This is a genomic window from Bacillus sp. T-10(2022) (assembly GCF_056502895.1).
Window position 1 is genome coordinate 1,565,573 of record NZ_CP113518.1, and the last position, 230,686, is coordinate 1,796,258.

General features: G+C 40.9%; 235 protein-coding genes, 1 pseudogene, 2 riboswitches and 2 other annotated features (2 of these 240 cut by a window edge). Of the genes and pseudogenes, 175 read left to right on the top strand and 61 right to left on the bottom strand.

Translation table 11 applies throughout. From position 1 onward, the window contains the following. The 8 genes from OSJ91_RS07675 to OSJ91_RS07710 all read left to right on the top strand — a co-directional run. Positions 1–576, top strand: the 3' portion of a protein-coding gene (locus OSJ91_RS07675; RefSeq protein WP_350301810.1) for a sulfate ABC transporter substrate-binding protein. It extends 456 nt beyond the left edge of the window; only the last 576 of its 1,032 coding nucleotides appear in the window; its start codon lies beyond the left edge, outside the window; its stop codon occupies positions 574–576. 67 nt (positions 577–643) lie between these two features. Beyond that, positions 644–1,483 carry a sulfate ABC transporter permease subunit CysT gene (gene cysT / locus OSJ91_RS07680; protein ID WP_350301811.1) on the top strand — a complete coding sequence of 280 codons (840 nt, stop codon included), beginning with the start codon at positions 644–646 and terminating at the stop codon, positions 1,481–1,483. A gap of 10 nt (positions 1,484–1,493) precedes the next feature. Next, the gene (gene cysW, locus OSJ91_RS07685) at positions 1,494–2,378 is read left to right on the top strand and encodes a sulfate ABC transporter permease subunit CysW (RefSeq protein WP_350301812.1); all 885 of its coding nucleotides are present in this window, start codon (positions 1,494–1,496) and stop codon (positions 2,376–2,378) included. Between the two features lie 10 nt (positions 2,379–2,388). Then, positions 2,389–3,453, top strand: coding sequence for a sulfate/molybdate ABC transporter ATP-binding protein (locus tag OSJ91_RS07690; protein ID WP_350301813.1), 1,065 nt, complete (start codon positions 2,389–2,391; stop codon positions 3,451–3,453). 513 nt (positions 3,454–3,966) lie between these two features. Further along, positions 3,967–5,343 carry a C40 family peptidase gene (locus tag OSJ91_RS07695; protein WP_350301814.1) on the top strand — a complete coding sequence of 459 codons (1,377 nt, stop codon included), beginning with the start codon at positions 3,967–3,969 and terminating at the stop codon, positions 5,341–5,343. Positions 5,344–5,539: 196 nt separating this feature from the next. Further along, positions 5,540–5,974, top strand: coding sequence for a hypothetical protein (locus OSJ91_RS07700; RefSeq protein WP_350302816.1), 435 nt, complete (start codon positions 5,540–5,542; stop codon positions 5,972–5,974). Then, complete coding sequence (locus OSJ91_RS07705) at positions 5,962–6,261, top strand: YxcD family protein (RefSeq protein WP_076366987.1); 300 nt, start codon at positions 5,962–5,964, stop codon at positions 6,259–6,261. The genes OSJ91_RS07700 and OSJ91_RS07705 overlap by 13 nt, the downstream gene beginning before the upstream one ends. Before the next feature lie 237 nt (positions 6,262–6,498). Next, on the top strand, positions 6,499–7,473 hold the full coding sequence (locus OSJ91_RS07710; RefSeq protein WP_350301815.1) for an aldose 1-epimerase: 975 nt from the start codon (positions 6,499–6,501) through the stop codon (positions 7,471–7,473). Positions 7,474–7,513: 40 nt separating this feature from the next. On the opposite strand, the gene OSJ91_RS07715 is transcribed toward OSJ91_RS07710, so the two are convergent. Further along, entirely contained in the window at positions 7,514–8,902 is a 1,389-nt protein-coding gene (locus OSJ91_RS07715; protein WP_350301816.1) for an amino acid permease, read from the bottom strand. A gap of 520 nt (positions 8,903–9,422) precedes the next feature. Between OSJ91_RS07715 and OSJ91_RS07720 the strand changes: the two genes are divergently transcribed. From OSJ91_RS07720 to OSJ91_RS07730, 3 genes are all read left to right on the top strand, one after another. Continuing rightward, the gene (locus OSJ91_RS07720) at positions 9,423–9,590 is read left to right on the top strand and encodes a YezD family protein (RefSeq protein ID WP_350301817.1); all 168 of its coding nucleotides are present in this window, start codon (positions 9,423–9,425) and stop codon (positions 9,588–9,590) included. Between the two features lie 438 nt (positions 9,591–10,028). After that, positions 10,029–10,814, top strand: a complete 786-nt coding sequence (locus tag OSJ91_RS07725) for a serine hydrolase (RefSeq protein WP_485891337.1) — start codon at positions 10,029–10,031, stop codon at positions 10,812–10,814. Positions 10,815–10,904: 90 nt separating this feature from the next. Then, a complete protein-coding gene (locus OSJ91_RS07730; protein ID WP_485891338.1) occupies positions 10,905–11,513 on the top strand; it encodes a YdcF family protein in 609 nt (202 codons plus the stop codon). 34 nt (positions 11,514–11,547) lie between these two features. Here OSJ91_RS07730 and OSJ91_RS07735 read toward each other — a convergent pair whose 3' ends face one another. Beyond that, the gene (locus OSJ91_RS07735) at positions 11,548–11,808 is read right to left on the bottom strand and encodes a hypothetical protein (protein WP_350301820.1); all 261 of its coding nucleotides are present in this window, start codon (positions 11,806–11,808) and stop codon (positions 11,548–11,550) included. A 289-nt stretch (positions 11,809–12,097) separates the two neighbouring features. On the opposite strand from OSJ91_RS07735, the gene cspC reads away from it, so the two are divergent. After that, the gene (gene cspC, locus OSJ91_RS07740; protein ID WP_034314312.1) at positions 12,098–12,298 is read left to right on the top strand and encodes a cold shock protein CspC; all 201 of its coding nucleotides are present in this window, start codon (positions 12,098–12,100) and stop codon (positions 12,296–12,298) included. Positions 12,299–12,419: 121 nt separating this feature from the next. On the opposite strand, the gene OSJ91_RS07745 is transcribed toward cspC, so the two are convergent. The 3 genes from OSJ91_RS07745 to OSJ91_RS07755 all read right to left on the bottom strand — a co-directional run bounded on the left by OSJ91_RS07745 (position 12,420) and on the right by OSJ91_RS07755 (position 14,622). Continuing rightward, positions 12,420–12,587: a hypothetical protein gene (locus OSJ91_RS07745; protein ID WP_164855016.1), complete on the bottom strand. Its 168-nt coding sequence runs from the start codon at positions 12,585–12,587 to the stop codon at positions 12,420–12,422. Positions 12,588–13,417: 830 nt separating this feature from the next. After that, positions 13,418–13,564 (bottom strand): hypothetical protein, encoded by a 147-nt coding sequence (locus OSJ91_RS07750; protein ID WP_350301821.1) that lies wholly within the window; start codon positions 13,562–13,564, stop codon positions 13,418–13,420. 149 nt (positions 13,565–13,713) lie between these two features. After that, positions 13,714–14,622, bottom strand: a complete 909-nt coding sequence (locus OSJ91_RS07755) for a LysR family transcriptional regulator (RefSeq protein WP_350301822.1) — start codon at positions 14,620–14,622, stop codon at positions 13,714–13,716. A 188-nt stretch (positions 14,623–14,810) separates the two neighbouring features. Between OSJ91_RS07755 and OSJ91_RS07760 the strand changes: the two genes are divergently transcribed. The 7 genes from OSJ91_RS07760 (at position 14,811) to OSJ91_RS07790 (ending at position 22,978) form a co-directional block, all read left to right on the top strand. Continuing rightward, entirely contained in the window at positions 14,811–15,983 is a 1,173-nt protein-coding gene (locus tag OSJ91_RS07760; protein WP_485891339.1) for an acyl-CoA dehydrogenase family protein, read from the top strand. A gap of 20 nt (positions 15,984–16,003) precedes the next feature. After that, positions 16,004–17,185: a CaiB/BaiF CoA transferase family protein gene (locus OSJ91_RS07765; protein ID WP_485891340.1), complete on the top strand. Its 1,182-nt coding sequence runs from the start codon at positions 16,004–16,006 to the stop codon at positions 17,183–17,185. A 45-nt stretch (positions 17,186–17,230) separates the two neighbouring features. After that, on the top strand, positions 17,231–18,808 hold the full coding sequence (locus OSJ91_RS07770) for a class I adenylate-forming enzyme family protein (RefSeq protein WP_350301824.1): 1,578 nt from the start codon (positions 17,231–17,233) through the stop codon (positions 18,806–18,808). 222 nt (positions 18,809–19,030) lie between these two features. Continuing rightward, positions 19,031–20,266, top strand: coding sequence for an MFS transporter (locus tag OSJ91_RS07775; RefSeq protein ID WP_350301825.1), 1,236 nt, complete (start codon positions 19,031–19,033; stop codon positions 20,264–20,266). 28 nt (positions 20,267–20,294) lie between these two features. After that, complete coding sequence (locus OSJ91_RS07780) at positions 20,295–21,479, top strand: serine hydrolase domain-containing protein (protein ID WP_350301826.1); 1,185 nt, start codon at positions 20,295–20,297, stop codon at positions 21,477–21,479. A gap of 373 nt (positions 21,480–21,852) precedes the next feature. Continuing rightward, positions 21,853–22,002, top strand: a complete 150-nt coding sequence (locus OSJ91_RS07785; protein WP_350301827.1) for an Arm DNA-binding domain-containing protein — start codon at positions 21,853–21,855, stop codon at positions 22,000–22,002. Positions 22,003–22,261: 259 nt separating this feature from the next. Then, positions 22,262–22,978: a tyrosine-type recombinase/integrase gene (locus OSJ91_RS07790; protein WP_350301828.1), complete on the top strand. Its 717-nt coding sequence runs from the start codon at positions 22,262–22,264 to the stop codon at positions 22,976–22,978. A gap of 59 nt (positions 22,979–23,037) precedes the next feature. Here the strand turns inward: OSJ91_RS07790 and OSJ91_RS07795 are convergent, their stop codons facing one another. Continuing rightward, positions 23,038–24,270: an aminopeptidase gene (locus OSJ91_RS07795; RefSeq protein ID WP_485891867.1), complete on the bottom strand. Its 1,233-nt coding sequence runs from the start codon at positions 24,268–24,270 to the stop codon at positions 23,038–23,040. A 294-nt stretch (positions 24,271–24,564) separates the two neighbouring features. Then, positions 24,565–26,052, bottom strand: a complete 1,488-nt coding sequence (locus OSJ91_RS07800) for an aldehyde dehydrogenase family protein (RefSeq protein WP_137023217.1) — start codon at positions 26,050–26,052, stop codon at positions 24,565–24,567. Between the two features lie 272 nt (positions 26,053–26,324). Here OSJ91_RS07800 and OSJ91_RS07805 point away from each other — a divergent pair, with 272 nt between their 5' ends. Then, positions 26,325–27,530 carry an MFS transporter gene (locus OSJ91_RS07805; RefSeq protein WP_241590517.1) on the top strand — a complete coding sequence of 402 codons (1,206 nt, stop codon included), beginning with the start codon at positions 26,325–26,327 and terminating at the stop codon, positions 27,528–27,530. A gap of 39 nt (positions 27,531–27,569) precedes the next feature. On the opposite strand, the gene thiE is transcribed toward OSJ91_RS07805, so the two are convergent. Genes thiE through tenA form a run of 5 tightly spaced genes read right to left on the bottom strand, consistent with a single transcriptional unit; the run spans position 27,570 to position 30,996 of the window. Then, positions 27,570–28,202, bottom strand: a complete 633-nt coding sequence (thiE, locus tag OSJ91_RS07810) for a thiamine phosphate synthase (protein WP_485891341.1) — start codon at positions 28,200–28,202, stop codon at positions 27,570–27,572. Further along, positions 28,183–28,998 carry a hydroxyethylthiazole kinase gene (gene thiM / locus OSJ91_RS07815; protein ID WP_485891342.1) on the bottom strand — a complete coding sequence of 272 codons (816 nt, stop codon included), beginning with the start codon at positions 28,996–28,998 and terminating at the stop codon, positions 28,183–28,185. The genes thiE and thiM overlap by 20 nt, the downstream gene beginning before the upstream one ends. Next, complete coding sequence (gene thiD / locus OSJ91_RS07820; protein WP_485891343.1) at positions 28,995–29,801, bottom strand: bifunctional hydroxymethylpyrimidine kinase/phosphomethylpyrimidine kinase; 807 nt, start codon at positions 29,799–29,801, stop codon at positions 28,995–28,997. The genes thiM and thiD overlap by 4 nt, the downstream gene beginning before the upstream one ends. Beyond that, positions 29,770–30,291: an energy coupling factor transporter S component ThiW gene (gene thiW, locus OSJ91_RS07825; RefSeq protein ID WP_485891868.1), complete on the bottom strand. Its 522-nt coding sequence runs from the start codon at positions 30,289–30,291 to the stop codon at positions 29,770–29,772. The genes thiD and thiW overlap by 32 nt, the downstream gene beginning before the upstream one ends. A gap of 15 nt (positions 30,292–30,306) precedes the next feature. After that, positions 30,307–30,996 (bottom strand): thiaminase II, encoded by a 690-nt coding sequence (tenA, locus tag OSJ91_RS07830; protein WP_485891344.1) that lies wholly within the window; start codon positions 30,994–30,996, stop codon positions 30,307–30,309. 89 nt (positions 30,997–31,085) lie between these two features. Then, positions 31,086–31,190: riboswitch (TPP riboswitch) on the bottom strand. 157 nt (positions 31,191–31,347) lie between these two features. Continuing rightward, a riboswitch (SAM riboswitch) is annotated at positions 31,348–31,452 on the top strand. Between the two features lie 174 nt (positions 31,453–31,626). On the opposite strand from tenA, the gene OSJ91_RS07835 reads away from it, so the two are divergent. Both OSJ91_RS07835 and OSJ91_RS07840 read left to right on the top strand, forming a co-directional pair. Then, positions 31,627–31,815, top strand: coding sequence for a Fur-regulated basic protein FbpA (locus tag OSJ91_RS07835; protein ID WP_350301835.1), 189 nt, complete (start codon positions 31,627–31,629; stop codon positions 31,813–31,815). A 251-nt stretch (positions 31,816–32,066) separates the two neighbouring features. After that, positions 32,067–32,261 (top strand): aspartyl-phosphate phosphatase Spo0E family protein, encoded by a 195-nt coding sequence (locus OSJ91_RS07840; protein ID WP_413016407.1) that lies wholly within the window; start codon positions 32,067–32,069, stop codon positions 32,259–32,261. Positions 32,262–32,329: 68 nt separating this feature from the next. On the opposite strand, the gene OSJ91_RS07845 is transcribed toward OSJ91_RS07840, so the two are convergent. After that, positions 32,330–32,836, bottom strand: coding sequence for a GNAT family N-acetyltransferase (locus OSJ91_RS07845; protein ID WP_350301837.1), 507 nt, complete (start codon positions 32,834–32,836; stop codon positions 32,330–32,332). A gap of 219 nt (positions 32,837–33,055) precedes the next feature. On the opposite strand from OSJ91_RS07845, the gene OSJ91_RS07850 reads away from it, so the two are divergent. Then, complete coding sequence (locus OSJ91_RS07850) at positions 33,056–33,757, top strand: GDSL-type esterase/lipase family protein (RefSeq protein ID WP_485891345.1); 702 nt, start codon at positions 33,056–33,058, stop codon at positions 33,755–33,757. A gap of 42 nt (positions 33,758–33,799) precedes the next feature. On the opposite strand, the gene OSJ91_RS07855 is transcribed toward OSJ91_RS07850, so the two are convergent. Beyond that, positions 33,800–35,617: an ABC transporter ATP-binding protein gene (locus tag OSJ91_RS07855; RefSeq protein WP_485891346.1), complete on the bottom strand. Its 1,818-nt coding sequence runs from the start codon at positions 35,615–35,617 to the stop codon at positions 33,800–33,802. Positions 35,618–35,821: 204 nt separating this feature from the next. Here OSJ91_RS07855 and OSJ91_RS07860 point away from each other — a divergent pair, with 204 nt between their 5' ends. From OSJ91_RS07860 to OSJ91_RS07870, 3 genes are all read left to right on the top strand, one after another. Beyond that, positions 35,822–36,304, top strand: a complete 483-nt coding sequence (locus tag OSJ91_RS07860; protein WP_413016414.1) for a DinB family protein — start codon at positions 35,822–35,824, stop codon at positions 36,302–36,304. A gap of 72 nt (positions 36,305–36,376) precedes the next feature. Next, a complete protein-coding gene (locus tag OSJ91_RS07865) occupies positions 36,377–36,916 on the top strand; it encodes a M15 family metallopeptidase (RefSeq protein ID WP_413016416.1) in 540 nt (179 codons plus the stop codon). Positions 36,917–37,047: 131 nt separating this feature from the next. Continuing rightward, positions 37,048–37,590: an acyl-CoA thioesterase gene (locus OSJ91_RS07870; protein WP_034314279.1), complete on the top strand. Its 543-nt coding sequence runs from the start codon at positions 37,048–37,050 to the stop codon at positions 37,588–37,590. Positions 37,591–37,782: 192 nt separating this feature from the next. On the opposite strand, the gene OSJ91_RS07875 is transcribed toward OSJ91_RS07870, so the two are convergent. After that, a complete protein-coding gene (locus tag OSJ91_RS07875) occupies positions 37,783–38,418 on the bottom strand; it encodes a Bax inhibitor-1/YccA family protein (protein ID WP_101224033.1) in 636 nt (211 codons plus the stop codon). 493 nt (positions 38,419–38,911) lie between these two features. On the opposite strand from OSJ91_RS07875, the gene OSJ91_RS07880 reads away from it, so the two are divergent. The 8 genes from OSJ91_RS07880 (at position 38,912) to OSJ91_RS07915 (ending at position 46,133) form a co-directional block, all read left to right on the top strand. Continuing rightward, a complete protein-coding gene (locus tag OSJ91_RS07880; RefSeq protein ID WP_350301841.1) occupies positions 38,912–39,937 on the top strand; it encodes an ABC transporter ATP-binding protein in 1,026 nt (341 codons plus the stop codon). Continuing rightward, positions 39,915–40,841, top strand: coding sequence for an ABC transporter ATP-binding protein (locus OSJ91_RS07885; RefSeq protein ID WP_137018949.1), 927 nt, complete (start codon positions 39,915–39,917; stop codon positions 40,839–40,841). The genes OSJ91_RS07880 and OSJ91_RS07885 overlap by 23 nt, the downstream gene beginning before the upstream one ends. Before the next feature lie 15 nt (positions 40,842–40,856). Further along, positions 40,857–41,822, top strand: coding sequence for an oligopeptide ABC transporter permease (gene opp4B, locus OSJ91_RS07890; protein ID WP_137018948.1), 966 nt, complete (start codon positions 40,857–40,859; stop codon positions 41,820–41,822). A gap of 22 nt (positions 41,823–41,844) precedes the next feature. After that, positions 41,845–42,744 carry an ABC transporter permease gene (locus tag OSJ91_RS07895; protein WP_485891869.1) on the top strand — a complete coding sequence of 300 codons (900 nt, stop codon included), beginning with the start codon at positions 41,845–41,847 and terminating at the stop codon, positions 42,742–42,744. 18 nt (positions 42,745–42,762) lie between these two features. Further along, positions 42,763–44,526: an oligopeptide ABC transporter substrate-binding protein gene (gene opp4A, locus OSJ91_RS07900; protein ID WP_485891347.1), complete on the top strand. Its 1,764-nt coding sequence runs from the start codon at positions 42,763–42,765 to the stop codon at positions 44,524–44,526. A gap of 108 nt (positions 44,527–44,634) precedes the next feature. Continuing rightward, a complete protein-coding gene (locus tag OSJ91_RS07905) occupies positions 44,635–44,823 on the top strand; it encodes a hypothetical protein (protein ID WP_350301844.1) in 189 nt (62 codons plus the stop codon). 33 nt (positions 44,824–44,856) lie between these two features. Next, positions 44,857–44,994, top strand: coding sequence for a hypothetical protein (locus tag OSJ91_RS07910; protein ID WP_485891348.1), 138 nt, complete (start codon positions 44,857–44,859; stop codon positions 44,992–44,994). Positions 44,995–45,086: 92 nt separating this feature from the next. After that, positions 45,087–46,133, top strand: a complete 1,047-nt coding sequence (locus tag OSJ91_RS07915; protein ID WP_485891349.1) for a M42 family metallopeptidase — start codon at positions 45,087–45,089, stop codon at positions 46,131–46,133. A gap of 327 nt (positions 46,134–46,460) precedes the next feature. On the opposite strand, the gene OSJ91_RS07920 is transcribed toward OSJ91_RS07915, so the two are convergent. After that, on the bottom strand, positions 46,461–46,883 hold the full coding sequence (locus tag OSJ91_RS07920; RefSeq protein ID WP_101224469.1) for a pyridoxamine 5'-phosphate oxidase family protein: 423 nt from the start codon (positions 46,881–46,883) through the stop codon (positions 46,461–46,463). Positions 46,884–47,068: 185 nt separating this feature from the next. Between OSJ91_RS07920 and OSJ91_RS07925 the strand changes: the two genes are divergently transcribed. Together OSJ91_RS07925 and cphA are read left to right on the top strand one after the other, a co-directional pair. Then, positions 47,069–47,884 carry a cyanophycinase gene (locus OSJ91_RS07925; protein WP_350301847.1) on the top strand — a complete coding sequence of 272 codons (816 nt, stop codon included), beginning with the start codon at positions 47,069–47,071 and terminating at the stop codon, positions 47,882–47,884. Continuing rightward, positions 47,881–50,502 carry a cyanophycin synthetase gene (cphA, locus tag OSJ91_RS07930; protein WP_485891350.1) on the top strand — a complete coding sequence of 874 codons (2,622 nt, stop codon included), beginning with the start codon at positions 47,881–47,883 and terminating at the stop codon, positions 50,500–50,502. The genes OSJ91_RS07925 and cphA overlap by 4 nt, the downstream gene beginning before the upstream one ends. A gap of 95 nt (positions 50,503–50,597) precedes the next feature. On the opposite strand, the gene yidC is transcribed toward cphA, so the two are convergent. Both yidC and OSJ91_RS07940 read right to left on the bottom strand, forming a co-directional pair. After that, the gene (yidC, locus tag OSJ91_RS07935) at positions 50,598–51,383 is read right to left on the bottom strand and encodes a membrane protein insertase YidC (protein ID WP_485891351.1); all 786 of its coding nucleotides are present in this window, start codon (positions 51,381–51,383) and stop codon (positions 50,598–50,600) included. Between the two features lie 28 nt (positions 51,384–51,411). Continuing rightward, on the bottom strand, positions 51,412–51,699 hold the full coding sequence (locus tag OSJ91_RS07940; protein ID WP_048687259.1) for a hypothetical protein: 288 nt from the start codon (positions 51,697–51,699) through the stop codon (positions 51,412–51,414). A gap of 291 nt (positions 51,700–51,990) precedes the next feature. Between OSJ91_RS07940 and OSJ91_RS07945 the strand changes: the two genes are divergently transcribed. Further along, positions 51,991–52,455, top strand: a complete 465-nt coding sequence (locus OSJ91_RS07945; RefSeq protein WP_485891352.1) for a hypothetical protein — start codon at positions 51,991–51,993, stop codon at positions 52,453–52,455. Between the two features lie 500 nt (positions 52,456–52,955). Here the strand turns inward: OSJ91_RS07945 and OSJ91_RS07950 are convergent, their stop codons facing one another. Next, complete coding sequence (locus tag OSJ91_RS07950) at positions 52,956–53,777, bottom strand: glycerophosphodiester phosphodiesterase (protein ID WP_485891353.1); 822 nt, start codon at positions 53,775–53,777, stop codon at positions 52,956–52,958. Between the two features lie 177 nt (positions 53,778–53,954). On the opposite strand from OSJ91_RS07950, the gene OSJ91_RS07955 reads away from it, so the two are divergent. Continuing rightward, the gene (locus OSJ91_RS07955; RefSeq protein ID WP_485891354.1) at positions 53,955–55,271 is read left to right on the top strand and encodes an MFS transporter; all 1,317 of its coding nucleotides are present in this window, start codon (positions 53,955–53,957) and stop codon (positions 55,269–55,271) included. 53 nt (positions 55,272–55,324) lie between these two features. Here the strand turns inward: OSJ91_RS07955 and OSJ91_RS07960 are convergent, their stop codons facing one another. Then, positions 55,325–55,741, bottom strand: coding sequence for an organic hydroperoxide resistance protein (locus OSJ91_RS07960; RefSeq protein ID WP_137018930.1), 417 nt, complete (start codon positions 55,739–55,741; stop codon positions 55,325–55,327). 191 nt (positions 55,742–55,932) lie between these two features. Here OSJ91_RS07960 and OSJ91_RS07965 point away from each other — a divergent pair, with 191 nt between their 5' ends. The 3 genes from OSJ91_RS07965 to OSJ91_RS07975 are packed head-to-tail and all read left to right on the top strand — an operon-like array spanning position 55,933 to position 59,154. After that, positions 55,933–56,316: a GntR family transcriptional regulator gene (locus OSJ91_RS07965; RefSeq protein ID WP_101224476.1), complete on the top strand. Its 384-nt coding sequence runs from the start codon at positions 55,933–55,935 to the stop codon at positions 56,314–56,316. Beyond that, a complete protein-coding gene (locus OSJ91_RS07970) occupies positions 56,313–57,212 on the top strand; it encodes an ABC transporter ATP-binding protein (RefSeq protein WP_485891355.1) in 900 nt (299 codons plus the stop codon). The genes OSJ91_RS07965 and OSJ91_RS07970 overlap by 4 nt, the downstream gene beginning before the upstream one ends. After that, positions 57,187–59,154, top strand: coding sequence for a DUF6449 domain-containing protein (locus OSJ91_RS07975; RefSeq protein WP_485891356.1), 1,968 nt, complete (start codon positions 57,187–57,189; stop codon positions 59,152–59,154). Before OSJ91_RS07970 ends, OSJ91_RS07975 begins: the two co-directional genes overlap by 26 nt. 98 nt (positions 59,155–59,252) lie before the next feature. Here the strand turns inward: OSJ91_RS07975 and OSJ91_RS07980 are convergent, their stop codons facing one another. Next, the gene (locus tag OSJ91_RS07980; RefSeq protein WP_061462203.1) at positions 59,253–59,456 is read right to left on the bottom strand and encodes a cold-shock protein; all 204 of its coding nucleotides are present in this window, start codon (positions 59,454–59,456) and stop codon (positions 59,253–59,255) included. Between the two features lie 881 nt (positions 59,457–60,337). Here OSJ91_RS07980 and OSJ91_RS07985 point away from each other — a divergent pair. Together OSJ91_RS07985 and nhaC are read left to right on the top strand one after the other, a co-directional pair. Next, positions 60,338–61,912 (top strand): peptide chain release factor 3, encoded by a 1,575-nt coding sequence (locus OSJ91_RS07985; protein ID WP_350301856.1) that lies wholly within the window; start codon positions 60,338–60,340, stop codon positions 61,910–61,912. A 1,406-nt stretch (positions 61,913–63,318) separates the two neighbouring features. After that, entirely contained in the window at positions 63,319–64,698 is a 1,380-nt protein-coding gene (gene nhaC / locus OSJ91_RS07990) for a Na+/H+ antiporter NhaC (RefSeq protein ID WP_485891357.1), read from the top strand. A 111-nt stretch (positions 64,699–64,809) separates the two neighbouring features. Here the strand turns inward: nhaC and OSJ91_RS07995 are convergent, their stop codons facing one another. Then, complete coding sequence (locus OSJ91_RS07995) at positions 64,810–66,003, bottom strand: FtsW/RodA/SpoVE family cell cycle protein (protein ID WP_350301858.1); 1,194 nt, start codon at positions 66,001–66,003, stop codon at positions 64,810–64,812. A 621-nt stretch (positions 66,004–66,624) separates the two neighbouring features. Here OSJ91_RS07995 and OSJ91_RS08000 point away from each other — a divergent pair. The 4 genes from OSJ91_RS08000 to OSJ91_RS08015 all read left to right on the top strand — a co-directional run bounded on the left by OSJ91_RS08000 (position 66,625) and on the right by OSJ91_RS08015 (position 71,821). Further along, entirely contained in the window at positions 66,625–68,184 is a 1,560-nt protein-coding gene (locus OSJ91_RS08000) for an aldehyde dehydrogenase family protein (RefSeq protein WP_350301859.1), read from the top strand. 259 nt (positions 68,185–68,443) lie between these two features. Further along, a complete protein-coding gene (locus OSJ91_RS08005) occupies positions 68,444–69,226 on the top strand; it encodes a TerC family protein (protein WP_350301860.1) in 783 nt (260 codons plus the stop codon). Positions 69,227–69,836: 610 nt separating this feature from the next. Then, on the top strand, positions 69,837–70,580 hold the full coding sequence (sigI, locus tag OSJ91_RS08010; protein ID WP_241590486.1) for an RNA polymerase sigma factor SigI: 744 nt from the start codon (positions 69,837–69,839) through the stop codon (positions 70,578–70,580). Then, entirely contained in the window at positions 70,577–71,821 is a 1,245-nt protein-coding gene (locus OSJ91_RS08015) for an anti-sigma factor domain-containing protein (protein ID WP_485891358.1), read from the top strand. Before sigI ends, OSJ91_RS08015 begins: the two co-directional genes overlap by 4 nt. Positions 71,822–71,877: 56 nt before the next feature. On the opposite strand, the gene OSJ91_RS08020 is transcribed toward OSJ91_RS08015, so the two are convergent. Further along, positions 71,878–72,069: an alpha/beta-type small acid-soluble spore protein gene (locus tag OSJ91_RS08020; protein ID WP_034314196.1), complete on the bottom strand. Its 192-nt coding sequence runs from the start codon at positions 72,067–72,069 to the stop codon at positions 71,878–71,880. A 234-nt stretch (positions 72,070–72,303) separates the two neighbouring features. Here OSJ91_RS08020 and OSJ91_RS08025 point away from each other — a divergent pair, with 234 nt between their 5' ends. The 14 genes from OSJ91_RS08025 to OSJ91_RS08090 all read left to right on the top strand — a co-directional run bounded on the left by OSJ91_RS08025 (position 72,304) and on the right by OSJ91_RS08090 (position 86,131). Next, positions 72,304–73,656: a TrkH family potassium uptake protein gene (locus OSJ91_RS08025; protein WP_350301862.1), complete on the top strand. Its 1,353-nt coding sequence runs from the start codon at positions 72,304–72,306 to the stop codon at positions 73,654–73,656. A gap of 197 nt (positions 73,657–73,853) precedes the next feature. Then, complete coding sequence (locus OSJ91_RS08030) at positions 73,854–75,176, top strand: ATP-binding protein (RefSeq protein WP_350301863.1); 1,323 nt, start codon at positions 73,854–73,856, stop codon at positions 75,174–75,176. Positions 75,177–75,279: 103 nt separating this feature from the next. Next, positions 75,280–76,509, top strand: coding sequence for an acyl-CoA dehydrogenase family protein (locus OSJ91_RS08035; RefSeq protein ID WP_413016443.1), 1,230 nt, complete (start codon positions 75,280–75,282; stop codon positions 76,507–76,509). Next, positions 76,506–77,279: an SDR family oxidoreductase gene (locus OSJ91_RS08040; RefSeq protein ID WP_350301865.1), complete on the top strand. Its 774-nt coding sequence runs from the start codon at positions 76,506–76,508 to the stop codon at positions 77,277–77,279. Before OSJ91_RS08035 ends, OSJ91_RS08040 begins: the two co-directional genes overlap by 4 nt. A 37-nt stretch (positions 77,280–77,316) precedes the next feature. Continuing rightward, entirely contained in the window at positions 77,317–78,927 is a 1,611-nt protein-coding gene (locus OSJ91_RS08045) for a long-chain-fatty-acid--CoA ligase (RefSeq protein WP_350302820.1), read from the top strand. 72 nt (positions 78,928–78,999) lie between these two features. Then, complete coding sequence (locus tag OSJ91_RS08050; RefSeq protein WP_350301866.1) at positions 79,000–79,563, top strand: TetR/AcrR family transcriptional regulator; 564 nt, start codon at positions 79,000–79,002, stop codon at positions 79,561–79,563. Between the two features lie 43 nt (positions 79,564–79,606). Then, positions 79,607–80,494: a 3-hydroxyacyl-CoA dehydrogenase family protein gene (locus OSJ91_RS08055; RefSeq protein ID WP_350301867.1), complete on the top strand. Its 888-nt coding sequence runs from the start codon at positions 79,607–79,609 to the stop codon at positions 80,492–80,494. Beyond that, a complete protein-coding gene (locus OSJ91_RS08060) occupies positions 80,491–81,270 on the top strand; it encodes an enoyl-CoA hydratase (protein WP_350301868.1) in 780 nt (259 codons plus the stop codon). The genes OSJ91_RS08055 and OSJ91_RS08060 overlap by 4 nt, the downstream gene beginning before the upstream one ends. Before the next feature lie 16 nt (positions 81,271–81,286). Then, positions 81,287–81,688: an acyl-CoA thioesterase gene (locus OSJ91_RS08065; protein ID WP_350301869.1), complete on the top strand. Its 402-nt coding sequence runs from the start codon at positions 81,287–81,289 to the stop codon at positions 81,686–81,688. 19 nt (positions 81,689–81,707) lie between these two features. Next, positions 81,708–82,769, top strand: a complete 1,062-nt coding sequence (locus OSJ91_RS08070; protein WP_350301870.1) for a phosphotransferase family protein — start codon at positions 81,708–81,710, stop codon at positions 82,767–82,769. Positions 82,770–82,773: 4 nt separating this feature from the next. Continuing rightward, entirely contained in the window at positions 82,774–83,532 is a 759-nt protein-coding gene (locus OSJ91_RS08075) for a 2-phosphosulfolactate phosphatase (protein WP_350301871.1), read from the top strand. 28 nt (positions 83,533–83,560) lie between these two features. Continuing rightward, on the top strand, positions 83,561–84,340 hold the full coding sequence (locus OSJ91_RS08080; RefSeq protein ID WP_350301872.1) for an SDR family NAD(P)-dependent oxidoreductase: 780 nt from the start codon (positions 83,561–83,563) through the stop codon (positions 84,338–84,340). A 17-nt stretch (positions 84,341–84,357) separates the two neighbouring features. After that, the gene (locus OSJ91_RS08085) at positions 84,358–85,137 is read left to right on the top strand and encodes an enoyl-CoA hydratase/isomerase family protein (protein ID WP_350301873.1); all 780 of its coding nucleotides are present in this window, start codon (positions 84,358–84,360) and stop codon (positions 85,135–85,137) included. Between the two features lie 16 nt (positions 85,138–85,153). Next, the gene (locus OSJ91_RS08090) at positions 85,154–86,131 is read left to right on the top strand and encodes a quinone oxidoreductase family protein (RefSeq protein WP_350301874.1); all 978 of its coding nucleotides are present in this window, start codon (positions 85,154–85,156) and stop codon (positions 86,129–86,131) included. A 59-nt stretch (positions 86,132–86,190) separates the two neighbouring features. On the opposite strand, the gene OSJ91_RS08095 is transcribed toward OSJ91_RS08090, so the two are convergent. After that, on the bottom strand, positions 86,191–86,526 hold the full coding sequence (locus OSJ91_RS08095; protein WP_485891359.1) for a DUF3905 domain-containing protein: 336 nt from the start codon (positions 86,524–86,526) through the stop codon (positions 86,191–86,193). A 123-nt stretch (positions 86,527–86,649) separates the two neighbouring features. Between OSJ91_RS08095 and OSJ91_RS08100 the strand changes: the two genes are divergently transcribed. Together OSJ91_RS08100 and OSJ91_RS08105 are read left to right on the top strand one after the other, a co-directional pair. Beyond that, positions 86,650–86,808: a hypothetical protein gene (locus OSJ91_RS08100; RefSeq protein WP_094246584.1), complete on the top strand. Its 159-nt coding sequence runs from the start codon at positions 86,650–86,652 to the stop codon at positions 86,806–86,808. Further along, complete coding sequence (locus tag OSJ91_RS08105; RefSeq protein WP_350301876.1) at positions 86,808–86,954, top strand: hypothetical protein; 147 nt, start codon at positions 86,808–86,810, stop codon at positions 86,952–86,954. The genes OSJ91_RS08100 and OSJ91_RS08105 overlap by 1 nt, the downstream gene beginning before the upstream one ends. 37 nt (positions 86,955–86,991) lie before the next feature. On the opposite strand, the gene OSJ91_RS08110 is transcribed toward OSJ91_RS08105, so the two are convergent. Together OSJ91_RS08110 and OSJ91_RS08115 are read right to left on the bottom strand one after the other, a co-directional pair. Then, the gene (locus OSJ91_RS08110; RefSeq protein WP_413020280.1) at positions 86,992–88,752 is read right to left on the bottom strand and encodes a B12-binding domain-containing radical SAM protein; all 1,761 of its coding nucleotides are present in this window, start codon (positions 88,750–88,752) and stop codon (positions 86,992–86,994) included. Positions 88,753–88,946: 194 nt separating this feature from the next. After that, positions 88,947–89,972 (bottom strand): acyltransferase family protein, encoded by a 1,026-nt coding sequence (locus tag OSJ91_RS08115; protein WP_350301877.1) that lies wholly within the window; start codon positions 89,970–89,972, stop codon positions 88,947–88,949. A 267-nt stretch (positions 89,973–90,239) separates the two neighbouring features. On the opposite strand from OSJ91_RS08115, the gene OSJ91_RS08120 reads away from it, so the two are divergent. Then, positions 90,240–92,399, top strand: coding sequence for a PAS domain S-box protein (locus tag OSJ91_RS08120; protein ID WP_485891360.1), 2,160 nt, complete (start codon positions 90,240–90,242; stop codon positions 92,397–92,399). Between the two features lie 632 nt (positions 92,400–93,031). Further along, positions 93,032–93,271, top strand: coding sequence for an aspartyl-phosphate phosphatase Spo0E family protein (locus tag OSJ91_RS08125; RefSeq protein ID WP_101224501.1), 240 nt, complete (start codon positions 93,032–93,034; stop codon positions 93,269–93,271). Between the two features lie 304 nt (positions 93,272–93,575). Here the strand turns inward: OSJ91_RS08125 and OSJ91_RS08130 are convergent, their stop codons facing one another. The 3 genes from OSJ91_RS08130 to OSJ91_RS08140 all read right to left on the bottom strand — a co-directional run bounded on the left by OSJ91_RS08130 (position 93,576) and on the right by OSJ91_RS08140 (position 97,280). Continuing rightward, positions 93,576–94,307 carry a ZIP family metal transporter gene (locus OSJ91_RS08130; RefSeq protein ID WP_350301879.1) on the bottom strand — a complete coding sequence of 244 codons (732 nt, stop codon included), beginning with the start codon at positions 94,305–94,307 and terminating at the stop codon, positions 93,576–93,578. Positions 94,308–94,421: 114 nt separating this feature from the next. Then, a complete protein-coding gene (locus OSJ91_RS08135; RefSeq protein ID WP_485891361.1) occupies positions 94,422–95,645 on the bottom strand; it encodes an MFS transporter in 1,224 nt (407 codons plus the stop codon). A gap of 141 nt (positions 95,646–95,786) precedes the next feature. Continuing rightward, positions 95,787–97,280 carry an ATP-binding protein gene (locus tag OSJ91_RS08140; protein WP_413016451.1) on the bottom strand — a complete coding sequence of 498 codons (1,494 nt, stop codon included), beginning with the start codon at positions 97,278–97,280 and terminating at the stop codon, positions 95,787–95,789. A gap of 156 nt (positions 97,281–97,436) precedes the next feature. On the opposite strand from OSJ91_RS08140, the gene OSJ91_RS08145 reads away from it, so the two are divergent. The 3 genes from OSJ91_RS08145 to OSJ91_RS08155 all read left to right on the top strand — a co-directional run bounded on the left by OSJ91_RS08145 (position 97,437) and on the right by OSJ91_RS08155 (position 101,090). Next, on the top strand, positions 97,437–97,874 hold the full coding sequence (locus OSJ91_RS08145) for a MarR family winged helix-turn-helix transcriptional regulator (protein ID WP_034314147.1): 438 nt from the start codon (positions 97,437–97,439) through the stop codon (positions 97,872–97,874). 217 nt (positions 97,875–98,091) lie between these two features. Then, positions 98,092–99,786: a M3 family oligoendopeptidase gene (locus OSJ91_RS08150; protein ID WP_350301882.1), complete on the top strand. Its 1,695-nt coding sequence runs from the start codon at positions 98,092–98,094 to the stop codon at positions 99,784–99,786. A gap of 263 nt (positions 99,787–100,049) precedes the next feature. Continuing rightward, complete coding sequence (locus OSJ91_RS08155; protein WP_350301883.1) at positions 100,050–101,090, top strand: YkvI family membrane protein; 1,041 nt, start codon at positions 100,050–100,052, stop codon at positions 101,088–101,090. 52 nt (positions 101,091–101,142) lie between these two features. Here the strand turns inward: OSJ91_RS08155 and OSJ91_RS08160 are convergent, their stop codons facing one another. Further along, complete coding sequence (locus OSJ91_RS08160) at positions 101,143–101,757, bottom strand: hypothetical protein (protein WP_413016453.1); 615 nt, start codon at positions 101,755–101,757, stop codon at positions 101,143–101,145. Positions 101,758–101,948: 191 nt separating this feature from the next. Then, entirely contained in the window at positions 101,949–102,125 is a 177-nt protein-coding gene (locus tag OSJ91_RS08165; protein ID WP_064505160.1) for a YkvS family protein, read from the bottom strand. A 454-nt stretch (positions 102,126–102,579) separates the two neighbouring features. Between OSJ91_RS08165 and OSJ91_RS08170 the strand changes: the two genes are divergently transcribed. Next, positions 102,580–102,774, top strand: coding sequence for a hypothetical protein (locus OSJ91_RS08170; RefSeq protein ID WP_485891870.1), 195 nt, complete (start codon positions 102,580–102,582; stop codon positions 102,772–102,774). A gap of 49 nt (positions 102,775–102,823) precedes the next feature. On the opposite strand, the gene OSJ91_RS08175 is transcribed toward OSJ91_RS08170, so the two are convergent. Further along, a complete protein-coding gene (locus OSJ91_RS08175) occupies positions 102,824–103,315 on the bottom strand; it encodes a sigma-70 family RNA polymerase sigma factor (RefSeq protein WP_485891362.1) in 492 nt (163 codons plus the stop codon). A 915-nt stretch (positions 103,316–104,230) separates the two neighbouring features. Further along, positions 104,231–105,016: a thermonuclease family protein gene (locus tag OSJ91_RS08180; RefSeq protein WP_485891363.1), complete on the bottom strand. Its 786-nt coding sequence runs from the start codon at positions 105,014–105,016 to the stop codon at positions 104,231–104,233. 177 nt (positions 105,017–105,193) lie between these two features. Here OSJ91_RS08180 and OSJ91_RS08185 point away from each other — a divergent pair, with 177 nt between their 5' ends. The 7 genes from OSJ91_RS08185 (at position 105,194) to OSJ91_RS08215 (ending at position 111,238) form a co-directional block, all read left to right on the top strand. Continuing rightward, positions 105,194–105,826, top strand: a complete 633-nt coding sequence (locus tag OSJ91_RS08185; protein ID WP_485891364.1) for an ABC transporter ATP-binding protein — start codon at positions 105,194–105,196, stop codon at positions 105,824–105,826. Next, positions 105,826–106,611, top strand: a complete 786-nt coding sequence (locus OSJ91_RS08190) for an ABC transporter permease (protein WP_350301888.1) — start codon at positions 105,826–105,828, stop codon at positions 106,609–106,611. The genes OSJ91_RS08185 and OSJ91_RS08190 overlap by 1 nt, the downstream gene beginning before the upstream one ends. 210 nt (positions 106,612–106,821) lie before the next feature. Continuing rightward, entirely contained in the window at positions 106,822–107,088 is a 267-nt protein-coding gene (locus OSJ91_RS08195) for a phosphocarrier protein HPr (RefSeq protein ID WP_034314127.1), read from the top strand. Next, positions 107,088–108,806, top strand: coding sequence for a phosphoenolpyruvate--protein phosphotransferase (gene ptsP / locus OSJ91_RS08200; RefSeq protein WP_485891365.1), 1,719 nt, complete (start codon positions 107,088–107,090; stop codon positions 108,804–108,806). Before OSJ91_RS08195 ends, ptsP begins: the two co-directional genes overlap by 1 nt. Before the next feature lie 308 nt (positions 108,807–109,114). Further along, positions 109,115–109,900, top strand: coding sequence for an SDR family oxidoreductase (locus OSJ91_RS08205; RefSeq protein WP_485891366.1), 786 nt, complete (start codon positions 109,115–109,117; stop codon positions 109,898–109,900). 38 nt (positions 109,901–109,938) lie between these two features. Then, positions 109,939–110,808 (top strand): NAD(P)-dependent oxidoreductase, encoded by an 870-nt coding sequence (locus OSJ91_RS08210; RefSeq protein WP_485891367.1) that lies wholly within the window; start codon positions 109,939–109,941, stop codon positions 110,806–110,808. A gap of 64 nt (positions 110,809–110,872) precedes the next feature. After that, positions 110,873–111,238 (top strand): hypothetical protein, encoded by a 366-nt coding sequence (locus OSJ91_RS08215; protein ID WP_034314117.1) that lies wholly within the window; start codon positions 110,873–110,875, stop codon positions 111,236–111,238. 98 nt (positions 111,239–111,336) lie between these two features. Here OSJ91_RS08215 and OSJ91_RS08220 read toward each other — a convergent pair whose 3' ends face one another. Continuing rightward, positions 111,337–112,485 carry an aminotransferase A gene (locus OSJ91_RS08220; RefSeq protein WP_485891368.1) on the bottom strand — a complete coding sequence of 383 codons (1,149 nt, stop codon included), beginning with the start codon at positions 112,483–112,485 and terminating at the stop codon, positions 111,337–111,339. A 157-nt stretch (positions 112,486–112,642) separates the two neighbouring features. Between OSJ91_RS08220 and corA the strand changes: the two genes are divergently transcribed. Both corA and OSJ91_RS08230 read left to right on the top strand, forming a co-directional pair. Next, complete coding sequence (gene corA / locus OSJ91_RS08225; protein ID WP_485891369.1) at positions 112,643–113,617, top strand: magnesium/cobalt transporter CorA; 975 nt, start codon at positions 112,643–112,645, stop codon at positions 113,615–113,617. Between the two features lie 354 nt (positions 113,618–113,971). Next, complete coding sequence (locus OSJ91_RS08230) at positions 113,972–114,877, top strand: chemotaxis protein (protein ID WP_323599437.1); 906 nt, start codon at positions 113,972–113,974, stop codon at positions 114,875–114,877. Positions 114,878–114,930: 53 nt separating this feature from the next. On the opposite strand, the gene OSJ91_RS08235 is transcribed toward OSJ91_RS08230, so the two are convergent. Both OSJ91_RS08235 and OSJ91_RS08240 read right to left on the bottom strand, forming a co-directional pair. Beyond that, positions 114,931–115,437, bottom strand: a complete 507-nt coding sequence (locus OSJ91_RS08235; protein ID WP_413020283.1) for a YkyB family protein — start codon at positions 115,435–115,437, stop codon at positions 114,931–114,933. A gap of 290 nt (positions 115,438–115,727) precedes the next feature. After that, entirely contained in the window at positions 115,728–116,093 is a 366-nt protein-coding gene (locus tag OSJ91_RS08240; protein ID WP_350301896.1) for a hypothetical protein, read from the bottom strand. A 117-nt stretch (positions 116,094–116,210) separates the two neighbouring features. On the opposite strand from OSJ91_RS08240, the gene OSJ91_RS08245 reads away from it, so the two are divergent. Further along, positions 116,211–116,591, top strand: coding sequence for a fluoride efflux transporter FluC (locus OSJ91_RS08245; RefSeq protein WP_350301897.1), 381 nt, complete (start codon positions 116,211–116,213; stop codon positions 116,589–116,591). Continuing rightward, positions 116,588–116,950, top strand: coding sequence for a fluoride efflux transporter CrcB (crcB, locus tag OSJ91_RS08250; protein WP_350301898.1), 363 nt, complete (start codon positions 116,588–116,590; stop codon positions 116,948–116,950). The genes OSJ91_RS08245 and crcB overlap by 4 nt, the downstream gene beginning before the upstream one ends. A gap of 170 nt (positions 116,951–117,120) precedes the next feature. Here the strand turns inward: crcB and OSJ91_RS08255 are convergent, their stop codons facing one another. Beyond that, positions 117,121–117,984 (bottom strand): metallophosphoesterase, encoded by an 864-nt coding sequence (locus OSJ91_RS08255; protein ID WP_350301899.1) that lies wholly within the window; start codon positions 117,982–117,984, stop codon positions 117,121–117,123. A 160-nt stretch (positions 117,985–118,144) separates the two neighbouring features. Here OSJ91_RS08255 and OSJ91_RS08260 point away from each other — a divergent pair, with 160 nt between their 5' ends. The 4 genes from OSJ91_RS08260 (at position 118,145) to OSJ91_RS08275 (ending at position 122,376) form a co-directional block, all read left to right on the top strand. Further along, positions 118,145–120,004 (top strand): SLC13 family permease, encoded by a 1,860-nt coding sequence (locus OSJ91_RS08260; RefSeq protein WP_350301900.1) that lies wholly within the window; start codon positions 118,145–118,147, stop codon positions 120,002–120,004. 197 nt (positions 120,005–120,201) lie between these two features. Next, complete coding sequence (locus OSJ91_RS08265; protein ID WP_350301901.1) at positions 120,202–121,407, top strand: EAL domain-containing protein; 1,206 nt, start codon at positions 120,202–120,204, stop codon at positions 121,405–121,407. A 74-nt stretch (positions 121,408–121,481) separates the two neighbouring features. Next, on the top strand, positions 121,482–121,709 hold the full coding sequence (locus tag OSJ91_RS08270) for a hypothetical protein (protein WP_137018849.1): 228 nt from the start codon (positions 121,482–121,484) through the stop codon (positions 121,707–121,709). Positions 121,710–121,890: 181 nt separating this feature from the next. Continuing rightward, positions 121,891–122,376 carry a DUF3993 domain-containing protein gene (locus tag OSJ91_RS08275; RefSeq protein ID WP_485891370.1) on the top strand — a complete coding sequence of 162 codons (486 nt, stop codon included), beginning with the start codon at positions 121,891–121,893 and terminating at the stop codon, positions 122,374–122,376. Positions 122,377–122,467: 91 nt separating this feature from the next. Here the strand turns inward: OSJ91_RS08275 and OSJ91_RS08280 are convergent, their stop codons facing one another. Further along, a complete protein-coding gene (locus tag OSJ91_RS08280) occupies positions 122,468–122,701 on the bottom strand; it encodes a glutaredoxin family protein (RefSeq protein WP_350301903.1) in 234 nt (77 codons plus the stop codon). Positions 122,702–122,792: 91 nt separating this feature from the next. Further along, a complete protein-coding gene (locus OSJ91_RS08285; RefSeq protein ID WP_485891371.1) occupies positions 122,793–123,752 on the bottom strand; it encodes an MBL fold metallo-hydrolase in 960 nt (319 codons plus the stop codon). A gap of 183 nt (positions 123,753–123,935) precedes the next feature. Here OSJ91_RS08285 and OSJ91_RS08290 point away from each other — a divergent pair, with 183 nt between their 5' ends. The 4 genes from OSJ91_RS08290 to OSJ91_RS08305 all read left to right on the top strand — a co-directional run bounded on the left by OSJ91_RS08290 (position 123,936) and on the right by OSJ91_RS08305 (position 126,638). Further along, positions 123,936–124,175: a YkuJ family protein gene (locus OSJ91_RS08290; protein ID WP_034314086.1), complete on the top strand. Its 240-nt coding sequence runs from the start codon at positions 123,936–123,938 to the stop codon at positions 124,173–124,175. Between the two features lie 115 nt (positions 124,176–124,290). Then, a complete protein-coding gene (locus OSJ91_RS08295) occupies positions 124,291–124,437 on the top strand; it encodes a hypothetical protein (RefSeq protein ID WP_094246583.1) in 147 nt (48 codons plus the stop codon). A 122-nt stretch (positions 124,438–124,559) separates the two neighbouring features. Beyond that, complete coding sequence (gene cbpB / locus OSJ91_RS08300; RefSeq protein WP_063232001.1) at positions 124,560–125,000, top strand: cyclic-di-AMP-binding protein CbpB; 441 nt, start codon at positions 124,560–124,562, stop codon at positions 124,998–125,000. A gap of 132 nt (positions 125,001–125,132) precedes the next feature. Next, positions 125,133–126,638: an MDR family MFS transporter gene (locus OSJ91_RS08305; protein WP_485891372.1), complete on the top strand. Its 1,506-nt coding sequence runs from the start codon at positions 125,133–125,135 to the stop codon at positions 126,636–126,638. Between the two features lie 39 nt (positions 126,639–126,677). On the opposite strand, the gene OSJ91_RS08310 is transcribed toward OSJ91_RS08305, so the two are convergent. Then, positions 126,678–127,415, bottom strand: coding sequence for a sulfite exporter TauE/SafE family protein (locus OSJ91_RS08310; protein ID WP_350301906.1), 738 nt, complete (start codon positions 127,413–127,415; stop codon positions 126,678–126,680). A gap of 113 nt (positions 127,416–127,528) precedes the next feature. On the opposite strand from OSJ91_RS08310, the gene ccpC reads away from it, so the two are divergent. From ccpC to OSJ91_RS08330, 4 genes are all read left to right on the top strand, one after another. Further along, a complete protein-coding gene (ccpC, locus tag OSJ91_RS08315; RefSeq protein ID WP_063231999.1) occupies positions 127,529–128,413 on the top strand; it encodes a transcriptional regulator CcpC in 885 nt (294 codons plus the stop codon). A 124-nt stretch (positions 128,414–128,537) separates the two neighbouring features. Next, on the top strand, positions 128,538–129,248 hold the full coding sequence (dapD, locus tag OSJ91_RS08320; RefSeq protein WP_101224529.1) for a 2,3,4,5-tetrahydropyridine-2,6-dicarboxylate N-acetyltransferase: 711 nt from the start codon (positions 128,538–128,540) through the stop codon (positions 129,246–129,248). Between the two features lie 75 nt (positions 129,249–129,323). Next, positions 129,324–130,448 carry an N-acetyldiaminopimelate deacetylase gene (locus tag OSJ91_RS08325; RefSeq protein WP_137018995.1) on the top strand — a complete coding sequence of 375 codons (1,125 nt, stop codon included), beginning with the start codon at positions 129,324–129,326 and terminating at the stop codon, positions 130,446–130,448. 58 nt (positions 130,449–130,506) lie between these two features. Continuing rightward, positions 130,507–131,169, top strand: coding sequence for a potassium channel family protein (locus OSJ91_RS08330; RefSeq protein WP_284702805.1), 663 nt, complete (start codon positions 130,507–130,509; stop codon positions 131,167–131,169). Between the two features lie 113 nt (positions 131,170–131,282). Here OSJ91_RS08330 and OSJ91_RS08335 read toward each other — a convergent pair. From OSJ91_RS08335 to OSJ91_RS08345, 3 genes and pseudogenes are all read right to left on the bottom strand, one after another. Next, positions 131,283–131,403: pseudogene (locus OSJ91_RS08335) on the bottom strand (transposase); the annotation flags it as partial. 454 nt (positions 131,404–131,857) lie between these two features. Next, positions 131,858–133,528 (bottom strand): ribonuclease J1, encoded by a 1,671-nt coding sequence (gene rnjA / locus OSJ91_RS08340; RefSeq protein ID WP_034314071.1) that lies wholly within the window; start codon positions 133,526–133,528, stop codon positions 131,858–131,860. Positions 133,529–133,531: 3 nt separating this feature from the next. Continuing rightward, positions 133,532–133,741 (bottom strand): DNA-dependent RNA polymerase subunit epsilon, encoded by a 210-nt coding sequence (locus tag OSJ91_RS08345; RefSeq protein WP_034314070.1) that lies wholly within the window; start codon positions 133,739–133,741, stop codon positions 133,532–133,534. Positions 133,742–134,627: 886 nt separating this feature from the next. Between OSJ91_RS08345 and OSJ91_RS08350 the strand changes: the two genes are divergently transcribed. Then, positions 134,628–135,395, top strand: coding sequence for a Cof-type HAD-IIB family hydrolase (locus OSJ91_RS08350; RefSeq protein ID WP_350301907.1), 768 nt, complete (start codon positions 134,628–134,630; stop codon positions 135,393–135,395). 47 nt (positions 135,396–135,442) lie between these two features. Here the strand turns inward: OSJ91_RS08350 and def are convergent, their stop codons facing one another. Then, entirely contained in the window at positions 135,443–135,997 is a 555-nt protein-coding gene (gene def / locus OSJ91_RS08355) for a peptide deformylase (protein ID WP_350301908.1), read from the bottom strand. 240 nt (positions 135,998–136,237) lie between these two features. Beyond that, complete coding sequence (locus OSJ91_RS08360; RefSeq protein ID WP_063231991.1) at positions 136,238–136,393, bottom strand: YjcZ family sporulation protein; 156 nt, start codon at positions 136,391–136,393, stop codon at positions 136,238–136,240. A 214-nt stretch (positions 136,394–136,607) separates the two neighbouring features. Here OSJ91_RS08360 and OSJ91_RS08365 point away from each other — a divergent pair, with 214 nt between their 5' ends. From OSJ91_RS08365 to OSJ91_RS08395, 7 genes are all read left to right on the top strand, one after another. Continuing rightward, positions 136,608–137,267 (top strand): YkyA family protein, encoded by a 660-nt coding sequence (locus OSJ91_RS08365; RefSeq protein WP_350301909.1) that lies wholly within the window; start codon positions 136,608–136,610, stop codon positions 137,265–137,267. A gap of 644 nt (positions 137,268–137,911) precedes the next feature. Then, positions 137,912–139,027, top strand: coding sequence for a pyruvate dehydrogenase (acetyl-transferring) E1 component subunit alpha (gene pdhA / locus OSJ91_RS08370; RefSeq protein WP_241590432.1), 1,116 nt, complete (start codon positions 137,912–137,914; stop codon positions 139,025–139,027). A 3-nt stretch (positions 139,028–139,030) separates the two neighbouring features. Beyond that, positions 139,031–140,008 (top strand): alpha-ketoacid dehydrogenase subunit beta, encoded by a 978-nt coding sequence (locus tag OSJ91_RS08375; protein WP_034314063.1) that lies wholly within the window; start codon positions 139,031–139,033, stop codon positions 140,006–140,008. 120 nt (positions 140,009–140,128) lie between these two features. After that, positions 140,129–141,487 (top strand): dihydrolipoamide acetyltransferase family protein, encoded by a 1,359-nt coding sequence (locus OSJ91_RS08380; RefSeq protein ID WP_101224535.1) that lies wholly within the window; start codon positions 140,129–140,131, stop codon positions 141,485–141,487. 3 nt (positions 141,488–141,490) lie between these two features. After that, positions 141,491–142,903 (top strand): dihydrolipoyl dehydrogenase, encoded by a 1,413-nt coding sequence (gene lpdA, locus OSJ91_RS08385; RefSeq protein ID WP_133348424.1) that lies wholly within the window; start codon positions 141,491–141,493, stop codon positions 142,901–142,903. A 271-nt stretch (positions 142,904–143,174) separates the two neighbouring features. Continuing rightward, positions 143,175–143,432 carry a hypothetical protein gene (locus tag OSJ91_RS08390; RefSeq protein ID WP_306804763.1) on the top strand — a complete coding sequence of 86 codons (258 nt, stop codon included), beginning with the start codon at positions 143,175–143,177 and terminating at the stop codon, positions 143,430–143,432. Positions 143,433–143,478: 46 nt separating this feature from the next. Next, positions 143,479–144,306 carry a polysaccharide deacetylase family protein gene (locus tag OSJ91_RS08395; RefSeq protein WP_485891373.1) on the top strand — a complete coding sequence of 276 codons (828 nt, stop codon included), beginning with the start codon at positions 143,479–143,481 and terminating at the stop codon, positions 144,304–144,306. 26 nt (positions 144,307–144,332) lie between these two features. On the opposite strand, the gene OSJ91_RS08400 is transcribed toward OSJ91_RS08395, so the two are convergent. Beyond that, a complete protein-coding gene (locus OSJ91_RS08400) occupies positions 144,333–144,767 on the bottom strand; it encodes a DUF1885 family protein (protein WP_350301911.1) in 435 nt (144 codons plus the stop codon). A gap of 585 nt (positions 144,768–145,352) precedes the next feature. Here OSJ91_RS08400 and OSJ91_RS08405 point away from each other — a divergent pair. After that, positions 145,353–145,478, top strand: coding sequence for a GapA-binding peptide SR1P (locus tag OSJ91_RS08405; protein WP_072272684.1), 126 nt, complete (start codon positions 145,353–145,355; stop codon positions 145,476–145,478). A gap of 144 nt (positions 145,479–145,622) precedes the next feature. Here the strand turns inward: OSJ91_RS08405 and OSJ91_RS08410 are convergent, their stop codons facing one another. Continuing rightward, positions 145,623–147,080, bottom strand: a complete 1,458-nt coding sequence (locus OSJ91_RS08410; protein ID WP_350301912.1) for an aminotransferase class I/II-fold pyridoxal phosphate-dependent enzyme — start codon at positions 147,078–147,080, stop codon at positions 145,623–145,625. Positions 147,081–147,496: 416 nt separating this feature from the next. Between OSJ91_RS08410 and OSJ91_RS08415 the strand changes: the two genes are divergently transcribed. The 9 genes from OSJ91_RS08415 (at position 147,497) to trpA (ending at position 155,961) form a co-directional block, all read left to right on the top strand. Next, positions 147,497–148,456, top strand: a complete 960-nt coding sequence (locus tag OSJ91_RS08415) for an NAD(P)H-dependent flavin oxidoreductase (RefSeq protein ID WP_485891374.1) — start codon at positions 147,497–147,499, stop codon at positions 148,454–148,456. 56 nt (positions 148,457–148,512) lie between these two features. Continuing rightward, complete coding sequence (locus OSJ91_RS08420; RefSeq protein ID WP_063596342.1) at positions 148,513–148,788, top strand: UPF0223 family protein; 276 nt, start codon at positions 148,513–148,515, stop codon at positions 148,786–148,788. A 69-nt stretch (positions 148,789–148,857) separates the two neighbouring features. Then, positions 148,858–149,087, top strand: a binding site (T-box leader). A gap of 35 nt (positions 149,088–149,122) precedes the next feature. Then, positions 149,123–149,359 (top strand) — a binding site (T-box leader). Positions 149,360–149,531: 172 nt separating this feature from the next. Further along, a complete protein-coding gene (gene trpE, locus OSJ91_RS08425; protein ID WP_350301914.1) occupies positions 149,532–150,926 on the top strand; it encodes an anthranilate synthase component I in 1,395 nt (464 codons plus the stop codon). After that, positions 150,923–151,528, top strand: coding sequence for an anthranilate synthase component II (locus OSJ91_RS08430; RefSeq protein WP_350301915.1), 606 nt, complete (start codon positions 150,923–150,925; stop codon positions 151,526–151,528). The genes trpE and OSJ91_RS08430 overlap by 4 nt, the downstream gene beginning before the upstream one ends. Before the next feature lie 27 nt (positions 151,529–151,555). Next, complete coding sequence (gene trpD, locus OSJ91_RS08435) at positions 151,556–152,578, top strand: anthranilate phosphoribosyltransferase (RefSeq protein ID WP_350301916.1); 1,023 nt, start codon at positions 151,556–151,558, stop codon at positions 152,576–152,578. Then, complete coding sequence (gene trpC / locus OSJ91_RS08440) at positions 152,578–153,354, top strand: indole-3-glycerol phosphate synthase TrpC (RefSeq protein ID WP_350301917.1); 777 nt, start codon at positions 152,578–152,580, stop codon at positions 153,352–153,354. The genes trpD and trpC overlap by 1 nt, the downstream gene beginning before the upstream one ends. A gap of 10 nt (positions 153,355–153,364) precedes the next feature. Beyond that, entirely contained in the window at positions 153,365–153,979 is a 615-nt protein-coding gene (locus OSJ91_RS08445) for a phosphoribosylanthranilate isomerase (RefSeq protein ID WP_350301918.1), read from the top strand. A 4-nt stretch (positions 153,980–153,983) separates the two neighbouring features. Beyond that, positions 153,984–155,189, top strand: coding sequence for a tryptophan synthase subunit beta (gene trpB, locus OSJ91_RS08450; protein WP_350301919.1), 1,206 nt, complete (start codon positions 153,984–153,986; stop codon positions 155,187–155,189). Beyond that, positions 155,182–155,961 carry a tryptophan synthase subunit alpha gene (gene trpA, locus OSJ91_RS08455; protein ID WP_485891375.1) on the top strand — a complete coding sequence of 260 codons (780 nt, stop codon included), beginning with the start codon at positions 155,182–155,184 and terminating at the stop codon, positions 155,959–155,961. Before trpB ends, trpA begins: the two co-directional genes overlap by 8 nt. A 280-nt stretch (positions 155,962–156,241) precedes the next feature. Here the strand turns inward: trpA and OSJ91_RS08460 are convergent, their stop codons facing one another. Beyond that, positions 156,242–156,862, bottom strand: coding sequence for a YktB family protein (locus OSJ91_RS08460; RefSeq protein ID WP_350301921.1), 621 nt, complete (start codon positions 156,860–156,862; stop codon positions 156,242–156,244). A 194-nt stretch (positions 156,863–157,056) separates the two neighbouring features. Between OSJ91_RS08460 and OSJ91_RS08465 the strand changes: the two genes are divergently transcribed. Both OSJ91_RS08465 and OSJ91_RS08470 read left to right on the top strand, forming a co-directional pair. Then, a complete protein-coding gene (locus OSJ91_RS08465) occupies positions 157,057–157,254 on the top strand; it encodes a hypothetical protein (RefSeq protein WP_034314018.1) in 198 nt (65 codons plus the stop codon). 408 nt (positions 157,255–157,662) lie between these two features. After that, positions 157,663–158,466, top strand: coding sequence for an inositol monophosphatase family protein (locus OSJ91_RS08470; protein WP_350301922.1), 804 nt, complete (start codon positions 157,663–157,665; stop codon positions 158,464–158,466). A gap of 111 nt (positions 158,467–158,577) precedes the next feature. On the opposite strand, the gene OSJ91_RS08475 is transcribed toward OSJ91_RS08470, so the two are convergent. After that, the gene (locus tag OSJ91_RS08475) at positions 158,578–158,760 is read right to left on the bottom strand and encodes a YlaF family protein (RefSeq protein WP_034314013.1); all 183 of its coding nucleotides are present in this window, start codon (positions 158,758–158,760) and stop codon (positions 158,578–158,580) included. 124 nt (positions 158,761–158,884) lie between these two features. Between OSJ91_RS08475 and typA the strand changes: the two genes are divergently transcribed. The 3 genes from typA to OSJ91_RS08490 are packed head-to-tail and all read left to right on the top strand — an operon-like array spanning position 158,885 to position 161,352. Next, positions 158,885–160,732 (top strand): translational GTPase TypA, encoded by a 1,848-nt coding sequence (gene typA / locus OSJ91_RS08480; protein ID WP_048684521.1) that lies wholly within the window; start codon positions 158,885–158,887, stop codon positions 160,730–160,732. A gap of 22 nt (positions 160,733–160,754) precedes the next feature. Continuing rightward, a complete protein-coding gene (locus OSJ91_RS08485; protein WP_034314008.1) occupies positions 160,755–161,063 on the top strand; it encodes a YlaH-like family protein in 309 nt (102 codons plus the stop codon). 4 nt (positions 161,064–161,067) lie between these two features. After that, positions 161,068–161,352, top strand: coding sequence for a hypothetical protein (locus OSJ91_RS08490; protein ID WP_101224732.1), 285 nt, complete (start codon positions 161,068–161,070; stop codon positions 161,350–161,352). Between the two features lie 36 nt (positions 161,353–161,388). On the opposite strand, the gene OSJ91_RS08495 is transcribed toward OSJ91_RS08490, so the two are convergent. The 3 genes from OSJ91_RS08495 to OSJ91_RS08505 all read right to left on the bottom strand — a co-directional run bounded on the left by OSJ91_RS08495 (position 161,389) and on the right by OSJ91_RS08505 (position 162,763). Further along, the gene (locus tag OSJ91_RS08495) at positions 161,389–161,820 is read right to left on the bottom strand and encodes a hypothetical protein (RefSeq protein ID WP_350301923.1); all 432 of its coding nucleotides are present in this window, start codon (positions 161,818–161,820) and stop codon (positions 161,389–161,391) included. Then, positions 161,804–162,004: a YlaI family protein gene (locus OSJ91_RS08500; protein WP_072272690.1), complete on the bottom strand. Its 201-nt coding sequence runs from the start codon at positions 162,002–162,004 to the stop codon at positions 161,804–161,806. The genes OSJ91_RS08495 and OSJ91_RS08500 overlap by 17 nt, the downstream gene beginning before the upstream one ends. 159 nt (positions 162,005–162,163) lie before the next feature. Continuing rightward, complete coding sequence (locus tag OSJ91_RS08505) at positions 162,164–162,763, bottom strand: YhcN/YlaJ family sporulation lipoprotein (RefSeq protein ID WP_350301924.1); 600 nt, start codon at positions 162,761–162,763, stop codon at positions 162,164–162,166. 267 nt (positions 162,764–163,030) lie between these two features. Between OSJ91_RS08505 and OSJ91_RS08510 the strand changes: the two genes are divergently transcribed. Continuing rightward, positions 163,031–164,362 carry a PhoH family protein gene (locus tag OSJ91_RS08510; RefSeq protein ID WP_485891376.1) on the top strand — a complete coding sequence of 444 codons (1,332 nt, stop codon included), beginning with the start codon at positions 163,031–163,033 and terminating at the stop codon, positions 164,360–164,362. A 64-nt stretch (positions 164,363–164,426) separates the two neighbouring features. Here the strand turns inward: OSJ91_RS08510 and OSJ91_RS08515 are convergent, their stop codons facing one another. Further along, positions 164,427–164,930 carry a hypothetical protein gene (locus OSJ91_RS08515; protein WP_101224551.1) on the bottom strand — a complete coding sequence of 168 codons (504 nt, stop codon included), beginning with the start codon at positions 164,928–164,930 and terminating at the stop codon, positions 164,427–164,429. Positions 164,931–165,151: 221 nt separating this feature from the next. Between OSJ91_RS08515 and OSJ91_RS08520 the strand changes: the two genes are divergently transcribed. Both OSJ91_RS08520 and pyc read left to right on the top strand, forming a co-directional pair. Continuing rightward, positions 165,152–165,433 carry an Fpa/YlaN family protein gene (locus OSJ91_RS08520; RefSeq protein WP_034313996.1) on the top strand — a complete coding sequence of 94 codons (282 nt, stop codon included), beginning with the start codon at positions 165,152–165,154 and terminating at the stop codon, positions 165,431–165,433. A gap of 571 nt (positions 165,434–166,004) precedes the next feature. Continuing rightward, positions 166,005–169,442 carry a pyruvate carboxylase gene (gene pyc / locus OSJ91_RS08525; protein WP_485891377.1) on the top strand — a complete coding sequence of 1,146 codons (3,438 nt, stop codon included), beginning with the start codon at positions 166,005–166,007 and terminating at the stop codon, positions 169,440–169,442. A gap of 181 nt (positions 169,443–169,623) precedes the next feature. Here pyc and OSJ91_RS08530 read toward each other — a convergent pair whose 3' ends face one another. Beyond that, positions 169,624–170,610, bottom strand: coding sequence for a COX15/CtaA family protein (locus tag OSJ91_RS08530; RefSeq protein WP_350301927.1), 987 nt, complete (start codon positions 170,608–170,610; stop codon positions 169,624–169,626). A gap of 599 nt (positions 170,611–171,209) precedes the next feature. On the opposite strand from OSJ91_RS08530, the gene cyoE reads away from it, so the two are divergent. The 7 genes from cyoE (at position 171,210) to OSJ91_RS08565 (ending at position 178,070) form a co-directional block, all read left to right on the top strand. After that, positions 171,210–172,148 (top strand): heme o synthase, encoded by a 939-nt coding sequence (gene cyoE, locus OSJ91_RS08535; RefSeq protein WP_350301928.1) that lies wholly within the window; start codon positions 171,210–171,212, stop codon positions 172,146–172,148. A gap of 253 nt (positions 172,149–172,401) precedes the next feature. Continuing rightward, positions 172,402–173,484: a cytochrome c oxidase subunit II gene (gene coxB, locus OSJ91_RS08540; protein ID WP_350301929.1), complete on the top strand. Its 1,083-nt coding sequence runs from the start codon at positions 172,402–172,404 to the stop codon at positions 173,482–173,484. 24 nt (positions 173,485–173,508) lie between these two features. Then, entirely contained in the window at positions 173,509–175,380 is a 1,872-nt protein-coding gene (gene ctaD, locus OSJ91_RS08545) for a cytochrome c oxidase subunit I (protein ID WP_054396968.1), read from the top strand. Beyond that, entirely contained in the window at positions 175,380–176,009 is a 630-nt protein-coding gene (locus tag OSJ91_RS08550) for a cytochrome (ubi)quinol oxidase subunit III (RefSeq protein ID WP_048684533.1), read from the top strand. Before ctaD ends, OSJ91_RS08550 begins: the two co-directional genes overlap by 1 nt. A 3-nt stretch (positions 176,010–176,012) precedes the next feature. Next, a complete protein-coding gene (gene ctaF, locus OSJ91_RS08555) occupies positions 176,013–176,348 on the top strand; it encodes a cytochrome c oxidase subunit IVB (RefSeq protein ID WP_048684534.1) in 336 nt (111 codons plus the stop codon). 150 nt (positions 176,349–176,498) lie between these two features. Next, positions 176,499–177,401, top strand: a complete 903-nt coding sequence (gene ctaG / locus OSJ91_RS08560) for a cytochrome c oxidase assembly factor CtaG (protein WP_413016513.1) — start codon at positions 176,499–176,501, stop codon at positions 177,399–177,401. Between the two features lie 207 nt (positions 177,402–177,608). Further along, positions 177,609–178,070 (top strand): DUF420 domain-containing protein, encoded by a 462-nt coding sequence (locus OSJ91_RS08565; protein WP_057278459.1) that lies wholly within the window; start codon positions 177,609–177,611, stop codon positions 178,068–178,070. 113 nt (positions 178,071–178,183) lie between these two features. Here OSJ91_RS08565 and OSJ91_RS08570 read toward each other — a convergent pair whose 3' ends face one another. Continuing rightward, positions 178,184–178,546: a YugN family protein gene (locus OSJ91_RS08570; RefSeq protein ID WP_485891378.1), complete on the bottom strand. Its 363-nt coding sequence runs from the start codon at positions 178,544–178,546 to the stop codon at positions 178,184–178,186. 346 nt (positions 178,547–178,892) lie between these two features. Here OSJ91_RS08570 and OSJ91_RS08575 point away from each other — a divergent pair, with 346 nt between their 5' ends. Continuing rightward, a complete protein-coding gene (locus OSJ91_RS08575) occupies positions 178,893–179,927 on the top strand; it encodes a CAP domain-containing protein (protein ID WP_350301932.1) in 1,035 nt (344 codons plus the stop codon). A 205-nt stretch (positions 179,928–180,132) separates the two neighbouring features. Here the strand turns inward: OSJ91_RS08575 and OSJ91_RS08580 are convergent, their stop codons facing one another. Continuing rightward, the gene (locus tag OSJ91_RS08580; protein WP_350301933.1) at positions 180,133–180,324 is read right to left on the bottom strand and encodes a hypothetical protein; all 192 of its coding nucleotides are present in this window, start codon (positions 180,322–180,324) and stop codon (positions 180,133–180,135) included. Positions 180,325–180,437: 113 nt separating this feature from the next. Between OSJ91_RS08580 and OSJ91_RS08585 the strand changes: the two genes are divergently transcribed. Genes OSJ91_RS08585 through OSJ91_RS08600 form a run of 4 tightly spaced genes read left to right on the top strand, consistent with a single transcriptional unit; the run spans position 180,438 to position 182,120 of the window. Beyond that, entirely contained in the window at positions 180,438–180,869 is a 432-nt protein-coding gene (locus OSJ91_RS08585; protein WP_350301934.1) for a YlbD family protein, read from the top strand. Between the two features lie 12 nt (positions 180,870–180,881). After that, positions 180,882–181,124 carry a YlbE-like family protein gene (locus tag OSJ91_RS08590; protein ID WP_350301935.1) on the top strand — a complete coding sequence of 81 codons (243 nt, stop codon included), beginning with the start codon at positions 180,882–180,884 and terminating at the stop codon, positions 181,122–181,124. 60 nt (positions 181,125–181,184) lie between these two features. Beyond that, a complete protein-coding gene (locus tag OSJ91_RS08595; RefSeq protein WP_485891379.1) occupies positions 181,185–181,610 on the top strand; it encodes a hypothetical protein in 426 nt (141 codons plus the stop codon). A 60-nt stretch (positions 181,611–181,670) separates the two neighbouring features. Further along, positions 181,671–182,120 carry a YlbF/YmcA family competence regulator gene (locus OSJ91_RS08600; RefSeq protein WP_063232132.1) on the top strand — a complete coding sequence of 150 codons (450 nt, stop codon included), beginning with the start codon at positions 181,671–181,673 and terminating at the stop codon, positions 182,118–182,120. 168 nt (positions 182,121–182,288) lie between these two features. Here the strand turns inward: OSJ91_RS08600 and OSJ91_RS08605 are convergent, their stop codons facing one another. After that, on the bottom strand, positions 182,289–182,612 hold the full coding sequence (locus tag OSJ91_RS08605) for a hypothetical protein (protein WP_350301937.1): 324 nt from the start codon (positions 182,610–182,612) through the stop codon (positions 182,289–182,291). A gap of 137 nt (positions 182,613–182,749) precedes the next feature. Here OSJ91_RS08605 and OSJ91_RS08610 point away from each other — a divergent pair, with 137 nt between their 5' ends. Continuing rightward, the gene (locus tag OSJ91_RS08610; RefSeq protein ID WP_048684554.1) at positions 182,750–183,025 is read left to right on the top strand and encodes a YlbG family protein; all 276 of its coding nucleotides are present in this window, start codon (positions 182,750–182,752) and stop codon (positions 183,023–183,025) included. 49 nt (positions 183,026–183,074) lie between these two features. On the opposite strand, the gene OSJ91_RS08615 is transcribed toward OSJ91_RS08610, so the two are convergent. Continuing rightward, the gene (locus tag OSJ91_RS08615) at positions 183,075–183,464 is read right to left on the bottom strand and encodes a DUF7147 family protein (RefSeq protein ID WP_350301938.1); all 390 of its coding nucleotides are present in this window, start codon (positions 183,462–183,464) and stop codon (positions 183,075–183,077) included. A 458-nt stretch (positions 183,465–183,922) separates the two neighbouring features. Here OSJ91_RS08615 and rsmD point away from each other — a divergent pair, with 458 nt between their 5' ends. Next, complete coding sequence (gene rsmD / locus OSJ91_RS08620; protein ID WP_034313946.1) at positions 183,923–184,498, top strand: 16S rRNA (guanine(966)-N(2))-methyltransferase RsmD; 576 nt, start codon at positions 183,923–183,925, stop codon at positions 184,496–184,498. Then, the gene (coaD, locus tag OSJ91_RS08625) at positions 184,499–184,990 is read left to right on the top strand and encodes a pantetheine-phosphate adenylyltransferase (RefSeq protein ID WP_350301939.1); all 492 of its coding nucleotides are present in this window, start codon (positions 184,499–184,501) and stop codon (positions 184,988–184,990) included. Between the two features lie 43 nt (positions 184,991–185,033). Here the strand turns inward: coaD and ylbJ are convergent, their stop codons facing one another. Further along, positions 185,034–186,251: a sporulation integral membrane protein YlbJ gene (gene ylbJ, locus OSJ91_RS08630; RefSeq protein WP_350301940.1), complete on the bottom strand. Its 1,218-nt coding sequence runs from the start codon at positions 186,249–186,251 to the stop codon at positions 185,034–185,036. A gap of 308 nt (positions 186,252–186,559) precedes the next feature. Here ylbJ and OSJ91_RS08635 point away from each other — a divergent pair, with 308 nt between their 5' ends. Together OSJ91_RS08635 and OSJ91_RS08640 are read left to right on the top strand one after the other, a co-directional pair. Next, the gene (locus tag OSJ91_RS08635) at positions 186,560–187,357 is read left to right on the top strand and encodes a patatin-like phospholipase family protein (protein WP_137018809.1); all 798 of its coding nucleotides are present in this window, start codon (positions 186,560–186,562) and stop codon (positions 187,355–187,357) included. After that, entirely contained in the window at positions 187,347–188,372 is a 1,026-nt protein-coding gene (locus OSJ91_RS08640; RefSeq protein WP_350301941.1) for a SepM family pheromone-processing serine protease, read from the top strand. The genes OSJ91_RS08635 and OSJ91_RS08640 overlap by 11 nt, the downstream gene beginning before the upstream one ends. Before the next feature lie 91 nt (positions 188,373–188,463). On the opposite strand, the gene OSJ91_RS08645 is transcribed toward OSJ91_RS08640, so the two are convergent. Then, a complete protein-coding gene (locus tag OSJ91_RS08645; protein ID WP_485891380.1) occupies positions 188,464–189,669 on the bottom strand; it encodes a nucleotidyltransferase in 1,206 nt (401 codons plus the stop codon). A 219-nt stretch (positions 189,670–189,888) separates the two neighbouring features. Between OSJ91_RS08645 and OSJ91_RS08650 the strand changes: the two genes are divergently transcribed. The 4 genes from OSJ91_RS08650 (at position 189,889) to OSJ91_RS08665 (ending at position 192,262) form a co-directional block, all read left to right on the top strand. Next, complete coding sequence (locus OSJ91_RS08650; RefSeq protein ID WP_098371093.1) at positions 189,889–190,410, top strand: YceD family protein; 522 nt, start codon at positions 189,889–189,891, stop codon at positions 190,408–190,410. Positions 190,411–190,475: 65 nt separating this feature from the next. After that, positions 190,476–190,649 carry a 50S ribosomal protein L32 gene (rpmF, locus tag OSJ91_RS08655; protein WP_034313929.1) on the top strand — a complete coding sequence of 58 codons (174 nt, stop codon included), beginning with the start codon at positions 190,476–190,478 and terminating at the stop codon, positions 190,647–190,649. Positions 190,650–190,797: 148 nt separating this feature from the next. Continuing rightward, positions 190,798–191,562, top strand: coding sequence for an enoyl-CoA hydratase/isomerase family protein (locus tag OSJ91_RS08660; protein WP_485891381.1), 765 nt, complete (start codon positions 190,798–190,800; stop codon positions 191,560–191,562). Between the two features lie 79 nt (positions 191,563–191,641). Continuing rightward, positions 191,642–192,262, top strand: coding sequence for an RsfA family transcriptional regulator (locus OSJ91_RS08665; protein ID WP_350301944.1), 621 nt, complete (start codon positions 191,642–191,644; stop codon positions 192,260–192,262). Between the two features lie 44 nt (positions 192,263–192,306). Here the strand turns inward: OSJ91_RS08665 and OSJ91_RS08670 are convergent, their stop codons facing one another. Continuing rightward, entirely contained in the window at positions 192,307–192,795 is a 489-nt protein-coding gene (locus OSJ91_RS08670; RefSeq protein WP_101224571.1) for an N-acetyltransferase, read from the bottom strand. Between the two features lie 469 nt (positions 192,796–193,264). On the opposite strand from OSJ91_RS08670, the gene OSJ91_RS08675 reads away from it, so the two are divergent. From OSJ91_RS08675 to OSJ91_RS08850, 36 genes are all read left to right on the top strand, one after another. Beyond that, positions 193,265–194,149, top strand: a complete 885-nt coding sequence (locus tag OSJ91_RS08675; protein ID WP_350301945.1) for a 2-dehydropantoate 2-reductase — start codon at positions 193,265–193,267, stop codon at positions 194,147–194,149. 4 nt (positions 194,150–194,153) lie between these two features. Further along, the gene (locus OSJ91_RS08680) at positions 194,154–194,546 is read left to right on the top strand and encodes a DUF3397 domain-containing protein (protein WP_350301946.1); all 393 of its coding nucleotides are present in this window, start codon (positions 194,154–194,156) and stop codon (positions 194,544–194,546) included. A 109-nt stretch (positions 194,547–194,655) separates the two neighbouring features. Then, on the top strand, positions 194,656–196,284 hold the full coding sequence (gene bshC / locus OSJ91_RS08685; protein ID WP_350301947.1) for a bacillithiol biosynthesis cysteine-adding enzyme BshC: 1,629 nt from the start codon (positions 194,656–194,658) through the stop codon (positions 196,282–196,284). A gap of 337 nt (positions 196,285–196,621) precedes the next feature. Continuing rightward, the gene (gene mraZ / locus OSJ91_RS08690; protein ID WP_034313914.1) at positions 196,622–197,053 is read left to right on the top strand and encodes a division/cell wall cluster transcriptional repressor MraZ; all 432 of its coding nucleotides are present in this window, start codon (positions 196,622–196,624) and stop codon (positions 197,051–197,053) included. A gap of 52 nt (positions 197,054–197,105) precedes the next feature. Beyond that, positions 197,106–198,038: a 16S rRNA (cytosine(1402)-N(4))-methyltransferase RsmH gene (gene rsmH, locus OSJ91_RS08695; RefSeq protein WP_034313911.1), complete on the top strand. Its 933-nt coding sequence runs from the start codon at positions 197,106–197,108 to the stop codon at positions 198,036–198,038. A gap of 31 nt (positions 198,039–198,069) precedes the next feature. Further along, entirely contained in the window at positions 198,070–198,426 is a 357-nt protein-coding gene (gene ftsL / locus OSJ91_RS08700) for a cell division protein FtsL (protein WP_101224576.1), read from the top strand. Between the two features lie 2 nt (positions 198,427–198,428). Further along, the gene (locus OSJ91_RS08705; protein ID WP_485891382.1) at positions 198,429–200,585 is read left to right on the top strand and encodes a penicillin-binding protein; all 2,157 of its coding nucleotides are present in this window, start codon (positions 198,429–198,431) and stop codon (positions 200,583–200,585) included. 113 nt (positions 200,586–200,698) lie between these two features. After that, a complete protein-coding gene (locus OSJ91_RS08710; protein ID WP_137018800.1) occupies positions 200,699–202,621 on the top strand; it encodes a stage V sporulation protein D in 1,923 nt (640 codons plus the stop codon). Positions 202,622–202,780: 159 nt separating this feature from the next. Beyond that, on the top strand, positions 202,781–204,253 hold the full coding sequence (locus tag OSJ91_RS08715; RefSeq protein WP_485891383.1) for a UDP-N-acetylmuramoyl-L-alanyl-D-glutamate--2,6-diaminopimelate ligase: 1,473 nt from the start codon (positions 202,781–202,783) through the stop codon (positions 204,251–204,253). An 88-nt stretch (positions 204,254–204,341) separates the two neighbouring features. Beyond that, positions 204,342–205,319: a phospho-N-acetylmuramoyl-pentapeptide-transferase gene (gene mraY, locus OSJ91_RS08720; RefSeq protein WP_101224579.1), complete on the top strand. Its 978-nt coding sequence runs from the start codon at positions 204,342–204,344 to the stop codon at positions 205,317–205,319. Beyond that, positions 205,320–206,672, top strand: a complete 1,353-nt coding sequence (gene murD / locus OSJ91_RS08725) for a UDP-N-acetylmuramoyl-L-alanine--D-glutamate ligase (RefSeq protein WP_350301950.1) — start codon at positions 205,320–205,322, stop codon at positions 206,670–206,672. Between the two features lie 154 nt (positions 206,673–206,826). Further along, positions 206,827–207,933, top strand: coding sequence for a stage V sporulation protein E (gene spoVE, locus OSJ91_RS08730; RefSeq protein ID WP_434547772.1), 1,107 nt, complete (start codon positions 206,827–206,829; stop codon positions 207,931–207,933). 355 nt (positions 207,934–208,288) lie between these two features. Beyond that, positions 208,289–209,197, top strand: coding sequence for a UDP-N-acetylmuramate dehydrogenase (murB, locus tag OSJ91_RS08735; RefSeq protein WP_260357038.1), 909 nt, complete (start codon positions 208,289–208,291; stop codon positions 209,195–209,197). A gap of 130 nt (positions 209,198–209,327) precedes the next feature. Next, the gene (locus tag OSJ91_RS08740) at positions 209,328–210,110 is read left to right on the top strand and encodes a cell division protein FtsQ/DivIB (RefSeq protein ID WP_485891384.1); all 783 of its coding nucleotides are present in this window, start codon (positions 209,328–209,330) and stop codon (positions 210,108–210,110) included. Beyond that, positions 210,097–210,789 (top strand): DUF881 domain-containing protein, encoded by a 693-nt coding sequence (locus OSJ91_RS08745; protein WP_350301953.1) that lies wholly within the window; start codon positions 210,097–210,099, stop codon positions 210,787–210,789. Before OSJ91_RS08740 ends, OSJ91_RS08745 begins: the two co-directional genes overlap by 14 nt. A 42-nt stretch (positions 210,790–210,831) precedes the next feature. After that, the gene (locus OSJ91_RS08750; protein WP_350301954.1) at positions 210,832–211,542 is read left to right on the top strand and encodes a DUF881 domain-containing protein; all 711 of its coding nucleotides are present in this window, start codon (positions 210,832–210,834) and stop codon (positions 211,540–211,542) included. Beyond that, complete coding sequence (locus OSJ91_RS08755) at positions 211,542–211,907, top strand: small basic family protein (RefSeq protein WP_137018793.1); 366 nt, start codon at positions 211,542–211,544, stop codon at positions 211,905–211,907. The genes OSJ91_RS08750 and OSJ91_RS08755 overlap by 1 nt, the downstream gene beginning before the upstream one ends. A gap of 267 nt (positions 211,908–212,174) precedes the next feature. Further along, the gene (gene ftsA / locus OSJ91_RS08760) at positions 212,175–213,473 is read left to right on the top strand and encodes a cell division protein FtsA (RefSeq protein ID WP_137018792.1); all 1,299 of its coding nucleotides are present in this window, start codon (positions 212,175–212,177) and stop codon (positions 213,471–213,473) included. A gap of 44 nt (positions 213,474–213,517) precedes the next feature. Beyond that, positions 213,518–214,675 carry a cell division protein FtsZ gene (gene ftsZ / locus OSJ91_RS08765; protein ID WP_101224586.1) on the top strand — a complete coding sequence of 386 codons (1,158 nt, stop codon included), beginning with the start codon at positions 213,518–213,520 and terminating at the stop codon, positions 214,673–214,675. Between the two features lie 449 nt (positions 214,676–215,124). Next, a complete protein-coding gene (gene spoIIGA, locus OSJ91_RS08770; RefSeq protein WP_350301955.1) occupies positions 215,125–216,051 on the top strand; it encodes a sigma-E processing peptidase SpoIIGA in 927 nt (308 codons plus the stop codon). A gap of 58 nt (positions 216,052–216,109) precedes the next feature. Next, the gene (gene sigE / locus OSJ91_RS08775; protein ID WP_034313874.1) at positions 216,110–216,829 is read left to right on the top strand and encodes an RNA polymerase sporulation sigma factor SigE; all 720 of its coding nucleotides are present in this window, start codon (positions 216,110–216,112) and stop codon (positions 216,827–216,829) included. Positions 216,830–216,980: 151 nt separating this feature from the next. Next, the gene (gene sigG / locus OSJ91_RS08780; RefSeq protein ID WP_034313871.1) at positions 216,981–217,760 is read left to right on the top strand and encodes an RNA polymerase sporulation sigma factor SigG; all 780 of its coding nucleotides are present in this window, start codon (positions 216,981–216,983) and stop codon (positions 217,758–217,760) included. Between the two features lie 220 nt (positions 217,761–217,980). After that, on the top strand, positions 217,981–218,250 hold the full coding sequence (locus OSJ91_RS08785) for a YlmC/YmxH family sporulation protein (protein ID WP_137018790.1): 270 nt from the start codon (positions 217,981–217,983) through the stop codon (positions 218,248–218,250). Positions 218,251–218,304: 54 nt separating this feature from the next. Then, positions 218,305–219,132: a peptidoglycan editing factor PgeF gene (gene pgeF / locus OSJ91_RS08790; RefSeq protein ID WP_350301956.1), complete on the top strand. Its 828-nt coding sequence runs from the start codon at positions 218,305–218,307 to the stop codon at positions 219,130–219,132. Between the two features lie 2 nt (positions 219,133–219,134). Next, positions 219,135–219,806, top strand: coding sequence for a YggS family pyridoxal phosphate-dependent enzyme (locus tag OSJ91_RS08795; protein WP_350301957.1), 672 nt, complete (start codon positions 219,135–219,137; stop codon positions 219,804–219,806). A 21-nt stretch (positions 219,807–219,827) separates the two neighbouring features. After that, positions 219,828–220,292 (top strand): cell division protein SepF, encoded by a 465-nt coding sequence (locus tag OSJ91_RS08800; RefSeq protein ID WP_137018787.1) that lies wholly within the window; start codon positions 219,828–219,830, stop codon positions 220,290–220,292. A gap of 6 nt (positions 220,293–220,298) precedes the next feature. Next, positions 220,299–220,565, top strand: a complete 267-nt coding sequence (locus OSJ91_RS08805; RefSeq protein WP_350301958.1) for a YggT family protein — start codon at positions 220,299–220,301, stop codon at positions 220,563–220,565. Positions 220,566–220,698: 133 nt separating this feature from the next. After that, complete coding sequence (locus OSJ91_RS08810; protein ID WP_485891385.1) at positions 220,699–221,472, top strand: YlmH family RNA-binding protein; 774 nt, start codon at positions 220,699–220,701, stop codon at positions 221,470–221,472. 85 nt (positions 221,473–221,557) lie between these two features. After that, positions 221,558–222,073: a DivIVA domain-containing protein gene (locus tag OSJ91_RS08815; RefSeq protein ID WP_034313857.1), complete on the top strand. Its 516-nt coding sequence runs from the start codon at positions 221,558–221,560 to the stop codon at positions 222,071–222,073. 394 nt (positions 222,074–222,467) lie between these two features. Continuing rightward, the gene (gene ileS / locus OSJ91_RS08820; RefSeq protein ID WP_485891871.1) at positions 222,468–225,236 is read left to right on the top strand and encodes an isoleucine--tRNA ligase; all 2,769 of its coding nucleotides are present in this window, start codon (positions 222,468–222,470) and stop codon (positions 225,234–225,236) included. Between the two features lie 195 nt (positions 225,237–225,431). Continuing rightward, positions 225,432–225,902 carry a signal peptidase II gene (gene lspA, locus OSJ91_RS08825; protein ID WP_350301960.1) on the top strand — a complete coding sequence of 157 codons (471 nt, stop codon included), beginning with the start codon at positions 225,432–225,434 and terminating at the stop codon, positions 225,900–225,902. Continuing rightward, the gene (locus OSJ91_RS08830) at positions 225,895–226,812 is read left to right on the top strand and encodes an RluA family pseudouridine synthase (RefSeq protein WP_214750815.1); all 918 of its coding nucleotides are present in this window, start codon (positions 225,895–225,897) and stop codon (positions 226,810–226,812) included. The genes lspA and OSJ91_RS08830 overlap by 8 nt, the downstream gene beginning before the upstream one ends. Positions 226,813–227,008: 196 nt before the next feature. Next, positions 227,009–227,551 carry a bifunctional pyr operon transcriptional regulator/uracil phosphoribosyltransferase PyrR gene (gene pyrR / locus OSJ91_RS08835; RefSeq protein WP_241591299.1) on the top strand — a complete coding sequence of 181 codons (543 nt, stop codon included), beginning with the start codon at positions 227,009–227,011 and terminating at the stop codon, positions 227,549–227,551. Between the two features lie 176 nt (positions 227,552–227,727). Further along, positions 227,728–229,017: a solute carrier family 23 protein gene (locus tag OSJ91_RS08840; RefSeq protein ID WP_101224597.1), complete on the top strand. Its 1,290-nt coding sequence runs from the start codon at positions 227,728–227,730 to the stop codon at positions 229,015–229,017. Between the two features lie 198 nt (positions 229,018–229,215). Continuing rightward, positions 229,216–230,151 carry an aspartate carbamoyltransferase catalytic subunit gene (locus tag OSJ91_RS08845; RefSeq protein ID WP_485891386.1) on the top strand — a complete coding sequence of 312 codons (936 nt, stop codon included), beginning with the start codon at positions 229,216–229,218 and terminating at the stop codon, positions 230,149–230,151. Further along, positions 230,114–230,686 carry the beginning of a dihydroorotase gene (locus OSJ91_RS08850; protein WP_485891387.1) on the top strand. The gene runs 714 nt beyond the window's last position, so only the first 573 of its 1,287 coding nucleotides appear in the window; it begins with the start codon at positions 230,114–230,116; its stop codon lies beyond the right edge, outside the window. Before OSJ91_RS08845 ends, OSJ91_RS08850 begins: the two co-directional genes overlap by 38 nt.

Genomic DNA, 230,686 nt, shown 5'->3' on the forward strand with positions numbered 1-230,686 from the left:
TCCGTCATTACCCCAAATCCAAAGACAAGCGGAGGGGCAAGGTGGAATTACTTGGCTGCCTGGGCTTATGCGGAGAAAAATTTCGATAATGACGAAACAAAAGTGAAGGATTTCATGAAAAAACTTTATCAGAATGTTGAAGTCCTGGATTCAGGGGCCCGCGGTGCAACGACCACTTTTGTGGAAAGGGGAATTGGTGACGTACTAATCGCTTGGGAGAATGAAGCCTATTTAACACTGGAAGAATTCGGTGATGACAAATATGAAATCGTCAATCCTTCAATCAGTATATTAGCAGAGCCACCGGTAGCTGTTGTCGATGAAGTGGTCGAGAAAAAAGGAACAAAGGAAGTGGCTGAAGCCTACCTGGAATACCTCTATACGGATGCCGGTCAGGAAATTGCCGCGAAAAACTTCTATCGTCCAAGGGATGAGAAGGTTCTCGCTGAATATGAAGACCAATTTGCCAATATCGATATGGTGACTGTTGATGATACGTTTGGCGGTTGGAAAAAAGCCCAGGAAACACATTTTAATGATGGTGGCACATTTGACGAGATTTATCAACAGCAATAAGCATGAAGGAGAAGATGACTTTAACATCTTCTCCTTCATAAATCAGAAAAAGGGTTGAGGCGAAGCGATGAATATAGTCACTGAAGGTAAACAGACGAAAAAGAGGACCATACCCGGTTTTGGATTGACGATGGGTTTTACGCTGCTGTATCTCTCCATCATCGTATTGATCCCGTTATCGATGATTTTTCTAAACACATTTTCAATGGGATTCCAGGATTTTTGGGCGACCATCACTGAACCAAGGGTTCTCGCTTCTTATAAATTGAGTTTCATGACAGCGTTAACTGCGGCCTTTGTGAACGCAGTTTTTGGTGTGTTAATTGCCTGGGTGCTTACTCGTTATGAGTTTCCCGGCAAACGGATCATCGATGGACTGGTTGATTTGCCTTTTGCCCTCCCGACTGCCGTGGCAGGGATTACGTTGACCACCTTGTATTCACCGAACGGATGGATCGGGCAATTTTTCAGTTTTAAAGTCGCTTTCACTCCCGCAGGGATCATCATCGCCCTAATATTTATCGGTCTTCCATTCGTGGTGCGGATGGTTCAACCGGTGCTTGAAAATATCGAAAAAGGGATGGAAGAAGCATCTGCCTCTTTAGGGGCGAATCGAATGCAGACATTCATTAAAATTATCTTCCCGGAATTGATTCCAGCGATATTGACGGGTTTTGCACTTTCTTTTGCGAGGGCACTTGGAGAGTATGGATCAGTTGTCTTCATTGCCGGAAATATGCCGTTTAAAACGGAGATTTCCCCGCTGATCATCATGACAAAGCTTGAACAGTATGATTATGAAGGTGCTACAGCGGTTGCAGCTGTCATGCTCATTATTACATTTATAATCTTATTCACCATCAATATCTTACAATGGTGGACCGGCAAAAGATATTCAGGGAAGTAGGAGGGATATGATGGAACATGATAATTCAGTTGTTGTAAATGCGAATCACCCAGTCATTAATACGAGAAACGCAACTAAAGAGCCTAAATCCATACAGTGGATCCTCATTTCCATTGTATTGCTATTTCTCACTTTGTTTTTAGTTGTCCCATTAATCGCGATCTTTGTAAAAGCCTTTGAAAAAGGTGCCGAAGCTTATTTTGCGGCCATTGTCCACCCTGATGCCGTGGCTGCGATTAAGTTAACATTGATCGTTGTCCTCATCACCTTGCCACTCAATGCCATATTTGGAGTGGTTGCCGCGTGGACCATAACAAAATATGATTTCAAGGGAAAAAACTTCTTAATAACATTGATAGATTTGCCTTTTTCCGTTTCGCCCGTCATTGCCGGGTTGATTTTTGTCCTTCTGTTCGGCTTGCATGGAACACTTGGTCCACTGCTGCAATCTCTTGACATTAAAGTGATCTTTTCAATACCAGGGATTGTCATCGCCTCCATTTTCATCACCTTCCCATTCATTGCGCGCGAATTGATCCCGCTCATGCAAAGCCAGGGGACGTCTGAAGAAGAGGCCTCACTCACGCTGGGTGCAGGAGGGTTTAAGACATTTTGGTATGTGACGCTTCCCAATATAAAATGGGGACTTCTATATGGAGTCATCCTTTGCAATGCAAGGATAATCGGGGAATTTGGAGCTGTATCGGTCGTATCGGGCCATATACGGGGCATGACCAATACGATGCCGCTTCATATTGAAATCTTATACAATGAATATCAATTTTCGGCCGCATTTGCCGTTGCATCCCTGATGTCCATTTTTGCAATCATAACCTTGATCATTAAAAGCTTCATAGAGTGGAAAACAGACTTTAAATCAACCAAAGCGAGGTAGGAGGAATGAAATGAGTATCATCATTGAAAATGTTACAAAATATTACGGGTCCTATCAAGCACTTCGGAACATCGATTTGGAAATAAAAAGCGGTGAACTTGTAGCCCTACTTGGCCCTTCAGGATCAGGAAAAACGTCATTACTGCGTATCATCGCCGGTCTTGAACAAGCTGAGAACGGAAAGATCCTCTTTAATGAAGAGAATTACACGCATAAACATGTAAAAGATCGAAATGTGGGTTTCGTCTTTCAGCATTATGCCCTTTTTCGCAATATGACCATTTTTGATAATATTGCCTATGGATTAAAGGTCCGACCTAGAAAAATAAGGCCCAGTAAAGAAGTTATTGCACAAAAGGTTACCGAATTGCTTCAACTCGTCAAGCTGGAAGGATATAAAGATCGTTATCCATCGCAATTATCAGGCGGCCAGCGCCAGCGTGTCGCATTGGCAAGGGCACTTGCAGTTGAACCGAATATCCTCTTGCTTGATGAACCATTCGGGGCATTGGATGCCAAGGTTCGCAAAGAACTTCGGCGTTGGCTAAGAAGACTTCATGATGAATTCAATGTTACAAGTGTGTTCGTGACGCATGATCAGGAAGAGGCGATGGATGTTGCTGATCGGGTCGTAATCATGAATGAAGGGAAAATTGAACAGATTGGAACTCCGGAAGAAGTATATGATCACCCGGAAAATCCATTCGTTTATGATTTTCTCGGCAGTGTCAATCTTTTCAAGGGCAACGTTCACCAAGGGAAATTGGTAACTGGGAATGTGGAAATGAATGCCCCGGGCAGTGAAGATGGAGCGGGCACTGGTTATGTAAGGGCTCATAACTTTATCATAGAAAGAGAACCAACAGAAAAGGATTCGATCGCATCCATAATTGAGCACATTCATACAATTGGCCCCATCGTCCGGATAGAAGTCATTCGTCAGGATACAAACGAACCGCTGGAAATCGAACTGACGAAAGAACAATATTTGAATCTGGAAATAAGCAAAGGAGAAAGGGTATTCGTCCGACCAAAAGAATTGAAAGTTTTTGTCGACTTTATGGCTGGAATTTAAGGATGGGTCGAATATTGACGGAAAAACCGCTGATGAGCGGTTTTTTTTATGGGAATGCTAACGGACTTTCCGTATGAAGGGTAAATGAGCTGCAATCTGTTACAAATGGGCCTCCATGCATTCGAAAGTGGTGAGTTTTTACCTGCCAATAGTCCATGGTCCCTTGGTGCTAAACACTAGATAGAAAGTCTTGCATCAAAATACGAAGGTGATTATGTAAGATATTGGATGTTTTATCACGTGGAAACGTCGAATTTTTATGTTTAATGTTAAAATTGAAATATAATTGTAATATTGTTATTACGTATTTGACAAAATCTGATGATATACTACGACTTAGATGAAAACATAGTAGAGTTTAAGAAATGTATTTAATATTATCTCAACCTTAGAAGATTACATAAAGAGTAAAAAAAATAGAGAAGAGTTCCCAGCAATTTATTTTGACTAAGTATTTTTCATAGAGAAAAAGAAGTGGGTCGATGGAAATGCAAGGGGAGGAAAGCAGGGGAAATGAGTTTGAAGAAAAAACTTATCGTATTGAACACGACAATTATGCTTGGATTAGGAAGCGCTTTTGCCATACCGTCTGTAAAAGCTGAATCTATCACGGATATTCAATCACAACGTACAGGAATACAATCAGATATTTCAGAGGCAGAACAAGTTATTCAGCAATTGAAAAAAGAACAATCGAAAATGAATGCCCAAATTGCCCAGATCGAATCGGCAATGAAAGAAAATGACCAAAAAATCAAAGATACTAAACAAGAAATTAAAGACACCGAAAAAGACATAGATTCTTTAAAGAAAGAAATTAAAGCGTTGGAAGAAAGAATCGCAAAACGCGAGGAAGTCTTGAAAGAGCGCGCACTTTCTTTCCAAGAGAGCGGCGGGGACGTTGAGTACCTAGAAGTTGTTTTAGGTTCTAAAAGCTTTGGTGAATTCGTTAATCGTGTTGGAGCGGTAGCCACTATCGTGGAAGCTGACCAACAGATTCTTAGCGAGCAGGAAGCGGATAAAGCTGACTTAGAAAAAAAACAAGCGACCGTTGAGAAAAAATTGCAAAGCCTTAAGGATATGGAAGTAGAGCTTAAAGGCATGCAATCGCAAATTAAAGATCAAAAAGCTGAAACTGTTAACATGAAGGCTAAGATTGAAAAGAAGGAATCGGAAACAGAAGCACTAAAACAATCTTTAGAGAATAAAGATGCCGGTTTAGAAGCACAAATTGCATCCATCCGTGAAAATATCAAAAAAGAGGAAGAACGTAAAGCAGCAGAGAAAGCAGATCTTGACCGTGCTGCTGAAGAAGTGAGTACTTCAAATTCTTCCAGTGAAGAATCATCAAGCTCTTCTAACGAAGAATCATCAAGTTCTTCTAAAGGCGAAGCTTCGGCAAAAAGCTCATCTAAAGGTGAATCATCTTCAAATTCATCTAAAAACAGTTCTGCTGCTAAACCTGCAGCCAGTAAAACTGAAACATCAAGCAAGCCAAGCAGTGCAAATACAGGCTCTGCCATTACAGCAGGTTATAAATATATCGGTAACTCCACATATAAATTTGGTGGCGGAAGAACGGCATCCGATATTGCTAACGGTCTTTTCGATTGTTCAGGATTCGTTGCATGGGCTTATAAACAAGCTGGTGTTAACCTTCCAGCAAGTACGGATGCATTGAAAAATGCAGGACGTCAAGTATCTAAGAGCCAAATACAACCTGGAGATTTAGTGTTCTTCAATACCTATAAAACTGATGGGCATGTCGGTATTTATGTCGGCGGCGGCAAATTTATCGGTTCCCAAAGTTCAACAGGTGTTGCAATCGCCAATATGGAAAGCGGATATTGGGCAGGTGTATTCAACGGCCGTGTCGTTCGTGTAAACTAATAGTTCAATAATAAGCAGGGGAGAAAATGCCCCTGCTTATTTTTTTGAAAAAAAATCGAAAAAAATGAAACTTATTTTGAATTTCAACGTAAATACTATAAGATAAAACAAGGATAGGTGATGTGGACTTCAGTAACTCTGGGAAAACATATAAAGAAACATCATTCCATACTATAAACGGAGGCAAAAAAACATGATGAAAAAATTTATGGCTGCATTACTTACAATTACACTAGCATTCTCGCCAGTCGGCACTTACGTATTCCAGGATCATGCGGAATCAGTCGATGCAAGGGGTTACAAGTCAGGCAAAAGAAGCTTTAACAGCAACAACAATAATAATTCGAATTTCCAAAATAAAGAAACGAAGAAGTCCGATGCTACTACTGCCAATAAAGCTAAGAGTGGAAACACATTCGCAAAAGGCGGCTTAATGAAAGGAATTATGCTAGGTGGACTGGCTGGTTTACTTTTTGGAAGCCTATTCGCCAATATGGGAATGCTTGGTTCTATACTTGGTCTATTAATCAACGTGTTGGCGGTTGTGGTATTAATCGTTGTAATCCGTAAGATATTCACATATTTCAAAGATAAGAAGAAGAAAGAGGATACAAACCCATGGAGAGGCTAAAGATATCCGAACAAGATATCATCAATGCGGTTTGTGTTTACATTGCCCGTAAAAAGCAGGTACAGCCCAATGAGGTGGAAGTCGAGTTAATGTATGATGATGATTATGGCTTTTCGGCGGAAGCGTTTGTCGATGGCCGGAAACAAGTGTTAATTACCATCAACTTGATAGAAGCGCTTCGCTTATGGCTGGATGAATATATGAATAAAGATCCATACTCGGGTATTGAACTTGTTTTGGATGATGAAGAAGGCATAGTGGCTTTAGTAAGTGAAAGTAATAGATAAGTAAAAAGGATGCCGTAACGGCATCCTTTTTTTATTTAATGAGGTACAACTTGATCGGGCGAAGGAAAAAGATAAAAGAGAAATAGAAAAATAGTAAAGCAAACAAAGCAAAATGCTAGATTACCAACACATTTGTTAAATACAGATAGATTATAACGAATTATATTTTCCATTTGTTGCAAAAAATGGTCTGTGGAAGTAGGATGGATATATGTTCAAGTCAAAGGAGGAGAATAAGTGACAGGTTACATAGAAGATATCACTTTTTTAAATGAAAAGGCCATAAAGTTCGGCAATGAAAAAGTGGAAGCGATACTTGCGCCATCTTTAGGAAGCAATCTGCTTTCGCTTAAGTACAAGCATAAGGATATTGAGGTGCTGCGAACTCCGGTTAGTCTGGAAGAGTATAAAAAAGCTCCCATTTTATACGGAATGCCTATCCTGTTTCCTCCTAATCGGATTGAAGGTGGTCAATTTACATATAAGGGGACTGAGTATAGGTTTCCGGTCAATGAAAGGGGAAAATTCAATCATATACATGGTTTTTTACATGACAAGCCTTGGCAAGTCTGCAAAAAGGAAGTGAACGGGAAAGAAATCGTCATTAATACTGAATTTTCAAGCAGTGAATTTGATCTAAAAGATAGCTTTCCACAAGATATCACTGTGAATATGTCTTTATCTTTAAGGGCTGAAACATTGGATATAAAATTGGAAATCACCAACAAGGGCATTGAACCCTTTCCGTGGGGGGCAGGCTATCATACTGTATTCAATTTTCCATTTGGACCAGGGGGGAAATTGGAGGATTGCAGAATATCTCTTCCCGTCAATAAACATTGGGAGTTGAATGAAAGGTCATTGCCCACTGGTGCAATTCATGAAACGGCCGATACAATGGAAATCCAAAACGGCTTTAGCTTGGAGGGCCGGCTGTTTGATGACCTATTTGGCTATGATGAGGAAAGAGCCCTCGAAAACGAGTGCATTCTCACTGACCAAGAGGCTGGCATACATGTCATCTATCATGCCGATCAACATTTTATGTTTTGGGTATTATTCAACCAGGAGGGGTTCGTCTGTCCTGAACCATATACATGGGTAACGAATGCTCCTAATTTGGATTTGTCAGCAAAATTGACCGGATTGAGGGAGTTAAGATCTGGTGAAACTGTTCAGCTGAGAACTAGATTGGCAATAAAGGATATATAAAAAAACACCTTGGCACTTATTTGTGCCAAGGTGTTTAAGGTTATGCTTTTTTTCTCATCCAGAGTGGGTATAGGACGATTCCGAATACATATAAGGCAATGCCAAGTATGAATGTATTCATATCGGCTGTACCTGTCTTGATGACCCAGATCGAGTAGATTAACGCCAGGATGGTGATAATTCCATCACGTACCCTTGAGCCTTTCATGATGTCATAGGTTTCCCCAGTCATGACCAGTTTCAATTGATACAGAACGGATGCAAGATACGGAATCAAGTAAGCGAGTGTAGCGACGATCATCGAAAATTTATAAGCCTCTAAAATCGTACCCGAAATAGTGGAGAATAAGAATATCTGTGTCATGATATTTGTTATTGTCATAGAACGGACGGGTGTGCCATTTTTGTTTGCTTTCGCAAAATAGGCCGGAAACAAATCCGATTTCGCTGCCTGGTAAGGAACTTCTGAGGCAACGACAATCCATCCGATTGTCGATCCCAATAAGGAAATGACGGCAAGAGCAGCCATTATATAAGTGCCGCTTGAACCAACTACCGCTTGTAGTGCGTCAACAAGCGGTTTTTGTGATATTTTCAACTCGTCTTGTGATATGGCACCCATCGTCAATAAAGTAATGCCGATATAAATGGCAACAGCGATAAGTAAACCAAAAATCGTCGCTTTCTTTACATCATTTTGTGACTTGGCACGGTTTGAAAGCATGACGGCAGCTTCGATACCGATGAAGGCCCATAATGTTGAAATTGCAGCTGCATTCACTTGATCACCTAAAGAGACGGCTGAACCCGCCTTATCATAAAATTCAGCTCCGTTTCCTAGATTGGAAGTGTCGAAGATGAATATTGTGATAATGATGAAAAATAAGAATCCAAGCACTTTGGTAACTGTAGCAAAAAGATTCATTTTCCCAGCACTGTTAAAACTTCTTACCAAGATTGCCTGAATCCCCCAAAGGGCAATGGAACATACCGCAAACGTTAATGCTTTACCTAGTTCAAGTTGAAACGAACCCGCTGTATAAATCACTTTCGTACTATGCATCACCGGGAAAAACGTTGATAGGTAACCAGCAAATGAGATGATGACAGAAGCTGTCGCAGCCCAATTCGCAGCCCAATAGCCCCAAGCCATGCTATACCCTGAAACCCTTCCTTTAGCAGGAGATTTAAATAATGATTGGGCATAACTTTGCGGTCCAGCCTTCAAATCCGGTTTCCGGACTGCCAGGTTACCAAACACTAAAGCTATTAGAAAAACTCCCAGTCCAGTAACAATCCATGCCAATGTCGCCCCTAATGGACTGGATACCTGTGCTAATTGAGCAGGGAGCATAAAAATTCCGCCGCCGACCATATTTCCAATTACGAATGTGGTCAAAATCAATAAACCCCATTTTTTATTTACCATTTATATCGAACCTTTCTTATATACAATATGTGTGTTTATACCGACAACTTATACTAAAATAGTATATCTCAAATAGTTTAGTTTGGTAAAGTGGTAAATAAGTAAAATGTAAAACGCAGACTAATCAGAAAATTTAAACGCAATATTGACAATAGGAGAAAAATGGATTATATTAGTAAATACCAAGTTAGTTGGTAAGAATAATATGGTTTGTTGCTTGAATCGTATTTTTCTATAAGATAAGCATCCCGAATATTGCCGATTAGTCAACTAAAGGCACCCTTACATCTAATCTAATTAGATGGCGGGTGCCTTTTATTTATAGTGAGGGGAGGGGAATATGGAGTTCCTATTAACTGGTTATTCTTATTCGGAAAGTAAAGTGATGAGGATATGATAGGTAAACCAAGTTCCTCAAGAAAACATTGAAAGTGGGAAGCACCTGCGCTTTTCATGAGATCACTTTTAACATTAGGCATGAAACGAAGCTTTATTACCAGTAGTGAAGGGGAGAGATATTATGGAAAAGAAAGAAGAATTGAAAATCATGCATATCATTTCAAGCTTGGAAGATCTGCAATATGGATCAGTTTTAATAACCGTACATGATGGTAAAATCACACAGGTGGATACAACCGAGAAGAAACGATTCCCATTAGCGAAGAGCCGGGCAGTTAATGCCAGATGAATAATAGTTATTGAGGGAGCTTTCGATATGAAGGCTCTTAAACTGTAGACAAAATCGATAATAATTAAGATTGCCTACGTTTTTTTTGAGGGAGTGTAAAATATGATCGTTGATTTCCTCTCCAGGCACTCGCTTTCCGCGGGCGGTCCGGGAGCCTCCTCGGCGCTCTTGGCGCCTGTGGGGTCTCCCTTGGACGCGCTTTTCCCGCAGGAGTCTCGCACCCTCCGTTCCAATCAACTAGTTTAAAAATCCAGACGGACCCCCTTTTGTAAATAAACTCGGAGCTTTCGATATAAAGGCTCTTTTTTTTATACAATAATTTATTCAATGTGGAATTTATAAGAAGATTGTACTGCTTTTAACATGGTAGAATAAGTTAGGGTATAAGGTATTTTTTTTAAGGGATTAAATGATATATAAGGGAGGAACAGGGGATAGATGACCTTACAGACTATAGAACATGATATCTTGGCATTAGTTGAAACATTTGATGGGAGAATCGCATATAAAATTGAAAATGGTCTTGGGGACACGATTGGATATCACGAGAATGAATCCTTTCAATCAGCGAGTTTAATCAAAATACCAATGATCATCGAAGGTTATCGTCAAAGTGAACAAAAGAAAATTTATTTGAACCAACCAGTGACCATCCCGCCTAATGAAGTGACTGGGGGTTCCGGGGTCCTGCATGTCTTATCGAACAAGGTATTTTTAACCGTAGAGGATTTATTGACATTGATGATAACCGTTTCCGACAATACATCCACGAATATGATGATGAACCTGCTGGGCTTTGAGGAAATCAATCAATGCATCAAGGAACTTGGTTTGAAAAATACTGTCCTTGAACGAAAAATGCAGGATTTTAAGGCACTAAAAGAAGGGCGCGACAATACCATATCGGCGGAAGATACGATTACCTGCTTAAAAGCCATACATACAGGCAACTTTTTAACGAAAGAAAGCCAGGAAAGAATATTGCGTGTATTTGACAATCAGCAATTAAGGGATAAACTTCCATCACTGATGGGCAGAGGGGTCAAGGTCGCAAGCAAAACGGGCGGAATTCGGGGAGTTGCCCATGATTGTGCAATCATTCGGTCAGAAACACAAACTGTTTATGCTGCAGTTCTTACTGAAGATATGAAATCAGAGGAAGAAAGCCGTCAAGTAATCAGTAAAATTGGAAAACTGATATATGATGATATGGTTGCAGAATAAGCTGTTGAATTCAATATTTTTGGAAGAGCGGGAAGTCCTTCATGATTTCCCGCTCTTCGATCTTAGTTATGAGGGAGTTAGTGGGAAAGCATGTTATATAAGGAAAAGAAAAAGAAGCGGGGGAAAACTTTAAAGAAATTTTGTGTAATTAGCGTTATTGCAGTACTGGGGTATTTTGGTTTTTTGCACATGAAAATTCAAGAAACCATTCACCAGCAAATTCCGGAACATGCCGATTATCTCATTATTCTTGGAGCAAGGGTCAAAGGTTCGGTGCCATCATTATCCTTACAATACAGGATAGATAAAGCTGCAGAATATTTATCGGCTAATAAACAGACAGTGGCCATTGTATCTGGCGGCAAAGGACCGGGAGAAGAAATATCGGAAGCAAAAGCAATGCAACAGGGACTAATCGCCCAAGGAATTGAAGAGGCACGCATCATGATGGAAGACAAATCTACAACAACTCAGGAAAATATTGTTTTCTCAAAAGAACTCATTCCTGATACAGCAGCTCCAGGATTGATCGTTAGTAATGACTTTCATATCTACCGGGCAGTCGAAATAGCAAAAAGAGAAGGCTTGGACATAAAAGGAATGCCGGCAAAGACACCAAAAGTGTCACTATTGAAATCATATACCCGTGAATATCTGGCAATTACCAAATACTATTTGACCGAGTTGATTGGGAGGTAAATTGGAATTCTTTTAAAGATGTGGGGTGCTTTCATTATTCGACTTCCACGACAACATTAGGAACTTCCCAAAAATCTTTCTCTTGATATAGCTCCTTTAGTGTTTTATAAACGGGATACCCGGTATGGGAAATCTCGACTCGTTCATCAGCATCCACTTCTTCCACATCTATATCATCAACAAAACCAAGTTGATCATCGATTTCCATTAAATAATACCCGAGTGCCTCATACCCGCTATAGGCTACAATAACCTTACTGTCAAAACCGCTATTAGAAACTTTGTAATATTTCATTGAGTGGCCTCCTTGTTGATCATTCTTAAAATGAAAATCGTACGGTTTCTTATTACTCTGATATACCCATTAATTACTATCTGAATCATTAAATTGGATAAATAAAGAAAATAGGAAGTCAAAAAGAATGTGAAGCCAACTTAAAATATCACTCGAAAATTTGCTATCTGCATCAATTCATGTTAATCTAATAAAGAATTGTTTTTGGTTATGGAAGAGGATACTCGTTATTTTCCAAATGATTAAAAATAGTAATACAATGTGTGTTATGCACTAGGAGGCAACAACAATGGAACAAGGTACAGTTAAATGGTTTAATGCAGAAAAAGGTTTTGGATTTATCGAACGCGAAAACGGAGACGATGTATTCGTACATTTCTCAGCTATCCAAAGCGAAGGCTTCAAATCTTTAGACGAAGGTCAAAAAGTAACTTTCGAAGTTGAGCAAGGTGCACGTGGAGCTCAAGCTGCTAACGTTCAAAAAGCTTAATTTTAAAATTAAATCGTAACCTATATGAACAGACTTCCTCGGGAGTCTGTTTTTTATTGTGCTAAAAAATGAAAGCAAAAAAAATCCCACTCTGACTGAGTAGGTTTTTAGTGACTTGTCATTAAGCTTTTTTTAATTCTTCCTCAAAGAAAAAAGTAGTCGGATGTTCTTTAACAGTATAAGAATATCTTTTCATGTTTTTTACATATGCCCATTTATTAATGGTTACTGATTCATTAGTATCCTGAATAGTTACTGTTTCACCAGTATTATACTTATTGCTTTTCAATTTAGCCACCCTCTTTAATAATAGTATAACATATTTGGCAGTGAAAGATGTGTTCAAGATATTCCAATGATAAAAAGGGGCATGCCATGTCATTCAGTTTGCTGGACAAAAGCTAAAAGCCTAATGGTGATTGTTTAACTGTGAATGAAAAAAACAGCCACATGTTCCCTGGTTTTACAGGAATCACGTGGCTATGATTAGAAGGTTTTCAAGTGATCACGCTTAATGCCGGTTATTTAAAACGCCCAATCCCCATTACGGAAGACAGGTTCTGAAGTGCCGTCCTGTTTGATGCCATCGATGTGGGCTGGAAACATTGATATATAAGGGTTTTGTAGTTTTTGAATAAAAGGATAAAAATGGATTGTAAAAAAACTACTTTTCTGTGACCACATGTGACCACTGCGTGACCAGAGAAAGTACAGTTATAATCAGCCTTAACAGTAAATATTGTTCCTTACAATAAGCCTCTCAAACTTAGAGAGAGGCTTATTTGTATTCCTTATTAATTTGGAATACAAATAAATAGTATTGAATCATTGTGTTTCTTGATCGGGGGTGATTTTCACCAAAACCATGGTCTCATTTTTATATTTAATGAGTAGCACTTCCACTCCCACACTCAAAGTGCTATTTGTGATGATAAGCGTATTAGAGTTCTGTTCTCTAGCCTCTGAAACTTCGTTGCTCCGCTCCTTACATTCAAAAGTGGAACATCAAAACACCTTTTGCATTTAAGAAAGGGTTTTGATACTATTTACCTCCAGCACTTTATGACAATGAAAAGACCCATGCTACCTTAATTGATAACATGGGTAAATGATTATGTATTATGCTAGTTTTTCTTCTCCTTCAACATCTTGAATTATTTTAAGTGCTTCTATATAACTTGATGCATATGTATGATTAAGTTTTTCTGTGACTGTATTACAAATCAATTCTTCATCAATAACATCAATTCCATCAAATGCTGTCATACTTCACATTCATGTCTTCTAAATGGATTCCTTACCTGTACAAGTTATAGTTACTGTAACCAATTAATTGTAATGGGTTCTCAGGAGATTGTTGTTTTTGGAATTTTGATGTAATTTTAACAGGCAATTGACGAGCTGTGCTTGGTACCTCATTCTAATTTGGAGATATGTAATTTTATGCATTTTAAAAACTCTCTGGTTGCAAAAGAAAAATGTTTTTTCTTTGACCTTACCCATCCGAAGGATCGGCGGTTGGAATCGAAATTTTTTAAAGGTATTGGGATAATTTCTCCACTTTTAACATAATGATCATCTTTTAGTGCTATATCCATCAAAAAGCTAATCGCCAATTCTTCTGAAACGGCTTTTTTGATGACTTCAGTATTGTTTGAAGTAAATAAAATATTCATTGGGCCGTATCTATTCATAAATAGAGAAATGGAATCTTTCCATCTTCCCCCATCATACATAACTACTGTTTCGTTGATTAATTCCTCAGGAGTTAAATAGTCACTGAATGCCAATGGAGAATGCTTATTAACACATACCATTATTTCCCCTTCTAATAGTGTTTCGAAAACTAACTCTTCATGAGCATCCCAATCAATTTCATCGATCATCGCTAATCCAAAGTCAATCTTACCTTTTAAAACATCTTCAATAATTTTTGGTGATTTTTTTTCCGTCATGACAATACGGAAGTTGGGATAGTCTTTTTTGAAGTTTGATAATGATTTGAGTAAAATTGGCGTGAAGAAGCTGGCGCTGGCAGATAGATGTATTTCTCCATTTATTAAGGATGTTTGCGCTTGCGATTCTTCTTGTATTTCATGTAGTTTAACTACAATTTCATACGCTTTTTTTATGATGTTTTTGCCTTCAGCTGTCGGTATAGCGCCTAACCGTGAACGTGTAAACAAATTAATTCCTAATTCTTGTTCTAAATTGGTAATAGCCTTACTAATTGTAGACTGAGAAACATGAAGATTTTGTGCAGCGATGGAAATAGAACGTGTTTTAGTCACTTCAACAATATATTTTAATTGTTCAATATGCATAAATTTTTACTCCTTTATATGAATTTCATTCAAGTAAATATGATATATAGCCATTTTACATTATTTATAACCATATATAAAATAGATTTAGAATATTAAAATTATTCAATCTATAATTGGGATCGATTAAAAAACAGTTGAAAGCGTTTTCGATTCCTCTGAAACTTAAGAATGAAAGGAGTAAAAGTATGCAGGATGTACAAAGCGAGAATGAAGAGAGTTTACGAGATAAGCTGCTTTATTTCATTTACAACGAGTTGTTGCCGTTTGAGAGAGAAAACGAAATTGACTCAGAAAAAGAAATTCCGATGGAACATATCCAGTGGGTAAGAAAGAGATCTAAGGAGTTAGGGTTTTACGGAATCAGTCTTCCTAAAGAGTTAGGAGGACAATTACTTAACCTGAAAGGGCTATGTGTCTTGAAGGAGGAATTGACAAAATCCGGTGCGGTTCTTTGGGGGCACGTATTAGGTGAAATTGGAGGACCTTTGCGAATCGGTAAAATGTTAAAGGTATTTTCCCCGGAACAAAGAGAAAAGTATGTAATGCCGGTTATCAATGCAGAAGCGGGATGTTGTTTTGCGTTGTCTGAACCCGAGGCGGGATCAGATGCTAAAGCAATTCAAACGACGGCAGTACGAGCCGGTGATGACTACATTTTACAGGGTAAAAAGCATTTTATTAGCGCAGCCCCTTATGCAGATTGGGCCATCGTGATTGCAAAAGAGATCGTTGAGGAAGGCGGTGAAAGAGTTACCGCGTTTATTGTGGAGAAAAAATTGCAGGGAAAGTCAGGTTTTGAATTAGGGGAAATTCAAGTACCGATTTCGGGAGAACGGAGTACAGCGGAGCTTATCTTTAATCATTGTCGAGTCCCATCTTCCAATATTCTCGGTGAACCGGGCAAGGGTTTGTTGCTGGGACTCAGCAGGATAAATGAAAACCGAGCATCGTGGGGGGCTACCTACCTCGGCGTGGCTCAGCGGCTTCTAAACTTATCCATTGAGCATGCCAAGCATCGGGTTCAGTTCGGTCGACCGATTGGGGAATTTCAAGCAATTCAACATATGTTAGCGGAGATGGCGACTGAAATTTACGCCGCACGTAGCATGCTCTACGATGTAATCGAAAAGATTGATAACGGTGAAGATGTGAAAGGGGCTTCATCCATGGTTAAAGTTTTTTCCTCAGAGGTCGCCAATCGAGTTGCCGATAAAGCCGTTCAAATTTTTGGCGGGCAAGGGTTAATGAAAGGGCACCCAGTCGAGAAAATGTATAGAGACGTACGGATGTTTAGGATTCTAACTGGTACATCCGAAATTCAGAAAAACACTATTGCCAAAGAATTGCTGAAGAAATAAGAGAAGAAGGTGTGAGTATTTTGTCTGAATATCAAAAAAAAATTAAAGTGCTAGATTTAACTCGTTTATTACCTGGACCTTATTGCACGATGCTGCTAGGCGATTTGGGAATGGATGTAATTAAAATTGAAGACACGGAACATGGCGATGCAACTAGAAAATCAGCCTCATTGTTCAACATCCTTAATCGAAATAAGAAATCGGTTGCCCTTGATTTAAAACACCCGAAGGGAAGAGAATTATTTCTTACACTTTCTCAAAAAGCGGATGTCATCGTAGAAGGATTCCGCCCGGGGGTGATGAATCGTTTGGGGCTTGGCTATAAAGACATTAAAGCGGTAAATCCGCGTATCATCTATTGCTCGTTATCTGGTTTTGGGCAAACGGGACCGTATAAAGATCGTCCGGGACATGATTTGAACTATTTAGCCATGGCCGGAATGGTTGGTATTCCATCCCAAATGGAGTTCCCTACGGGGAGACCTGCGACCCGGGTTTCTGACTTTGCAGGCGGTCTTATGGCTGCTCTTTCTATTCTTAGTGCACTACATGAATTACAAAGTTCGAAGGTAGGTCGGTATATAGATGTGGCTATGACTGATGTCATGGCTTCATGGGTCGGAATGTTCCTTCCTTACTTGGTAAAAGATGGGGCTGTGCTATCCAAAGAAGAGTTTCATTTGGTGATGCCAGGAAATGATATGTATGAAACGAAGGACAAGCAATGGCTAACTCTTGGGATGAATGAAGATAAATTTTGGAGAAACCTGATAGAATCCCTTCAGGAAGAGTTTCCAAGTATAGCCATTGACCAATGGAAAAATCCAATAATAAGAATGAAAAAAAAGGTGGAACTCCATTTTCTCTTGAAAGGGATCTTTCTATCAAAACCATTACATTACTGGGAAAGTCTCTTAACTGTAAACGATATTCCTTGGGCGCCCGTCCAAAATGCGAATGATGTGTTCAATAACAGGCATTTCAGAGAACGGGGTATTATCGGGGAGATGGTCAACCCTGAAACGGGCGATTTAGAATACCAAGTGGGGTTTCCCGCACTTTTCTCAACCAGGCTTGACGTGTATCGTAACACTGCCCCGCAGTTGGGACAGCATACTGAGGAAATACTCGGGAATTTAGGCTACCAAAAAGAATTTATACATGATTTAGTCGCTAAAAATATTACGAAAATCAAAAGTTAAATTCAATTTATCATTTTCGAATTTTAATAGGAAGGGGTATTTTATATGGATAATTTAACTTATCAGGCTTTTCTGTTCAATGGAATAAACAAATTTGATTACCAGCCTGCACTTACTTGCATAGAAACAAACGAGACCATCACTTATAAGGAATTGCGGGATAGAGTAGATACGGTAGCCAACCAGTTGATTCGGCTAGGCGTGAAAATTGGAACCCATGTTGCTGTTATAGTCCCAAATAGCATTGAAAATGTCATATATAATCTTGGTGTAAGTCGATGTGGGGCAACCGTAATTCCTTTAAATGATAAGCTGGGGGTTAGAGAGAGCGAGTTTATCTTGAGAAATGCCGAGCCCCAAGTGGTAATTATGGCAACCCAGAAACATGTAGAGACTGTGCATGACTATCTTAAAGAGGCAGATAAAAACAGCGTGACTGTTATTGGTCTTTCGGGTTTCGGTGTCGAATATCCCGATGAGTTCCATTCTGTTGATTTGGGTGATACAAAAGGCAATATGGAATTTCCCGTCGCCTCGTTGGATGATTTAGCAACAATATCATATACTGGTGGCACAACAGGCACACCTAAAGGAGTCATGCATTCACAACAGGGTTTTGGAGCCTCGATCATGGCTTCGTGCATGGAATATCCGTACGATGATCAAGACAAGGTTTTGTTTTGTACACCGCTTATTCATTCGGCAGGTGTGCTGCTTCAGAGGTCATTGGTATCCGGCTGTCATGTCTACATCATGCGGTCTTTTAATCCCGAGGTTTTTTTACAGACTGTACAAAAAGCACGTATTACCAGTACTTTTATTGTTCCGACAATTATTTACCGATTGATTGAAGAGGCTAAGAAAAAAGCCTACGAGGTGAGCTCGTTGCGAAACATCAATTATGGTTCATCCCCTATCTCTACAGAACGTCTAAAAGAAGCGTTTGAAATCTTTGGACCTATTTTTAGGCAGCAGTATGGGATGACAGAATGCAGTATCTTGATTGCAAGACTTACAAAAAGCGATCATATCTGGGCGTACGAAAACAACCCTGAAGTGTTAAAAAGCTGCGGAAAGCCGTGTATGTTTACCCAAGTTCGCCTGATTGACAACAATGGAAATGACGTGAAGCCTCTTCAGCCAGGGGAAATTGCTGTCAAAATCCCTTCTGTCTCAGTCGGCTATTACAAAAGACCCGATCTTACCCAAGAGGCATTCCGTGATGGTTGGTTCTATACGGGAGATATCGGAAAACTAGATAAATACGGTTTTCTTCATATAATTGAACGAAAAAAAGATATGATCATTTCTGGTGGTTTAAATGTATATCCCGCTGAAGTGGAAAGGATTATTAACCAGCACCCTGCTGTATCAATGAGTGCATGTATTGGCATACCACATGCTGATTGGGGAGAAGCGGTCTGTATATTTGCAGTGCTTCGTAAAGGGGAAACGTGTTCCAAGGAAGAGTTAATTCAGTTCTGCAAAGAACGTACTTCTAACTATATGGTTCCTAAAGAAATATATATTGAGACATCATTACCACTAACATCAGTAGGTAAGATAGATAAAAAAGAGTTGAAAAAACCTTTTTGGGAAGGTACGACACGCGTTGTAAATTAGAAGGCTTCAATTGTTAGAGGATAAGTTATATGTTCTCTAACAAGAATTAGAAAGCGCTTTCAATATATTATTTACTTTACAATGAAATGAAAGCTTTTCCACCGCCTGTTTTTGAATCGGATAAGTATAGTAATAATTACTGCTTAACCTATATTTATTGTAATGAGATTTGTAACACAAATGGGGAGGATTATGTCGATACTTCAAAAAGGAGCGAATTGAATGAAAGCTTATGCGACCGATAAAAAGCGTAAAACCATCATTATCATTCTTCTATTTATAGTAGCGACAATAAGTTTCATTGATAAAGCGGCGATTAACGTAGCAATTATTCCAATTCAGAAGGACCTGCAGCTTAACTCTTTTGAATCAGGTTTGATATTAAGTGTTTTTTTTATCGGCTACGCCCTTATGCATCCATTAGGAGGATGGCTTACAGATAAATACGGATCACGAAAAATATTAATTCTTTCAATCTTAGGTTTCTCGGTTTTTACTGCTTTTACGAGTTTTGCTTGGTCATTTGCATCACTATTTTTGTTTCGTTTCCTGTTTGGTATTGGGGAAGGTGGTATTTTTCCTGCCAGCATACGATCTATTTCCGAAAACTTTCCCGATAAAGAAAGGGGGAGAGCAACTTCTTTTTATCTATCTGCACAAACGTTCGGTGGTGCGCTAGGTTCAGTCGTTATAGGGGCTTTGGTAGTTTCCCTCGGGTGGAGATGGATGTTTGTCAGCATTGGTATAATAGGTGTTTTGATAGCATGGGTAGTTTGGGTTTATCTAAAATCTCCGGTAGATATACAAATAAATAACGAGAAGCAAAGTCAAAAGAAAGTTTCTTATAAAAAGGTATTTAATACAAAAAATTTTTGGAAGATATTCTGTACTAAATTTTTTTCAAATATAGTGAACTGGGGTATAGTTTCCTGGATGCCTTCTTATTGGGTAAGTAAAGGTTTAGACTTGGTGTCAGCAAGTGCCTTGATGGCCATACCGTTCCTTACCTCCTTTCTTATGTTTAATGTTAGTGGCTGGATTTTAGATAAATATATGGCTGGAAGAGAAAAATACCTGACAGCAGCAGGATCAATATTTTCTGCCCTCTTTCTTTATTTGATGTTTAATGCAACGTCTGTTTCACTTGGGATTGTTTATATGACCCTAAATGCTATTTCAATCGCGTTTATCGGAACGTCACTATACACAATGGTCATTAAATACTCAGCAAAGGAATTAACTGGTTCTGTGACAGGGTTAGTCAGTTTTGGCGGACAAATTTCCGGTGGTATCTCTCCAGCCGTAATTGGGTTCGTTCTTACTGTATTCAACGGTTCTTACAATGCTGCATCCTGGTTTTTAATCGCTGCTGCATTGACAGGGGCATTTACGTCACTAACGATTAAAAACAACGTTATAGAAACAACAGAAAATGAGCTTAAAGAGCATTCTTTTTAACTTAAATAGAAAAGCAGGAGGGATTGTAATGAAGTCCATTACAAAGAATGAAATCAAAGTTTTTCCACCACTTACAGAGGATATCGTTACGAAGGATAATTGGTTTACTTCAAAAAAAAATTTGCAACGGTATTGTCATAGTGGTGAACTGAGTCCCGGTCGTATTATATGGAGAGGAAACCAAAAGCCCACCCAATTATCATATGCTAAAGACCAATTAAATCTAGAAAAAATAAACAATAAGAATGGGGAAAGTGTTTTAGCCGATCTTGAGAGAACTGACACAGATGCTTTTTTAGTGATGCATAATGGAAAAGTTTTGTATGAGAACTATTTTAACGGATATAAATCTTATCAGCTTCATGCAATGAACTCTGCTACAAAATCTTTTGTAGGCTTGATTGTTAGTTTGCTTGCTGATGAAGGATTACTAGATACAAATAAAAAATCTTCCTTCTATATACCTGAGTTAGACGGAACAGGACTTGGTGATGGAACAGTTCAGCAATTGCTTGATATGCAAGTTCCTGTGAGATATTTGGAAGCCGACCCGCCATTGGGAATAGGCCGTAGGACACCGATTTTTATGGCAACAGGTTCAATTCCCAAACCTGATAACTACGATGGACCCGAAAACCTATACGAATTTATGTTGTCGAGCAAAAAAGATAAAATACCCGGTACTGCATTTTATTATGAAAGTGGACAAACAGAAGCATTGGGATGGATTGTCAAACGCTTGACAGGGAAAAACTTGGCAGAATTAATTCAAGAAATAATCTGGTCTAAACTGGGGGCAGAAGAAAACGCATTAATGCAATTGGATCTAATCGGTACGGATATTGCCAGCGGCGGTATGCGGGCTACATTGCGTGATTTGGCACGATTTGGTGAAATGATGCTTAACGATGGTTACTACAATGGCCAACAAATCATTCCGGAACATATTATAAGGGAAATTAAAAATGGTGGTAACCGAAAATATCTTGCGGAAAGTAATCATAGTCATCTTTCAGGATTCTCTTATCATAATCAATGGTGGGTTAGTCATGATCAATTCGGTGGATATTCAGCCCGTGGGAAGTTTGACCAGCGAATATACATTGCACCAAAAGCTGATACAGTGATTGTAAAATTATCTTCTTATCTGTCTCCTAGTTCAAAAGAGACAAATGCTTTTCAAGCGATAATAGAGTATTTAGAAAAACAATAAAAATAAAAGAAGTCGGGCGTGATGTTTTGAAGAATATGATAGCAGAGGGAACATTCAGATCTTTTATGAACTACAAAGAATGAAAATTTGATTTATCAGAAGTGTCATTATACAACTTATTTGAAGAGTTCTACTAAATGGGAGAACAAGAATAATAAACCTCATTTAGATAAAATACGAGGAATACGACCCAAAATCGTGTTCCTCAATAAATATTAGAAGGAAACGCTTTTATATGAGCGTTTCTTTTTTGAGTTTTAACTTGTTTGTGTAGAGAAATACATAAAGCTTGAAATAGTAGCACTTCTTAATATTTGATAAAATGTATATAAGGGACTTATTTTCTGTTGGGAAATCTAGGAGGTTCTTAACAGTGAAAGGCAGTATCATGAAAGACAAGAAAACAGGTAAGTATTTTTATGTAATCGATATGGGGATTGACCCATTAACAGGGAAACGAACAAAAAAAAAGAAGAGGGGAATAATAAGAAGGAAGCGGAGCATGCTCTTAGTGAGTTTCTAAATGATGTTAGACTGGGTAACTATGTTGAACCAGATAATATGACTCTAGGTGATTTCATTCAAGACTAGTTGAAGGAAATGAAATTGAATGTAGCGGTAAGTACTTATCAAAACTATATTAGTTTTAATAAGTGTCATATTAATCCCAGACTAGGTTATTTTTAAATGCAAAAAATTGAACCTTTGATAGTCCAAAGATTTATTTATGATTTGGTAGAAGAAACTGCTTTAAGTTCTAATACGTTAAGAAAATTATTGATATGTTGAAGGTTGTTTTTAGAAAGGCTGTTAGTTTAAAGGTAGTAAATGAAAATCCAGTTTTAAATGTAACGTTACCAAAGAGAAACAATCTTGAAATGACCGCTTGGGATACTGCACAGGTGGAATACTTCATACAGCACTCAAAGAAGCATCGATTTTATACGGTCTATTTAATTGCGTTATTAACTGGTATGAGAAAAGGTGAAATAACTGGATTGCGTTGGAAGGATATTGATTTTGAACAAAAAATCATCTATATCAGACAAATCTATGATATAAACGCAAAGCAGTTCAAAGTTGGGGCTAAAACAAATGCTGGTGTCCGTTCGATTCATATTCCTGACGTGTTGATAGAACAACTGAAAAGGGAGAGACTCGTTGTTGTCGGACATAAGTTGAAGCAAGGTCAAAACTTCAATGATTATGATTTAGTTGTTTGTACACGTTACGGTAATCCGCTCGATTCTGCAACGCTTTCCAAACGACTTAAAGCCCAAGCGATAAAGCTAGGGTTACCTTCAATCGGTTTTCATGATTTAAGACATACACATGTGACGATGCTAAACAAACAAAATGAGAATGTAAAGGTCATTTCAGAGCGAGTTGGGCATACATCCATTCAAATTACGCTAGACAAGTATAGCCACGTGCTTCCCAGTATGCAGAAACACGTGGCTGAGGAACTTGATAATTTGTTTAAAGTTAAAGAAATGTGACCATTTTCGTGACCACTTAAGGTTTAACCCTTCAAAACCCTTCTAAATCAATGCTCTTCTTAAAACGCCCAATCCCCATTACGGAAGACAGGTTCTGAAGTGCCGTCCTGTTTGATACCGTCGATGTTCATTTTATCCGATCCAATCATGAAATCGACATGTGTAAGGCTTTCATTCAGTCCATTTTCTGCAAGCTCTTCTGGACTCATGTTTTTTCCGCCTTCAATACAGAAAGCATAGGAGCTGCCGATAGCGAGATGGTTTGATGCATTTTCATCGAATAGTGTATTGAAGAATAAAACATTCGATTGGGAAATTGGTGAGTTGAATGGAACAAGTGCCACTTCCCCAAGATAGTGAGAACCTTCATCCGTTTCAACCAATTGTTTTAGGATTTCTTCCCCTTCTTCAGCTTTTACTTCAATGATCCGTCCTTCCTTAAAGGTCACGGAAAAATTATTGATGATGTTGCCGCCGTAACTAAGTGGTTTCGTACTGGAAACCGTACCGTTAACGCCTGTTTTCAATGGAACTGTAAACACTTCTTCGGTTGGCATGTTAGCCATGAATTCATGACCCTGTACGTTAACGCTTCCTGCTCCGACCCAAAGATGTTTGTCGGGTAACTCGATTGTCAAGTCGGTTCCAGGAGCCGTGTAATGCAATTTTTGGTAATGCTTATCATTTAAATAATCAACCTTTTCATGCAGGGTATCATCGTGTTTTTTCCAGGCCTCTACAGGATCCTTCACATCAACACGAACTGCTTTGAAAATGGCTTCCCACAGCAGATCAACGCGTTTACCTTCTGCTTCTTCAGGGAATACTTTATCAGCCCAAGCCTTTGAAGGGACGGCAACTATGGACCAGCTCACTTTATCGGATTGCATATACTGACGCCACTTCTTCAGAGCAGTCCCGGATGCTTTTTGGAAGTTGGCAATCCTTTCAGGTTTTACACCTTTTAATAAGTCCGGACTGGAGGAGATGACGGATAGATAGGCAGCTCCGTTTTCTGCAAGTTCGATCGTTTCTTCTGCGCGCCATTTTGGATATTCGTGGAACACCTCGTCCGGAGCCAGTTCATATTTGGTACGTGAAACGATATCGTCATTCCAGTTAACGATGACATTGCGCGCACCGTTTTCATATGCCTTTTTTACAATGAGACGCACAAGGTCAGCGCCCTCTAATGTTGTGTTTACGACCAGTGTTTGGTCTTGTTGGATGTTTACGCCGACTTTTACGGCAAGTTCCGCATATTTTTCTAAATTCGATTGAAAATCACTCATCATTTTAAAACTCCTTTTCCATTTTCTACATTTTTAATTGTACTTATTGTGATATAAAAAAGAAACTTTTTACACCGATGTGAAATTAATAGTATACGAAGGAGTTCATTTGCAACTTAAGTTCGCTCAGGCTCCAGCAGCTATTTTGTCTATCTTGCATTTTACCAAAACTAAAGAAGGAAAGACTATTGAAAAGGTTTGAATAGTTGAATAATTCAATGAATCTGTACAGTGAATCAATGGACTGAAAGAAAGAGGGCCTCTTTGAGACCCTCTTTCTTATTAATCAAAAAATCACTTGCCCAAATTAATCCAGACGCTTTTCACTTCAGAATAGTTGTCCAGTGCATAAGATCCCATTTCACGTCCAATTCCGGATTGTTTGTAGCCGCCGAACGGGGAAGCTGCGTCGAACGCGTTATAACAATTCACCCATACTGTACCGGCACGAAGTTTTCCTGCAACATAATGGGCATTGGCTATATCGCTTGTCCATAAGCCGGCAGCCAATCCATATTCACTGGCATTTGCACGGTTAATGACATCATCTAAATCCTCGAATGGCATTGCCGCTATGACCGGTCCGAAAATCTCTTCTTTGGCAATCGTCATATCCTCTTCAACACCAGCGAATATAGTAGGAGAAACAAAGTAGCCTTGTTCACCCGGTTTATTTCCGCCGACAAGAACTTCCGCACCCTCGTTTTTCCCTTTTTCAATATAACCCATTACCCGATTTTGCTGCTCCTCGGAAACAAGCGGTCCAATTTGTGTACTTGGATCCAGACCTATCCCTTGTTTGATGTTTTTTGCATGGCTGGCCATATCGGCAACAACATTATCATACTGTTTCTTTTGAATATAAACCCTTGAACCGGCACAGCATACCTGACCTTGGTTAAACATGACTCCATTCAAAGCTCCAGGGATGGCTTTTGAGAAATCAGCATCAGGCAGGATGATGTTTGGCGATTTCCCTCCAAGTTCCAATGTGACCCGTTTCAATGAATATGAAGCGGAGCGCATGATCAATTTTCCAACTTCGGTCGAACCGGTAAATGCAATTTTATTTACTTGCGGATGGTCGACAAGTGCTTGTCCGGCGGTTTCACCAAAACCGGGAACGATATTGACGACCCCATCAGGGAAACCGGCTTCAGCCAATAATTCAGCCAGGTAAAGAGCGGAAAGCGGTGTTTGCTCAGCAGGCTTTAATATGACTGTACAACCTGTAGCGAGTGCCGCTCCCAGTTTCCACATCGCCATAAGAAGCGGAAAGTTCCATGGGATGATTTGGCCGACAACACCAACAGCCTCGTGTTTTGTGTAGTTAAAATAATTTCCGCTTACCGGAATGGTCTGCCCGACAATCTTGGTGGACCAGCCAGCAAAATATCTCATATGTTCTATCGCTAAAGGAATGTCGGCATTGGTCGTTTCATTGATTGGTTTTCCATTATCCAACGTTTCCAATTGAGCTAGTTCAGTTTTATTTTCTTCCATTAAATCGGCTAGTTTATACATAAGTCTACTGCGTGCAGCAGCGCTCATCCTTGACCAAGGACCTTCATCGAATGCTTTGCGTGCAGCTTTGACGGCTAAGTCGATATCTTCTTTATCAGCTTCATAAACATCGGCAAGCTTTTGTCCTGTAGCAGGATTAGGAGTGGAGAAGGTTTTTTTTGAAGCACTTTCTACAAACTGACCATTAATATAGAGCTTTTTTGGTCCTGTTAAAAATTTTTGCAGCTTTCCACTTACTTCTAACGTTAGATTTGTCATTAATTACCCTCCTGAATAAAATGATTATCTTGGGCAAAACATGATGACTTATTGTTAACGCTATGATCTATGCCAATTTTTATGATAAATGAAAAAAAGGGAATATTCAATCTATAACATTCGACAGAATATCCAAGGTTTCTTCATCATTTTAAAAATGAAGTATTTTTTTGTCATGACATGTGTATTTACTATAGCAAAAATGAAAGTTAATAGTTAAAATGAATAAGGATAAAATAACAAGAAGGTCTAAAGTTCTTCAGGAGGAATATATGGGAAATGATGCGAAAATGATATCGCAGCGTAAGTTACTTGGTGTTGCGGGTCTTGGATGGATGTTCGATGCACTTGATGTCGGTATGCTTTCTTTCATTATAGTAGCTTTAAGACAGGACTGGAACTTAACCAGTGAGCAGGTTGGCTGGATTGGGAGCATAAACTCCATAGGAATGGCTGTTGGAGCCGTATTCTTTGGTGCGATGGCCGACAGGGTCGGACGGAAGAATGTCTTTATCATTACATTATTATTGTTTTCAATCGCAAGTGGCCTGTCTGCGGCAGTCAGTACACTCAGCTTGTTCTTGATATTGCGATTTTTGATTGGAATGGGACTTGGAGGAGAACTTCCGGTTGCCTCGACATTGGTCTCTGAAAGTGTTGAAGCGAGTAAAAGGGGAAGGGTCGTCGTCCTTCTTGAAAGTTTTTGGGCGGTTGGCTGGATTTTGGCAGCACTCATATCCTATTTCATCATACCGGCTTATGGTTGGCGGGTTGCATTGTTATTGAGCGCCGTACCCGCTTTATATGCGCTGTATCTGCGCTTGAAACTGCCGGATTCACCGAAGTATACGGAACTTGAAAAAAAGCAGAGGCCATCTGTATTAAGCAATATGAAAAGTGTCTGGAAAAAGGAATACTCCCGTCAGACCCTTGTGTTGTGGGTTTTATGGTTTTGCGTGGTCTTTTCTTATTATGGGATGTTTTTATGGCTTCCAAGTGTGATGGTCCTAAAAGGGTTCAGCATGATTCAAAGCTTTGAATATGTATTGATCATGACGCTTGCACAGCTTCCGGGTTATTTTTCAGCTGCATGGCTGATAGAGAAGTTGGGACGTAAATTCGTTTTGATCACATACTTAATTGGAACGGCAGTCAGTGCCTTTTTCTTTGGATCGGCAGAGGGGCTGGCACTGCTGATAGTTTCCGGAATGTTCCTATCTTTCTTCAACCTAGGGGCATGGGGTGCGCTTTATGCGTATACTCCTGAGCAGTATCCAACAGCAGTTCGCGGTACAGGTGCTGGTTTAGCCGCAGGGATCGGCAGGATCGGCGGTGTCCTGGGACCGTTGCTTGTAGGGTATTTAGTTGCGGCAGGCACCCCGATTTCATCGATTTTCACCATTTTTACAATTGCTATTTTAGTGGGGGCAGTTGCCGTAGCTTTTGGGAAGGAAACAAAGAATACCGTTTTGACATAAACAAAAGGATGGGGACTGTAATCAGTCCCCATCCTTTTGTTATTTAAAGTTTTTTATGATTTTTAAAAGGGATTCGGAGGCAGTCTTTGGACTTTCTGCATTCATGATGGCCGATACGACTGCGGTACCGGACAGCCCGCTAGCAGAAAGGGCGGAAATGTTATCGGCCGTGATACCCCCGATGGCTACGGCGGGAATTGATACGCTGCGGCAAATTTCCTCCAGATCCCCAATTGCCATTAAGGTTGCATCTTGTTTGGTCTTTGTTGGGAAAACGGAACCGACTCCGATATAATCTGCTCCATTTCGTTCGGCTTCTATAGCCTCTTCAAGAGTGGAGACAGATACACCGACAATCATATCTTCAGGAACCATTTTTTTGACGACAGGCAATGGAAGGTCATCTTGCCCAATATGAATTCCATCCGCTGCAACAGCAAGTGCTATATCCACCCGGTCATTGATGATAAGGGGAATGGACAGCTCGTTCAATAACTGTTTTAATGCAGAAGCTTTATTATAAAAGGAGAGGGAGGAATTGTTTTTCTCTCTAAGCTGTACGATCGAGACACCTCCTGAAACAGATTCTGCAATGATTTTGGTCAATTCTTCTATTCCTATGGACTCTTCCGTAACTAAATACAGGCTTAAATCAATTTGGGACTTCTTCATTCATTTTCACCTCATGCATCCAGATTTCCTTATCCATTCTTGATATTGCATCGATTAATCGCACACGAAACGTTCCTGTCCCTTCATCCTTTTGAAGGTTTTTGGCAGCTAGTTCCCCTGAAATGCTCATGGTTGAGATACCGGCAATCGCCGCAGAATAGAAATCATCGGTGACTCCGGAAAAAGTGCCGATAAGAGCAGTGGACATACAACCGGTACCTGTAACATTAGTTAATAGGAGGTTCCCGTTATCGATGATGGACGTACGTTTTCCATCGCTGACAGCATCCTTCGCTCCGCTGACCACGACGATGCAATTCAATTTATTTGCCGCTCGAGCAGCCAGCTCTGCATTGCTGACCGCAAGCTCCTCCGAATCCACCCCGCGAGTAACGGTATCCCCACCCATCAATGAAAGGATCTCACTTGCATTGCCGCGAATGATTTGGAAAGTAACCTTACTTAGGAGCTCTTTCACTTGCTCTGTTCGATAGGCGGTTGCACCAACTCCCACCGGGTCCAAAATGACCGGGATATCCAGGTCATTTGCCGTCTTGCCGGCAATCTCCATTGCTTCCAAGGCTTTATCATCGATCGTACCTAAATTCAGGACCAATGCATCCGCTAATTTGACCATATCCGCCACTTCTCTTGGGCTCGATGTCATCACTGGTGAACCACCGATGGCAAGGGTGGCATTTGCACAGTCGTTGACCGTAACAAAGTTGGTGATTTGGTGAACGAGTGGTTTTCTTTCCCTTACCTTCACGAATAAATCGGCTGCGGAAACCTTCATATTAAGTCACTCCGTTCTTTTTTTGAATATGAATGAAAATGATGGACAGGTCCATGACCTTTACCGATTGAAAAGCTATTGCGTATCGCTTCAGAAATATAAGTCTTGGCCTGTTCTATCGACTCTTGCAATGGCAGTCCATTTGCCAGGTTTGATGTAATGGCGGATGATAGGGTACAGCCCGTACCATGAGTGTTTTTTGTATGTATGCGCTCTCCCTTGATCCAGTGGAAGTCAGTCCCATCATAAAAAAGATCATTTGGATTTCCCGCTGCATGGCCCCCTTTAAGTAAAATGGCTTTGGGACCCATTTCTTGTATCGAAATGCATGCCCTGTAGAAATCTTGTTTCGTCCGAATCGACAAGCCAGTAAGTACTTCCGCTTCCGGTACATTTGGTGTTACAAGTGTTGCAAGCGGAAGCAAATCCATTTTTAAGGCGGAGACAGCCTTTTCGTCGAGCAAATGGTGGCCGCTTTTGGAAATCATGACAGGGTCAAGGATAACGATGGCAGGCATGAAGGTTTTAAGGGACGCAGCGACTGTTTCCACGATTTCTTTTGATCCAAGCATGCCTATTTTTACTGCATCGACAGGAATATCTTCAAAGATAGCTGCAATTTGGTCCGATATGATAGCTGTTTCAATTGGCTGTACTGAACGGACTTCCATTGTATTTTGTGCGGTTACGGCTGTTATGGCAGACATTCCAAAGACCCCATGTGCAGAAAATGTTTTTAAATCCGCTTGTATTCCAGCACCGCCCCCTGAATCAGAACCGGCGATGGTTAATGCTGTTTTCATAAAAAAACCCCTTCATATAATTATTTTTTAGAAGTATTTTAAGTAATATGAAAGCTAAAATCGCACCTGCGAATGAACTGAGCATAAAAGCCGGTAAAAAACCAAAAAGAGCCGCTTTTTCTCCTAATAGGAGGATGGCAAGTGGATAACAGGCCAGGGAACCGAGAATGCCGGTCCCGATTACTTCACCTAAACAAGCGAATTTTAAGCTTTGTGTTTTTCGATAAAGGATGGCAGCCAAAAGTGCACCGATCATGCTGCCGGGAAAGGCGAATATTGAACCGGTACCAGACATGTTTCTAATGATGGAAACTAAGAAAGCTTGTGTCACAGCATAAGCAGGCCCCAATAGAACGGCCGTGAGGACATTTGCCAGATGCTGAATAGGAAAGACCTTTGCAAATCCTGCAGGGATGAAAATAAATGAACTGGTCAGCGTCGTTATAGCCGTGATCATGGCAGTCAACGTCAGTTTCTTGATGGGATTCATCATCATGTCTGCGACCTACAGCGGCCAATCCTGCTCATTTTGAACCATATCCCAGAATAAATATTCATATCGGGAAGTAACCAAAAAGTGCTTTTCTAATCTAAGAAGTTCCTTTTCTGGCATGCCTTCCGTCAATTCTTCCAACAATGCGATCAGCCACTTGTGTGCTTCCCCGAATTCAGGTGATGAATAGGACCTTATCCAATCTGCGTAGCGATTGTTTTCCAATGCTGCTCCATTTTGTTCTTTTAGTAGCAAACCGATTTCATAATAATCCCAAGCGCAGGGCAGGAGACAGGCGATCAAGTCTGCCAAAGTCCCATGCTGAGCTGCATTTAGCATGTAACCTGTATAGGCTAGAGTGGTGGGAGTAGGTTCTGTTTCTTCCAATTCCTTGGCACTGATCCCGAATTCGGAAGCATATTGCCGATGGATATCCATTTCCACTTGAAGGGTTTCATTTAAAATGCTCGCAAACTTTGCCATGGTTTCGATGTTATGAGCTTTGATGACACCTAAAGCAAAGAGCTTGGAATAATCCATGAGATAGATATAGTCCTGCTTCAGGTAATAGGCAAATTTCTTTTCAGGAAGCGTGCCGTTTCCAATTGCCTGGACAAAGGGATGTGAATGGTTCCTTTTCCAAATCTCTTTTGCCCGTGCATGAAGTCTATCACTGAATGTTTCTGTTTTAATATTCTCCATTGTTCATCCTCCTTTAGAATGGTTCCCGTTGATAATGAAAAACCCCGTTCCTGAATACGGAACGGGGTAGATGGATATAGTCTGTAAATGGACGATATCATCCACTTCCCTCCGCCGGTATGAGCCGGTTCAGGTTCAAAGGGTCCGGAACTATTTCCATCTCAGTCTTAAAAAAGACTCCCCTAGTGGTGTGAATTGTATGTAATTACTGACATCATATCAGAAAGACAAGAAAATGCAACCCGTATTTGAAGAGAGAGCACATTATGTCCAGGAAAAAAGGGAGAACCAGGTAATTGACTTTTGATGATTATTAGGATAGAATCATTTCTACATCATTTATATATCGAATTCTTATCCAGAGAGGTGGAGGGACTTGGCCCAAAGAAACCTCGGCAGCGGACCCGTTTTGGGAACTGTGCTAAATCCAACAAGCATATGCTTGGAAGATAAGAAGAGCCGTACGGACACTGTCAGCCTCTTCTTGAATTAGAAGGGGCTTTTATTTTTGGAAATAACGTTTAGTGACATAATAGAAAAGGTATATATAATTTGGTGAAAATCAAACAAGTTGATAAAGTTAGCTAACTAGAAGCAGGCTCTAGGATGACTAGGAAAGGAGCCATTTACATGGCAGAATTATTTAAGAGGATTGAACAGAGGAAGGCAAAGCTCATTGAAGAGCTATTGGCCAATGGAGTATACAAAACCTCTGATGAAAGGCACCTTTATGATGCCCCATTAAAAGTGCTCGAAGATGAATATAGGATTGTTATAAATAGACCTAATAACGAGTCACCTTCTGAATGGATGACATAGTAAGCGATGGACTATATTTTGGGTTCTTGGATAAGGGATATGATGTAAGCATTCACAGTCTACACTAGTGGATGCTTTTTTGGGTTTAATAGAAAATGACATAAAATATACATAATTAAGAATGAAGTAGGTGTTTTGTCACATTTGACCTATAAAATAACACATTTTATTTCTGGAAAATAGTTGATTTTGACTAGTAGTTTCATTATGATGAAAGTGTAAAAAATTGAATAAATGGGAGGTGTCATATAATGCCTTGCCGTAAGGTAACTATAGAAAGAATTGAAGAAAAGAGACAGGAAATGTTCAAATTAGCAGCAAGTTACGGCTTAACAAGTCTGCTAACTGTTCAAGCAAGTCAAGAATTGGATACGCTATTAAATGCGTTAGCAAGTAAAAGAGAGTCTGAATATTTTTCCCTCCAAAAAGCATATCGTTATTTTTAAATTAGCCAATTCGACCTGTATTAATTTGAAAAAGCTACTGCTCAAGGCAATAGCTCTAAAGAATTATATTAAATATCAACACGTTTACCGAGAATGATTAAATCCCGCTCAATGCCATCCAGCTCGGCAACTTGAGGTAAATGTGCCCATTCTTCAAACCCGAATTTGGAAAAAAGCTTAAGGCTCGGTATATTGTGGGCGAAAATGAAACCCAATATAGTCTTAATACCTAATTTTGGACTCAATTCAATTGCCTTTTGAATCGAAATTTGTCCGATTCCTTTTCCCCGGAAATAATCATCAATATAAATGCTGATTTCGGCAGTGAAATTATATGCCGGTCGGCCATAGAAGGATTGAAAGCTCATCCATCCAGCAGTTTTCCCTTCTATAGTAATGATATATAGCGGTCTACTTTCTGAATGATGTTCCTCAAACCATTTAACCCTCGATTGAACGGATACAGGCTCCGTATCCGCCGTGACCATTCTTGAAGCAATTGTCGAATTATATATTTCAACAATTCTGGGTAGATCAGATAGTTCTGCCTCTCTAAACTCTATGTGCTCTTCCATGATTTAAACTCCTAACTATCATTTATTCAATCTCCAGAATGAAGGGTAATCCCGTTTTTTGTTTAAGGGACGGTAAATGACACTCAATCCATTGAAAGTTTTTTATTATCATACACTCTTTACTCTTTATCTGACAATTCCTTTTTTATGTTACGTCTGCAGGTTTTTGGGGTATGTAAAGGATTAAATACTTCTAGTAAAAAGACAGAGGAGAACCAAATGAAAAAATTGTCAGTTTTTTTGATTATAGTACTGGTTATATGTTTTGCTGCATTTGAATTTCAGGCCTCGGAGTCGGAAGATGTGCAAAGGGTGATGGCTTTTGGAGATTCGTTAACCTATGGAAAAGGGGATAAGGACGGGGAAGGATATATAGAAGGCCTGGAGGATGAATTGAATAACCCGGAATCGGAACAAAAAGTGAGTTTTTGGAATTACGGTATAAAAGGCCAGGAAACGGATGGGGTGATGAAACAGCTTGATGATTACCGCATTAAAACGAAACTTGATGAAGCCGATACTTTCATCGTTTATATCGGAACGAATGACTTGATCAATAGTAACGGCGGGGACTTGGAGAAAATCAGTGATCGTAAAATCAATGAGGGTAAACGGGAGTATATCAGCCATCTGAAAAAGATTACGGCAACACTGATAAAGGCAAACGATAAAGCGGATATTCTGGTAATGGGACTATATAACCCGATTAAAGGAAATCAAAAACTTGAAAAGCACATTCGCGATTATAACCAGTCAATAAAGGGAATAGCGGATAAAGACAAAAGGATGTTATTCATTCCTACGAATGATCTTTTTGAAGGTAAAAAGAAAACAGAGTATTTCAGTGATAAGTTACATCCGAACGAAAAAGGGTATCAGCTCATTGCGAATCGGGTTTTGAAAAGTTATGATTTCAAATGAAAGCAAAAATGCACAGAAAGACATTCTGTGCATTTTTGCTTGCTAGGAATTTAATATGGCTTTTAGTTGCGGGAACTGCAAGTCATGGAGCTGCTTGTATCTGCCGTCGTTTTGCAATAACTGTTCATGTGTTCCTTTTTCATGAACCTGCCCTTTTTCCAGGACGATTATTTGATCGGCATCATGAATGGTCGATAAACGATGTGCAATGACTATTGAAGTCCGGTTTATCAATAAACGTGACAAAGCTTCCTGTATCAAATGTTCGGATTCTGTATCCAAGGCCGCCGTTGCTTCATCGAGAATGATGATTTGCGGATTTTTCAAAAGTGCCCTGGCAATGGCAATGCGCTGTTTTTGTCCGCCTGAAAGCTTGACTCCGCGCTCTCCAATTTGAGAATCATAACCATCAGGAAAGGCACTGATAAAGTCATGCGCATTTGCTGCTTTGGCGGATTCGATGATTTCATCATCTGTAGCATCAAGTTTTCCATACACGATGTTATCACGGATGGAACCGTTGAATAAAATGATATCCTGGGAGACAACTCCCATTTGTCCCCTTAATGATTTCAGTGATACATTTTTGATATCATGGCCATCCATTTTAATAGTTCCATCTTGCGGATCATAAAATCGGATCAAAAGGCTCGTGATGGTCGATTTTCCTGCACCAGAGGAGCCGACCAGAGCGGTTACTTGACCAGCTTTCATGGTCAGGTTTAAATTGCTGAGCACGGGAACACCCTCATCATATGCAAAATCAACACATTGAAATTCAATTTGCTTTTTTATGGAAGGGAGTTCAATGGCATTTCCCTTGTCACTTATTTCAGGTTGAGTTTCCAATATTTCATTTATCCGCTCAAAGGCGGCGGCTGATTGCTGGACAATGCTGATGACCCGGCTAAAATTGCGAACGGGACTCTGCAGCAACCTTAAATAGGCGAGGAAGGCAACTATTAATCCTATTGTGAATTCACCTTCCATCACTTGCCAAGCACCGAACACAATAACTGCTACAAGACCGATATTGTTCAATAAATCAATAATCGGACCGAACATGGAACGTAGCCGAACGGACTTAACGTTTGCAGCCATATTTTCCTGATTACGCTCGGCAAACCGCCTTGATTCGAACTCTTCATTTGTAAAAGATTGAATGAGCCGCATTCCTGAAAGGGAATCCTGTAACTGGTTGCTGACATCTCCTGCGGAACTTTGCACAGACCTAAATGACATCCTGATGCGTTTCCCGAATACCCTTGTGATATAGAACATGAACGGGAATGTAAAAAGAAGGACAATGGTCAGCTTCCAGTTAATGAAAAGCATATATACCGCCACGGCAATGAAAGTCACCGTGTCTGTCAAGACTTGAAGCATGCTCGAAGAAATGAGCTGCTGCAGTAAGTTGACATCATTGGTCAACCGGGACATTAAGTCACCAGTACGGTTTTTGTCAAAGAATTTCATATCCAGTGTTTGAATATGGTCATACATGCTATTCCGTATATCCATAATAGCCTTTTGACCGACCTTGGAAACGATATAGCTGTTAAAGTAGTTCAGTAAAGCCAATAAGATGCTAGCACAAAGAATTCCTGTGCCAATCCAGATTAACAAATCATATCTTTTTTCGGGAATGACTTTATCAATCGTAAACTGCGTCAACTGGGGGATGGAGAACTCAAGCAATGAAATGAAAAGCATTATACATAAAGTCAAAGTGCAAAACTTCCATTTGGATGGTACCCGATTGAACATTTGTTTGAGCATCAACCATATGCTTCCTTTTGAGGGTATTGCATGCAGGGCACTGCGGCCTTTGTGGCTGAATGGAATATGTCCTCCACTCATAACGATCACTCCTATTTAGACTATCCATGATGAATTTTGAAAGTCATTTGAATTTTACCTTAATGACTATCATAGAGCTTTTAAAAAAATAGACAACTTTTAATCGGTTCGTTTCTGTCAAAAAGTATTATTATTTTACACTTTCCTATAGGACATGGAATAATTAAAGGAGATTAGCGAGTCTTATAAGAGGAGATGCTAAAAATGAATGAAAATGAAAAAATCAGGGAAGAGCTTTTAAATGCGGTCAACGGACTATCGGATGAACAGCTGAACGCCCATCCTGAAACTGGACGATGGAGCATCATCCAGGTATTGGATCATTTATATTTAATGGAGAGGGCCATAACAAAGACCATATCCGATAAATTGAAAAGTGACGATAGTGTTCCTGCTGTGGATAAACCGATCGAGCTTACTTTAAATCGTGAAGTGAAGGTCCAGGCCCCGCCATTTGTCATTCCGTCAGAATCATACCAAACTTTGAGTGAGGTTAAGGAAAAGCTGTCCGAATCCCGAAAAGCTTTTGTACAGGTCGTTGTCCATGCAAAGGGAATTGATCTCGAACAAAAGTCTTTTCCACATCCTTTGTTTAAAGATTTAAGCTTGAAGCAATGGATCCCGTTCGTGGGACTTCATGAAAAACGGCATTTATTGCAAATTGAAGAATTGAAAGCAAAATTATAATGGAAGAAACTCATCCGTCTTTGGTTGAGTTTTTCACTTTCAGACAGATATTCGTAAAGGAAGGATTTTTCAGTGAAAGCCACTTGGGTAAGGACATGTTTGGTATTGGGCTTTTTAGGATTGTTACTGGGGCTCTTGTTCAAGTATATGCTTCCTCCTGATCTGGATGAAATCGAACTGACTGACGAGCTGAATCCGATTGTCGCCGAAAAAAAAGACGAGCTCATTCAATTGGCTAATGACAAAGGCATCCCGGTTATCATTACTGCGGGGTTCCGGTCTATAGCCGAGCAAAATGAGCTATATGAAAAGGGCAGATCAGACTCGGGCAACATCGTAACGAATGCAAGAGGTGGCGAGTCGCTGCATAATTTCGGTTTGGCGATAGATTTTGCCCTCCTTAACAAACAAGGCGAGGCCATTTGGGACATGAGTTATGACGGCAACGATAATGGAAAGTCGGATTGGATGGAAGTCGTAACCATCGCTAAAGAGTTAGGTTTCGATTGGGGAGGGGATTGGGCAGGGTTCAAGGATTATCCGCATTTACAAATGACATTTGGCTTAAGCCTGCGTGAGCTGCAGCAAGGCAAGCAGTCAAAAGGGCAGTGAAAGCAGTGGGCTTCGCTATAGGCCGCATAATTTTGACTAATAGCAGGAAAATAAGCATGTGAATTGCTTTACAGGTAAGAATTCGATAAAGTGGACTAGTGAGAAATCAGACATAAAGGAGTGCAGTCACCATGGAAGAAACAAAAAATTGCCGGGACTCTTTGGTCATAAAAACAAGCCTTGTCCTCCCGCCGGATACAAATAATATTGGTACGATGTTCGGAGGCAAATTAATGGCATACATTGATGATGTAGCGGCTATATCAGCCATGCGTCATGCTCGAAGCAACGTCGTTACTGCATCAACTGATTCTGTCGATTTCCTGCACCCTATTCACGAAGGAAATGCAGTTTGCCTTGAAAGCTTCGTGACGTATACGGGCAGAACATCAATGGAAATCATCGTAAAGGTGATTGCAGAGGATTTAGTTACAGGAGCGCGGAATTTATGCGTCATTTCCTTCTTGACATTTGTTGCCATTAATGAAGAAGGTAAACCAATTCCGGTTCCGCGTTTGGTTCCTGAAACAGAGATGGAAATGAATTTAAATGAATCAGCAAAACAACGGGCCCAAATAAGGAAAAAACGAAGGGAAGATACACAGTTCATTGCTAGTACTTTCGGAGTGAAACTGCCATGGACCGATCAATCAAATCCAGGATTATATAAATAAGATACGCATCCCTTCTTTCTTATTAATGATTGAGACCAAATTCATTGTGATTTGGTCTTTTATTCAACGCAGGGGTTTGGGGAAAATCAGTACTCACATCTTACAGCTTAACCGTATGGGAAAGAAATGTGAAAAGACGCTTGGATAAGTCCAAGCGTCTTTCTTATGTTATGGTTTGATACTATTAGCACTTTAGTCATCGCTTGCTAAAATACCAAAGAAGCGCAAGATGTTAATGAATAGGTTAATGAAATCAAGATATAGATTCAAGGCCATGAGCGGTACTTCTTCGGCTGTTACCCCGTAATGCTTCATTCGATTGAAATCATATAAAATATAACCACTGAAAACTAAAATCCCGATAAAGGAAAAGACCAGCATGGCTGTAGAGCTTAATGGAGAGAAAATGTTGAATATGCTAATGACCACTAAAGCTAGCAAGGCCGCAAATAACATCCCTCCCAAGAAAGAAAGGTCCCTTTTGGTGGTTGTGGCATAAATCGCCAGTCCTCCAAATACGACTGTCGTCGTCACACCTGCCAGGATCACCACATTTGCCCCTGCAGCAGCTAGGTAGTGTGCGATGATCGGATAGGTCGTAATTCCAGAAATCAACGTGAAACTATACAAAAATGTGTAGCCGATGGCTTTTTTCCTCCGCAATATGAATGCTCCAATCAACATGGCGATCTCAAGTATCGCCAAGGGAAGAAACAACGATGGCGGTACAAGAGTGCCGAGAGCCATCCCTAAAACGGAAACGGCAAGTGATAAAGCGAACGTCCGCATGACGGACGGCATATATGTTTGTACAGTTTGTGAATACATTCAATCACCTCATCATTTATTTTCTACCGTTTTCTACGAATCTGTTTTAAAAAGGTTTCATTGCATTACATGAAAATTAGGTGTTTTTTTAAAAGTATTGAAATATATATGAAGTAATTACCTTTTCTATGATATTCTTGCAAATATACTAATTTTTCTGAAATATTAAAATACTTCAACCGGAACCATTCCGCGGTACGTAAAACGGCAAGGTAAATAAATGGGCATAAACTTTAAAAAAGCTATCTTGAAATAATAAATTCAAAATTATTGATTCTATATATTTAATCGGACTTCAAAACTTTACTGTATAACAGTTATAAAGGAAACGATTTTTTATTGCAGAAAATTATTCCTAAAGTTATAAAATATGAAAAAAATGTGATTATTTTCTAAAAAAACTGTTGTATAAATGTAATAAATTGATTAAAATTTTAACTAATTATCAGAAGATTAATTATTTTCCCGATAAAATAGTTTAGGGGGAGCAAGGATGAAGAAAGCTATTTTACAAATAGAGAACCTAACTACCTCATTTCGAATCGGTAACAAATATCATGCAGCGGTGGATGATGTTTCGTTTACGGTGAATGAAAATGAAATTGTAGCAGTTGTTGGAGAATCAGGTTGTGGAAAGAGTGCCTTGGCCTTATCTATCATGCAATTACATAATAAGCAGAGAACGAAATCCGAAGGAAATATCAATTATAAAGGTCAAAATCTACTAAAGTTGAATGATGTGCAAATGAATAAAGTCCGTGGTAAGGAATTGGGTATGATATTCCAGGAACCATTAACGGCTTTGAACCCGCTCATGACCATAGGAAAACAGATCGAGGAGAATCTTGATTACCATACTGAACTCTCCAGTGCTGAAAAAAAGAACAGGACGATCGAACTTTTGACACAAGTGGGAATTCCTTATCCTGAACGGACGTACAAGCAATATCCGCATGAGCTCTCGGGCGGAATGCGGCAAAGGGCAATGATATCGATTGCCATTGCTTGCAACCCTGCGCTGGTCATTGCCGATGAACCCACGACGGCACTGGATGTTACGATTCAAGCACAAATACTTGATCTGCTGAAGGATATCCAAAGCAGGACAAAAATGGGGATCATCTTAATCACACATGATCTGAGCGTCGTAGCAGAGGTCGCTGACAGGATCGTTGTCATGTATGCAGGTCAGGTAGTGGAAACGGGAAGTGTTAAAGAGATATTCAACAATCCGCTGCATCCATATACGAGGTCGTTATTAAATTCGATTCCTTCGGCTGCACACGAGAAAAACCGGTTGCACGTTATTGAGGGAATCGTTCCATCGATAGCTAAAATGGATCGGATAGGATGTCGTTTCCAAGATAGGATTCCTTGGATACCTAAGCATGCGCATGAAGAGACACCCCAACTTCACGAAGTGGGCAACGACCATTTTGTGCGCTGTACGTGCTATAAAAAATTTTATTTTCAAGCTGAAGGAGATGCATCGGCCCATGACATTACTCAAATTAGATAATCTGAAAGTGCATTTTCCAATAAGGGGCGGTTTTTTCAGAAGGGTGGTCGATCACGTAAAGGCCGTGGACGGTGTTTCCTTTGAGCTGCAGCAAGGGGAAACATATGGGTTGGTCGGGGAATCCGGAAGCGGCAAGTCCACGACAGGCAAGGCAGTGGTCAAGCTGAATGATGTCACATCCGGACAAATCCTGTTTGAAGGCAGGGATTTAGCATCTTTAAGTAGAAAAGAAATTAAACCATTTAGAAAAGATATCCAAATGATTTTCCAAGACCCGTATTCATCATTGAATCCCAAGAAGAGGGTACTTGACATCATTGCCGAACCGCTGAGGAACTTCGAACGGTTATCACCTTCAGAGGAAAAGAAAATCGTCCAGGACTTCTTGGACAAAGTCGGACTCAGTCCGGAGTCGATTCACAAGTATCCTCATGAATTTTCAGGGGGACAGCGCCAGCGGATTGGGATTGCCAGGTCTTTGACATTGAAACCTAAACTGATCATTGCGGATGAACCGGTGTCAGCACTGGATGTTTCCGTTCAGGCACAGGTATTGAATTTCCTTCAGGATCTTCAACAGGAGTTCAATTTGACTTATTTATTTGTCGGTCATGACTTAGGTGTAATCCGGCATATGTGTGACCGGATGGGCGTTATGTATCGCGGTAGGTTGGTAGAGGAAGGCAAAAGCGAGGAAATCTATGAAAATCCGCAACATATATACACGAAGCGCCTGATTGCCGCCATTCCGGATTTAGAGCCGGAAGTTCGCGAAGATAAAGTGCAGCTTAGAAAAAAACTCACCTCGGAATATGAGTCTACCTACTCAAAATATTTCGATGAGAATGGACGTGCCTACGATTTGAAGCCAATTTCATCGACACATAGAGTCGCATTACAATAAGGAGGTGGAAGGAATATGTGGAAGTTTATCCTAAGGCGTTTATTAGTTATGATCCCGCAGCTCTTTTTATTGAGCATCATCGTTTTCATGATGGCAAAAGCAATGCCGGGAGATGCACTGTCAGGTCAGGAAATAAATCCTAGGGCCAACCCGGCCGAGCTTGATAGGATCAGGGAAGAACTGGGTTTGAATGACCCCTGGTACCAACAATATATAAGGTGGGCATCCAATGCAGTACAGGGGGATTTCGGTATTTCCTATACACATAAGACGCCCGTCATGGATGTTATCGAAGACAGGCTTTGGAACACGGTGTTCCTGGCGTTGGTCACGCTGATCTTTACATATATGCTTGCGATTCCATTAGGCATACTTAGCGGAAGGTATAACGATACCTGGGTGGATAAAACCGTTACGGGTTATAGCTATGTAGGATTTGGCACGCCGATTTTCATTTTTGCTTTAATCATGTTATTCGTTTTCGGATTTGCCCTGGATTGGTTCCCGTCTGGTGGCAGTGTCGATTCAAAGGTGGATGAAGGAACATTCGCCTATGTTGTAAGCAAGATCAATCATTTGATTTTACCAGCTTTAAGTACAGCTTTAATTGCAACAACAAGTACGATCCAATATTTGCGAAATGAAATCATCGATAATAAAATCAAGGATTTCGTAAGGACAGCGCGTTCGAAGGGTGTGCCTGAATCAAAAGTATATTCACGGCATATCCTGAGAAATTCCTTTTTACCGATAGCGGCATTCTTAGGTTATGAAATTACTGGATTGATCGGCGGCGCGGTCATAATCGAGACCATTTTCAGTTATCCGGGTCTGGGGCAGCTTTTCCTTAGTTCAGTCAGTCTGCGGGATTTCAGCGTTGTCACGGCCATCGTCATGATGACGGGATTTGCCACTCTGCTTGGCACTCTTCTTTCGGACATCATACTTAGTGCGGTCGATCCGCGCATACGGATAGAATAGGAGCGGGGTGAGTCTTATGGAAATGAAAGTAGAAACCGGAAAGAACATACAAGTTAACGATGTGAGCCCTTCAGGAATCAAAATCATCTGGCAGGAAATCAAAAAGGATAAGCTTGCCATGGGCTCATTGATTATATTAGCAGCCATATTGATTTTTGTTTACGGTGCGTCGCTCTTCATGGACGCCAAGGAAATAGCCAAGGTCGATTTCCTCTCCATTTATATGGAACCATCTTCAGACTATTGGCTTGGAACCGATTATGGCGGCCGGGATGTATTTGCACAATTGATAGTGGGTACAAGGAATTCATTCACGATCAGTTTATTCATAACATTATTCACCGCTATCATCGGTTTATCATTAGGGCTTCTGGCTGGCTACTTCGGCGGGGCAACCGATAATGTGATCATGCGTATTATCGATTTCGTGATTGCCCTGCCGCAATTGATGTTCATCATCGTTGTAGTCACGATTGTACCGATCTTCAATGTATATGTTTTCATTTTAATCATGACGATGTTTTTATGGACAGGTAAGGCCCGGCTGATTCGTTCAAAGGCTTTGTCAGAGCGTGAGCTGGATTATATCCACGCCTCACAGACACTCGGGACGCCACATTGGAAAATCATCCTGTTTCAGCTTCTGCCCAATGTCAGTTCACTGATCATCGTTAACTTCATTTTGAACCTTGCTGGCAATATTGGCCTAGAATCCAGTTTGACTTTCTTAGGGTTCGGTCTTCCGGAGAGCACACCGAGTTTAGGGACGCTCATCAGCTATGCTCGAAATCCAGATGTTCTGGAAAACAAGTGGTGGATATGGGTACCCGCATCACTCATGATTTTAGTGTTGATGCTGAGTATAAATTTCGTTGGTCAAGCGTTAAAACGCGCCGCCGATGCAAGACAAAGAAGAGCATAAAAAAGGGGAGTGTATGATATGAAAATCAAAAGCTACAGTAAGGTATTAAGTGCATTGGCCATTTCGTCTCTACTGCTTGCTGCATGTTCGGATGATACGGAGAAATCGTCAACGAAAGAGAAAAAAGGGAAAGATGTCGAACAGGTCGATACCTCTAAATTCCCGACAAAGACGACGAATCAAGGAGAGCCGATTGAAGGCGGCCATTTGACATATGGATTGGTATCCGATACCCCGTTTGAAGGGATATTAAACAAAGTTTTCTATCAAGGCGAGCCTGATAACCAAGTTATCACATTCTTTGATGAAGATTTATTGGATACAGACGAAAACTATGTTTTCACGAATGAAGGTGCCGCTTCCTATGAGATTTCGGATGATCATAAAACGGTTACGCTGACGATTAAGGATAATGTGAAGTGGCATGATGGAAAACCTGTGACAGGCGCTGATTTAGAATATGCATACCTTGTCATGGGAAGCAAAGATTATAAAGGTGTACGCTATGATGAACAAATGGCTTTAATCGAGGGTATGGAGGAGTATCATGAAGGGAAAGCGGACAAGATTTCAGGCATAAAAGTCGACGGCAAGAAAATCACTTTCACTTTCAAAAAAGCGAATCCTTCCGTCACGACCGGATTATGGACATACCCGCTTCATAAAGAATACTTAAAAGATGTTCCGATTGCAGATTTGGAATCATCGGATAAAATCCGTAAAAATCCGGTTGGTTTTGGACCATTCAAAGTGAAGAAAATCGTTCAAGGGGAAGCGGTCGAATTCGAAGCGAACAAAGATTATTACCGCGGTGAACCTAAATTGGACAGTGTCACATTAAAAGTCGTGAATCCGTCTGTTGTCGTCAAGTCACTTGAAAATGGCGACCTCGATGTAGCGGAGGTCCTGGCGGAGCAATATGAACAGGCCAAGGAACTGGACAATGTCGAATTATTGGGGAAAGTTGAATTGGCTTATTCCTATATTGGTTTCAACTTCGGTCATTATGATAAGGAAAAAGAAGAAAATGTTATGGATGAGAATCCAAAATTCGGTGATAAACGCCTTCGTCAGGCAATGGCATATGCCATCAATAATGAAGAAGTTGGCGAAAAAATGTTCAAGGGCCTTCGCTTCCCTGCCAACTCTGTCATTACACCGAACTTTAAATATAACAATAAAGATGTAAAAGCATATGAATATAATCCTGAAAAAGCTAAAAAACTTTTGGATGAAGCAGGTTTTGTAGATACGAATAACGATGGCATTCGAGAAGATGCGGATGGAAAAGAGTTCAAGATCAACTTTGCTTCCATGAGCGGTTCCGATGTTTCTGAGCCACTAGCGAAGTATTATATCCAGCAATGGGAACAAGTAGGTTTGGACGTCGAATTGCAAGATGGAAGGCTGCATGAGTTCAATTCATTCTATGACCTGCTGAAAAAGGATAATGACGAAGTTGATGTATATTCAGCTGCATGGGGTGTCGCTTCCGATCCGGATCCATCAGGAATTTGGTCCAGATCTGCAGAATTTAACTATACCCGCTGGGTGAATGAAAAAAATGATGAGCTCCTTGCTAAAGGGATTTCAGAGGAAGCCTTCGATGATCAATATCGGATCGATACGTATAATGAGTGGCAAGAATTGATCCATGAAGAGGTTCCGGTCATTCCGACATTATTCCGTTATCAATTGGCTGGAGTGAATGAACGTGTTACAGGTTACGATTATCTCGCAGGCCGTCAATATCAATGGCATAATGTCGGGGTAACGAAATAATTTAATTGATGAAAAGCGGCTGCCTATATGGGCGGTCGTTTTTTTGCGTTTCAATGAAGTGGATAAAGGTTATATAGATAATAGTAAGTAATTGGAAGGGTGATATTGATGGAAGTGAGAAATCCTAATGAAACAAAGAGAGAGTTAGAAATATTGTTTACTGAATCGGTTGGCCGTTTACTGAAACCTCTCGAAGAGGAAATCATTGCAGACATTACAGCCTATCCAGACGAAAAGAGAATTGCCTTCTTGGAGTATATGAAGGAAATGTCCAACAAACAAAGACAGTTGAAGTAAGTTGAACTTTCATCATGAAGGAGGTTTTTTTAAATGAGAACCGAAGATATGGACAGATACAAGGTATGGCGCGATAAGTGGAAAAGAAGAGTGAATATGGAGAATTTAGCGTTATATGGAATTGCAACATTAGCTATGGCCATCTTGCCTGTAATGGCTTTTATGAGTTAAATCTATTAAAGGGCCGCCTTTTGGCGGTCTTTTAATATGTTAAAAGTTGCCATGAAAAGATATAATGAACAAAGAGGAAAGGAGAGATATGCATGAGCGTGATCGAAGAAAAAGAAATCGTATCTTACATAAAAGAATTGGTGTCCATACCCAGCCCCTCCGGCTATACTGAACAAGCCATTAAATACGCGGCCGATTTCATGGAGCAGAGGAAGGTTTCTTATAACATCACGAATAAAGGGGCATTGCTTGCTACATTAAAAGGCGAAGATGATAACAAACAACGCTTGCTGACTGCCCATGTCGATACCCTGGGAGCCATGGTAAAAGAAATCAAGGCGAATGGCCGCCTTAAATTGACGATGATCGGCGGTTTCCGCTGGAACTCAGTGGAAGGGGAGTATTGTAAAATCCATACAGCTGACGGAGCCATCATCACCGGGACCATTTTAATCAATCAGACCTCTGTCCACGTATATAAAAATGCCGGCGATGCCAAGCGTGATGATGAGACAATTGAGGTCCGGATAGATGCTGTCGTGAAAACTAAAGTGGAAACCGAGGCCATTGGCATTTCTGTTGGAGATTTTGTCTCCTTTGAACCGAGAGTGGAAGTGACGGATACAGGCTTTTTGAAATCAAGGCATTTGGATGATAAAGCTAGCGTTGGCATCCTCCTTCATATCATTGACCTCATTTCCGCAGGAAAAATAAAATTGGCCTATACGACCCATTTCCTGATTTCCAACAATGAAGAAATCGGCTATGGCGGAAATTCCAATATCCCTGAGAAAACAGTCGAATATCTAGCAGTCGATATGGGCGCGATCGGTGATGGACAATCGACGGATGAATTCAGCGTATCCATTTGCGCAAAAGACTCCTCAGGTCCTTATCATTATAAACTGCGTCAGCATTTAGTCTCACTTGCCCAAGCAAATGCCGTCGACTACCGCGTTGATATTTATCCATATTATGGATCGGACGCTTCCGCTGCAATTCGGGCAGGATATGATGTCGTACATGGTCTGATCGGACCGGGAATCGATGCATCACATGCCTTCGAGCGGACACATGTCTCTTCATTAAAGCATACAGCCAATCTGATTTTGCACTATATCCAATCAGAGTTGGTATAATCGTGAAAAAAGCCCGCACTCATGTGCGGGCTTTTAACTGTTTTTTAGCGATATTTTTATTATAGTATTGTGTTTTTAGTGAAATGCCGTGAATTTCGGTCATTTACTCGTGAATTGGCGTAATACTCGTGAATTTCCATCAAATACTCGTGAGTATTGGTGTTTAACTCGTGAGTTTAGGCCATTTACTCGGAAGTATTGGTGTTTAACTCGTGAGTTTGGGCCATTTACTCGTGAGTTTAGGCCATTTACTCGTGAGTATTGGTGTTTAACTCGTGAGTTTGAGCGTAATACTCGTGAATTGGCGTAAGTACAAAAAATAAAGATTTACAATGATAATTCTTGTGGAGGTTCACCGTTGTTGTTCATCAACCGGATGCTTTCCGGCTTAATTTGCAGGATTAAATAATTCGGATCTTTCGGACCTTCGAACCAATCTTCAAATGATTCATTCCATAATTTATCCTTCAGTTCCTGAGAATCGTTTATTTTCGAGGTACCTGAGATTTCCAGGTAAGAATCGCCCAATCCTTTATTATCATAGCCGATCAGGATATGAACATTAGGATTCTTTTCAATTTCATCAATTTTTTCCGTCTTTCCACTCGTTGGTGTGTATAAAGTTAAATCATCGTTAAAGAATGTCATATAGCGTGAATGTGGTTTGTTGTTTTCAACTGAAGATAAAACTCCTATTTTATGATCACGGATGATGTTCAACACTTTTTCTTTTATTTGGTTTTGGCTCATTTTTGCACACTCCTTTTATTTTTTTTACTCTATTACTTTTCCTCTCTTTTCATTAAGTTAAACAAAATTCTGCAGTTTGCCATTTTTATGAATGAAGATTGATAGAAGTTGCCATACTAGTCATTATGTGTTCTATTTTGAGCAATTTCATGATGTTAATCCATTTGTAAAGGTGAGTATGATGAATGAATTGTGGTGAATTACTTATCATTGGCGGGGCAGAGGATAAGTGCCTTGAAGGTGAGGTATTAAATAAATTTGTCGAGCTTGCAACCCGTAATAGGGATGGCGGAATAGGAATATTGCCTACAGCGAGTGAAATTCCTGAGGAAGTGAGTACAGAGTATATCAAGATTTTCAGGGATTTAGGCGTGGGCAGGGTGGAAGTGATCAAGCTGGATTCAAGGCAGGATGCAGATGACCCGGCAATTTGTGAACAGCTGACATCTTTTTCCGCCATCTTCATTTCAGGGGGAAACCAAAGCCGATTGTTTGAGCTGATTGGAAAAACCAAATTCCACGATGCCCTTTCTAAAGCCTGGCATAAAGGAATGGTGATAGCAGGGACAAGTGCTGGCGCTTCCATTTTAGGTAAGCATATGATCATTGCTGCTGACACGATGCTGAATGACAATAAGTTAAAGGTTGAGATTGGGGTAGGCTTCGGCTTCCTTGACGGTTTGATAATCGATCAACATTTTTCCCAGCGTGGCCGCTTTGACCGCCTGTTAAGTGCGATAGCAGGGAAAAAGGAAATTATGGGTATTGGCATTGATGAAAATACAGCAATTTTAGTTAAAGACAGTCTTTTTGAAGTAGTTGGCCAACATCAAGTATTGGTTCTTGATGGCAGCACCAGTGATTATATCAATATCACAACTTCTGAGAATGGCAGTGAAGAGTTGACTCTTTCGGGATTTAACCTTCATGCACTAACCAGGGGATACCGTTTTGACCTGCTTAAAAGGAAATTGTTGATGAAAAAGGGGATCCAACAATGATAATCAATCGAGTCCGTTATTTAAAAGGACCTAATTATTTTGCTTATACACCGACGATTTGCATTGAATTGGATATAGGGGAACTGGAACAGAAACCATCTGATTCAATACCTGGATTCAATGAAAAATTGTTAAAGACGCTCCCGAACCTGGGAAGCCATACATGTTCAAAAGGGTATCGAGGCGGTTTTGCCGAAAGGCTGAGAAAAGGAACATGGATGGGACATATATTGGAGCATATGACGATTGAGCTTCAAAACCTGGCCGGAATCGAAGCCATTCGTGGAAAAACGATTATGATGGAAAAGAAGGGTTTTTATTATGTGACCTATGACTATCAGGAACCTCACTCAGGCCTTCAAGCTTTTTTAGCAGCAAAAGATATCGCGGAAGCCATCCTGAATGGTGAAAAGCATATAAATGTACAATCTTATGTAAAACAAATAGAGCAGTTATATTATAAAAATAAACTGGGTCCAAGTACCGAAGCCATTTTTAAGGCAGCACAAGCAAAAGGCATCCCTGTCGAGCGTATGGGTGATGAAAGCTTACTGCGTTTAGGAACCGGTACAAGGCAGAAGTATGTCCAGGCGACAATTTCCAGCCAGACTTCGAATATTGCCGTTGAGAATTCATGTGACAAATCATTGACCAAATCAATTTTAAGAGGGTGTGGCCTCCCTGTACCTGAAGGTGAAGTTGCCCATTCCATCGAAGATATCTTTGCCTCGGCGGACAGGCTGGGTTTTCCGCTGGTCATTAAACCGTATAATGGGAGGCAGGGGCAGGGTGTCATCACCCATATCAAAAATAAGGATGAACTATTCAATGTAATCAATTGTTTGGAGTCGCATGTGGAGAAGTACATAGTCGAACGGCATATTGAAGGACATGATTATCGGTTACTGATAGTCAACGGTGAACTTATAGCAGCTAGTTTGAGGCTTCCTCCCTATGTTATTGGCAACGGTAAGGAATCGATACGTAAATTGATAGAAAAAGAAAACTGTAATGATTTACGGGGGGAAGGACATGAGAAGCCGATGTCAAAAATCCCACTTACACATACCGTGACCTGTTACTTGGAAAAATCGAATCGGACGCTCGATACCATTCCGAATCAAGGGGAATTGGTTCAAGTTGTCGGCAATGCAAATCTTTCAACTGGTGGAAAGGCAATCGATGTAACGGATCAGGTTCATCCCACCATTAAGAATATGTCGGCTGCTGCCGCGAAAGCGATCGGTTTGGATATAGCCGGAATCGATTTTATTTGTGAGGATATATCAAAACCAATCGAACATTCACGGACTGCAATTATTGAAGTGAATGCTGCTCCGGGAATTCGAATGCATCATTATCCGAGCGAAGGGAAAAAAAGGGATGTAGGCAAGGCCATTGTTGATTATTTATTTCCGACTCGGGAAGAGGCAGCTATACCGATCATCGCAGTGACCGGAACAAATGGAAAGACGACAACGACCCGATTGGTTCATTATTTTCTGTCTAATGAAAATACAAAAGTGGGTATGACGAATTCTGATGGAGTATATATCGGAGATGAGGTTTTGGATCAAGGCGACTGCAGTGGTCCGGTCAGTGCAAGAATGGTATTGGCCCATCCTGAAGTTGATGTAGCCGTATTGGAAACGGCCAGAGGAGGGATTCTGCGTGAAGGTCTTGCTTTTCGTAAATGTGATGTGGGGATCATTACCAATGTAAGTGAGGATCACCTCGGCCGTGATGGAATCGATACTTTGGATGATCTCATTAAATTAAAGAGGCTGGTAGCCGAAGTCGTAATGAAGACAGGCTATTGTGTGCTGAATGCAGATGATCCGAATGTGGCTGCCATGAACGCCCATACAGATGGAGAGGTCATTTACACCTCTACTGATGCCACCCAGCCTCACGTTAAGGCTGCGATAAATGGTGGATGTAAAGTTTGGTACGTCAATGAACAAGGTGTAATCTGTCATTCATCTAGTGGTGTCATCCATCAATTTATGGATTGCATCAAGATTCCAATAACGATTTCCGGCATGGCACGTCATAATATCGCCAATTTACTTCAGGCGTTAGCCGCAGCCGAAACTCAAGGAATTTCCATGGAAGAACTACGAAGGAAGGCTGCCACATTTATGCCTGATACGAATTTGTCCAAAGGACGTTTCAATTTAAAAAAGTTGAAAGAGCGCACGATCATCATCGACTATGCCCATAATGAAGCAGGATTGAAGGCCATATTCGAAACGGTCAGTGCTTATAACAAAAATCGTCTTATCACTGTTTTGGCAGGACCTGGGGACCGTATTGATGAAGAGCTTATCAGGCTCTCCAAGGCGGCGGCCATGAATTCTGATCTGTTCATCATTAAAGAAGACGATGATTTGCGAGGCAGGGAGCCTTTCGAAGTAGCCAGGCTGCTTCAGGAAGCTGCCGTAGAAGCAGGGTTACAAAAAGATCGGACCTTAATCGAACCTAATGAATTGGACGCATTCATAAAAGCCTGGGAAGCATCACAACCGGGTGACCTATTATTGTTCTTTTACACGGATTTCGAATATGTAGAGAAGTTTTTCGAAAAGGTTTCAACAAATCCATTGCCGAAGAAATAAAACAGTGAATTTCGCCCTGAAAATCCACTTTCCATCAAGGCTAGCAATTACTCGCGAAAATTTCACTGTATGAAAAAAAAGCTAATCCAATTGGATTAGCTTTTTTTCATAACCGTTTCATTTGCAGCCGGAACAACGGCATGGTCTTTATTATATATTCGCTGAAGCACGATGGACTGAACAATCATGAATATACCTCCGATTGACCAATATAACGGCAAAGCAGCAGGAGCGGAGAAAGAAATGAATAAAATCATTGCTGGTGAGAGCAGGCTCATCATCTTCATTTGTTTCTGTTGTTCCTCCGGCATTTGTCTCATGGAAATGACCGATTGGAAGTAATAAATGACACCAGCAATAATCGCCATGGCAATATTCGGCTGACCAAGGCTGAACCAAAGGAAACTATGGGTCGCAATTTCATGGGAGCCTTGGATTGCATAATAAAAGCCCATTAGAATCGGCATTTGAATTAAGAGCGGCAAACAGCCCATGTTTAAAGGATTGACTCCATGCTTTTGGTAAAGCTGCATCATTTCCTGTTGAAGGGCCTTTTGTTTAGATGGATCTTTCGTCTCTTTGATTTTCTGCTGGATTGCAGTCATTTCCGGTTTCAGCCCATTCATCTTCGTTTTCATGCTAAGCTGTGTTTTATATTGCTTGGCAGTCAGTGGAAGCAAGACAAGGCGAATCAAAAATGTCATCATGATGATGCTTAAACCATAGTTGCCATTAAATAAATCAGCATTAAACTCCAGCATTTTTGTCATCGGGTTAACCAAAGCGGTATGAAATGGACCGCTCGTTGCTGCTGAGCATCCTGTCAATAGGGTCGTTGCCAGAAATAGTACGGCAATTAGAAACATGTTTTTCTTCTTCAATATAATTTCCTCCTCAAATTGTTAGTGATTAAACAACGAGAAGGAGGCTTGGCTCATCGGAATCATCTGGTGAATCCTTTTGCCGGATAAATGTGAAGAAGCGCTGTGCACCGCGCCAGTCAAAAATGCTGCCCGCATGAACAGGGGATTTACTTTTATCTGTATGAACGGAAGCTTGATATTTGTCGTTCAAGAGCGATTGCTTTTTATTTAAGAAGTAAAACGCAGCCAGTGGAAAGACAAAGGTAAATAAGTAACCTGCCCATACCGCATGGCGAACGGTCTGATAATCGAATTCTAATAATAATTCCCACATAGGAATCCCTCGTTTTTTCTAAGATAAGAAAATTTGGCCTCCAAAAATGATTCAGGGCCTGAAATGCTTTTGACCTTATTGAGTTTAAATCATTAAGAACACTATATCAAATTCTAGTGCAAGAAAGCTAAAAAATATAGGGATTTTTTCAAAAAATAAACAGGGAATATTTTCTGATTAAATATTTCTGTAGAACCCCAGAGTCGAGACAAGTAATTCGGAATGAAGATGCACATATGGTCGTTCGTCTACATACGGATAAAAGGAAGTTCAATTATGAGGTGAAAAAGTATGAAACCATACAATTCATTCGATCAACAGAATAACAATAACGGTACTGAAAATATATATCAAAATGCACATCTCCGAAACATGGATAATGATTTCTTGGCAGTGCCATATCCATTTGAAAATCAAATAATGGATATAAGGACTCCTCCTGGCCCGCCTGGCCCGTCCTCCGTGGACCAGCCGCCGCCGCGGCCGCCCCACGGAGGAGGCCCGCCTCATATAGCTCCGCAATTATTCACTCCACAACTTCATGATGGAATGTCTAAGGCAATGGACACTGGTTCAATGAAAGGGTGTTTATACAAACATACGTATGTTTGGCTTAAAAATGGCCGCTCATTTTGGTTTTACCCCACATATGTCGGCTATAATTCCGTGGCAGGTTATCGATGGAGACGAAGTCAACAGCGATGGGCCTATTATGGAACGGACGCGCATGAGATACAATTCTTTCATTGTTATTAAAATAACAATGCGCATTAGCGGATTGTTCAGTTGTGGACAAAAGGTGGGCGAAAAAAGTACGGTGTAGTCGAACTAATTGGTGAACGGTCGAATAAAGTCTGGTGTGGGTCGAATAAATGGGTGAACGGTCGAATAAAGTGCAGTGTGGGTCGAAAAAATGCGTGATCGGTCGAATAAAGTGCGGTGTGGGTCGAAAAACGGCGTGAACGGCCCCAAAAAAAGTGCTCCTTCTTAAAACAACAGGATGTTTTTTTAAGAAGGAGGTTCGGAATGGCCTCACCCCGAACCATGATTTTAAAACGAGACTAGATTATCCTTAATGTTTTTTACTGTAACCCTTATTAGATTGAAGAAATTTGCGACACTCATGCCGAAAACTGGCTAGATGATACCCCGCTGGATGCTTGCTTTGATGAGGCTTGGCAGACAGCGGGCGGAAAGGGAGCGGATTTCTGAAATCAAGTGTAAAGTTATTAAAGAAGGCAAATTCCTTCAAAGATTCAATCAAAAAAATAATCAGGAAAATCAGAAATGATCCCATCTAACTGCATCTTTTTGAACATGCGGATTTGTTTTTTATTGTTGACGGTCCATGTATATACTTTCATCCCGTGCTTTTGGATTCGCATTTGCAGTTTCTTACTCAAAATTGTTTGCTTTGGATTCAAAAATGATGCAAACTCGGCAATCTCCTTTAATTTTTGGTCATTAATTGGGCGTTTTATCAAAACGCCCACTTGTATGTCCGGCATTAATTGATGAAACCTTTTCATGGATTCCATATCGAACGAATGAACCATTATCCTATTTTCACTTGTTGAATATTCCTGGAACTTTCCTAATTCCTCTGCAAGTTTCTGTTCAATGCCGGGATAAGCAGATGGATGTTTTAATTCGATTAAGATTCCGGCTTCAGACCCGAAATTCTCCAATACCTCACTTAGTAAAGGAATCCTTTCGTTTTTATAACGGGAATGATACCAGCTTCCTGCATCCAGTTCCTTTAATTCGGCAGCCGTGTAATCACGGATGTTCCCTTTGCCGTTCGTGGTTCGATCCAGAGTGGGATCATGATGAACCACAAGTACATCATCTTTACTAAGATGGATATCTACTTCCAGGAAATCAGCTCCCAATTCAATAGCTTTATTATAAGATGCCATTGTATTCTCGGGGCAATATCCAGATGCACCGCGATGTCCAATTTTAAGGGGGGAATGCTGGATTATTAAGCTTTCAGGGAAATCACTCTTTGATCTTTTAGCGTAGAGAGCGAACAGGACAAGCATGGTTATCACGATAATAAGAAAAAATGCAATCATCTTTCACACTCCTATTAGGCAAAATGATTAAAATTTAGCAGGACAGACTCATTTCATAATTTTACATGTTAGCCAGGAAAAAATCATGTTTTACACAATGTTATAATCCGACTTAAAGGATTTATTGGAAAGGTATGGAATACATATAATTTAAGTATCAATAAGGAGGGAAAGCAGATGGAATTGCAGGTGAAACCGAAGTCTAAAAAATGGAAGGGGAATTTTGGTTTATATTTTTCCCTGCCCATTCTGTCTTGGGCGTTTTACGATTTTGCCAATACGATTTTTTCCTCTAATATCAATACGATTTTCTTTCCATTCTTCCTCCAGGAACAGATTGGGGAAAATGCCGTTCTTGATCAGATTGCCAGTACCTTCATCTCCTACGCAAATGCGATTGCCAGTTTATTTCTAGTTTTGTTTTCCCCGCTGTTCGGTGTCATGATCGATCGAACGGGAAAAATGAAAAAATACATTATGATTTTCACACTCATTTCTGTTGTATGTACATTTTTAATGGGGGTATTTGGAGGGGCGTCGTTCGATGGGAAGCTTCTTGGCATTCCAATTTCCTTAGCGATCGTCATTCTTTTATTTGTGATAGCAAAGTTTTTCTATCATTCGAGTCTTGTTTTCTATGATACGATGATGAGTGATTTAGGCACGAAACAGCAATTGCCGCTTATATCAGGATTTGGCGTGGCGGTAGGCTACCTTGGAACGTTAGTGGGCCTGTCCATCTATCCATTCATAAGTAAAGGGAGTTCACATGAAGCCTTTATTCCCACGGCCATTTTATTTCTGGTTTTTTCCCTTCCATTGTTCTTTTTTTTAAAAGAGTCTCCAAAACAGCAAAAAGCGAAACAACCTTTTTTATCCGGTTATAAGGAAATTAAATCCACATTTAAAGAGATGCAATCCTATCGATCGGTTTTTACATTCATGATTGCTTATTTCTTTTTAAATGATGCAATTGCGACCACTATCGGCATGATGGCCGTATATGCCAAGACTGTTGTTGGATTTTCCTCAAGCGGATTCATTTTGCTTTACTTGGTTTCGACAGTATCGAGTATTGCCGGATCGTTTCTGTTTGGATACATCACGCAGTCGAAGGGGCCGCGGCTAGCTGTGACATATGTGGGAGTTCTGCTTTTGGTTGCTTTATTTATAGCGGTCTTTGCACAAACCGCTCTATGGTTCTGGGTTGCAGGGAGTATGTTCGGCATTTCGCTAGGTTCGATGTGGGTGACATCACGGACATATATCATTGAATTGACCCCGGATGAGAAGAGGGGGCAATTTTTTGGACTATTTGCATTCTCAGGAAAAGTCTCTTCAATAATCGGTCCGCTTTTATATGGAACGATAACGTTGGTATTCCATGACCTCGGTACATTGGCGAGCAGGATGGCATTGGGCTCTTTGATCATCATGGCGGTAATAGGTCTGGTCTTTCTTTTAAAATTGAAGGGATTGGAAGAAGTGAACTAAGAAAAAAGGGAATGGAGCCGGCCTTAATGCCGTATCCATTCCCTTGCATAATCTTATACCAAAATCAAGGTGACATCGACGTTCCCGCGAGTCGCTTTTGAATAGGGGCAGGTCATATGTGCTTTTTTGGCGAAGTCTTCAGCCTCTTCCCTGCTTAGGTCGGGAATAGAAACATCCAATCTTACAGCCAATTTAAAGCCGCCGTCTTCCTCATCTTTACCGATCGTGACATTTGCCGTCACGGAAGTATCGACTTTTTTCTTTTCTTTTTGCAGAACAAGATTCAAGGCACTGTCAAAGCAAGCCGCGTAACCGGCTGCGAATAACTGTTCAGGGTTTGTGGCGCGCTCACCGGAACCTCCTAATTCCTTCGGTGATCTCACATCGAAGTCCAGAATCCCGTCCTCTGATTTAACATGTCCCTCACGACCGCCTTGTACGGTAACTGTAGCTGTATATAATGGTTTCAATGAAAACAACTCCTTTGTTTATTCTTACTATCATTAGTTCCCTCCTGTAAGTCTTGTTAAACAAAATGAAAGCGAGTTTATGGAGAGTATTGTGTGAAAATGGTTTTAAATTGGTTTTAAATTGGAAGATATTGTTTTATAATGTACTGTATTAGGAGATGTAATACACCCATTTGCAAGGAGGGTTTATGATGTTTGAGTTGGATGTTCAAAATGGAAAGCCGATATATGAGCAATTGATGGATAAGTTAAAGGAACTAATGATCAATGAAGTTTTACAGGAACATAATCAGCTCCCATCCATACGAATATTGGCTCAGGAATTGACCATCAATCCAAATACGATCCAGAAAGCGTACAAGCAGCTTGAATCTGACGGGTTTATATATACATTACCAGGCAAAGGGAATTTCGTGGCTCCTCCTAAATCCTTGAAAAATTCATTGAAAGAAGAAAAGATCAGAAACGAGCTTTCAAGGGTACTCGCTGAAGCTCTTTATATCGGAATCGATAAGCATGAGATTTATAGATTGATAAAGGAAATCAGTCCATTGGCAAAGGGGGGAGATTCATGATTGAAATAAAACAGGTGAGTAAATTATATGAAGGAAAAGAAGCGATCAAAAACGTCTCCTTGGTCATACAAAAAGGCTCCATATTCGGGTTATTAGGTTCAAATGGGGCGGGGAAAACGACTTTATTAAAAATGCTTTCAGGCAATCTGATACAGGATGCAGGTGAAGTTCTAATTGATCGATCATATGTGTTTGAAAACCGTGAAGTGAAAAATCGTTGTTTCTTCCTTCCTGATACGCCTTATTTTCTGGCTAACTATACGATCATGCAAATGGCAGGTTTTTATAGCCATATTTATAATGAATGGAATCAAGAACGTTTTTATCAATTACAGGAAGTATTTCCGATACCCGTCCAAAATAAAATACATAAACTATCGAAGGGTATGCAAAGACAGGTTGCTTTTTGGCTCGCACTCTCGACGATGCCGGAAGTTCTCATCCTGGATGAACCGTTTGATGGATTAGATCCGGTCATGCGTAAAAATGTGAGGCAGTTGTTGATTCAGGATGTATCGGAAAGGGATATGACGATTTTACTTTCGTCCCATAATCTCCGGGAAATTGAAGATTTAGCCGATCATGTCGGGATTTTACATGGAGGTGAGCTTGTGATCCAAAAGGATTTGAATGACTTAAAAGCGGATGTACACAAAGTGCAAATCGCCTTTAAACATAAAATTCCCCACGGTTTATACCGCGGAATTCAAATTCTAAACAAGGAAAGACGCGGCAGCGTGATCGTTTGCATCGTTAAAGGTAAAGAATCCATGATTAAATCGCACTTTAATCAGTTTCAGCCAGAAATATTAGATATTCTCCCCCTTACTCTAGAGGAGATATTCATTTATGAAATGGGGGATATAGGTTATGTCATCCAGAATAACCTGGTTTAATAGAGAATTGATTATCTATATTTTCAGAAGCACTGGCTGGATTGGTTTCCTGTATCTCGTCGGCCTCATATTTGCGCTGCCTTTGGAAATGTTAGCGATTATCTTGAATGAGAATAATGAATATGTGGAATTCGAAAACCTTTTTTCCTGTCAGCAGATGATACAGTTTGTCTTGGTCATCGTTATTCCAGTATTACTTGCCATCTTCCTTTTTCGGTTTTTACAAATGAAACAAGCCTCTGACTTTATTCATAGTTTACCGATTACTAGACGCAGCATCTACATTCATATGATTGGGACAGGAATTGGCTTCTTGGGTTTGCCGATATTACTTACAGGTTTAATTTTGATATTATTCCACTCGGCAATTGATATAGAAACGCTATATACCATGCCTGATATATGGTCTTGGATGGGGAATACATTTATTTTGGAAGCTTTGATCTTTTCTGTTGCCGTTTTAATTGGAATGGTGACGGGATTATCAGCCTTTCAAGGACTGCTGACCTATATTTTTCTTGCTTTGCCGGTGGGGCTGTTTGTATTGTTTTCAGCCAATGTGAAGTTTTTGATAGCAGGATTTTCGGCAGATTATTATCTAAGCTCCAATATGAATGGCATCTCCCCCTTATTAGCAGCAACGGAGATGGAAAAAATATACTTTTTCTCTATTAATACTTTAATTTATAGTATATTAACCTTACTTTTTCTGATTAGTTCTCTTTTTCTCTATGAGAGGAGAAAGCTGGAGCATGTATCGCAGGCATTTGTTTATCCGAAGATTAAGCCATTATTTAAATTCGGCCTGACATTATGCATGATGCTGTTTACAGGGCTGTATTTTAGCGAAACGACAGGCCAGCCAGGGTGGATTTTCTTCGGATATACCGTCGGTTCTTTGCTTGGATATTATTTAGGGGAAATGGTCCTGCAAAAGACTTGGCGAATACGGGTCAACCTGAAAGGTTATGCAGCATTTATAGTGGCCATCATTTTGCTGGCACTCATTATAAAAATAGATCCCCTTCATTATAAGGCCAAGATTCCTGATGAAAAGATGATTAGCCAAATTTATATTGGCAATTCTCCTTTATTTTTTGAAGATGGTGACACATCTGATAACGCTTCAAATTATCTTAAAGAGAAGGAAAATATTGAGGCAATCAGGTTATTGCATCAGGAAATAATCGATAAGGGTAAAAAGGTTTCCATAGGTGAATTGAATGATGGACAATCCGTATTCCTGATGTATGAACTCAAGAATGGAAAACGGTTAGCGAGGGAGTATCATTTGCAAAACTACGACTCATACAAGCCGCTATTGGCGAAAATTTATGAGTCGAATGAATATAAAAAAATGGTTAATGAGTTATTGAATGTTACTGCTGGAGACGTATCAAAAATCAAGATAACGGCGAGCGGACAAGTGGACAAATCAATAACGATCACGGACGGTCAACAGCTGGAAGCAGCCGTAAAGGCATTGTCGGAGGATCTGAATAATCAATCGTTCGACCAAATGACATCTTCTTTTGGTGATTATGCCTCCATCGACATTCTCTTGCATAATGACAAAACCATTTATATGAATTGGGACTCTTCATATACTCAGTTTTCAAAATGGATGGAAAGTACAGGACAATCGGAAAAAGCAAGGTTAATGGTTGATGATGTCTCTTATATACTGGTTGCGAAGACCGATTCAAAAGTTTATCATTCGTATTCTGAAAGTGAAATCGCACAGCAGATTGAACAACAGCCAAACCGCTTGAAAATTAAGACCGCTTCGGAAATCGAGACGGCCATTGATAATGCCCAAATCGATTGGGGCGGGGAGTACTCAGCTGCCTTTTATTATAAAGAAAGCAGAGATGTGGACATCAAGAGTTTTTCTGGCGAACATGTTCCTGGCTTCATTTTGGATCATTTTAATGAAAGATAACGTGAATATGCCGCTTGTACATATAAATGAAAGGATGCCGCCCAATCTGGGCGGCATCCTTTTTCCATTGTCTATCAATATGTTTGTGTATCTATGCTTTAGAGTTTTACGACGTTTTTAGCTTGAGGTCCGCGGTTTCCTTCTTCGATTTCAAATTCAACCTCTTGACCTTCATCAAGGCTCTTGAAACCTTCTCCTTGAATGGCGGAAAAATGTACGAAAACATCGTCTTCGTTTGGTACTTCGATAAATCCAAATCCTTTGTCACTATTGAACCATTTCACTTTACCTGTTACTGTCATTCGATGAATCCTCCTAAAAAGTTAAAAAATATTAATGGTGATGATTTTACCGTGATGGAAAAATCAATTTCACACATTATCCAGCACCCTCATTCAAGTTAAAATTATCATACGAAGATGCTTGATAAAATGTGAAAGCCTACAGGAAAAATTAACCCACTCCTTTGGGGCAATTTCCATTTTTTTAGTATATACCCACCTTTATAAAGGATAAAACAAATGGAATTAATTTATACATTCCCATTTAGGAAAATATTATTAGACAGGTTTTATACGGGGAAGCATAACGGTATTGTCGCACAGGAGTTTCCTGGATTGAAATTTGACGGGGCCAATTGGAAAAGCCTTTAGAGTTGAGATTAGGAAAACAATTTGGCATTAAAGTTTTTCACGAAAATAATCGGGTATAGGATAAGAAAGAAAGGACTGATGAATAATGAAGAAATTATTAAAAAGGGCCCTCATTTTTGCTGCTCCAATCATATTCAAGGAAGTAAAAAAACGCTGGAAAAACAAGCGGAATCAAAAAGCGATTAAACCTGCAAGGTAATAAGTTAAACCATGAATAAATGAACGGTAACCATATGGATTAGATAAGGGGCGCTGATTAAGCGTCTTTTGTTTTGCCATTTGAACAAATCACCTAATGGTGATGCATTCACCTCTACATCTTTCCTTCATATCGTGTTAAAATAGAAAGGTTGATTGAAAATGAATGATGAGTAGCCAATGCTTAAGCCTTATGATATATTTCTTCTTACATATATTGTGTATGATCAGGATTTTTGCATACAAAGAAAGGTTGCCATTCCAATGTAAAAAATACAGTAAACCTCTATAAATTTTTTTATTGATGACTCCAATAATGAAAGGAACATATTATGACTAATTTAAAAGACGAGGTTCAATCCCGACGGACCTTCGCAATCATCTCTCACCCGGATGCCGGGAAAACGACTTTGACAGAAAAATTATTGCTGTTTGGCGGCGCGATCCGAGATGCCGGAACAGTTAAAGCTAGAAAAACAGGGAAGTATGCAACAAGTGACTGGATGGAGATTGAAAAGCAACGGGGAATTTCCGTTACATCTTCAGTCATGCAATTCGATTATGATGATTTCCGTGTCAATATTCTCGATACACCAGGCCACCAAGATTTCAGTGAAGACACATATCGTACACTGATGGCTGTTGATAGCGCCGTGATGATCATCGACTCGGCAAAAGGTATCGAGGATCAGACGGTTAAATTATTCAAAGTATGCCGGATGAGGGGTATCCCGATTTTCACTTTTATCAATAAAATGGACCGACAAGGTAAAACGCCGCTAGAATTGCTTGCCGAACTCGAAGAGGTATTAGGTATAGAAACATATCCAATGAATTGGCCGATTGGGATGGGAAAAGACTTCGTGGGCATTTACGACAGGTTCAATAATCGGATTGAACAGTTCAAAACGGAAGGGGAAGAGCGTTTCCTTCCATTGAATGACGAAGGTGAACTCGAAGTGGATCATAAACTTAAGGATTCCCAGTTATATGAGCAAACTTTGGAAGAAATCATGCTGTTGACGGAAGCGGGTAACCAATTCTCTGAAGAAAACATTGCGACTGGAAAACTTAGTCCCGTATTTTTCGGGAGTGCTTTAACGACGTTCGGTGTTCAGACGTTTTTGGATGCTTATCTGAAATTTGCACCAGCTCCACAAGCGCGGATGACAACTTCAGGTGAAATGGACCCTGTCAGTAATGATTTTTCCGGTTTCATTTTCAAGATCCAGGCGAATATGAACCCAAAACACCGTGACCGGATCGCTTTCCTTCGCATTTGCTCCGGTAAATTCGAACGTGGGATGAGCGTCAACCTGAGCAGGACAGGAAAACCAATCAACCTTTCTTCTTCTACTCAATTCATGGCTGATGATCGGAACACCGTAAATGAAGCGGTAAGCGGAGATATCATCGGTTTATATGACACCGGTAACTACCAAATTGGCGATACGATTACAACAAGCAAAGACATGTTTCAGTTTGAAAGGCTGCCTCAGTTTACACCGGAACTATTCATGAGGGTAACAGCTAAAAACGTCATGAAACAGAAACATTTCCATAAAGGAATTAACCAACTTGTACAAGAAGGGGCAATTCAGCTCTTCAAAACGGTTCGGATGGAAGAATATCTGCTTGGTGCGGTTGGGCAACTTCAATTCGAAGTATTCGAGCATCGTATGAGGAACGAGTACAATGTTGAAGTCGTGATGGAGCGCATGGGCAGCAAGATTACACGCTGGGCTGAAGATGAAAAGCTTGATGAAAATCTTCATAGCTCAAGAAGCATTCTTGTTAAAGACCGGTTTGATAAATATGCATTCTTATTTGAAAATGAGTTTGCACTTCGTTGGTTCCAAGATAAAAATCCTGATGTGGAATTATATAATCCAATGGATTTGAAATAATGAAGAAGCCCGTGTTATATACACGGGCTTTCAGACTGTAGACAAACTCGATGAAAATCGAGTTAAGTCTACAGTCTTTTTTTTGGCTTGTACAAATTCGGACGTTGATTTCCACTTCAGGCACTCGCTTTCCGCGGGCGGTCCGGGAGCCTCCTCGGCGCACTTGCGCCTGTGGGGTCTCCCTTGGACTCGCTATTCCCGCAGGAGTCTCGCACCTTCCGTTCCAATCTACTTTGTCTTAAATTTTAGATAGAACCTCATTTGTCTACAGTTTTTTTTGGTGTGCAAAAACTCGAACGTTGATTTCCACTACAGGCACTCGCTTTCCGCGGGCGGTCCGGGAGCCTCCTCGGCGCACTTGCGCCTGTGGGGTCTCCCTTGGACGCGTTTTTCCCGCAGGAGTCTCGCACCTTCCGTTCCAATCTACTTTGTCTTAAATTTTAGATAGAACCTCATTTGTCTACAGTTTTTTTTGGTGTGCAAAAACTCGAACGTTGATTTCCACTACAGGCACTCGCTTTCCGCGGGCAGTCCGGGAGCCTCCTCGACGCCTTTGCGTCTGTTGGGTCTCCCTTGGACTCGCTATTCCCGCAGGAGTCTCGCACCTTCCGTTCCAATCTACTTTGTCTTAAATTTTAGATAGAACCTCATTTGTCTACAGTTTTTTTTGGTGTGCAAAAACTCGAACGTTGATTTCCACTACAGGCACTCGCTTTCCGCGGGCAGTCCGGGAGCCTCCTCGACGCCTTTGCGTCTGTTGGGTCTCCCTTGGACGCGTTTTCCCCGCAGGAGTCTCGCACCTTCCGTTCCAATCTACTTTGTCTTAAATTTTAGATACAACCTCATTTGTCTACAGTTTTTTTTGGTGTGCAAAAACTCGAACGTTGATTTCCACTACAGGCACTCGCTTACCTTACGGGTGAACTTATATACAGCGAATGAATAGTGCCGAAAGCCTCCTGATGGCCTCAGCAGACTTTTCTCGTGGGAATGTGGGGTAATTTATTCAATTAAAGAAGAAGCTCTGCTAAGGAAACCAGGCTACATAGTCCTGATTGGTCATTATGAGAAAAAACTGTTTCATTATTTTATAAAGATCAATGAGACAACCAAGGCATTGCAATTAGCCCAAATAATTATCGAATCACATAAAAGTCATTATTATGGAATTAATTTACAAATATATCTATCGGAAGGAGCTTGGTAATGGTTTGCGTTGTATCAGTGGAGAGAAGCATCACTGATAAAATCGAATTATACTAAAATATTCCTTTGACAATCTCCTGAAACTACTATATATTTAGCTAGTACTTTAGTGCTTAAAAGCGTTTCAGTAATTGTGAGGAGTGAAAAGGTCCTAGCCTTACCTCAGAGAATATACAACATTGAAAGCGGGGAAATACATCATGCGTCTTGAAGATGCAAAGCTAAAACTCTCCTTACTTGAAGCAATTGGGGTTTTGGCCATTCTATTCTTAATCATTGCAACTGGAATCATACATTATGGACTTGCCCCCCATATTCCAATAATAGCGGCAATCCTTTTCTTATTTGTTTATGGGAAGATTAAGAAGCTGCCATTTTCAATTATGGAGGCGGCTATAGTCAAAGGTGCAGGTACTGGTATGGGAGCCATTTATATATTCTTTTTCATTGGAATGCTGATTTCCATCTGGATGGCAAGCGGGACGATCCCTACCATCATGTACTATGGGTTTGACTGGATTTCTGGTGAATATTTCTATGCGATCACATTTCTGGTGTGTTCGCTAATTGGGCTCTGTATCGGGAGTTCACTTACAACATCAGCCACTATCGGCGTTGCTTTAATAGGTATGGCGGCGGCGATGGATTTATCGTTGGCGATTACAGCCGGTGCAATCATTTCCGGTGCATTTCTTGGGGATAAAATGTCTCCATTATCCGACTCTACCAACCTTGCATCGGGAACGGTTGGAGCACCATTATTTGAACATATTAATAATATGCTTTGGACTACGATTCCAGGTTTTTTAATATCGCTTATCATTTTTTACTTCCTTTCACCGAATGTCAAAGTTGCTCGTGTTGAGGAAATCGAAGCCATGACCAAAGCCCTGGAAATGGAAACGAATATAAGCATATGGAGTTTGATTCCGTTTGTCATCGTTCTAATCATGGCTTTGAAAAAGGTGTCAGCCATTCCGACATTGTCGGCAGGAATCATTTCGGCAGCCATCATCGCTTTCATTCAAACGCCTAATTTGACGGTAGCAAAACTGGCGGATATTTTATACGGCGGATTTGTCCTCAAGAGTGGAATGGATCAACTTGACTCAATCTTATCACGGGGCGGCATTGAAAGTATGATGTTCTCCGTTTCGATGGTGTTGTTGGCATTGGCCATGGGCGGACTATTGTTCGAATTGGGGGTCATCCCTTCTATTTTAAAAGCAATCCAGGATTCATTGACGAGTGTAGCGAAAGTGATTTCCGCTACTGTATTTGCAGGAATCAGCGTGAACTTCCTGGTTGGTGAACAGTATTTGTCAGTTATACTGCCTGGGAAAGCCTTTCAGCAGAAATATGAAGATTTAGGCTTGCAGCCCAAAACGCTTGCGAGGGTACTTGAAGATGCGGGAACAGTTGTGAATCCTCTGGTTCCTTGGGGTGTCTGCGGTGTATTCCTGACACAGGTATTGGGTGTTTCAACCCTTGAATATGCCCCATTTGCATTCTTCTGCCTGCTTTGTCCTTTGCTCAGTCTGATTTCTGGCTTTACGAAAATCGGTATCCATTATAAATGAAAAAAACAGGCGGTCGGTTTTGACTGCCTGTTTTTTTATGTGAACTCACATAACCTTATAGAGAAGGGAACCCCCTGACATGAACAGAAATGTCAGGGGGTATTTGATCGATTATTTTGAAGACGCGATCTCATCTTTTGGGATGGACACGACCTTTTCTTTCTGTTCAAGCAAGTTCATTCGCATGACGACATTTTGGAATATGCCCATTGAAAGCATGAGCAGCAGTAAGGAAGATCCTCCATAACTGATGAATGGAAGGGTGATCCCTGTGATAGGGATAAGTCCAGTCACTCCGCCAACGTTGATGCCGACTTGAATGCCGATCATGGATGAGATGCCGATCAATAAAAGGCTTCCAAATGGATCCTTGCATTTTGCTGAAAGTACAAATCCCCTTAAAACGATAAAACCTAGTGTCAATAGAACGAACCCCACTCCGAATATTCCGAGCTCTTCCGCAATGACAGACATGATGAAATCAGTATGCGATTCAGGCAGGTACCCGTATTTTTGTACACTGTCACCAAGTCCCACTCCAGTAAGGCCGCCGGATCCTATTGCGAATAAGGAATTCACGAGTTGATATCCGCTTTCTCCTGCCTTTCCGAAAGGGTCTGCAAACCCCGTAAAACGAGACATCTTATTTTCAGAAAGAACGGCTGAGAAATTTCCTGTCACGAGTACCCCTAATGCAAAAATGGCAACGAATATCGCAGTGATCAAAGAGAGTTTGAATATACTCTTAAAAGACATCCCGGATGAAATGATCATGGTACTTGAAATCAGGAAAATGACCGCTGCCGTTCCATAGTCAGGCTGTATTCCGATTAAAAAGCAGATGAATACCAGAAAGAAAATCGGCGGGATGACGGCTTTATCAATACTATTGATTCGATCCTGCCTTTTTCCGTAAATGGCTGCCAGATAAATGATTATGGCTAACTTGGAAAATTCAGCGGGTTGGATCGATTTTGTCCCTAATTTGAACCAGCTTGTGGCATTTCCTGCTGTATGGCCGAAGATAAAGAGCAGCAAAAGGATACCGGCCATTCCAAACATCATAGACATCAAGAACATTTTGTTTTTGTACATCTTATAAGGAAGGATCATCGTGACGATCATTGCCACGAATGAAATGAGAAAAGCCGTTTTTTGCTTCTCAAAGAAGTAATCCATGGGCCAGCCGTATCGAGCGACAGCAGTGATCATGCTCGAACTGTAAATCATGACTAAACCAAACAAACAGAGTAATACGACAGCGATGAAAATAGGGAAGTCGTATGCTTTAATTATTCTTTTCACTTGTGCGCTCACCTCAAATATGTATGCGCGAAAAAATCGCCTTCTTATATAGTAACGGAAAATCGGTTATATAGATAATAATTTTTATTCGATAATATGAATTTATCCTCCATAAACCAATATTAAACACTAAAACCGAGAAACTTGGTCTGCTGGATTTCCTTTTTGCTTATAGCCGAATTCGGATTCCTATACATTACCTTCGATAGTAAACGTGAATACTCCTTTTAATAACGGGAAAATTTTTACTATATATTCCATTTGGTGGTGCTTTTATGTCTGGAAGATTACTAAGGTTAAAACTTGATGTGATGCAGTGGATACTGAAAACGAATTTGTTAGAGTAACTCATCTTAAGAGGTATACTTATTTTAGCACCGGTTATGTGGCACGGAATCGAGCAGGGATTTTATGAAGAGAGGGAACCCGTTATGAACTTGGTTCCAATCGATTATATTATACAGGCTGCTGCGTCTCTGGCATTATATAAAGAGGGTTGACGCGAAAAACCTCGTATGTTTAGTGAATTAGGGAAGGTCTACCTCCTTGGTCGATCTTAATTAAAAGCATAAATATGATAGGAAGTACCAATGAAAATAAGGTAAAGCAAGGGGAGTAGTTATGGAAGAAATACAAGACAAGCTGGAAGTGTTTTCTCCGGCAACAGGTGAGAAGATTGCGGAAATAGTCCCAACGCCATTGAAGGCGATTCCTCATATATATAAGAAATCAAGACATGCGTTCCAAGCATGGTCGAATCTTCCCATCAAGGAACGGCTGCAGTATTTAAAACGGCTTCGTTTATTGATGGTTGAAAAAATGGATGAAATAGCTGAAGTCATTTCAAAAGATACAGGAAAAGTGAAAATTGAAGCACTGGTTGCTGATATCATGCCAACGATTGATGCAATCAAGCATATCGAGAAACATGCAGTGAAAACTCTTTCCGGACGAAAGGTCACCACTCCGCTCATGTTAATTGGAAAAAAATCTTATATCCATTATATGCCCCGTGGAACGGTTCTCGTCATTTCACCATGGAATTATCCGCTGCAGCTTTCCATGGTACCCATTCTTAATGCGCTAGCAGCGGGAAATGCAGTCATCGCCAAGCCCTCAGAGGTAACTCCTTTAGTTGGGGTGTGCATTGAAAAGTTGTTTCTTGAAGCTGGTTTCCCGGACGGAACTATACAGTTTGCCCATGGAGGAAAAGAATTGGGTGCGGCATTAACTGAGCAAAAGCCAGATTATATATTTTTTACTGGATCTGTAAGGACTGGGAAAATGATTGGTGAGGTCGCAGCTAGACAACTGATCCCAACGACTTTGGAGCTTGGCGGGAAGGATCCAATGATCGTTCTGCGTGATGCCAACCTGGAACGGGCTGTGAACGGGGCCCTTTGGGGGGCTTTTACAAATAGCGGGCAGGTGTGCATGAGTGTTGAAAGGGTTTATGTGGAACGTCCTGTTTATAAGGAATTCCTCATGCTTCTTAAAGAAAAAACGAAGTCCATGAGGCAGGGGGTGCATTCGCAGGATGATATCGGTTCAATGACTTTCCCGGCACAAGTTGATATTGTAGCTGGACAACTGGAGGATGCACTGAATAAGGGGGCCGTACTTGAAGCCGGAATACCTCCGAAAGAGTGGAAAACGGGACAGACCCATTTCATTCCGCCGACGATTCTGTCCAATGTCGATCATTCCATGAAAATCATGAAAGAAGAAACGTTCGGACCCGTATTGCCTGTTGTGCCTTTCGATACGGAGGAAGAAGTGATCGCCCTGGCAAATGAAAGTGAATATGGGCTCAATTCCAGCGTTTGGACGATGGATAGGGAAAAAGCAAGCAAAATTGCGTCTCGGTTAGTAACAGGAGCGGTGACCATCAATGATGTGCTGATAACGGTTGCTAATCATCATTTACCATTTGGCGGTGCCAAACAAAGCGGAGTTGGCCGGTATCATGGCGAGCATGGATTAAAGATTTTCTGCCATGAAAAAGCGATCATGATCGATAAAGGTAAAAACAATACAGAAATACAGTGGTATCCATATGAAGGGAAATACACGAGTTTTTTATCGCTGTTTCAGAATTACTTTTCTGCCAAACCGAACTGGATTCGTTTCGGCAAAGAATATTTGCGATTGATTAAATTATCCAAAGGGAACAGAAAATGAGATCCATTTATAAAAAAGATTGTTATTTTCATAACGAGCGCGTATACTATTAATATACTTAATAACTGATTTTCCTTTTCAAAGGGGAGTAGCGTTAGGGTTCGCCCTAAAACAAAGTCGTCATTACGTGAATGTTAAACATTCATCGGCTTTGTTGACATGATTTCATGTTCAGCAAGACCTTTGCCTATATGGCAGAGGTCTTTTTATTTTGCCAATGCCAGTAGGAAGGAAATACTAACTATTGGAGGTTGAATGCATGGAAGCATCAATATTATTGGAATATGGCTGGGTCCTTCTTATCTTGGTTGGATTAGAAGGGATACTTGCTGCGGATAATGCGGTCGTCATGGCTGTCATGGTTAAGCATTTGCCAAAAGAACAACAGCGAAAAGCCTTGTTTTATGGTCTGATGGGAGCTTTTGTTTTCCGCTTTGCAAGTTTATTCCTTATTTCCTTTCTTGTCGAGGTGTGGCAAGTTCAAGCAATCGGTGCGATTTATTTACTTTTCATTGCTTTTCAGCACATTTACAAAAAATACGCTGGTAAAGGTGAGAAGGAAATCACGAAACCTAAAAAGCAATCCGGCTTCTGGATGACTGTGGTAAAGGTTGAAGCGGCTGATATAGCTTTCGCAATCGATTCGATGTTGGCTGCCGTCGCACTGGCTGTTACACTTCCTGAAACAGGCTGGATGAAAGTCGGCGGTATTGACGGAGGGCAATTCGCTGTCATGTTCCTCGGCGGCATGATTGGATTAATCATTATGCGATTTGCAGCAAATGCGTTCGTGAAGTTGCTTCATAAGCGTCCTTCCCTAGAAACGGCTGCATTTTTGATAGTGGGTTGGGTAGGAGTGAAGTTGGCGGTACACACACTCGCACACCCTTCACTGGCTGTCATCGATCATCATTTCCCTGAATCAACTCTTTGGAAATCGATTTTCTGGGTTGTATTGATTGGAATTGCAGCAGGTGCATGGATCATTTCAAGCAAGAAAGAAAAAAAAGAAAAAGAAGAGAAAAAAATACAGGAAGCTTAAAAAAAACAGGCGTGCTGGTCACGCCTAATTTGTAGACTAAAGGGGTTTTAACTAAAATTTCAAAACAAAGTTGATTGGAGTGGGTGTGCGAGACTCCTGCGGGAAAAGCGCGTCGAGGGGAGACCCCGCAGGCGCAATGCGCCGAGGAGGCTCCCGGACCGCCCGCGGAAAGCGAGTGCCTGGAGTGGAAATCGACGTTTGGGTTTTATAAACCTTTATAAAACTGAGATAAATGATTTTATCGAGTTTGTCTACAGTCTGCAGGCGTGCTGGTCACGCCTATTTTTTTTGCTTTTTCATGTATTTATGGAGATGACCCTCAAAAGCGCAGGGGTGTTTACGAATGATATGTTAAAAGATGTGAATATTAAATTCCGGTTATAAAAATGACAATTGTCCCATTGTATCGGACGAAAATCAGGAAAAAGATAACTTACTGTAATTGCACTGTAATAAACGAGAAAAAACTAAGTATTTTATCATGTTGATATATTATGTGATTTCATTTTTAATGCAAAAATAGTTCTTTTGGTACTGTCTTTTAGACTCCCTCCGCTTAAGATAAGTATGTTGATGCGTATTTTATGTTCAACAGGAGCGAGGTGAGCAAATGCTTGGATTGTTGTTTACAGCATTCAAAAAAAAGCGTTCTTTAGAAGAAACCGTATTGAAAATTCAACAAGGCGATATTAGCCTTCGTAATGATACCATAGAGTCATTCAAACCTTTTATTGCGAAAACAGTGTCATCGGTTTGCAAACGTTACATATACGAATCAGATGATGAATTCAGTATTGGACTGATTGCTTTTAACGAGGCAATCGATAAATATTCCCCGGAAAAAGGCCGTTCTTTATTGGCATTTGCCGAAACCCTCGTTAAACGAAGGGTTATAGATTATATAAGAAGCCAGTCCAAACAAAAAGAAGTCCTATTGGATTTATCACTGAATGATGATAATGAGCAAAGCCATATATATATCGATAATGAAAATTCCATCAATGAATACGAGAAGCAGAAGGAATCGGAAAGAAGAAAAGAAGAAATTCTGCTTTATATAAGCCATCTAGAGGATTTTGGTCTGTCATTTGAGGATTTAGTTGAAAACTCTCCCAAACATGCAGATGCCAGGAAGGGAGCTATTATGATCGCTAAATTGTTAATGGAAGATGACGAACTGAAAGAAATCCTGTTTGCAAAAAAGCGGCTGCCCGTAAAACAGCTTGAGGGAAAAGTGGAAGTAAGCAGAAAAACGATTGAACGGAACAGAAAGTACATCATTGCTGTGGCAATCATAATAAACGGAGATTTCTTGTATTTGAATGATTATATAAAAGGGGCTATCGATGGATGAAAAAAGGAGTTATTCTTTCAGTTAATAAGCGATTTGTAACCCTATTGACCCCCGAGGGTGAATTTCTGAAAACCAAAAGGCAGGAACGGGTATATGAAGTGGGTGAGGAAATCACTTTTGCACCTGCTAAACAAAAGTTCACTTTAGCCTTTTCCAATTTTCATTCATCTTTCAAAAAAACGGCCGTGCTAAGCATTGCCTCCACCTTCTTGATTCTGTTTTCGATTCTTCCTTCTTATTTCTCCGGTCCTGTGTCGGCATATATGACGATAGATGTGAATCCAAGCATTGAATTGGAGCTTGACGATGATTTAGAAGTTCTCAAACTTACCGGTTTAAATGAAGACGGCAAGCTTGTGATTGGTCAGCTGAAGGCCTGGAAAGGCAAGGATATGAAGACTGTTACAAACCGGATCGTTGAAACGACGAAGCAACTTGGTTATTTGAAAGGAAATAAACAAATTGTGGTTTCCACAACTTTATTGGAAAAAGATAAAGAACTGGATAAGAATTTAAAAGAAGAGATAAAAGAAATTTCTGAGAAGGATAATGTTTCTAACACAAAAATGAAAGTGATCCAGGCAACAAAAAGCGATCGGAAGCAAGCACGGGAACAAGGCATATCCACTGGTAAGTATCTCGAAAAGAAGTTGAATGAAGAAAAAGATAAGGTGAAAGTCAATAAGAGGGAGCCTGCTCCAGCACCAGATAAAAAAGTCGAGGAAAGGGTTGTTATTCCGAAAGAGAAGAGCGTAACGCTGAGTACGGAAAACAAATCGGGTGGAGAAAAGAAAAAAGAGAATAATGAAATTGAAATAAAGCAAAAGCCGGCCAATGAAGCCAAACCGAATGAACGGAAAAACGCGGGTATGGAAGTTGCCAAAATTAAGGAACAAACTGAACAGAAAGATACAATTGAAAAACGGGATGCAATAAATGGATACAAGGAAAAAAGCAACGAGTCAAAAGGGAAATCCGATAGCGACTACAGCAACCAATCAAAGAACAAGCAGAAAAATGAAAAGAATGATAAAAAGTTCGATGTAAAAAAAGTTTCATCAGCCAAAGAAAATAATAATGACGATCATATAAAGCACGAAAATAAAAATAAACAAGCTAACCAAGTGAAGCAGGCTAAACGGGATAAGCAAGCTAAGCAAAATAAACAAGATAAGCAAGATTGGGATAAGTCGAAAAGGGGTAAAGGCAATAATGGAAACGGAAATGGACATAATAATTAAAAAGAGTCCAGCATGCAGCTGGACTCTTAGCCATGGATATTTAATTGTGTTAGGAATTATTGACCTTTAAGTTGAGACTGTGCTTGTTGTACAAGACGTTTCGTAATTTCTCCGCCAACTGAACCATTGGCACGTGCTGAAGTATCGGATCCTAATTGTACACCGAATTCAGATGCAATTTCATATTTGATTTGTTCTAATGCTTGTTCGATTCCAGGAACAAGAAGATTGTTGCTGCTGTTAGCCATTTTTGAATCTCCCCTTTACTTTTTCAACGGCTTTTGCCGCTGTAATGATAGTATAAGTAGAATGTCGAGTTTTACTTATATGAGCAGCATCAAACTTATTGGTAAACCTGCCTTTTTGTTGTAAGTAAGTCAGTATTAAAAGAGAATGGAAAAAAGAATGAAAAAAGGGTAAACTAGATTTTTAATGGTTATGTGATTCACATAACTATATAGGAGTAAGAAAGGAAACTCTTTATGTTTGCTATCAAAAAAATATTATCAAAGTTAACACCAGCTCAGCTTATTGTCGGTTATTATTTTTTGGCCGTCACTATCTCGACCGTACTGTTGAGTTTGCCGGTTGCTCTGAAGCCAGGCGTGGAATTTAAATTCATGGATGCTTTATTCACAGCCGTAAGTGCAGTTAGTGTGACAGGTCTGACAGTTGTTAGTTTGCCCGAAGTGTATAATGAGGTAGGCTATTTCATTCTAATGTTCGTTCTCCAATTTGGCGGTATTGGCATCATGACACTCGGAACCTTTTTCTGGCTTATAGTGGGCAAGAAAATCGGTTTGAAGGAAAGGCAATTGATCATGACTGATCAAAACCAATCGAATCTTTCGGGCCTTGTTAAATTATTGATCCAAATCATTCAGATATTTGTCGTAATTGAAATGATTGGAGCTCTCGTATTAGGCATTTACTTTCTGAATTATTTTCCAGACTGGAAAGAGGCCTTCTTAAATGGCTTATTTTTAGCCGTAAGTGCCACCACGAATGCTGGTTTTGATATTACCGGTATATCGATGATTCCATTTAAAGACGATTATTTTGTACAGTTCATTACGATTATCCTGCTTACCCTTGGCGCCATTGGGTTTCCTGTCTTGATTGAGCTGAAAGAGTTTTTGTCCAATAGGGCCCGTACTTATAAGTTTCATTTTTCTTTGTTCACGAAGCTGACCTCAGTCACTTTCTTTTCCCTTATCATTGGGGGAACGATCCTGATTTACCTCCTAGAAATAAATGGATTCTTTAAAAATAAGAGCTGGCATGAATCGTTCTTCTACTCTTTATTTATGTCCTCCAATACGCGAAGCGGCGGGTTAGCAACCATGAATGTGAGTGACTTTTCGGAACCGACCCTTTTATTGATGAGCATATTGATGTTCATTGGAGCATCCCCAAGTTCAGTCGGTGGAGGAATCCGGACAACTACACTGGCCATCATGATTTTATTTTTATGGAATTTCATGAGAGGAAGGCGTTCCATTAAAGTGTTCAAACGCGAGATTCATCCCGATGATATCCGAAAAGCGACGGCAGTTATGATCATGGGATCCCTCCTTTGCATAATGGCGGTCTTCATTTTATCAATTACCGAAAATTTTACTTTGATGCAAATCATTTTTGAGGTATGTTCGGCTTTCGGATCAGTCGGCCTCTCGATGGGAATCACGCCTGACCTCAGCAATACCGGTAAAATTGTCATTATGATCATTATGTTCATTGGCCGTGTCGGGATAACCTCCCTCCTGTATATCATAGGTCATAAAGAAGTTACGGAAAATTTCCATTATCCAAAAGAACGCGTCATCATTGGGTAAATGATTTTAGTTTAACAGTGACCTTTCCACCCGTGGAAAGGTTTTTTGTGTTGTTTGCAGGAATCTTTGATAAAATGTTGAAATTTACCTATAAGTGAGTTTTCCACCAATTCTATTTAAAAGTTATGCGAATTTGACCCCTTACTTGGAAATCAATCGGATGAAGTATAAATCATTTTGGTAAGGAGGTGGAAGAAGTGAAGAAATATACAGGAAGAATCATTGTCCCTACCCTTTTCTTCATATTGATACTGCCCTATATAGGGTGGCTGGGTCATGAAGAACGCAGGTTTTCCGCCTTTGCAGGAATATATTTAATCATAATCTTAACCATAGCCTGGTGTTTGGGTGCCATCTTTGATCATAAACGAAAAACGATTGCTTTATTGCAGGATAGCGAAGGGCGTTATCGCATTATCTCCAATTACTCCAAAGAACTGGTCAATAGCTTCAATGAGGTTATTTTCCAAACGGATAATAAAGGAAATTGGCTGTACTTAAACCCGGCATGGAAATCAATGAGTGGTGCAACCGTGAATGAATCCCTAGGGCTTCACTTTTCTAAACATATGGATAACAATTCTTATCAAGACGTATTAAAGGCCTTTGCGGACACCTTTCATCGGGGGAATAAATATTTTCGTGCGGACATCAAACTAAATGCGAAAAAGGGAACAAGTTGGGTTGAAGCATTCGTTAAACTAATTTATGATGACGCTGGGAAATTCATCGGGACGGCGGGCATATTATCGGAAATCAATGAACGTAAACATGCGGAGGAAAAGCTTGTGAGCTTAAACGAACATTTGGCAATCACATCAAGCAAATTATCAACGGCTGCCCAGCTTGCGGCAGGGATTGCACATGAGGTCAGGAACCCGATGACAGCGATAATGGGATTCGTAAAGTTGATTAAAGATGGCGGTGCCGAAAAGCAGGAGTACTATGATATTATTTTTTCGGAAATAAATCGAATTGAGCAAGTGCTGAATGAACTCTTGCTGCTATCGAAACCTGCTGAGGCGGTTTTTCTTGAGAAGGATTTAAAGGAAAGCTGCAACCATGTCGTGACGCTATTGGAGACAAACGCCGTACTGAACAATATTCAAATACATAAAAATTATGATTCGGAACCTATTTTTATGTATTTTGATGAAAACCAAATCAAGCAAGTACTAATAAACATGATAAAAAATTCCATAGAATCGATGCCGAATGGCGGGAATATTTTTGTGAGCATAAATGGGGAAAATGGGGAAGTTTTTTTGAGCATTTTGGACGAAGGGGAGGGTATTCCGGAAAACTCCCTGCAAAAAGTAGGAGAACCATTTTTTACTACAAAAACATCAGGAACGGGATTGGGTCTTTCCGTTTGTTTTAGAATCATCGAAAATCATGGCGGAAAAGTTTTCATCACAAGTGAACTGAAAAAAGGTACGAAAATCGTTTGTATATTTCCCACCGTCCAACAAAAGGAATATAGTGGGGACCAAAAGGTCCAGGTACAGGCCTTTGAATGATAAGAAAAAAATGATTTAATTGTTGAAAAAATCTGAATGTTGTGTATATACTTTAAAAGTAATAACATACTAACCGGTTAGTAAGTTAAAAGGAGGAATCAATTTGAACTTTGAACATACTCAAAAGGTGAAAAACTTGGAAAAGAAGTTAACGGAATTCATGGAAAAGCACGTATACCCAAATGAATCAATATACAAAAAGCAGCTCGAAGCACAGAAGAGCCGCTGGAGTGAAATACCCCCGATATTATCTGAATTGACGGCAAAAGCAAAGGAAGAAGGATTATGGAATTTATTTTTGCCTGATAGCAATTATGGCGCGGGTTTAACAAATCTAGAATATGCCCCGCTTTGTGAAATCATGGGAAGGTCGACGATAGGACCTGAAATCTTCAACTGTAATGCGCCGGACACCGGTAATATGGAAGTGTTGGTGAGATACGGTTCAGATGAACATAAGGAACGCTGGCTGAAGCCCTTGCTTGCTGGGGAAATCCGCTCATGCTTCTCGATGACGGAACCGGAAGTGGCGTCTTCCGATGCGACCAATATCGAATGCAGGATAGAAAAGGCGGGTAATGAGTATGTCATAAACGGCCGAAAATGGTGGTCTTCAGGAGCAGGCGATCCCCGATGCAAGATTGCCATCGTCATGGGTAAGACAGATCCTGAGGCGTCCAAGCATGAACAACAGTCAATGATTCTTGTACCGCTGGATACACCGGGTGTCAAAATCGAGAGAATGCTCCCTGTGTTTGGTTATGATCATGCCCCGCATGGCCATGCTGAAATCACTTTTGAAAATGTGAGGGTCCCGGCAACGAATATTCTATGGGGTGAAGGTAAAGGATTTGCAATTGCCCAAGGACGACTCGGACCCGGAAGGATACATCATTGCATGAGGCTGATCGGCGCTGCTGAAAGAGCACTTGAAGAATTATGTAAGCGCATTCAATATCGTGTCGCTTTTGGTAAAACATTGGCGAGACAAGGTGTGATCATGGAGTGGGTTGCCGATTCACGGATTGAAATCGAACAAGCAAGACTTCTGACCCTAAAAGCCGCTTATATGATGGATACTGTCGGGAACAAGGAAGCGAAGGCGGAGATTGCCATGATAAAAGTGGTGGCACCTAATATGGCATTGAAAGTGCTGGACAGGGCCATCCAAGGCTTTGGTGCTGCAGGGATTTCCGATGATTTCCCTTTTGCTGCACATTGGGCAAATGCACGGACATTAAGGCTTGCTGATGGTCCCGATGAAGTTCACCGCTCACAAGTTGCTAAAATAGAACTTCGAAAATACCAACAAAAGCATGAGGTGAAAATATGAAAGTTACCGACTTATTCGATCTGACTGGAAAGACGGCGATCATAACCGGCGGAGGGAGAGGATTGGGAGCACAAATAGCGACCGGCTTTGCCGAAGCTGGGGCAAATGTCGTTCTTTGTTCAAGGAAGAAGGAGGCATGCGACGAAGTTGCTTCGCAAATCGAAAAGCTTGGAGTCAAGGCACTTTCCTTCAAGTGTGATATCACCAATCCGTCAGATGTACAGGAGGTTGTTAACGAAACTTACCGTGAATTCGGTGCCATCGACATTTTAGTAAACAATAGCGGGGCATCCTGGGGGGCACCGGCCGTCGACATGCCCCTTGAAGCATGGCAGAAGGTGATGAATGTCAATGTAACCGGAACCTTTATCATGAGCCAGACAGCAGGCAGGGTCATGATTGAGCAGGGACATGGGAAAATCATAAACATCGCTTCCGTCGCTGGATTAGGGGGGACAGACCCCAGGGTGCTCGATACGGTCGGATATAATACGAGTAAAGGGGCGGTCATTACTTTAACAAAGGATTTAGCTGTTAAATGGGGTCAGCATAATATTAATGTAAATGCAATCGCACCTGGATTCTTTCCGACAAAAATGACGAAAGGGGTTCTTGAGCAAGGGAAGAATCCTATCTTGGATTCCACGCCGCTAAAAAGATTTGGGAGTGATGATGATTTAAAAGGGGCAGCGGTTTTCCTGGCCTCGAAGGCATCTGATTTTGTGACTGGAAATATCTTGATTGTCGATGGGGGTTCACATGCAAAGTAATGAAAGGTAAGTAAATATGGCTGGAGGGTATGAAATGATGAATGAAAAAAAATGGCTGTCCGTTTATCCTGATTCAATTTCAAAGGAAATAAAAGTCCCTGAGTTTCCGATGCAAAGAATCCTTCAAAATGCATGTCAGTCCTATCCAAACAATACAGCTATTACTTTTTATGACCGAAAGATATCTTATCAGGAACTTTTTCATGCGTCGCAAGCCTTTGCTTCAGCCCTGCAAAAAAAAGGTGTTCAAAAAGGCGACCGTGTCGCCATCATGCTGCCTAACTGTCCGCAATACGTCATTGCGTATTATGGTTCGTTGACAACAGGAGCCATTATCACCCAAATCAACCCAATGCTGGTTGAAAGGGAGCTGCAGCATATTTTACAGGACTCCGGTGCAGAAACGATCGTGGTATTGGACGGATTATACCCGAAAGTGAAAAGTGTTCAGCAACATGCAAACCTGAAAAATATTATCGCCGTAAGCCTTCAGCCTTCGGAAGCAGATTTCCAGCCTGATGCTTCTTTTGACCAATTCATGAAGACAGGAGACGGGAAAATCAATCCAGTATCAATCGATCCGGAAAATGATATAGCTGTTCTTCAGTACACAGGTGGGACGACAGGCCGTTCAAAAGGGGCGATGCTGACTCACAGCAATATTTTGGCCAATGTCGTTCAATCGTATGAATTCTTCAAGCATGAATTAAAAATGGGCTCTGAAAGAACGCTGTCGGTCATCCCGCTTTTTCATGTTTTTGGAATGACATCCGCAATGAATTTATCCGTGTATATCGCGGGTGACTCGATCATGCTGCCACGATTTGAAATAGAAGAAGTGCTGGAAACGATAAAGCGTGAACAGCCGACCACTTTTCCTGGTGTACCTACCATGTATGTAGCGTTGACGAATCACCCGAAAGCAGAAGAATATGGAATGGGCTCAATTCAGGTCTGTAACAGCGGAAGTGCACCGATGCCCGTGGAACTGCTGCGTGAGTTCGAACGAAAATCAGGTGCAAAGATATTGGAAGGCTACGGTCTTACGGAAGCTTCGCCAACAACTCATTGTAACCCGGTATTTGCTAAAAGGAAGCCGGGGAGCGTCGGGATCGGAATCCCTTCGACTGAATATAAAGTGATGGACCTGGGAGACGGGACAAAAGAAGTGGCCACTGGCGAAATGGGGGAATTGGTCGTCAAAGGACCCCAAGTGATGAAAGGGTACTGGAATATGCCGGAGGAGACGGCGGTAACCCTTAGGGATGGTTGGCTTTATACGGGTGATATCGCCAAAGTTGATGAAGACGGGTATCTCTATATTGTCGACAGGAAAAAAGATTTGATCATCGCAAGTGGTTATAATATATATCCGCGAGATGTGGAGGAAGTGCTTTATGAACATCCTGCTGTCCAGGAAGCGGTTGTCATCGGCGTTCCGGATGCGTACCGAGGGGAGTCGGTAAAAGCGGTGCTTGTACTTAAAAATAATAAAACGGCAAATGAACTGGAAATCATCGATTATTGCCGTGCCAACCTATCGGCCTATAAAGTTCCGCATTTCGTTGAATTTCGTGAAGAGTTACCGAAAACAAATGTCGGAAAGATTTTAAGGCGGGCTTTAAGAGAAGAACTTTCTAGGAAATAAGAGGGCTTTGATAGTACGAAAGCGTATGATATCAATTCAGCTGAAATTTTAACAGATTGCGAGGGTGCTTACATGAAAGAAAAAATGACAGAACATAGCATACGCTTATTTGAAAAGAAGGGCTTTAGTGAAACGTCGATTTCTGACATCGTCGAATCGGTCGGGGTGACGAAGGGAACGTTTTATTATTACTTTACGAGCAAAGAGCAATTACTTATGGATATTCATCTCGCTTATATAGACGAGTTGCTTGGTGAGCAGGAAATGATCATTTCGGAACCTGGAAAAAGCTGTAAGGATAAGCTTTTCGATATGGTATATATGCTTTTAAAAAGCATCAAAACCAAAAAATCCAGCGCAACTGTCTTTTTCCGTGAAATGAAAAATCTAAGTGACGAAAAACTTGCACAAATCCTTCCTAAGCGGGATGAGTTCCGTAATAAAATCGAGCAAGTGCTGATTAGCGGCATCGAGAGCGGAGAACTGCGTTCCAATCTCGATGCATCCATCATCTCTTTTGCTATTTTGGGTGTAGCCAATTGGAGCTATCATTGGTTCGACCCAGAAGGTGAAAAAACCGAACAGGAAGTTGCATCCATTTTTATGGGGATGATTCTGCACGGAATTGAAGCGTGACCAGGACACATACTAATCAGTTAGTAGAAGGGAGATAGAAGGCATGGCCAACAAGCAAATTCAATCGATAACCGTAATTGGGGCCGGGCAGATGGGGCATCAAATTGCGATGCTTGCTGCACTTGGAGGTTACGAAACGATTCTTCAGGATGTTCAGGAAAACGCGTTGAATACAGCCAAAGAAAAATTAGACGTCATTTTGACTAAATGGGTTCAAAAGGGAAAATTGTCTGAAGATCGTAAATTGGCTGCTTTTAGCCGTCTTCAATATACTTCCGATCTTGAGAAAGCTGCGAGTGGAGCTGATCTGATCATTGAAGCGGTAGTTGAAAAACTTGATGTGAAACAGGAAGTCTTCGCTAAACTTGAAGAATTCGCCCCCGCGGAAACCATTTTTGCAACGAATAGTTCAACGATCGTCAATAGCCTGCTTGCGAGTGTGACGAATCGTCCGGATAAGTTTATTAATATGCATTTCTTTTTTCCGCCTCTAGTAATGGATTGCGTTGAGGTTGTCATGAGTGATCAAACATCGGAGGAAACAGCCAAGCTTGCGATGGAAGTGACAGAGAAAATGAATAGGACAGGAGTTTTGTTGAGGAAAGAGATATCGGGATTCGTAGCCAATCGAATTTTGGGAGCGTTACAGCGTGAGGCCTTATATTTGTATGAAGAAGGAATTGTGGATTATAAGGATATCGATTTAATTTGCAGGAAAGCTTTAGGCCATCCCATCGGCCCTTTTGAACTGATGGATCTATCAGGTATTGATGTAGGATATTTTGTCATGCAGCAGCGATACAATGAAACTGGAAATCCAGAAGACAAGCCAAATGCTTGTATAGCAGAAAAGGTGAATAAGGGACATTTAGGAAGGAAAACAGGAAAAGGCTGGTATGATTATCCAAATCAAGGAGTGAAGAATAGATGACAAAATTAATTAGAGTGGTTAAGGAAAATAAGCTTGCGGTCATCACCATCGATAATCCTCCATTAAACGTAATCAGTAAACAAGTATTCAGAGACTTGGGAGAAACATTCGATGAACTTTCAAAAGATAATGAAACTGTTGCGGTACTCATAACAGGTGCAGGCAATATCGCATTTGCGGCTGGGGCTGACATAAAAGAATTCCCTAGCATGATGGGGAACCCGAATATGAAGGAAATGGTAAAGGAAGGTCATGCCGTCCTAACCAAAATCGACCAGTTTCCTAAACCTACAATAGCTGTATTAAACGGCCTGACTTTGGGCGGCGGATGTGAACTGGCTCTGGCCTGTGATTTGCGAGTGGCTGAAACACAGGTTCAAATTGGTCTGCCGGAAGTGAAATTAGGCTTATTTCCTGGAGCTGGCGGTACACAGCGTTTGTCCAGACTTGTCGGAAACGCAAAGGCAAAAGAGATTATATTTACCGGTGATCCGCTAGGTGCCATAGAAGCGGAAAAGATCGGGCTTGTCAATAAAGTCGTCGAGCAAGGCTGCGGCTTATCGGAAGCGAAAATCTTGGCCTCACGAATGACAAGGCACTCACTTCAGGCACTTTCGAGAATCAAGAAGGCGATTAATGAAGGAAGTGAAGCCACGCTTGAACAAGGTCTGGAGATTGAAACGAATCTTTTTGAAGAAATCTTCCAAACTGAAGATGTTAAAGAAGGGGTTTCCGCTTTCTTGGATAAACGTAAACCTGCTTTTGTACATCGTTAATTCAAGGAGGGGTCTTATGCATGAATTGGAAGTCGACGTCCGTTTTTCCGAAACGGATGCTTTGGGCCACATCAATAACACAAGCTATTTCATTTACCTCGAAGAAGCACGCATGAAATTTTTTGAAGCTTTGGGCTTAGCGACGAATGTCGAGTCATGGAACTTTTTGTTAGCCTCCACTAAATGCGACTTTATTGCTCAGGGATATTTCAATCAACTCTTGACCATTCGTACATCTTTGACAAAGGTAGGTACGAAAAGCTGTGATATGGTACATGATATCCTCTGCTCACAAACTGGGGAAATCATTGCTAAGGGAAGTGCAGTTTTAGTTTGTTTTAATTTTTTGAATCAAAAAAGTGAACCTATTCCTGAAATGATTAAAGAAAAACTCATTTCACATCTTGTTCATAATTAGAATGAAGGAGTGAAAGAACATGGTTGACGATACGATTCCCGTTCGGCCCGGCGAGGAACTGAATATTGGTGCATTAGAAGGTTTCCTAAGAAAAAATATATTGGACCTTCCAAATGAACCGTTAGAATTGCAACAATTTTCAACGGGCTATTCCAATTTGACCTATCAGCTGAAAATGGGTGAGTGGGAGGCTGTTCTCAGAAGGCCTCCGCTTGGTCCTGTTGCTCCAAAGGCACATGATATGAAGCGTGAACATCATATCCTTTCCTCAATCAACCCATATTTTCAAGCGGCTCCCGAGCCTATTCTGTTCTCGGATGACGAATCGATTGCCGGGGCCCCTTTTTTCCTAATGGAAAGGAAACATGGAATTGTAATAGATACCGAATTTCCCAAGGAAATCGAGCCAACTGTCGAAAAGTGCCGACAGCTTTCTCATGTCATGGTCAATCGGCTTGCTGATCTGCACTCGATTCCCTATGAGAAAACTGGGTTGGTGGAAATCTCCAAACCTGAAGGGTTCATTGAAAGACAGGTGCGCGGATGGATTTCCCGCTATGAGAGAGCAAAAACTGATGAAATCAAGGAAATACGACCGCTTACCGATTATTTTCAACATAATATCCCGAAACATAGCCAGACTTCTATTATCCATTATGACTATAAGATCAATAATGCCATGTTTAACCAGGACCTTACAGAGATGGTTGGTTTATTTGATTGGGAAATGTCCACCGTTGGTGATCCGTTAGCCGATCTAGGAGTGGCTTTAAGCTACTGGACGGAAAGCGGTGATCCGGAACTTATCAAAATCGGTGTGGGTAAAGCGTCCGTCACGACTTTAACTGGTTTTCCGACACGAAGGGAATTTATCGAGATGTATGCAGCTAGAAGCGGCAGGGATGTTTCCAACGTCGATTTTTATTTAACATTCGGTTACTTTAAGTTGGCTGTCATTCTTCAGCAAATCTATTATCGATATAAAAAAGGCCAGACTAATGATCCCCGTTTTTCCAATCTCGGAAAAACGGTTAAAAGCTTACTCACTCATGCAGCAAATGTAGCTGCGAAGGAAGTTTAATACAATGGAGTATATACAAAACATTCATTTGCTGCTAAAAAAAGAAGAGATAGATGGGAAAAAGCTTCAAGAAGGGGAGAAAGTCGCGGTCGTACTTGATGTGTTATTAGCAACCACTACGATTATTTCAGCACTTCATGAGGGAGCACGCCAGGTGATACCTGTCATGGATCCAGTGGATGCCTTGGTGAAAAGCCAGGAATTGGACCATGGGGATGTTGTAGTGGCAGGGGAACTAAAAGCTAAGCCGGTTGATGATTTAATGTACCCGAGTCCGACGCTATTGAGTAAGTTGGTACGCGACAAAACATTAATACTGTCCACGACTAATGGAACGGTTGCGTTGAGAAATTCAGCCGCTGCCCAAAAGGTTTATATCGCTTCTTTGTTGAATAATCCGTCGGTTGCGGAAAAAATAAAAAAACATCATAAAACAGAAACGATTATCATCGTTTGCTCGGGAAACTCAGGTGAATTCAGTCTGGAAGATTTTTACGGTGCAGGCCATTTGATAGATTGCCTGATTGCTGGATCGCAAGGCTCGTTCATCCTCAATGATGCAGCAAAGGCTGCCAATGCACTTTATCGCACGAATAGCGAAAATGCCTTTGATATCCTGAAATCATCGTATGTCGGACAGCTGTTTGACAAACATAGTTTGATCGCCGATTTGGAATTGGCGGCGCAAAAAGGTTCGTTGGATCTTGTGCCGGAGTTGGTGGATGGAAGGATCGAGGCTGAATTGAAAAGGCAGGAATCGTAGTTCAAAATCCAGATAAGGAGTGAAGGGGATGAGGTTTTCACAATCAATAGCGGTGGTGACAGGTGCAGGCTCCGGTATTGGGAAAGCTACAGCGATGCGCCTATCGGACGAAGGGGCAAAAGTGTTATTGGTAGGGCGGACGAAAGGAAAGCTGGAGGAAGCGGCTGCAGAAATCAATGCCAGGCATACGATTCCCGTGGCCGACATTTTCCCTGCAGATGTTACCGTCGAGGAGGATGTAAAAGAGCTGGCCATGTATGTAAAGGAACAATATCGTGACCTTCACATTTTAATCAATAACGCAGGTGGATCAAAGTCCTCGAAGCTTTTGGATACATCTGCAGCTGATTGGGATATGATTCAGCATGTCAATTTGAAAAGTGTCTTTCTTGTTTCCAAGTACTTGGGGAAAGTGATGGAAGAAGGAGCGGGCACTGGTAATGAAGGCTCCGCCAATCGGGCAATCGTGAATGTGGCTTCACTGTCAGGGCATCAGGCAGGGGCATTCATCCCGCATTACAGCTCTGCTAAAGCAGGTGTCATCAGTTTAACTAAATCATTGGCACTGGAACTCGCTGCAGTCGGCATTCGGGTCAATTCCGTATCACCTGGATTCATTGAAACTCCATTAACGGAGGGTGGATTGCAAAATGAAAAATTCGTAAAGTCCATTCAACGGAACACTGCACTGGAAAGAGTGGGGAAAGCGGAGGAAATAAGTAATGTCATTACCTTTGCTGCTTCCCCGGAGGCTTCCTATATGACTGGGACGGATTTATTGGTGGATGGCGGCTGGTTGATCAAATAGAAAAAGGGGATGGGTAAATGTTAAAAGAACACTTAGTGACTGAAGTAATCGATAATGTAATGATCCTGACTTTGAATCGTCCTGAAAGCTTGAATGCGTTTAGTCCGGATATGATTGCAAGCTTAACGAAAGCGATTAAGGATGTAAAACATACACCACATATAAGGGCCGTCATCATCAAAGGGGCGGGAAGGTCGTTCACTGCAGGAGGAGACGTAAAGTCGATGGGGAAGGCCTCTGCAGGTCAATTGTATGATCATGTCGGCAGAATGAACGAATGCATAATGGCTCTGGATGCTTCTGAGGTTCCCGTAATCGCTGCCGTCCATGGATTTGCAGCAGGGGCAGGATTCAATTTGGCACTCGCTTGTGATTTGATCGTTGCTTCCGATGATAGTCAATTTGCCATGAGTTTTTCACAGGTAGGCCTGATTTCTGATGGAGGGGGTTCTTATTTTTTACCTAAATTAGTAGGGCCCCACCTTGCAAAGCAGCTCTTCTTTTCTGCCGAACCGATTTCTGCGGAGCGCTTATACCAGTTAGGTGTCATTAATTATATTTACCCACTCAATCAACTTGAAGAAGAATCATTGAAACTTGCGGAAAAGCTGGCAAATGGACCGACAAAAGCTTATGGAATGATGAAAAAGCTCGTTAGTCATTCATTTACTGCTACACTTGATGAAATACTCGAACAGGAGCGCATCACGCAAACCTTGATGGCTTCAACAGAAGATCATCTGGAGGGAGTTGCAGCATTCAAAGAAAAGAGAAAACCGGAATTTACTGGGAATTAATAGGGGAGGGATAAAGATGAGAGCCATTCATTTTGAAGAATACGGCGGACCGGAAGTACTGAAATTGACTGAAATGGAAAGACCAGTGCCAACTGGGCATGAAGTTCTGATTGAAATCGATTGTGTCGGCGTCAATTATGCAGATACAGCCAGAAGGGAAGGGCAATATGTAGTACCTACGCCGCTTCCGTTCATTCCAGGTGCGGAAGTGGCGGGAGTTGTGGTGGAAGTTGGTGGAAAGGTGACTAAAATCAAACCTGGTACAAGGGTCGTGAGTTTAATTGAATCAGGTGGATATTCAGAATACGCCCTATCTGATGAATTCTCGGCCATTCCGCTTCCTGATGCCATTCAGTTCCATGAAGCTGTTGCCCTGCCCCTGCAAGGCCTGAGCGCCTATCATATTTTAAAGACAATGGGACGCATGCAACAGGGGGATACGGTATTGGTCCATGCTGCTGCAGGTGGAGTAGGAACGATTGCTGTCCAGCTAGCCAAAATCTTCGGAGCTGGAAAAGTGATTGCCACAGCCAGCACAGTGGAAAAGTTGGAACTGGCTAAAGAGATGGGGGCAGATGAACTCATCGATTACACGAAAGAAGGATGGGAAATGGAAGTCCGTGAGGTCACGGGAGGAAAGGGAGTCGACGTGGCGCTGGAAATGGCTGGAGGGGATATTTTCAATAAAACATTGAAATGTTTGGCACCATTTGGACGTCTAGTTGTTTTTGGTAATGCCAGCCGTAAGCCTTATACGATGAACCCGCAGCAATTAATGAGGCGCAATCAATCCGTCGTAGGTTTTTTCCTGCCACAGATCATGAAACACCCAGATTTACTGTTGCCCAGCATTCAAGAACTTTTTGCATACGTCGCGTCTGGGGAACTTAAGCTAACCATCGGCGGAATCTATCCAATTGAAAAGGCAGCAGCCGTCCATGAGGAAATGAACGCCCGTCAAACAAAAGGGAAGTTGATTTTGCAGGTTAAATGAGAAGAAGGGGTGTGATGCACCCCTTGTATGATAATGGATTTTTGCCCTTCTGGAACGACTCAATCCGTATCGGTGCTGACATCTTTATCGGGATGCATGAAAGGCGGCTGCGGTGCTCTTTTACCCTCTAACAATTCACGGTTTTCAGTTGAATTCCAGCCTATATCATTGGTGGGGTGTATCCATTCGTCTCCAGCCATGATTTCCGGATCTGTATCTTCATTCCAATTTTCAAGTGGTGAGTTTTCGGATGCATATTTACTGTCGCCGATGACGACACCATAATCATTAACGAATGGAGCTTGTGGTTTTATGCCGGTTCCTTTAAAGCTTGGTGCGTTAATTTGGTGTGGTTGTGTATCGTCGATAATTGGTGAATCCAATTTTTTTTTCATATAGCGTCTCCCTTTCCGTTTTACGGTTATTTTTCTCGTCTGTCCCTATATTATCCCTGAATAATTTCCGGCATTTTTACCCCATTCTAAAGATGTAAACTATATTAAAAAGGGTGGATGAAAATGAAACGGAAAGCCAATGTGGATGGTGCTGTCAAAGCAAGTAAAACGCCAAAAAGAAACCAAGCTGAAAATGAATTTTCCAATGAGTTCGCAATGGAGGAAAACGCAATGAAAGGTGCCAACCGCAATTCAAAGCAAGGCAGAAAAGGAAGAAGTTAATGGATAAAGAAAAACGGGACAGCAGGGAAAAGATGGGGGAACATGTACGAACGGAATTTGGAATCGAATTCAGCGGCGATATGAACGCAACAAAAATTTATGAAATTTTGGCAAAAGAAAATAAAAAACGTGAAAGTGATAAGTAAATAAGGACGGACCCAATTCTTGGGTCCGTCCTTATTCTTAAAGCATGATGCTGCCAGATTTTGAGAGAGGGAAAATTGTTGATCCCTTACCACTCGGATCAAAATAGGCAAGCATGAACGATGGTTTATCGACGATTGTTCCCTCAGCTAAATACGTTTCCAAATCAAAGGGAAGTGCCTCGAGCAATGTGTGTTTGTGTATTTCCTTTTCATTAAGGGCCAAAGCTGTGAAAGAGGAACCAAGCTGTTCAGGGTTATTCAGAATATCTTCATATATCTCTTTCCGCCCATTTTTATCTAATGAAGCTTCCCACCAAGGTTTACGTGGTTTGTATTTTTGATTCATGAAATAATCCAATTTCATGAGTCCGATAATGTTTTTCAGTTCGGCAGATTCCCGGGAAGCCAAAAACTGCTGTAAACGTCTGAACAAGTCTTCAAGCTGATGTCCGATTCGTGACCACCCTTGTTCATCCCAATAGGTACCGAAATCTTGAAAGAAGTCGAACGGTGATTGAAATACCGTTTGGACAAGATATTCCGTGGTATGGTCCATTCTATGATCGTTCCAGTATTTTTCAAGGACATCTTCAACTTGTTTAATACGGACAATGTCATCGAAGGATAAAACATTATTCCCCAGGATTTCATAGGGAGCATGTTCGCTGTATATATATTGGTGTTCATCGGCACGTATCCTTAAGCCAGTGCCACGAAGCATCTTTAAGAAACCAAGCTGCATCTCTTCGGGTCTGAGCTCGAAAACATCATTGAAGGTCTTTCTGAAAGAATGATAATCTTCTTCTGGTAAACCGGCAATAAGGTCTAAATGCTGATCAATTTTCTGACCTTCTTTTACCATGGTTACGGTCCTTGTCAGTTTTTCGAAATTCTGCCTTCTCATAACTAGATCATTCGTATGATCATTCGTCGATTGTACCCCTATTTCAAAGCGGAACAAACCTGCTGGGGCATTATCGTTCAAGAACTGGATAACTTCCGGACGCATGATGTCCGCCGTGATCTCGAATTGGAAAACCACACCGGGAAGATGTTCATCGATTAAGAATTGAAACATTTCCATGGCATAGCTTCGGCTGATATTGAAGGTTCGGTCAACGAACTTAATGGTCTTTGCACCATTAGACATTAGGTACCTGATATCTTCTTTAATCTTTTCACGATCAAAATACCTGACACCCACTTCAATCGATGAAAGGCAAAATTGGCAGCTAAAAGGGCAGCCTCGGCTAGTTTCGATATAGGTGACACGTTTAGATAGGTCGCCACGGTCTTCCTCCAAACGATATGGAGTAGGGAGGGATTTCAAATCTACCTTGCCGTTCTGAGGCTGGATGATTTTTTTCCCATCCTGCCGATACGCAATGCCGCCGACTTTCTTATAGTCATTCGAACCTTCGATTTCTGATAAAAGGGCCTTAAAGGTGACTTCACCTTCGCCAATTACGATGAAATCAGCCCCGGGAATCTGATCAAGCCATTCCCCAACATCATAGGTGACTTCAGGTCCGCCCAGGATGATAACCAATCCTGGATTGATCTTCTTCAGCATGGCTACGACCTTCATTGTTTCCTCGATGTTCCAAATATAGCAGCTGAACCCGATTACATCAGGTTTTTTGGAATGAAGGTCACCAACTATGTTCATAATCGGATCTTTTATTGTATATTCTGCCAGCTGTACATCATAATCTGGCTGGGCATAAGCTTTTAAATATCGGATGGATAGCGATGTATGGATATATTTTGCATTAAGAGTACTGATTATTATATTCATGTTAAAGGGCGTAAAGTAAACGCCTGACTCCTTTCGTGTACATGTCTTTTTAAGCCAACAAGCACTAACGAGTAATTTTACCATAGCGTGCTTCATTTGAAAAATGAGTTATTGCATTGAAGGGGAATCTTTTCACCTTGAAGGTCGATATGAATTAAAAACGGATAAAGCAGAAAATGCTTCATCCGTTTTATTTAAAAAGCTTGTTTAATATATTCTTTTGTTTTAGTCATGAAACGTTTTGTTTTAGTCGTCTTCAATTCGATGATCGGCTGTGCCATCGTAGCGATCATTTCACTTGATAATAACACCGTAATCAAGAAAGAGAGGCCGGCGAGCATGATGAAGCTCTCTGTATTGCTGAAGTATTCCTGTATGGTGCTTTCACGGAAGAACCGAATGAAGAAACCATGCAGCAGATAGACATAAAGGGTTTGTTTACCCCAATTCGTAAAGAAATATTGTCCGCGTGGGATGAATGAAAGAAAGCTGAACACTGAAATGATGCTCAATCCATAAAATCCTAGGCGTTTGAACATGGAAACGATTGTCGCATCTTCGAGTTCGGCATATGGTTTCGAACCGAGCAGCCATTTATAATTGATATCGGTATTTAAATAAAAACCGATAAAAATCACTAACATGACACTAAGTGAAGCCAAACGAACTTTGGGAGTGAATAGTTTTTTTAAATGGTCCTTGCTTAAATGGTATCCGATCAAGAACATCGGGAAAAAAACGAATGTCCTGGAGAGACTAAGGTAATTGGAAATATTGTCAATATATCCAATCAATAATGCGATTAAAATAGATAAACCTATGCCTACTGATGGCTTTAGCTTTGAAAAACCAAGCAGCATGATGTTCCAGCAGAATAAACTGATCAAGAACCATAGCGACCATTGGGGATCAAGCAGGTCTACAGTGATGGCAGAGCGTTCATATAAGAAATAATAGTAAACGGTATATATCAATTGGAAAATGATGTAGGGTAAAATCAGTTTTTTAGTAATTTTACCTAGATACCCTTTTTGATAAAAACCTTTCGCAAAGAAGCCTGAAACCAGGATAAAGGCAGGCATGTGAAAGGAATAAATGGTTTTATATAATGCATAAATCGTTTCACTGTCATGTATATACGTATTCAGCAAATGTCCAAAGACGACAAAAGCCATGAGAATGAACTTCGCGTTATCGAAGAAAAAATCACGTTGTTTCATTATTGCCTCCATTTAATAAATTTTTAAGGTAGCTAGAAAGCATTGTTATTTCTTATACCCTAAATACCTTGTACGAAATCAATATTTATTAAATTTATTATAAAAATCTTAAATTAAGCTTAACGCTAAGTTTTATAGTATTCAATATACTATAGTTTGATATATAGGATAATTTTGGAATCTTATCGATTTTCGGAAATACCGAGGAAAATCAAGATGGATGTCGAATAAAGTTGGTAAGTAGGGGTTTTGATGAGGGGGGTTTATATGAATATCGGTTATGAGAATGAGACGGGATATAAACAGGAAATTATAAAATTGAATAAACAAATAGAAGGGTTTTTGAATATTTTCAATTCAATGTCAGAGCCTTATATTAGGGTTGATGAGGAACTGCGTATCACTTTTGCCAATGATGCCTCATGTGCCCTGCTGGAATCATCGAAAGATCAGCTGGAGTCCATGAAGATAACAGATTTTCTCGATGTCATCCCTTTAAATAATCAGGAAGTGTCAAGTTCCCTAAAAACCTCGAATGCATCTCAAAGGCAAATTATCCAGCTTCATACCGGAGCCCTTAAGCAAATAGAGTTTATACGTATAGGCGATCTTTCCGAAGGACAGCAGTTCTATCGTTTGGGGGATGTGACATTGGATGTTTCTTCGTCAAGAGAAACAAGGATGTCAAGGCAGATGTTTTTGGACATTTTTGATACAGCCATAGAAAGTATCGTTCTATTCGACAGTTCAGGAATAATCATGGAAGTGAACCATGCCTTTATCCATGTCATGGGCATCCCGAAAAAAGAGATTGTCGGTAAGAATATGAGGGACCTCATATCCCCTGATTATCGGGGATATTGGGATGAGAGCATACAAAGAGCCTGTTATGAGTCGAACTTCAAAGGAGAGGTAGAGATTAAGGTTGGGGATGAACTGCATCACTTTACTTTTTCCATAAGTTCAACGGTAGGAAATGAATTATACATGTCAGTGCTTCGAAGAATTACAGAATCAAATATAATAGAAAAAAAGTTAGAGACGAGCGAACGGATTTTTGCGGAATTATTCGACCAGTCCATGGATGCGATCATATTCTGGAATGATGATGGAATCATTTTTCGGGTCAATCATTCAGCATGTAAAATATTCGAATCCAGCAGAGAGGATTTGATAGGCAGTTATATCTGGAAATACGTGTACAGCAATACTAACCATTTTGGTCAGATGATGGAAACATTTGAAAGAGACACCCAAGTTCGGGGCGAGCTGATTTATAAAATGCCTAATAACCAAATTAAATTGCTTGAATTGACTGCCAAAAAACATGAAGGTGACGGGTATAACGTAACGATATTTCGAAATGTCAGTGAGCGCTGGCTGATTGAGAAGGAATTAAGGGATAGTGAGAAGAAGTTCAGGAAGATTTTTGAGGGAACATTAGACGGCTTGATTCTCTGGAATCATGAAGGGTTCACGGACATTAATGAAGCGGGTCAAAAAATATTGGAGATTTCAAAGCGTAAACTGCTTTCTTTATCTGTTAAGGGATTCATCAAAAAAATTCCTGAAAATGCTCCTGTCTTGAACGCTCACATTGAAAATGTTTATAAGCATGAGGTCTACTCATCCATCATTCCAATAACATTCGAAGATGGAAGAGTGAAGCATATTGAATTTTTGACAAGGAAAAATTTATATTCGAACCTGAATTTAAGCATTTTCCGAGATGTGAGTAAAAATCTCGAAATGCAGGAACAGATCAGGAAATCGGATACTTTGAATGTCGTTGGTGAACTGGCGGCCGGAATTGCTCATGAAATCAGGAATCCAATGACAGCCTTAAAAGGTTTTATCCAGTTGCTTGAGGATGGTGTCAAGGGGGAGTTTTCCACATATTTTCATGTGATTACATCCGAAATTAAGCGAATCGAATCTATTATCACGGAATTTTTGGTACTGGCAAAGCCGCAGGCGCTAAAAATTTTCAAACAGGATGTTCATACAATATTGAGAGAGACACTAGAATTACTGGCCGCTCAGGCACTATTGGAAAATATTCAATTCGAGACAGATTTTGAAGAAGATGAATTTAAGGTTTTATGTGAAGCGAACCAGTTAAAGCAAGTGTTCATTAACATCATCAAAAATGCATTGGAAGTCATGCCGGATGGCGGATCTGTTCAAATTAAAACAAGCCGGTTTTCAGAGAAATACGGTTGTATCTCAATTACCGATAAAGGCATGGGGATTTCAACGGAAATGCTAAAAAAATTGGGTGAACCTTTTTATACGACGAAGGATAGGGGAACCGGACTCGGGCTCATGGTCAGCTATAAAATCATTGAAGAGCACAATGGCTATATAGAAGTCGAAAGCGAGGTGGGAAAAGGGACGAGCTTTCATATTTATTTGCCTTTCGAGTAGAAGATATTTGCGACATTACTGCCTAATAACTGGCTAGCCGAGACACCGCTAGATGCCTGCTTTGATGCGGATTGACAGGCAGTCGGCGGAAAGGGAGCGGCTTTCTGAAAATAACTGAAACGTTTTTCGCGAAAATAGGTTCTATCTAATTTATTAAACAAAGGGATTCGAAGGGAAAGCGGGTGCCTGGAGTGGACAAAATGGTACTTATCCTAAAAAATTGCAGGCAAACTGGCTTTTCTTCGAATTTTCTACAGTCTGGGGAATCCATTATTGGATTCCTTTTTTTAGTCATTCATTATTATCATGGAACCACAATTAAGTTCAATAAAAATGTTGTGCTTTCATTAAAGGGAAGCTGCCGAATTAATTAAGCGGAAACTTATAATCCCCTCAAATTGGTGAACTTTCGAATCATTTTTCGGAGCTGGCTTCATATGATTTCTTCCTGATCATTATAAGAGTTTTATGGTTAGAAATTTCCGTCATATCCTGTCTGCTAGTGGGTAAAGCTTTATCGCAATTTAAGAAGTTTTGTCTTTTTTTGCGAATCTATTTACATATAAGGCATATTTTGTAATACTTCTTTATTATAATGTAACTTTAAAAGGGCAGGAGTAGTGAATGTAGTTATGAATTCTAGGTGTGCAATGGAAATTTGTTCTGAGATTCGGATGAAGCGTTGGGAAATGATGGAGTTGGCCAAAATGTATGGACTAGGTCATGAGTATACCCTTCGCCAAAGTGAGCAGCTTGATAAACTAATAAATGAGTATTTGATCCTTCAACATCATTCATCGGAAGTGAGAAATAAGCGCGAAGAAATGGTTGTTATAGTGCAGCAGCCCTTTAATGATGACATAACCTTTTAGAGGGAACTGAATGCATGCATGACTTTTTAAATTGGCAGGCAGAGAGACAATCCCCTTTTTGCGATTTCTCATGAACGAACCTCAACATATCATTTAAAACAATTAAAGAAAGACTTATATACACAAGAATATATCTTTGGAATTTTCATGGGCTTGGGGTATATATCGGGGGAGGTCACCAGAGGGTGTCCTTCATGCATCGGGATTGGTTTAGAGGACTTACTTTTTCTGAATGGATTACACTGATAAATAAAAAGTAAGGGCTGACTCACTTGATGGAGCCAGCCATGGCAGGTGGGGGAAATTACAAAACTTCCAATAATATTACCATGAACAAAAGGCCGACAATGAAGGAATAGGTAGATGTGCGTTCATTACCATCCCCATGGCTTTCAGGAATCAATTCCTTATAAACGATGAAAAGCATGGCCCCGGCGGCGAAAGCTAGGCCGTATGGAACCAGGAACCCAATGTAAGAGGTTAAATAATAACCCAATAACCCTGTAATTATTTCGATGGTACCGGTTAAGGTTGCTATCAGGAACGCTGTGAGTTTACCGATTTTTTGATTAATTAAAAACAAGGCTACCAGTAAGCCTTCCGGAGCATTTTGCAGGCCGATGGCAAAAGCGATCAAGTTACCTGTATCAGCTGTATCAGAGGCATAACTGACCCCGACCGAAAGACCCTCAGGAATATTATGAAGTGTAATGGCAGTGATGATGAGCAAAGCCTTTTCATCGAACTTAATGCCACTTTTCGTATGGCTGAGATCGATATGAGGAATGTTTTTTTCCATGATCGTTAATGTCAATACCCCGAGAAAAACTCCAATGACTAGCTGAATATACCCTCCGGTGGCCAGAGACTCCGGGATCAGGCTCAATAACGAAGCAGCCATCATGATTCCAGCGGTGAATGCCAGAAGCGTATCTCTGAATCGATGTGTGATTGAACCTTGAATGAACAAGATTGGTAACGCACCAAACCCTGTAGACATAGCAGATAGGATGCTGCCTAATAAAACTCCACTCATAAATTTCTCCTTTGTATGGTACTTATCGTTACTTATTTGTATACTTTTGGGTGAAACAATAATTTATTGTATTTAGACATAAAGAATATGTTCCAGGAAATAGCAATTATGCAGTTATTCTTCTGCATACCATTTTTTCAATGTTTGATCAGTCGGCAGCGACATGCTGATGATCCCCAGCAATGGCAGGAATCCCACTAGCTTAATCATGGATTCGATTCCAATTATATCGGCAATGGCTCCCAATGAAACGGATCCAATGGCACCCATTCCAAAGGCTAACCCTACAGTCAAGCCTGCCATCGTTCCGACTTTCCCCGGGACCAATTCCTGTGCGTATATTACAGTGACGGAAAAACTGCTCATTATAATGAATCCCGCCATCAATAATAAGATAAAAGCGGCTGTAGGAGGTACGAATGGTAAAAGTGCGGTTAGTGGCATGCTGGCAGCGAATGAAAAGAAAATGACATTTTTGCGCCCGAATCTATCAGCAAGCGGACCTCCGAAAAACGTACCTACAGCACCAGCGGCTAAAAAGGCAAATAGGAAAAATTGTGCGGATTTTATCGTGAATGAATATTGCTCGATCAAATAAAAACTATAAAAGTTCGTCATGCAAGATACATACCAGGAACGGGCAAAAATAATGAATAAAATCAATACCAGGGCTTTTGCCACTTTATGGGACCGCTCTTTATTGATTACTTTTGCAGCCAGCTTTTTAGGCTGGAAGTGAACCAATTTTTGTGAATACCACTTGGCAATATACAGCAATAGGAAAACGGCCATTAAGGCAACCAGGGCAAACCAGAGTGCGCCTTTTTGTCCAAAAGGAACAAGTACGATGGCTGTGATGAGCGGGGCAAGTGCCTGCCCGCTATTCCCTCCGACCTGATAAATTGATTGTGCCAGGCCTCTCTTTGGTCCGCCTGCCATGTAGGCAACCCTGGAGCCTTCCGGATGGAATATGGCTGACCCTAAGCCCATCAAGATGACCGCACCAAGGATAATGGTATAGTTTGGGGCAATTGCAAGAATGATGACCCCGATTAAAGTACTGGTCAACCCAATGGGCAATGCATATGGAAAGGGCCTTTTATCCGTATAGAACCCAACTGCCGGCTGCAGAAGCGATGAGACGATATTCAGGCAGAATGCAATCATCCCCAGCTGTGTATACGTTAACGACATTGATTTTTCGAGGATTGGGAACATGGCCGGTACGACAGCCTGTAGAGAATCATTCATTAAATGGCATATGCCTATGATGATCATGATTTTAAGAGTCATATCCTGTTTTTGCGGCTTTGTTTTAATGGCAGCGATACTTCCCATCTGTTTATTTCCTTCTTCCTGATTAAGATTTTTACCTATTCATAAATAGATTCAAGAGGCATGCAGCGTATGCATGACGTCTTAAAATAAATCGGAATCGTTTATAGTCTTCATAAAAAAATGAAACCCTTCAAAGTATTGCTATGAATGTTTTATCAGCGGTAAGCTGATTGTAACGGTTGTACCGTTTTGAGGTTTACTTGAAAACTTGATGGTACCGTTAAAAGATTCAATTATTCGTTTACACACAAATAGCCCTAATCCGGTTCCTTCCTTTTTCGATGTATAGAAGGGATCGAACACTTTATCTATATCTTTTTCATTCAGTCCTTGCCCGGTGTCGATGATCCTGATTTTAGCCCATTCATTTTCATGGTGAATTTGAATCCTTAACTTTTTCCCAACTTCCATGGCCTCGAAACCGTTTTTGGCAATGTTGAGAATGACTTGTTTGAGTTGGTCCTTTGTACAATGAACCCGGATCGGCTCCTTTATGATATTCCATTCCACTTCAATATTGAAGTGACGTGCTTCTGATTCTATTATTGGTCTCAATTCAGCAATGATACTGCGAATATCATATAAGGATAAAGTCTGGGCCATTGGCTTCCCTAAAATCAAAAATTCGCTGACGATGCTATTGATCCGTTCAATTTCCTTCATGATGACAGAGTAATAGAACTGATCTTGTTCTTCAGGGTGTTTTTCAACCAATAATTGCACTAGCCCCTTTATGCCGGTAAGTGGGTTTTTTATTTCATGTGCAGTACTGGCAGCTAATGTACCGACAAAATCTATTTTTTGGCTTTCGTTTAGTAACTTTTGATTTTTAATATTCCTGCCAACGATCAGTTCCTCCACGATGATATAGATCATGTGAGTAAAAAAGAAGGTGAAAAAGACAAGCATTAAAAAAACATTCATGTTATTTGTGTTAATCTTGTCGGGCGCTTTGACAGACAGTGTCCAATCGACTTCGGTCAAAGGGACATCCACCCACGTTGAATGTCCAGTGAATCCTTCGGCATTTATATCTAAAATTCGGGTTTTGTCCTTTGTTTCCAATTTAAAGGTATGACCGGGGATCAGGATCTTTAATCTTTTTTCCAAATGATCCAGCCTGATATGTGCCAATAAAAACCCTTGCACTTTTCTATCTTGATCAAGAATGGGAGCAAAAATGGAAAAATAATTAAAATCACGGTTATGTAGCTTTTTTGTTCCTGCAACAAACGATTTTTGTGTTTTTACGGCACGCTCAATATCATTCTGTTCAATTAAATAGTAATGATGGAAATTCTTATTCGTCCCTAAAATGGATACACCGTCGCGATTTAGCCAATACACTCCTGCATACCTGGGATCTGTATCTTTGATCCATTTCAAAAGAAGTTCGGTTTTTTTGTCATCCATATAAAGCACGGAACTGCTAAGGCTAAGCAGCTCAAGGCTTTCCTTCGTTTCACTGATAACTTGATCTATGTATTCTTGATAAACCGTTCCCGCCCATTTAGCTTGTTCCTGTCTTTCTTTTTGAATGGAACGTTCTAAATGCATCCAATAAATGATAGAGAGAAAAATTAATGGTAAAATAACAATAAGTAGATATGTGGTGAATTTATGCCTTGTTTTCATGTTTGTCACTACTTTAGCTTTTTTTTCAAGTATATCAAAATGATTGATTAAACAATAGTGCATACTAACAGGGCAGATTGACAAAAAAGTCTTTATGTCATATAATAACTTTTAATTCAAGATATTTTAATTAAAAATTTTTAAGGTTGTGAAGTTATGGAGAATAATAACATCCAACAGTCTTTGAAACTGTTCATTGTGATGTCTAGAGCTCATCGATCCATCAATGATGTGGTAAATAAACATATAGCTGAAGAGGGTTTGAATCCAACTGAGTTTGCAGTACTGGAATTACTTTATCATAAAGGGGATCAGCCTCTTCAGCAAATAGGCGGAAAGATCCTGCTGGCGAGCGGCAGCATTACCTATGTCGTGGATAAACTTGAACAGAAGGAATATCTACAGCGAATAGCATGTAAAGAGGATCGCCGTGTAACCTTTGCAAAAATAACGGATAAAGGAAAGGCCTTCATTGAAGGAGTATTTCCTGAGCATGAAAAAAGAATCGATGATATCATGAGTGTACTTACGCAAGATGAAAAGGCCACCGTGATCGAATTGCTTAAAAAGATTGGGTATTCCGCTCAAAATTAACTAAAGAACCAGCACCCGGTTTTAACTGCAGGTGCTGGTTTTTTATGTCTGATAAAACCTGAATTTGTTTTGGGGACATAGAGGTTTTTAATAAAGGTGTGGCGAATTAAATTATATTACGATAACCGCAATAATGATGAATGTGACCTGGATTGGAAAATGTTACTCTGGCTTATACAGGAAAAAATGTTTTTATATCGTGAAAAGGAGCGTACATATGAAATTTAATGAGTATGAATATAAACGTCCTGAAATGGATGAAATTAAAACACGGTTCATGAAAGCTTTGGAAAAATTTACTGACGCTGCTAATGCCGATGCACAAATAAAAGCCATGGAAGAAATAAATGAAATTCGAAATTATGTAGGTACGATGTTTAATTTGGTCTATATACGGCATTCCATTGATACCAATGATGATTTTTATAAAGCGGAGAATGATTATTTAGATGACTTCTCCCCTGAAATGGAAGAGTTAACCTCCAAATTTTACAATGAACTCGTTCGCTCGAAATATCGCAAGGAGCTTGAGTTGAAATGGGGAACTCAACTATTTGACCTGGCAGAGGCCCAACTCAAAACTTTTTCGCCGGAAATAATACCACAGCTGCAAAAAGAAAATAAATTATCAAGTGAATATTCACAATTGATTGCTTCTGCAAAAATCCCCTTTGATGGAAAAGAATTAACACTAGCGCAGCTTCAGCCTTTTATGGAGTCCTCGGACCGTGAATTAAGGAAAAATGCAAGTGAGGCATATTACGGTTTCTTTGAAGAAAAGCAGGAGGAATTGGATCGTATATTCGACGAACTTGTCAAGGTGAGGCATGGAATTTCGACAGCGCTCGGTTATGGGAATTTCGTGGAACTAGGGTATTATCGAATGACAAGGACTGATTATGATGCTGAAATGGTTGCTGCATTCCGCAAGCAGGTGAAAGAGGAAGTGGTACCGCTTGTCACACGGCTGAAGGGACGTCAACGCGAACGTCTTGGATTGGAGAACCTGAACTATTATGATGAGAATTTTCATTTCAGAACGGGTAATGCCATTCCAAAAGGCGATGCAGAGTGGATCATCGAAAACGGGAAAAAGATGTACCAGGAGCTTTCGCCTGAAACGAATCAGTTTTTCAACTATATGATAGATAATGACCTGATGGACCTTGTGGCGAAGAAAGGAAAAGAGAGCGGAGGCTATTGTACTTTTATAGAAGACTATAAGGCTCCATTCATCTTTTCCAATTTCAACGGTACTTCCGGGGATATAGATGTTTTGACACATGAGGCAGGTCATGCATTCCAAGTGTATCGCAGCCGTGATCTTGACATTCCTGAGCATTATTGGCCCACATATGAAGCATGTGAAATCCATTCGATGAGCATGGAATTTTTAACTTGGCCTTGGATGGAGCTATTTTTCAAGGAAGATACGGAAAAGTATAAGTTTTCCCATTTAAGCGGTGCCCTCATATTCCTTCCGTATGGGGTGGCTGTTGATGAATTTCAGCATTTTGTCTATGAAAATCCTGATGCCTCACCAGTTGAAAGAAAGCAGGCTTGGCGTAAGATCGAGATGGAATATTTGCCGCATCGCGATTATGAAGAAAATGAATTCTTGGAGAATGGCGGGTATTGGCAGCGGCAAAGCCACATTTATCAATCACCTTTTTATTATATCGACTATACATTGGCCCAGATTTGTGCTTTCCAATTCTGGAAAAGGTCGACAGAAAAAGATGAAACGGCTTGGGAGGATTATTTGAATCTGTGCCAACTTGGAGGCAGCAAGTCTTTCCTTGATCTCGTTGAATCTGCAAATCTGAAATCCCCATTTGTTGACGGGACTGTAGAGTCCGTTGTGAAGGTGATAGACGAATGGCTCTCCACTGTAGATGATAAGGCATTATGAAATATTAAGCTGTATGATACGAAACGGATACTAGAAAGAACGCTTGGAGATTATTCCAAGCGTTTTTTTAAATCTTTCATACGTTTGAAATGTTGGGCATGAAAAGTTCTGTTTGAAGCCTCAAGGAGAAATGCATAAGGGGGTTCAGTTTACATTAATGAGAGAATGTTAGCATAGTAAAAAAAAAGCCGACGAAAGGAATATTGCTCGGCTTGTCTTAAATGTCTCTTCCTTACATATAAATGTAGGGAGGAGGGGAGAGTATGCTGTCAAGGTGGTCAGGAAGTTTTCAGATTGCAGCGGTTTATGTAGGGACGGTCGTCGGTGCAGGCTTTGCAACTGGAAAAGAGATTGTCGAGTTTTTTACCCGTTATGGCTTTTATGGCTTTATCGGGATTTTAATAGCAGGTTATATTTTCATTTTCACTGGAACGAAAATCATGCTCATTTCCGCAAGGATCAGAGCATCTTCTTATGAAGAGTTCAATCAATTTCTTTTTGGCAGGAAAATAGCAGGAATAATCAACATCTTCTTCCTTATCATGCTGTTAGGGGTGACGGCTGTCATGATTTCGGGTTCAGGAGCCGTTTTCGAAGAACAACTTGGCGTGTCTAAAAGTATAGGAAGTTGGTCTACGATCATACTGGCATCCTTGGTCCTGATGATGGGCATGCGCGGTGTTTTCACTGTGAACTCGTTTGTTGTACCAATCATGATCTGTTTTAGTTTGATTCTTTTTTTCTCGACCTTGGGTAATGGGGATTTCTTTAAGACCCTTACAAAAGTTCCTGATGAAGTGATCACCGTGAAAATGATTTTGTCACCATTTGCCTATACAGCCTTTAACCTTGCTTTGGCACAGGCTGTGCTGGTTCCGGTTGCGTATGAAGTTCGAGATGAGAAGGTCATAAAACATGGTGCAATCCTTGGAGGGATATTCCTAACGATCATTTTATTGACGGGGCATTTTTCACTTATGACACTTCCTGACGTGAATGGTTATGAAATTCCTTCAGCAGTTATTATGAGAACGGCAGCCAGTCAGTTATATTGGATGTTCATTTTGGTGATTTACGGGGAGATATTCACTTCGGTCATCGGAAACATATATGGATTACAGAGGCAAATCAGCAGTTATATTAAATTGCCAAGCATGCTGATCATAGCGGTGATTTTTTTAATAGCTTTGATCATTAGTGAATTCGGCTATGGAAGGTTACTAGGATATATTTATCCGGTTTTTGGATACATAAGCCTCCTTTTTTTAATGCTTGTCTGGAAAAGCAAGGCGGGGAAGGAGTGATGAAGAACGGGGGGCCTGAACTTAGCCCTCCGTATCAGGGGGGAATCAATGTTCATCCTTTCATCAGCGTCTTAGCCATCTCTAGAAAAGCATCCCGGTAATCTCGATCTTTTTTTGTGAACATAGTTAAGCGGACGGGTGCTTTTTCATCCTTGAGCAATATGGAAGTGATTACATCATCCCCACTTTCCACTTCAAATCCCGTGCCGCTCTCGATATCAAGTGAAGGATCCCTAATCGTTTCTGAAATGCTTTCCAGCTGGGATTGAACATTTTTTTCAACCTCATCCCAATTGACATCCGTCTTCAATAATTCTATTCTCATATAAATGGAGTCATCTTCAGTCAGGAAAACAATATCCTTTCCAGGTTCTTCGGCACTTAATCTGAATTGTTGCAAAACGTAAAGGCTGAACGGTTGATTATCACTTTTTTTTAGGAACGCTGTTTTTTCTTTTGCTTCCCCGTTAATTGAATATTGCAGGTTTTGCTCCATCAGTCTTACTTTGTTATTGCGATTATCTCCTTGAGAAGTATTGCTTTCGTTCCCCTCTTTTACTGAACCTTCTTGTGGCTCATCTGCATTTTCGTCTGTGGTCGTACCGCAGCCAGTCAGCAGAAAAGCGGCGAATGTGACACAGCCAATATAACGTGTCCAACGAGTCATTTGTTTCCCTCATCTTTCTGATAGAAATTCCAATCTGAATCATGATATTTTGCATCACATACAAGTGTTTTGCCCTTTAATGAATTAGACGGAGTAAAATGGAAATGGTTACAAAAAACTGGAGAATCAATTCGTACACTTGCTAAAAAAGTGAAAAACGGAATGGTATTGAGAAACCATCCCGTTTTGAATTAACCTATGATTTTATAATTTTTATGGTTGACGACGGTTTTCTGTTCAAGTTCCAAATCACGATAATTTTCCATATACGTGACGTCCACGATTACTGAGTTCTCGTTCACTTTCTCGACGATTCCTTTTAAGCCTTCTCTAAATTCAATGATATTTCCAACTTCCGCTTTCTTCATGGTAATCATCCTTTCCCATTTTGTTTCCAATGATCAAAAAGTAACTATGGAGTAATTGGATTATTCGAACATCTTGCCGTTTAGATTTTGACGTGGGAAGTGCCAGTAAGAGAATTAGTTATCTCTTATGTCGGTACAGTAAGCTAAACTTTTAAAGGGAGGTGCGATTCTTGAAATGGAGCAGCTGCAATGATGTGGCATAATTTGGTATATCTTGCAAACGCAGTTATACGTACCAGTATGTAATTCTATGTACAAAATATGCCAATCATTTTACATTATGATATTTTACTATACAGTTTGCACTATTTTAAAGCATACGTAAAGAATAATGTAGCAAGAGGGCCTCAAAAAATTCTGATTTATATTTAGTGGCATGCTTATGTTAAAATGAAAACGGAATTTCTCCTGTCTGAATATGAAGGGACATTTGATAATTAAGGGGGATAATATGATGAATGCAGATGAAGCAAAAGACGTACTCGATAAACTGGCAAATCGGGAAATGGATGAATTCACGATAACAAAGGAAGAATTTTTGGCTTTTCGTGAGGTTCTTGTTAAAAGGGAAGACTTTAAACATTTTCGGGGGAATGCCCAACATAACGGTGTGATAATTTATACGTATTTAGAAGAAGCGAGAAGTTAATCGATGTAAATAATTAGGGGTGGCTCATGATTGAGCCACCCCTAATTATTTACAATGGAAAAATCACTTGTTTCCTTAATTTATTTAAAGCGGACTTTCTCCATGATTTGACGGCTGCTGCAGTGACTTGATAGACCTCAGCGATTTCAGATACCGTTTTATTTTCGAGGTATGTCTGTAAAAGCCAGCGTTGCTGATTCAGTGTCAATCCTTCCGTGTAGGTTAAGATATTATCGATGGCAAAGGCCTCTTCATGCATCGAAAAAGGATCCTTAATCTCTAATATGAAGGAATCAAAGGGTTCGGTACGGATCTCATATTTATGATGATGCTTTAATTCGTTCAGAATTTTGCCTTTGATTACCGTATAGGCATAGTTGGAGAATTTTCCGTATTCCTCATTGAAATTCCCTAATGACTCCCATAAAGCAATCAAGCCTACTTGAAAATATTCTTCCTTATTTTTATAGATGGAAAGTGAGCGGATAATATGATGGATCATCGGGGTGAATTCCTTCGTTAGTGCTGAGAAATCTTCCATTAAGCAAGTCACCTTTAGAAAGTGCACTTTCCTGTATTCCCGGGTGCTTCTACCATAAATAAATCGATCATATATAGCCAAAAAGCGTAACGGAAAAATTGAGGGGAAAAAAGTGGGGTTTAAGGGAGCTAAAAAGAACCTTATCGAAGGGAAAAAAGGGAGATTCAAGTTATCTTGAATGTGGGAAGACCAAATGAAAAGTCATATACACATGAAGATGTGTTCAGTTTGTCTGCAAAAGGAGGTTCGGAATGTTCTCAACCCAATCCGTGATTATATATCCTTAATGTTTTTTTACTGTAATCCTTATTGGATTGAAGAAATTTGCGACACTCCTGACGAATAACTGTCTAGCCGAGACCCCACAGTCTGAAACCACGGAGATGGACTCCACGGTTTCAGTTTGACGACAAAATGGGTTTCGGAGGCAAATAGTGAGGTGAAGGTCGAAAAAAATCGTGAACGGTCGAATAATGTGCGGGGTAGGTCGAATATAGTGCCTCAACGGTCGAATACAGTACGAGGTAGGTCGAATAATGTGCGTGAACGGCTGAATAAAGTGACGATAAACTGCGTCAACGGCCCAAGACAGTGCAGCGGGGCGAATAAAGTGCTCCGGTATTTAGTTTTTTTACTGTAATCCTTATTGGATTGAAGAAATTTGCGACACTCCTGCCGAATAACTGTCTAGCAGAGACCCCACAGACGCTTGCTTTGATGCGGCTTGGCAGACTGTCGGCGGAAAGGGAGTGGATTTCTGAAATCCGATGGATCTTTTTTAATAAAAAACTGCAGGCAATCTGATCTTTTTTTATTTGCCTGCAGTCTGTACATATAAAGATGTGTAATTTTGCAAATCATCATATAGTTATTAAAAAAAACGGAAGCGGGCATATTGATAAACCGTTGAATTTGTTAACTTTGCGATTTTCGGAAACCGGCATCCTGTGCGTCCTGTTCGGTACAAAACATTTCTTCTGGTTTAGTAATTTCGTAATATTGGCCCGAAGGAATGTGATATATTTTATTGCCTTTAGAGTTTATATTCCCTTTAATTTGCGGGTTACTGCAAGATCCAGTCGGCTTTTCCACTGATACTTCTTTTGACTGGGAATCATCAAACCCATTTGAAGTTGCATAGTTTTCAAGAGACCAAATACCGATTTCGTCTCTTTGGGCTTGTTTCTGAATATCTTCCAATTCATCAAGGTATTTCGTGTTCGGTGCATAAACGTAGGCTACCCTTGCCAGTCCTTTTTCAAGCAGGAGTTTATTCACCATTTTACCATCAACATAAAAATAGGCCAGCAGCCGGCCGTATTTATCCCTTTCACCTATGCCGGTTTCTACTTCCACTTCAGAGCCCGCAGGCATGAGTTCCTTGGCGAACTTGCTTGCTTCAGGTCCAAAAGGCTGAACGGGCTTGGATGGGTGCACGGTTTCTGGAGTATCTACCAAAAGGAGCCTGACCGTTTCTTCATTTCCATTAGCCATTTTGATTTTTACTGTATCTCCGTCAACAACTTTGATGATCTCGGCTGTGAATGTCTTGCCTTTTTCTTCATTTGAAATTGAATCTTCCTGTTTGGATTGATTAATCTGGTTATCTGATGCTGCCTGGCAGCCAGACAACGTAATCAGGCAAAGTGCAGTCAGGAGAAAAACATTCAGATAAGAATGTAACAAGGAATTTCCGTTCATGATAAGTCCCCCCATTTATTAAGGTGTTTTCCACGTCCGTCATGGATATATTCGGCAGGACTAATACTAACCCATAAAAAAGCGAAAGAAAATGAAAATTTTTACATGCATCGCTACCCCATATCATGATAGTTTCTTATAATGATATGGTGGAGTAAGGGAGGCAGGGGGTACAAAATGATATTTAGGCTTGAAAATATTAGGTATAAAGGGATTTTGAAAATTGATGATTTGAAAATGCCCGCTTGTATGGTCACTTGCTTGACTGGGGAAAGCGGTGCAGGAAAAACCTCACTGCTCCGATTATTGAACAGGATGGATGACCCGGATAGCGGTTCGATCTATTATCAGGATCAGCTGCTGGATAAATTCAACCCGATAGAGCTCCGGCGTAAAGTCACAATGCTTTCTCAGGCACCGTTCACTTTACCGGGTACGATTGAAGAAAATCTTCAGATTGGCCTGGAATTGACAGAACGGGAAAAAAAGGATAAAGCCGAATTGGTTAAAGCACTTGAAACCGTCCAGTTGCAGAAGTCTTTGGACGAGGGGGCGGAGAATCTTTCTGGCGGGGAGAAACAGAGGCTGGCACTGGCGAGGCTGCTTTTATTGAAACCCGAGGTGTATTTATTGGATGAGCCGACCTCGGCTCTTGATGAGGAAGCCGAGCTGACGGTCATGAGCCGTTTTTTAGAAGAGGTAAAGCGGGAAAAAGGAACGGTCATCATGATAACCCATTCAAAACAGCTTGCGGACATCTGTGCTGAAAAGAGGATCGTTCTGAAAAAGTCGAAGGAGGGTGACTATTAATGGAAGCGAATGGGATAATAGATATTGAGTTCTGGCGTCTTTGTGCGGCCTACGTGTTTGTAGTAATCCTGCTCATAATCGTTAAATGGCGCGGGATTTCACGGGAGAAGCAAATCATGCTCGCTACGGTACGGATGACGGTCCAACTTGTTCTCGCCGGTTATGTTTTGACATATATCTTTGAAAATCCCCACCCTTTACTTTCTTTGGGATTTTTATGTGCGATGTCCCTGTTTTCCATCCATAATATTTTTAAGCAAGTGTCCCATACACTTAATAAGAAAATCAAAAGGATGGTTATCCTAAGTATGTTGTCAGGTCCCATGGCTGCCTTGTTTTATTTTAATGTGATCGTGATCCATTTCACTCCATGGTATGAGCCGAGGTATTTCATTCCAATTGCAGGGATGATCGTGGGAAATGCGATGACAGGAGTGACATTGGCGCTTAAAAACCTCCATGATGGGATTAGCAGTAATCGTGAAAAGGTAGAAGCGATGTTGATGCTTGGAGCGACTCCAGCGAGGGCTGTAAAGAAATATGTGGATGCTGCATTCGACTCGGCAGTGCTCCCGACTTTGAACAATATGCTCGGGATGGGGATTATCTTCCTTCCAGGAATGATGACAGGGCAAATCCTGTCGGGGATAAGCCCGCTAATCGCTATTGAGTACCAGATTGCAATACTAATCGGGATTCTCGGAAGTGTTTCATTAACGGTGGTCCTTTTCATTATGCTTAGTTTTAGGGCTTTTTTTACCAAAAATGCACAGCTGTCCATTTAATCATTGAAGAATCTGAAAAGTAATAGTTGCAGTTCCTTCTATATTTTTGTACTATTTTGTAGGTACCAATAGTTTTGGTTTGTTTGTTGGGAATGATAATGCTATCCTGATAAGGAAAAGGGCATTTTTTTCGTTTCTTTCCTGATAGTATGAAGAAAACCCCTTACATAACCTATTTTTGTTAATTTATCTTAAAGGAGATTGATTTATATGGTAGAAAAAACATTTACAGTAACTGCAGAAACAGGAATTCACGCTCGTCCGGCTACATTGCTTGTACAAGCTGCAGGAAAATTTGATTCAGAAATAAACCTTGCTTATAAAGAGAAAAAAGTGAACCTTAAGTCCATTATGGGTGTAATGTCTCTAGGTATTGGCAAAGGGGCGGAAATTACGATTTCTGCTGAAGGAAGCGATGAAAATGATGCACTAAACACACTTGCTGAAACGTTGAACAGAGAAGGATTAGCAGAATAATGTCCACTTTGATTAGTGGAATAGCAGCTTCAAACGGAATAGCCATCGCTAAAGCCTACCGACTGACTGAGCCAGATTTATCGATTGAAAAAAGAAGCATAGAAGATGTCGGGGCTGAAATATCCCGTTTTAAGGAAGCTATTCAAAAGTCAACAAATGAATTGGAGATAATCAGGGATAAAGCCGAAAAGGATTTAGGGGCCGATAAAGCCGCTATCTTTGACGCACACCTGCTTGTTTTGGCTGATCCGGAACTTATCACTCCGATTCAGGATAAAATACAATCAGAAGGCGTCAACGCTGAATTTTCCTTAAATGAAACCGCAAGCATGTTCATTACGATGTTTGAACAAATGGATAATGAATACATGAAGGAACGTGCGGCGGATATCCGTGACGTCACGAAACGGGTGCTGTCACATCTTTTAGGTGTTCATATTCCAAATCCGAGCATGATTGCTGAAGAAGTGATCATCATTGCGGAGGATTTGACTCCATCCGATACAGCACAGTTGAATCCGGCATATGTTAAAGGATTTACGACCGATATCGGTGGACGTACATCCCATTCAGCCATTATGGCACGTTCATTGGAAATTCCAGCAGTCGTTGGAGCGAAGTCAGTGACCTCGTCCATTGAAAATGGTGACTTGGTCATAATTGACGGGTTAAAGGGTGAAGTTCACATCAACCCTACTCCTGAGCTCGTGAAACGCTACGAAGAGGAGCAGGAAGCCTATGCTAGGCAAAAGGCTGAGTGGGCGAAATTGGTTCATGAACAAACCGTTACAAATGATGGCCATCATGTGGAATTGGCAGCCAATATTGGTACGCCGAAAGACCTTGAGGGTGTGCATCAAAACGGCGGTGAAGGCATCGGGTTATATCGTACGGAATTTCTTTATATGGGCAGAAATGACTTTCCAAGTGAAGAGGAACAGTTCGAGGCATACAAAGCGGTGCTGGAAGGAATGTCAGGTAAGCCTGTAGTCGTCAGAACGCTTGATATAGGCGGGGACAAGGAGTTGCCTTATTTAGAGCTTCCTAAGGAAATGAATCCTTTCCTTGGATACCGTGCGATTCGTCTTTGCTTAAATGAGCAGGAGATTTTCCGGACTCAGCTCCGTGCCCTGCTTCGTGCAAGCATTTACGGAGATTTGAAAATCATGTTCCCGATGATTGCCACGCTTGCTGAATTCCGCGAAGCTAAAGCTGTATTGGCTGAAGTTAGGCAGGAATTGCTTGATAATGGTGTTCAAGTTGCCGAAAAAATTGAAGTCGGAATCATGGTTGAAATCCCTTCAACTGCAGTGATGGCGGATATTTTTGCTAAGGAAGTCGATTTCTTCAGCATAGGCACTAATGACTTGATTCAGTATACGATGGCCGCTGACCGAATGAATGAGAGAGTATCCTATTTATATCAACCATACAATCCAGCGATATTACGCCTGGTTAAAATGGTCATAGATGCAGCTCATAAAGAAGGGAAATGGGCCGGAATGTGCGGGGAAATGGCTGGGGATGAAGTGGCCATACCGATATTGATCGGATTGGGGCTTGATGAATTCTCAATGAGTGCCACTTCGATTTTAAAAGCACGTTCTTTAATTAGCCAACTTTCACTTGAAGAGATGAAAAAACTATCTCAGGAAGTTTTAGTGCTGGATACGAATGATAATGTGAAAGAAGCGGTAGTTAACGCTTTGAAGAAATAAATAATTCAGGAAAAACGCACCCCATCCACAGAAACTTCGGATGGGGTGCTGTCCTGTAATTCTTGCATGATCATTTGAGAAAAAATGTTTATTGCTTCAAAATGGGGGTAAATAAAAAGCAAGCACAGTTGTTTAGCTCTATTAGGGCAGCTGACATTCTCATTTCCCCCTTTGACGCCGGTTGGTTTATCCAACCGGCTATTTTTTTGTAAATAAAAATCAAAATAATGATTATTCAGATTTTTCACTTTACGGTTATGACGATATAATGGAATTATGATTTTAAGAGAATGGAGGTTAAATATTATATGGAATTACATTTGGAAAAGAAAAATGCCTTGATTTTAGCTTCAAGTCAAGGTTTGGGGAAGGCTATGGCAGCTGAATTGGTTAAGGAAGGAGCAAATGTCATGCTGGCAAGCCGTGATGGTGAAAAGCTTGCCGCCGTACAAAGGGAATTATCGCAGCTTGGGACGGGTAAAGTTTCTTATAAGGTGACGGATATAACAAAAGCTGAAGATATTAAAAGCCTGGTTGGGCAAACTGCTGAGGAATTCGGCGGTATCGACATTCTTATTAATAACGCCGGAGGTCCTCCAGGGGGTTCATTTACAGATTTCAATGATGAAGAATGGCAACAATCCTTCGAACTTAATTTACTAAGTTTCATAAGGACGATTCGTGAAAGCTTGCCACATTTAAAAAAACAGGGCGGGAAAATCGTTAATATTGCTTCTTCATCCATTAAGGAACCGATTCCAGGATTGATATTATCGAATACATTCCGGACGGCAATCGTTGGATTGTCAAAGACGTTAGCTTCAGAATTAGCACCGGACCGGATTTTGATCAATACAGTCGGTCCAGGAAGAATCGCAACAGACCGGGTTCAGCACCTTGATGAAATGAATGCGGAGAAACAAGGCGTCACTCCTGAGGAGATGACTGAACAATCGATTAACAAAATCCCTCTTGGCCGTTATGGGGAACCCGAGGAATTTGCAAAGTTCGTCACTTTCCTTGTTTCAGGCGCTAATACATATTTAACGGGCCAGTCGTATTTAGTTGACGGAGGAATGATAAAGTCCATTTAAGGCTTTTTGAAACAAAAAGAGTGGGAGGAATCTGCAATATGCAAACGAACAAAGTGATCGGCTTCATAGGTTTAGGAGTTATGGGAAAAAGCATGGCCGCAAATCTTCTTAAGGCGGGATTTGAGGTGTTTGTTTATACAAGGACGAAAGATAAGGCAAGTGAACTGCTCTCACAGGGTGCGAAGTGGGCATCTGCACCAAAGGAAATTGCGCAGAGAGCAAATGTGATCATTTCCATGGTGGGATACCCTAGTGATGTGGAAGAAATCTATCTTGGGGAAAATGGGCTTATCGAGAACGTGAAACAAGGAACCCATTTAATCGATATGACGACATCCACTCCATCTTTGGCAGTGAAAATTGCAGAAGAAGCCAAGAAAAGGGGCTTGGAATCATTGGATGCACCGGTTTCCGGAGGAGATATCGGTGCTCGTGATGCGAAGCTTACGATCATGGTCGGCGGGTCTAGTGAGGCATTTGAAGCTGTCCGGCCCATTTTTGATATCATTGGCAGCAATGTTGTCCATCAAGGCCCGGCTGGCTCAGGACAGCATACGAAAATGTGCAATCAAATCGCCATTGCATCCAATATGATCGGAGTGACAGAAGCGATTTCCTATGCCCAAAAGGCTGGGTTGGATCCGGACCGGGTTTTAAGGAGCATATCATCGGGCTCTGCCGGAAGCTGGTCACTGTCCAATCTTGTGCCGCGAATGGTTGAAGGGGATTTTGAACCTGGTTTTTATATCAAGCATTTTATCAAGGATATGAAGATTGCACTTGATGAAGCGGAAAGAATGGGAATGGACGCTCCTGGATTAAGCCTGAGCAAATCCCTATATGAAGGGCTGGCAGAAGCTGGCGAGGAAAATAGCGGTACACAAGCATTATATAAACATTATAATTAGTGCTAGCATATCTATATCATGAATAAGCTGATAGCGACAGCCTTTACAAAAAGGAGTGAAAGCTATGGGCGAATTCGATGATATCAATATGAAATTCCAGGAATTAGAAGATGGTCGATATATTGTAAGGATTGAAGGTTTTAAGCGAGAAAAAACCATTCATCAAACAAAGCCCATTCGTTGGGATCTGAAATTAATGAATGAAAGTCCGCTGATACTGCCGGTGAAATTCAGTCATATCGAAACGAATGCCGGTTTTCAGATCCTGATGCGCGAATTGAAGAGTTTAGGTTTTTCAAAGCCGCGCTCCGCAAAAGAATTTGAAGAAGTGATGGCTGATTTACTTGGGTCAATCGTTGAAGTGAGCCTTACCACGACAAATAAGGAAGAGGGTTATCGGGAAATTCGTTTCTTGCGGAGGTTGTATTAGTTGACTGACTTGGTGAGAAACCTTCGGTAGCATGACATCTTTGAAAATAGGAAAATGGCCTTCAATTGTTCATTCAATTGAAGGCCACTTTTTTTCGGTTATTTTATAGTTAAAAAAGCCTCAATACGGTCCAAAGCCGTTTCCAGGGTTTCCATGGAATATGCATAAGATATCCTGAAGTACCCTTCACCAAGGGGAGAGAATGCATCTCCAGGGACCACTGCCACTTTTTCCTGTTGAACAAGCTTAAGGCAAAAATCAAGCGAAGAGGCATAGCCTTCAGGCAGCTTTATAAAGAAGTAAAAGGCCCCGTTTGGTTTGACTACTTCCAGATTCATCGCTTGTAAGCGGCTGAATACGTATTCCCGTCTCCGTGCATACTCAGTCTTCATGGGGATTGCATCATCTCTGCCTGCCGTCAATGCTGCCAAGGCAGCTCTCTGCGATATGGAGGCGGCACAGGTCACATTGTATTGGTGAACCTTCAGGAGATGCTGAGAGATGGCTGCAGGCGCAAACAGAAGGCCGATTCTCCACCCGGTCATGGAATGGGACTTGGACAATCCGTTCAGGACGATGGTTTGTTCTTTTAAGAAAGTGGCAATCGAAACATGCTCCTGATCGAATACCAGTTCACTGTATATTTCATCAGCCAATATGAAGATGTCCTTGCCCCTAACAAGTTCGGCAATGTCCAGTAATTCTTCGGCAGATAATGTAACCCCGGTCGGATTCGATGGATAGGGCAGAACGATGCAACGAGTATGCTCAGTTATGTATTTTTCAAGTATATCTGCAGTCAAACGAAATCCATTTTTTGTTGTATCGGCATATACAGGTGTTGCCCCGCACATCATAATGATGGGTTCGTATCCCGGATATACCGGACCCGGTAATATTACTTCGTTTCCGGGGATGAGGATCGTCCGAAAGGTTATGTCTATGCCTTCGCTGGCGCCAGAGGTCACTATCACTTCATTCGCCGGATCATAGTTAAGCTTGTATTTATCTTTTACATAAGTTGAAGCGGCTTCCCGTAATTCCAAATAGCCCGCATTGTGAGTATAAACGGTATAGTCATTATCGATGGCTTGTTTTGCCGCTTCTTTAATATGCATCGGAGTTGGAAAGTCAGGCTGTCCTATCGTTAAGGAAATGGTGCCTTCGATATCAGCGACCATATTGTAGAATTTACGGATTCCTGATATTTTAACGTCTTTTACTAGAGGGTTTATTAAATGTTCCATCTATGAATATCCTCCCTTTTCTAACTATATGAATTATGTACTATGTTTGACTCATTCATTCTATTTTATCATTTAGTTTGGAGGGGGGAGAAAAATTTTTGAGATTAATGAATTAAAGGTATAATGTATGATAAGAACATTTTGAGGGTTGATACATATGATAAGGACTTGCGCAATAACTTCTAATCATGAAGTCAGTTTTGATTTACCGCTAACCGAAATGAATAATCCGGATATCGAGTGGTACTGGGTGGATTTTTCCAACCCGACAAACAAGGAAATCGAACTTTTAACCAATCATTTTCACTTTCATCCGCTGGCAATTGAAGACTGTCTGGATGATTTTAACCAACGTCCCAAAATGGATTTTTATGAGGGCTACCAATTTCTTGTGATACATGCTTTAAGGGAGAAGGTTTTTAAAGCAGTGGAATTGGATATGTTTGTTGGTGAAAAATGGATAGTCAGTTTTCATAAGGAAGAGATGCTTGAACTGGAAAAAGTATGGGAAGAAATTGCTGGTAATAAAATGTTGAAGCAAAGTCCCTTTTTCTTGATGCATAGGATAATTGACAGGATCGTCGATGAATTTTTCCCGCCTGTTTATAAAATTGAAAGCGAATTGGGCGGCATTGAGGAAAATACTGAAAATGACACGATTAACGAATTGATGGATCAGCTTTTCGATTTACGTACAGATATGTCCAGGCTCCGTCGGACCATATTGCCGATGCGTGATTTATTGTACAGAATGATTTCATCAGAGCGTCTGAATTACTTGAAAGATCAGCACCTTTATTTTAATGATGTGTACGATCATCTTCTTAAATTGACTGAAATGCTTGAATCGTATCGAGATTTTTCATCCGATATCCGAGATAGCTATTTGTCAGTGAACTCTAATAATATGAATTCAACGATGATGACATTGACTGTCATCACTACCATTTTCATGCCGCTGACCTTCATAGTGGGCGTATATGGGATGAATTTTGAATATATGCCGGAATTAGATTGGCATTATGGCTATTTCCTCATTCTTGGAATGATGGGCGGAATTGCCTTGATGATGTTTTTATTATTTGTTAAAAAAGGTTGGCTCAATCCAAAGAAAAGGTCGCGAAGGAGATGAAAGACCCAACTGACCTGCTATTTTAAGTGGGTTTGGAAGGGCAGCAAGGCGTCATTTGGCTGATCGCCCAATCATGGAGGGGTTTTATCGAAGAGACAGCCTTACGAACGATATGATGGCAGGAATGGCAGTGGTGAAAAATGAGCTTGGAAAAAGGGGACTCTGATGGGTCCCTTTTTAGTTTGGCATTAATAAATAATCCCTTCTTGATTCTTTTTTTAGCTGTGCTCTAAACAAAAGAAATATTTAACCGAATTATTAGGTATGAGTTCATTGATGAAACCATGATATTTCCCTAGCGGTTAAATGATTTATGGATTATGAAATGAAAAAGCAGAAGGGCGAGATGAAACAATGGAAGCAAATAAAGGAATATTACTTGAAAGTGGAACGAATGAGCTTGAGATAGTGGAATTCGGTCTCGGAAAGAATAAATTCGGCATTAACGTAATTAAGGTGAAGGAAATCATCAATCCTGTCCCCATCACGCTTGTCCCGCATTCGCATCCAAATGTGGAGGGGATCATTGAGCTTCGCGGAGAAGTCCTGCCAGTTGTGAATGTGGCGGATGCTTTAGGATTTCCGCCATCTGAAACTCCTGAGCAGGATAAATTCATAGTGGCTGAATTCAATCAGCAAAAAGTGGTTTTCCATGTACATACCGTAACACAGATCCACCGTATTTCCTGGTCACAAATCGAAAAGCCTTCGGATATGTATCAAGGCCTTGAAAGTCAGATTATCGGAGTAATAAAATTAAATAGTGAAATGTTGCTGTTACTCGATTTTGAAAAAATAGTGGTCGAAATCAATCCAGAATCAGGAATAAACATCCAACAGGTTAAAAAGCTTGGTATCCGGCAAAATTCAGACAAGAGGATCCTGATCGCAGAAGATTCTCCATTACTGAGAAAGCTGCTGTTTGATACATTGTCAGAAGCTGGATTCAAGTACTTGGAGTTTTATGAAAATGGACTTGATGCATTTAATTATCTGGAGAATTTAATTGAATCAGGAAAAGTGGTTGAAGAAGAAGTGCAACTGGTGATTACCGATATTGAGATGCCTCAAATGGATGGGCATCATTTGACTAGAAGAATAAAGGAAAACGGGGAACTCGCTGGATTGCCGGTGATTATTTTCTCTTCTTTGATTACGGACAGCCTGCGTCATAAAGGTCAGGTCGTAGGGGCTGACGCACAAATCAGCAAGCCAGAAATTGCAGAGCTAATAAAGTTGATAGACAGATTGGTATTATGAATGTGAAACGGGCCTGTGAGCATTACCTCACGGCCCGTTTGGTTTATCAATGATTAATACTTGGAACCTTTTCCTAAAAAGGAGGATGGGAATGGATTGTGGAAAGGTTGCTTGACCGACCCACGCCCGTGAGCCCTTTTCTCGTTGTTGGGAGGGTTCGGTTGTTTTTCACCTGCTTGTCCAACGTAAGATTGCAGGATCTGTTTTGCCTTGGATAATGACAATGCGGCTTTAGGGTTCCGTATGGAGGCTGCCCGGCTGCCGAGGTGGGGTAGTTTTTTCAAATCTTCCTTAGTGGGAGGTAAATGAAAAACATATGATCCGCATTCGACAATGACGTCGGATTGTTGTGCTGCAAAGCGAGGGTTATCAGAGAAATGAAGTCCAATCTTCTTCGCTTTTCCTTCTTGCATAAGCTTGCTTAATGCGAGCCGTTTTAAATTATATAAATTTTTGGGCTCCAATGCAGTCTTTGCATGTTTATTGACAATAAACACGGCTTGGGCAATGGAGTTAATCGAAAACTCATCCCTTTCAGAATGTCCTTTCGTTTGGTTCATCATGGAAACTCCTTTTCTTAATAAGGTTAGAAGGACGTTACAAACAGACGTCCTTCAATCAAAACCTGTTCTTATATATTGGTTGAAATAGAGACGTGTGTGCAACCAGGCAGAAACAGTGAAAAAACAATGCATGTACATCTCTAGGGTATGACCATCATTTCCTAACACTTTACCATCTATTCATTTTCATATTATACCACTTCAAAATATATAGGGAAGTAAAATTCAATCTGACGGCTTTTGGTCCAAGAAAAAGAAGGCGTTCAATGTCGCCTTCTGTGCAATCCTTATCGAGTGTATATATTGATATTTTCGGATACCCCAGCCTGTGCGCCGAATTGTTGTTGCTGGTAACCCTGAAAGCCTTGATAAGCAGGATAAGCAGGATAAGCAGGGTAAGGAGGGTAAGCGGGCGGGTATGGAGGAGGATATGGAGGATATGCAGGATAGACAGGTGGACGGTTATTGAATAGCAACGGTCCAATTGCCAATCCTGCAACAAAAGCTACAGGTGCCAATAGAGGAAAGAAAGGAAAGAAGCGCTCGTCATTCCAATTTTCAGGTCCATATTCATTCCCATATGCATTTCTGTATTCGTTCTGTAGCATCAGGGTTTGTGGATAGTGGTAGTAAGGAAAATACTGTGTTTGCATAATTAGCCTCCTTTTCTCAAATTCTTTACATAGTATGGTTTTTTTAAAGAAAAGAGCCTGTTTCATCTTAATCTGTTATAATGAGTCTACTTATGAGAAATATTCGGGGGGACCTTAATGGATCGATTTAAAAGCATTTTTGCAGTCGGTTTTGGAGGAGCGGCAGGAGCGATATTGCGATATTGCATAATCTTGACTGCTGGCCATTCCATCTTTCCGTTTGGAACCCTATTGATAAATATAGTAGGCAGCTTTTTGATTGGAATGATCAATGGCTATTTCGCCTCGAAAAAGAAGTCGCTTGTTTTTTTAGCGCTGGGCAGCGGGTTTTGCGGCGGCTTCACCACGATGTCCACATTTTCCCAAGAAATGGTGAATCTACTGCAGACTTCTCTGCCAATGGCGGGACTGTATCTTGGAGCTACGCTTTTATTTGGTTTGGTCGCTTGTTTCCTCGGACTGGGCCTTTTTAATAGACAAAGAGGTGACTCCCTTTGATTGAGGTTCTTTCAGTTTTTATAGGAGGCTTTTTTGGGGCGGCCTCTAGATATGTCTTGCAGATTATTTTTAATAGGCTATTGCCAGCGGTCTCTATACCCATTAGCATTTTACTGATTAACCTTATAGGTTCCTTTGGGCTGGGAATGGTGTTTCCGCAAAAAGAGAGCTGGGCTTTATCTTTGCAGGTTTTTCTGGCGATAGGTTTCCTGGGTGCTTTTACGACCTTTTCGACATTCAGTATGGAAACGCTTGAACTTATTAGAAAACACCGTTATATAGATAGCCTTATCTATATAACGGTGTCTGTTTTAGGGTGTATCGGCACTTTCCTGTGTGGCTATTTAAGTATGGTATAACCTTTATGGCATTACCTTTGATACTGGTAAAAAAAACCTGGTTTTCTCGGATATACTTCTAATGCTATAATTCATAGGAGTCCATTACAAATGATACATGGCAACAAGTTGTTTTATCCGCACAGGTTTTGTTAATAAGTCTGGCTGTTTTCCCCTGTGTTCTTTTTCTATCATTTTTCGGTTTGTAGCTCGTAAACAGTCAACTCCGGACGTGAAAGAAAACGATAGGGGAGACGGGTAGTGCCAAGCCCTCTATTAACATGTAACGTTAATGAATCGATTTCATATGTGCCTTCCCGGTACTTTTCAGCGTATGGAGGAGTTACAAGGGCACCGGCAAACGGAATTTGTACTTGGCCTCCATGACTGTGACCGCTAATTTGATACTGGATGTCGTAAGTCCTTGATATGTCGGCAAGGTCAGGGGCATGTGAAAGCATAATGGTGAATACTCCTTCCGGGATGCCGGAAAGGGCTTTTTCAAAATCCGGCTTTCCTAGCATGGCATCATCAACCCCGGCAATGATTATTTCTTCAGCCGTCAATAAGGTTATCTTAGCTGAGGTATTCTGCAACATGGTAAAATGGGATTTTTCCATGATATCGCTGTAAATTTCTGAGCCATATCCCCCATGATCATGGTTACCGTAGATGCTGAACTTTCCAAGCGGCGCTTTGAGCTGATTCAAAACAAGAGGGATTTTCTGGTGAGCCTTGTATTTATTAGGCTGGTCCATTAAATCTCCGGTAAATAAAATAACATCAGGGTCCAGTTGGTTTATCTTATTGACAATTGCTTGTAAATCTTTAAGCTGAAATTGAAAGCCTAAATGCGTATCACTGAATTGGACCATTTTCATGCCATGAAAACCTTTTGGGATAAGCGGATGGCTGATAATTTTATGCTTGGTTTCTAACCATTTCGGCTCCAAATTATGGGCATAATAGTTTCCGCCAATACCTAAACCGGTTAAGGTAGCCAATGTACCAAGACTTTTCTTTAAAAATGTTCTTCTTGATATGGGTTTATTCAAATTAATCAACCTATCTAATATAAAAATGTTACTTCCTCATACTAACAAACAATATACATAAATTGAAGAAAATATCTTCTATAATCCTATGAAAAACATGTAAACTGGGGTTTGATGAAACCGTATCCGGTTTGAAATTGAACATCTATACGGAGGTAACATGATGACCGAACCAATGTTTATTACACTGATTATACTTCTATGCGCGATTGCGCTTTTTATACAAGGAAAATTTCGAGCTGATTTAATTGCACTTAGTGCACTATCCATACTGGGTTTATTGGGGATTCTTACATTGGATGAACTGGTGGCCGGGTTTGCGAATCAAGTGGTCATCATGCTGGCAGGGCTATTCATCGTCGGTGCCGGCCTGTTAAATACAGGAATCGTGGAAAAGGCAGGAAATAAGTTGTTAGGTTTATGTGGGGGCAGTGAATGGAAATCGCTGCTTATCGTCATGCTGACTGCAGGAATATTAAGTGCATTTTTAAGTGGAACAGGAATTGTTTCCATACTGCTTCCGCTGGTTATGAGCATGGCCTTACAACAAAAAACAAGTCCGACAAGGTATTTATTGCCCCTTGCCTACGCAAGCAGTATTGGGGGGCTATTAACACTTACCGGTACTCCCTCCAATATGATCGTTGCTGATGTATTTAGGCAAAACGGAATAGGGACTTTAGAATTTTTTGACTTTACACCTGTTGGCTTAATCGCCTTTGCGGCAGGGTTATTCTTCATGTTGACACTCGGGCGCCTGTTGCTTCCCGAGAAAACGATTGCCGCGAACAACAGTGTCAAGGGACTGTCGGCAGGGGAGCTTGCCGGCATGTACAAAGTATATGACCGATTGCATTATCTGCATATACCCGCTACTTCCGATATTGTTGGAGAAAGGCTGTCAGACCTCCAGCTTCCTATTCAGTATGAATTGACTTTGATTGAAATCCAGCGGAAGCCAAAGGACAAGCAATTGCCACTGCTGCAAAGACAGCTGACGATTTCAGCCAGGGCGGATGAAGTTCTTCATCCTGAAGATGTCATTTTGGTGTTTGGAGAAGAAGAAGCAGTCGAGAGGTTGGCACTTAACTATGAACTGGAGTTTAAACATTTCAATACCGAACAAATAAAGAAACATTTTCTTAGCAGTAGATTTGGATTGACAGAAATATTGATCGTCCCGAATTCGGATTATGAAAATCAAACCTTGATAGATGTGCATTTTCGTGAGAAATACCAATGTAATGTGCTGGCAATCAATCGGAATGGCGAATATATTCAAGCGGATGTCGGAACGGAACGCTTGAAACCGGGTGATGCAATCCTGATACATGGAGAATGGGAGAACATTGAGAGGATTTCCTCGGATTTACAGGATGTCATCGTTATTGGAAGTACCTCGGAAGATGGCTCTCCGGTTCACTCCAGGGGCAAAGCATGGATCGCCTTGGGAATCACTGCATTGATGGTCATTCTTTTATCGATGGAGTCCGTACCTGCTGTACTATCAGTATTGACGGCAGCATTGTTGATGGTGATCACTGGCTGTGTCCGTTCGATGGAGGATGCTTACCAAAAGATTAACTGGGAACCTGTTCTCTTGATTGCTGCCATGTTCGGAATAACGGCTGCTTTGGATAATACGGGTGGAGTGAGAATGATAAGTGATTGGCTGACCGTTTTATTCAGTAATATCGGGGCACACGGCATATTGGCGGTCTTTTACCTCCTGACACTGCTACTGAGCCAATTCATCCCGTATGGAGCCGCCACGGTAATCATGACGCCCATTGCCCTGACATCTGCGGTGAATCAAGGAATCGATCCGCTTCCTGTGTTTCTATGCCTTGCCGTTGCTGGCAGTTTGGCGTTATCCACTCCAAGGGTTGCCACTACCAACGCGCTTGTCATGACGGCGGGTGATTACAAGCATAAAGATTTTATCATAATCGGGATTTCCATACAGATCTTCATTGGTGTTATCATGGTGATCACGATTCCGTGGTTCTTCCCTTTTTGATCAGACTTAAGGCATTGTTCCATTATGGACAATGCCTTTTCAATTTATTTTTTTCAAATGGATAGGATGAACGGGTATTTTAATGTTCTGAAAAAAGAGTTGTTCAGTAGGAATTAAAATTATTTATTATCAATGCCAGAAACTAATGGTATAATTTTGGAATATTGGTGTTTTCGTAATTAGGGGGAAGATGCATCATGGATACAGAAAAGATATTAAAGAATTTAGACAAGGTGACACCATTCTTTCAACCGATTTTCAGTGCAGATCAACATCAGGTAATCGGGTATGAAATTCTAGGGCGCTATGAGGAACAAGCGGAATATAAAAGCCTTGGCCCTTTTTTTCACGATTCTGCAGTGCCGGAAGAGTATAGGGTGGAAGTGGATAATTACGTACTTGAAATTGCCTTGGAGAGAATAAAAGACTATGGTGAAGATTTTCTTATCTTTATCAACAGAGATCCTAATTTGCTTATGCTGGATCATGGCGAAGAATTCATGGAGATTTTACATCGTCATTTTCAACCGGAGGAAATGCACCGGATCGTGCTGGAATTATCAGACACGATCAGTCCGGATAACTTAGATCCTTTGCAGCATGTGCTTGCTTACTTTAAAACATATGGGATTAAGATAGCTTTAGATCATTTAGGGCAAGATACGCAATTGGACCGAATCGCACAGATTTCTCCGAATATTTTAAAAGTTAACCTGGACCAGCTTCGCATTTCAGGTGGAGATGCCTATCAGGTCATCCTGTTTTCTCTAAGCATGCTTGCACGGAAAATCGGCGCCAATTTACTATTTGAGAACATTGAATCCGAATACCAGCTTCGCTTTGCATGGAAGAATGGGGGACGATATTATCAAGGGTATTTTTTGGCGAAACCGGAAGGCGAGTTCATTAATAAAGATTTACTTCGTGAAAAATTCCATCAAGAATGTCAGTCTTTCATTTCTTTAGAGACCAAGAAGCTTGAAGCCGTTTATCAAAAGACTTTGCAATTCAACGAGAATATGCAAAACTTCTTAAAACAGCAAAAGCGGGCCAGCTCCCATGAAGAGTTTCTCGGAGTTTTGGCGAAAAAGTTGGATTCCGTATGTTTCCGGCTTTATATTTGTGATGAAGAGGGGTATCAAAAATCTCCCAATATCCTCCATAAGGACGGGCAATGGTTAGTCCAACCGAGCTATATGAATAAAAATTGGAGCTGGAGACCTTATTTTCTCGAAAATATCGTAAAGATGCGTAATGGGAAAACAGGAATACTATCCGATTTATACAGTGATATCGAAACGGGAGAAACCATTCGGACCTTTTCATATCCCCTGAATAATAAGGAATACATATTCTGTGATCTTTCTTATAGTTATTTATATGAAAATGAAGCACTATTATAAAAAACGATTCATGAATATAATCGCTTTAAATGTGTAACGATAAGCAGAAATGATGCGCTTGGAGGAGACATATTTTGAGCACGTACATCTGGATTCTAATCATAATCGTTACAGTCATGGCGTTATATCTGCTCTTTTATACTTATTCTGTGGCAAGGGCACAGAAAGTGAAAGCCAGATATGATTCGACTATCGATGATTCAGTTAAAGAACATCCTTATTTAAAGAACCCGATATTCGTTTCTCTTTTAGTTGGGACGATTTTGGTTGCCGGTTTTATTTTTTACTATGCTTTTCGATAGCTGTAAGAAGAAGATTTCAATATCATGAAATCTTCTTTTTTATTGTGAAGAATGGGCAATGGTTTCAAGGTCTAACGGAGAATGTGATTTTGTAGTTTGGCTTTGATCTGGACGGGTATTGAAAGACATGGGCAAAAATCCGAATCATTAGGAGAAATTCTATAACTAGGAGATGATTGTAATGAGTAAATATTTAGTTGCATGTCTTGCCAGTATCCTTCTAATTTTAAGTGGGGGATTCACTGCTTCAGCGGAGGGCTTACATAGAGAGGAAGTGCTATCCTTAGTACAGGATGCCATGGAGAATCAAGGCTCGATCAGTGAAGAAGTACGTACTAAGGAAGCGATTGAAGGGAAGTTGGATAAACATTTCACAGATGATTTCATCGAGAAGTTCGTCCAAGCGAATGTAGTGAAAGTTGATGGCGGTTATACCGCATTTGGATCAGATTTCGCTCCATATTATATCCCATTTTTCAGCTACGACAAAAATACGGAAATTAAATATGGCAAAAACGGTGATTTCATTTATGTTCAGGAGGAATTCCAGGACACAGGGGACGGACCTGTATCGATGGAAAAACATGTTGAATCAGTTACTTTGAAAAAGGAAAATGGAGTTTGGAAGATAATGGACGTAAAGTATGGAAGTGAAAAAATGAAATAAGGGATTTAGAGGAAAGTCCTTCAAAGCTGAAAAGTATGGAGGCTGAAATGAAAAAGTCCAAGGAAGGTTACAGCCTTCCCTGGACTTTTTGTTATATATTCAGTTCTTTCTTTATTTCGTCCAATTCAAAACCAATAATGGCTTTCCCATCGATGACGACCGTCGGTGTGGAATAGGCGCCATATTTATTCATTAGTTCTTTTCGTGCATGTCCATCCGCTTTAATATCTTTTTCTTTGTATACGACATTATTATCATCAAAGAACATTTTCATGATTTTGCAGGGAGGGCAATCAGGTTGGGTATAGAGCGTAACGTCTTTCATTTCATTCCTCCATATATGCTTTAGTAAGGTTCACTTTTTCATTATAGAGAATGCCACGACATTTGAATAGGGATAAACCTTAAGGATCCTTTTACCGATCTTTCTCCTGTTTTACAAGATAGTCTATCAATCCCATGGAACAAACGTTCAGGTCCATGGCAATGATATCAAAAACTGGATGATCAGCGGTGATTCCTTTTTCGCCTAAATGAACAGCGACTTCCGTGAAAATATTTTTACTGGTTGCTGCCACTTGATCCTCGAAGCTAGCATATTCCCTATATGCCATTTTGGCAGTCTCCACAAATTTAGGCAGCCAGTAATGAAGTTGTTTATATACTTCCTTAGGGTTTTCCGATACGCCGTAATGGCCAAAATATATACGTTCGACGCCGATGCTTTCATACAAATCCACTGCAGCAAGCATCGCATCGGGATTAAATTGGTTCGGCGATGTGGACGGTAAGTAAAATTCCAAACCTTCATCATCGAGTTCACGATAATAGATGCCTACGGTGTCACCTGAAAACATCCCTTTTGAAACTGAATCGAAAATGCTTAAATGATGGTTTGCGTGTCCTGGTGTGTCATAAAAGGTCAACTTGGAATTTTCACTTGTTTTTAGCGATTCCCTATCATGTTTTGTCAGGATTCTATCTATTGGAATAGGTAATATCGGATCGAAAAGCTTGTTGAATTCTTCACCATAGACTGCTTTAGCCCCAGCGATCAAACGTGTTGGATCTTCTAGATGCCGTGCGCCTTTTGGGTGAACGATTACTTTCGCATTCGGACAATGCTGTAAAAAAAGTCCAGCTCCGCCTGCATGGTCCAAATGAATATGGGTAAGAATGATATATGTAATATCTTCGAGGGCGATTCCCAAATGTTCGAGCCCCTTCATTAAGTGGGGGATGGAAGGGCTGGCAGAAGTTTCGACTAAGGTGATGTCTTCATCGGCAATTACATATGTTCCTGTACGATCTCTTCTATCCAAATCAAAACCATCAATCAATGAAATGCGATATCCAAGCTCACTAATGTTTTGCAACAGTATCTACCCCCAGAAAATTTTTCATGTACAAAATCCATTCCTTATTTTATTCTGTTAATAGTGCCATGTAAAGAATGAAGTTTTAAATTATTCTGAATTTATTTCAGCGTGGCTACTGGATAGAAAAGTATGGTATAGTGAAACCTATCGAAAAGGTTTTATTCAGAAAGGAGAGGGAGTATGTCTCAATTACAGGGCATTCTTACCAGATTGAAAAGTCTTCAAGAGCAAGCGAAGGAATCTGAATCTGCTCAACGTTTTTTTGAAATAGATGGTGTGAAAAAGTGCCAGGTTACATATTTCAGCAAAACAGAAATGTTCGAGCTTGAAGTATACAGTGATAAAGGGAAATCATCTAAATATCAATTCGATAATATTGATATGATTACCATTGAAATCTTTGATCTTCTTCAATCTTAAAAAAATCACAAAAAGCCGCCTTCCATTGGAAGCGGCTTTTTTATTGTGAACCGGTCAATTTTTACTTGAATGAAGTAGTGATTTTTACGACATCTTATTAATTGGAGGGATGTAAATGAAAAATCCAATGGTAATATGCCCGGAATGCGGTGAGGAAAGGGAAATGGAAAATGTATTAACGGCACAATCCAACCAAAATGTGATTTATCAATGCCCGGAATGCGGTTTTAAACAGGTTAACATCAAAACAAGTAAGGGCTAAGGGGCTATTGCTGAAATCCCGCCGTTTGGGATTTTATTGGTCTAGGAATGAGCCTTTTCCGCTTACATATGTTAAACTATAGAAAGAGCTGTATATAAAAACATATGGTAAGGGGTTTTAACATGATCGGTACTCATGATGGGGATTTATTGGAATCCAGCGTTAAAGACTTAATGATTTCTTCTGAACGCGTGGCCCACGTGCAGGTAACCAATAATTTAGAACATGCACTATTGGTATTAACAAAGAGCGGTTATACGGCCATTCCTGTGTTAGATCCGATGTATAAACTGCATGGTTTAATCAGCACACCAGTCATTCTTGATTCAATCTTGGGACTGGAACGAATTGAATTTGATAATCTTGAGAATAAAAAAGTTTCCGAAATAATGAATATAGAAATACCTCGCCTTCATATTGAAGATACATTGACCAAGGGTGTGGAATTGTTGATTGATCATCCGTTTGTCTGTGTAGAGAATGACGAACATGTATTTGAAGGGATCTTAACGAGAAGGGCAATCTTGAAAAAGGTATTTAAACAAAATACACCTGACAAATAAGCAAGGCATAAAATGATGATGGTTAACCTCAAGACTCGCCAGTTGGCGAGTTTTCTTGTTTTTTTACATATCCAATCCAGCTAGTGGTAAAGTCTATAAAAACAATTAAGGTCTAAGGGGAGGATGCGGGAATTGGGCCAAGCAGCGGATAGTGCAAAAGTGCAGAATGAAAAATTGAAACGTCCCTTCATATTAGCTGCCATCATGTTGGCTATGTTTATGAATGCTATTGAAGGAACGATCGTTTCGACGGCAATGCCAGCCATTGTAAGTGATTTAGGTGGTTTTTCACTTTACAGCTGGGTGTTTTCAAGTTATTTGCTAATGAACGCCGTAACAGTCTTGATTTATGGAAAGCTATCGGATATTCTCGGGAGAAAACCTATCTTATTATTTGGAATCGTTGTCTTTTTAATTGGCTCCATTCTATGCGGCTTTGCCGATTCTATGACGGAACTCATCATTTATCGCTTTGTACAAGGATTCGGGGCGGGGGCTGTAGCTCCTGTAGCTTCGACGATTGTTGGTGATATCTATAAAAATGAAGAGAGGGCCCGCGTTCAAGGGTATCTATCGAGCGTTTGGGGCATTTCAGCGGTAATGGGACCCGCTTTGGGCGGCGTCCTCGTTGAATCCCTGACTTGGAAGCTTGTCTTCTGGGTTAATGTTCCTTTGGGCTTATTATCTTTTATTGGGATTTGGTTTTTCCTTCATGAAAAAATCGAAAAGAAAAAACGTGATATCGACTACCTGGGTGCGGCGCTATTGACGTTATCCATATCCACTCTTATGGTGATACTCGTAGAAGGAGGAGTGAAATGGTCATGGGCTTCAGCTCCGGTCATATCCTTGGCATTAGTGGCCATCATCACCTTTATCTTATTCATCCTTCAGGAAAAGAAAGCGGCCGAACCGATGATGCCATTTGAAATTTGGCAGGAGCGTTCGATTCTGATTGCGAACCTTGTATCCCTGACGACAGGGGTGATGATGATTGGATTATCAAGTTTCCTCCCGACATTCGTTCAGGGCGTGATGGAGCGCTCGCCTACGGTAGCTGGTTTTACATTGACAGCCATGTCGATTGGCTGGCCGATCGCATCAATGGTCTCAGGCAGGTTATTGATGAAAATAGGATTCAAATCAACCTCACTCCTTGGAGGGTGCTCATTGGTCCTTGGGAGTTTGATCCTAGTATGGATGAAGCCGGAGGCTGGGCCCCTGATTGCTGCCATGGGATCATTCTTTGTCGGTGTAGGCATGGGGTTGACTTCTACCTCATTCATTGTCGTCATTCAAAAAACAGTCAGCTGGGAACGCAGGGGTATTGCGACAGCTTCCAATATGTTCATGCGTAATTTAGGTAATACGGTAGGTGCCGCATTACTTGGAGGAATCATGAATATGAGACTTCAAGCCTATTTGAACGAGCATGCGCCTGCCGGCTCGGGAGTGACGATAAATACGGCTAACAAACTGTTGAACAGTGAAGAACGCATGTCGCTTCCTGAAAATGTGGTGAAGGTTTTACAGGAAGGACTTACATTGTCACTGCAGACGATTTATCTCATCGTTCTAGTCTTCTCTATAATCAGCTTCCTGTTACTTACGAGACTTAGAAAGAATAAAAAGGCATAGGAAAAAAAGGCAGACTCTTTAAATGGAGTTTGCCTTTTCTTAAGGAAACGCGACTCTGATGATCAATTGAATCAATAATGCGATCGTGACCGAATGTAAAATGAATTTCAATTGTCGAGTGGAGATTTTTTGAGCCACCCGCAGGGCCAGCTGTGATCCGATCAGGGAACCGATCGTGTAATAAATGGCAATCTCCCAAGCAATGTTACCGGCAAGGAAATAGGTGATGAAAGCAGCTGTACAGCTAATGAAAGTTTGGAATCTAGTAAAAGCCAGAGATTGAAGGTAGGTGGCCCCATTTCTTAAAAAGGTATACATGAGCATGGTTGCCTGTCCCGGTCCGAACATTCCGTCATAGACACTGATTCCGAATAGGGATGGATAGACTTTTTTTGGGAGATGCCAATCCGTTTCATCGGAAGGTTTCGGTTTTTTTATGAAATTCATGATCAAAGCGACAGTCAAAAGACAGATGGCCAATAGATTCATCGCCTTTTCAGAGAATGAATTAGCAAGCAGCCCGCCACAAAAGCCACCGAAAAGGGCAAATGGGATTAACTGGAGGGCAGCCTTCAATTTTAACTGTTTCTTTTTGAGTAAAATATAAAAACTGGAAAAAGAAGAAAAGATATTGGAAAACTTGACTGAACCAATAACCTGGTGGATGGGTAAACCTATCAACAGAAGGGATGGCATGCCGATAAGACCGCCGCTCCCGGCCAATGTACCGACAAAAGATGCTGCAAAACTGATGGCAAGCAATACAATGATTGTCAAAGGATATCCACTCCGTTTCTTTTCTCTTGTATTATAAGCTGACTTTGTTGATAATAAAATTTAAATAAATTAATTCATCATGATAAGATTTGATTATCAAGAGGTTGGTGTGTATGTCATTTTCAGAATTTCATTTATTATCCGTGCTTGCTCAGGAAATGAATATGAGAAAAGCGGCTGAGCGGCTGTTCGTTTCCCAGCCGGCTTTATCTCAGCGTTTACAATCAATAGAAAAGGATTGGGGCTCGAAACTGTTTTTGCGTTCACAAAAAGGACTGTCACTGACGCCAGCAGGCGAAGCGGTAATTCGTTTGGCCAATGAAGTTATAGAAAAAGAAGAAAAGGTCAGGGAAAGTATTCAAGCTATGGACCATGAAGTATATGGCACTTTGAAAATAGCCTGCGCCTCGATTGTCGGTCAAAATTGGCTGCCGCAAGTATTGAAAAAGTTCGTCCAAAAATACCCGTATGCCAAAATTTCCTTGATCACTGGCTGGAGCAGTGAGATTTTAAAGTCTTTGTATGAAGGGCAAGTGCATATTGGCATCATAAGGGGAGCCCCGGATTGGAAAGGGGTAAAACAGCATTTATTCACGGATATGCTTTATTTGGTGGATACTGAAATGAAGGAACTGAATCAAGTGTTCGAAACGGACCGGCCATTCATTCAGTTTAAAAGCGATTCGAATTATTACCAGGAAATCCAGGACTGGTGGCATCGGCAATTTAAAACGACACCAAAAAACACCATAGTCGTGGATCAAATCGAAACATGCAAACAAATGGTGTTTAATGGTATAGGATATGCGATCCTGCCAGCCATCACTTTACATGATAAAGATACTAATGTATTTAAAATCCCTTTACTGGATGGGCATAACCACTCAATCGAACGTGATACATGGCTTTGCGGCTATGAATCTGCCTTCCAGTTAAAGCAAGTCCAGGCATTCACGGAAGTGGTGAAAGAGCATATTCGCGACCAAGGAATGTTATAGGTCCGCCTACGAAAATGTCAATAGGGCAGAATAATATATAAGAGTGACATTCAACTTGTCTTGCCGGCTGTTGTCTGGTAAATTTAAAACGAGTAATGATACATATTTAGGAGGTTTACCCGGAATGAATAAAATGGATGCAAACGAAATTATTTCTTTTATCTCAAATAGTAAAAAATCTACACCTGTAAAGGTATATGTCAAAGGTGATTTAGAAGGCATGGATTTTGGTCCAACTTCTAAAACTTTCATTACAGGAAATACAGGGGTTGTATTCGGTGAGTGGTCTGAAGTCGAAGAAGCAATCAAGGCAGCAGGAACAAAAATCGAGGATTATGTAGTTGAAAATGATCGTCGTAACTCTGCCATTCCTTTATTGGACCTAAAAGGCATCAAAGCCCGTATCGAGCCTGGCGCAATAATTCGTGACCAAGTATCCATTGGAGACAACGCAGTCATCATGATGGGCGCATCAATCAATATTGGTTCTGTTATCGGTGAAGGTACAATGATCGACATGAACGCAATACTTGGCGGACGTGCAACAGTGGGCAAAAACTGTCACGTAGGTGCAGGTGCCGTTTTAGCAGGTGTCATCGAGCCTCCTTCCGCACAACCGGTCATTTTGGAAGATGATGTGTTAATCGGAGCCAATGCGGTCGTACTAGAAGGTGTCAAAATCGGTGAAGGTTCCGTTGTGGCGGCTGGTGCAGTTGTAACGAAAGACGTTCCTCCATACTCCGTGGCTGCTGGTATCCCGGCGAGGGTCATTAAACAAATTGACGAAAAAACAAAATCAAAAACAGAAATCATGCAAGAACTTCGTCAACTTTAATTTCTTTAGTGAATATTGCCTGAAGCGTGGATAAATATATCCACGCTTTCTGTATAAGGAGGGAATAATGTGAAAATAAATCCTTTTGCCGAGATTCGGCGTGATTTGCATCAAATACCGGAGATAGGATTCAAGGAATTCAAGACGCAGCAATACCTACTGAATTACATAACGAATCTTGCCCAGGAGCGAATGGAAATCGAAACTTGGCGGACTGGGATATTCGTGAAAGTGAAGGGAAGGAATCCGCGAAAAACTATTGGCTACCGGGCTGATATTGATGGTCTGCCGATAAAAGAGGAAACCGGATTGCCGTTCGCATCCAACCACGAGGAATATATGCATGCCTGCGGTCATGATTTTCATATGAGCATAGGGTTGGGGTTATTGACATATTTCACTGAAAATCCGATTGATGATGACTTGCTATTCATCTTCCAGCCTGCAGAAGAGGGGCCTGGAGGAGCTGAACCAATGCTTAAATCGGAAACAATGAAAAAATGGAAGCCGGATATGATTCTTGCTTTACATATTGCTCCAGAGTATCCAGTTGGTACGATTGCCGTTAAAGAAGGGCTTCTATTTGCCAATACATCTGAATTATTCATCGATTTGAGGGGGAAAGGAGGGCATGCAGCCTATCCGCATGAAACAAATGACATGGTCATTGCGGCCTGCTCGCTTGTAGGGCAGCTGCAAACAATCGTTTCAAGGAATGTCAATCCACTTGATTCAGCTGTCATTACAGTTGGGAAGATTACTGGAGGCACCGTTCAAAACATTATTGCGGAGACAGCGCGGTTAGAAGGCACAATACGCACCCTTAACCCGGAATCGATGGTAAAGGTCAAGTCAAGAATAAAAGCGCTTGTGGATGGTATACAAGTGGGATATGAGTGCTTGGCTGATATCGACTATGGAGCGATGTATCATCAGGTATATAATGAAGAACGGTTGACCCGGGAATTCATGGAATTTACAGAGAAGTCAAATGCTGTTCATTTGCATTGTTGTACTGAAGCGATGACTGGTGAAGATTTTGGATATATGTTAAAGGAGATTCCAGGATTCATGTTCTGGCTGGGGGTTTCATCGGAATACGGATTACATCACGCCAAGTTAAGTCCTGATGAAAAAGCGATTGAACTCGCGATCAATCACTTAACGGAATATATAACGTTTAAAGGAAGCGAAGCGTAAAAATGCTTTTCAGTACAGAACATGCTCTAAAGAGCGAACGAATCACGTTGGAGGGCTTATTGTGAAAAAAGAATTTGCGGTGATTGGACTTGGCCGTTTTGGCGGCAGCATAGTCAGGACATTAGCTGAAGAAGGATTAGGGGTTCTGGCCATCGATGCTGACGAAGATCGAGTGAATGAATTTGCCAGGATAGCTTCACATGCAGTTGTAGGGGATACGACGGATGAAAATGTGCTGAGAAACATAGGTATTCGTAATTTTGATCACGTCATTGTAGCGATTGGCGAGAATATTCAAGCTAGTATATTGACGACCCTCATGCTTAAGGAATTGGGTGTCGGAAATGTAACGGTTAAAGCGCAAAATGATTATCATGAGAAGGTTCTCCGGAAAATCGGGGCCGACTTTGTCGTGCACCCCGAACGAGATATGGGAAGAAGGATTGCCCACAATATCGTCTCCAATAATATTCTCGATTATTTGGAGCTTTCTGATGAACACTCCATCGTCGAAATTGTTGCCAGCCAAAAGATGAATGGAAACTCGATATTTGACCTTGATATCCGTGCTCACTATGGGCTGAATATCGTCGCGATCAAAAGAGGGAACGAAATAAATGTCTCCCCACAGGCGAGCGATTTAATTCATAAAGGTGATATATTGATCGTCATCGGCGCGGATTCGGACATCAATCGCTTTGAAAAAAAAATTGTGGAATAAGCAAGCGTCCTGCTAAAATCGAGCAGCGCTTTTATCAAAGGAAAACAAAAAGGTTTCGGAATGGTCTCATTCCGAAACCTTTTTGTTTTTTAATTGGATTTGAAGTAGTTATAGAGAATAGCATGCATCGACATTTTTTTAATTCCCTTAAGTAGTCCTACGAAAACCATTCTTTTCTTTTACATCTGCGAGTACACGCAATATTGTTTCTTTGCGTTTCGCATATATAGATTCACATAATGACACAAATGATCTTTACTTTCTGTACACTGTGATAATAGTGAACAAGTGCACGAAAGGGTTTGGATGATTTGTACTCTCTATTTTGATTTATTTTTTCTTGAAGGCGTACTTGATAGGCTCGTGTTTCGGGCACTGGCTTTCCACAGTGTGGAATCAACAAATACATGCTTCTTATCAGTTTACTTTCGGAAGCTTTCCATTAAGATGCGATAGAAAATCTATTCAAGCATCCTTATCACCTCAAGTTTTAATAATCCTTTTTTTTACAAAAAAGACTGTAGGCAAAAGGAGTTCTATCTAACTGTTAAAACAAAGTTGATTGGAGCGGGTGTTCGAGGCTCCGGGCCGCCCGCGGAAAGCTAGTGCCTGGAGCGGAATTCAACGTTCGAGATTTACAAACCTAAACAAAAAAAGCCCAGCCAAATGATGGCTGGGCTTCTATTATTTATTGCACTTCCATGATGATCGGCAGGATCATCGGACGGCGTTTAGTTTTTTCATATAGGAATGGAGATAGAGTGTCAGTAATTTCATTTTTGATTTCAGACCATTGTGTAGTTTTGCGATCCATCACCTTATTTAAATGCTTGGTGATCAAGGATTGAGCATCGCTGATCAGGTCTCCTGATTCTCTCATATAAACAAATCCGCGTGAGATGATGTCAGGACCGGATGCAATTTTGAATTCCTTCATATTGATGCTGACAACGACAACCACAAGACCTTCCTCGGAAAGAATCCGACGATCACGGAGAACGATATTTCCGATATCCCCGATACCGCTTCCATCGATATAAACCGAACCTGAAGGGATTTTACCAGCGATTTGTGCTGTGTTTTCACTTAAGGAAAGAACTTCACCATTATCCATGATAAAACAATTTTCTTCCGGAACTCCGCAGTCGACTGCATGGCGGGCATGAAGTTTTTGCATACGGTATTCACCATGGATCGGCATGAAGAATTTTGGTTTTATCAAACGTAGCATTAGCTTTTGTTCCTGCTGTCCGCCATGTCCTGATGTATGAATGTCATTCAAAGGACCTGAAATGACGTCTGCTCCTGCACGATATAATTGATTGATCGTTCTGGATACACTGATTGTGTTACCTGGGATGGGTGAAGAAGAAAATACGACAGTATCACCAGGGATGATTTGAATTTGACGGTGAGTGCCATTCGCTATGCGCGACAGGGCTGCCATTGGTTCCCCTTGGCTGCCTGTACAAAGGATGGTTACTTTATTCGCAGGCATGCGATTCAATTGCTGTACATCAATAAATGTATCTTTAGGCGCTACGATATAACCAAGATCTTGTCCGATTGATATGGCTGAATCCATGCTTCGGCCAAAAACGGCGATTTTGCGTCCGTTAGCCACGGCTGCTTCCACAACTTGCTGAAGGCGATGGATGTTCGATGCAAACGTTGCAAAAATGATCCGGCCGTCAACCTTACGGAAAATATCTTGAATGGTATCGCCGACACGGCTTTCGGACATAGTAAAGTTCTGCACTTCACTATTTGTGCTATCCGAGAGTAAGCACAATACGCCTTCTTTTCCGATTTCCGCCATCTTGGTCAGGTTAGCAGGCTCGCCCACTGGTGTGAAGTCGAATTTAAAATCACCAGTATGGACAATTTGTCCAGGTGGCGTTTTAACGACGATCCCATAAGAATCAGGGATACTGTGAGTTGTGCGGAAGAAAGAAACGGACGTCTTCCGGAACTTGATCACTTCATCTTCACTGATTTCAATCATGGTTGTCTGACGTAAAAGGCCGTGTTCTTCCAATTTATTACGAAGCAGTCCAAGTGCCAGCTTCCCGCCGTATACAGGGACATTCACTTTTCTAAGTAAATAAGGAATCCCGCCAATATGGTCTTCATGGCCATGGGTAATGAAGACACCTTTAATTTTATCTACATTTTTCTCTAAATAGCTGTAATCTGGAATCACATAGTCAATACCGAGAAGTTCATCTTCAGGAAATTTAATTCCAGCATCAATGATGATGATTTCATCTTGAAACTGAACAGCATATGTGTTCTTACCGATTTCGCCTAAACCGCCCAGGGCGAATACAGCTGTTTGATCATTTTTTACAAATTTCATAAATTATAGCTCCAATACTTTGTAATCTTCATTTTGTTTTTCATATTCTAAATATGCTCCGGTTACGGGTAGTACGATTTCTACGTTATAAGGTTCTTTTTTTAATTTTAAACGGACGTCACGAACGGATTCACCTTCGACAAACATTGTTTTAGTATTCTCCCTGATGGGAACCTCTGATATGGTTACTTGATAGTATACCTTAAAAACCATTTTAATCTCTCCTCACTTGTTTGCATTGCTTTTTTCATTATATATAAAAACAACAATTTTTTCATGTTTTTCAACATCATGTAAAAATAAACCCAGCTCCGCCATAAAAACGGAAGGGGTTTGATGAATTAAATATACCAATGTCTAAAAGTATATAAAAAAATAGATGGCAGATTTGGTATCAATCCAATTGTAGCTTCCTCTATCTTATATCCTATCCGTTTTTGCCATGTGTAAAACTTAAATCATCTGATCTTTTTTTCGTAAACGATTTCTTTCTAAATTAATCTAGTTTCAATGTGCACACCGTTACATGAAAAGACAACGACTCATATTTTGATTGAAATATGTATTCACCTGACCATATAAAAGCCAAGATAGAAAGAATGCTTAACAAGAACTTTACAACAAGGAAGAAGCCCTCCGCAAGTTTTTGAAGGGCTGTCCGAAAAAAATTCGCATATGGATGACGGCCAAGGCAGGAATGAGTGGCAAATCATGCGATAGTTTTTTTTCTTAAAAGATCATTCCACTGTTTAACAAGCTTTTTACGAAGCTTTTTTAACATGGCGATCACGCTCCCTTAGTTATTATTGTATAGGATTATTCAATAATGTAAATACGTCTTTACAGGTACTTGGCCCATTTTTTAAAAAAAAGGCTCATTCAAACTAGCAACTGGGATTTTAGAGGCAAGAAGGGTGGGAGAAGTGTAATCGGAAAGCCTTAGTTGATTTCTGATTAACAATAGTATATGCCCATTCCCGAATAAAAAACGTAACTTTGAGGTGGATCCGGTAGAGTTACTTGACTTATCTTGATGACAATTATTAAATGAGTACATATTAAAAAAGGAAAAAATGAATGAATTGGAAGTGAATCGTTAGTGAAAATCGTATTCTTTGATATTGACGGAACATTGCTTGATCATGAAAAAAAGTTACCTGCTTCAACAAAAAAAGCCATTAAGCAACTGCAGGATAGCGGGGTTTTTGTAGCGATTGCCACAGGAAGGGCTCCGTTCATGTTCGAGTCCTTAAGGGAAGAGCTTGGCATCGATACATTCGTAAGTTTCAATGGACAATACGTTGTTTTTGAAGGGAAAGTCGTTTATAAAAACCCTTTGAGCAAACCTGAGATAAAACGGCTCCACGAACATGCTGAAAATAATGAAATCCCGATCGTTTTCATGAATGATGAGACAATGAAATCGAGTGTTCCTCATCATAGCCGAATTGAAGAGGCATTAAGCAGCCTGAAGTTTCCCCATCCTGAACATGTGGCAGATTTTTATGAGAACCATGAAATATACCAAGCCTTGTTATTCTGCTCGGAAGATGAAGAAGGGAACTTTGTTGGGAATTATGATGACTTTCACTTCATTAGATGGCATGAGTATTCCACGGATGTACTTCCATTCGGGGGTTCAAAAGCTGAAGGCATTAAAATATTAATGGAAAAAGTCGGGTTTGCTCTGGAGGATGTTTACGCCTTTGGAGATGGCTTAAATGATATAGAGATGTTAAAAGTAGCGGGATATGGCGTGGCAATGGGGAATGCCGGTCAACTTGTGAAGCAAGAGGCCGACTTTGTAACGAAGGATGTCGATGATGATGGCATACTTTTTGGTTTGAAGGAACTTGAATTGATATAAAAAACAAAACCCCCGTCAACCAACTTGCGGGGGTTTTGCTTATTACGTTACCTTTCCACTGCAATAGAATTTTCCGGAATGGCATAAGGGTCTTCCGGGTTGATATGATCATAGAACATGATTCCATTAAGGTGGTCGATTTCATGTTGAAAGCAAATGGCTGCGATGCCTTTCAGGCGGAGTTTAACCGACTTTCCTTCCAGGTCGGTACCCACAACCGTTATTCGAGCATAACGGGGCACATAGCCGGAAACGGGACGATTTACGGAAAGGCAGCCTTCTCCGGATGTCAAGTATGCTTTTTCCACTGAATGGCTAATGAGTTTAGGGTTGAAAAGTGCATAGCTATACAGTTGATCATCTTTTTCTTTCAAATGAACCGCAATCATCCTTTTTGAAACATTCACTTGAGGTGCAGCCAAGCCAATGCCTGCCCTTAACCCATATATAGCAGCAATATCGGGCTTCTGGCTGTTTTGGACATATTCCATCAGGCTGGCTAAAAGTTGTTTATCTTCATATGATGCCGGAAGCGGAACCTCTACCGCGACTTGCCTTAAGATTGGATCGTCTTCATTAACAAAATCATCCATGGTTAGCATAATCTTTCACCCCATAAAAATTCTAATAATATGTATAGGGTTATTTTAACAAAAAAAATGCTGAAAGTTAATGGATGGTCTAATGAAAGAAAAATGGAAGGGATGGAATCAAATCGATTAATTCCTATCCCAACCATTATTTTATTTGCCTGTAGAGGTCTATTAAAAAAAATAGATCATTTTTTGTGAATCAGGGTAAATAGTTAACATTTTCGGGTAAAGGTAATAGTAATTACCTGCTTAGCATAAGCACGCGCCGACAATGATTAGCAGAATGAACAGGACAATGATTATGGCGAAGCCGCTTCCAAAGCCGCAGCCTCCACCATCACCATAACCATAGCTGGGTGCAACGGAAACCGGATAACAACATTCCTGGTTGGAACCTCCATACATAATTTCATACCTCCGTTTTTGTATTATTAAAATGCTGACCACTCTGATTTGAAACGGTCCCTACAGCCTATGCAGTATGGTTTAAAGGGTGTAGGCTAGCGCCCAGTAATGAAAAAAACCTGTTCGGAATATTATTGTAACAAGTGTCAGCGGCTTATAAGGGAATTTAGAGAAATATGAATCTTCGAAGAATTATCAGAAGGAGCTGTCTATTTTGAATCGTTTTGGCCCATATGTTATTTTACTTCTTTCTTTAGTGGTCTTGACTGGTTGTTTCAATGGTTCACCGGAAGAAAGAATCCACAAAATCCTAGAGAAAACTGCAGAAAAGGAAAGTGATTTCACCGAGAATCAAGAGCCTCTTAATGATTTGGAGAAAAAAGAAAAAGAAAAATATGAGAAAATCATTAAACTTGGATTGGATGATTATGAACAGATCGTCGAGCTCTCAGATGAAGCAACCAAGAATATCGACCAAAGGGAAGAAATAATTGAAAAGGAACAAAGCAGTATGCAATCCTCAAAAGAACAATTCAATCAGATTGACGAACAAATCGGGAAAATAGAGGATGAAAAGATAAAAAAAGAAGCGACTGAAATGAAAAAGGTCATGAGTGAGCGCTATAGCACCTACGATAATTTATATGATGCCTATCAACAAAGTCTGGCTTATGATCGTGAATTATATGAACTGTTTAAAAAAGAGGATTTGAAAATGGATGAATTACAAATGCAAATCGAGAAAATCAATACTTCTTATACAAAAGTTTTAAAAGCGAATGAGGAATTTAATGCATTAACGGAAAAATCAAATCAAAAAAAAGAAAGTTTTTATGATAGTTCCGGCATAGAAATGGCTGATTCAACAAAATAATATAAATAATGATGGGCTGTGATCCTCAATCACAGCCCATATTTTATTCCACCCAGTCCATTTATGGACTGAAAATTTCTAGAATGATCTTTTTTTGTGTAACCAAATTGATGTGAGATTTTATACCTGTACTAAAAAAAATCGATAATTAAAAATCTAACAGCAGCGTTATATGAAAGCGTTTGAACGTTTTTTTGGAATATTATTCTGAAGCCTCAAATGCCTTTAGTTAAAGCGGTTTTGGAATCGATGGGATATGCGGGGGAATTGAAATGTTATCCTTCGCCAACCTTAAATCGATAAAGACGTAAATTTTAATAGTACAGTTGTAAAGTGAAAACTAATACAGAGAAGAAGTATGAGTGCTGGAAATTCTATTAAATCAAAATTATAAGGAGCTCCAAGTGATTGACTTGATGTTAATTCATCTTGTAAACTTAATCTATAAAAATTCTTGTATCATTTTCCTTGATTTTTTTTATGGTACAGAATAAGATTGAGACATATTAAGCATATCCACGTTTGAGGGATTGGTCTTAAGGGAAAAATAAAAGAATGTATTGTTGAAGAAACTAAAAAGCAAACTTTTTTTGCTTTATAGAATAATAATAGCAAACCTTTTTAATGAAAGGATGAGGTGCCAAATGGCTCAAAAAACTAAGCAAGCTAAAATTAATGTTCAAGATCAGCTTAAGAAAGTAGAAGAACAATTTGAAACTTTTCAAATTTTAAATGAAGAGGGAGAAGTCGTTAATGAAGCGGCTATGCCTGATTTAAGTGATGAACAATTGCAAGAATTAATGCGTCGTATGGTTTATACACGTATCTTGGATCAACGTTCCATATCACTGAACCGCCAAGGCAGATTAGGTTTCTATGCACCGACTGCCGGTCAAGAAGCTTCTCAAATCGCTTCCCAGTATGCTTTGGAAAAAGAAGATTTCATTCTGCCTGGTTACCGTGATGTTCCGCAAATCGTTTGGCATGGTCTGCCGCTTTGGCAAGCATTCTTATTCTCCCGGGGACACTTTAAAGGAAATCAAATTCCTGAAGACGTCAATGTCATTTCCCCTCAAATCATTATCGGCGCTCAATATATTCAAGCAGCCGGAGTGGCTCTTGGATTGAAGAAACGCGGGAAAAAAGCTGTTGCCATTACATATACGGGTGACGGTGGAACCTCACAAGGTGACTTCTATGAGGGAATTAACTTTGCAGGTGCATTTAAAGCGCCAGCTATCTTCATCGTGCAAAATAACCGTTTCGCAATCTCGACACCGGTTGATTTGCAATCAGCAGCTAAAACATTGGCTCAAAAGGGTGTGGCTGCAGGTATTCCTGGAATCCAGGTTGATGGTATGGATGCGTTGGCCGTTTATACAGCCGTTAAAGAAGCACGTGAACGTGCAATCAATGGTGAAGGCCCTACATTGATTGAAACATTAACTTACCGTTATGGTCCGCATACGATGGCTGGGGATGACCCGACACGTTACCGTACTTCCGAAATGGATAACGAGTGGGAACTGAAAGATCCATTGGTTCGTTTCCGCAAGTTCTTGGAAAACAAAAAACTTTGGAATGAAGAATTAGAAAACGAAACGATAGAAAAAGCAAAAGACGATATTAAAGAAGCAATCAAATTGGCTGATGCAGAACCTAAACAAAAGGTTACAGACCTAATTGAAATCATGTATGAAGAAATGCCTTATAACTTAAAAGAACAATATGAAATTTATAAAGAGAAGGAGTCGAAGTAAGCCATGGCTCAATTGACGATGATTCAAGCAATTACAGAAGCATTACGCACAGAACTTAAAAATGACGAGAATGTACTCGTTTTTGGGGAAGATGTTGGTCTTAATGGAGGAGTTTTCCGTGCAACGGAAAATCTTCAAAAAGAATTCGGTGAAGATCGTGTATTCGATACACCTCTAGCTGAATCTGGAATCGGTGGATTAGCGGTCGGTCTTTCTTTACAAGGTTTCCGTCCTGTTCCTGAAATTCAATTCTTCGGATTTGTATATGAAGTAATGGATTCCGTAAGCGGTCAGCTTGCTCGTATGCGCTACCGTTCAGGCGGACGTTACAGTGCACCTGTTACAATTCGTTCACCTTTTGGAGGAGGAGTGCATACACCGGAAATGCATGCTGATAGCTTAGAAGGTTTAATGGCTCAGCAACCAGGGTTAAAAGTAGTTATCCCTTCCACTCCTTACGATGCAAAAGGCTTATTGATTTCTGCGATTCGTGATAATGACCCTGTCATTTTCCTTGAGCACATGAAATTGTACCGTTCTTTCCGTCAGGAAGTTCCTGAAGAAGAATATACAATTCCATTAGGAAAAGCGGACGTGAAAAGAGAAGGAACGGATTTATCCATTATTACGTATGGTGCGATGGTGCAGGAATCCATCAAGGCAGCTGAGGAATTGGCTAAGGATGGTCATTCCGTCGAAGTGGTCGACTTACGTACTGTATCTCCATTGGATATCGATACAATCATTGCTTCTGTAGAAAAAACAGGACGCGCTATCGTTGTTCAAGAAGCACAAAAGCAAGCTGGTATAGCAGCGAATGTTGTAGCGGAAATTAACGAACGTGCCATTTTAAGCTTGGATGCTCCAGTACTGCGAGTGGCGGCAGCTGATACGGTATTCCCGTTTTCACAAGCTGAAACAGTATGGCTCCCTAATTATAAAGACATTATTGAAACGGCGACTAAAGTCTTGAAGTTTTAACAATCTTAAGTAATGGAATGAATGTCCTGCTTGGGAAAGTAGTTTTGCATTAACGGTAATGCAAGATAAAGGACTTTATTCAAAGCACTAAGTATGATTTAATATAGGAGGTTGAACTCAGTGGCATTCCAATTTAGACTCCCTGATATCGGAGAAGGTATACACGAAGGTGAAATAGTGAAATGGTTTGTAAAACCAGGAGATAAGATTCAAGAGGATGACGTGCTTTGCGAGGTTCAAAACGATAAGGCCGTTGTTGAAATCCCATCACCGGTGGAAGGTACCGTTGAAGAAATCCTTGTTCAAGAAGGAACGGTTGCCGTTGTTGGCGATGTGCTTGTAACATTCGATGCTCCAGGTTATGAAAATCTTCAGTTTAAAGGGGATCATGGAGAAGAAGCGAAGGCAGAAGGCGAGAAGAATACGGAGGCCCAGGTTCAAGCAACTGCTGAAGCTGGACAGGAAGTCAAGAAAGAGGCTGCTCCGGTTCAAGAAAATAGCGGAGTAACGGGCGCGGGAGCACAACCACAGGTTGAGGCAGATCCTTCACGACGTATTATCGCCATGCCTTCTGTCAGGAAATATGCACGCGAACAAGGGGTAAACATTCGTGAGATCTCTGGTTCTGGGGATAACGGCCGCATCATGAAAGAAGACATAGATGCTTTCAAAAACGGCAAAACCGCTCCACAGCAACCAGCAGCTCAAAGTGAAGCTTCACAACAAAATGATACGGAAACAACCGAAAAACAAAAAGTTTCAATTCCAGAAGGGCAATATCCTGAAACTCGCGAGAAAATGAGCGGTATGAGAAAAGCGATCGCAAAAGCAATGGTTAAATCCAAGCAGACAGCTCCGCATGTAACATTAATGGATGAAGTCGATGTGACGCTATTGGTTGCTCACCGTAAGAAATTCAAGGAAATTGCTGCAGAAAAAGGAATCAAGCTTACATTCCTACCTTATGTTGTTAAAGCGTTAACAAGTGCATTACGTGAATTCCCTATGCTAAACACATCATTTGATGATGAAGCTAGTGAGATTATCCATAAACACTATTACAATATCGGAATTGCGGCAGACACAGATAAAGGACTGCTCGTTCCAGTTGTAAAAGATGCAGATCGTAAATCAACTTTTGCTATTTCACAAGAAATTAACGAATTAGCGACGAAAGCCCGTGACGGCAAATTGGCTCCTAACGAAATGAAAGGTGCTTCTTGCTCCATTACGAATATCGGTTCCGCAGGCGGTCAATGGTTCACACCTGTAATCAATCATCCAGAAGTTGCCATTCTAGGGATTGGACGCATTGCCGAAAAAGCAATTGTACGCGACGGGGAAATTATCGCCGCTCCAGTTCTGGCATTATCACTGAGCTTTGATCACCGCATGATTGATGGAGCAACAGCTCAACATGCATTGAATCATATCAAAAAGTTATTGAACGACCCAGAATTATTGTTAATGGAGGCGTAAACAATGGTAGTAGGAGATTTTCCAATCGAAACAGATACTTTAGTGATCGGTTCAGGCCCAGGGGGATATGTTGCCGCAATTCGCGCAGCACAGCTTGGACAGAAAGTAACGGTCGTTGAAAAAGGAACAATCGGCGGAGTTTGTTTGAATGTAGGCTGTATCCCATCGAAAGCTTTAATTTCGGCTGGACACCGTTTCCATGAAGCTCAGCATTCAGAAGATATGGGTATCTTTGCAGAAAAAGTTACGGTTGATTTTTCTAAAGTACAAGCTTGGAAAGGTTCTGTTGTCAAAAAATTAACAGGCGGTGTAAGCAGCCTATTAAAAGGCAATAACGTTGATGTTGTAACTGGCGAAGCTTATTTCGTTGATGAAAACAGCATCCGTGTTATGAATGATGACTCAGCCCAAACATATACATTTAAAAACGCAATCATCGCCACTGGCTCATCGCCAATCGAGATTCCGTCATTTAAATATACGAAACGTGTACTTAATTCCACTGGCGCTCTTGCTTTGGAAGAAGTTCCAAGTTCGATCGTGGTAATCGGCGGAGGTTACATCGGAACTGAGCTTGGCGGAGCATTCGCAAGCTTTGGCACTAAAGTGACCATCCTTGAAGGTACGGAAGAAATCCTTTCTGCAGGCTTTGAAAAACAAATGGCAGCACTTGTTAAGCGTAACCTTAAAAACAAAGGTGCTGAAATTGTCACTAAAGCTAATGCTAAAGGCGTGGAAGAAACTGAAACAGGCGTAACAGTTACTTATGAAGTAAAAGGCGAAGAGAAAAAAGTTGAAGCCGATTACGTTTTAGTAACAGTTGGACGTCGTCCAAATACTGCAGAAATCGGCCTGGAACAAGTCGGTATCAAAATGACTGACCGAGGTTTAATCGAAACGGATAAACAATGCCGTACAAGCGTGAAAAACATTTACGCAATCGGTGATATCGTTTCTGGGCCTCAGTTGGCTCATAAAGCTTCTTATGAAGGTAAAATTGCAGCTGAAGCCATTGCAGGACATTCATCTGAAATCGACTATCTTGCTATTCCGGCTGTTGTATTCTCTGAACCGGAACTTGCTTCTGTCGGTTACAATGAAAAAGAAGCGAAGGAAGCTGGAATCGAAGCGCTTGCTTCTAAATTCCCATTCGCTGCAAATGGACGTGCTCTTTCCTTAAATAATACGGACGGATTTGTGAAGCTTATTACTCGCAAAGAAGACGGATTGGTTATTGGAGCACAAATTGCAGGACCAAACGCTTCTGATATGATTGCAGAACTTGGTTTGGCTATCGAAGCAGGAATGACTGCCGAAGATATAGCAATGACAATCCATGCACATCCAACATTAGGGGAAATCACAATGGAAGCTGCTGAAGTTGCCCTTGGAACTCCTATCCACATCATTAAGTAATTGAGTTATATAAAAGCGTACTGCTAAATGCAGTACGCTTTTTTTTGGCCGGATTAAAAAAATGAAGGATGACTCCCCATTCATGATTTTCTTCACACTAGTTAAATGAAAAGGACAAAAAGGGCATAAGCTATAAAAAGGACTTCTTACTTTTTTCCTTGAAAGGGTTTGAAAAAGTTAATAGAGGATAAAAAATAAGATGAGCGATGTGCTATAGGAATATTTTTTGCCAATAAAAAGATCATGGCTGATATATTCATATTAAAATGAGGTGGATCACTTGAAAAACTATCTGGTAATCCTCTTTCAACTAATCGTTTGGAGCGGGTATACATTAGTTGAATGGCTGTCTGTTAACGATCGATTCGTTTTCAAAGTATTCATGTTTCTGGTCTTTTCTTATTTAGCCATCTACATTGGTAAGATGATTTTAAAATCCAATAGACGAACCATGCTTGTTACCGTGATAAGTCTATTATGTTACGGGATTTTGCAAATCCTTTTGGAAACGCTGGTACCCGTTTATTGAATTTTTAAGTAAGCCGCAATGACACACAATCAACCATGGAGGAATCATGATTAACAAAGTAGTAGCATTATTTACATTTGTATCATTTTTATTGATGGCTTGTAATGATCCGAGTTCCGGTCAAACTGAAAATGAGAATCAAAAAAGTGTTGAAACGACCACAACGATCCAAGATGAAAGCCATCAAGAGAAAGATTTGAAAAAAGAAACGTCAAAAACAATTGGCGAAAGGAATGTAAAGGCAGAATATCGGGTGAATAAAGAGAATTGGTCATTTAAACCGATTGGGGATGCAAAGCCGAAAGTTGTGTTGTTAACATTTGATGATGCACCTGATAAATATTCCCTGGCAATCGCCCAAACCCTGAAGCGACTTAAAGTACCTGCAATATTTTTCGTGAATGGTCACTTTCTTGAAAATGATGAAAATAAAGCGATGCTAAAAGAAATTCATGAAATGGGTTTTTCTATCGGCAATCATACTTATTCCCATGTGAATTTAAAAGAGTTGACCGAAAAGGAACAGGAGCGGGAAATCGTAAAATTGAACAATTTGGTTGAGGGCATTACAGGGGTACGCCCTAAGTACTTCAGGGCGCCATTTGGATCGAATACCGAGCATTCAAAAAAAGTCGCTGAGAAAGAAAAAATGTTGGTCATGAACTGGACATACGGATATGACTGGGAAAAAGAGTATCAGGATAAAAAAGCTTTAACGGAAATCATGTTGAACAGCCCTTATTTAGGAAATGGCGCGAACTTACTGATGCATGACCGGAAATGGACGAGTGAAGCGATAGAGGATATCGTGAAAGGTTTTCAAAAGAAAGATTATGAGATCCTTGATCCAAAATTAATTGAAACGCCTGCATGAGCCAATTTAGGCAATCTGCAGGTTTTTTATTTCCTTGGATAATAATACATCACCCGTTTATTGAAGAGGTGAAGCTGTGCCCGTAATTTCTTTGCAAGGAACTTGCACAATTCATTTGCTTTTCCCTTATCACCGAAAGTGGCTGTTTCAGGGAGGGTGAATTGGATATAGGATTGAATCCGCTCAGATCCATCTTCATCCTTAACGATCTCTTGGTCGACGCCTATCAATATCATGTGATATCGATCTTCTTTGGATTGGAGGTATATGGCCTTATCTTTCATTCTTGCCGGTTCTTTCATTTCATAAGGAAATGCCTTCTTATCATAGTCCCAATCCAGCTGCTTTCCGGTTTTCGCTGTGATCATTCGATAATAGTTCAGCAATTCTTTCACGTCTTCGATGGTTACAGTTCCTTTCGCGGCCTCAGGAACAAGTTTGATATAGGCATTTTCAGTCATGTGGATCCCCCTTAATAGAATGTAAGAATATATTAACATTTTATGGATGTATTATATACATATCTATATGTAAATGAAAAGGCGAAATTCCTTTTTCACCTTGCTATGCTGAAGCAAGGAGTATGATGCATTGAGTCAAGGGCCCTTCGTTTATAAATAAATTCCCGTGTTTTAAAAAAGGCTGTTTTCGCATACTTTGTTGCTATTTACCAAGTAGTGCGGTGTGGTTGATTTCCCCTCCAGATGCTCGCTTTCCGCGGGGCGGGCGGTGAGCCTCCTCGGCGTAAACGCCTGTGGGGTCTCACCTGTCCCGCTGCTCCCGCAGGAGTCTCGCACTTCCGCTCCAATCAACCTTAAATAGTTTCGTTTTAAAAACAACAATCTTTATGAAAAGAGCCTAAAAAAAAGAATCAGTCTAACGAACGATTGGAATGCAGTTCTTTCAAGATGATCGTTCATTAAGTGGGGAAAAGTATATATGTTATACTTTTTAGCTTGAAATAATAAATGTGTTATATTATAATTCATTTAAAGCGGTTACATTATATCAATAATGCATACAATATAGGGGAAGGGGTTGTAAAAATGGGAACTATCGTATGTCAAACTTGCAATAGCACGATTGAACATTTTGAAGATGAGAAAGTAAGTGTACTATATACACATAATCACAACTGCCAAAGCTGTGATACAGCTGCCTCTGAAAAATAAATCGAAAAAGGATTTCAAGATTAATAGAATTTAAGGGTGTTTCAGGATTGTAACCTGGAGCACCCTTTTTATAGAAGTCAGTGCTTAATATTAAAAGGTACAAAAAAACCAGAGCAGTACTCTGCTCTGGTTTGATGGAATCGATCAATTCTTAATAATGCGTAAATATTTTATTTCTGGGTCCTCAGGGCCTTGAACCGGAAGGCCGGCCTCGATGTTTTTCCGGATGTAATTGATATTATCTTCAGTAATCAATTCACCTGGAATGAAAATCGGGATTCCCGGCGGGTAAACCATGATGAATTCAGCGCTGATTTTGCCGACGGATTCCTCAATGGGAACCACTTCGGTTTCTGCATAAAATGCCTCCCTGGGTGATAAAGCCAGTGGTGGTGTATCAGGAAGCAGGACTTCAATTTTTTCATGTTCTGCAGCCATTTCCTTAAACTCATCCGATAAGTCTCTAAGGGCAGCGATCAGCAGATCCGCTTCTGTTTTTGAGTCTCCAGGTGTTATCAGGCAAAGGATGTTGTACAAGTCAGAAAGTTCCACTTCGATATTATGCTTTTCACGAAGCCATTTCTCGACGTCGTATCCGGTAATATTCAATTCCTTAATGGATATGATCAATTTAGTCGGATCATAGCTATATGCTGCCTTACTCTCGAGAATTTCGCTGCCGACACAGTATAGATAAGGAATCTCATTAACGGCCTCACGGATATACCCTGCGAGATTGATCGCTTCATCGACCATTTCCCTGCCTACCGTCGCAAGTTGTCTTCTAGCCGTATCCAGGGAAGCCAGAAGGATATAGGAGGTTGAGGTGGTTGTGAGCATGCTCAATATGGCTTGAACACGATTTGCGGAAACCAATCCAGTCTTAACATTCAATATGGAACTTCCCGTCAGTGAACCTCCCAGTTTATGAACACTCGTTGCAGCCATATCTGCTCCAGCTTGCATGGCTGACATCGGCAAGTCTTCGTGGAAGTGAATATGGACACCATGCGCTTCATCTACGAGTACTGGGATTTGGTGGGAATGAGCCACTTCCACTATTTTCTGCAAATCAGCCGAAATGCCGAAATAAGTGGGGTTGATGACAAGCAATCCTTTTGCATCGCTATGTTCGCTTAAAGTTTTTTCAACGGCCTCGACGGTGATACCGTGTGAGATGCCCAAATCTTTGTCTATTTCAGGATTGATGAAAATGGGAACCGCTCCAGAAAATACAATGGCAGACATTACGGATTTATGTACATTCCTTGGAACGATGATTTTGTCCCCAGGTCCGCATACTGTCATGACCATCGTCATGATTGCTCCGCTTGTTCCTTGAACGGAAAAGAATGTGTGATCTGCCCCAAAAGCTTCAGCGGCAAGATCCTGAGCTTGTTTAATGATCCCTTTTGGCTGATGGAGATCATCGAGTGGAGCGATATTGATTAAATCTATGGATAATGCATTTTCTCCAATGAAATTACGGAAATCAGCGTCCATTCCTTTTCCTTTTTTATGACCTGGAATATGAAATTGAACGGGATTTCTTTTTGCATGCTGCAATAAGGCAGTGTATAAGGGTGTTTCATTCTGTGACAATTCTTTGTGGCCCCTTTTCAATAAAATAGGTACGAAATATTTGGGAGCATTTACTCCCTTTCTATTAACGATCGTATGTTTCTCCGATTCCATTCAAATGGTTTGTAAGCTTGTGGATAGACATAAAACATATGAATTATAGCACGTCTTATAATAAATGCCTAGAGTGACTTTAATGTCCTGACTTAAACAATTTATATATGTCTTTGTTGTTAAGGGGCTCAATAAAATTATCTGCAGTATATAAATGTCCATTTTCCTAGTATTTACTGGATTTACTCAAGAATTCTTCTTTTATTAATATTGTATGTTGAATTTAAAAATTGAACGGGTAAACAATATTTGCCATAATGAAGCTAATGAATTGGATTCAGCTAAATAAACAAACGACCAAAATGAAAAGGGAGATGAGGAGTTTGAAGTGGAAAACGCGTGTGACCGATTTATTAGGCATTCAATACCCAATCGTACAAGGGGGATTGGCCCATTTAGCATATGCAGACCTGGCTGCGGCAGTTTCCAATGCAGGGGGGCTAGGGCAGGTAACGGCCATGTCCTTGGACAACCCGGAGCAACTGGTAGATGAAATTAGAAAAACGAAATCATTGACGGATAAACCGTTTGGTGTGAACTTTGCAATCGGTCAGCATGGAAGGCCTTATGAACACATGCTGGAAGCAGCCTTGAAAGAGGATATTGCAGCTGTTTCCGTAACCGGCGGCAACCCTGGCCCATTCCTTGATTACGTCAATGGCACCCAGGTGAAAAAACTTGTGCTTGTTGCTGCAAGAAGGCAGGCAATGAAGGCTGAACAGCTTGGGGCAGATGCAGTGATGGTGGTTGGTCAGGAGGGAGGAGGACATTTAGGCCGTGATGATATTGGAACTTCTGTGTTAATTCCTCAAGTTGTGGACTCCGTTAAAATTCCAGTCATCGCCTCGGGTGGATTTGGCGATGGACGCGGTTTGATGGCAGCAATGGCACTTGGTGCCGAAGGAATCGAGATGGGGACAAGATTCATAGCAGTCAAGGAGTGTGTTCATGCACATGAATTATATAAAAATACCTTGGTTTCCGGCACGGAAAATGATACCGTTATCATCAAGCGGTCCATTGGTGCACCAGCAAGGGTAATTGCTAACAGCTGGACCGATAAGATCCTTGATATTGAAAAAGAAAACGGCGGATATGAACAATTGAAGGATTACATAAGTGGTAAAGCGAACCAGCGTTATATCCATGACGGTATTGAAGCTGAAGGCTTTGCCTGGGCTGGACAAGTGATGGGGCTGATTCATGATGTACCATCGACTGCTGAACTATTCAGTCGGATTATCGACCAGGCGGAAGCAATTCGTTCAAAATGGGCAGACTGATATAAATGGTCTGCCGGACAACATGAAAAACTATCTAGAAGGAGCGTGTTTAGGGTATGGATTATCAATATCCAATGGATCTTGATTGGTCTACTGACGAAATCGTAGATGTGATTAAATTCTTTGAAGCGGTAGAAAAGGCTTATGAAAATAAAATACAAAAGGAAGAATTCATGAAGGCTTACCGAAGATTCAAGGAAATAGTCCCTGGTAAGGCGGATGAAAAAAAGTATACGGACGAGTTCGAGTCAGTAAGCACCTATTCTGCCTATCTTGTTATAAAGAAGGCAAAAGGAATCGATGACGGAGAATGGATAAAAATGAAAAATTAAAAATATAATTTTTAGAAAACTCCATTGACTTACTGAAAAGATTGTTTTAACATAATAAACAAGAAAAAGATAAAGGCAGTGACGAAGAAGAGTACCTTAATGATGTTCTGCAGAGAGCCAGTGGTTGCTGAAAACTGGTGAACGAATTTAAGCGAATGGACTTCCGAGCCCCAAACCGAAACGGATAACGGAGTAGGCTTTGGCGATTATCTCATCGTTAATGGAGATAGGCATGTTAATGCCGTAAAGTGAGCTAATTTAGCTAATTAAGGTGGTACCACGGGTTCCTCGTCCTTTGGATGAGGGCCCTTTTTGCGTTTTTTTGAAAATGATAATTAAATCTATGAATGAGAGTAGTAATCTTTTTAGATGCGTCACAGAGAGCCGGAATAGGTGGAAACCGGTACGATATAAGAAGATGAATGGACTTATGAGTGGTTTCTTGAAATAAGTAGGGAAACTCGGCTGCCACCGTTAAAGGGTAAACGCAAGAATTTTTCATTCTTGCTTGAGAGGGAAAAATGATGCGTTTTTCCAACTTGAGGTGGCACCGCGGTATACCGTCCTCTGCAGACACATATTTGTGTTTGCAGGGGATTTTTTTATTGAAATTTCAATATATATACCTTTTAGAGAAGCATCAAAAAATATCCAGAGGAATTGAAAACTCCGGCAATTGGCCAAAAGGGTTTTCCTTCGGAGGTTTATAAGAACGCACGCATAAGGATCGGGAGGGAATTGAGATGAATAATTTGGATGAAAAAAAAATACTCCGTTTTAAAATGGACACAATTGAAGGGGATATCCACACACCCATTGCCATATTTCAGAAATTGGATGGTGACCAGAAGTTTTTATTGGAAAGTTCAAATTCGCATCATGACAACGGCCGCTACTCTTATCTAGGTTCAAAACCGTACCTGGAGGTGACATCACTTGCTGATCAAGTATATGTGAAAGACACCGAAACAGGTGACCAAATCGTAAAGAACATCAATATCATCGAGTTTCTAAAAAACGAATTATTAGTGGAAATAGGAGAGGCTCCCATGCATCTTCCTCCTTTTAACGGTGGAGCAATCGGATATATGGGCTATGATATCATTCGTCTATATGAAAATATAGGTACGGTTCCTCCTGATTCTCTGCAAATGCCTGATGCTCATTTTCTTTTTTATAAAGAATTGTATATATTCGATCATGTTCTGCAGAAGATCCATCTTTTGACTGCGGAAGAAGATAGTGAAAAAAGTTTATTGAAGATGAAGGGAAAAATCAATCAGGCAAGCAAGCCGTCAAAGGAAATATCGTCTGAATATTTGGAATTCGATTCGAATTTCAGTCAGGATGAATTCGAGAAAATGGTCCTTGAAGTTAAAGCGGCGATTGTAGCCGGTGAAGTGTTCCAAGTCGTTTTATCACAAAGGTTTAAAGCGGACTTCGATGGGGAGCCTTTCGATGCTTACCGACGTTTGCGATTAGCCAACCCGTCTCCTTATATGTTTTATATAGAATTTGGCGACTATACAATCATTGGGTCGTCTCCAGAAAGTTTAATCAGTGTTTCATCAGGAATGGTTCATGTTAATCCCATCGCCGGCACACGGCCGAGAGGGAAAACGGATGAAGAAGATAAGGGCTTCGAAAAAAGCCTGCTGATGGATGAAAAGGAACTTGCCGAGCATAAGATGCTTGTTGATTTAGGTAGGAATGATCTTGGCAGGGTTTGCGAAATAGGTTCAATCCACCTTACTGAGGAAATGGAAATTCAAAGATATCAGCATGTCATGCATATTGCTTCGAAGGTTAGCGGAAAGCTTAGGGAAGGGTACACGAGTTTAGATGCCCTTACGGTCTGCCTCCCTGCCGGAACAGTTTCAGGTGCTCCTAAAATCAGGGCAATGGAGCTGATCAATGAACTGGAAAATTGTAAACGGGGGATGTATTCGGGCTCGATAGGCTACATAGGTTTTGGAGGGGATCTTGATATGGCTTTAGCCATTCGGACGATGATCATTAAAGATGGCAAGGCCTATGTACAGGCAGGGGCTGGAATTGTATATGATTCAGATCCAAAAACGGAATATGAAGAAACACAAAATAAAGCACGCGCTTTAATGGAGGTTCACACCAAATGATTTTATTAATTGATAACTATGACTCGTTCACTTACAACCTTTATCAATATTTAGGGGAAGTGGAAAAAGAAATCCTAGTAAAAAGGAATGACGAAATCACCCTTGCGGAAATTGAGGAACTGAATCCAATGGCAATCGTCATTTCCCCGGGACCCGGCAGGCCGGAAGATGCTGGTATCAGTATGGAGATCATCCGTAATTTTTATGAGAAGGTTCCGCTTTTAGGCATTTGTCTGGGGCATCAGGCCATTGGTGCAGTTTTTGGTGCGAATGTGGTTGGAGCGAAACAAATCATGCATGGGAAAACATCGGTAATCGAACATGATGGAACAGGTGTATTTGCCAAACAGGACTTGCAATTCCCGGTAATGCGTTACCATTCCCTTGTAGTTGAAAGGGCGAGTTTGCCAGAAGAACTGACTGTGACGGCAGTAGCACTGGATGATGGGGAAATCATGGCCCTGAAACATCAGGAATTCCCGCTCTACGGTTTACAGTTCCACCCTGAATCAATAGGGACGAAAATCGGCAAGGAATTATTACATCAATTTTATGAGATTGCCGGAACCTTTCAATCAGAGAAGCAACAATCCATTTTATAAAACAAAAAACGACTGGGGGAGTTAGCGGTGAAGGAATATTTAGCGAAGTTAGCAGAGCGTCAAACATTGACGGAAGAAGAGATGAGCAGAGCAGCCCAATCGTTATTTTCTAAAGATATCACCGAAAGCGAAATGGCAGCATTCATCATTGCCCTAAAACTCAAAGGGGAAACGGCAGGTGAAATAGCGAGCCTTGTCAGGGTCATGAGAAAAGAAGCAAGAAGTGTACAAACGAGCTCCTTTAATGTAATGGATAATTGCGGAACGGGAGGAGATGGATCACAAAGCTTCAATATAAGTACTGCATCGGCCTTCGTGCTGGCTGGTGCGGGTGTTAAGGTTGCCAAACATGGAAACCGTAGCATTTCAAGCAAAACGGGCAGTGCGGATGTATTGGAAGAGCTAGGTGTTAATTTGTACTTGGAGCCTGACATGTTAAAAGAACTGTTGGAGGAAAATGGGATCGCATTCTTATTTGCCCCATCGGTCCACCCTAATATTGCACGGATAATGAAAGTGAGAAAAGAACTGAAAATCCCGACGATATTTAATCTCATAGGACCTTTGACAAATCCAGTCCAACTCGATACGCAACTAATGGGAATCAATCGACGCGATATGCTCGAGCTTTTTGCGGAAGTCCTGCATAAATTAGGCAGGAAACGCGCGGTCGTGATAAATGGTGCCGGATTCATGGATGAAGCGAGCCTACAGGGTGAAAATTCACTCGTGCTTTTGGAGCAGGGGGATATTATCCCATTTACGCTGCATCCTGAAGAAGTGGATCTGCCGGTTTACGGAAATGATGCCATCCGCGGCGGTGACGCCAAACAAAATGCCGATATCATGATTAGGCTTCTCAAGGGGGAAAAAGGGGCCTATCGTGATACCGTTTTATTGAATGCTGGATTGGGATTATACGCTCATGGAACGGCAGCAACGATCAAAAAAGGTATCTCCATGGCCAAGGAAAGCCTTGATAGCGGTTCGGCTCTTGCAAAGTTAGAAAATCTGATTGCTTTTGGCAATAGAAATAAGGTGGTCATGTAATGGAAAATATTTTAACGAAAATCATCGAGCAGAAAAAGGTGGAAGTCGCAAAATTAAAAGAAAGGGGCTTAGGTGATTCGGTCATGGCAAACATAGTCAGACCATCTTTGGTGGATAATTTGAAAACGGCGAAGTCGATGGCTGTTATCGCGGAAATAAAACGGGCTTCCCCTTCAAAAGGGGACATTAAAATCAATGTTAATCCGATCGAGCAGGCCCTTTCATATGAAAGCGGCGGAGCGGCAGCGATATCCGTATTGACGGATGAGGTTTTCTTTAAAGGATCAATTGCAGATTTGAAAAACGTAAGCGAGGCTATACGGATTCCCAGGCTGTGCAAAGATTTCATCATCGATGAAATCCAAATCGATCGTGCCCATCAAGCTGGTGCAACTATCATTCTATTGATTGTGGCAGCACTTTCTAAAGAACGACTTCATGAATTATATCAATATGCAAAAAAGAAAGGGCTTGAAGTATTGACGGAAGTCCATGATGAAGCAGAACTAAAACAGGCTCTCGAGCTGAATGCAGAGCTTATAGGGATTAACAATCGGAATTTAAAGACCTTCAAAGTGGATTTGGCTGTAACGGAACGACTGGCGAAATTACTTGATCCAACACGCCATATCATTATCAGTGAAAGTGGGATCAAGACAAAAGAAGACGTGATGCGTGTGAAGGAAGCTGGTGCAAAAGCGATTTTAGTCGGGGAGACACTGATGACTGCATCAAATCTTCCACACACGATGGCCGAACTGCAAATGAGTATATAAGGAGATTAATATGTTAGTGAAAATCTGTGGGATAAAGACATTGGCAGCCGCTCAGACTGCTGTTGAATCAGGGGCAGACTTCATTGGTTTCATCTTTGCCGAGAGCAGCAGGAAGGTTGAGCCGGAGATAGTGGGAGAATTCGGAGCAAATCTAGCTGGACATGTTAAAAAAGTCGGAGTGTTTGCCAATCAAACTGAACAAGAAGTGATAAAAAGTGCTGAAATTGCAGGATTGGATTATATTCAGCTTCATGGTAACGAGTCTGCCAGCTTCGCCCGCAGAATGCCCTTACCGGTGATCAAGGCCTTTGCGGTCCATACAGAGAAAGACCTTGAAAACCTTCATGAATACCCAGCAGATTATCTATTAGTTGATCTTCCTAAGAGTTCATCTGGAAAGGGATTGACATTGGATTGGGAAATGATCCGAAAAGCGGAACTGCCACTGGGGAAGGTGATTCTAGCGGGTGGGCTGACTCCGGAAAATGTCGGAAAAGCGATTGTTGCCGTTTCACCGTTCGCAGTTGACGTAGCCAGTGGTGTTGAAACAAACGGATTAAAAGATGCTGCAAAAATAAAAGCATTTATTAATGAGGCAAAATATACAGCCGGAAAAGAGGAATGAATAGATGAACACTTATACACAGCCTGATAAAACTGGACATTTTGGAGCATATGGAGGCCGTTTCGTTCCGGAAACTTTAATGGCGGCGATTACGGAGCTTGAAGAAGTATATGAACAATCTAAAAATGATCCTGAATTCCAAAGTCAGCTAAGCTATTACCTGAAACAATATATCGGTCGGGAAACACCACTTTATTTTGCGGAGAACTTAACGAAACTGGCTGGTGGTGCAAATATTTACCTGAAGCGCGAAGACTTGAATCATACCGGGGCCCACAAAATAAATAATACGATCGGTCAGGCTTTGCTGACTCAGAAAATGGGCAAGAAAAAGGTGATTGCCGAAACGGGTGCAGGACAGCATGGGGTAGCAACGGCGACTGTGTGTGCATTGCTGAAGCTGGAATGCATCATCTTTATGGGAGAAGAAGATATCAGGAGACAGAAATTAAATGTATTCAGAATGGAGCTTTTGGGAGCCAAGGTCATATCTGTATCACAAGGAAGCGGGACACTGAAGGATGCAGTGAATGAGGCGTTACGATATTGGGTGGCGAATGTGGATGACACCCATTATATAATGGGATCGGTTCTTGGACCGCATCCATTCCCCGTTATAGTTCGTGATTTTCAAAGCGTGATAGGCATTGAAACAAAGCGTCAATATTCGGATGAGGTTCATTCCCTACCTGATGCAGTAGTCGCTTGCATTGGCGGAGGAAGTAATGCAATGGGAATGTTTTATCCCTTCATTGAGGATGAAACGGTAAAATTATACGGAGTGGAAGCGGCAGGGCATGGACTTGAAACGCCATTGCATGCATCAAGTTTGACGAAGGGGAAACCTGGGGTGCTCCACGGGGCATTCATGTACGTATTGCAGAACGAGGACGGTCAGATCCAGGAGGCACATTCAATTTCAGCAGGGTTGGATTATCCAGGGGTAGGACCTGAACATAGTTACTTAAAAGATACAAATCGGGTGGAATATACTTCGGTAACCGATACTGAAGCATTGGAAGCTCTAGCGTTGCTTTCAAGGGAGGAAGGGATCATCCCTGCTTTAGAAAGTTCACATGCGATTTCCTATGGTTTAAAGCTTGCAAAAGAAATGGAGAAAGGAACAGGACTGGTGATTTGCCTGTCCGGCCGTGGTGATAAGGATGTTGAAACGGTCCAATCGTTGATGGGGGGTAGTGAACATGAATAAATTAACAAACGCGCTTCAAGAATGTCAAACAAAACAGGAAAAAGCATTCATCCCATATATTATGGCAGGCGATGGAGGTCTTGAACGGTTAAAGAGCCAACTTCTTTTCCTTGAAAACAGCGGAGCGACTGCCGTTGAACTAGGTATCCCATTCTCTGACCCCGTCGCAGATGGACCGGTTATCCAACAAGCCGGCATCCGTTCTTTGGAAAATGGAACAACTTTAAAAGATGTCCTGAAAAAAGTAATGGGAATCAAAAACGATGTGAACATCCCAATTATTTTAATGGGATATACGAATTCAATCCTGGCATATGGACTTAAAGAGTTTACGAATGACTGTCTACAAGCAGGGATTTCCGGGTGCATCATCCCCGATTTACCAATTGAAGAAGAAGCCATCTTTTCATCAATCAAAACTGCAGGAATCGTTCTTATCCGACTTGTGACACTCACGTCATCGAAAGAGCGTATCACTGAGATTACCGCAGGGGCTGAGGGCTTTATCTACGCAGTTACAGTCAAAGGCATTACAGGTGCCCGTGACGCCTTCGGGGAAGAACTTGGAGGCTATCTAAAGAAGGTAAAAGAGATAAGCCCGGTTCCCGTTCTTGCTGGGTTCGGCATATCGACGCCAGATCATGTCCGTGATGCAATACAATACTGCGATGGTGTCATAGTCGGCAGCAAGATCATCGATTGCTTCGAGACAGGTAAGGAAGATCAAATTAGTGACTTGATACAAGCAAGTAAAGGGGTAGTGCAAAAATAGTAATGGAGAGACTCCCGGGCTGCCCTCAGTTTGTAGGCAAAAGGAGTTTAAAACAAAGTTGATTGGGGAAGTTCGAGATTCCCGCAGGCGCAAGAGCGCCAAGGGCGGACCGCCCGCGGAAAGCAAGTGTCTGTAGGCAACGGTCAAATTTTAAAAACCTAAAAAAAACTGTAGTCAAACTCTATAATAATCGAGTTTGTCTACAGTCCGAGGAGAGCCTTAAGGCTCTCCTTTTATCTAAACCAGTTTTTTGTTGGATCCGAATACAAATCAAATGTGTTTAATTTAATTGATATAAGGGTAAAAGATGTTCAAACGCATCTTGAATGGTTTGAATGAAATCATCATCTTTTAACTTAATGGCGTCATCACGGGAAATTTTTATACCGCATAGAATTTCGGCTTTCTTTACCGTTTGCAAACGAGTGAACATTGAATTCAAATCATCTACTTCAAGACCTTCATGAGGGATGACATCAGGTTTTGTATGGTCCATTGACCATACATAATGTGAGGGAATGCTATTCACCAATCGGTCTGCCTGCTGCTCCAGATGCTTTCCGATTTCCGTTTTATTAGGGGCTTCATAAATGACGGCATACCAGATGAACATATGCGTTTCCCATAATCCGATTTGGAAATGCGGCATCATTTTATAGCCTCTGCTGTTGGCAGCGAAAGCAACCCATGTATCATTAGGAGGGTTCACTGTCCGTCTAGCATGCTTTGCAACGTGAGGGTACATTTCATCGCCGGTCATAACTGACAGTTTTTGAGAAAAGTGCTCTCCTAGGGCTTGTAATTTGGGCTGGATCCGTTCTTTTAAAGCATCCATGCGCGATTCCAATCCATTAATTTTAAAAACGTCAAAATCACTTGCTGTAAAACTTGCTATATTCATTTTCATCTCTCCTACCGTAATATCTGCACATATTGTAGCATAAGTAAAAGTAAAATTTAAAAAATACGATTTGGGTTGGCGATATAAAATTACTTATAGGTTAAAGCACAAATTAGTTGCTATTTGTTGTAGGAAATCATATGATAATATAAATTCAGAAAATTACGTTAATTGATGAAGGGAGAATGTTAATTATGAAACAAGTCATGAACCAAGCATTAAAAGCTAAAGAAGTTGAAAGACATAGAGCTGCAGTGTTGAGAATGGAAATGGACTATGAATTAGCAACCCTTTTTGAAGCAATTGGTGAAGAGAATGACCAAAAGAGGTCACAATGCAAGCAAAGGCTTGAACGCATCCGCTTGGAATTGTTAAAACTGAAAGCCTTGTAAATATTGGCTGCAGAGATCTTGAAGGAGAATGAATAAAGGAAATGAATCAATTTCAATACAAGGAATTTTATTATAGATGAACGGACACTTTATTTTATTAAAAAATAATGTGTCCGTTTTTCATTAAATGTCCAATATATATAAGGTGGTATTTTGTTTTAGTTCGGTTCCATTTAATAAGGAAGCGAGACGTTAAGGCAAGGTGGTCTGATAAGTATTCGTGCGGGCTAACTCATGATTGCGAAACCGATTAATGGATGGATGGTCAAGGAACCTTCTTTCTTCATATGTTTTAAAAAATGGAAAATTTAAGATGTTAAAAACTTGAAGGCAAGCTATATTTGCTTTAATCTTTAGAAGTGGATCATTTTAATGTAGTTTCTGATCATAAAGGACGGGGATATTATAATGGCATCGGTCAAGGAAATGGATACATATGCGAAGTTATGGATGAAAGAAGCGGGTACTAGGCTAAGGGCGTCCTTTAAAACCAAGTTGAATATTGAAATGAAAACGAATCCGAATGATTTGGTCACTAATATGGATAAGGGGATAGAAAAGTTTTTTTGCGAAAAAATCGGCGAAGTCTTTCCTGAACATCGCATTTTTGGCGAAGAGGGAATGGGCCACGATATTAAAGACTTAAAAGGTACGGTGTGGATAATCGATCCAATTGATGGAACTTTGAATTTCATTCATCAACAGAGGAATTTTGCAATTTCTCTTGGGGTTTATGTGGATGGCATTGGAAAGATTGGCATGGTTTATGATGTCTTCAGTGATGAATTATATCATGCGGTCAAGGGGCAGGGAGCATTTCTGAATGATCAAAGGCTTCCATCGCTTGAAGAGGCATCAGTAAGCAAAGCGATCATTTCCATTAATGCTAGCTGGGTAACGGAAAACCGGAGGATTGATCCGAGTCTTCTGGCACCGCTGGTTCGGGATGCAAGAGGGACACGTTCTTATGGCTCGGCAGCATTGGAGCTGGCATTCGTGGCAGCTGGAAGGATTGATGCATACATAACCATGAGACTCATGCCTTGGGATTTTGCCGGGGGAGTTTTACTGGTTGAGGAAGTGGGCGGGGAAGTTAGTAATATTAAAGGTGACAAATTGAATTATTTGAAAGGAGACTCACTTTTCGTATCTAAACCTGGGCTTCACGAAGAAGTATTCGATAAATACTTATCAGGAAACACCAGCCGTTAGCATCAAGTGCCTTATTGCGTGCAGGATAAATATCTTGCATGGATGGAATCAAATACCCATTTTGAAATAATTAACAAAAAAAACTCGCTGTCTGTCAGCGAGTTTTTTATATTATAACTTCCCGGCTTCGCGTAATTTCTTCTTCTGAGTGAAACCGAACCCCATGATTCCGCAAAGAATAACGATTGCAGCCAATATTCCAATCAAGCTTTTTTCAGCAATGAAGATGCCAATGGAGCCAATGCTGGATGTTGCCAATACCGCTAATATTAAGAAATTCCATTTAATGTTCATTAATATCACCCCTAATATATCTATTGTACATAATTTCTGTATTTGTTTCTAGTATGTTTGTGATATAATATGTAAGTTAATACTAGTGATACGTTATACACAAACTTTTTTAGGAGTGAATTTTTTGAAATTAAGAGAAAATATTCGTAATATAGCCATCATTGCCCACGTTGACCATGGTAAAACAACGTTAGTGGATCAGTTGCTTAAGCAATCTGGTACTTTCCGTGAAAATGAACATGTGGAAGAACGTGCGATGGATTCTAATGCGATTGAAAAAGAACGCGGAATTACGATTCTTGCGAAAAATACAGCAGTTCAATACCAAGATACAAGGATCAATATTTTGGATACACCTGGTCATGCCGACTTTGGTGGTGAAGTCGAACGGATCATGAAAATGGTTGATGGCGTTCTTCTTGTTGTTGATGCATATGAAGGCTGTATGCCGCAAACTCGCTTCGTGTTGAAAAAAGCATTGGAACAAAAGATCACGCCAATCGTTGTCGTGAACAAAATCGATAAAGATTCTGCACGTCCAAATGAAGTGGTCGATGAAGTAATTGACTTATTCATCGAACTAGGAGCTGAAGAAGAACAATTAGACTTCCCGGTTGTCTTCACTTCAGGTATTGCTGGTACTGCAAGCTTGGATTCAGATCCTGCTAAACAAGAAGAAGACATGACCCCACTTTTCGAAACAATCGTTGAAACGATCCCTGCACCAATTGATAACTCAGATGAACCGCTTCAATTCCAAGTGGCTTTACTTGACTATAATGATTATGTAGGACGTATTGGCGTTGGCCGTGTATTCCGCGGTAAAATGCATGTAGGTCAACAGGTTTCATTAATGAAACTTGATGGGAAGGTTAAACAATTCCGTGTAACGAAAATCTTTGGTTATATTGGCTTGAAGAAAGTTGAAATCCAAGAAGCCGTTGCCGGTGATTTAATTGCCGTTTCTGGTATGGAGGATATTAACGTAGGGGAAACAGTTTGTCCGACTGAACATCCTGAAGCTCTACCTATCCTGCGTATTGACGAGCCAACATTACAAATGACTTTCCTTGTAAATAACAGCCCATTCGCAGGCCGTGAAGGTAAATTCGTTACAGCTCGTAAAATTGAAGAGCGTTTGAGAAACCAATTGCAGACTGATGTCAGCTTAAGAGTCGAAAATACTGATTCTCCGGATGTCTGGATTGTTTCAGGTCGTGGGGAGCTTCACCTTTCCATCCTGATTGAAAACATGAGACGTGAAGGTTATGAACTGCAAGTTTCTAAACCGGAAGTTATCGTTCGTTTGATTGATGGTGTCCGTTGTGAGCCGGTTGAACGTGTACAAATCGACGTACCTGAGGAGCACACTGGTTCGATAATGGAATCAATGGGAGCCCGTAAAGGTGAATTATTGGATATGATCAACAGCGGAAGCGGTCAAGTTCGTTTACTGTTCACGATCCCAGCTCGCGGACTTATTGGCTATTCAACTGAGTTCTTAACGATTACACGCGGATATGGTATCATGAACCATTCATTTGACAGCTACCAACCAATGGCACAAGGTCAAGTCGGCGGAAGACGTCAAGGTGTACTTGTATCCATGGAATCAGGAAAAACTACACAATATGGTATTATGCAAGTTGAAGACCGCGGTGTTATTTTCGTTGAGCCAGGTACGGATATTTACGAAGGCATGATCGTCGGGGAACATAACCGTGATAGCGATTTGACAGTTAATATCGTTAAAGCGAAACAAATGACAAATATGCGTTCAGCAAATAAAGACCAAACTTCTTCCATGAAAAAACCAAGAATCATGTCCCTTGAAGAAGCTCTGGAATATTTGAACGATGACGAGTACTGTGAAGTAACTCCGGATTCAATCCGTCTTCGTAAAAAAATTCTAGATAAAAACGAGCGTGAAAGAGCAGCTAAAAGAAAAAAAGTTGCTGTTGAAGAAAAATAAATAGCAAGAGGAGGAGAAAAGATTGGATATCCAAGAGCGATTATCATTTTTTGCAGCATTGTACAGAGTGGATGAAAACCCTGAAGCAGGAATGTGGTATTTATATTTGACGGTCTTTGGATTATGCATCCTTGTCTATCAGTTAGGTTTTGCCAAAAAGTTACCATTGCTAAAAAATGTGGTCATTTATGTGGTAATGGCACTTGGATGTACCCTTCTTTCTTTCTTTGCGGTGTTTCTTCCTATGGGGGAAGCATTAGTCATCGCTTCGCTTGTTCTGGGGATCTATAGGATCCGTCTTCATAATTCGAGAAAAGAAGAACAGGCTTAAGATGATGAAATCATTACAGGATGCTTTATACAATTGGTTGACGATCAAAGTTGTCTGTGATGCAAGGCCTGATGATACAGCTGCACGCGATACAGAAATGTTTTTCATGCAGATGCTGAAAGACGATCATCAGGTGATAATCGATTCGGTTACAAAAACAGAACCATTTTATTTCGTCGAGTACCTTTTGGGAGACGAAATGAAAAAGCAACGTTATCCGATTGAATTGATTGATATCATGTTAGACCAAATTCAGTTAGAGCCAGAAAAGTATAAAAATATCGAGTAATGAAAAAAGAACCGTGCGATTACGCACGGTTCTTTTTTATATTGCTTTAGGGAGGAAAAGTCCGTAAAAAAGATGTAAGATTGTCCACAAAAAGAAAGCTGTCAAATCAGAAGGAAGGACAACTTCTGTTTTCGACAGCGCCGATAGCGGGAAGTAAAGCATGATGGCGGGAATGATCGTGATAAAAGCAAGTGCGTATTTGTTCCATTTCCTGAAAATTTTCAAAGGAAGAAGAATATAAGCGTAAATAAACGTAATGGCAAGTGAAAAAAGGAGATGGAAAAAGAACAATGATGCCTCACTCCAGGAAACGGCTCCAATTAGAGGAAGGAAATCAACATTCAATAAAAGCTTATACACTTGCTTGCCGGAAAACATTTCTACCCACTTCATTATCAATCCAAGCAGAACTCCATTGATGAGACCAATCAGGCAAACTTTATAAAATATTCTACCATTCATCTTCATTTTTGATTGTCCGGTACAGACGGAAGTTTCCGGTTGCAATCCGTTCGTTCGTACGCTCTTCTATGCGTTGGTTGCATGTATTGCACATATAGGTATGTATAGGACGGTTTCGAAGTTTCTTTGCTTCTGGGCTATCGTCAGGTATAGATTCAATTTGATCGCATATTACACATTTAACCTTCATATTAGTTGAACCTCACTTCAATTCGAATATGCTTTTAAGTATACCAATATTTTTATGGTAAAACGAGGATAAAGTGAACTGACATTTGAAAGTTAATGTTACTTGGTGCATGGCGGGTATAGACAAAAAACCCGAAGATTCACTTCGGGTCAGGAAAATTCATTCTTTAAAGTGATTGGATTGATCATTTTGCTCTTTATCGAGTTCTTTTCTTTCCGTTTCATCATCAAGTTTATTTTTTTCCTTTTCAATGTTCTTGGACGGCGTTGGGGTTAAAATATCACCAGGAACCTCAGGAATGACTCGGCTTGTGATGTCAGCCAGTTCATTCAGTATCCCGGTAACCGGTTTGCCGTCTTTAATGTCTCTGGCCACCTCCCTGATCCGCTCATTTATATCCGGGTCAGCGACGATGAGGGCATTAGCGCCTTCAGGATCATGTTTTAAAGTTTCTCCAACAGAGTACTTTATCGTTCCAACCTGTGAACGCTCAATATCTTGGTCAATATCTATTCCGACGATGGCATATTTGCCAAGTACGACTGCGGTGGCATCGTTCACCTCCGGAATGGATTTAGCCAAACCGGTGAGTCTTTCCGCTGTTTGCTGGCCTGTATTTCTGTCTGCTTCCTTAATGGTCGTATTATTGACTTTCGTTATATTGTTTTTCGCATTATTTTCAGACACTTCGTTATTATTATCCATTGTGCAACCTGACATCAACAGAACCGCAGCGAGCGACAATATGATTTTTTGCAATGTAAAACCTCCTTAATGCTCTTTATTTTGTTCCAGCCTGTCCATCACTACCAAGTCTGATGCATATAAGTATAAAATGCAGTGAAACATGGTGTAATCAATGTTGGGGATTGGATTCTTTGCTGGAAGTTTTCTTTATAGTCTGTAAATGTTCTTCTATCTTTATGCAAAGGAACATATATTTTATCAACAGTCTCGTCCGCTACATAAATGCTGAGTGTAGTAAATGGTAAGGCATATCCTATAGAGCAGGCAGGAGGCATCATATTGGGGAAAAAAATCTATGTTTTAGATACGAATGTCCTGTTGCAGGATCCGTATTCGATTTATTCATTCGAAGATAATGAAGTTGTCATTCCAGCAGTCGTATTAGAAGAATTGGATTCGAAAAAAAGGTACATGGATGAAATCGGAAGGAATGCCAGGCAAGTATCGAAATTGATCGATGGCTTTCGGGAAAATGGGAAGCTTCATCAGAGCATTCCGCTTCATAATGGAGGCAGCATAAGGATTGAACTCAACCACCGTTCATTTCATAAGCTTCAGGAAATTTTTGTGGAGAAAACGAATGATAACAGGATATTGGCAGTCGCGAAAAATTTATCTTTGGAAGAAGAGACGAAGGAAGCTGGAAAAACGGTCATTTTGGTTAGTAAAGATACTCTCGTCAGGGTTAAGGCTGATGCGATCGGTCTTGAGGCAGAGGACTTTTTAAATGACCGTGTCGTAGAACTGGACCATATTTACGCTGGGCACAAAGAAGTGTTTGTATCGATTGATAATCTGAATAAGTTTTATGAAAAAAGTTTTCTGGCACTGGAAGAACTGACAAAAGATTTATATTATCCAAATCAATTCCTGTTGATGAAGGACACGCTGGGCAGTTCAGCTTCTGCGATAGGGATTGTGGATGAAAATTGCAGGTTCGTTAAGAAATTGATGTATGAAGGGGAACATATTTGGGGAATTAAACCGAGAAATGTCCAGCAGACGATGGCCTTAGATTTGTTGCTTCGTTCGGATATCAAGCTTGTGACGCTCATTGGTAAGGCTGGGACCGGTAAGACTTTATTGGCATTGGCAACAGGATTGATGCAAACTGAAGATTTGTCACAATATAAGAAACTTTTGGTTGCCAGGCCCATTGTTCCGGTTGGTAAAGATATTGGTTATCTGCCAGGGGAAAAAGAAGAAAAATTAAGACCATGGATGCAGCCTATTTTTGATAATCTCGAATTTTTGTTCAATACGAAAAAACCTGGTGAATTGGATGCCATTTTAGCAGGAATGAGTTCGATCGAAGTGGAGGCCCTAACCTATATCAGGGGAAGGAGCATCCCGGATCAGTTCATTATCATCGATGAAGCGCAGAACTTAACGAAACATGAGGTCAAGACCATTTTGACAAGGGTCGGGGAGCGAAGCAAAATTGTATTAATGGGAGATCCGGAGCAAATAGATCATCCGTATTTAGATGAATATAATAATGGTTTGACATATGTGGTGGAAAAATTCAAGACCGAGCGTATTGCAGGCCATGTTAAATTGATAAAAGGGGAAAGATCTGGATTGGCCCAGCTGGCAGCTACGCTTTTATAATGCAATCGGCAAGGGATATCCCTTGCCGATTGCTCTAAAGTTTTTGGTGAGAATGGACTAAGTCTTATTTAACAGTGAAAGACCGTACATTTTTTATCGGATCATTGATGTTGGAAGCGTCTCCGAAATAAATTTCCAAAGGACCGCCCTCGGATATTTTAAGCGGCTTTCCTTCCTTGGAAAAGCCCAGGAAAAATTCAAGTGCCGTTTCCAACGGGAATGTAAGCTCCTCATCATCGGTTGTGACGATGACTTCAGTTACCCCATTTTCAGGTTCGGCATTTTTTAAAAAAGGTTCAAAAGGGATGCCGAAAGTCCCTTCCAGCAATCTTTGCTTCTCGAACTTTCGTTCCGTTTTTAATGTGGGTGGCATTATTGCGCCTTCCTGTATTTCTTTTTGCCAATGTTTGGAGGCGGCAATCGTATATTCTTCTAATTCATTGACTTGGACTCTTTCAGCGTGGAAATATGTATTTATTTCAACTTTACGGTCATCAAAAATCCATACTCCGGGATCTAGCGTAATTGGATATTTCACTTTTCCATTTATAAATACGATGGGTTCCAAATATCTCATTCCTTTCTGTTGCTCTTTAATGATTATAATCAATTATAATTGAAATGTCACATCTTCACGATGGTGAACAATTTCCATGGCTAGGTATATTCATTTGAGAGGTGATCGTGATATCTCAATGGCAAATTGTTTGTCAATGTCCTTGCTTTTTCACAAAACTAAAGGTAGAATTTAGAGATAAGATTTAATCGCTCTGAGCGGGGGGATTTAACATGGCATCTGATATGCTTGTCAATCATCGAGAAAAAGCTTATGCTTTATTAAAAGCAGATGCTGACAAGATTCTAAAACTGATAAAAGTTCAAATGGAAAATCTCACTATGCCTCAATGTCCTTTATATGAAGAGGTCCTTGATACACAGATGTTCGGTCTATCAAGAGAAATTGATTTTGCCGTACGCTTAGGTTTGGTAGAGGAAACCGAGGGTAAATCCCTGTTGGAAACCCTTGAACAGGAATTGTCAGTTTTGCATGAAGCATCATTAAAAAAATAATAGATAAAACATACTAACTCAAACAAATCTCGATGATTGTTTGAGTTTTTTATTTATGTACATAATTAATTAATAGTGTTATACTATATTCAATAGTGACATACTAATTGAACCGCGGAACCTCAATTTTAGTTTTTGTATTATTTTGAATTTTTATTTTAATATTGGTAATTTATGGTCCTGTTCCTTTGCTGCGGCATTGGAGTCTTGGTGGGAAATCAGATTTAATTCCTTGTTTTTATATACGAATATATGCAATTTTTTATTTTTTTATTGTATTCAGTTAATTTTAGTATTATTGTTATATTAATTGAATGTTAAATCAAATTGATAATATATTATTATAGCTAAATTTTCATTTGCTAATGGTATAGGGCTCTTTTTTATCTTTATAGAAAGTAAAAAACGAAAATATAAAATATATCGAAATAATTACATCAGCGATAAAATGAGCTTCATCAGATTGGACTCCTTATTTGGGAAATCAATTCATGAATAAAAAGTGGTGGAAATCTTTCACGCTTTTTTTCTATATATTCAATAAAAATACATATTGATTAGGGTGGTAGCAATGGGGAAACGTATAGAAAAAGTACTTGCGGCAAATCGTGGGGAAATAGCGATAAGGATTTTTCGTGCATGTACGGAATTAGACATTCACACAGTTGCAATCTATTCAAAGGAAGATTATGGTTCTTATCACAGATATAAAGCGGATGAGGCATATTTGGTCGGGGAAGGCAAAAAGCCGATTGATGCATACCTGGATATTGAAGGCATAATTGCGATTGCCAAAATGAGCGGAGTTGATGCGATTCATCCCGGTTATGGTTTCCTTTCAGAAAATATCGAATTTGCAAAACGTTGTGAGGAAGAGGGCATAATCTTCATCGGACCAGAATCTAGACACCTAGATATGTTTGGTGACAAAGTAAAAGCCAGAACACAAGCTGAACTGGCTGATATTCCGGTTATCCCTGGTACCGATGGACCGGTGACCAGTGTTGAAGAAGTCAAGGAATTTGGTGAACAATACGGTTTTCCAATTATTATAAAAGCCTCTTTAGGCGGCGGCGGACGCGGAATGCGGATTGTCGAAAAAATCGAAGAAGTTGAAGAGGCTTATGATCGCGCAAAATCAGAAGCTAAAGCAGCTTTTGGTAATGATGAAGTCTATGTAGAGAGATTCATACAAAATCCGAAGCATATCGAAGTTCAGATTTTGGCTGATACTCATGGGAATATCGTCCATTTATATGAACGTGACTGTTCCGTTCAGAGACGGCATCAAAAAGTTGTGGAAGTGGCACCTTCCGTTTCCCTTACCGAAGATTTAAGGGAAAGGATTTGTGAGGCAGCCGTCAAGTTGGCGAAAAATATTGATTATGTAAACGCTGGTACGGTCGAGTTCCTTGTCGCAAATGGCGAATTTTACTTTATTGAAGTCAATCCACGGGTACAGGTTGAGCATACCATTACTGAAATGATTACGGGCATTGATATTGTTCAATCTCAAATCATGGTAGCTGAAGGCCATGAACTCCATGGCAAAAAGATCGGGATTCCCGAACAAGCAGGAATTAAAACTCATGGATATGCGATTCAATCAAGGGTGACGACTGAGGACCCATTGAATAATTTCATGCCCGACACCGGGAAAATGATGGTTTACCGTTCTGGTGGGGGATTCGGTGTTCGTCTGGACGCAGGGAATGGGTTCCAAGGTGCGGTCATCACACCATACTATGATTCCCTTCTCGTTAAACTTTCGACTCATGCGCTTTCATTTGAGCAGGCAGCTTCCAAAATGGTTCGTAACCTTAAGGAATTCAGGATTCGTGGTATTAAAACAAATATCCCCTTCCTTGAAAATGTTGTAAAACATGAAAAATTCATAAATGGGGAATATGATACATCATTCATTGATACAACACCTGAATTATTTAGCTTCCCAATCAGAAAAGACCGTGGGACAAAAATGCTTTCATATATCGGAAATGTGACCGTGAATGGATTCCCGGGAGTCGAGAAAAAGAAAAAGCCGGTTTTTGATCCAGCTCCAATTCCGAATGTTGGTGGTCTGCCGCTTATCTCTGGTACAAAAAATATACTTGAAGAGCAAGGTGCAGAGGGACTTGTCAAATGGATCAAAGAACAGAAAGAGGTATTGATCACCGATACGACTTTCCGTGATGCACATCAATCATTACTGGCGACGAGAATCAGGTCGAAAGATATCCTTGATATCGCTGAACCTACAGCAAAACTCCTTCCTGATTTATTTTCAATGGAAATGTGGGGCGGGGCAACTTTCGATGTCGCATATCGCTTCTTGAAAGAAGATCCATGGGACAGGCTGTTAAGTTTCAGGAAAAAAGCTCCGAATATCCTTTTGCAAATGCTTTTAAGGGCTTCAAATGCAGTTGGTTATAAAAATTACCCTGATAATGTCATTCGTGAATTCGTAGAGAAATCAGCGGATGCAGGCATTGATGTTTTCCGTATCTTCGATAGTTTAAACTGGGTTAAAGGAATGGAATTGGCTATTGATGCAGTCCGTCAATCCGGCAAAATTGCGGAAGCTGCCATTTGTTATACAGGGGATTTGAATGATCCATCACGCAGCAAGTATAATATCGAATACTATAAAAATATGGCGGTGGAATTAGAACAAGCCGGTGCCCATATTTTAGCGATCAAGGATATGGCCGGCCTCTTGAAACCTGAAGCTGCTTACCGCCTTGTATCGGAACTGAAAGAATCGACATCCCTTCCGATCCATCTGCATACTCATGATACAAGCGGAAATGGAATTTACATGTATTCTAAAGCGATCGAAGCTGGTGTGGATATCGTTGATACGGCGATTGGTTCTTTAGCTGGACTGACTTCGCAGCCAAGTGTACAAACACTTCATTATGCATTGGAGGGGTCAAGCAGACAGCCTAAATTGGAAGTCGATTCACTAGAGCGTTTAGGAGAATACTGGGGAGAGGTCAGGAAATTCTATCATGACTTCGAAAGCGGCATGAATGCACCTCATACCGAGGTTTACAAACATGAGATGCCGGGCGGTCAATATAGTAATCTGCAGCAGCAAGCCAAAGCAGTGGGGCTGGGAGACCGCTGGCATGAAGTGAAAGAGATGTACCAGCGCGTCAATGTAATGTTCGGCGATATCGTTAAAGTAACTCCTTCATCCAAAGTTGTTGGGGATATGGCTTTATTCATGGTACAAAATAACCTGTCTGAAGAAGATGTTCTGACAAAAGGCAAATCCATCGATTTCCCTGATTCGGTCATAGAGTTATTCGAAGGCTATCTAGGTCAGCCAGTTGGGGGATTCCCTAAAGAGCTTCAGGAAGTTATCCTGAAAGGGAAGAAACCTATAACAGTAAGACCGGGTGAATTATTGGAAGAAGTGGACTTTGCAGCACTTAAAGAAGAATTATTCAAGGAATTGGGACGGGCAGTCACTGATTTCGATGTGCTTGCATATGCCCTATATCCAAAAGTATTCCTGGACTACAATAAAACGATTGAACTGTTTGGAGATGTTTCCAACCTCGATACCGCAACTTTCTTATATGGCATGAGGCTAGGGGAAGAAATCGAAGTTGAAATTGAAAAGGGTAAAACGCTCATCGTAAAATTGGTTTCAATCGGTCAGCCATTGGCTGATGGAACAAGGGTCGTTTATTTTGAGTTGAATGGTCAATCGCGTGAAGTGATCATCAAGGATGAAAACATTAAATCATCCGTTATATCAAAAATGAAAGCAGACCCAAAAAATAAAGAACAACTCGGTGCGACAATGCCAGGTACGGTTATTCGTGTAGTGGTCGAGAAAGGCGATCAGGTCAAGCAGGGTGATCACCTAATCATTACAGAAGCGATGAAAATGGAAACTACCGTTCAAGCACCATTCTCCGGGACCATTAAAGATATTTATGTAAAAGATGGAGAAGCGATCAGTACTGGAGACTTATTGATTGAAATAACTAAGTAATCTAGCTGACTGTGACCTTGTAAACGATTTGGGGTATATAGGGTATGCTTGAGGTTTCAAGCTGCTCTGTACCCTCTTTTTAGGCAATGTACGGTCATCTTGAGACAAAACAAAAACCACCATTCCCGGGAATGTTGGTTTTTGTTTTGTCCTTTTATATTATTGATTGAACAATCAGACATTAACGAGCGGGTACAGTTGGTGTTATATCCTGTTCATCCTGTCCTTTGACTGTGTGCGTGGAGTTCCCTTTTTGCTTGGCTAGGGCATTTTTTTTACTTCTTGATGTCAATAGCATCAAATAGCTCATTACACCAAAAAAGCAGGCAATGAACAATGCGTGTGTCAATGCGATATATAAGTTTTGCCTTGAGAAAATGATGAAGGCTCCAGCTGTAACCTGTAAAAATACGAGAATGAATGCAGCAATCCAACCGCCATATAAAACTTTTTGATTTTTGTAATGTTTTTGGGCGATATAAGCCACATATGATACCCAAATGAATATAGCGCCTGCCATTGCACGGTGACCCATCTGAATCCATTCATAAAGGTTGGATGGGAGTGCAGCGCTGTCATTTACACATAAAGGCCAATCCTTACAGATAAGACTGGATTCTGTATGCCTTACAAGAGCACCCGTATATACGACTGCCAGACAAAAAATCAATACGCCAATAATATGGAATGTCATTCGTTTGTCCACTATAAGTTTTTCGGCTTCGAACTTCTTGTCTACTTCAAAAATCAACAGTGTCAGTAAAAAGACGGAAGCAAAGGAAATGAGCGATATGCCAAAATGAAGGGCAAGGACGAAATCGGATTGTGACCAAATGACGGCAGCGGCTCCGATCAACCCTTGCAGTAACAGAAAACCAAAAGAAAGGACGGATAAGAAACGCGCTTCACGGATATGGCCGATTTTTTTCCAAGACATATACGATAAAATTAAAACCAAGAATCCTCCAGCACCTGAAACGAGCCGATGGGAAAGCTCAATGACCAATTCAATCGTGATTTTGTCCGGGATCAATTGGCCATTGCACAACGGCCATGACCTGCCGCAACCCATGCCGGAATCCGTCTTCGTGACTAAAGCTCCACCAAGTAAGATGAAAAGCATTACAATCGTTGTTAAAACAGCAAACCATTTAAGAGACGATTTCACTAGTAGTCCCACCTTTTTCTCTGTAGCAAATAGGATTGTTCTTAAAATTAATAATAGCATAAGATTTTTCATAATATTTGTCGAACTTCCTCGATATTACACAAAATAGAATGATTTTACAAGTTCAGTTTATATTATAGCTATTAATTAAAATGCCTGAAATAGTTGAAAGTTACAAAAGACTTTGATAGAAATAAAGGGAGTGTAAACCTTCAAGTAGGAGCAAAATAGGGAATAAGCCTAGGGGATGATGATAACAGCATACTATTCATGTTCTTGATGAACTTCTTATAACAGCAGTAAATTATCGAGACACAAATTGGTCAAAAATTATCCGAAAAATTTTCACAAAAGCTTCCAAAAATGTGTTTTAATATATTGAAGAAATGATTTTACTAAATTTTACTGTTATTAAGCATGATATTAAGAATGATGTCTCTCGATGGATTCCATTGACAACGGTCATTGGTAAATAATTTACTTTTTGTTTACGCTTCCTTGGTTACAAATATCAAAAAGTATGAAATAATGTTCTATAGCATATGTAAGTATTTTTTTGCATTTGCGTCTGTGCTGAATGATTTAAAGGAGGAAAACAAATGTCAGAAACAAGGGGTTTGTCAGAAGCTGTCATGGAGGACAGTAAAGCCGCCCTTCAATCGGATATACCTGAAACAACAGCTTGGAAGGATTTTCTCGCACTTATAAAAGTGGGGATTGTCAATTCAAATATAATTACAGCTTTTACCGGCGTGTGGTTAGCTCTTCATTTTTCGGGGCTTAGCTTCTTAAGCAATCTAGATGTAGTGTTTTATACACTTGCAGGTTCGGCGCTCATTATGGCGGGATCTTGCAGTTTCAATAATTATTATGACCGTGATATCGATCATTTAATGGAAAGAACGAAAAACCGTCCAACGGTAACTGGGAAAGTACAGCCTTCAAAGGTATTGGCATTAAGTTTCGGCTTAATTGCTGCAGGGCTGATTTTACTTGCATTGACTAATATGACAACTGCCATACTAGGTGCATTCGGCGTCTTCGCCTATGTTGTTCTATATACGATGGTTTTCAAGCGTAGATTTGTCTCGAATACGATTATAGGCAGTATATCCGGAGCCGTGCCTCCACTTATCGGGTGGGCTGCAGTCGACCCGGGCCTTGATAAGATCGCCTGGGTCCTGTTTGCGATCATGTTCTTGTGGCAGCCGCCTCATTTTTATGCACTAGCAATGAGGCGTGTCGAAGAATATCGTGCAGCCGGAGTACCCATGCTTCCGGTCGTAAAAGGCTTCAAGGCCGCAAAAAGGTCGATTATGCTATGGATCATCTGTTTAATGTTCGTTCCTTTCTTTTTAACTCCATTAGGAACTCCGCTGGTTATTCTTGCTGCATTATTGAGCACGGGGTGGCTTATTTTGGGAATTAAGGGGTATAAAAAGAAAGATGATGTTAAATGGGCAACATCCATGTTTGTATATTCTTTAAATTATATGACCATTTTATTTGTAGCGATGGTTATTGTCACTCTCATCTAGTTTTGGTTAAAATAAGCTGGCGGCCTGTTCTTTTACAGGCTCCAGCTTACTGATATATATTGCACTGACCGCCACTCATACATATTAACGGAACCAACGGGGTCATACATAAGAGCGGTTACATGGATCATCATAATAATTCCTTAGTTTAGGGATTCTTTCTTTTTAGAAATTGACATAGAGAGAATATTCGCAATTGCGCCCATTTTTATTTTTGTGAGAAAATTTTGACGAAAGAGGGGTTTCTGAAGCTATGAAAAAAAGGCTGCACAAATGGCGCCTAATTGCTCTGCTGGGTATTGTAGGACTTGTCCTTTCGGGCTGCGGCGAACCATTTCTATCCGCACTGAAGCCAGCTGGCGATGTTGCGCAATCTCAGTATGACTTACTGATATTGAGTACACTGATCATGGTACTGGTTATTATTGTTGTGATTATTTTGTTCGTTGTAGTTTTACTACGCTTCCGTCGGAAGGAAGGCGACGAAACAATACCGAAACAAATTGAAGGAAGTCATAAACTCGAAATTATCTGGACTGTTATTCCTATCCTTCTTTTAATTGTTCTGGCTGTTCCAACCGTCGTCACGACTTTCGACTTAGCCGACACAAAGGCAATGGATAAGAAAGATAAGGATGGAAAAACGAAGGATGCACTTGTCGTGAATGTCAGGGCGAACCTTTATTGGTGGGAGTTTGAATATCCGGACCTTGGCGTTGTAACAAGTCAGGATTTGGTTGTGCCAACCGATCAAAAAGTGTACTTCAATCTAACTGCTTCAGATGTTAAGCATTCATTCTGGGTACCGTCTGTCGGAGGAAAGATGGATACCAATACAGAAGGGGTCAATCAGTTTTTCTTAGAATTCGACAGTGAAAAGGCTGAAGATTCAAACAACTTGTTTTACGGAAAATGTGCTGAACTTTGCGGTCCTTCGCATGCTTTGATGGATTTTAAGGTCGTAACGAAGTCCAAAAGCGATTTTGAAGCGTGGACCAAAGATATGAAAGCCGCGAAGGAACCTGTCGTTGAAGGTGATCTGGCCAAACAGGGTGAAGATGTCTTTAATCAAAGTTGTATAGGCTGCCATGCGGTGACACCAAATGACAGCAGGCCTGAAGCTGCTCGTCAGGCTCCGAATCTCGCTACATTCGGTGAGCGTCAAAAAGTGGCTGGCGTATTGGATCATACTGAAGAGAATGTAAAAAAATGGATCAAAGATCCTGAGAAGTATAAACCGGGCAACACGATGACCGGTACTTACGGCGAACTTTCGGATTCAGATATTAATGCACTGGCAGCCTATCTATTAGAGCTTAAGGTGGAAGACAAATAGAACATTGATTAAGGAGGTTAAATCGTGAGTACGTACGCTAATAAAAAAGGATTTGGCGCTACGCTTTGGGATTATCTGACGACGGTGGACCATAAGAAAATCGCCATTTTATATCTTATCTCTGGCGGATTATTCTTTGTAATCGGCGGTTTGGAAGCGATGTTTATCCGTATCCAGCTTGCAATCCCAAATAATGACTTCGTAAGTGCCGGATTTTATAATGAAATATTGACCATGCACGGTACAACTATGATATTTCTGGCAGCCATGCCATTGGTGTTTGCTGTAATGAATGCGGTTGTACCCTTACAGATAGGGGCACGTGATGTCGCGTTCCCATTTTTGAACTCGTTAGGTTTTTGGTTGTTTTTCTTTGGAGGAGTCTTTCTGAATCTTTCATGGTTTTTAGGGGGGGCTCCTGATGCAGGCTGGACATCATATGCATCACTTTCCCTGCATTCCGAAGGCCACGGTATTGATTTTTACGTCCTGGGATTACAGATATCAGGATTGGGAACATTAATTGCGGGGATCAATTTCCTTGTAACCATTATTAATATGCGTACGCCTGGTATGACATATATGCGTATGCCGCTGTTCACATGGTCAACTTTCGTTGTTTCCGCATTGATATTATTCGCTTTTCCTCCGCTTACCGTAGGATTGGTGTTAATGATGTTCGACAGGATGTTCGGCTCGAATTTCTTTGATGTAGCAGCGGGCGGGAATACGATCATTTGGGAGCATTTATTCTGGATATTCGGTCACCCGGAAGTATATATCCTGATTCTTCCAGCTTTCGGTATTTTTTCCGAAATTTTCGCTACATTCTCCAGAAAAAGATTATTTGGTTATTCATCAATGGTATTTGCAACCGTTTTAATCGGTTTCTTAGGTTTCATGGTTTGGGCGCATCACATGTTTACGACTGGTTTAGGACCTATCGCGAATGCGATTTTTGCCGTTGCTACCATGGCTATTGCAGTGCCGACGGGTATTAAGATATTCAACTGGATTTTTACGATGTGGGGCGGAAGCGTCAAGTTCACGGTACCGATGCTTTATGCAGTTGCCTTTATCCCTACATTTACCATGGGCGGCGTGACAGGTATCATGCTCGCATCAGCACCAGCTGATTATCAATACCATGATAGTTATTTCGTTGTTGCCCATTTCCACTATGTAATCGTTGGCGGGGTTGTATTGGGCTTACTGGCTGGAATCAATTTTTATTGGCCGAAAATGTTTGGAACGATGTTAAGTGAAAAATTGGGACAAATCACATTTTGGACGTTCTTGATCGGTTTCCATTTAACATTCTTCATTCAACATTTCTTAGGTTTGATGGGGATGCCTCGTCGCGTATTTACATTCTTGGACGATCAAGGTCTCAATACAGGTAATATGATTAGTACAGTTGGAGCCTTCTTAATGGCATTTGGGGTCTTGGTTATGGTCATCAATATAATCATTACATCTGTGAAGAATGAGAAAGTCGGCAATGATCCATGGGGAGACGGCCGTACGCTGGAATGGGCCATCCCATCACCACCGCCGTTTTATAATTTCAAACAACTTCCGCTTGTCCGCGGATTAGATCCTTACTGGGTTGAAAAAATGGAAGGGAAAAAGGAAATGACTCCTGCAGAACCACTGGGGGATATCCATATGCCGAATTCATCCATACTTCCTTTAACGATTGCCTTGGGTTTATTTGTTGCCGCATTCGGAGCTTTATATAATATGGATGATAAGACATGGACCCTGCCTATAATGATTGTTGGACTTTTGATCACATTCGCTTCAATGTTTATCCGTTCCGTAAAAGACGATCATGGATACCACATTCATAAAGAAGAACTTATGGACGATAAAGACAAGGGAGGTAAGGCATAATGCAAACAGATGAAAGATTCACGGATGCCACTTGGCCTGCTTCTCCCGAGAAAGCGACTTTAGAAGGTAAAAATAAGTATTTGGGATTCTGGTTGTTTCTTGGTGGAGAGACGGTACTATTCGCCTCACTTTTTGCAACTTACCTTGCATTGAAGGATAAAGTTCCAAATGGTGATGCAGCCTTAGCTAAAGACTTGTTCGAATTACCGCTGACATTTGTAGCAACCATGCTGTTATTGACCAGTTCATTAACCAGTGTGTATGCGATGTACCATATGAAAAATAACCATTTTAAACAAATGCAAGCATGGCTTGTAATTACAGTTGCACTTGGTTTTGCTTTTCTAGGTCTTGAGATTTATGAATTTAATCACTATGTTCATGAATTCCATCATACCTTTACGAGCAGTGCATTCGGCTCCGCGTTTTATACGTTAGTCGGTTTTCATGGAGGACACGTTGCTTTCGGTCTGGTTTGGATCATATCTCTTATGGTTCGTAATGCAAGAAGGGGCTTGAATTTATATAACGCTCCTAAATTTTATGTTGCTAGTCTATATTGGCATTTCATTGACGTAGTCTGGGTGTTTATCTTTACTGTCGTATACTTAATGGGAATGGTGGGATAACTGATGGCGAATGAACAATCAAATTCAGCGAACCCGAATGTCGATTTAAAATATCGCCGTAAGAAAAATGCTGAAGAGATGAAACACCAAGTGATATCATTTACACTTATGATTTTCTTTACATTACTTGCTTTCGCAGCTGTAGGGATCGAGGGGTTTTCACATTGGTTCATTAAACCAGTCATTTTGCTGCTGGCAGTTGTACAAGTGATTTTCCAATTGTATTATTTCATGCATATGAAGCATAAAGGGCATGGCACCATTGCATTGTTCTTATTTTCCGGCCTTGCAGTCGGCTTGATAACTGTCCTTGTGTTCACAACGATTGTTTGGTTATAAACCATAAAGGAAATCGGCTATTGAATGATAGCCGGTTTTCTTTATGTGTTGATTAGCTAGAAAAAGAATCCAAGTTTATCTATATTTGTTACCATGTTTCATTTTAGGTATAATGAAAGTAAGAAAAAGTTTATGAACGAGGTGATTTTTTTGTCTATTGATATTTTCGGATTTCGCGCTTTGTGGAGTCCTTATTATTTTGCCGTCCTCGTACTTATAACCGTTGGCTATTTTTGGCTGGTGACAAAAAAAAGGGAGAAGTTTTCGGGCAGTTCAGCTCTAACAGTAAAACAGGCAACTTATTTTTTGATAGCCATGTTCCTTCTATATGCAGTAAAAGGATCACCGCTGGATTTATTGAGCCATATCATGTTCAGTGCCCACATGTTTCAAATGGCACTGCTCTATCTCGTGATTCCGCCTTTATTTATCATAGCGATTCCGGATTGGCTTATGAGAACTTTCATAAACTCAAGGGGAGTGAAGCCGTTATTTCAATTTTTCACGAGACCTCTTATCGCCCTTTTAGTATTTAATGTTCTTTTCTCGTTGTACCATATCCCGTTAGTGTTCGACTTTATCAAAACGGGGATGTGGTTTCATGCCGGATACACGGTCCTTTTATTTACTACCGCTGTTTTGATGTGGTTCCCGCTTGTCAATCAACTTCCGGAACGTGAAAGTCTGTCAGGTGTGAAAAAAGTAGCTTATATTTTCGGCAGTGGCATTTTAATGACCCCTGCTTGCGCTTTGATCATTTTTGCTAATGATCCGATGTATGATACATTCACCAATGCAGAATCTTGGGCCAGTGCCATGGAACTTTGCGTCCCGGCTTCAGCGCTGTCCGGCTTAACGCTCAGTGGCCCGGAAATGTTCAATGGACTGCCATTGCTTGAGGATCAACAGCTTGGCGGGGTTCTGATGAAGGTAATCCAAGAAATCGTTTTAGGCTATGTATTAGGTGTCATTTTCTTTGCTTGGTTCAAAAAGGAGAATGGCGGCCAAAATGATATCGATCCGATACCTTCGGATTTTCAGACTGTAGAATAATTGTACGGTAAAAGACTTGTCTTGGGGCGGACAAGTCTTTTATTTGCCTTTGCCTAATATTTGATTTAAAGCAAATAGCCAGTGATTCGACTTGACTATTCTATAAAAGTGAGCATTCTGTTAATAATCCTTGATTTTATTGAATTTTATGATTGCCTCTTATAAAATGGTAGTTGATTAATAAATATAGAGAGGACTACAATACATATGTCTTTACCAATCCTTCCAACGATAAGTACAGCTTTCATTGTATTAAGTGCCATCACTGTTGCAATAGGCTGGTATCAAATTAAACAACGCAAAATCGAGACCCATAAGAAAACCATGATGGCAGCTGCGGTTTTTGCGGTAATCTTTTTCACCATATATCTTTCCCGGACGGTCTTCATTGGCAGTACGTCATTTGGCGGACCCGATGACATTAAGATTTATTATACGATTTTTTTGATCTTCCATATAACGCTTGCGACAACTGGAGCAGTTTTGGGGATCATCATGCTTACCACTGGTTTTAAAGGTAAATTCGCCATTCATAAAAAAATCGGACCTGCTACCAGCATCATTTGGTTTTTCACTGGGATTACAGGAGTAGCTGTTTACATCTTGCTTTATGTCATTTATCATGGCGGCGAAACAACATCTTTAATAAAGGCGATCCTAGGATTTTAAAATAACGAAAAAGCCTGGTGCAAAAAAGCATCAGGCTTTTGTAATGGATACGAAAAAGAGAGAGCATCACACATGATCCTCTCTCTTTGTACCTCACTTTTAACTTACGGCTTTTACAGGCCGTTGAATTGTGTAAGTTCTTCTTTGATTTGAGTGAGGATTTTTTCACTTTGTTTAACTAGTGATGCAGGGAAATCCTCTCCTTCACCATATTCAAGTCCGTGTGGATAATAGTGTTTTCCTAATAGAGGGACCATAAGCTTAATGACGGCCCTGTGAGAGCCTACATCGCCCTCTGTAGCATAGCCAAGTATTCTCAGGTAAAACGTGCCTTCTTTTAATTCGAACTTACGATCGTAACTGACTCTTTCGTAATCCCATTGTTCTGCACGTATTAAACCATATTGCGGCATTAGGTCATCTAATCGGTTTAAGTCGGCTGTGATGTTTTCGATTCCGAAGCTTTCAAATTTCACGAGTAGTACCTCCTATGTTTACTATTGAGAATTAAAATGACATACCGGGAAAATATTATGTACATGAATATATTAAAAATCTCCAAGTATGTTTATAATATACCATTTTATCCTATATTTTATAATAGTACGAAATGGTGGAAGTTGCAATGAACTCAACCATGGTATTTCAATCATTCACAAAAGTTCCATTTTTTAAATAAATTTAATGAAGGGGCAGTCTATCGTAAATTAGAAAATTATGATTGAACAGTGATATAATCAGGAAAGAAAGGTTTTTTGCATTGGATACATAAATTAGATAGAGAGAGGGAGTGTTCCTCTGCGCAATTTAGGTAAGGTGTTGGTGTTAATCGTTATTTTTTTCGTAATCGGTATTTATCTCAATATCGGCGATGAAGATGAAGGGAACCCTCTTATTGATGGTAACAAAGGTGTTAACCCCAATGGACATATAAATGATAAAAGCCCTTCCTCTGAAAAGGAAGGGGTTACTGAAGTGACAGAAGGTCTGGCAGTAACAATCGGGAAAAATGCAAAAGAGATAGAAAAGGAATACGGTAAGCCAGATCGAATTGATATGTCCGCCTATGGATATGAATGGTGGGTTTATAAAAAGAGTTATAATAATTATTTTCAATTAGCCGTTGAAAATGAAAAAGTGGTATCTGCTTATGGAATCGGTGATGAGGTGAATGTCGCTCCTTTTAAAATTGGACAATCGATTGATGCCATCTATTCCAGCTTATATGTGGAACCAACTGTTGATATTGAAGTTGGTGACAGTTCCTATCGTTTTGAATTGTCGGAGGAAGATATGAACATGAGACCGTTGATTGATTTAGGGAATATTAATGTTCAGCTTTATTTGGATAAATTCACAGGGACTGTTTCAAGCATCCGATTTTTGAATGATTCGACCCTATTGAAACAACAGCCGTATGAGTTAACCTATCATGGTGAGTTTGTGACAGTTAAGGATCTTTCAGAGGAAGACATGGCGAAAGTGGAAGATGGCAATGAGCAGCAAATATTCGATATTACGAATATAATGCGCAGCCGGTTTGATTTGGAGCCTTTAGAATGGGATGCTCCAACAGCAAGGGTTGCCTATCTTCATAGCCGGGAAATGACGGACGCACCTGAAGGAACCCAGGTTTCCGAAACAAATGGGGATTTGGAAAAGCGTCTCGATTCAGGTCATGTAAAATACAGGGCAGCAGGTGAAAATATAGCGGCTAAATATGTGGATGCAGCTGCAGTCATGGAAGGCTGGCTAAATAGCAAAGGTCATCGGGATGCGATGCTGAACGAGGAATTTACAGGTCTGGGCGTCGGGGTATATAAAAAGTATTACACTCAGAATTTCATAAAGAGATAAAAAAACGGATCCGATTTGGGTCCGTTTTCTTGTTCTGGATATAGCGAAAAGTTCCCCATCCATCATTACGGTGGACCATCCCCTCAATGATGATCGTTTGCCTATGTATTAATTTGCGTGGCACGAAATCAGCCGATGAAGGGTTTTACGTAACGAACTTGGATATCTGCAGTAAAGGTAGCATACCCTTTTGGAACCGTTGAGCTTAAGGTCGAATCTTGTCCCTTGTTTGCTTACATCTTTTTAATTGCAGCAGGATTGAAAAATAAGAGCGGTTCCCTTGCTCTACTTTGGCTTTTAACCCTGAAACAATTCCCGATAAATCAGATAACTCTGTTTCATCTGCAGATTCAGCTAGGTTTTGGAGGTCTTTGATTGAAACACATTCATGCGGCATGAAAATACCTCCTTTTGGAAAATCCATTTGGATTTAAAATGAAATGTGATGCACTTTTTATTTACCTTGAGCATATGGTGCAATAGGCGATGTCTAAGTGTGAGGTGAGAGTAATGGCAAAAAGAAAACGGCCCTCCGTGGATCGATTTCGTGAGTTTGTAAAGGAGCATCCTCATTTAGTGAATGAAGTGAGAAGCAAACAAGCAACATGGCAGGAACTTTTTGAAGAGTGGTATTTACTCGGAGATGATCATCCACGCTGGCAGGCTGACGGCAGTGTGGGTGAGTCCAAAATGAATGCAGAATCCCCATCACCGCCGGTGGAAAAGGGAGACCAAAGCACTGAGTTGATCGGTTCGTTAATGAGTGCAGTTAAAAATATGGATATGGGGCAGATTCAACAATATATTACTAATGCCAATCAGGCTATCGGTGCAATCCAAGGAGTGTTATCTGCTTTCCAAGGGAATAAATCAGGTGATACAAGTCCTCCCCCAAAAGAAAAAGAGCAGAGAGCTAACCCTTTTTTATTCACAAAAGATTAAGGAGGGTTTTTCATGCGTCAGAATATATATGAATTCATCCAAACAAACGAAGATATGCGAAATTACTTGAGGGTTCAGCCTGGATGGTACAGAAGGTTAATGCGTAATCCCCATGAAGTGGATGTGTTTGAAACCGAGGCGAAATATTATTTTGAAAAGTCGATTCCGCATCGGGTCTCTAAATTTTCGGAAAGCGTTCAGGTAGCCTCCATGATGCTTCATATGTTTCAAGCGATGAATGTTTCAAGTGAATGAAGAAAAAAAGAGTAAATTACTCCTTTTGGCGAACAATAAAGGCAAAAGGGGGACGATGGAATGAGAAAGTTGATATTGGCTCTAACAGTGTTGATGGCAGCTTCGGGTTGTGGGAAGAAAATACCGGAACCTGAAAATTCAGGAGTAGCCATGCAGGGTGTTTCTACACATAAAGCTGCCACCACTGTATCGAGCATCCGAAATTCAGATGAGGACTTTAGGGTAAAAACTTTTGTAAAAGGCAACTCTGTCTATGTAGAGTGCTACTTGAAAAACTATGGTTTTTCTGAATCAAATCCAGAACAGTTGGCAACTGTGTCCGTATTTATTGATAATCAAAAGAAAGTCGATATGAAAACGGCAGCATTTATCTTAAAGGAAGTCCCGAATGGCAAGCATAAAATTAAGCTGGAGATTTTGAATGGTTCAGGTGAAAAAACAGGGCTGCAAAAAGAGATTGAGGTACATATCACTTCCTCGATTTAATCAAACCATTAGCATCTAAAAGGGAGAAATGGTAAAATGGTTGTGGAGGTGAGCTTGTTAATGCTTGCTACTATGGAAATCATCGACATTTTACAACAGGCTGATGGATTAGCTGAAATGATCCTTCATTCTGAAATAGGGGAAGAATACCTCCTTAGTTTATATAAATTACAAAGCGACAAAGAGGCCCAGCGGAAAATTTCCAAGTTTACTTCGCTAAAGGATCTATTTGAAGATGTTCAAAGGTTCGGTAAATATCATCCGGATTATAAACGCATCAATTTAGAAACCAGGCAAGCAAAACGAGACATGGATATGCACCCTGCCGTTGCTGAGTTTAAGCGGGCTGAGACCGAATTGCAATCCGTTCTTGATGAAATAAGCGGAAGGATTGGCCGAGCGGTTTCTGAACAAGTCAAAACTCCAGCGGGGAATCCATTTTTTGTTTCATCCGGTGGATGTTCAACGGGAAGCTGCGGAACCGGCGGAAGCTGCGGTTGCTCTGCTTAAGGTAATGGCCAGATTGTGAACAATAGGCCGGTATATTGAATGCAGCCATCGAAATTCGACATTACTACGGAGTTCGGTGGCTGTGTCATGTAAGGAACCTACGTCAAGACTTCGGTCAATGAACCGATGCATGTATAAAGATTATATTCCGGATACGTGATGAAGCGATTAACTGCGATATAAAATACAATCCGGACATAGGTTGCCGCAGCAAAACATCTTTTGCTGCGGCACATAAAAACGATGCCGGAATACATATAAATGTTCTTCCTGCCGTACGAAGATGGTTTCACAATGAAGCTGCTTGCCGCGCATGGAAAGGCTTGCGGCTTTTTTTATTAAAAAAGAAAGCTTACTATTATCATTTTGAGCCGGATGGTAATGGATATATAAAAATGGTATACCTGTGATCTTTTTTATCGAAGCTTGGGTAATTTCATCATTATCTAATAGATGAACAATAAATTGATGCCAAATTTGGTTTAAATCCATCGTTTGTTACGCTCCCTTCACAGTGTATATATTCATAATAGTGAGAGAATTTCGTTTATAATCTTTTTTCTTGGTTGAAAGTAAAGATTCTGCTATGCTACACTTAGTTAAAACCTTTATAAAAGGGAGTTATTGATATGCTTGGAGCGAGACAGGGAATCATCGTCTATTTACATACATTAAAACAAGCCAAAATGCTTAGGAAATTTGGAAATATCCATTATGTTTCAAAAAAGTTGAAATATGTTGTGCTTTATACGAATATGGATGAAGTGGAACCACTAGTGGAAAAGCTGAATAATTATTCGTTCGTTAAAAAAGTGGACCTTTCTTACAAGCCTTTTTTGAAGGTGGAGTTCGAAAACTCCAAACCGGATAAAGCGAAAGAATATGATTATAAAATGGGAATTTAAAAAAAGCTGACTCATGCGGAGTCAGCTTTTTTCAATTCAGGGGGATCAATCAACCTAATGGGGGCAGATACCTATTCATTCGCAAAATGCCGATTAAGTGTTGGTAGTACAACTCGATTTCTGCGAAGAGCACCGAAGGTTTCACGTCGATTTCAATAATCGGTCTATCCAGTTCCTCCGCCAAGTTCTCAAAAAGCTCATAGCGTTTGTTTTTTGTCTCATGAGGGTTAGGTATACCTTCACGGCAAATGTAAAGCGGCTGGAATTTCCCGGGATCTGTGGGCTGCATGACGATCACCAATGACGTGACCTTTTTATCATTTATAGTAGTATGCATGGCCATAAGTCTTGCAACTCGATGTTTCTGATTGCGTCCTACTTCCAGCAACTCATATATATCGGAATATCCTTGTCCAATTTCAATAAAACGTTGAATCAATTAAACCTCTCCTAACTAACTTATTATTCATTACTTTATCATTATCCCTCATAAAAGAGAAGGACAACTTCATTGACGAAGCATGACAAAGACACTTAGATATCAGAGATTTAACAATAAAAAAAGCCCTGCAAAAATATGCAGGGTCCTTCTATGTCTAACTAAGGACCAGAAGGCAAAGGGAGAGGAGAAACCGGAGGAAGAGCTTATGGGGAAACGTAAGCCTTCTCCGCGGTTGGCAACAACACCTAAAAAGGAATGTTGTTATTCACATTATTGCCAAAAACCACTTTATTATTCAAAATGTAAAAGATTTATAAAAAGAATCCATGGACCGAAATGATACGTTGATTTTCATCTTGGAAATGAAGCCAAATGGGTTTAAATATTGGCTAGCTTTTTCTAATATGTTAGGATAGGAAAGTAACAGAAATTTGTCATAAAATGTGGTGAGGATTATGAGGGTCGTTTCCGGAATTTGCAAAGGAAGACCACTTAAGGCTGTACCGGGTACAGGAACCCGGCCGACTACTGATAAAGTCAAGGAATCCATTTTCAATATGATTGGTCCTTATTTCGAAGGAGGGCTGGTCCTCGACTTGTTTGCCGGGAGCGGTGGACTGGGAATTGAAGCGTTAAGCAGAGGCATGGATAAAGCCATATTTGTCGACCGGGATTTTAAAGCAAATCAAACGGTTAAGGCCAATTTGGAACTATGCAAGTTTTCAGACCGTGCAGAAGTTTATAAAAATGATTCAGAGCGTGCACTGAAGGCTTTGGTGAAAAGGGAAATGACTTTTGAATTGATTTTTCTTGATCCACCTTATAAGAAACAAAAGCTAGTCGAGATTCTTGAAGAAATACATAAATACCGATTGCTGAACGATATGGGATACATTGTTTGTGAGCATGGCCATGATGTTACATTGCCAGAAAAAGTTGGTGACTTTACCGTTAAGAGAAAAGAAGTTTATGGCGTCATTGCCGTTACGATTTATCAATGGGGAAACGTACACGAACAGGGGGAACTATGAATGTCCAAAATAGCGATTTGTCCGGGGAGTTTTGATCCAATAACATTTGGTCATCTTGATATCATTCAAAGGGGAGCGAATGTTTTTGATGAGGTATATGTGGTCATCGTGAACAATTCAGCGAAAAATTCACTTTTTACAGTGGAGGAGAGACTGGAATTGATTACTGAGGCGACTGCCCATATGCCGAATGTTAAGGTGGATTTCTATCAGGGATTGACGGTCGACTATGCTGAAAGCGTTTCCGCGAATGCCATTATCAGGGGATTGAGGGCGACTTCCGACTTTGAATATGAAATGCAGGGAACTTCGATGAACCGATTCCTAAACAATAAAATAGAGTCATTCTTTATCATGACGAAAAATCAATATTCTTTCTTGAGTTCGAGTATCGTGAAAGAGGTAGCGAAGTATGGCGGGGATATCTCCGAACTAGTGCCAAGCGTCGTCCAGAAAGCCCTGGCCAAAAAGTACAAGGAACTGAAAGGATAGAAAAAAAGAGCATTGCCTACGCGCAATGCTCTTTTTTTCGGTTTTAAGAAAGGCCTTTGAATAGCCTTTTGGTAAATATGATGATATATAGGATCAAAAACAAGAGTGTTAGAATGGGGCCGAAATCAAGCATGTTCTGATATAGGGAATTCGCGTGTTCACCGGATCCGCTGACTGGGAATGCGTTTAACGGGCTGCCGCTGTACATATTGCCTTTATAGAATGGTTCCCAAAGCAAGATTGTAATAATGGATGCCAGAAGGCCATGTGCTATCCTAGCCAGAAAAAAGGGAGTGAAACGAATGTCTGTTGCGGCAATGATGCTGGCAACTTGCGCTTGAATGCTGAAACCGTTGAAAGCTAAGATGAAACTTGTCATCACAGTTTGCTGAAAGAGTGTCGCATCTTCGACCGTACTGGTTAATTTTGAACCAAGGGTCATTTCAAACATGCCTGATATGAAGGGGAGGCTTAAGGAATCCGGGAAATTAAAAATATGTAAAATTCCTCCGACCCACGATGCTAGCAATCCGGTAATGTTCATATGAAATAAAAGCTTGTTCACCACCGAAAAGAGAATGATGAACCCCCCGATCATTAATAGGGTTTGGATGGATGAGAGTACCGCATCTCCGAGTAAACTGCCAAATGGTCTTGTTTCTTTTATTCTGGTTCGATGCATTTGGCTAAAAGCTTGTCTTATGGAGGGGAGCTTGGTCATTACTTTAGTATGGGATTTTTCTTCTTTCCAACGGTAAAAACGCATGATGATGCCTACACAAAAATTTCCTAGGTAGTGGGAAAGTGCAAGGATGATCCCTAAATGAGGATTGTGGAAAAACCCGACGGCAACGGCAACGAACAGGAACAATGGATTAGATGAATTCGTAAAACAAACGAGTCTTTCAGCTTCAATGCGGGTCAATTGTTCTTCCTGACGAAGCCTCACAGTGTATTTCGCCCCGGCTGGAAATCCTGATGCAAGTCCCATCGCCCAAACGAAACCGCCCACTCCTGGTACACGGAATAAGGGGCGCATAAATGGTTCGAGCATGACGCCAATGAACCTGACAACCCCAAAACTGATTAATAACTCCGAGAAAATCAAGAAAGGTAGAAGCGAAGGGAACACAATTGTCCACCAAATATTGAGTCCGCCTTTGGAAGCTTCAAAGGATTCTTGGGGGAAGATGATCAAGCCAACTGCCATCATCGTGACGGAGGTAGCTAACAGTACTGTTTTAGATTTTGATTTTAGCAAAATTCAGCCTCCTCTTGAAGGTTACTAAATAAGGGCAGTCCGTTTCGTATATAATAAAATATGAACTTCCTTTTCTCGAAAAGTAAGCGCATGATGAAATGTGGATTGTTCCGACATTATAAATGAGGATGAGCCTCACGGTGGAATTTCAATGAAACCCTGCACTTTATTGGCTGGCATAGTTTATATCTGCCATGCTTGTTTCACTGTCAATATAAATAATATGCTTCTATAAATCCGTTTAAGACCATAACTTTGAATGAGTGTTATTTCAATATTTTGAACTAGTTCTAGCGGGAGGGATATCTTTGTCGAAACCAAAGGTCGGGCTTGCACTTGGATCAGGAGGAGCTAGGGGGTTTGCACATATTGGCGTGATAAAGGTATTACAGCAAGAAGGCATTCCGATAGATATGATTGCTGGAAGCAGCATGGGAGCTATGGTTGCAGCCTTTTATGGAGCGGGTTCGGATATCGAGAGGCTTTATAAGTTGTCCCGTGCATTTAAGCGAAAGTATTATTTAGACTTCACCATACCTAAAATGGGCTTCATTTCAGGTAAACGAACAAAGGATTTAATCAGGGTATTTACATATGGCAAGAAATTTGAAGAACTTGATATTCCTGTGGCGGTGGTAGCCACTGATATAAAAACGGGGGAAAAAGTCATTTTTCAGGAAGGTCCCATCGCACCGGCTGTAAGGGCAAGCATTTCCATTCCTGGCATTTTCATTCCCGAAAAAATCGGAAACAGACTGCTTGTTGATGGCGGCGTTGTTGACAGGGTTCCTGTTTCAGTCGTGAAGGATATGGGAGCAGACATCATAATTGGTGTGGATGTAGCCCACGTGAAACAGGATATGGAGATAAACTCCATCTATGATGTCATCATGCAAAGCCTCGATATCCTGCAAATGGAACTGGTTAAAAGCAGGGAGTTTGCTTCAGACGTCATGATACGCCCCAGGGTTGAGAAATACAGCTCTAAATCATTTACAAACGTTCAGGAAATAATTAGTATTGGAGAAGAAGCTGCAAGAGGAAAGATAGATCAAATTAAGCAGAGCATTGTTACTTGGAAGGAGTCCTTTGAAGATGAGCCGTAAAATGTATGTACGCACTTTCCTGGTGGTGGCTATACTTCTCATAGCATCAGCCCTTTATTCCCTACCTTTTTATGTATCAAAACCAGGAATGGCTAAAGAATTGGAGCCAATCATTGAGGTATCCGGAGGAGATGAAGCAAAAGGAAGCTTTATGTTAACCACTGTAAGGATGGGCCGGGCGAATATATATTCCTACATGCTGGCGAAATGGAGCAAATATCAGGAGCTTTATCCGGAAACCTCCATTCGAAGCGAAGATGAAACGGATGAAGAATATAATATCAGGCAGCTGCACTTAATGGATGGTTCTAAAAATAATGCCATTCAGATCGCATATGAAAAAGCAGGGAAAGAAGTCGATTACGAGTACCTGGGTGTATATGTTTTGGACGTGCTAAAAGGAATGCCGGCAGCTAAAGAGCTGAAAGCGGGCGATCAAATCATTCAGGTCGATGACGTTAAATTCAAGTCTGCGCAGGAATTCATGGACTACATTAACGGAAAAAAGGCTGGAGATGAAGTGAAAATAGTGTATAAGCGGGAAGAGACGGAGAAAACGGCCGTTCTTTCATTGCAGCCTTTTAAAAATGACCCAAATAGGGTCGGAATAGGCATTTCGCTGGATGACAATCGAAAAGTGACCACAATACCGGCGATTGCCATAGATTCAGAACAAATAGGCGGTCCTTCGGCTGGTTTAATGTTTTCATTGGAGATTTATAATCAATTAACAAAAGGCGATCTTACAAGTGGCTATGACATAGCGGGTACAGGAACGATGTCTGATGATGGGACAGTCGGTCCAATTGGCGGTATTCAACAGAAAATAGTTGCAGCCGATAAATCTGGAGCGGAAATATTCTTTGCCCCAAATGAAAACGGAGCAGCAGGTTCGAATTATGAAGATGCACTCATTGCAGCAAAGGATATCGACACGGACATGAAGATCGTACCGGTTGACAACTTCGATGATGCAATAGCCTATTTAGCGAAGCTGAAAGGAAAGGAAAAATGAAAAAAAGCGCAGGCAGTCATCTACTGTTTGCGCTTTTTTGATGATTGGATTTTTACTCTTAAAGATGGACGGGCCAAGCTTAAACCATTCTTCATTTGAAAATGATGGGAGATTCAAATTCCCGTTTCATCAAGGCAGCCTGATACGGTTCGGACAAGCCGAGTGCATACACCTGTGCCGCTCGCAAGTCCGTATCGATGTCCTGCTTCTGATAGGACGAAAGTTTAGAGATGAGCGGGAGGGGTAAACCTTTTTTTACAGTGCGAAGATATTCTTGTCCCCGGCCATTCATGCCAAGAAGTCTGATATAGGCTGGTTGATCATTGTGAATCATCTGTTCCTTTAATGTATGGGTCAATATGTGGACGCACATCCGCTGTAGTCGTGTCCATGTGTAGCGTTTTGTCTTCAAATCTGCCATGAATCCAGAAAAGCTCAAAGATTGTTTGGCCATCTCCTTTATTCGGTGTTCTATACCTTCCTCGATTTCGTATATCCCTGCCAATTCGATTAAAGAGGAAGAAAGGATTCGGTATTTCAACAGGGGCCAATACATTTCCCAGTCATGCAAGGCATGGTAGCGCGTTAAATATTGCTCAAGACCATTCATTGTCGGCTGAGGAATATAACTGGAAACAGAATTTAATTCCCTATGTTCATGGATGGCTTTACGTATCCCCGTTGCGCTGGCAATAGGGTCTTTGGACAATTTTGTTTCATGGTATCCGGCAGCGACCCTTTGAATCGTATAAGGGCGAATGGAGTAGCCATTTGATAGGGCAGCACTTACATACTCCTTTCCAAGAATATTATTTGGCTTCGTCAAATCCAATGCCGCATCATCATTGATGATCGATCGATAAGCCTGGGCAGCACTGGCCGGATAACTATTACCGGCATCCATAGCCGATTTAATTGCAGCATCGAATGCAGCGGAATTATCCGAAAGAATTCTGTGGGCGGTGATGAATGGTTCAATTCGGCCATCTTCGCTTCCGAAGCAAAAGGAGTCACAGCCAAGGGATTCCAAAAGGGAAATAGATCCTTTTGCAAATATCTCCGCCTTCTGTGTCGCGAAAGCATAGGGAAGTTCAATGACAAGATCTATGCCGCCATTCAAGGCCATTTCGGCACGGGTCCACTTGCTGACGATAGCGGGCTCGCCACGCTGTAAAAAGGGCCCGCTCATGACAGCGACCACAACATCTGCCCCTGTTTTTTCTCTACTTTCTCTTGCATGTAAAACATGTCCATTATGAAAAGGGTTATATTCGACTACTAAACCGCAAGCTTTCATTCGATCACCTCAGAGAAAAACTTTGTATTTTATCAACTTAGTGCTAAAATAGTATTTCAAGTAAAATTACTATAAGTAATCGTCCGGATTTTTTTGTTTGTAATGTTTCTTAAACCTAGACAATCAGTTAGGATGACTACATTATAGTGTAAAGAAAAAATATTGACAAACTTATAATTGAAAGCTATAATTATTTTTGTTGCCTTGAGGTGATTTCAATTGAAATGGACGATTAGTCAACTTCAAAAAATTCGGGACAAAGATTTACGGTTTGATGAACTGGTGGATGTCTTGGACATTAGAGAAAGAGACCCGCAAATTCGCGATGTTTCTCCGATCAGAGTAGCAGGAAGAGCTGATATCAGCTCGACCGAGATTACTTTTCACTTGCATCTTTCAGGTGAATTAACATTACCTTGCTCCCGTACACTGGTAGACGTTAAATATCCGATTGATATTGATACAAAGGAAACCTTTCTTTTAAAGGCAGATGGCGCCGATTTCTACGGAGACGATGTCACTGTTGTGGAAGGTGACGTTGTAGACTTAATACCGGTAATTAAAGAAAATTTATTGCTAGAAATTCCGATGCAGGTTTTTTGTGAGGATGTCGATTCGAATGAAGCTGCTCCTCAATCCGGGAAAGACTGGGCTGTTATTTCTGAAGAGGAAAATGAGCATAAGGTTGATCCGAGATTTGCAAAGCTTGCCGACTTTTTTGACAACAATAAAGAATCTTGATTGGAACGAAAAATCGTTAATCCGATTTTTCCAGCTTTTTTATATTTTTTAAGGAGGTGGGAATAATGGCTGTACCTTTTAGAAGAACGTCGAAAACTGTAAAAAGAAAACGTCGTACACACTTCAAGCTTCAAGTACCTGGTATGGTAGAATGCCCGAGCTGTGGTGGAATGACTCTTTCACATCACGTTTGTAAAGAATGTGGAACATATAAAGGAAAAGAAGTTGTCGCAAAATAATTTCTTGACCTACTTGAGAGCTATGCTTTCTTGATGCAACACGCTAATCAAAGCGCAGGGATTTTTCTCTGTGCTTTTTTTACAAATATATTTGGCAGAATATTTTGAATCATCTATGTTTGCCGATGGTTTCGGAGAAGGTGTTAACGTGGATCAAGTAATTAATGTTGAAAAAGATGAACGCGGTTTCATGAAGCTCCTGTTTAATAGACCGGAGAAAAGGAATGCCGTGAATTATCAATTGATGGACGAACTCGAGTCGATATTGTCAGAAGCTGAAGGCGATGCTGAAGTTAAGTTGCTGGTCCTGACAGGGGCGGGCTCCGAGGCATTCTGTTCAGGCGGGGATCTAAAGGAATTTCAGGATTTGCGCACAGAAGAAGAGGCCTTTGCTATGTTATCGAAAATGGGTGAAATTCTGTATAAACTAGCAGTTTTCCCAAAACCAACAATAGCGCTCATCAATGGAAGTGCTTTAGGCGGTGGGTGCGAAATTGCGACAGCTTGTGATTTCAGAATAGCAAAGAGGGAAGTTAAGCTGGGGTTTGTACAAGGTACTCTGGGAATAACGACAGGCTGGGGCGGGGCTTCACTTTTACTTGAAAAAATATCAGGGCAAAAAGCGCTAAAGCTATTATTGGATGCAAAAATACATAAAGCTGAGGAAGCAAAGGAATTGGGTTTCGTAGATGAGATAGTCGGAGAAGGTGCGGATGGATGGGAAAGATTCGCAGAAGATTTCCTTCGCCATGAGACAGGGGTATTGATGGCCTATAAGCGATTGCTGGTCCATAAATGGCAGGGTAGCGGGCTTAAAGGAAGAATGGATGCGGAAATCCGGGAATGTTCTAAACTGTGGGCGAGTGATGAGCATCATGCTGCAGTCGATCGTTTTTTAAATAAGAAAAAATAAATATTACACGCTCTATATATCTTCTATCTTTCCTAGCATGTGCATATTATGAATTAAAACTTGCTTAGGAGGTAGAGAGATGACGATTGCGAGACAAGATGCATGGACTCATGATGAGGACCTGTTGTTGGCTGAAGTGGTGCTGAGGCATATACGAGAAGGCAGTACACAATTAAAGGCGTTTGAAGAAGTGGGGAAACAGCTATCGAGGACATCTGCTGCTTGTGGGTTCCGTTGGAACTCATTTGTAAGGAAGCAATATAAATCAGGGATAGAGCTGGCGAAAAAACAAAGGAAAGAACAGGTGGTCAATAATCCTGAAATGGAAAGGGATTCGGTTGCGACGGTAGAAAATGTCACGATTGAAGAAAAGTCCCCCCGACTTGAAGAGAAAGAATCTATTACCCTTCAGGAAGTTATATTATATTTAACCAAAATGGATGAATTCTTTCAGCTTGATAATAAGGAAAAAGAACGGATTTCAGAGCGGTACCTAATTCTTGAACAGGAAAATGTCCGATTGCTGGAAGAGAATGCTTTGCTTAAAGAAAACCTGAAAGCTGTTGAGGAAGATTATCGTGCGTTAATGCAGATAATGGAGCGTGCAAGAAAGCTTAGTGTACAAGAGGACGAAAAGACGAATCCGAAGGTGAGTTTTCAAATGGATAAGAATGGCAATTTGGAAAGGGTCAATAAATGAAAAATGCGGGTGGGAAAATCCGCCCGCATTTTTCTTGGTATTCCTTATTCCTGCGTATCTATTTCTTTTTTATCTTGTATGTCAAATGGGCTCCAAATCAGCGGGTTTTCTCCAAGGTCCCTGTCCAAATCATAGGAAACGGCAGAAAAGCCCATCTTTTTCCAAAAGTCTTGTGAATGAACTCTTGGGTTGGTTTTGATAGGCATGTTCAGGCTTTTGGCGAATTCAACCAAGGCTCTTCCATAACCTTTTTTCTGATAGTTAGGCAGGACTTCAAGTTTCCAGAGAACAAGGAAGTCCCTAGAATTGTCAAAATACCGGTCAAATTTAGCGCTTCTTTTATACAGGCTCATGCGGGCTACAAGTTTGTCGCCATAAAAGATTCCGTAAAAAGGTGATTGGCTGTCATTTTCAATGATGTTAGCCTCTAAATCATCGAGCATGGACAGTTCCTGTATCCCGTATTCTTTGAATTTTTTGAATTCCTCAAGCGTTTTAAAATTTACAAGTAATCGTTCAACCTTGTATTCCATAAAAAAGCTCCCCCTTAATTCTGATAAACCTCTTCCGATAGTACCCTTTGAAAGTCATCCCACTGATCTTTACAATGTGGAATTCCAGCTTAGGTTATATCTAGTATGACATCATCGATTTATCCTAGCTGATTAAATGCTTATAGCCTTTTATCCCCCGCCCTTTTCCCTCCAATATTTCGTGGGTAGAGATTGGAGTTATCTTTTGTTCCTATAAAGTCTATAAAATGGCTAAGCTTTTCGTATCTAATATACCATTAAATTAACGCTTAAAGAAGAGAATATATCTTCAATGGCGTATTAATAATTCTTTCCATTGATATTTTATGACGAGCCTTGTTGTTGGCGGGTAAACTCCATGCAATCAGGTTGACGGCGTTTCCAAAGTTGTTGATGTGAAATTGATGCAGGATAAAAAAGATAATGTGATAAAATAGTAAATATATTTCAAAAAGTAAGGAAGGGTATTATGAGAATTGGAATCATTGGGGGAGGGGCCATCGGGCTGCTGTTTGCGTCTCATTTAAGTGAAAAACATAGTGTGGCTCTTTATACCCATACTGCGGATCAGGCGTCCATCATCCAACGTGATGGAATCCGTCTTATTGCGGATGGTGAAAGCCGGCTGCAGACAGGCATCATTTCTATGGGTCTGGATGAAGGGATATCGGATGTAGATCTTCTAATATTGGCCGTCAAGCAATATCACCTGCCGCAAATACTGCCTAGAATCAAAGGTATTCAGGTTCCGTTGCTATTCTTGCAGAATGGCTATGGGCATATTTCTTATTTAAAGCAGCTTCAATCCCCTAGCATATATGTGGGAGTAGTGGAGCATGGGGCATTGAAACATGACGGGAATACCGTCGAGCATACAGGGCTCGGCATTACAAGGATCGCTTCCTTTAAAGGGGAACTTGAGCAACTATCGTTAGTGGATGAAAGGATCGATCATTTTCCTTTTACGAAGAGTGAGGATTTTCACTCGATGCTGATGGATAAGCTTGTCGTCAATGCAGTGATAAATCCATTAACGGCGATACTTGGCGTGGAAAATGGCGGTTTGATCACTAACCCCTTTTATTACCAAATGTTTCAAGACCTTTTTGAAGAAGTCTCCGATATTTTGGAAGTTCAAAATAAGGATGAGTCATTCGAAAATGTGAGGTCCGTTTGTATGGCAACAGCTGAAAATCGATCATCGATGCTAAAAGATTTAGAAAATGGCCGTCAAACGGAAATTGATGCCATTTTGGGTCATATCCTCTTGGAGGCAAAGAGCAAAGGGAAAAGTCATTGCCTGACGTCTTCTCTATATAAGATGGTCAAAGGAAAAGAGTCTCAGGGGGGATGAGGATGTGCCGTACGTAGTTTCAAACCTTGCCGCGATATTTATTACCTTGCCTTTCGCAGGGTATATACTTTTTTTTATTAGTGCCAAACAATTCACTGGGAACCATAGGCGCTCCGTTCAATTTGCAATGGACATGAGTACGTTGCTATTCGTATTGTCCGTCCATTATTTGATCATTACGATTTGGGATAAGCAAATTCTTTGGGTGATCATGCTCATCATGATTCTTAATGCATTCTTGGTGGTCCTTGTCCATTACAAGGTAAAAGAAGAAATCATATTCCATAAGGTATTAAAGGGTTTTTGGAGAGTGAACTTCGCCTTCTTTTTCGTGGCTTACCTTCTATTATTTTCCATCGGTATAATTACAAGTATTACGAAGATATTGACTACATAACATAGAACATCGCATCAATTTTCTGCTGCTGGGCAACTTCTTTTGTTTTCTTAAACCGGAATGTTATACTCTAAAAAGAATTGTAGTTGCAGAGAAAGGGAGAACAGAAATGGAGATGAAAGATCTCGCGTTACCATCTTTAAACCGTTTTGCATCGGACTATTTACAAAACCGTCTTGAAACGGAGGATTATTTTCACTATGACTTAGCAAAGCCTGACATTTATCTCAATAGATATAGTGAATTGATGAACCGCTCTTTTTCACGTGATGAATTGTCGGATTACATACAACAATACATGTCTCGTCTTTCATTCAGTGAGGCAGTTAAGGGGAATATTGAAAGGTTGCGCAGGGATGATTCCGTGGTTGTGATTGGAGGACAGCAGGCTGGGTTATTATCAGGGCCGCTGTATACCATTCATAAAGTGATTTCGATCATTAAGCTTGCGGAAGAACAGGAAAAAGAATTGGGGCAGCCAGTCATTCCTGTTTTTTGGATAGCTGGAGAAGATCATGATTTAGCTGAAGTCAATCATGTTTATGTCATGAAAAACGGTAAACCCGATAAAAAAACCTACCCTTCCTATCAACCGTATAAAACAATGGTTTCTGACGTGGAGCTGGAAACGGAAAAGGCAGAGAAGTGGCTTGAGGAAATCATTGAAACATATGGAGAAACGGCCTTTACGAATAAACTCCTGATTGATATGAAGGAAACCATTAAGCAATCGAATACCTTCGTCGACTTCTTCGCCAGGCTGATTCATGAATGGTTCAAAGAATATGGCCTTTTACTAGTCGATGCCGGAGATCCGGAATTAAGGCGAATTGAGAAGGCATACTTTGAATCGATGGTCAATGAAAGTGGACGGATTGCTGAAATGGTCGAGGACCAGCAATCATTCATGCATGCGAAAGGGTATGCGAAAATGATTGAAATGGATAAACATGCTGCTAATTTATTTTATTATGATCCAGAAAAAAAAGATCGATGTTTACTCGAGCGTGTAGAAGGCGGTTTCAGCGGAAAAAACGGTGAGGTATCATTTACCGAGCTGGAACTCTTGCAGATAGCCAAAAACCATCCAGAACGATTAAGCAATAATGTCATTACACGCCCGCTTATGCAGGAAATGCTTTTCCCTGTATTGGCTTTCGTTTCAGGGCCAGGGGAAATAGCTTATTGGGCCGAATTAAAAAAGGTATTTGAGTTGTTTTCCATGAAGATGCCGCCAATCATCCCTAGGTTAAACATCACGCTGGTGGAGCGCAGTATCCATAGCGATCTTGAAGAAATGGAACTCAGTTTGGAAACTGTTCTGACTGAAGGAACCGCTAATGCAGTGAAAAGTTACCTTGATTCCGTGAAGGATGAGACGATTGACAATCTGTTTGGGACGCTGAAATCACAGCTTGAAGAGAACCATGAAAAGCTATTTGTCCACGCTGTCTCTTTAGATAGAGGACTGGAGCCGATGTTGAACAAAAACATCGAATTCATCCAAAAACAATTGAATTTCATGTATGGCAAAATCGATGACCGTACAAAGGAACGGCATTCGGTCATATTGAAGAAATATGAACGGATAGCAAATTCACTGTACCCTCTTGAATCACCTCAGGAGCGGATTTGGAACGTGTTTTATTACTTGAATCAATATGGGCCAGAGTTCGTTCGGGATATGATGAAACTGGAATACCGGTTCAATAATCAGCATAAATTGATTTTCATTTAGAAACCGTTTTGGGGAATAGTGGCGGACTAATCATTTTTTAATAGGGTTGCCACTTACCAATCCTGACGGAGAGAATAAAAGTAAAAAAAAGACAGGTGCTAAAGCCTGTCTTTTTTTCTGTTTCCCGGGCACTTGTCAGGTGGGGCTTCGACAGTAATAGTGGGACTGCGTCTTAGTCTGAGTGCATTCGAGGGAAAAGCACGTTTCTTTGAATAATTTGGCTAAATAAACTTAAGAAGAAAAGAAGGGAATTTTTACTTGGAAGGAGAAAGTAAAAACAAGTGGAGAAAGGTGGGGGAATGTGGTACATTGAGATTAGAATGTGGGGGTAGTGGGTATGTTCATGGGAGAGTACCATCATAACATCGATATAAAGGGCCGTTTGATAGTCCCGGTGAAATTCAGGGAAAATCTCGGGGAGCAATTTGTCCTTACCCGCGGACTCGATCAATGTTTATTTGGTTATCCTATGGAAGAGTGGAAGCTGCTTGAAGAAAAGCTGAAAGCCCTGCCCTTAACAAAAAAAGATGCCCGAGCCTTTACCCGTTTTTTCTTTTCTGCAGCTACAGAATGCGAAATTGATAAACAAGGGCGAATTAATATCCCCACGCCGCTTACTTCATATGGCCAATTGGAAAAAGAATGTGTAATTCTTGGTGTTACCAATCGTATTGAGATTTGGAGCAAATCCCTTTGGGAAAACTATTTTTCAGCTTCGGAGGATTCTTTCGCTGAGATAGCAGAAAATATGATTGGCTTTGATATTTAAGGCTGCCCTCAGAAATAGAGTCACTCAATAACCGATTGGAAGGATGTCTAGCATGTTTCAACATACAACAGTGTTATTAAAAGAGACGGTTGATGGATTGAACATCAAACCTGATGGAATTTATGTGGATTGTACTTTAGGAGGAGCCGGTCACAGCGAATACTTGCTTTCACAGCTCTCTGACAAAGGCAGGCTTTATGCTTTTGATCAGGACGAAACGGCAATTCGGAATGCTAAGGAAAAATTGGAAAGCTATGGCGAACGTATTGTTCTTGTTCCTAATAATTTTAAATACTTAAAAGAAGAGTTGAATGCCCGGGGAATCGAGAAAGTGGACGGGATCCTTTATGATTTAGGCGTGTCATCCCCACAATTGGATACACCAGAGCGTGGTTTCAGCTATAACCATGATGCACCTTTGGATATGAGGATGGACCAAAGTGCTGCCATTTCTGCCTATGATGTCGTGAATACTTGGTCATTCCATGATTTGCTGAGAATTTTCTTCCAATATGGAGAAGAAAAGTTTTCGAAACAAATTGCCAGGAAAATTGAAGCGGCACGTGAAATAAAACCGATTGAAACGACGTTCGAGCTTGTGGAGCTAATAAAGGATGGGATACCGGCCCCGGCAAGACGTAAAGGCGGACACCCTGCGAAACGAGTGTTCCAAGCAATAAGAATCGCTGTGAATGACGAACTTGGTGTCTTTGAGGATTCCTTGGAGCAAGCCATATCGCTTTTGGATAAAGAGGGAAGAATATCTGTCATTACATTCCATTCACTTGAAGATAGAATTTGTAAAACGGTATTTAAAAAGGCCAGTAGCATGCCTGACCTTCCGCCTGGACTTCCAGTTATCCCGGATGAATTCAAGCCAACCATGAAAATAATTACGAGAAAACCGATTTTACCTTCGGAAGAAGAATTGGAAGGGAATAATCGTTCCCGGTCGGCCAAGCTAAGAATCGCCGAAAAGCAATAATTACAGAAAAAAACAGTAAGGGGGAACATGAATGAGTTCCATAGCCAAAAAAATACAAGAACAGCAATATGAAGATCAACAGCAGCAACAGACACATCAAACGGTGGTCATCCGTAAAGCGAAGATATCCATTGGTGAAGTTTTCTTACTATGTGCCCTTGCTATCATGGTTACCTTTATGGGAGTGAAAATTGTCTCAAATCAAGCGGCCATCTATGAAACGAATAAAGAGATCCAGCTAGTGGAAACGTCGATTGAAGAACAGGGTAAAGTGAATGATGATTTGAAAGTGCAGGTTGCTGAACTTAGTACATACGAAAGGATTTGGAAAAAAGCTGCAGCGCTAGGGTTCAAGTTAAATGAGAATAATGTGAAGGGTGTGCAGTGATAATGCAGAAACAAAAAAATATGAAGCATGGGGCAGCCGGATTATTCTTCTTATTCGGCCTGCTCTTTTTTGTATTAGTCTGCCGCTTTTTGTATATTCAGGTGACAGGAACAGCAGGCGGGGAGGTACTGGCTGCGAAAATCGACAAGAAATATGAAAAAAAACAGGTCATAGAAGCCAAAAGGGGAAGCATACTCGATACAAAAGGTGAAGTCATCGCCGAGGATACTTCCTCCTATATCTTAAGGGCTGTACTCAGTGAAAAGGAGCCCGAGCATGTCAAGGATGCGGAGATGACCGCTAGTAAGCTTGCAAAATATATCGACATGGATGAACAGGACATTTATGAAAGACTTACGAAAAAAGGGGCATACCAGGTGGAATTTGGCAGTGCCGGCAAGGATTTGACTCAGGTCGTCAAGCAGAAAATAGAAAAACTGGAACTGCCGGGAATTACATTCGGAAGAACCAATAAACGTTTCTATCCTAATGGGATTTTCGCCTCCCATCTGATTGGCTATGTAGAAAAGGATGAAGAAACGGAGGAAATGGCTGGTAAGTTCGGCATTGAAAGGTACCTCAATAAAGAATTGCAGGAAACGGATGGGAAGCTGACATATGACAGTGACTCATGGGGCTTCCTTTTACCAGATAAGAAGGAAAAGGTGGTTGCCCCGGATAATGGCAATGATGTCATGCTGACCATCGATAAGAAAATACAAACGTTCTTGGAAGATTCAATGAGCAAAGTACAGGAAAAATACGATCCCGAACAAATCATAGCGATTGTCTCCAATCCAAAAACGGGGGAGATAGTGGCGATGGGGCAAAGGCCTACCTTCCATCCGACAACGAAAGTCGGGTTAACGGATACATGGCGTAACCTGGCTATTGAAGAATCCTTCGAACCGGGTTCAACCATGAAAACATTCACTCTTGCCGCTGCTGTTGAGGAAGGGGTCTTTAATCCGAATGAAAGTTTTGTTGCAGGAACCTACAAAGCCGGATCGGGGAAAATCGGAGATCATAGCGGAATCGAAAGAGGGAAGAGCATGACCTTTCTTGAAGGGGTTCAGCGTTCCTCCAACGTCGCTTTTGCTACACTTGCAATGGATAAGATAGGAGCGGATACTTTTCGTGAGTATTTGACCAAGTTCGGATTTGATAAAAAAACGGGAATTGACCTGCCCAACGAGATAACCGGTAAAATTCAATACAAGTATAAGCTTGAAAAAGTGACTACTTCCTTTGGACAGGGTTCGACCGTTACACCGATTCAACAAATCCAAGCTGCATCCGCAATAGCCAATGACGGAAAAATGATGCGGCCATACGTGATAAAAAGCATTTCCGATCAAGATACCGGAAAAATTTTAAAAACGACAAAGCCGAAAGTGACAGGGCAACCGATTTCGGAAGAAACTGCAAAACAGGTACGAGATTATTTGGAAACGGTAATTTCCGCGAAAAAAGGAACTGGGAAAAAATATGCCATTGATGGTTATGAAGTAGCGGGAAAAACCGGTACCGCACAAATTCCAGGTCCGACAGGTAGATATTTAGAAGGGAAAAATAACTATGTATTCTCCTTTTTAGGCATGGCTCCAAAAGATGATCCGCAGTTGGTCATGTATGTGGCGGTCAAGCAGCCGAAGTTAGGTGCATCTTATGTTGGGGCTGATCCATTGTCAGAGATATTTAATCCTGTCATGCAAAATAGCCTGCAATATCTAAACATCAAACCTTCTGATGTTAAAAAACAAAAAGCAAATAAAATCAAAGACTATACGAATCAAACCGAGAGTTCAGCTGTCAAAGAACTGAAGGAACTTGGCTATGATGTAAGTACGATCGGAAGTGGGCGTAAAGTGCTCGATCAATCCCCAAAAGCCGAGAGTATACTTTTACAGGGTGAAAAGATAATACTGCGTACTGAAGGAGAAATGAAAGTTCCTGACATGAAGGGATGGTCACTGCGCGATGTTATGAAATTGGCTAAGGTTGCAAAACTGGATCTGAAAACTGAAGGTACTGGATATGTGAGTAAACAAAGTCTTGAGGCCGGGAAAAAAGTAAAGGAAGGAGAAACCATTAATATTGAATTATCCCAGCCTGAAGGGGCTGGTGTAGATATACCGACTAAAGAGAAAACAGAGTGAATATAAAGAGGGGATCCCAAATGGATTCCCTCTTTATTTCTTTCAAGGTTTCTAGTCTAGCATCGAGTAGACAAGCATATATTGAAGCATGTATGAAATGGAGGTGCCTGTTTTTGCGTGTTTCGAATGTTACTGTCCGAAAACGGCTGGCAATCGCATTGGCGATCGGTATCGTTGTTTTTTTTATCATTGATATCCGATTGGGAATTGTACAATTTTATCTTGGGGATAAGTTGACGGGGCTGGCTAAAGATTCCTGGAGCAGGAATATTCCTTTTGAAGCCAAACGAGGAGAAATTCTCGATCGGAATGGTGTCGAGCTGGCAACGAATATATCTGCACCAACGGTCTATGTCATCCCAAGGCAAATTGAGAATCCAGGGGAGACGGCGGAACAGCTTGCTTCAATATTGGATATGACAAAGGAAAAGGCTTATCAATGGTTAACGAAACAGGCGATGAGCGTCAGGATTCCGGAAGGCAGAAAGATATCTCATGAAAAGGCGAAGGAAATTAAAGCATTAGGGATAAAGGGTGTTTATATCGCTGAAGATTCAAAGCGGCATTACCCATTTGGTGAATACCTTTCGCATGTTCTTGGCTTTACGGGCTCCGATAATCAAGGGTTGATGGGTATTGAATTGTCTTATGATAAGGAACTGAGCGGGGAAAAAGGATTCGTTAAATTTTACTCGGATGCGAAAGGGAAAAGGCTCGAGAATATGGCCGATGACTATAAGCCCCCTGTTGATGGCGATAACCTGAAGCTAACCATCGATAGCAAAATCCAGACAATCGTGGAGAGGGAGCTCGATAATGCGGAGGCGACATATGATCCCGATGGTATAATTGCCATTGCAATGAACCCGAATACCGGGGAAATATTGGCAATGTCCAGCAGGCCAACCTTCGACCCAGCCAATTTCCAAAATGTACCTTCAGAAGTGTATAATCGTAATTTACCAGTTTGGAGTATATATGAACCAGGTTCGACTTTTAAGATCATCACGCTTGCTGCGGCGCTTGAGGAAGGGAAGGTCGACTTAGAAAAGGAACATTTTTATGATTCCGGACATGTGGAAGTGTCAGGGTCTACACTGCACTGCTGGAAAAGCGGAGGACATGGGGACCAAACTTTTCTTGAAGTCGTCGAGAACTCGTGTAACCCAGGGTTTGTAGAATTAGGGAACCGGCTTGGTAAAGACAAGCTGTTTAAATATATAAATGATTTCGGGTTTGGGCAAAAGACGGGGATAGATTTAACCGGAGAAGGAAAAGGAATCATGTTCAACATGGATCAAGTGGGTCCGGTTGAGCAGGCAACGACTGCGTTTGGACAAGGTGTAGCCGTAACGCCCATTCAGCAGGTGACAGCGGTATCGGCTGCTGTGAATGGCGGAACTTTGTATACACCTTATATCGCGAAGGAACTGGTGAACCCAAAAAATGGGGAAGTGCTGATGCGAAAGACCCCACAGGCGAAGAAAAAGGTGATTTCAGAAGCAACCTCGAAGAAAGTCCGTAAAGCACTTGAATCCGTTGTCGCCCAAGGCAGCGGTAAAGGAGCTTTCGTGGAGTCGTACCGGGTCGGCGGGAAAACGGGTACTGCCCAAAAAGCTGAAAATGGCCGATACCTTGAAAATAATTATATTCTCTCATTCATAGGTGTCGCTCCAGCGGATGATCCGCAAATCGTCGTTTATATAGCTGTGGATAATCCGAAAGGGACGGTACAATTCGGCGGGGTAGTAGCCGCACCGATCGTTGGGAACATCATGGAGGATTCACTTAGGGCCATGGGCGTCAAGCCAAGGAAAAACCAGATTGAGAAGGAAACGGTCTGGACGGACCCCGTCATGGTCGAGGTACCTGACGTTGTGGGTCTCAGCAAAAAAGAGTTGCAAACCCAGCTCATCGATCTTAAGCTTGATATTGCCGGAAATGGGGATAAAGTCATAAATCAAGCCCCGGATCCAGGCGTTAAAGTAAAACAAGGCTCTACAATAAGAATTTATCTTGGCGAAAATACAGAATAAGTATAATATAATATATGAATAGTTAAAGCGGCTGAAGAATCATCAGCCGCTTTGTTTACGGAGTCGGGATAACACCGTATAATTGAAATTGGTTTTCTCGACAAGCCGAGGCTAATCACATATAATGAATCCTCAAATTAAGTTGAGAGGGATGGAAAAATGAAGCTTCACAAATTACTATCTTATTTACACTCCTTATTTCCGTATGAAGGAGAGAATCCTGAAATCACCTCCATTGAAAATGATAACCGTAAAGTCATAGACGGAAGTTTATTTGTTTGTATAAAAGGTTATACAGTCGATGGACATGATTTTGCCCGACTTGCTGTAGAACATGGAGCTGCAGCAGTCATTGCCGAAAGGCCGCTTGACCTCGATGTTCCCGTGATCGTAGTCAGGGATTCGAGCAGGGCGATGGCGGTGCTTGCCGATGCATTTTATGGCCATCCGACTCAAAAGATGCGCTTGATCGGAATTACAGGTACGAATGGAAAGACGACGACAAGTCACTTATTGGAAAAGATTTTCGAGGATCGACAAGAAAAAACCGGCTTGATTGGCACGATGTATACAAAAATTGCCGATACGGTATATGAAACCAAGAATACGACGCCAGATAGCGTTACGCTGCAGAAGGCTTTTCATGAAATGGCCGAAGCATCTGTTACCACGGCCATTATGGAAGTTTCATCTCATGCACTTGAGCTGGGACGTGTCCATGGCTGTGATTATGATATTGCCGTCTTTACGAATCTTACCCAGGATCATTTGGATTTTCATAAAACCATGGACAGATACAGGCAAGCAAAATCCTTGTTTTTCTCACAGCTCGGCAATGCTTACATAGAAAATCGTCCTAAATATGCTGTGCTTAATGCTGATGATGAGGCAACAGCCGAGTTCATTAAAGCGACTGCTGCGACAGTGGTTACATACGGCATAGACAAAGATGCGGATATCAGGGCCACGGATATAAAAATTGATGCAAATGGCACCTCTTTCACCTTGACAGCAGGTAAAGAAGAGCGTTACATTCAGCTGAAGCTGATTGGTAAATTCAGTGTTTATAATGTACTCTCTGCCATCTCTGCCGCTCTGTGCGCCGGTAACGATCTGGATGAGACAATTAAATCCATCGAGGAAATAAAAGGTGTTGCAGGCCGTTTTGAGCTCATTACAGCGAATCAGGACTTCCCGGTCATTGTTGATTATGCCCATACTCCGGACAGCTTAGAAAATGTTCTCAAGACTGTTGGTGAGTTTGCTAGAAAGAAAATCTTTGTGATAGTGGGCTGCGGCGGGGACCGAGACAAGACAAAGCGTCCCATCATGGCTGAAATTGCTTGCAGCTTGGCGACTGACCCGATCTTCACTTCGGATAATCCGCGCAGTGAAGATGCTGCCCAGATCCTCCGGGATATGGAAGCTGGTGTAGCAGGCAAAGAATATACGGTTATCGAAGACCGCAGGCAGGCGATAGCTTTCGCTGTTTCCAAGGCGGAAGAGGGCGACGTTATATTAATAGCTGGAAAAGGTCATGAAACCTATCAATTGGTCGGTGACGAAGTGCTTCACTTCGATGACCGTGAAGAAGCGGAAAAGGCGATTCAAAGTCGTTTGGGTTCAGTTTGAACCGACGCTAAATTGCCCTGGAGCAAATAAGAAAAGACATTAAGCAGAATTTTATATTTGAATTGTGTTAGGAATGAGGGAGTAAGGAATGTTGGAACAAGTGATTTTTTATACGATTTTGGTGGCGTTTTTAGTAACCGTTCTTCTTTCGCCGATTTTCATCCCGTTTTTAAGAAGATTGAAATTCGGGCAAAGTATCAGGGAAGAAGGCCCACAATCGCATCTGAAGAAAACGGGAACACCCACCATGGGCGGTTTGGTCATATTATTATCTGTTACCATCGCTACACTGATCATGACTTTGAAATTCTCGGCACCTTCAACCGAAACGTATTTATTACTATTCGTTACTTTAGGTTTTGGTTTATTAGGTTTCCTGGATGATTTCATCAAAGTGGTCATGAAGCGAAACCTGGGACTGACCTCCAAGCAAAAACTGCTTGGACAAATTGTGATTTCGGTCATCTTTTACTTCGTCTTTAAGCAGACTGACCGTTTTAATCCTGAATTGACGATTCCGGGCACTGACTTTGCTTTTGATTTTGGCTGGTTTTATCTGTTTATCGTTATTTTCTGGCTTGTAGGTTTTTCGAATGCCGTCAATTTGACGGATGGGCTTGATGGACTTGTCTCAGGAACATCAGCCATTGCCTTTGGTGCTTTTGCCATTTTGGCCTGGAGTCAGTCGCAATATGATGTCGCTATTTTTTCGGTGGCGGTTGTCGGTGCAGTACTCGGATTTTTGGTATTCAATGCACATCCAGCAAAGGTTTTCATGGGGGATACGGGTTCCTTGGCCCTTGGAGGAGCAATCGCAACCATCGCTTTGTTAACGAAGCTTGAAATCCTCCTGGTAATCATTGGCGGAGTCTTCGTCATAGAGACGCTCTCGGTCATCCTGCAGGTAGGATCTTTTAAAACGACTGGTAAACGTATTTTTAAAATGAGTCCGCTTCACCACCATTATGAGCTTTCCGGCTGGTCGGAATGGCGCGTCGTCGTGACTTTCTGGACAGTGGGGCTGCTGTGTGCGGTACTCGGAATCTATTTAGAGGTGTGGATATAATTGAAAGAGACTGCAAAATATTCAGAGAAAAAGATATTAGTATTGGGTTTGGCAAAAAGCGGAGTGATGGCAGCTTCGCTTCTACATAAATTAGGTGCATTCGTGACAGTTAATGACATGAAGCCATTATCGGAAAATCCTGAGGCTCAAGGACTTCTTGAACAGGGAATCAAAGTCATCTGCGGCAGTCATCCGATCGAGCTCCTTGATGAAGGTTTCGAGCTGATCGTGAAAAACCCGGGAATCCCCTATCGGAACCCTATTATAAAAGGCGCATTGGAAAAAGGGATTCCAGTTATAACGGAAGTGGAACTAGCCTATCAGATAAGTGAGGCACCTTTCATAGGAATCACTGGTACAAATGGGAAAACGACCACGACAACATTGATATACGAAATGTTGAAGATCGGTGAAAAATCCCCGCTGATTGCCGGTAATATCGGTACAGTGGCTTCTGGTGTTGCCCAAAAAGCAAAGCCCGATGACTCGATCGTCATTGAATTGTCGTCGTTTCAGTTAATGGGAATAGACGAATTTCGTCCTGAAATCTCAATCGTGACAAATTTGTATGATGCACATTTGGATTATCACAGTTCCAAACAGGAATATGTCGAAGCAAAAGCTGCCATTACGAAAAATCAAATAGCCTCAGATTTCATGATTTATAATGCAGATCAAGATCTTGTTTTATCCATGGCGAAAAAGACCAAGGCTGAACTTGTTCCTTTTTCAGCTGAAGTGAAACATGAAAATGGAGCCTATGTGGAAAATGGAGCCGCCTGTTTCCGAGGGGAAAAAATCATTGAAGTTTCAGAGATAGCCCTTCCTGGTAAGCATAATTTGGAAAATGTGCTCGCGGCCATCTCGGCGGCAAAACTGAAGGGTGTAGCTAACGAAGCCATTCAGACTGTACTGAAAACATTTTATGGTGTGGAGCACCGTCTGCAGTTTGTCGCAGCGATCGATAACCGTAAATTTTATAATGATTCGAAAGCGACGAACATTCTTGCAGCATCCAAAGCATTAACATCCTTTACGGAACCTGTCATCTTATTGGCAGGCGGTTTGGATCGCGGAAATGAATTCGATGAGTTGAAACCGGCGATGAAAAATGTCAAAGCCGTGATAACTTTTGGTGAAACGGCAGAAAAAATTGAACGGGTAGCCAAAGAAATAGGAATAGCGAATATAAAACGTGTCGATAATGTAGAAAAGGCCGTGCCGGCTGCATTTGAATTATCAAATGAAGGCGACTGCATTCTTCTCTCCCCGGCTTGTGCAAGCTGGGATCAATATAAAACTTTTGAGCAAAGAGGAGACATGTTTATGGAGGCCGTGCATAAACTTAAGTAAGAGCTTTCGCAAAAGAGAAGTGAACCTGCTTCTACGTTGACACCTTGGAAAAAAGCGATAATGAGCCGTTATCGCTTTTTTTTTGACTAAAGTGCTGACAAGCAATCAGCATTGATGTTTATATTCGCAGGCTCGAAAAACTTCCTAGAGGTGGATGTCCGTGCCATTAAAAAAATCGAATCCTGATCTCATTCTCATTATCGTCACCTTAAGTCTTTTGACTGTTGGATTAATCATGGTTTACAGCGCGAGTGCCATATGGGCAACATATAAATTTGATGATTCGTTTTATTTTGCTAAAAGACAGTTGCTGTTTGCCTGCGTTGGTGTCATAGCCATGTTTTTCATCATGAATGTGGATTACTGGACGTGGCGGACATGGGCCAAGATCCTTATCATCATTTGTTTCATTATGTTACTGGCTGTGCTTGTACCGGGTATAGGGATGGCGAGAAATGGTTCGAGGAGCTGGATTGGGGTAGGTGCCTTTTCGATCCAACCCTCTGAGTTCATGAAGCTGGCAATGATCGCTTTTTTAGCTAAGTTTTTATCGGAACGGCAAAAGCTGATCACCTCCTTTAAAAAAGGGATGCTTCCATCCTTGGGTTTAGTGTTTTTGGCATTTGGATTGATCATGTTACAGCCGGACCTAGGAACGGGAACGGTAATGGTTGGAACGTGCATCGTCATGATTTTTATTTCCGGGGCAAAGATCAGTCACTTTGTCGGCTTGGGGCTAATCGGGGTAGCAGGTTTTATCGGTCTGATTTTGTCAGCGCCCTACCGGATAAAAAGGATCACGTCTTTTCTGGATCCTTGGGAAGACCCTTTAGGCAGCGGATTTCAAATGATTCAATCGTTTTATGCAATCGGGCCCGGTGGATTGTTCGGCCTGGGACTCGGGCAAAGCCGCCAAAAGTTTTTCTATTTACCAGAACCGCAGACTGATTTCATTTTTGCCATCCTCTCAGAGGAACTTGGCTTCATCGGGGGCTCTCTCGTCATTTTATTATTTGCGCTCATGCTTTGGCGGGGAATTCGGATCGCACTTGGTGCCCCTGATTTATATGGGAGCCTTGTAGCGGTGGGAATCATTGCGATGGTCGCCATTCAAGTGATGATCAATATAGGGGTGGTAACGGGACTGATGCCAGTTACGGGGATCACCTTGCCCCTCTTAAGTTATGGCGGTTCATCACTGACGCTCATGTTGATGGCGATTGGGGTGCTCCTGAATATTAGCCGGTATTCAAGGTTCTGAAATAAGTAAAATATATGGTTTGGCAAAAGGGAAGTCCTGTTGAACGCAGGGCTTCCCTTTTTTTAAGTCAAAAACCCCTGCAGGAAAACGATTTTGGAGGGTGCCTTGCCGAAATTTAGTAATAAATGAAATGCCGCTTAAATATTACCATGTATGAATGTTGGGGAATCCACAATAAATATTGGCAATACGGCTTTGTTTAGACTATAGTATAAGAGGGTTAGGCCGTACTGGGGCTTGCTTCTGTTCATTTTTCTGCTAAAATGCGTTATTAATCTTGTAATATAAGGGACCTCATGGAAGAGGAAATGAAAATTTATAACTTGGAATTTTTGGAACAACAAGGAGGTTTATCATGGATAATGTGATAAAGCAATTAACTGAAATGAAAATCGGCAAAGTTCTTGAACAGGAACCGCTTGCGAATCATACAACTATGAAAATTGGGGGGCCGGCAGATTTATTCATCGTGCCGTCATCCATTGAAAATATAGAAAAAACGATGCAGGTCATTAAAGATCATGGGATGCCATGGAGGGTGATCGGCAGGGGCTCGAACCTACTTGTCAGTGATGGCGGAATTGAAGGTGCCGTTCTTAAATTGGGTAAAGGACTTGATCATCTCGAGATAAATGGGACGGAGATAAAAGCAGGAGCTGGGGTATCACTTGTCAGCCTGTCCGTGCAAATCAGTAAAAAAGGGTATGCAGGATTGGAATTTGCCAGTGGGATTCCTGGTTCCGTCGGCGGAGCTGTCTATATGAACGCTGGTGCACACGGTTCCGATATGAGTGAAATTCTCAAGGAGGCACATGTTCTTTTCGAAGATGGAACTTTAGCTTGGCTTTCGAAGGAAGAAATGGAGTTTTCTTATCGAACTTCTCTGCTTCAGAAGAAAAGACCGGGTATCGTGCTGGAAGCAATTTTTCAATTGACAGAGGGCGATAAAACCGAAATCGTAGAAAGAATGCAGAATAACAAGAATTACCGTAAAGATACCCAGCCGTATAATCTTCCATGTGCCGGGAGCATATTTAGGAATCCACTTCCACATCATGCTGGTAAATTGGTCGAGAATGCAGGCCTGAAGGGACATTCTATTGGCGGAGCCCAAATTTCACCGATGCACGGGAACTTTATCGTTAACACAGGTAATGGAAGTGCAGCGGATGTTCAAGCCTTGATACAGCATGTGAAGGATACTGTGTATGATAAATTTGAAATTGAAATGGAAACAGAAGTGGAAATTATCGGCAGAAAATAGTGGATTCATTATATCCATATATTGTGATATAATGTGTTACCTTTTAAAGTTTGTAAATAGCCAAATATTGAGTTTGTCTTGATTTCACACTTTCAAGAACCATCCATTTTTACAGGAAGAGGTGAAGGGGATGGAAAAGGGGAAAATCGTTTCCATTGAGGACCGCATCCCGAAATTAAAACAATTAAGAAAAAGCAAAGCAAACAGGCGGCTTGTTCTTTTGCTTTCCCTTTTCTTCATTCTGGTTGCTTGTGTGCTATATTTCTTATCCCCGTTGAGCTATGTGAAATCCGTGCAGGTAGAGGGGAATCGTTATATTACTTCCAAACAGATCATTAAATTGAGTAAAGTGAAGAAGGATCGAAGCATCTGGAAGGTTGATACAGGGGCAGCAGCAGCCAATATCAAAAAAAATCAAGAAATAAAAAGCGTTAAGGTGACTCCGGTATTTCCTAATTCCATTAAAATTACGGTTTCGGAACACAATAGGATGGCATATCTTTCCAATAATGGGAAGTTTGCACCCATTTTGGAAAACGGGTCCGTTTTAGAGGAGTTAGCAACAGGCGAAATTCCAGTATTTGCCCCTGTTTTAATTGGTTTCAAAGAGGGTAAAGCATTAAAGTTGCTTTTAGAAGAGCTGGACAAGCTTCCTGTCGAGATCCAGAATGCCATTTCGGAAATTCATTACGCTCCAACCAAAACCGATGACTACCATATCGTCATGTTTATGAACGATGGGTTTGAAGTAAGTGCGACGAGCCGTACTTTATACGAGAAAATGATTCACTACCCATCGATAGTCAGCCAGCTGGATCCAGAGGTAAAGGGAGTCATCGATCTGGAAGTGGGTTCTTATTTTAAAGCATATGAAGACGATGAACAAAAGGAAGAAACCAATGAGGAAAATTAATGGCAAACGGGTGGTTTTACCCCTGGTTTGCGTGGTTCTCGGATTCATGATTGCCTTCTCTTACAATCTGACCAAAGAAGGTGAAGGTGCAGGGAAGGACAAAGCCTGGGATCAGGAATATGAACTCAGGCAGCAGCTGATCGAACAAGAGAAACAGAACCGGGAACTTCAGAAGGAACTCCTTCAGAAGCAGGAAAATGTGTCCCAAATAGAAAAGGACCTAGCGCAGGAAAAACAGCTTTTTTTCAATTTGGCAAGAGATACGGAAAAATACCGGATGTTTCTCGGAAAAGTGAAGGTGAAAGGCTCAGGCCTTCAGGTGACGCTTGAAGATGGTACAGATATGGAGTCGGAAGCCAATGTTAATAACTACCTCGTTCATGAACAGCATGTCTTCAAGGTCGTCAATGAACTATACATATCAGGTGCAGAGGCTGTTGCGATTAACGGTCAAAGGTTAAATCATGATTCATACATAATCTGTAATGGGCCTGTGATTACAATCGATGGCCATCAGCATCCTGCTCCCTTCATCATTTCTGCGATTGGGGACCCGGATGTCCTGGCTGCTTCACTAGACCTGCCCGGTGGCATCAAGGAACAGCTGGTTAATGAGAATATTATCTTTACAGTGGAAAAGCAAAAGAATATCATTTTTGATCCAATTATTGGAGGGTGATCAGACCGCCGGAGTCGATGAAAGATTGGTGAGAAACTGGAAATGAATAAAAAGCTTTCTTTTAGTTTGGTTACGTTGATTGCTGGCTTCATGCTCGCAATTCAATTCAATTTGGTGAATCAGCCTGTCGTATCCGATACAAGGGATATGTGGGAGCTGAAAAATGATTTATTGAAAGAACAGCAGACCCAGGCGGAGTTAATAGAGGGTATCAGTAAGCTTGAGGGAAAAATAGCATCCTATGAAACAAAGAAAAATGAGAGTAAAGAAGAAGTATTGCGTGACACCCTGACCGAATTAAAGACTGACGCAGGTTTGACCGAAATAAAAGGTAATGGGGTCATCGTTTCCATACAGCCTATCAAAGCGGATATCCTTCTTGGTGAGAAGGTCGAATATATTTCACCTGTTTTGATCATTCGGCTCATTAATGAAATGTATAGGTATGGCGCTGACGAAATTTCCATTTCAGGACAAAGGTATATATCAACATCGGTTATTCGTGATATTAATGGGCAGCCGAAAATGGACGGATATCCTCTTGTTCATTACCCGGTCGAACTGCAGGCAATAACCGTTAATCCAAAGAAACTGAAGCAGCGCATAGAAGGTTCCGAACTTATGGATGATTTCTTTATAGATAATTTTGAAGTGCAGATTAAGGTGCCTTCCGGTGAGTTGACATTGCCGGCCTACCAAAATGCTATTGATGTAAAACACATGGAACCCATTATGGATGGGGGGGGATCGTAATGTGGCTTCCGGTTTTCGGACTATTGATTGGAATCACGCTTGGTTTTTTGGTGGACTTTGATATTCCCCATGAATATTCAAATTATCTCTCCATTGCCGTGCTTGCTGCTTTTGATACCTTATTTGGGGGCATACGGGCTCATCTGCAAAATCTTTATGATGAAGTAGTATTTGTAACAGGATTCTTCTTTAATATTGTTTTAGCCGCAGGTTTGGCTTTTCTAGGTGTACATCTTGGTGTAGACTTATATTTAGCCGCAATCTTTGTGTTCGGCGTAAGGCTGTTTCAAAATATTGCCCTGATTAGAAGGATCCTAATTGAAAAATGGTCCATTTCCCGGAAAAAGCAGAAAAAAAATCGATAATTTTAAAGGGAATTAAGTCATAAATGACGAATAGTTTATGGCAGTATCTAGTTTATTAATGATATCAGACTCGTTAAAGAAGCGAACAATAAGCATCATAAAGAGAGAAATCTACGAGTTTTGTTCGGGAAATACAAATTGAACCGCTTATTATGAAAAAATTTGCGAGTTGTTGTAATCAGTTCTGTTATCCTATAATGTATAAGTCTTCGATATAAAAATGTTATTCTACTAATACATGTATAAAACTGAAGGAGGTGCCATGGAATGAACAGCAACGAAATATACGTAAGTCTTGACATCGGTACATCCAGTGTAAAAGTTATCATTGGGGAAATGGTCAATGACACATTAAATATAATCGGCGTGGGAAATGTTAAATCAGAGGGGCTCAAAAAGGGTTCGATCGTCGGCATAGATGAAACCGTCCAATCCATTCAAAAGGCTATAGAGCAAGCAGAACGGATGATAGGGATGGAGATAAAAAAGGTAATCGTCGGCATAAGCGGAAATCATGTGACGCTTCAGCCGTGTCATGGGGTAGTAGCGGTATCCAGTGACAATAAAGAGATTACCGAGCATGACGTTTTCCGTGTCAGGGAAGCCGCGGAGTTAATAACGATACCATCCGACAGGGAAATCATCGACGTGGTGCCGATCCATTACAAAGTTGATGAACTTGATGAAATCAGTGATCCAAGGGGCATGATAGGTGTCCGGTTGGAAATGAGAGGGATATTAATCACAGGTCTTCGGACAATTTTACATAATACGCTGCGCTGTGTGGAAAGGGCAGGGTTAGAAATAACCGATATCGCCCTTCAGCCCTTAGCCGCAGGTTCCCTTGTATTATCCAAGGATGAAAAAGAACTTGGTGTGGCACTTGTCGATATTGGCGGAGGTTCCACGACTCTGGCAATTTTCGAACAAGGCTATTTACAATATACGTCTGTGATACCTATAGGCGGGGAAACACTTACGAAGGATCTTTCCATCGTTCTAAGGACAACGATGGAAGAAGCTGAGAAAATAAAAGTGAAGCATGGACATGCCTTTTATGATGACGCGTCTGAAGATGAAGTATTCCAAATACCGATCATCGGCAGCGATCAGCAGCAAACCTGCAACCAGTTAATGCTTTCGGATATCATTGAAGCGCGGGTGACCGAAATATTCGAGTTGATTCAAGATGATTTGAGGAGACTTGGCTTCCAGGATATACCGGGTGGTTTCGTGTTGACCGGGGGCGTCGTCAAGATGCCGGGAGTCCTGGAGCTTGCTCAATATGTGTTCCAAAACCGGGTAAGGACAGCTGAACCGAATTACATCGGTGTCAGGGAACCTCAATACACGACAGCTGTTGGTTTGATTAAACATGCATGCAAGAAAGAGAGAATGCAAAAAAACACCGCTAATAAAACTCCTGTAGCAGCTGGACAAGCACAAGAAGATAACGACCAGCGCAGCCAGAAGGTTTCTCAGAAAAACAAAGAGAACACGGCTAAAAAACAAGGTGAAAAAGGTGAATCTAAATTCAAAAAAATCCTAGGTTACTTTTTTGAATAACAATCATTAAGAATCGGGAATTTCGTCAAAATAGGAGGATTGTCATGTTGGAGTTTGATTCTAATCTAGAACAATTAGCAACGATAAAAGTAATAGGTGTTGGCGGCGGCGGAAACAATGCGGTAAACAGAATGATCGAGCATGGTGTACAGGGTGTTGAGTTTATTTCTGTCAATACGGATGCACAGGCTCTTAATCTATCAAAAGCAGAAATCAAAATGCAAATCGGTGGAAAGCTTACACGCGGTTTGGGTGCAGGTGCCAATCCCGAGGTAGGAAAAAAAGCTGCAGAAGAAAGCAAAGAGCAGATCGAAGAAGCGCTTAAAGGTGCCGATATGGTATTCGTAACGGCTGGAATGGGCGGCGGTACGGGAACGGGGGCTGCTCCTGTCATAGCTGGCATTGCTAAAGATCTAGGAGCACTTACAGTGGGTGTAGTTACGCGTCCATTTACCTTCGAAGGCCGAAAACGTGCAACACAGGCACAAGGCGGCATTTCATCCATGAAGGAATCGGTTGACACACTGATCGTCATTCCGAACGACCGCCTCCTTGAAATCGTCGATAAAAGCACGCCAATGCTTGAAGCATTCCGTGAAGCAGATAATGTGCTTCGTCAAGGTGTACAAGGGATTTCAGATCTAATTGCTGTTCCAGGTCTAATTAACTTGGACTTTGCCGATGTGAAGACCATCATGTCAAACAAAGGTTCCGCACTTATGGGAATCGGGATTTCCTCAGGGGAAAACCGTGCGGCGGAAGCGGCGAAAAAAGCCATTTCCAGTCCGCTGCTTGAAACATCGATTGATGGTGCCCAAGGTGTACTGATGAATATTACAGGTGGTACGAACCTAAGTCTTTTTGAAGTCCAGGAAGCGGCCGATATCGTGGCTACTGCATCCGATCAAGACGTAAACATGATCTTTGGTTCGGTTATCAATGAAAACTTAAAAGATGAAATCGTCGTTACGGTAATTGCAACAGGCTTTAACGAGGTTGAAGCTTCAATACGGCCTACTGGACGTCCAACACTCGGACAACAGCAGCAATCAAGACCTCAGACACAACAAACGCCACAGCAAAACGTGAAGCGGGAAGTGAAGAGGGAAGAAGTCAATGAACAGCCTGCACGTAATGCCAATCAAGGTGACGAGGCCTTGGATATTCCAACATTCCTCCGTAACCGCAATAGACGCCGTTAATATCGACGTCACATGCCGTCCCCATTTGGGGACGGTTTTTTGACGTTAATAAATGAATTCCTTAAAAGCAGTAGTGTCCAATCATAATGGGGCATTCTTCAGCTTTATCACTCTGACCGATGTGCAGAACGAAATCTGCATAATAGTATCTTTGTTCTTGCCTGCACGTCCCTCAGCGGTATCTGACGGATCGCCTTGGCAGAAGGAATCCAAAAAGATGAGAGCAATAAATTATTAAACTTTTATAACATAAATCGACAGAAGTAAAAGGGAGCAGGATAGTCTCTATGACAGTAATGAAAATATCAATAGCTGTTTTTCTACAAAAAGGGTAAAAATGACTGAAAAACTCTTAAGTTTTCAGTACAAAAAGTGACACACTTTCTAAGGGCAGGTACGCTATACTTTTTGCTAGTGGAAGGTTAGTTCATAAAAGGAGGGGAGGGTGTTTGACTTTATATTTAGATGTGATCTGGTTGTTGAATTGGTTATTTGACTGCCTCCTTTTATATTGGACCGCAATCATTCTCAAACGAAGGGTAGCTCTTTGGCGGGTATGCATCGGCGGGCTGATTGGTTCCTTCATTATCGTATTGGCATTCACTCCTTTTTATGCAATTGCCGACCGAGTGTACATGAAGATTTTAGTATCCCTGGTCATGGTGCTGGCAACCTTTGGGTTCAATAGGTTAAAACTTTTCATGAAATCGGTGGCCACTTTATATTTCGTGACGTTTTTATCGGGAGGTATCCTTCTAGGACTACATTACCTATTTGAATTCCAAATCGTGTCCAAGGACCCTGGTCAATATGCAGGAATCAACCGTTTTGGGGACCCTGTCAGCTGGATATTCATAATGATCGGGTTCCCGCTCGCATGGCAATTTTCCAAGCGAACACTTGAAGGAATGGAGATGACAAAACTTACACATGAACAAATGGTTTCGGTCTCGGTTAAAATTTCTGACTTCGAAGGGAAATTTCATGGATTGGTGGATAGCGGCAATCAACTATATGACCCCATTACACGTTCCCCAGTAATGATCATCGCACTTTCTGGCGGGGAAACAGGAATTCCGGACGATATGCTGGAGCTTTTTAAAAACCCTGATAACCTGATTAGTCAGGAAGAGCAGCCCGAATATTCATGGACAGGAAGAATGCGTGTAATCCCTTATAAAGTTGTGGGTCATGAACATCAGCTGTTAACCGCAATCAAACCGGATTACATCAAAATCGTTCAAGGAGAAAAAGAATTTCACGTCAAGCAGGGTCTCGTTTCGTTTACCTTTCAGCAACTCTCTCCCGACAATAGCTATCAATCTATCGTTCACCCGAAAATGTTAACCGGGATACCGGTGCAAAATGCCTCCTGAACCATCGATTCACTCTTAAATTTGACCCATAATCCGTTTATTAGAAGGGAGAATTATTTTGAAGAAATTCATTCTTCGGCTCACTTATTTTTGGTACAAACTATTGTTCAAGCTCGGATTGAAAACGGACGAAATATTTTATATAGGAGGGAGTGAGGCACTGCCGCCTCCCCTTTCAAAGGAAGAAGAAGCTATACTGATCAATAAATTACCCAATGGCGATGAAGCTGCACGCTCGATCTTGATTGAACGTAATTTAAGGCTGGTGGTTTATATTGCCAGGAAATTTGAAAATACCGGCATCAATATTGAAGATTTAATCAGCATTGGTACCATAGGTTTAATCAAAGCTGTGAATACATTCAATCCTGAGAAGAAAATAAAACTGGCTACATATGCTTCAAGATGCATCGAGAATGAAATATTAATGTATTTACGCAGAAATAACAAAATCCGTTCTGAAGTTTCTTTTGATGAACCTCTGAATATTGATTGGGATGGAAACGAACTTCTGTTATCCGATGTACTTGGAACGGACGATGACATTATCACGAAAGATCTTGAAGCAAACGTTGACCGTAAGCTACTGACAAAAGCACTTACACAGTTATCTGAACGTGAAAAACAGATAATGGAACTCCGTTTTGGACTTGCAGGCGGAGAAGAAAAAACCCAAAAGGATGTTGCCGACATGCTGGGGATTTCCCAATCTTACATTTCTCGTTTGGAAAAAAGGATTATTAAGAGGCTTCGTAAAGAATTTAATAAAATGGTGTAAAAAAATAATTTTGCTTAAATGTCAATCAAATCAATACTTTGGTAGCTATATTGAAAAATAATGGCGGATTTCTGTTCTAGCCATGTGCATATTTTTTCCTCCCGCGGAGATACTGTTTTTTGTACAGCGCTCCTGTGAGGAGGGAATAATTTTGTCTCGTAATAAGGTTGAAATCTGCGGTGTGGATACATCAAAATTACCGGTTTTAAAGAATGAAGAAATGAGAAAACTCTTTAAAGAACTGCAAGATGGCGATATTTCAGCAAGAGAAAAACTGGTAAACGGGAATCTTCGACTCGTTCTAAGCGTCATTCAACGCTTCAACAATCGGGGAGAGTATGTAGATGATCTATTTCAGGTAGGCTGTATAGGGTTGATGAAGTCGATAGATAACTTTGACCTAGGTCAAAATGTTAAGTTTTCAACGTATGCTGTACCGATGATTATTGGAGAAATAAGAAGATATCTTCGTGACAATAATCCAATTCGGGTATCCCGTTCTTTAAGAGACATCGCTTACAAAGCTTTGCAGGTAAAAGAGAAGCTCATAAGCCAGACCCTTCGTGAGCCGACAGCTGAAGAAATCGCCAAGGTGTTGGAAGTACCTCATGAAGAAATTGTTTTTGCACTAGATGCTATACAAGATCCAGTTTCACTTTTTGAACCGATTTATAATGATGGCGGGGATCCGATTTATGTACTCGACCAACTGAGTGATGAAAAAAATAAAGATAGTACCTGGATTGATGAGATAGCTATAAATGAAGGTATGAGACGGTTGAATGACCGGGAAAAAATGATCCTTCGTAAACGGTTTTTCCAAGGGAAGACGCAAATGGAGGTAGCCGAGGAAATCGGCATTTCACAAGCACAGGTCTCCCGATTGGAAAAAGCGGCAATCAAGCAAATGAATAAAAATATCCAACAGTAGAAGCTGAGCATGAGAAGTAGTTAGCTGAAGCGGGTAGGGCAAAAATGTCGATACCCGCTTAGCAGCTACTTATCCATAGCGGCTTTTTTATTTTGTAGAAAAGCCCTTCCGTGAATCGAATGGACGTTTATTTATCGTATTCTTCATCCTTGAGCGCATCATGTCATATACATAGGAATAGGACCTTCATCTATGATGAAATTTTGAGGAGCTGAGTGATGTGACCAGGATTTCCGAATTTCAAATTAAGGATATCGTCAATATAGCGGATGGCAAGAAATTAGGTAATATGTCAGATCTTGAAATCAATACGGCCACGGGGAAAATAGAGGCCATTGTCGTTTCGAATGGAACCAGATTAATGGGTTTTTTTGGCAAGGAGCAGGATATTGTGATTCCGTGGCGCAAAATAAAAAAAATCGGTGCAGATGTCATACTTGTTGAACATCAGACGGTATTTCAAGCAGAACTGAAAGATGAACGGTTTTAAGGTGCATGGCGCAAATATATGATACACTAGACTAAAAATAAAGAGGTTTATAGCATGAAAGAGCCATTTGTTTTAATAAAAGATCAATACATGCTCATTGACAGCTGGAGACAAAAAAATCTCCAGCTCGTAGCGGGCTTCACCACAAAAAATGGGGGAGTCAGTACAGGTGATTTTCAAACATTGAATACCGGTTTTCATGTCGGTGATGAACTTGAAGATGTCCAGGGAAACCGCAGGGTTATAGCCGATAAGCTGATGTTTCCGCTTAATGAATGGATAGGCGCCGAGCAGACACATGAAACGAAAATCCGTCAAGTTACCAGCCATGATGGCGGGAGAGGTGCTGCAGATTATGATTCGGCCTTTAAAGCGACTGACGGATTCTATACGAAGGACAAAAACGCTCTATTGACCCTTTGCTATGCAGACTGCGTGCCCTTATACTTTCTTGCTCCGGCACATGGTATGATTGGGGTGGCACATGCTGGCTGGAAGGGTACCGTTAATGGAATTGCACGAAAAATGGTTGAGGCTTGGCTGAGTGAGGGTATAAAAGCAAATGAGATATTTGCCGTTGTTGGACCGTCAATTTGTTCGAAGTGCTATGTAGTTGATGATTATGTCATGGATTTAGTGCAGAATTTGCTGGTAGATATTGACGAAAAGCCCTATAATTTAATCAGTGAAGGACAATATCAGTTGGACCTTAAGCAACTTAATGCATTGATTCTTCAAAAATCAGGAATTCCACAAAGTCAGATCGACGTTACATCATACTGTACAAGCTGTGATCATGAATTGTTTTTTTCACATCGCCGTGATAACGGGAAGACAGGCAGATTGATGAGCTTTATCGGTTGGAAGGAGGATTTAGAGTAATAGTGAAAGTAGTGGACAATTTAAAAAACATCGAAGAAAAAATAAATAGAGCATGTGAAAATAGTGGAAGGGCCCGTGAAGCGATAAAGTTGATCGCAGTGACGAAATATGTTTCGGTCGAGAGAGCGAATGAAGCATTGGAAGCGGGAATACTCGATTTGGGTGAAAACCGTGACGAAGGGCTTTTGACTAAATATGAAGTGCTCAAGGACAAGCCCACCTGGCATTATATTGGTTCCATGCAAACACGCAAAGTAAAGAATGTCATCGATAAAATTTCGTATATCCATTCATTGGACCGCATTTCTTTGGCAGAAGAAATTCAAAAACGCGCAAAAGAGCCGATAAACTGTTTAGTGCAGGTGAATGTTTCTGGTGAGGAATCAAAACATGGTCTGGATCCTGACGCGACAATGGATTTCATAAAAGGGTTATCCGATTTTGATAAGGTGAATGTTGCAGGATTGATGACGATGGCTCCATTGACCGATGATGAACAGGTTTTGCGGGAATGCTTCCGGAAACTGAAGGGCATCCAGGTTGAAATACAAAATTTAGAGTTGAAGCATGCCCCCTGCACTGAATTGTCCATGGGTATGTCCAATGATTTCATGATTGCCATTGAAGAAGGCGCTACAATGATCAGGATTGGTACAGCACTTGTAGGCGAATAATTTTAAGGAGGTACGCTATAGATGTCGTTCGTATCAAAATTTAAATCTTATTTCGCGCTGGATGATGAGTATGAGTACAGGGATGAAGTGATGGAAGAAGAGGAGGCTGAACCAAAAGTCGTGAAGTCAGCTAAACAGCAGCAGTCAGCTTCTGCAGGGAATAATACAAATCAGAATATCGTAAGTTTGCAAAGCGTACAGAAATCTTCTAAAGTAGTATTATTGGAGCCTCGTGCTTATGCAGAAGCCCAGGAGGTAGCTGACCATTTAAAAAACAGGCGCGCTGTAGTCGTGAACCTTCAACGAATCCAGCATGACCAAGGAAAGCGAATCATTGATTTTCTAAGTGGGACTGTCTATGCAATCAGCGGGGATATCCAAAAAATTGGAACAGATATATTCTTATGTACCCCGGACAACGTCGATGTTTCCGGTAATATTACCGGCTTCGCCGCCGAAGAGGAGTACGAAGAAGCGAGGTGGTAATGGTTAATGGGTTTAGTGCTTCAGGGTTTATATTATTTAATTGAATTTTATTCAATGGCATTAATCGTTTACATATTGATGTCATGGTTCCCCAATGCAAGGGAGACATCGATTGGTCAATTTCTGGAAAAGATTTGCGAACCGTATTTAGAACCGTTCAGAAAGTTCATTCCGCCACTTGGCATGATCGATCTTTCACCTCTTGTTGCTTTGCTGGTACTTAATTTTGCCAGCGGTTATGGAATTAATTACTTACAGACTTTGATAGGATGATCAACAATTAACCTGACATGCATCTTACTACACAGTCGGAAGATTCTCCGCTGTGTAGTTGCAACGCAGAATGAGTTTAATCAATTCCTATGATAAACCATTAATTTAATAACTAAGGAGCATTTATTCAATCATGAGCATTTATCAGCATTTCAGGCCGGAGGAAAAAGATTTTATTGACCAGGCCATGAATTGGATTGATCAGGTTAAAAATTCCTACGCTCCGAAACTATCTGATTTTCTTGATCCGCGTCAGCAGGAAATCCTTACTTCCTTAATGGGGAATGATCCGGATGTGAAACTGCAATTCAATGGCGGGAGCGATTTCGTAGAGCGAAAACGTGTGCTCATTTACCCTGATTATTACTCTCCTGAACCATCGGATTTCAATATCTCCTTATACGATATCTCCTATCCAAAAAAATTTGTAACGCTTGAACATAGGCAAATACTTGGAACCTTGATGTCACTGGGGGTAAAGCGTGAAAAATTTGGTGATATAATAGTGACGGAGGAGCATATTCAATTTATAGCTGCCGAAGAGATGGATTCATATCTCACTGGGAATCTGGAGAAAATAGGTAATGCTTCCGTTTCCATGAAACGGCTTCCGATCGAGAATATCGTCCAAGTTAAGGAAAAATGGGAAGAGCATGTAACCACCGTCAGTTCCCTTAGGCTTGACAGTGTGCTATCGTCCGTCCTGAATATGTCCCGTCAAAAGACGCAGGCCTTGATAACGTCAGGAAAAGTAAAGGTGAATTTCAAGCAAACGGAAAACGTCTCGGAAGAATGCCGTGAAGGTGATACACTTTCCATCAGAGGTTTTGGTAGATGTAAAATAGCTTCCATTGATGGGAAAACCAAGAAGGATAAGTGGAGAATCTCGTTAGCCAGACAAAAATAATTCAATAAAAAGCAGGATTTATAAATTTATTGTCGAATATAGAGTTTTAACATACTAGAGTAGAAACCGTTCTGGAGGTGCCGTAATGCCCTTAACCCCGATAGATATACATAACAAGGAATTTAACAAAGTATTTCGAGGGTATGATGAAGATGAAGTAAATGAATTTCTCGACCAGGTCATTAAAGATTATGAACTGATTTTGAGGGAGAAGAAAGAACTTGAAGATAAACTGAACGAGACTTTTGATCGTTTGGGACATTTTACGACAATTGAGGGTACACTTAACAAGTCGATTATTGTCGCTCAGGAAGCAGCCGAAGAATTAAGGCGCAATGCCCAAAAAGAAGCGAAACTGATCATAAAGGAAGCAGAGAAAAATGCTGACAGGATCGTCAATGAGTCACTTGTGAAAGCAAGGAAAATAGCGATGGATATTGAGGATTTGAAAAAGCAATCGAAAGTATTCCGGACGCGTTTCAAAATGCTTGTCGGTGCACAGCTGGATTTGCTGGACAATGACGATTGGGATCATCTTCTGGATTATGAAGTGGATGCGACTGAAATAGAATTAAATGAGAGAGTGGAAGAGGAAATTTAAACGATTCCTTGACTTTGAACACTTTTTTCGCATATAATTTTTTAACAATACTATTCATTATGAAATTAGACGATGACAGGGAAAGTAAATTCTTCACACACTTATTTTTAGCGAACCGGGGATGGTGAAAGCCCGGAATAAGCGAAGATATTGAAGATCACCCTTGAGTTCTGAGTTGAACCTGCTTGTGCAGTAAGTAAATGAAGCGTTTCATTCACGTTACGAATGCTCGAGAGGTTGGATTCACTATGTGGATCTTTCTAGCCAGGGTGGTACCGCGGGAAGCAAAGCTTTCTCGTCCCTTTTTTAGGGATGAGAGGGCTTTTTATTTTGGCCGGATATCAAGTCATCGGATCGAATGAATTTTTTTAAAAGACGGATGGAGGATTTTATGATGGAATACAAAGATACCTTATTGATGCCTAAAACTGAATTTCCAATGCGGGGGAATTTACCGAAACGTGAACCGGAAATCCAAGAAAAATGGAAAGAAATGAACATCTATAAAAAAGTGCAAGAACAAACGGAAGGACGTCCTTTATTCATTTTGCATGATGGACCTCCATATGCCAACGGCGATATCCATATGGGCCATGCAATGAATAAGGTTTTAAAGGATTTCATTGTCCGATTTAAATCGATGAGCGGTTTTCAAGCACCGTATGTACCTGGCTGGGATACGCATGGGCTTCCAATCGAAACGGCATTGACGAAAAAAGGCGTGAAACGGAAAGAAATGAGCGTTGCCGAATTCAGAAAGCTTTGTGAAGAGTATGCTTATGGTCAGATTGACAATCAACGTGAGCAGTTTAAGAGAATAGGGGTCCGTGGTGATTGGGAAAACCCTTATATCACATTAAAGCCTGAATATGAAGCACAGCAAATCAAGGTATTCGGTGAAATGGCGAAAAAAGGCTACATTTATAAAGGGAAAAAACCTGTTTACTGGTCCCCATCAAGTGAATCAGCGCTAGCCGAAGCTGAAATTGAATATCAAGACAAACGCTCTGCGTCGATCTATGTTGCTTTTGAAGTCACTGATGGCAAAGGCGTAATCGATGAAGGCGTCAAAATCATCATCTGGACGACAACTCCATGGACGATTCCTGCCAATCTTGGTATCTCATTGCATCCGCAATTAAATTACGTAGTAGTGGCTGTCGAAAATGAAAAATTCTTACTTGCTGAGGCACTGCTTGAATCGGTAACGGAAACATTAGGGTGGGAAAACCCGTCTATCGAAAAAACGGTAAAAGGTAGCGAGTTGGACCGTGCTGTTGCCAAACATCCTCTTTATGACCGCGAATCTTTAGTGATGTTAGGTGAGCACGTAACGACTGAAGCTGGAACGGGCTGTGTTCATACGGCGCCTGGCCATGGTGAAGATGACTTTATCATTGGGCAAAAATATGGCTTGGACGTACTTTGTCCTGTAGATGAAAAAGGAGTCATGACGGAAGAGGCAGGGGAGTTTGCCGGATTATTTTATGATCAAGCGAATAAACCAATTACCGAAAAATTAACTGAAGCAGGCGCGTTATTGAACTTGACGTTCATTACGCACTCTTACCCACATGACTGGCGGACGAAGAAGCCGACGATCTTCCGTGCAACAGCACAATGGTTCGCGTCAATCAAAGACTTCCGCAGTGAGCTTCTGGAAGCGATTGAAGAAACCAAATGGGTACCGGCTTGGGGCGAAACTCGCCTATTCAATATGGTCCGTGACCGCGGGGATTGGTGTATTTCCCGCCAACGCGCTTGGGGCGTGCCAATTCCAGTGTTATATGCAGAAAATGGCGAGCCGATCATTACGGATGAAACCATCGACCATATTTCAAACCTATTCCGTGAACACGGTTCAAACATCTGGTTTGAGCGTGAAGCGAAAGAACTTCTGCCTGAAGGCTATACACATGAAGGCAGCCCGAATGGTATCTTCACGAAAGAAACGGATATCATGGACGTATGGTTCGATTCCGGTTCTTCCCATCAAGCGGTACTTGAAGAAAGAGACGACTTGCAGCGTCCTGCTGACCTTTATTTAGAAGGTTCCGATCAATATCGCGGCTGGTTTAACTCATCACTTTCAACAAGTGTTGCGGTTACAGGCAAAGCGCCATATAAAGGTGTACTTAGCCACGGGTTCGCATTGGATGGCGAAGGCCGTAAAATGAGTAAGTCGATTGGGAACGTCGTACTGCCATCCAAAGTCATGAACCAACTTGGAGCAGATATCTTACGCCTTTGGGTAGCTTCGGTGGATTACCAATCGGATGTCAGGGTTTCCGATCCTATTTTAAAACAAGTTTCGGAAGTTTACCGTAAAATCCGTAATACATTCCGCTTCTTGTTAGGGAACTTGGATGGATTCAATCCAAAAACCGATAAAGTGGCAGTTCAAGAATTGCCTGAAGTCGATCGATACATGCTGGTTAAATTGAATAAACTGATCAAACACTCGAAGCTAAGTTATGAAAATTATGAGTTTGCTACAATTTATAATATGGTCAATAATTTCTGTACACAGGATTTAAGTTCGTTCTACCTCGATTATGCAAAAGACATTCTTTATTGTGAAGCGCCAAATGGTAAAGAGCGTTTGGCCATTCAAACGGTCCTTTACGAATCATTGGTCAGCTTAACGAAATTGGTGTCACCGATCCTTTCTCATACAGCTGATGAAGTATGGGCGTTCATTCCGGGTGTAACGGAAGAAAGTGTACAGTTGACATTGATGCCTGAAGAAATTTCAATTGATGATGCTGAAGTCATTGAAGAAAAATGGACGGCGTTCATGGATGTCCGTGATAATGTTCTGAAAGCATTAGAAGAAGCCCGTAACCAGAAGGTCATTGGAAAATCACTGAACGCTAAAGTGATGGTCTATGTTAATGAAGAAACGAAGAACCTGCTTGATGGCATCAAGGAAAGCTTTGAACAGCTATTCATCGTTTCTGAATTCGAAATCGCTGGCGATGTGGCAAGTGCCCCAGCAGAAGCGGTTAAACTTGAGGATATAGCGATCCTTGTTACAAAAGCAGAAGGTGAAACGTGTGAACGTTGCTGGAATGTTTCGAAGGAAGTAGGTCAAGTGGAAGAACATCCAACACTTTGCCCGCGTTGTGCTACAGTCGTGAAAGAGCATTACGTGAATCAATAATTCAAAAAAGGAAAGCCGGTCCCTTTATGAAGGGCCCGGCTTTTTTGTGTAAAACCCCCAGAGGGAATTGCCTTTATCCAATCTCCCCTATATTCTTCAAGTACCGACAGCAGATTCTGTTTTTCGGATTAGTCATTATTTCTAGTTTATGCTACAATTCAAAAGTGAAGATTTGATTAGTTTGGGGGAAAAAATGTGTTTTATTATTTGATTGCCCTTTTGGTCATAGCTCTCGATCAGCTGACAAAATGGATGATTGTGAAAAAAATGGAGTACGGAGAAAGCATTGAAATTATTGAAAACCTTCTATATATCACCTCGCATCGTAATCGTGGGGCAGCATGGGGAATTCTACAAGGTCAAATGTGGTTTTTCTACATCATCACCATCGCTGTCATTATTGGACTTGTCTATTATATTCAGAAAATGGCGAAGGAAAGCGTTTTGCTTGGAGCTGCACTTGGTCTCATGCTAGGCGGTGCGATTGGTAATTTCATCGATCGTGTTGTTCGTCAGGAAGTGGTGGATTTCGTTCATACCTATATTTTCAGCTACAGTTTCCCGGTATTCAATGTTGCTGATGCTGCGCTTTCAATTGGTGTCGGACTGCTCGTGATTCATATGTTTTTAGAAGAAAAAAACGCTAAGGAGAAAGATAATGGATAAAAGGTTATACAGCATCGATGAAACACTAAAAGGAGTCAGGATTGATAAGGCTCTTTCCACTTTGAATGAGGAATGGTCACGTACTCAGGTCCAGCAATGGATTAAGGATGATCATGTTTTGGTAAATGGCACGGCGATAAAGACGAATTACAAAGCTGTTCCTGGCGATACAATCGAAGTGACGATTCCGGATCTTGAGGAATTGGATGCGGTAGCAGAGGAAATGGATTTGGATATCTATTATGAAGATGCAGATGTACTTGTGGTTAATAAACCGAGCGGTATGGTCGTCCATCCGGCACCTGGACATGTATCCGGCACGCTTGTAAATGGATTGATGGCTCACTGCAAGGATCTTTCTGGAATCAACGGTGTCATGCGGCCTGGAATCGTCCATCGAATCGATAAAGATACATCAGGTCTATTGATGGTTGCCAAAAATGATATGGCACACGAAAAGCTGGTACAGCAGCTTGTTGACAAAACGGTTACCCGTAAGTATCAAGCTGTAGTTCATGGTGTGATCCCACATGACTTCGGAACGATCGATGCACCGATCGGCCGCGATAAAAAAGATCGCCAAAGCATGACTGTCACAGATTCGAATGCCAAAAATGCTGTCACGCATTTCCGGGTCATCGAACGCTTCAAGGATTTCACTTTAGTGGAATGCCAGCTTGAAACAGGAAGGACACATCAAATTCGTGTTCACATGAAATACATTGGCTTCCCGCTAGCGGGTGATCCGAAATACGGTCCGAAAAAGACCCTGAAATTAGATGGACAAGCATTGCACGCCGGTCTTCTAGGTTTCATTCATCCTCGTACAAATGAGTATATGGAATTCGAAGCTCCGATTCCGGAAGAGTTTGAAAATCTAATTAATCAATTGCGTAGAAGTAAGGATTGACAAATTCGTTTTTCTGATATATTATAATAACAACTTAATAAGAACCTTTAACACAGTTCAGAGAGACTGAGAAGGAAACGGATACGCAAAATGGGATAATTATGCCCATAGCGATAAAATCCTCATGCCTTCTTGGCATGAGGATTTTTTGTTGAAATTGACCTATCAGAAAAATGGAATCGGGGTGGCCGACGTGTTGAATGAGAAAGCCATAGTACTTGATGAGAAGGCCATTAGCAGAGCCTTGACGAGAATTGCCCATGAAATTATTGAGAAAAATAAGGGTATAGAAGATTGCGTCTTAATCGGGATACGTACACGCGGGATTTTCCTCGCAGACCGTCTTGCAAAGCGCATCAATCAAATAGAAGGCAAGGAAATAGAACTGGGTGAACTGGATATTACACTTTATCGCGATGACCTTTCGAAAAAGACCAATGATGGGGAACCCATCGTAAAAGGTTCAGACATTCCGGTCAATATCACCGACAAGAAAGTGATTTTAGTGGATGATGTTCTTTTCACAGGCAGAACCGTTAGAGCGGCAATGGATGCTCTGGTGGATTTGGGAAGACCTTCGCAAATCCAGCTTGCCGTATTAGTGGATAGGGGACATAGGGAATTGCCGATTCGAGCGGATTTCGTCGGCAAAAACGTTCCGACTTCCCAATCTGAAAAAATTACCGTTACGTTAACAGAAGTAGATGAAGTAGATCAAGTTACTATATTAGAAAACTAAACAACATGAAAATTTCATATTACCCTTTTAAAGACAGTCCAGAGAGGCTGGCAAAGGGGAGTCAATCGGGAGAGCTATGCTTATGCATAGGCATTCGCCTTCTGAGAAACCCTCTTTGTATACTGCAAAGAGGGTTTTTGCAGTTTTGATGGAATTTTCATGAGGGGGATACGGAAATGGAAGAAACAAAAAGGGATATCGTACTGGATGTCGAGGACGTACCAAAGGCTGGCCAGTGGATTACGTTAAGCATCCAGCATTTGTTCGCCATGTTCGGTGCAACGGTGCTGGTGCCATTCTTGGTAGGGTTAAGCCCGGCGGTAGCGTTGGTTTCAAGCGGGCTGGGCACACTTTCATACTTATTGATAACCAAAGGTCAGATACCAGCTTATCTCGGGTCATCTTTCGCTTTCATTACGCCAATCATCGCTGCAAAGGCTTTAGGTGGTCCGGAGGCGGCCATGATCGGCTGTTTTGCAGCAGGGTTCATATATGGGATAGTAGCATTGATTATCCAAAAAGTCGGATTGCGCTGGTTAATGAATATACTTCCTCCGGTTGTGGTAGGCCCGGTCATCATCGTAATCGGATTAAGCCTTGCCGGAACGGCCGTGGACATGGCAATGTATGATCCTCAAGATAAATACAGCGTCACTTATATAGTTATAGCGCTGATCACTTTAGCGGTAACCATCATCTGTAACGTGTTCTTTAAAGGATTCATTAACTTAATCCCGATTTTAATGGGAATCATAGTGGGCTACGCCTGTTCGGCTGTTGCAGGAATAATAGATTATGAACCGATCAAGTCAGCACAATGGTGGGAAATGCCTGACTTCATGTTGCCATATGTAACCTATACACCGACCTTCTCATGGGAGGTCATTGCCATCATGGTACCCGTCGCCATCGTAACTTTATCAGAACATATTGGTCACCAGATGGTACTGAGCAAAGTAGTCGGCAGAAACTTTTTGGAAAAGCCCGGTTTGCATCGCTCGATTTTAGGAGATGGAGCAGGAATCATGATTGGTTCCTTCATCGGTGGTCCGCCGCTGACATCATATGGTGAAAATATTGGGGTCCTGACGATGACAAAGGCGTACAGTGTGTATATCATCGGCGGGGCAGCATTGACTGCCATCATCTTTGGCTTTAACGGTAAGATTTCAGCAGTGATCAGCTCGATACCCAGCGCGGTGATGGGCGGCATTTCCATCTTGCTCTTCGGTATCATCGCATCAAGCGGATTAAGGATGCTGATTGATAATAAGGTCGATTTTGACAAGAAAAGAAACCTGATGATAGCTTCAGTCATCCTGGTGTTAGGAATCGGAGGAGCGTTCGTACAACTATCGGAAACGGTTTCGCTTTCCGGAATGGCACTTTCAGCCATCGTCGGAATCCTTCTTAACTTGATTCTTCCGGACCGGGAAAAAATATCCGGAGATATATTTGAAAAATAAGATACTGCATCAAAAAAATAAATCACCTTTTAAAAGAAGTCCAGAGAGGCTTAAAAGGGTGTTGCTGTAAAGATGAATGAGAACGGGATAAAGAGTAAAACCATTCCGTGTCCTCACAATCTTTATGACCTACACCCTGTCCTTAATGGCGGGGTGTTTTTTATGCCCCGCATCACAAATGTGAAAGGAGCAGGATCGATGAAAAAATTATTGACCATGAAAGAATTGACTTTGACTGAAATTGAAAGGATTTTACATGAGGCAGAGGGTTTTGCCAACGGATCCAGCTGGAATCCAAAACAGCAGACTACAGTTGCCAATCTCTTCTTTGAACCAAGCACGCGTACAAAATCAAGCTTTGAAATGGCTGAAAGAAAACTGGGTCTTGAGGTCATTCCTTTTGATGCGGGTACATCATCCGTGTTAAAAGGCGAAACCTTATATGACACTGTTAGAACGTTAGAAGCAATAGGGGTAAATGCCTTGATCATCCGTCATGAACAGGATAATTATTTTGACGAATTGAATGAGAAGATCGGGATTCCAATAATCAATGCAGGGGATGGCTGCGGAAATCACCCAACCCAATCATTACTGGACTTATTGACGATAAAACAAGAGTTTAAAAGTTTCAAAGGTCTGAAGATTGCGATAATCGGTGATGTGATGCATAGTCGGGTTGCAAAATCCAATGCAGAAGCATTAACCCGTTTAGGAGCGAATGTCGTATTTTCGGGTCCGCCTGAATGGTTTGACACAACAAACAGTTTAGGAAGGTATGAAGACATCGATCATGCGGTAGCTACAGCGGATGTGGTCATGCTGCTCAGAATACAGCATGAAAGGCATGTTGAAAAATACGATCAGGCAAATGGAGATTATCTGGAAAGTTTCGGCCTGACCAAACAACGTGAAAAAAATATGAAACCAGATGCGATCATCATGCATCCTGCACCAATAAACCGCGGTGTTGAAATAGACAGTGATTTAGTCGAATGCAGCCGCTCAAGAATTTTCAAACAAATGGAGAATGGCGTGTTCATTAGAATGGCCGTATTAAAAAATGTGCTTGAACAATCCGAAGGGGGAAACATTCATGAAAACAGTAATCAAAAATGGAGTATTGCTAGATAATCAAAACTCATTCAAAAAAGCGGACATTGAAATGGAAGGCAAGGTCATCACAAAAATCGGCGAGAACTTGGCAACGGAAAATTGTAAGGTAGTTGACGCTGAAGGGTTACTTATTTCATCAGGATTTGTTGACCTGCATGTCCATCTACGTGAACCGGGCGGTGAACATAAAGAAACAATCGCAAGCGGGACGCTTGCAGCGGCAAGAGGAGGTTTCACTACGGTAGCGGCGATGCCGAATACAAGGCCAGTTCCTGATACAGTGGAGAACCTTGAGGCGCTTAACAGGAAAATTGAAGAAACGGCTCATGTCAGGGTACTCCCATATGCATCCATTACGATTAGGGAAGCAGGCAAGGAGCTGACCGACTTTTCTTCATTAAAACAAACGGGTGCTTTCGCCTTTACGGACGATGGTGTAGGAATTCAAGAAGCCGGGATGATGCTGGAAGCGATGAAACGGGCAGCCGCTCAAGATATGGCCATAGTTGCTCATTGTGAAGACAATAGCTTAATCAATAAAGGCTCCGTCCAT

What these genes read in the sequence shown, in the direction of transcription:
- ftsL (WP_101224576.1), top strand. Translation starts at nt 198,070, where the DNA reads ATGAGTTCCATAGCCAAAAAAATACAAGAACAGCAATATGAAGATCAA.
- ctaF (WP_048684534.1), top strand. Translation starts at nt 176,013, where the DNA reads ATGGCGAATGAACAATCAAATTCAGCGAACCCGAATGTCGATTTAAAA.
- trpB (WP_350301919.1), top strand. Translation starts at nt 153,984, where the DNA reads ATGAACACTTATACACAGCCTGATAAAACTGGACATTTTGGAGCATAT.
- OSJ91_RS07945 (WP_485891352.1), top strand. Translation starts at nt 51,991, where the DNA reads ATGAAACCATACAATTCATTCGATCAACAGAATAACAATAACGGTACT.
- OSJ91_RS08050 (WP_350301866.1), top strand. Translation starts at nt 79,000, where the DNA reads ATGAAAGAAAAAATGACAGAACATAGCATACGCTTATTTGAAAAGAAG.
- OSJ91_RS08845 (WP_485891386.1), top strand. Translation starts at nt 229,216, where the DNA reads ATGAAAAAATTATTGACCATGAAAGAATTGACTTTGACTGAAATTGAA.
- OSJ91_RS08060 (WP_350301868.1), top strand. Translation starts at nt 80,491, where the DNA reads ATGACAAAATTAATTAGAGTGGTTAAGGAAAATAAGCTTGCGGTCATC.
- OSJ91_RS08295 (WP_094246583.1), top strand. Translation starts at nt 124,291, where the DNA reads ATGAAAAATCCAATGGTAATATGCCCGGAATGCGGTGAGGAAAGGGAA.
- OSJ91_RS08840 (WP_101224597.1), top strand. Translation starts at nt 227,728, where the DNA reads ATGGAAGAAACAAAAAGGGATATCGTACTGGATGTCGAGGACGTACCA.
- OSJ91_RS08810 (WP_485891385.1), top strand. Translation starts at nt 220,699, where the DNA reads ATGAGCATTTATCAGCATTTCAGGCCGGAGGAAAAAGATTTTATTGAC.
- OSJ91_RS08205 (WP_485891366.1), top strand. Translation starts at nt 109,115, where the DNA reads ATGGAATTACATTTGGAAAAGAAAAATGCCTTGATTTTAGCTTCAAGT.
- OSJ91_RS08600 (WP_063232132.1), top strand. Translation starts at nt 181,671, where the DNA reads ATGCTTGCTACTATGGAAATCATCGACATTTTACAACAGGCTGATGGA.
- OSJ91_RS07715 (WP_350301816.1), bottom strand. Translation starts at nt 8,902, where the DNA reads ATGGTAAATAAAAAATGGGGTTTATTGATTTTGACCACATTCGTAATT.
- OSJ91_RS08565 (WP_057278459.1), top strand. Translation starts at nt 177,609, where the DNA reads ATGTCTTTACCAATCCTTCCAACGATAAGTACAGCTTTCATTGTATTA.
- OSJ91_RS08095 (WP_485891359.1), bottom strand. Translation starts at nt 86,526, where the DNA reads ATGAAAAAAAAATTGGATTCACCAATTATCGACGATACACAACCACAC.
- OSJ91_RS07800 (WP_137023217.1), bottom strand. Translation starts at nt 26,052, where the DNA reads ATGACAAATCTAACGTTAGAAGTAAGTGGAAAGCTGCAAAAATTTTTA.
- OSJ91_RS08605 (WP_350301937.1), bottom strand. Translation starts at nt 182,612, where the DNA reads ATGGATTTAAACCAAATTTGGCATCAATTTATTGTTCATCTATTAGAT.
- rsmD (WP_034313946.1), top strand. Translation starts at nt 183,923, where the DNA reads ATGAGGGTCGTTTCCGGAATTTGCAAAGGAAGACCACTTAAGGCTGTA.
- OSJ91_RS07845 (WP_350301837.1), bottom strand. Translation starts at nt 32,836, where the DNA reads ATGGAAGAGCACATAGAGTTTAGAGAGGCAGAACTATCTGATCTACCC.
- OSJ91_RS08445 (WP_350301918.1), top strand. Translation starts at nt 153,365, where the DNA reads ATGTTAGTGAAAATCTGTGGGATAAAGACATTGGCAGCCGCTCAGACT.
- ccpC (WP_063231999.1), top strand. Translation starts at nt 127,529, where the DNA reads ATGTCATTTTCAGAATTTCATTTATTATCCGTGCTTGCTCAGGAAATG.
- OSJ91_RS08715 (WP_485891383.1), top strand. Translation starts at nt 202,781, where the DNA reads ATGAAGCTTCACAAATTACTATCTTATTTACACTCCTTATTTCCGTAT.
- OSJ91_RS08640 (WP_350301941.1), top strand. Translation starts at nt 187,347, where the DNA reads ATGAGCCGTAAAATGTATGTACGCACTTTCCTGGTGGTGGCTATACTT.
- thiM (WP_485891342.1), bottom strand. Translation starts at nt 28,998, where the DNA reads ATGAAGGTTTCCGCAGCCGATTTATTCGTGAAGGTAAGGGAAAGAAAA.
- OSJ91_RS07895 (WP_485891869.1), top strand. Translation starts at nt 41,845, where the DNA reads ATGAAAGTAGAAACCGGAAAGAACATACAAGTTAACGATGTGAGCCCT.
- OSJ91_RS08175 (WP_485891362.1), bottom strand. Translation starts at nt 103,315, where the DNA reads ATGGAAGATTTCTCAGCACTAACGAAGGAATTCACCCCGATGATCCAT.
- pgeF (WP_350301956.1), top strand. Translation starts at nt 218,305, where the DNA reads ATGAAAGAGCCATTTGTTTTAATAAAAGATCAATACATGCTCATTGAC.
- OSJ91_RS08190 (WP_350301888.1), top strand. Translation starts at nt 105,826, where the DNA reads ATGGAAGCGAATGGGATAATAGATATTGAGTTCTGGCGTCTTTGTGCG.
- OSJ91_RS08675 (WP_350301945.1), top strand. Translation starts at nt 193,265, where the DNA reads ATGAGAATTGGAATCATTGGGGGAGGGGCCATCGGGCTGCTGTTTGCG.
- lpdA (WP_133348424.1), top strand. Translation starts at nt 141,491, where the DNA reads ATGGTAGTAGGAGATTTTCCAATCGAAACAGATACTTTAGTGATCGGT.
- OSJ91_RS07755 (WP_350301822.1), bottom strand. Translation starts at nt 14,622, where the DNA reads ATGCATATTGAACAATTAAAATATATTGTTGAAGTGACTAAAACACGT.
- OSJ91_RS08595 (WP_485891379.1), top strand. Translation starts at nt 181,185, where the DNA reads ATGAGAAAGTTGATATTGGCTCTAACAGTGTTGATGGCAGCTTCGGGT.
- OSJ91_RS08375 (WP_034314063.1), top strand. Translation starts at nt 139,031, where the DNA reads ATGGCTCAATTGACGATGATTCAAGCAATTACAGAAGCATTACGCACA.
- opp4A (WP_485891347.1), top strand. Translation starts at nt 42,763, where the DNA reads ATGAAAATCAAAAGCTACAGTAAGGTATTAAGTGCATTGGCCATTTCG.
- OSJ91_RS07805 (WP_241590517.1), top strand. Translation starts at nt 26,325, where the DNA reads ATGGGAAATGATGCGAAAATGATATCGCAGCGTAAGTTACTTGGTGTT.
- OSJ91_RS08135 (WP_485891361.1), bottom strand. Translation starts at nt 95,645, where the DNA reads ATGGGAAGTATCGCTGCCATTAAAACAAAGCCGCAAAAACAGGATATG.
- OSJ91_RS08210 (WP_485891367.1), top strand. Translation starts at nt 109,939, where the DNA reads ATGCAAACGAACAAAGTGATCGGCTTCATAGGTTTAGGAGTTATGGGA.
- OSJ91_RS08235 (WP_413020283.1), bottom strand. Translation starts at nt 115,437, where the DNA reads ATGAACCAAACGAAAGGACATTCTGAAAGGGATGAGTTTTCGATTAAC.
- OSJ91_RS08145 (WP_034314147.1), top strand. Translation starts at nt 97,437, where the DNA reads ATGGAGAATAATAACATCCAACAGTCTTTGAAACTGTTCATTGTGATG.
- OSJ91_RS07855 (WP_485891346.1), bottom strand. Translation starts at nt 35,617, where the DNA reads ATGAGTGGAGGACATATTCCATTCAGCCACAAAGGCCGCAGTGCCCTG.
- OSJ91_RS08815 (WP_034313857.1), top strand. Translation starts at nt 221,558, where the DNA reads ATGCCCTTAACCCCGATAGATATACATAACAAGGAATTTAACAAAGTA.
- cspC (WP_034314312.1), top strand. Translation starts at nt 12,098, where the DNA reads ATGGAACAAGGTACAGTTAAATGGTTTAATGCAGAAAAAGGTTTTGGA.
- OSJ91_RS07950 (WP_485891353.1), bottom strand. Translation starts at nt 53,777, where the DNA reads ATGATTGCATTTTTTCTTATTATCGTGATAACCATGCTTGTCCTGTTC.
- OSJ91_RS08665 (WP_350301944.1), top strand. Translation starts at nt 191,642, where the DNA reads ATGACGATTGCGAGACAAGATGCATGGACTCATGATGAGGACCTGTTG.
- OSJ91_RS07705 (WP_076366987.1), top strand. Translation starts at nt 5,962, where the DNA reads ATGGAGAGGCTAAAGATATCCGAACAAGATATCATCAATGCGGTTTGT.
- OSJ91_RS08395 (WP_485891373.1), top strand. Translation starts at nt 143,479, where the DNA reads ATGATTAACAAAGTAGTAGCATTATTTACATTTGTATCATTTTTATTG.
- coxB (WP_350301929.1), top strand. Translation starts at nt 172,402, where the DNA reads ATGAAAAAAAGGCTGCACAAATGGCGCCTAATTGCTCTGCTGGGTATT.
- OSJ91_RS07840 (WP_413016407.1), top strand. Translation starts at nt 32,067, where the DNA reads ATGCCTTGCCGTAAGGTAACTATAGAAAGAATTGAAGAAAAGAGACAG.
- OSJ91_RS08275 (WP_485891370.1), top strand. Translation starts at nt 121,891, where the DNA reads ATGAGTAAATATTTAGTTGCATGTCTTGCCAGTATCCTTCTAATTTTA.
- OSJ91_RS08020 (WP_034314196.1), bottom strand. Translation starts at nt 72,069, where the DNA reads ATGGCTAACAGCAGCAACAATCTTCTTGTTCCTGGAATCGAACAAGCA.
- OSJ91_RS08075 (WP_350301871.1), top strand. Translation starts at nt 82,774, where the DNA reads ATGGAGTATATACAAAACATTCATTTGCTGCTAAAAAAAGAAGAGATA.
- OSJ91_RS08260 (WP_350301900.1), top strand. Translation starts at nt 118,145, where the DNA reads ATGATGACCGAACCAATGTTTATTACACTGATTATACTTCTATGCGCG.
- mraZ (WP_034313914.1), top strand. Translation starts at nt 196,622, where the DNA reads ATGTTCATGGGAGAGTACCATCATAACATCGATATAAAGGGCCGTTTG.
- cbpB (WP_063232001.1), top strand. Translation starts at nt 124,560, where the DNA reads ATGATCGGTACTCATGATGGGGATTTATTGGAATCCAGCGTTAAAGAC.
- OSJ91_RS07730 (WP_485891338.1), top strand. Translation starts at nt 10,905, where the DNA reads ATGTTATATAAGGAAAAGAAAAAGAAGCGGGGGAAAACTTTAAAGAAA.
- OSJ91_RS07770 (WP_350301824.1), top strand. Translation starts at nt 17,231, where the DNA reads ATGGATAATTTAACTTATCAGGCTTTTCTGTTCAATGGAATAAACAAA.
- OSJ91_RS07915 (WP_485891349.1), top strand. Translation starts at nt 45,087, where the DNA reads ATGAGCGTGATCGAAGAAAAAGAAATCGTATCTTACATAAAAGAATTG.
- OSJ91_RS08590 (WP_350301935.1), top strand. Translation starts at nt 180,882, where the DNA reads ATGCGTCAGAATATATATGAATTCATCCAAACAAACGAAGATATGCGA.
- OSJ91_RS08125 (WP_101224501.1), top strand. Translation starts at nt 93,032, where the DNA reads ATGAATTCTAGGTGTGCAATGGAAATTTGTTCTGAGATTCGGATGAAG.
- OSJ91_RS08805 (WP_350301958.1), top strand. Translation starts at nt 220,299, where the DNA reads ATGGGTTTAGTGCTTCAGGGTTTATATTATTTAATTGAATTTTATTCA.
- OSJ91_RS08405 (WP_072272684.1), top strand. Translation starts at nt 145,353, where the DNA reads ATGGGAACTATCGTATGTCAAACTTGCAATAGCACGATTGAACATTTT.
- OSJ91_RS08120 (WP_485891360.1), top strand. Translation starts at nt 90,240, where the DNA reads ATGAATATCGGTTATGAGAATGAGACGGGATATAAACAGGAAATTATA.
- rsmH (WP_034313911.1), top strand. Translation starts at nt 197,106, where the DNA reads ATGTTTCAACATACAACAGTGTTATTAAAAGAGACGGTTGATGGATTG.
- cphA (WP_485891350.1), top strand. Translation starts at nt 47,881, where the DNA reads ATGATAATCAATCGAGTCCGTTATTTAAAAGGACCTAATTATTTTGCT.
- OSJ91_RS08420 (WP_063596342.1), top strand. Translation starts at nt 148,513, where the DNA reads ATGGATTATCAATATCCAATGGATCTTGATTGGTCTACTGACGAAATC.
- OSJ91_RS07795 (WP_485891867.1), bottom strand. Translation starts at nt 24,270, where the DNA reads ATGAGTGATTTTCAATCGAATTTAGAAAAATATGCGGAACTTGCCGTA.
- OSJ91_RS08165 (WP_064505160.1), bottom strand. Translation starts at nt 102,125, where the DNA reads ATGAAGAAAGCGGAAGTTGGAAATATCATTGAATTTAGAGAAGGCTTA.
- OSJ91_RS08065 (WP_350301869.1), top strand. Translation starts at nt 81,287, where the DNA reads ATGCATGAATTGGAAGTCGACGTCCGTTTTTCCGAAACGGATGCTTTG.
- trpC (WP_350301917.1), top strand. Translation starts at nt 152,578, where the DNA reads ATGGAAAATATTTTAACGAAAATCATCGAGCAGAAAAAGGTGGAAGTC.
- def (WP_350301908.1), bottom strand. Translation starts at nt 135,997, where the DNA reads ATGCTAACCATGGATGATTTTGTTAATGAAGACGATCCAATCTTAAGG.
- OSJ91_RS08090 (WP_350301874.1), top strand. Translation starts at nt 85,154, where the DNA reads ATGAGAGCCATTCATTTTGAAGAATACGGCGGACCGGAAGTACTGAAA.
- ptsP (WP_485891365.1), top strand. Translation starts at nt 107,088, where the DNA reads ATGTCCACTTTGATTAGTGGAATAGCAGCTTCAAACGGAATAGCCATC.
- OSJ91_RS08115 (WP_350301877.1), bottom strand. Translation starts at nt 89,972, where the DNA reads ATGAAACAACGTGATTTTTTCTTCGATAACGCGAAGTTCATTCTCATG.
- OSJ91_RS08400 (WP_350301911.1), bottom strand. Translation starts at nt 144,767, where the DNA reads ATGACTGAAAATGCCTATATCAAACTTGTTCCTGAGGCCGCGAAAGGA.
- OSJ91_RS08215 (WP_034314117.1), top strand. Translation starts at nt 110,873, where the DNA reads ATGGGCGAATTCGATGATATCAATATGAAATTCCAGGAATTAGAAGAT.
- OSJ91_RS07955 (WP_485891354.1), top strand. Translation starts at nt 53,955, where the DNA reads ATGGAATTGCAGGTGAAACCGAAGTCTAAAAAATGGAAGGGGAATTTT.
- OSJ91_RS08800 (WP_137018787.1), top strand. Translation starts at nt 219,828, where the DNA reads ATGTCGTTCGTATCAAAATTTAAATCTTATTTCGCGCTGGATGATGAG.
- OSJ91_RS07985 (WP_350301856.1), top strand. Translation starts at nt 60,338, where the DNA reads ATGACTAATTTAAAAGACGAGGTTCAATCCCGACGGACCTTCGCAATC.
- OSJ91_RS08610 (WP_048684554.1), top strand. Translation starts at nt 182,750, where the DNA reads ATGCTTGGAGCGAGACAGGGAATCATCGTCTATTTACATACATTAAAA.
- OSJ91_RS08670 (WP_101224571.1), bottom strand. Translation starts at nt 192,795, where the DNA reads ATGGAATACAAGGTTGAACGATTACTTGTAAATTTTAAAACGCTTGAG.
- OSJ91_RS08645 (WP_485891380.1), bottom strand. Translation starts at nt 189,669, where the DNA reads ATGAAAGCTTGCGGTTTAGTAGTCGAATATAACCCTTTTCATAATGGA.
- OSJ91_RS08000 (WP_350301859.1), top strand. Translation starts at nt 66,625, where the DNA reads ATGGAAGAAATACAAGACAAGCTGGAAGTGTTTTCTCCGGCAACAGGT.
- OSJ91_RS08520 (WP_034313996.1), top strand. Translation starts at nt 165,152, where the DNA reads ATGGCATCTGATATGCTTGTCAATCATCGAGAAAAAGCTTATGCTTTA.
- sigI (WP_241590486.1), top strand. Translation starts at nt 69,837, where the DNA reads ATGCTTGGATTGTTGTTTACAGCATTCAAAAAAAAGCGTTCTTTAGAA.
- ftsA (WP_137018792.1), top strand. Translation starts at nt 212,175, where the DNA reads ATGAACAGCAACGAAATATACGTAAGTCTTGACATCGGTACATCCAGT.
- OSJ91_RS08705 (WP_485891382.1), top strand. Translation starts at nt 198,429, where the DNA reads ATGCAGAAACAAAAAAATATGAAGCATGGGGCAGCCGGATTATTCTTC.
- OSJ91_RS07975 (WP_485891356.1), top strand. Translation starts at nt 57,187, where the DNA reads ATGTCATCCAGAATAACCTGGTTTAATAGAGAATTGATTATCTATATT.
- OSJ91_RS08150 (WP_350301882.1), top strand. Translation starts at nt 98,092, where the DNA reads ATGAAATTTAATGAGTATGAATATAAACGTCCTGAAATGGATGAAATT.
- OSJ91_RS07695 (WP_350301814.1), top strand. Translation starts at nt 3,967, where the DNA reads ATGAGTTTGAAGAAAAAACTTATCGTATTGAACACGACAATTATGCTT.
- OSJ91_RS07750 (WP_350301821.1), bottom strand. Translation starts at nt 13,564, where the DNA reads ATGACAGCATTTGATGGAATTGATGTTATTGATGAAGAATTGATTTGT.
- OSJ91_RS07870 (WP_034314279.1), top strand. Translation starts at nt 37,048, where the DNA reads ATGGAAGAAACAAAAAATTGCCGGGACTCTTTGGTCATAAAAACAAGC.
- OSJ91_RS08160 (WP_413016453.1), bottom strand. Translation starts at nt 101,757, where the DNA reads ATGACTCGTTGGACACGTTATATTGGCTGTGTCACATTCGCCGCTTTT.
- OSJ91_RS08080 (WP_350301872.1), top strand. Translation starts at nt 83,561, where the DNA reads ATGAGGTTTTCACAATCAATAGCGGTGGTGACAGGTGCAGGCTCCGGT.
- thiD (WP_485891343.1), bottom strand. Translation starts at nt 29,801, where the DNA reads ATGAAAACAGCATTAACCATCGCCGGTTCTGATTCAGGGGGCGGTGCT.
- mraY (WP_101224579.1), top strand. Translation starts at nt 204,342, where the DNA reads ATGTTGGAACAAGTGATTTTTTATACGATTTTGGTGGCGTTTTTAGTA.
- opp4B (WP_137018948.1), top strand. Translation starts at nt 40,857, where the DNA reads ATGTGGAAGTTTATCCTAAGGCGTTTATTAGTTATGATCCCGCAGCTC.
- pdhA (WP_241590432.1), top strand. Translation starts at nt 137,912, where the DNA reads ATGGCTCAAAAAACTAAGCAAGCTAAAATTAATGTTCAAGATCAGCTT.
- trpE (WP_350301914.1), top strand. Translation starts at nt 149,532, where the DNA reads ATGAATAATTTGGATGAAAAAAAAATACTCCGTTTTAAAATGGACACA.
- OSJ91_RS07980 (WP_061462203.1), bottom strand. Translation starts at nt 59,456, where the DNA reads ATGACAGTAACAGGTAAAGTGAAATGGTTCAATAGTGACAAAGGATTT.
- OSJ91_RS08140 (WP_413016451.1), bottom strand. Translation starts at nt 97,280, where the DNA reads ATGAAAACAAGGCATAAATTCACCACATATCTACTTATTGTTATTTTA.
- cyoE (WP_350301928.1), top strand. Translation starts at nt 171,210, where the DNA reads ATGTCAGAAACAAGGGGTTTGTCAGAAGCTGTCATGGAGGACAGTAAA.
- OSJ91_RS08025 (WP_350301862.1), top strand. Translation starts at nt 72,304, where the DNA reads ATGTTTGCTATCAAAAAAATATTATCAAAGTTAACACCAGCTCAGCTT.
- OSJ91_RS08470 (WP_350301922.1), top strand. Translation starts at nt 157,663, where the DNA reads ATGGCATCGGTCAAGGAAATGGATACATATGCGAAGTTATGGATGAAA.
- OSJ91_RS08460 (WP_350301921.1), bottom strand. Translation starts at nt 156,862, where the DNA reads ATGAATATAGCAAGTTTTACAGCAAGTGATTTTGACGTTTTTAAAATT.
- OSJ91_RS07725 (WP_485891337.1), top strand. Translation starts at nt 10,029, where the DNA reads ATGACCTTACAGACTATAGAACATGATATCTTGGCATTAGTTGAAACA.
- OSJ91_RS08220 (WP_485891368.1), bottom strand. Translation starts at nt 112,485, where the DNA reads ATGGAACATTTAATAAACCCTCTAGTAAAAGACGTTAAAATATCAGGA.
- OSJ91_RS07920 (WP_101224469.1), bottom strand. Translation starts at nt 46,883, where the DNA reads ATGAGCCAAAACCAAATAAAAGAAAAAGTGTTGAACATCATCCGTGAT.
- trpA (WP_485891375.1), top strand. Translation starts at nt 155,182, where the DNA reads ATGAATAAATTAACAAACGCGCTTCAAGAATGTCAAACAAAACAGGAA.
- OSJ91_RS08240 (WP_350301896.1), bottom strand. Translation starts at nt 116,093, where the DNA reads ATGCAAACACAGTATTTTCCTTACTACCACTATCCACAAACCCTGATG.
- OSJ91_RS08290 (WP_034314086.1), top strand. Translation starts at nt 123,936, where the DNA reads ATGTCTCAATTACAGGGCATTCTTACCAGATTGAAAAGTCTTCAAGAG.
- OSJ91_RS08585 (WP_350301934.1), top strand. Translation starts at nt 180,438, where the DNA reads ATGGCAAAAAGAAAACGGCCCTCCGTGGATCGATTTCGTGAGTTTGTA.
- OSJ91_RS07775 (WP_350301825.1), top strand. Translation starts at nt 19,031, where the DNA reads ATGAAAGCTTATGCGACCGATAAAAAGCGTAAAACCATCATTATCATT.
- OSJ91_RS08490 (WP_101224732.1), top strand. Translation starts at nt 161,068, where the DNA reads ATGAAATCATTACAGGATGCTTTATACAATTGGTTGACGATCAAAGTT.
- OSJ91_RS08465 (WP_034314018.1), top strand. Translation starts at nt 157,057, where the DNA reads ATGAAACAAGTCATGAACCAAGCATTAAAAGCTAAAGAAGTTGAAAGA.
- OSJ91_RS08430 (WP_350301915.1), top strand. Translation starts at nt 150,923, where the DNA reads ATGATTTTATTAATTGATAACTATGACTCGTTCACTTACAACCTTTAT.
- OSJ91_RS08550 (WP_048684533.1), top strand. Translation starts at nt 175,380, where the DNA reads ATGCAAACAGATGAAAGATTCACGGATGCCACTTGGCCTGCTTCTCCC.
- tenA (WP_485891344.1), bottom strand. Translation starts at nt 30,996, where the DNA reads ATGGAGAATATTAAAACAGAAACATTCAGTGATAGACTTCATGCACGG.
- cysT (WP_350301811.1), top strand. Translation starts at nt 644, where the DNA reads ATGAATATAGTCACTGAAGGTAAACAGACGAAAAAGAGGACCATACCC.
- OSJ91_RS08230 (WP_323599437.1), top strand. Translation starts at nt 113,972, where the DNA reads ATGGAAGCAAATAAAGGAATATTACTTGAAAGTGGAACGAATGAGCTT.
- dapD (WP_101224529.1), top strand. Translation starts at nt 128,538, where the DNA reads ATGAATAAAATGGATGCAAACGAAATTATTTCTTTTATCTCAAATAGT.
- OSJ91_RS07835 (WP_350301835.1), top strand. Translation starts at nt 31,627, where the DNA reads ATGGCAGAATTATTTAAGAGGATTGAACAGAGGAAGGCAAAGCTCATT.
- rpmF (WP_034313929.1), top strand. Translation starts at nt 190,476, where the DNA reads ATGGCTGTACCTTTTAGAAGAACGTCGAAAACTGTAAAAAGAAAACGT.
- OSJ91_RS08740 (WP_485891384.1), top strand. Translation starts at nt 209,328, where the DNA reads ATGGAAAAGGGGAAAATCGTTTCCATTGAGGACCGCATCCCGAAATTA.
- OSJ91_RS08085 (WP_350301873.1), top strand. Translation starts at nt 84,358, where the DNA reads ATGTTAAAAGAACACTTAGTGACTGAAGTAATCGATAATGTAATGATC.
- OSJ91_RS07780 (WP_350301826.1), top strand. Translation starts at nt 20,295, where the DNA reads ATGAAGTCCATTACAAAGAATGAAATCAAAGTTTTTCCACCACTTACA.
- OSJ91_RS08580 (WP_350301933.1), bottom strand. Translation starts at nt 180,324, where the DNA reads ATGCCGCATGAATGTGTTTCAATCAAAGACCTCCAAAACCTAGCTGAA.
- cysW (WP_350301812.1), top strand. Translation starts at nt 1,494, where the DNA reads ATGGAACATGATAATTCAGTTGTTGTAAATGCGAATCACCCAGTCATT.
- spoVE (WP_434547772.1), top strand. Translation starts at nt 206,827, where the DNA reads ATGTCCGTGCCATTAAAAAAATCGAATCCTGATCTCATTCTCATTATC.
- OSJ91_RS07790 (WP_350301828.1), top strand. Translation starts at nt 22,262, where the DNA reads ATGTTGAAGGTTGTTTTTAGAAAGGCTGTTAGTTTAAAGGTAGTAAAT.
- OSJ91_RS08195 (WP_034314127.1), top strand. Translation starts at nt 106,822, where the DNA reads ATGGTAGAAAAAACATTTACAGTAACTGCAGAAACAGGAATTCACGCT.
- OSJ91_RS08105 (WP_350301876.1), top strand. Translation starts at nt 86,808, where the DNA reads ATGGATAAAGAAAAACGGGACAGCAGGGAAAAGATGGGGGAACATGTA.
- OSJ91_RS08055 (WP_350301867.1), top strand. Translation starts at nt 79,607, where the DNA reads ATGGCCAACAAGCAAATTCAATCGATAACCGTAATTGGGGCCGGGCAG.
- ftsZ (WP_101224586.1), top strand. Translation starts at nt 213,518, where the DNA reads ATGTTGGAGTTTGATTCTAATCTAGAACAATTAGCAACGATAAAAGTA.
- OSJ91_RS08185 (WP_485891364.1), top strand. Translation starts at nt 105,194, where the DNA reads ATGATATTTAGGCTTGAAAATATTAGGTATAAAGGGATTTTGAAAATT.
- OSJ91_RS08265 (WP_350301901.1), top strand. Translation starts at nt 120,202, where the DNA reads ATGGATACAGAAAAGATATTAAAGAATTTAGACAAGGTGACACCATTC.
- ileS (WP_485891871.1), top strand. Translation starts at nt 222,468, where the DNA reads ATGGAATACAAAGATACCTTATTGATGCCTAAAACTGAATTTCCAATG.
- OSJ91_RS08130 (WP_350301879.1), bottom strand. Translation starts at nt 94,307, where the DNA reads ATGAGTGGAGTTTTATTAGGCAGCATCCTATCTGCTATGTCTACAGGG.
- OSJ91_RS07735 (WP_350301820.1), bottom strand. Translation starts at nt 11,808, where the DNA reads ATGAAATATTACAAAGTTTCTAATAGCGGTTTTGACAGTAAGGTTATT.
- OSJ91_RS08500 (WP_072272690.1), bottom strand. Translation starts at nt 162,004, where the DNA reads ATGAAGGTTAAATGTGTAATATGCGATCAAATTGAATCTATACCTGAC.
- OSJ91_RS08015 (WP_485891358.1), top strand. Translation starts at nt 70,577, where the DNA reads ATGAAAAAAGGAGTTATTCTTTCAGTTAATAAGCGATTTGTAACCCTA.
- coaD (WP_350301939.1), top strand. Translation starts at nt 184,499, where the DNA reads ATGTCCAAAATAGCGATTTGTCCGGGGAGTTTTGATCCAATAACATTT.
- OSJ91_RS08110 (WP_413020280.1), bottom strand. Translation starts at nt 88,752, where the DNA reads ATGAATATAATAATCAGTACTCTTAATGCAAAATATATCCATACATCG.
- OSJ91_RS07850 (WP_485891345.1), top strand. Translation starts at nt 33,056, where the DNA reads ATGAAAAAATTGTCAGTTTTTTTGATTATAGTACTGGTTATATGTTTT.
- OSJ91_RS08180 (WP_485891363.1), bottom strand. Translation starts at nt 105,016, where the DNA reads ATGAACGGAAATTCCTTGTTACATTCTTATCTGAATGTTTTTCTCCTG.
- OSJ91_RS08280 (WP_350301903.1), bottom strand. Translation starts at nt 122,701, where the DNA reads ATGAAAGACGTTACGCTCTATACCCAACCTGATTGCCCTCCCTGCAAA.
- OSJ91_RS07720 (WP_350301817.1), top strand. Translation starts at nt 9,423, where the DNA reads ATGGAAAAGAAAGAAGAATTGAAAATCATGCATATCATTTCAAGCTTG.
- OSJ91_RS07700 (WP_350302816.1), top strand. Translation starts at nt 5,540, where the DNA reads ATGAAAAAATTTATGGCTGCATTACTTACAATTACACTAGCATTCTCG.
- OSJ91_RS08005 (WP_350301860.1), top strand. Translation starts at nt 68,444, where the DNA reads ATGGAAGCATCAATATTATTGGAATATGGCTGGGTCCTTCTTATCTTG.
- OSJ91_RS07910 (WP_485891348.1), top strand. Translation starts at nt 44,857, where the DNA reads ATGAGAACCGAAGATATGGACAGATACAAGGTATGGCGCGATAAGTGG.
- thiW (WP_485891868.1), bottom strand. Translation starts at nt 30,291, where the DNA reads ATGAATCCCATCAAGAAACTGACGTTGACTGCCATGATCACGGCTATA.
- OSJ91_RS08750 (WP_350301954.1), top strand. Translation starts at nt 210,832, where the DNA reads ATGAATAAAAAGCTTTCTTTTAGTTTGGTTACGTTGATTGCTGGCTTC.
- murB (WP_260357038.1), top strand. Translation starts at nt 208,289, where the DNA reads ATGGATAATGTGATAAAGCAATTAACTGAAATGAAAATCGGCAAAGTT.
- OSJ91_RS07965 (WP_101224476.1), top strand. Translation starts at nt 55,933, where the DNA reads ATGTTTGAGTTGGATGTTCAAAATGGAAAGCCGATATATGAGCAATTG.
- OSJ91_RS08360 (WP_063231991.1), bottom strand. Translation starts at nt 136,393, where the DNA reads ATGTATGGAGGTTCCAACCAGGAATGTTGTTATCCGGTTTCCGTTGCA.
- OSJ91_RS08245 (WP_350301897.1), top strand. Translation starts at nt 116,211, where the DNA reads ATGGATCGATTTAAAAGCATTTTTGCAGTCGGTTTTGGAGGAGCGGCA.
- OSJ91_RS08755 (WP_137018793.1), top strand. Translation starts at nt 211,542, where the DNA reads ATGTGGCTTCCGGTTTTCGGACTATTGATTGGAATCACGCTTGGTTTT.
- OSJ91_RS07690 (WP_350301813.1), top strand. Translation starts at nt 2,389, where the DNA reads ATGAGTATCATCATTGAAAATGTTACAAAATATTACGGGTCCTATCAA.
- OSJ91_RS08155 (WP_350301883.1), top strand. Translation starts at nt 100,050, where the DNA reads ATGCTGTCAAGGTGGTCAGGAAGTTTTCAGATTGCAGCGGTTTATGTA.
- OSJ91_RS07875 (WP_101224033.1), bottom strand. Translation starts at nt 38,418, where the DNA reads ATGTATTCACAAACTGTACAAACATATATGCCGTCCGTCATGCGGACG.
- OSJ91_RS08170 (WP_485891870.1), top strand. Translation starts at nt 102,580, where the DNA reads ATGAATGCAGATGAAGCAAAAGACGTACTCGATAAACTGGCAAATCGG.
- rnjA (WP_034314071.1), bottom strand. Translation starts at nt 133,528, where the DNA reads ATGAAATTTGTAAAAAATGATCAAACAGCTGTATTCGCCCTGGGCGGT.
- OSJ91_RS07885 (WP_137018949.1), top strand. Translation starts at nt 39,915, where the DNA reads ATGACATTACTCAAATTAGATAATCTGAAAGTGCATTTTCCAATAAGG.
- OSJ91_RS07940 (WP_048687259.1), bottom strand. Translation starts at nt 51,699, where the DNA reads ATGTGGGAATTATTATTAGAATTCGATTATCAGACCGTTCGCCATGCG.
- nhaC (WP_485891357.1), top strand. Translation starts at nt 63,319, where the DNA reads ATGCGTCTTGAAGATGCAAAGCTAAAACTCTCCTTACTTGAAGCAATT.
- OSJ91_RS08045 (WP_350302820.1), top strand. Translation starts at nt 77,317, where the DNA reads ATGAATGAAAAAAAATGGCTGTCCGTTTATCCTGATTCAATTTCAAAG.
- OSJ91_RS08830 (WP_214750815.1), top strand. Translation starts at nt 225,895, where the DNA reads ATGGATAAAAGGTTATACAGCATCGATGAAACACTAAAAGGAGTCAGG.
- pyc (WP_485891377.1), top strand. Translation starts at nt 166,005, where the DNA reads ATGGGGAAACGTATAGAAAAAGTACTTGCGGCAAATCGTGGGGAAATA.
- OSJ91_RS07970 (WP_485891355.1), top strand. Translation starts at nt 56,313, where the DNA reads ATGATTGAAATAAAACAGGTGAGTAAATTATATGAAGGAAAAGAAGCG.
- thiE (WP_485891341.1), bottom strand. Translation starts at nt 28,202, where the DNA reads ATGAAGAAGTCCCAAATTGATTTAAGCCTGTATTTAGTTACGGAAGAG.
- OSJ91_RS07860 (WP_413016414.1), top strand. Translation starts at nt 35,822, where the DNA reads ATGAATGAAAATGAAAAAATCAGGGAAGAGCTTTTAAATGCGGTCAAC.
- OSJ91_RS08745 (WP_350301953.1), top strand. Translation starts at nt 210,097, where the DNA reads ATGAGGAAAATTAATGGCAAACGGGTGGTTTTACCCCTGGTTTGCGTG.
- OSJ91_RS07925 (WP_350301847.1), top strand. Translation starts at nt 47,069, where the DNA reads ATGAATTGTGGTGAATTACTTATCATTGGCGGGGCAGAGGATAAGTGC.
- OSJ91_RS08495 (WP_350301923.1), bottom strand. Translation starts at nt 161,820, where the DNA reads ATGAAGATGAATGGTAGAATATTTTATAAAGTTTGCCTGATTGGTCTC.
- OSJ91_RS07880 (WP_350301841.1), top strand. Translation starts at nt 38,912, where the DNA reads ATGAAGAAAGCTATTTTACAAATAGAGAACCTAACTACCTCATTTCGA.
- OSJ91_RS08040 (WP_350301865.1), top strand. Translation starts at nt 76,506, where the DNA reads ATGAAAGTTACCGACTTATTCGATCTGACTGGAAAGACGGCGATCATA.
- corA (WP_485891369.1), top strand. Translation starts at nt 112,643, where the DNA reads ATGATAAGGACTTGCGCAATAACTTCTAATCATGAAGTCAGTTTTGAT.
- OSJ91_RS07760 (WP_485891339.1), top strand. Translation starts at nt 14,811, where the DNA reads ATGCAGGATGTACAAAGCGAGAATGAAGAGAGTTTACGAGATAAGCTG.
- bshC (WP_350301947.1), top strand. Translation starts at nt 194,656, where the DNA reads ATGGAGATGAAAGATCTCGCGTTACCATCTTTAAACCGTTTTGCATCG.
- OSJ91_RS08345 (WP_034314070.1), bottom strand. Translation starts at nt 133,741, where the DNA reads ATGGTTTTTAAGGTATACTATCAAGTAACCATATCAGAGGTTCCCATC.
- OSJ91_RS07905 (WP_350301844.1), top strand. Translation starts at nt 44,635, where the DNA reads ATGGAAGTGAGAAATCCTAATGAAACAAAGAGAGAGTTAGAAATATTG.
- OSJ91_RS08070 (WP_350301870.1), top strand. Translation starts at nt 81,708, where the DNA reads ATGGTTGACGATACGATTCCCGTTCGGCCCGGCGAGGAACTGAATATT.
- OSJ91_RS08100 (WP_094246584.1), top strand. Translation starts at nt 86,650, where the DNA reads ATGAAACGGAAAGCCAATGTGGATGGTGCTGTCAAAGCAAGTAAAACG.
- OSJ91_RS08475 (WP_034314013.1), bottom strand. Translation starts at nt 158,760, where the DNA reads ATGAACATTAAATGGAATTTCTTAATATTAGCGGTATTGGCAACATCC.